The organism is Streptomyces sp. NPDC060002 (genome assembly GCF_042737245.1).
Classification (GTDB): Bacteria; Actinomycetota; Actinomycetes; order Streptomycetales; family Streptomycetaceae; genus Streptomyces.
Map to the genome: position 1 here is coordinate 1 of NZ_JBHWUW010000008.1, position 196,399 is coordinate 196,399.

The window sequence follows — 196,399 nt, forward strand, 5'->3', positions numbered from 1 at the left end:
ACTCGCCACCCGCTACAAGGCCGGAGTCCACCTGGCCGCACTCATCCTCTGGCTCCGCGAACCCACCCAAGATCCTTTGTCAGACAGTGCCTAGGACGGCGGCAGGCACTCCCTGGCCGGGGGTTTTCCCTCCGGCCAGGCGAGGCGGACGAAGCGGGAGCCGCCGTCGGCGTGGAGTTCCACGATCGGCACGGCCTTGTCGTACGGATTGCCGTGCACGTCCAGGCAGATCCAGCCGCTCGCCCCGCTCACCCGCAGCGAGCCCTTGACCTGCGGCCACTGGAGGCCGACGTCCGCGAGGGGCGGGACGGCCGCGCCGTCGGGCGTGGCCTCGCGGATGCCGTGCACGGCCAGCGTCATCGCGTCGAAGGCGATGATCAGCTGGCCGTCCTCCAGAGCGACCTCGCCGATCGGGCCGACCGGCTCACGGGCACTGCGGGCGAGGAGATCGGTGAGCACCTTCGCGTCCTGCGCGGAGCCGCCCGGCAGCTCCACGGGGGCGTTCACCCAGGCGTCCGGGTGGGCGAGCGAGGTGTAGCGGACGGAGAGGTTGTGGGTGAGGGCGGTGCGGTCCAGCTTCTTGTCGCCGGACAGGTACGAGCCCTCGTCGCCCGTCAGCACCGTGAACTTCCGGTTCTGGCAGCCCCGCGTGCCGAGCGCGTTGACGAACTGCCGCAACTGCGTGTGCCGGCCCGCGAACAGGATCGTGTCGGTCCCCGCGGAGGTGTCGCACACCAGGTGGGTGATCTGCCGGAAGGTGTTCGCCGTCGTCCCCTCCTCGGTACGGTCGGCGGGCGGGGTGAAGGGCTGCGGCTCGTAGGGCGAACCCTTCAGCAGCGCCGCGAACGACGTCTGGAGCGTCCGCGTGTACGGGTCGCCGGGCTTGTCGTACACCAGCAGGGCCCGGCCCGCGTCGACCTTGGCGAACGAGGCCAGGGCGCGCGCCTCGTCCGTGTTGGTGGGGGAGACCCGGGCCAGGCCGGGGAAGGGGTCCTTGCCGTTCTGCCCGTTGGCGAGGTTGTCGGCGGTGACGGAGGCGCCGACGACCGGGATGCCCCGCCGGGTCAGTTCCGCGACGGCCTTCTTGTTGTTGTCGGTGCTCTGCCCGACCCCGGCGACCGCGCGCAGCCGGTCGTCGCCCTTAGCCATCCGCTCCAGCTGGTCGACCATCGCCTCCCAGTGGTCGCTGGTGGCACCCGGGTTGGCGAGCACCAGGCGGATCGCCGGAGCCTGCCCGTTGGAGGTGTGGTTGGCCTGCCACTGTGCCAGGTAGGCGCCCTGTACCTCGTGCTGGATGTCGCTGAGCGTCGAGGGGGTGGAGGCGGTGTACGGCAGCATCAGCGCGACCGTGACGTAGCCGCCCGCCTTGAGCCGGTCGTTCTCCCGGTCGATCGCCCGTACCGTGTCCCGCAGTTGGGGATGGCCGAAGTCGTACGCGCCCGTGGCCACGCCCACGCACTCGGCGCTGCCGTCCGGCCGGGCCACTCCGGGCGCGCAGGACCGGTTCTCGTGGGTGACCGCCCGCACGGCGAAGACCAGCCCGCTCAGCACGGCGGCCGTGACCAGCAGGGCCAGATAGCGGTAGAGGCGGATCTCCCAGACCTCCCGCAGCCACCGCACCAGCGGGCTTCTGACTCCGTCGGCCATCACGCCACCCCGTCCCCGTCGTCAGGTCCGTGCCCGTCGCCGTCCGTGTCGCCGTCCTCGTCCTCGGCCGGGGTGCGCAGCGGGCGGCCCGCGAGGGCGTCCCGGGGCCAGGCCTGGGAGGTCGCGAACAGCAGCGCGCCCCCGGCGGGCCGCTGGTCGGACAGCTGGAGCAGCTCGAACTCCAGCCGCCCGCACACCCGTGGATCCGGTAGGACCAGCGGGTCGGACACCTGCCAGACCGCGTGCAGCAGTCGCCGTATCCGCAGATGCAGGGCCCGGTCGACGCCTTCGGGCGGCTCCTCGGCGGCGTCCGTGCGGCCCAGCGCGATCGCCGAGCGCCGGTCGTCTCGGCCGTCGGAGTCGCGGCCTGCCGCGTCGTGCGCGTGGAAGTAGGGCGCGGACGCCAGGAACCGCAGGGTGTCCAGCCAGGTGCGGGTGCGCAGGCCGGTGAACGTGTCGCGCAGGTAGGCCACCGCGCCGGCCGTGTCGCCGAGCGCCAGCTCGTGGTAGAGCCGGTACCGGGCGTGGGCGGGGTCCTGGTCGTCCGGGTCCCGGCCGTCGGCGTGGGTGTAGTGCCGGATCAGGGTCTCGTGCACCTCACGCCACTTGGCGTGGTCGGCGGGCCGGTGGTGCAGTCGGAGCAGCAGCAGGGTGCGGGTGAAGGGGTCGCCGACGAAGTGGCCCGGCGCGGCCGGCAGCCCCTCCGCGGCGAGCCGCGCCCGCAGCGACCGGACGCCCGAGGAGCCGAAGTCGTCGGGGAGCTGCGCGTCGGCGAGGGCGACGGCGGAGTCGTGGTCGTGGGCGGCCGCGAGGACCGTCAGCTCGTCGAGCCGGTCGGCCGGGACCAGACGGGCCAGCAGTTCGGCGTAAGCGACACGGCCGTCGTCGGCCTGCCCCTCCTCCAGTTTGACCTTCGCGGTGAGCAGTCGCCCCAACGAGGCCGCCCGTCCGGGGTGTTGCCGGGCGGCGGTCGCGAGCAGCACGATGCCGAGCGGGTTGCCGCCCGTCAACCGGTGCGTGGCGTGCGGGAACCGGGGCGGCAGCTCGGTGTCGTCGCAGACCGCGCCGACCATGTGCAGGGTGTCGTCGGGGGACAGCGGCGGCAGCGGTACGAGCAGTGCCCGCGAGGAGGGCGAACTGCCCGGCTCCCAGTCCGTGGCCCGGGCCACCTCCGGCAGTGCACGGCGTACGGCGTCCCCGAGCGCCGGATGGCCCGTGCCGCGTACCGTCGCCACCCACACCACCTGGTCGGCGACCCCGTCGGCCCGGTCCCGCAGGACGGCGTCCAGCAGCCCGGGCCCCGGACCACTACGCGCGTTGTCCAGCAGTACGAGCGGCCGGCCCAGCCGGGTCAGATGCGAGCCGAGCCCCGAGTAGGCCTCGGCCAGGTCGGCGAGCAGCGCCCGCACCAGCCAGCGCTCGGCGTGCTCGCGCGAGGTGCCGCCGGCCCGGAAGTTCCCGGCGAGCAGCAGCAGTCCCCGCTTGGCGTTGCCGCCCGCGTTCGGATAGGAGCGGTACCAGGTGGCCGGCTTCTGTTCCTTGCGGTGCGTGACGCCCTCGGAGAGCGCCTCCAGGGTGGCCTCGACGGTCGCCGCGACGAACGGGCCCCCGCCGCTCGCCGCCGCGATCACCTTCGAGGCGACCTTGGCCGCCCACCGTCCGGCCAGGCTGAACCGGGAGGCGCGCTCGTTCAGCAGCAGGATCCGCACCAGCTCCCGCCGGATGCGGTCGGAGTCGGTCCGGCCGCTCCAGTCGCTGGCCCGGACCGCGACCAGCCCGGCCGTCAGCCGCGGGAAGGTGAGCTGCCCGGCCGCCCGCACCGGCTCCGACAGCTGCTCGGCGACCACCAGCAGCGCCTGCCACACCGGCGACCAGGACTCGGGGCTCTCCTCGTGCGGCGGCCGCGCGAACTGCTCGTCCTCGCAGTCGATCAACGCGACCGGGGTGCGTCTGCGGGCCTCGCCTCTGCGGGTGTGTTCCGTGTAGGCGTCCCACAGTTCGGCGAGCACCGCGCTCTTGCCCAGACCCCGGCCGCCCGCCAGCACCAGCAGGGGCGGCCCCGCGGGGTGTTCGGGCTTCTCCGCGTGGAGCTCGTAGGGACGGATCCCCACGAGCCGCGGTACGAGACCGGCGGGCTCGACGTCGAACAGCGCGCCACGCCCGTACAACCGTCTGTGCACCGCGCACCTCCCCCAGGGCTCGGTTCCCAACGCAAGGGTAAGGAGAGGGAGTTGGTAAGTGCCAGATCGCATGGTGTCCGTTGGGTCACGAAACTTCCGGACGTGAGCGGAATGGGCTCCTCATTCCACCGTGATCGAGTCCAGTTTCTCCCGCAGGTACACATGCGAGTCGACCGCCTCGTACGCCACACGGCCGACTGGCGCCGGGACGGACTCCACGACCGTGCCCGGGGTGCACTCGCCGAAGTAGACGAGGGACATGAGCTCCTCGGCGGGCGCGTCGGCCGGGGGCGGCAGCACGCGGTGCCTGCCCGAGCGCCACCGGTCGCCGGTCCAGCGGGCCATCAGATCACCGATGTTGACGGTGAAGGCGGCCGGGTCGAAGGGCGCGTCCTCCCAGCCGCCCTCGTCCGTCCAGACCTGGAGCCCGCCCTTGCCGGCCTGCCGGTCGAGGATGGTGACGGTGCCGAAGTCGGTGTGCGGGCCGATCCGGAACTGGCCCGGCTGCGGCTCCCCGACCACCTCCGTCCCCGGATACCAGTTGATGTTGAAACCGTAGGTCGGGTGGTCCATGTGCCGGGAGAAGAAGTCCGGTTCGAGGCCGAGGGCCTCCCCGAGCAGGGAGAGCAGCCGCCTCTCCAGTTCACCCATCCGGGTCAGGTACTCCTCGCACAGACCCTGGAGCTCCGGTACCTCGGCGGGCCAGACGTTCGGCGCGTACCACTCCGCGTTGACCACCGGGTCGTCGAACGGCTCGTGCGTGGCGAAGGTCAGGGACTCCTTCAGGTCCGGCGGGGTCTGTGTCCCCTCCGAGTACCCGTTGGCCTCCGCGCCCGGCCCCAGCCAGCCGCGCCCGCCGACCTTCGCGCCGTACGCCTGTTTGACGTCGGCGGGCAGCACGAAGAACGACCGGGCGGCTCTCCGGATGCGGTCGCGCAGGGCGGGGTCGATCCCGTGCCCGGTGACCAGCAGGAACCCGGCGGACCGCAGGGCGTCGTCGACGGTACGGGCGATCGTGGCGCGGGCTTCTGCGTCACCGGAGAGCCAGGGCCCGAGGTCGACGGTCGGGATGCTGGAGGTGCTGGAGGTGCTGGAGGTGCTGGAGGTGCTGGAAGCGGGGGAGATGCGAGAGGTGTGGGCGGCAAGGGGGTTACTCACCGATGTCCTCGTTCCAGAGAGCCGGGTTCCGCTCGATGAAGTCGCGCATCAGGGCGATGCACTCGGAGTCGTCGAGGAGCACGATCTCGACGCCGTGTTCGGCCAGCCAGTCATGGCCGCCGTGGAAGGTGCGCGCCTCGCCGACGAGCACCCGGGAGATGCCGAACTGGCGGACCAGCCCGGAGCAGTACCAGCAGGGGGACAGGGTGGTCACCATCGTCGTGCCGCGGTACGAGCGCTGCCGTCCCGCCGCGCGGAAGGCGGCCGTCTCCGCGTGCGTCGAGGGGTCGCCGTCCTGGACGCGCCGGTTGTGGCCGCGGCCCAGCAGGGCGCCGTCCGGGCCGTAGAGCGCGGCCCCGACCGGGATGCCGCCCTCGGCGAGACCGGCCCGCGCCTCTTCGACGGCGGTGGCGAGCCACGACCGTGCCGTCGCCTGGTCCACCCGGTGCATGAGGTCCTCCTCGACGAGCCGTGTGCCTTCACCACGATCCGTTCCCGGAGGAGTCCGCGCTGACGCGGGCGCTCACGCGATCGTGTGGTCGGGCTGGCGCGAGGTGACCTGGCCCGGGCCGTCGACGGGTCCTGGCACCGCACCCGACCGTGCCGAAATCCCCCCGGGAAATGTCCGGGAGCGGGTCGAGTAGCCTGTGCCGATCACCGCCGCAGGCGCGGCAGTTGAGCCCCGGGCGGAAGGAAAGTTCATGGTTGCTGCTCCTGTTCTGGAGGAGCTGCGGGAGGTCTGTCAGCCGCAGGCCAAGCTCGCCAGTCGCAACGGCGAGCACTGGGCGGGGCGCCTCTACATGCGCCGCGTCTCGCTGCGGTTCACCCGGCAGCTGGTGCGCACCCGGATCACCCCGGACCAGCTGACCTGGACGATGGTGGTGTGCGGGGTGCTGTCCGGTGCCGCGCTGCTCGTCCCGGGGCTCACCGGGGCCGTGCTCGCCGCGCTCCTGATGCAGTTGTTCCTGCTCTTCGACTGCGTGGACGGCGAGGTCGCCCGCTGGAAGGGGCAGAACAGCGCGACCGGCATCTACGTCGACCGGCTCGGCGCCTATCTGGCCGACGCGGCGCTCATGATCGGCTTCGGTTTCCGGGCCGCCGAGTCCGGCCTCGGCGGCTGGGCGGGCTTCAACGGCTGGGTGTCGCTGGGTCTCGCGACCGCGCTCGGTGTGGTGCTGCTGAAGGCCTCGACCGACCTGGTGGACGTGGCCCGGGCCCGGCGCGGGCTCGCCGTCGCCGACGACGAGGCCACCGCGCCCCGCTCCCAGGGCGTCGCCTCGCTGCGCCGTCTCGCCGCCGCCTTCAAGATCCACCGGGTCACCAACGGCATCGAGGCCTCCCTGGTCCTGCTGGCCGTGGCCGCCCTGGACGCGGCGACCGGCGGTGTCGGACCGACCCGCTGGGCGCTGGCGGCCATCGCCGCGATCACCTGGCTGATGGTCCCGGCCCACCTGCTGTCGATCCTGTCGTCGTCCCGGCTGCGGTGACGCGGGCGAGGTAGCCGTGGAGGGCGCCCGCGCCCTCCGGCATCGCGTGCGCGCGGGCCGTCAGCGCGCTGTCTCCGCCGGCGTGGAGCACTCGTACGCGCGCTGAGCCCGCTCGGCCGAGCAGGTGATTTCATGACCGGCCCGCACTGTCCCGGGTGAGTCGCCCATGGGGAACATTTGACCGCTCCTATTGTCCTACCTTGTTGATCTTTGCTCCGGTGTGCAGGGTGTGGAGGACCAGGTGGGAAGAGTCGGAAAGATTCCGCTCCGTAATGGTTTGATCGCTTGTGCCGTGCTGTCGGCCCTCACGGCCGCCGCGGTCGTGCCCGGCTCCGCGCAGGCCGCCGAGCCCGCTCCGACGGAGCGGTGGATCGTGCAGCTCAAGGACACCGTCACCGATCCGGGCAAGGTCGCCGAGGAGCAGGCGAAGGGGCAGGCGTCGGACGGCGGGAGCCGGCTGCGCCATGTGTTCGACGCCACCGTGGACGGGGCGGCCCTCAAGGGCTACGCCCTGGAGGCGACCGCGGACCAGATCGAGGCCATCCGCACCGACCCGCAGGTCGCCTCGGTCGAACCCGACCAGCAGGTGTCCCTGCCCGAGCCCGTCGGTGGTTCGTCGGTGCAGGCGCCGCGGCATCGGGCGGGCAAGCCGGGCGAGGGCGGTGTCGCGTACAAGGGCGACGCGCTGCTCGCCGGACAGTGGGGGCTGTTCCGGATCGGCGCCGTGGCGGGCTCCGAACACGGATCCCGGGTGCCCGCGGCCGCCCGGGTCGGGGTGGCGGTGCTGGACACCGGCGTGGACGCCGGTCACCCGGACCTGCGGGTGGCCGGGAACGCCAACTTCAGCACCTCTGCCACCGCGGACGACTTCCACGGCCACGGGACGCATGTCGCGGGCATCGTCCAGGGGCTCAACAACGGCATCGGCGTGGAGGGCATCGCGCCCGGCACCCCGCTGTGGAACGTCAAGGTCCTGGGTGACAGCGGCTCAGGTCTCTTCTCCGATCTCATCGCGGGCCTGAACTGGGTCGCCCAGAACGCGAAGTCGAAGAACATCAGGGTCGCCAACCTGAGTCTGGGAACCCCGACGGACAGCCCGCTGGTGCACCAGGCCGTCCGGCTGGCGACCCAGGCGGGCGTCGCCGTGGTGGCCTCCGCGGGCAACGCCGGCACGACCGCGCTGAGCTACCCGGCGGCCTATCCGGAGGCGATCAGCGTCGCCGCCACCACCGTGTTCGACCAGCGGGCGACCTTCTCCAACCACGGAGCGTCGTGGGTGGACATCGCGGCCCCGGGCGTCGACATCCTCTCCACCCTCCCCACCCGCGCCACGCCCCTGGGCGAGGACCACGGCTTCCTCTCCGGTACGAGCATGGCCGCGCCCTTCGTCACCGGCTCCGCCGCCCTGTGCCTGACCTCCGGCCACTGCCGGGGGAACGCCCGCGACATCCTGCGCACGCTCGGCCGGGACGCCCTGCCCATCGCCGGCACCGGCTCGGAGTACCGCTACGGACTCGTCCAGGTCGGCTGCTACTGGCAGCACGCCCCCAAGTGCTCGCCCAGGTCCGCCGAACACGACGCGGCCTAGGGATCCGCCCCCGACCCGGGGCCGCCCCCTTGCGGGGGCCCCGCGTCCACGCCCCCGGCGCCCGCGTCTCACCGAGACCGCAGGCGCCGTCGGCCTGTCTCAGCTCTGCGGAGGCCGGGGGTCCTCGCCGGACTCGCGGCGCTTCAGCTCCTCCTCGCGGCGGCGCAGGTCGGCCTCCCAGTCCTTGAGGAGGGCCTCCTCGTCCTTCTTGTCCTCTTCCCTGTTCTCTTTCAGGGACTTGAGGAACTCGGGGTTGTCGTCCGGCGCGACCCACTCGGCGCGTCGGCCGCGGGGCGACTCGGCCGCGCTGCCACCACCCACGGGCGCGCGCCGCGCCTTGCCCGCCACCAGCCAGGCGACCGGACCGACGAGCACCTCGCCGAAGAGCAGGATGATGATGACCCAGACCACCTTCGGCAGCCCCCGCACCTCCTCCTCGGGGGTGTTGAGGCAGTCGATGAAGGCGTAGATCCACAGCGCCAGTACCAGCAGGAACGGCAGATACCTGAGCATGGTGGCGGGTTCCCCCAGGAGACGGCGACGGGGCGCGGAACGGCCCCGGTGACCGGGCCAGGGTAGCGGGTGGCGGAAATCGTTCCCGCGAGGCGGTGCGGGGGCGTAGTGCGGGGCGCGCGTCGGCGCCGGAAGGGCCTCGGCGATACTGGGACACATGGCTTACGACGATCTTCGTTCCCTGCTCAGGGCACTGGAACGCGAAGGCGACCTCAAGCGCGTCAAGGCTGAGGTCGATCCGTATCTGGAAGTAGGGGAGATCGTCGACCGGGTCCAGAAGTCCGGTGGCCCCGCGCTGCTCTTCGAGAACGTGAAGGGGGCGAGCATGCCCCTCGCGATGAACGTGTTCGGCACCGACCGGCGGCTCCTGAAGGCCCTCGGCCTCAAGTCGTACGCCGAGATCAGCGAGAAGATCGGCGGCCTGCTGCGCCCCGAGCTCCCGCACGGCTTCGTCGGCGTCCGCGAGGCGTTCGGCAAGCTCGGCGCGATGACGCACGTACCGCCGAAGAAGGTGAAGCCCCAGGACGCGCCCGTCCAGGAGGTGGTCCTGCACGGCGACGACGTCGACCTCGACGCCCTGCCCGCCCTCTTCACCTGGCCGCAGGACGGCGGCTCCTTCTTCAACCTGGGCCTGACGCACACCAAGGACCCGGAGAGCGGGATCCGCAACCTCGGCCTGTACCGCCTCCAGCGCCATGACAAGCGCACGATCGGCATGCACTGGCAGATCCACAAGGACAGCCGCAACCACTACCAGGTCGCGGCCCGCAAGGGCGAGAGGCTCCCCGTCGCGATCGCCTTCGGCTGCCCGCCCGCCGTGACGTACGCGTCCACCGCCCCGCTCCCCGGTGACATCGACGAGTACCTCTTCGCCGGCTTCATCGCGGGCAAGCGGATCGAGATGGTCGACTGCAAGACGGTGCCGCTCCAGGTGCCCGCGCAGGCGGAGGTCGTGATCGAGGGCTGGCTGGAGCCGGGCGAGATGCTGCCGGAGGGCCCCTTCGGCGACCACACCGGCTTCTACACCCCGCAGGAGCCGTTCCCGGCCCTGAAGATCGACTGCGTGACGATGCGCAAGCGCCCGCTGCTCCAGTCGATCGTGGTCGGCAGGCCGCCGACGGAGGACGGTCCGCTGGGCCGTGCCACGGAACGCTTCTTCCTGCCGCTGCTGAAGATCATCGTCCCGGACATCGTGGACTACCACCTGCCCGAGGCCGGCGGCTTCCACAACTGCGCGATCGTCTCGATCGACAAGAAGTACCCCAAGCACGCGCAGAAGGTCATGCACGCGGTCTGGGGCGCCCACATGATGTCCCTGACCAAGCTGATCGTGGTCGTCGACGCGGACTGCGACGTCCACGATCTGCACGAGGTCGCGTGGCGGGCGCTCGGCAACACCGACTACGCCCGTGACCTGTCCGTCGTCGAAGGCCCGGTCGACCATCTCGACCACGCCTCCTACCAGCAGTTCTGGGGCGGCAAGGCGGGCGTCGACGCGACGCGGAAGTGGCCCGAGGAGGGGTACACGCGGGACGGCGGCTGGCCGGAGATGGTGCTGTCCGACCCGGATACGGCGGCCAAGGTCGACCGCCGCTGGAAGGAGTACGGGCTGTGAGTTCCGCTTCCGCAGCACTTCCGCAGCCGGGACGCACCAAGGCCTTCCTGCGGCTGGTGATGATCGAGCACTCGGTCTTCGCGCTGCCCTTCGCCTACATCGCCGCGCTGACGGCGATGTTCCGGACCGACGAGAACATCCACTGGGGCAGGCTGCTGCTGGTCACCGTCTGCATGGTGGGCCTGCGCACCTTCGCGATGGCGGTCAACCGGATCATCGACCGCGAGATCGACGCCCGTAACCCCCGCACGGCGCACCGCGAGCTGGTGACGGGCGCGATGTCGGTGCGGCACGCCTGGACCGGCGCCCTGATCGCCCTGGTGGTCTTCGTGGGCGCGGCGGCCCTGCTGAACCCGCTCTGCCTGGCCCTGGCCCCCATCGCGGTGATCCCGATGGTGGTGTACCCGTACGGCAAACGCTTCACGAACTTCCCGCAGGCCATCCTCGGCCTGGCGCAGGCGATGGGCCCGATCGGCGGCTGGCTGGCGATCACCGGCGAGTGGTCCTGGGACGCGGTCATCCTGGGCCTGGCGGTGGGCATCTGGATCGGCGGCTTCGACCTGATCTACGCCTGCCAGGACGTCGAGACGGACCGCGAGGTCGGCGTCATGTCGGTCCCGGCCCGCTTCGGTATCCCGGCGGCGATCCGCGGCGCGCGCGTCTGCCACACGATCACGACGGCCCTGTTCGTCTGGTACGCCCTGGCCACGGACGCCGGCGCCTTCTTCTGGTTCGGCCTGGTGATCGTCGCGGGTGCCTTCGTCTACGAGCACAGCATCGTGCGGCCGCACGACCTGACCCGCCTGAACAGGGCGTTCTTCTCGACGAACGGGTTCATCGGGATCAGCCTGTTCGGGTGCGCGCTGATCGACCTGCTGGTGCGGGGGCTCACGGTCTAGGGGCCCGTCCGGTCCGTGTGGTCCGTCCGGGGGAACGGGCGGGCGGAGGGGGCGAAGGGGGCATGCGGGCTCGAGGGCCGACCGGTCCTGAAGACCTCTCCGCTCACCGGTACGCTCAAGGTGTGAACGCAGGAGAAACGCAGCGCGTGCCTTGGATCGTGGGGGTGTCCGGGGCGTCCGGTACGCCCTATGCCGCCGCTGTGCTGCGCGCCCTGCTCGCCGGGGGAGAGAGCGTCGACCTGGTGGTCAGCCGGGCCTCGCGGCTCACCCTCCTCGACGAGACGGGGATCTCCTTCCGGGACGCGCACTGGCGCGACGACCTGCGGGAATGGCTCGCGCGGGGGGCCGACGGCAAGCCGGGCACCTTCGACGTGGACCTCGAGGACGAGGGCGACGGCGACCGGGTGCGGTACTGGGCGGCCGGGGACCTGGCCGCCGGGCCGTCCTCCGGGTCGTACGCCACGAAGGGCATGCTGATCGTGCCCGCCTCCACCGCCTGCGTGGCCGGGGTCGCCCTCGGGCTCTCCAAGGACCTTCTCCAGCGGGCGGCGAGCGTGACGCTCAAGGAGCGGCGCCCGCTGGTCGTGGCCGTACGGGAGACCCCGCTGAACGGCCAGACCCTGCGTCATCTGGTCGCCCTGGACGAGGCGGGCGCGAGCGTCGTGCCGGCCTCCCCGGCCTTCTACGCGGGCGCCACCCACATCCAGGACCTGGTGGACTTCGTCGCCGGGCGGGTCCTCGACGCGGCGGGCGTCGGGCACGGGCTGTACCGCCGCTGGAAGGGCGAGATCGGCGGCGGCTCCCGTCCTCCCGCCTGAGCGTCGGACGGCCACGGCGGCGCGGACCGCACAGGCGGGGCGGGCGGCACGCACCACCCTTTCGGCAACACCCGCTTCAGGACTCCCCCCACACCACTTCATCTCTCCTCACCGGAAGGCTTCGATCGCATGGACGCGGTGGACAGGCAGCTCATCCAGGCCCTGAGGGAGAACGGCCGGGCCTCGTACGCGGAGCTGGGGCGCCTCGTCGGTCTGTCGGGACCAAGCGTCACCGACCGCATCAACCGGCTGGAGGCGGCCGGCGTCATCACCGGCTACCGCGCCACGGTGAACGCCGCCCAGCTCGGTCTCGGCGTCACCGCCCTCATCGGCATCTCGCTCTCCGACGCCGCCGACCACGAGGACGTGGCGAACCGGGTGAAGGACCTCAGCGAGATCGAGGACTGCTGGTTCATCGCCGGCGACGACTCGTTCATGCTCAAGGTGCGGGCGAACGACGTGGACGGGCTGGAGCGGATCATCCGGCGGCTCAGCGGGACCAAGGGCGTGTCCCGGACCCGGACCACCATCGTGCTCTCCACCAAGTGGGAGAACCGGGTCGGGGAGCTTCCCGAAGAGGTCTAGGCCCGTTTCGGGGCCGCTCGGGGGCAGCTCCCGCCCGGAGGGCGGGGGCGTACGGTTGGTCGTCGGTGGCGTCATCGCAGGAAGCCGCAGGAAGTCGTAGAGAGGTGTGGGCATGGATGCCGGACTCAAGCGCGAGCTGGAGCAGAAGGTCAGGGCCGGTGAGCGGCTGACCCGTGAGGACGGCATCGCGCTGTACGAGTCGGACGACCTGGCGTGGCTGGGCGGACTGGCGCACGAGGTGCGCACCCGCAAGAACGGCGACGTCGTGCACTTCAACGTCAACCGTCACCTCAACATGACGAACGTGTGCACGGCCTCCTGCGCCTACTGCTCCTTCCAGCGCAAGCCGGGCGAGAAGGACGCGTACACGATGCGCATCGAGGAGGCGGTGAAGCTCGCCAAGGCGATGGAGGGCGAGAACCTCACCGAGCTGCACATCGTCAACGGCCTGCACCCGAACCTGCCGTGGCGCTACTACCCGCGCTCGCTGCGGGAGCTGAAGGCCGCGCTTCCGGACGTCTCCCTGAAGGCGTTCACGGCGACGGAGATCCACCACTTCGAGACGATCAGCGGGCTGTCGGCCTCCGAGATCCTCGACGAGCTGATCGACGCCGGTCTGGAGTCGCTGACCGGCGGCGGCGCCGAGATCTTCGACTGGGAGGTCCGGCAGCACATCGTCGACCACCGCACCCACTGGGAGGACTGGTCGCGCATCCACCGGCTGGCGCACGAGAAGGGGCTCAAGACCCCGTGCACCATGCTGTACGGCCACATCGAGGAGCCCCGCCACCGCGTCGACCACGTCCTGCGCCTGCGTGAGCTCCAGGACGAGACGAACGGCTTCCAGGTCTTCATCCCCCTGCGCTACCAGCACGACTTCGTGGACATGCAGGACGGCAAGGTCCGCAACCGGCTCCAGGCCCGCACCCAGATGGCGACCGGCGCGGAGGCCCTCAAGACCTTCGCGGTCTCCCGGCTGCTCTTCGACAACGTCCCGCACGTCAAGGTCTTCTGGGTCATGCACGGCGTCCAGACTGCGCAGCTCGCGCTCCAGCACGGCGCCGACGACATGGACGGCTCGGTCGTCGAGTACAAGATCACGCACGACGCCGACAACTACGGCACCCCGAACAAGCTGACCCGCGACGACCTGCTGGACCTCATCCGGGACGCGGGCTTCCGGCCGATGGAGCGCAACACGCGGTACGAGATCATCCGCGAGTACGACGGCCCCGACCCGGCGCTCCGCGAGTCGCCGCAGCCGATGCGGGTGTGAGTACGGCTACGGGGGGCGAGGGTGTGGGTTCCGGCGGGCGCGGGGGCGTCCGCCGGGGGCCGTTCCAGGATCCGAGAGCGGCGGTACGCATCACGCCGTAAGGATTACGATCCTGGTGTGTCCCTTACCTTCACTCTCGACCCCGCCGTCACCCCCGCCCTGCGTGACGGCATCCTCGACCTGTGGACGGACGTCTCCAACGCGGGCGGAGCCGTCGGCTTCGTGGCGCCGGTGGAGCGCGAGACGATCCGGCCGGAACTGGTCCGCCACCTCGTCCAGATGGCCGAGGGCCGCACCCGACTGCTCGTCGGACACGACGCGGCCGGCCAGGTCGCCGCGACGGCGTTCCTCAGCTTCAACACCCACCGGCTCCAGACCCACTGGGTGATGCTCTACACGGTGATGGTGCACCCCCGGCACCAGGGCAAGGGCTACGGCCGCGACCTGCTGGCGGCCGCCGCCGACGAGGCCCGCGCCTTCGACGGCATCGACGCGATACGGCTCACCTGCCGGGGCGGACACGGCCTGGAGCACTTCTACGGCTCCTGCGGCTACAAGGAGGTCGGCCGGATACCCGGCGCCATCCGGGTCGCGCCGGACGACGACCGCGACGACATCGTCATGCTGCTGCCGCTGACGTGACCGCTGCGACCGCTCGCACCCCGATGCAAGATCGGCGCCCCGGCGTGCTTCACTGGATGACGGCCCCTTTTGGATTCGGAAGAGTGGATTGACATGCTCCGCTACACACTGATGCGCCTCGGTGTCTTCGCCGGCTGCCTCGTGGTCGTCTGGGGTCTCGTCTACTCGGGTGTCGTCCCCCGCGGTCTCGGCGACTCCAACATCATGTGGGTCCTGCTGCTCTCGCTGGTGATCTCCGCGCCGATCAGCTTCGTGGTGCTGCGCAAGGAGCGCGACCGCGCCTCGGTGAACGTCGTGCAGCGGGTGGACCGTATGAAGGCCAACCTGGAGGCCGACAGGTCCCAGGAGGACGCCGCGATCGACGAGGCGACGCGCACCCAGGGCCAAACGCAGACCTCGTAGTCGCGGCACGCGGCGGGGCGGGCCGGGCCGGGGCACGAGCGGGCCCAACTAGGCTGTGTCCATGGGGACCGTGAAGACCAAGCGGATGCCGCGTGCGGTCCGTGAGCAGCAGATGCTGGACGCCGCCGTGGAGACCTTCGGCCGCCGGGGGTACATGGCCGCTTCGATGGACGAGATCGCCGAACTCGCGGGCGTGTCCAAGCCGTTGGTGTACCTGTACCTGAACTCCAAGGAAGACCTCTTCACCGCCTGCATCCGGCGCGAGGCCAAGGCGCTCGTCGAGGCGGTGCGCACCGGCGTCCGCACCGACCTGCCCGCCGACCGCCAACTCTGGGACGGCCTGCGGGCGTTCTTCGCGCACACCGCCGAGCATCCGCACGCCTGGTCCGTCCTGCACCTTCAGGCCCGCACGCACGGCGAGCCCTTCGCCGCCGAGGTCACGGCGATGCGCGAGGAGATCGTCGCGTTCGTCACGCAGCTGATCGTGGTCGCGGCCAGGGAAGCGCTCCCCCACCCTCGGCTTCGCTCGTGCGGGGGGACCCCCACGGACCCCGACCTGCCCGAACGAGAGGTCGCCGGACTCGCCGAGGCGCTGGTCGGCGCCGCCGAGTCCCTCGCCGCCTGGGCCAACACCGCCGACGGCACCACTGCCCGGCAGGCGGCGGCGACCCTGATGAACTTTGCCTGGGCAGGCCTGGGCAACCTCATGGACGGCCGGCCCTGGACCCCACCGGAGACCTGAGAGCCTCCGGCAGGGCCACGGGGTCGCCTCAGCTCAGGTCCATGGCTTCCGCCCCTATCAGAGCCGGGGCCTGCTCGCTGTCCGAGGCCGAGGAGTCGGATTCGGAGCCGTAGCCGGTGTCCACCCGCTCCTGGCCCTCGCAGTCCACCCGGAGGCTGACGTGCGTGCCGCCGCCCTTCTCCGCCGCCGTGTGGATGCGCAGCGCGAGCATGTCGGCGTTCGCGACGGTGTAGTCGGACTCCCCGATGTTGGAGGCCTTGCTCGGCCAGTAGGGGCCGGGGCGCTTGGAGTCGTCGCCGACGAAGAGTTCCATGTAGCAGACCATGCAGGGTCGCTTGACCCCGGCGATCGCGGCGACGCTTCCCGCCGGCGCGCTCTCCACGATGCGGCGCTCGGCGTGCAGGCCGTCCGTGGCGGCGTCCTCCCGCTTCGCGGGCACGTTCACCGAGCCGCCGAGAGCCTGGAGAACCGCGGCGTACGCGTCCCTGCCCTGCCCTTCGCCCAGCAGACGTGAGGCCAGCTTCTGGGCGTGCCGTTGCTCGAGCGCCGTGCGGCCGGGGAGGTTCGGCGCGCCGGCCTCCAGGATGGCGGTGAGGAACTCGGCGGCGCTGGCCTTGCCTTCGTACAGGTCGGAGAGTGCCTTGTTGGCGCCGTCCTTGTTCGACGAGATGTACAGCTGGTACCGGGTGGCGGCGCCCTCCGGCCCCTCCTGCTGGACGGCGCTCACGCCCGCCTGTACTTCCTCGGGCTGCTTGCGCAGGTCGTTGAGGTAGTTGAAGGTGACGGTGGAGATCCAGCGCAGGGCCTGCTCCGGGCGTTCCGCCGAGAAGGAGCGTTCCTTCCGGATGTTGTCGGTGCCGTGGTACATCGCGCTCAGCGCGGCGCCCTTGAGCCCCTCGCTCTTCGCGTGCGCGGGGGCGTTGTCGGAGGCGATCGGGAAGTGCACGGTCTTGTTCTGCTGCCCGCCGTACTCCTTCCAGCCGTGGTTCTGCACGAGCGCCTTGGTGATCGCCTGCGCCACGGTCGCCTTCTTGCCGCCCCTGCCGGCCTTGGACTTGGTCGCCTCCTTGGGCATCCGCTGCACGCTCTGCCGCTCGCCGGTCCCGGTCGCCGCCCGCTGTACCGGAGCCCCGTGGCCCGCCGAGCCGGGCAGCGAGAGGTCGGGGGTCGAACCCTGCGCGACGAGACGACCGTTGGCGGCCGACTGGCGCTCGAAGGCGTCGCCCGGGTCGGACACCTTCACGCCCGAGCCGTTGTCCTTGCCCGCCACCGGGCCCTGCGACTGCTGCCGGACGTGGTCGAGTTCGTGGAACATCGTCTCGTCGTCCACCCGTGACGAGCCGAGCACGATGTGGTGGCCGACGGTCATGGCGTGGGCCTGGAAGTCGGCGCTCGCGCGCTGGGCGGTCGCGTCGTTGTGCACGCGCACATGACCGAGCGGCATTCCGTACGCCTGCTCGGCCTTGGCCTTGATGCGAGGGTCCAGACCGCTGCCGCCGGAGCCGGTCACCTCGGCCAGCGACGCCTCGCGCTGCACCGTCGCCTGCTGTGCCTCGTCGGTCTGTGCGGCCCGCTGGACCGACCGGTCCGCGTGTTCGCAGCCGGGGCCGTGCTCGTGCCGCTGTTCCTCGATGGCACGCGTCACCGCCGCGTTGCCCGCCGAGCGCTGGAGGGCGAGCAGTCCCGCCGCCGGCCCCGGGAGCGACGACCGTGCGGGGCCCCTCGCGGCCTTGGGCCGGCGGTTACCGCCCAGGTCGTTCTCCTGGTCCTGCGCGCGCATGGACGCTCCTCTCAGCGACGGACCCATGTGAACCCACCACTGTGCTCGACCGGCCCCGATCGGGGTAAGGGCCTGAAGGGCAGCGTCGGGGGCCGATCGTGCAGGATCGCCGAACGGTCCGGCAGCGCGCCGGTCACGGCGTGAGCGGGTCCACCCGGCCGCTCACGTGCACGCGTCCCGCCTCTCCCGTCCCGCGCAGCTCGAACCGTTCGCCGTCCGCCGCGAAGGCCACCGTTCCCGGCAGCAGGACCGGCGCCCGGAACTCCGCGCGCACCCGCACGGACTGGGGGGCGCCGTGCGCGGCGAGGCAGCGGGCCACGGTCCACATGCCGTGTGCGATGGCCCGGGGGAAGCCGAAGAGGCGGGCGGTGATCGGGTGGAGGTGGATGGGGTTGCGGTCGCCCGACGCGGCGCCGTAGCGCCGGCCGACGTCGGCGGCGAGCCGCCACTCGTCGAGCACGGGGAGCGGGCCGGGCTCCGGTTCCCGGGGAGCGGGCGCGGCCTCGGTGGCGTGCCGGGCCAGGTAGGTGCTCGTCGACTCCCACACGACCGCGCCGCCGTCCCGCAGCTCCGTGACGACGACCGCCTCCGTCCCTCGCCGGTGCGCCGCCAACCGCTCGATGTGCACGGTGAGTTCGTGGCTGCCGGTGGCCGCGAGGGCGGTGTGGCGGGTGATCTCGATCGAGGTGTGGACGAGGCCGAGCAGCGGCAGCGGGAAGCCGCGGCCGCTCATGATCCGCATGGCCAGCGGGAAGCCCAGGACATGGGGGTAGGTGAGCGGCAGGGAGTCCTCGCCGGTCGGGAAGCCGCACACCCGCTCGTAGGCGGCCAGCCGGTCCAGGTCCACCCGCAGCTCGGGCAGGACGAGCCGGTCGCCGGTGCCGGGGAAGGCGACACCCGGCCGGGGCCGCTTGAACGGCGAGCGCAGCGCGCCGAGGGCGAGCAGCGGACCGAGCGACGGAGGCCCGGACAGGAAGGTCACGACGCCGGTCACTACGCCCCCAGCAGACTCTGGCCGCACACGCGCACGACCTGCCCGTTCACCGCGCCGGACGCCGGATGGGAGAGCCAGGCGGTCGTCTCGGCCACGTCGACGGGCAGGCCGCCCTGCGCGAGGGAGTTCATCCGGCGGCCCGCCTCGCGGATGAACAACGGCACCGCGGCCGTCATCCTCGTCTCGATGAAGCCGGGCGCCACCGCGTTCACCGTCACCCCGTGCTCGGCGAGCGCGCGCGGCGCGAGGGACCGGACCAGACCGGCGACGCCCGCCTTGCTCGCGCCGTAGTTCGTCTGTCCCGCGTTGCCCGCGAGTCCGGCGATGGAGGCGGTGGCCACGATCCGCCCGCCCGTCCGCAGGGCGCCCTTGGCGAGCAGCGCGTCCGTGGTGCGCAGCACGCTCGCCAGATTGACGTCGAGCACCGAACTCCAGCGCTCGGCGGGCATGTTGACCAGCCGTCGGTCCCGGGTGACGCCCGCGTTGTGGATCAGTATGTCCAGCCCGTCGGGGAGCCCGGCGGCGATCCGCTCGCCCGCGTCGGCGGCTGTGATGTCGAGCGTGAGGGCGCTGCCGCCCAGCCGCGCGGCGACCCGGTGGGCGTCCTCCGCGGCCTGCGGCACGTCCAGTACGACGACATGGGCGCCGTCCCGGGCCAGCGTCTCCGCGACGGCCGCGCCGATGCCGCGGGCGGCGCCGGTGACGAGCGCGGTGCGGCCGACGAGGGGGCGGACCGGGTCGGCGGGGCCGTCGGGCGCCTCGGCCCCCACCCCGATCACCTGGCCGCTGACGTACGCCGACTTGGGGGAGAGGAGGAAGCGCAGGGTGGACTCGGCGGCGGACGCGTCGGTCAGCCGGACGAGGTTGACGGTCCTGCCCCGCCCGATCTCCTTGCCCAGCGACCGTACGAAGCCTTCCAGGGCCTGCTGTACGGCCGCCTGGTGGTGGTCCCGGGCGTCCAGGGGTGCGCCCAGCACGACGATCCGTCCGCTCGCCGCGACCGACCGCAGGACCGGGTGCAGGGCCGCGTGCACCTCGGCGAGCGCGTCGACGTCACGGACACCGGTCGCGTCCAGGACGACGGCGGCGGGGCGGGTGGTTCCGGCGGTGGCTCCTGCTGCCTCGGTGCCGGTGCCGGTGCCGGGGCCGGCTCCGGTTGTTTCGGTGGTCGTGGACAGCCCGGTGCGGGCCAGCACCGGCGCGAGGTCGAGCCCGGACGGTCCGCCGGCCGTGAGGTGCAGCAAGTGGCCGTCCAGGTGCGGCCGTTCGGCCGTCCAGCGGCTGAGCGCGGCCGGTTGCGGGAGCCCGAGCCGCGAGGCGAGGAACCGGCCGGGGGCCGTGGCGGTGAAGCTCAGATAGCGGTCGGCCATGATGATCTCCCACGGGCTCGGCGCACACCTCGTACCGGGTGCTTACTCTGAAGTAAGGTTACCGTGGGTAAGTCTAGGTCACGGGTGAGGAGCAGGTCGAGATGAGTACCTCGGAACCGTCACGGGCGAGCCGGCGAGTGAGCCACCTGAAGGTCGCGGCGAGCGGCGCGCCCGGGCCCCGGCCGGAGCTGCCGCGGATCCGCCGCGTGGCGATCGTCGGCGGCACCCGCATCCCCTTCGCCCGCTCCGACGGCCCCTACGCCACCGCCTCCAACCAGGAGATGCTGACGGCGGCCGTGAACGGCCTGGCGAACCGCTACGCGCTCGATGTGCCGGGCGTGGTCGGCGAGTTGGTCGCCGGGGCCGTCCTCAAGCACAGCCGCGACTTCAACCTCGCCCGTGAGACCGTCCTCGGCTCGAAGCTCGACGCCCGCACCCCCGCCTACGACATCCAGCAGGCCTGCGGCACCGGCCTCCAGGCCGTGATCGCCGCCGCCAACAAGATCGCCCTCGGCCAGACCGAGTCCGCGATCGCGGGCGGCGCCGACACCGCCAGCGACGCCCCGCTCGGCGTCAACGACCGCCTGCGCCGGATCCTCCTCGAAGCCCGCCGGGCGAAGTCGACGGGCGACCGCGTCAAGGCGCTCGCGCAGATCCGCCCCTCCCATCTGATCCCCGAGATCCCACGCAACGCCGAGCCGCGCACCGGTCTCTCCATGGGCGAGCACGCGGCGGTCACCGCCCGCGCCTGGGGCGTCGAGCGCGAGGCCCAGGACGGACTGGCCGCCACCAGCCACCAGCGGCTCGCGGCCGCCTACGAACGCGGCTTCTTCGGCGACCTGGTGGTCCCCTTCCGCGACCTGGCCCGCGACCAGAACCTGCGCCCGGACTCCACGGTCGGGAAACTGGCCGCGCTCAAGCCGGTGTTCGGCACCGACGGGCCGAACCCGACCATGACGGCGGGCAACTCGACACCGCTGACGGACGGCGCGGCGGTGGTGCTCCTCGCCTCCGAGGAGTGGGCCGAGGCACGCGGGCTGGAGCCGCTCGCCTACCTGACGGCGTACGAGACGGCGGCCGTGGACTTCGTACGCGGCGATGTCGCGGGCGGCGAGGACGGGCTGCTGATGGCGCCCGCGTACGCTGTCCCGCGCATGCTGGCGCGGACCGGCCTGGGCATCGAGGACTTCGACCTGTTCGAGATCCACGAGGCCTTCGCCTCCCAGGTGCTGGCGACGCTCGCGGCCTGGGAGAAGCAGGGTCTCGCGCCGGTGGACCGCGACCGGCTGAACGTGGCCGGCTCCTCCCTCGCCACCGGCCACCCCTTCGCGGCGACCGGCGCCCGCATCGTGGCGACCCTGGCCAAGCTGCTCGCCGAAGGGGAGGGCCCCGCACGGGGGTTGATCTCGATCTGCGCGGCGGGCGGACAGGGGGTTACGGCGATTCTGGAACGAACGTGAACGTTCCTCAGATAACCCCCGAGATTGCACATCCCCAGCTCCGGAACATCCCGGAACACGCACAAGCCCCACACGTGAGCGCCGTACGATCCCCTACCTAACTGGCGGTAACCCCTTTCTTAGGGGGCATCCCGGTGAACGCCTCGGTGCGCGAGGCACGTACGTCATGCAGCAAGCAGTTTCGTCGCTGCACGCCCAGGGAGCCGCCCGTGTCCACGCCGTATCCAGCTGCCGACTCGGCCTACGCCGACCGCGACGCTCCGCCCACCCTGGTGGAGCCCGAGACGCGACGACTGGACGGCGAGGTACGGGAGGCGTCCGTACCGGCGCTCGCGCGCCCGGTGACGTACGGCTCGCTCGCCGACCTGCCCTACGACAACGCGGCCGCCGTCCCCGAATCGGTGGTCCTCAGCCGTAGGGGCCAGGACGGCGAGTGGACGGACATCACGGCCGAGCGCTTCGCCGCCCAGGTCCACGCGGTGGCCAAAGGGCTGATCGCCGAGGGTCTCGTGCCCGGCGACCGGCTCGCCATCATGGCCCGCACGACCTACGAGTGGACGCTGCTCGACTTCGCGGCCTGGGCGGCCGGCCTGGTCACCGTCCCCGTCTACCCGACCTCCTCCGTCTTCCAGACCCGCTGGATCCTCCACGACTCCGGCGCGGTCGCCCTGGTCACCGAGAGCACCGCCCAGGCAGCCGCCCTCGGGCCCGAACTCGACCGGCTGCCCGATCTGCACCACCTGTGGGTGATGGAGAAGGGGCATGTGGACCGGCTGATCGAGGCGGGCGAGCACGTACCGGACGCCGAGGTCGAGATCCGCCGGGGGATGCTGGTCCCCGACACGCTCGCCACCCTCATCTACACCTCCGGCACCACGGGCCGCCCCAAAGGCTGCGCGCTCACCCACGGGAACTTCTTCACCGAGGTCGACAACGCGATCGAACTCCTCTACCCGGTCTTCAAGTCCAAGAACGACGACGACGTCTCCGTCCTCCTCTTCCTCCCCATGTCCCACGTCTTCGGCCGCATGGTCGCCATCGCCTGCGTCCGCGCCCGGGTCCGCCTCGGCCACGCGCCGAGCCTGAAGGCCGACGAACTCCTCCCGGACCTGGCGGCCTTCAGACCCACCTGTCTGCTGGCCATCCCGTACATGCTGGAGAAGATCTTCAACACCGCCCGCGCGAAGGCCGAGGCCGGCGGCAAGCTGTCCTCCTTCGACCGCGGGGTCAACGTGGCCCGCCGCTACGGCGAGGCGGTCGAGGCGCACAAGACCGGCAGGGGATCCGGCCCGGCGGCCACCCTCCGCGCCGCCCGCACCTTCTACGACCCGCTCGTCTACCGCCGCATCCGCAACGCCATGGGCGGCCGCGTCCGCCACGCCATCTGCGGCGGCTCCCCCCTGGGCCGGCGGCTCTCCGCCTTCTACCTCGGCGCGGGCATCGAGATCTACGAGGGCTACGGCCTGACGGAGACGACGGGCGCGTCCACGGTCACCCCGCCGCTCAAACCCCGTCTGGGCACGGTCGGCTGGCCCCTGCCGGGGACGAAGATCCGCATAGCGGCGGACGGCGAGATCCTGATCGCAGGCGACCACGTCCTGCGGGGCTACTGGGACCCGACGGCCGGGGGAGTGGTCCCCGCCGCCCCCGACGGCTGGCTGCCCACCGGCGACCTCGGCGAACTGGACGACGAGGGCTATCTGACGATCACCGGCCGCAAGAAGGAGATGATCATCACGGCGGGCGGCAAGAGCGTCGCCCCCGCGCCCCTGGAGAACTGGCTGCGCTCCCACCCCCTGATCTCGCAGGCGATGGTCCTCGGCGACGGCCGCCCCTACGTCTCCGTCCTCCTCACCCTCGACCCGGACGGCCTCACCCACTGGCGCCAGATGAACGGCAAGCACCCGGTCCCGGTGGAGCTGCTGATGGACGACCCGGAACTGCACGCCGTGCTCCAGCGAGCGATCGACGAGGCCAACAAGCTGGTCTCCCGCCCGGAGTCGATCCGCCGCTTCGCCATCCTCCCGACCGACTTCTCGGAACACGCCGGCCATCTCACCCCCTCGATGAAACTCCGCCGCGAGGCGGTCCTGCGTGACTTCGCGGACCAGGTGGAGGGGTTGTACGAACAGCAGACGCCGTAGGCAGACGCGGTAAACGGTTCGCGGGGACGGGCCCAGGCCGGGAAGCATGCGGCTGGTGAACCGCATCGAGTTCTTCCACTACCCCTGGGACGAGCACCCCACCGCCCTGGTCTGGGGTGTCCGCGTCGACGGCGTCGATCTGCGCGCGCGTGCCGCCTGGGCGACGCGTGAGCTGTGGCGGCCGGAGCTGGAGGACCAGTTCGAGGACCAGGAGCGGGAGTCGGCGGAGCAGATCTGGGGCCAGCACGGTGGTCTGGGCGTCCGCGACTTCACCGGGAACGCCTTTCTGCGCGCGGCCGACCGGACGCCCCTCCTCGGCTGTGTCTGTGGCATCTGGCAGTGCTGGGCGCTGATGGCCCGTCTCGAGGTGACCCTTACGACGGTCACCTGGGCCGCCTTCCGTCAGCCCGAACGCGAGGAGTGGGGCGAGCTGTCGATCGGTGCGTTCGTGTTCGAACGGACGGCGTACGAGGCGGCGCTGAGCGCTCCGCCGGTGCTGGCGGAGGACCCGCTGGGCCCGGCTCCGGAGTCCTTGGGCTGTGTTCCCTGATCCTTCTCGGTGGCGACGGCGGAGGCGGACAGGAGCGTCGCACCGGCGAGACCGCCCCAGAGTGCGGCCGGGCCGTGGGGCGCGAGCGCGGTGATGACCGCCGGGGAGACGGCGAGGCCGAAGCCCGTGGACAGTTCGAAACGGGCGAGGGTGCGTCCCAGGAGACGGGCCGGGGCGAGGACGGTGACGAGCGCGGTGGCGCTGCCCGCGTAGATGATCTCGCCGAGGGTGCAGACCACGGACACCGCGGCGACGGCCGGGGCACCCCACCCGTGTCCCAGCGAGGTGGCCGCGAGGAAGCCCAGGTAGGACACGGTGAGTACCACGCCGGCGAGCGCCAGCACGGTCCGCCGGGAGAAGCGGGACATCAGGACGGTCACCGGAACCTGAAGGGTGACCACCAGCACCGTGTTGGCCACGAAGATGGCCGCCGACCACGCCGGGGACGCGTGCAACTGGGTCAGCAGGACCAGGGGGAGCGCGATCTCGGGGACGTTGAGGCAGAAGGCGTAGACCACGTTGGCGGCCAGCAGCGCGCGCATCCGAGGGGCGGGGGCGGGAGTGGGAGTGGGCCCGTCGGCGCTGTCCTCGGCCGGGGACGCGGCCGGATGCGCGCGCAGGTGGACCGACGAGGCGAGGGCCGCCGCCGCGAGATAGGCGACGCCGGTGACGGCCGCCAGCGCCTGCAACGCGGCGGTGCCGCCCGCCAGGCACACGGTGGCGAGGAGCGCGCCGGCGCCCAGGCCTGCGTTGCGCAGGGCGCGGCCCGCCGCGAGAGCGGTGTCGCGTTCCCGGCCGTGGGCGACCGTGGCCACGAGAGCGGCGTGGGCGGCCGGCCAGGCCTGGTTGCCGACGCCGAGGACGAGCGCCGCCGTCGCGAACAGGCCGGCGTGTCCCGCCGGGGTGGCCAGCAACAGGGCCACACCCAGCACCTGCACCAGCATCGAAGCCGCCACGACGGTGCTGCGTGCGCCCCGGTCCAGCCACCGGCCCACCACGGGCATGCACGCCAGGCCCACGACGACGCCGGCCGTCATGGCGATGCCGGTGACCGGCGCGGACAGCCTCAGCACCGTCACCCCGTAGATCAGCAGAAAGGGTCGCAGCATGCCGGTGCCGAGCGCGTCCACGGTCAGGGCGACGGCATAGCGGGGGCCTCCGGAGGCACGGACGAGGGCGCGGGGCCGGATCTTGGTGGTGGTTGACATGGCGGCAACGCTGAGTTCAACCGCCTGACCGGGCACGTCGGTTGACGGAGACCGTCAACCGACGCCGTCGTCGGCCGTCCGGTCGGTGATGATGAGGGATGACGTTGAGGATCGACATCAGCGGCCTGCCGTCGGAGCGACTGCGGTTCGCCGCCTCCCCGCTGGCCGAGCTGACCGCGATGCTGCACGTGCTGGCGGAACCCGGGCACCATCCGCAGCTCGCCGGCTGGGCCGGTGACGTCTGGACCGGGCTGCGGCCGGAGCTGGCCGAGCGGCTGCGGGAGGCGGAGTTCCTCTGGCGTTCCTCACAGGCGGACTTCCTGATCCCCGCCCGGCCCCGGCCGACCCTCGCCGAGGAGCTGGACGACGTGGACCGGATCGACGACGAGCGGTATGTGACCGCCGCGCTCGTCACCACGTGCGGCAGCAACCGGGTCCACTTCGGCATGCCGTCGCCGCTCACCGACGCGACCGCGCGCGAGCGGGCCCTGGACCTGGCCCAGTCCCGCGGCGCGCTGCAGGAGGCCTTCGCGGAACGGCTGCTCGCGGACCCGGCCGCCGTGCGGGCGCGGGTGCGCGACACCCTCGAACAGTGCGCCGAGGCCTTCTTCGACGCCACCTGGGCGGGCGTCGCCGTGCGACTCGCCACCGACCTGCGCCTGAAGAACGACCTGCTGAGGCGCCAGGGCATCGGGGCGGCCCTCGCGTCGGTCTCCGACGCGGTCACCCTGGCACCGGACGGCGACTGCATCATCGTGGACAAGCTGCAGGACAAGGCGACGGCCGCCCACGGCGCCGGGGTCACCTTCATCCCCAGCGTCTTCGGCCGCCCGCACCTGGTGGCGGTCCACGCGCCCGGATGGCAGCCGGTGGTGCAGTACCCGGTGGGCGAGCCGGGTCCGGCGGAGCCGGTGTCGCTGGAGACGGTCACCCTACGGCTGGAGGCACTCGCCCATCCGGTACGGCTGCGGCTGCTGCGCACCCTGGCCCGCAGCCCGCAGACCAACCGTGAGCTGGCCTACGCATGGGACCTCACGCCCCCGGAGGTCTCCCGCCACCTCGCCGTCCTGCGCCGCGCGGGCCTGCTCACGGCCCAGCGGCACGGTCGCTACGTCCGGTACACCCTCGATCTGCCCGCGCTGACGGCACTGGGGTCCGACCTGCTGGGGGCTGTGCTGCGCTGAGGCGACTACTTCACGGCGTACGCGAGGAACTCGGCCCAGGCGCCGGTGCCGAGGGAGAGGCGGGGGCCGTCGGGGTTCTTGGAGTCCCGGACATGGATGGTCCGAGGGCAGACGGCCACTTCGAGGCATTCGCCGCCTTCGCCACTGCTGTAGGTCGACTTGTGCCAGGGATAGGCGACTTCGAGGCATTCGCCGCCTTCGCCGTCGCTGTACGTGGACTTGCGCCAGACGTAAGCGACTTCAAGGCAATCGCCGCCCTCGCCGTCGCTGTAGCTGGACTTGAACCAGGTGAGGTCCTCGCTGTTCACAGCTCCTCCAGCTTTTTCTCGATCAGCGTTCGGGTTTCCCTGGGCGGGAGAGCCATTGCCCGCATGCTCCCATAGCGGTCGGCGATCTTCCGGACCTCTTCCGGGTCGGTGATCAGCCGGGGATAGCCCTGCGCCTCTGTATAGGCGACCTGTGAATGTTTCTTGGGCGTCAGAAGGTTGAATGCGCTGCCCAGGTTGGGGTGTTCCTCCACTCTGGTTGGCATTACCTGGATTTCGACGTTCCGCATGTGGCTGACCGTCAGCAAGCGCCGCAACTGTTCCGCATGGACGTCCCGTCCGCCGATCGGCCGGTCCAGGACGGTCTCCTCGATCACGTAACTCACAATCGGCACAGGCCAACGGTCGAAGACCTGCTGCCGCGAAAGCCTGTCAGTCACCCGTTTCTCGATGGTCTCCTCGTTGAGGAAGGGACGCCGGTTCGCGAACACCGCGTGGGCGTGGTCCGCGGTCTGGAGCAGCCCGTGCACCGCGTTGATGGAGTACTGGTGCAGCTCGACGGCCTCGGCCTCCATCGCCGCATATCCGCGGTACCACTCCGGATGCCGGGTCCGGACCCGGCTCATCGCCTCCCTGACCTCGGGGACGGCCTCCTTGAACAAGCCGCCCGCAGCCAGCAGTTCATCCGCCTTCTCCAGCACCTCGGGCCGGATCGTCCGTACGCCCCGCTCCATCGCGGAGATCGCGTCCGGGCCGTACCCCAAGGGCGGCCTGCGCACGGACGCCCGGGCCCGCGTCCTGCGTCCTGCGCGCCGACGGATCGACGATCCCCGGCCCGTACGCCGCCGGGAACGCCGGCGCCGCCGTCATGGGCCACAGCTGCGTCGGCGCGGGTTCGACGATCGGCCCCGCGATGACCTTCGGCTACATCGCGGCCCTCGATCTCGCCGGGGGACTCTAGGGGTGCGCCGGGTGCCGGTACGGCGGTCAGTGGCTCTGCCGGGAGTTCCGGGCGGCGGTCTCGCTGTCGGGGTGGACGGGAAAGATCTGGTCGAGGCCGACGATGCGCAGGATGCGCAGGGTGTTGGCGGGAACGGCGGCCAGCGCGATGTCCGCGTGGGCGGCGAGGGCGTGCTGGTGGGCCGCGATCAGCGCGGTGAGACCACTGGAGTCACAGAAGTCCATGTCGGCCAGGTCCAGGATCAGGCGCTGGCCCGGCTGGAGGACGAGCGTGTCGACCAGGTCACGCAGCTCATTGGCGTGTTCGTAGTCGAGGTCGCCGAGGATCTCCAGGACGGGGCCGGTCGCCGTGTCTCGGGTGGTGATCTTCAGCGGGCTCATCGGGCGCTCTTCGTTGCCGGGTCGGGTGCGGGGACGCCGAGCGCGAGCAGGGCGGTGTCGTCGTCGAGGCCGTCGCCGAACTCGTCCAGCAGGCCGGTCAGGGCCTCGATGACGGCCTGCGGGGGCCGGCCTGCGTGCTCGGCGGCGAAGGCGCGCAGGGCCTCGTCCCCGTACAGCTCACCCCGGTCCTCGCCGGTACGGGCCTCGGTGAGTCCGTCGGTGTAGAGCAGGAGCGTGTCGCCGGGGGAGAGGACCGTGGTGGCGGCGACGAAGCGCGCGTCGGGCAGCACACCGACGAGGAGACCGCCGGGGGTGGGCAGGAAGTCGGCTGTGCCGTCGGCGCGCAGGACGAGGACCGGCGGATGGCCGCCCGAGGCGACGCGGACGGCGACCTGCCCGGTCTCGGGGTCGGGTTCCAGCACGCCGAACACGGCGGTGCAGTAGCGCGGATCGCCGCCGGCGGAGTACCGCTCGTGCAGCACCTTGTTGAGGGTCGACAGCGCCGCGACGGGGTCGCAGTCGTGCAGAGCGGCGGCGCGCAGGGTGTAGCGGGTCAGCGAGGTGACGGCGGCGGCCTGCGGACCCTTGCCGCACACGTCGCCGAGGAAGAACGCGAAGCGTTTGCCGTCGACCGGGAAGACGTCGTAGAAGTCGCCGCCGAGCCGGTCGGGGGAGGCCGTGTAGTAGTGGGCGGCCGTCTCCACCCCGGGCACCGGCGGCAGGGTGGCGGGCAGCAGCGACTGCTGGAGCACCGCGAGGGCCTCCTGCAACCTGGCACGGTCGGCCTCCGCCTGTCTGCGCGCCTCCTCGGCCACCTTCCGGCCGCGCAGGAGTTCCTGCTCGTAGGCGCGGCGGTCCCGGGCGTCGAAGACGGTGGTGCGGATCAGCAGCGGCTCGCCGGTACCGCCGTACTTGACCACGGAGGAGACCAGTACCGGTATCCGGGTGCCGTCGGTCTGCTTCATCTCCAAGGCGATGCCGCCGAGCTTGCCCTGCATGCGCAGCAGCGGCGCGAAGTGCGTCTCGTGGTACAGCTTTCCGCCCACGGTCAGCAGGTCGGTGAACCGCATCCGGCCCACCACCGCCTCCCGCTCCAGGCCGAGCCAGTCCAGCAGCGTGGTGTTGATCTTCGCGATGGTGCCGTCCATCAGCATGGACAGGTAGCCGCACGGCGCGCTCTCGTACAGCTCCTCGGCGCTGTCCTCCAGCAGCGCGGCGAACGCCGCGTCCGAGCTCTTCCCGTCGCGGGCGTCGGCCGGGTCGGGTTGCCGACCGGGGCGGCACATCATCGCAGCCGCGCGAGGAAGCCGGTGATGGCCTCGTTGGTGGCCTCGGGCGCGGACAGGTGCGGGCAGTGCCCGGTGGCGTCGAGAGTGATCAGCGTCGAGCCGGGGATCGACCGGTGGACGAAGGCGCCGATCTCCGGGGGCGCGATGGCGTCCTGGGTGCAGTCCAGCACCAGCGTCGGCACCCGCACGTTCTTCAGGTCGTCCCGCGAGTCCGACAGGAAGGTGGTCCGGGCGAAGACGCGAGCCATGTCCGGGTCGGTGGCGCAGAAGCTGTTCTTCAGTTCCTCACCGAGCTCGGGCTGCTCCGCGTTCCCCATGATCACCGGTGCCATCGCCGCCGACCAGCCCAGATAGTTCGACTCCAGCGACGTCAGCAGCTCGTCGATGTCCTCCGCGCTGAACCCGCCCCGATAGCCCTCGTCGTCGATGTAGCGAGGAGACGGAGCGACCATCACCAAGGCGCCGATGCGCTCCGGAGCCTTGTCGGCGGCCAGCACCCCGATCATCGCGCTCACCGAGTGGCCCACGAACACCGCGTCGCGCAGGTCCAGCGCCTCGCACACCTCCACCACGTCACGCGCGTAACCGTCGAGAGAGGCGTAGCGGTCCTCCGAGAACGCGGACAGGTCCGAGCGGCCCGACCCCACGTAGTCGAACATCACCACCCGGTACTCCTCGACCAGGGCGGGAACGGTGAGCCGCCACATGTTCTGATCACAGCCGAACCCGTGCGCCAGCACCACCGCGGGCCCCTGGGGGTTGCCGGTGACCGTGACGTTGTTCCTGCGCTCGATGTTCATATCCACCAGTTTCCCAAACCTCGCCGACTGCTCCAGTACCCGGCCTGCGTCACCCCATGCCCAGGGTTCTGGCGTCCGGCGCGGTCGGCCTGCGGGCGATCAGGAAGGCCTGCGGGCGATCAGGAAGGCCTGCGGGGTCGATTCGCCGAGGTCGGCGTCCAGCTCCCGCACCGTGCGCGACACCATCGCGAAGCCGGCCGCCGTCAGCAGCTCGGCCATCCGCTCCGGGCGGCGGCGCTCGAAGTCGAGGGCGACCGGGTAGCCCCACGGCTGGTCGTAGTGGCGCGGTTCGTCGCCGACCTGGAAGGCCAGGAGGAGATGGCCGCCTGGGGCGAGCACGCGGTGGAACTCGGTGAAGAGGGCGGGCAGCTCGTCCACAGGGGTGTGGATGGAGGAGTAGAAGGAGACGACCCCCGCCAGACTCCCGTCGGCGAAGTCCAGCTCCAGCATCGAGCCCTGCTCGAAGGGGATCTTCGGGTTCTCGCGCCGCGCGATCGCCAGCATCGACGCCGACAGGTCGAGCCCGGAGATGTCGAGCCCGCGCGAGGCCAGGAACCCCGTGGACCGGCCGGGACCGCACCCGAGGTCCGCCACCCGGCCACCGGCGCCGACGAGCTCCGCGTACGCGGTGAGTACGGCCCGCTCCAGCGGCCTGGCCACCAGCTCGCCACGGTAGCGCTCGGCGTACTCCTCGGCGATGGCGTCGTAGAAGGTACGGGTGGCGGCGACGAAGCCGGGGGCGGCGGAGGCGGGAGGAGGAGTGGGGGTGGCGTCCGTGGTGTCCGTGTCCGTGTCCGTGGTGTCGGTCATGGACGGGGACCCTAGCCGCGCCCACTGACAACCTCACCACTGCCGACCCGAGGAGCGCCGGACAAAGGCAGGAGCCCCGTGCCGGCAGGCACAGGGCTCCTTGGGTACTGCTCTCAGACTTACGATCTCAGGGTTCTGAAGATCAGGCGGGGGTGACGTTCTCCGCCTGGGGACCCTTCGGGCCCTGCGTCACGTCGAAGGAGACCTGCTGGTTCTCCTCGAGCGAGCGGAAACCCTGCGTGTTGATCGCGGAGTAGTGGACGAAGACGTCGGGGCCGCCGCCTTCTTGGGCGATGAAGCCAAAGCCCTTTTCGGCGTTGAACCACTTCACGGTTCCGGTAGCCATAAGCCCTCCTTGGGCCCAAAGGGTTGCCCTGCTCCAGAACCCTGCAAGCGTGAAAGCAAGTGCCGCACAACTGCATACGTCTGAAAACGACGAGAGCCCGCGGTTACATGCTCCGCAGGCTCTGTACTGCAAGGGAAACCAAACTGCAACTTGCGGCGAGCCTAGCACGCAGGCAGCCGAAAGCAATAGAGGTCAAGATCACGTCACCCGGATGTTTGAACATGCGCGGAAGGGCTTGACCGAGGGGGTGGAGTGCCCACGGTATCCGATGGGGTCTAGCCTCGCGATGTGGACAATTCTCGCACCCGGCCGCGCGTCGGCCACATCCAGTTCCTCAACTGCCTGCCCCTCTACTGGGGGCTCGCGAGAACCGGCACCCTCCTCGACTTCGAGCTGACGAAGGACACCCCGGAGAAGCTCAGCGAGCGACTGGTGGCGGGCGACCTCGACATCGGGCCCATCACCCTCGTCGAGTTCCTCAAGAACGCCGACGACCTGGTCGCCTTCCCCGACATCGCGGTCGGCTGCGACGGCCCGGTGATGTCCTGCGTGATCGTCTCCCAGGTCCCGCTGGAGGAGCTCGACGGCGCCCGGGTCGCCCTCGGTTCGACCTCCCGCACCTCCGTGCGCCTCGCCCAGCTGCTGCTGGCGGACCGTTTCGGCGTGCAGCCGGACTACTACACCTGCCCGCCCGACCTCAGCCTGATGATGCAGGACGCCGAGGCGGCCGTACTCATCGGAGACGCGGCGCTGCGGGCCAACCTGCTGGACGGACCGAAGTTCGGCCTGGAGGTGCACGACCTCGGGGCGCTCTGGAAGGAGTGGACCGGTCTGCCGTTCGTCTTCGCGGTGTGGGCGGCCCGCCGGGAGTACCTGGAGCGCGAGCCGGTCATCACCCGCCAGGTCCACGAGGCCTTCATCGAGTCCCGCAACCTCTCCCTCGACGAGGTCGGCAAGGTCGCCGAGCAGGCGGCCCGCTGGGAGGAGTTCGACGAGCGCGTGCTCGAGCAGTACTTCACCACCCTCGACTTCCGTTTCGGCGAGCCCCAGCTGGAGGCAGTGACCGAGTTCGCCCGCCGGGTCGGCCCGACGACGGGCTTCCCGGCCGACGTGAAGGTCGAGCTGCTCCAGCCGTAGCCACGGCACTACGCTGCTGCCGAGTCCTAGGGGGCCCCGCGGCCCCGCGGGGGCGCCTTTCGGGGGAGAGGTGGACATCCAATGCAGCCGCTCGGAGCCGACGAACCCACGACCGTGGGTCCCTACCGGCTGCTCGGCCGCCTCGGCTCCGGCGGGATGGGCCGCGTCTACCTGGGCCGCAGCGCCGGGGGCCGCACGGTCGCCGTGAAGATCGTGCACCCGCACCTCGCGCTCGACGAGGAGTTCCGCGCCCGCTTCCGGCGCGAGGTCGACGCCGCGCGGCGGGTCGGCGGCGCGTGGACCGCGCCGGTCCTGGACGCCGACCCGGAGGCGACGGTGCCCTGGGTCGCCACGGGCTACGCGGCCGGCCCGTCCCTGGCCGCCGCGGTCGCCTCCGGCGGCGGACCGCTGCCCGAGACTTCCGTGCGGGTGCTGGGCGCGGGCCTGGCGGAGGCGCTGGCCACCGTGCACGAACTGGGCCTGGTGCACCGGGACGTGAAGCCGTCCAACGTCCTGCTGACGGTGGACGGTCCGCTGCTCATCGACTTCGGCATCGCCCGGGCGACCGACGGCACGGCGTCGCTCACCTCCACCGGCGTCTCGGTCGGCTCGCCCGGCTACATGGCCCCCGAGCAGATCCTCGGCAAGGTCGCGTCCGGCGCGGCCGACGTCTTCTCCCTCGGCGCGGTGCTGGCGTACGCGGCGACCGGCCGGCCCCCGTTCCCCGGGGACTCCTCGGCCGCCCTCCTCTACAAGGTCGTCCACGAGCAGCCCGAGCTGGGCGAGCCGGAGGGCGCGCTGCGGGGCGGACTGCGGGCGGTCGTCGAGGCCTGTCTGTCCAAGGACCCGACCGCCCGGCCGGCCCCCGCCGAGGTGGCCCGGCGACTCGCCCCCGAGGGCGCGGCCCGGCTGGCGGCGGGCGGGTGGCTGCCGGGTGCGCTGGTGGAGCAACTGGGGCGGAGCGCCGTACAGCTGCTGAACCTGGAGGGGACGGGAGCCGGTGTGGAGCCGGCCCTGTCCGGGCCGGTGGGGTTCAGCAGTCCGGCGGTGCCCTTGGGGAAACCGGCGGTGACGCTGGGGGAGTTCGGGCCGCCGCCGGTGATGGGCGGGGGCGCCCCCGCTCCGGCCGACGGGCCGCGTCTCGTCCCCGAGCCGAGGGACGCCGGGCCGGCGGCCGCCGGGGCGGACCGGCCGGGCAGGGTCTCCGTCACCGTGGCGGCCACCGCGACTGCGGGGGAGGGCGGGCGCGGGCGGCGGCTGAGCTGCACCGTCGCGCTGGCGGTCGCGGGGGCGATGGCGGCGGTCACGGTCGGGACGGTGTTCCTGTTCCACCTGCTGCCGGGCGACGGGGACCGCAACGACGCCTCCGGCAGCGACGCCTACTCCTCGGCGCCGACGGCCGGTTCCTCGGCGCCGGCGAGCGGTTCGAGCTCCGGCCCGGCCGCCTCTGCGGCGTCCACCGCGCTCCCGGCGCGCTATGTCGGCACCTGGGAGGGCGAAGGCAGCGGCCTCGGCGGCACACTTCCGATGGGCACCTTCCGCGTGACGGTCCAACAGGCGGCGGTGGGAGACAAGTTGGGTGAGCTGCGGCAGACCGATGTGCTCGGCGGCAGCTGTCTCGACATCCTGACGCTGAAGCAGGTCACGGAGAAGGACGTCGTCGCCACCTCGGTCGGGGCCAAGGGCAACCACAGCGGCTGCAATCCCGAGCCCCACACGATCCGGCTCACCCCGACCGGCGACGACCTGACCTACGCCTCGGACAGCGCGGCGGAGGGCAGTCCGGTGGCGCGGATGTCGAGGGTCGAACAGTGAACCGGTTCCGGTCCCGGGCCGGCTTCGGAATCGCCGGTGGCGTCCTCTTGCTGGCGGCCCTCCTCGCCGCCCTGCTGTTCGCCATGGGCCTGTGGAGGTGGTTCGTGCGCGAGACGGCACCGGCGCTCGTGGACCTGCCCGGCGGCGGATGGACGGCCGGCGCGGTGCTCGGGCTGCTGTCGGTGGCCGGCTGGATCGGCGGCGCCTGGTTCTCCTCCCCGGAACGCGACCGGGATCACGGCCGTACCGGCCCGGCGCGGATCGGGTTCGCGATCGGGGGAGCGGTCTGCTGGACGGTGGCCTTCGGCGCGCTGATGTACGTCTTCGGCGCCCTACCCGGCCGCAACTGCCGTCCGGGCAGGGCGATGTGTGCGTACATCCCGGGCACGGGCAGCGCGTTCCTCGCCTACGCGGCCACGGCCGTACTGCTCGGCGGGCTCTGGTACCGCCGGCGCGGCACGGTGACCGCGGCACGCCGCGCGCAGGAGCGGGACCGGATGAGGAGACTGCGCAAGAAGGGCGGGGGCAGGAGCAGGGCGGCGCGGGGGAGGTAGCCGGCGACGGTCTACTTCCCGCCCGGCGCCCCCTCTTCCTCCTCGAGCAACTTCCGCAACACGGGCGACAGTTCCGGCACCTGCGCGCCGGCCGCCTGGGCCGCCGCGATCGTCCGGACATAGGCGAGCGCCTCCTGGCGCAGCCGCGCCTTCTCCATGCCCTGCCGGCTGCCCAGCACCCACACACGTACGGCGAGCGGGACCAGGACGAGGGCGCCGACGACGGCGACCGGCATGTCCTGCGACACACCCCACGCAGCACCCAGCAACCCGCCGAACAGCAGCAGACAGCCGCCCTCGTCGTGCCATCCGCCTTCGCCGGCGATCTGCTCGTAGGAGAGGACGGCCGCGGGCTTCGGAGGGATCGGGGCGGGGTTCGCGGGGAGGGGGACGGGCTCCGCGGGGAGGGGGACCGGCTCCGCGGGGAGGGGGACGGACGTCCGCGACGGCGGCCGGTCGGAAGAGGCCGACCGCGTGGGCGGCCGCGGTGCCGCCCCAGGGCTCACCGACGACGGGTCCGGTGCGGCCCAGGTCGCCGAAGGAGCCGCCGGCCCCGGCGGAAGCGTCCCCCCGTCCTCCTCCCGGACGACGCTGTACGTGGGCACCGGCGCCGATCCCTTCCCGGTCCCGCCGTACGACCTGCCCTCCAGCCACGCCGGTACGTGCGTCACCGGCAGCCCGTGAGCCCGGGCCACGCCGATGACCTCCCGGTAGCCGACGAGGGTGCCGTGCACCAACTCGCGCTTCCAGCGGAGGCGTACGGCGCTCAGCGTGGCCACGGCGACGACGAGGAGGGGACCCGCGGGGGCGTACGAGAGCGGGAGTCGCCCGGAGAGCGCCGGGACCATCTGCGCCATGAAGGGCCAGAGCACACCTGCCACCAGGGTGAGGCCTCCCACCCACACCAGCGGTCCGTGCTGGGTGGCTTCCAGTGCTCGCCGCCGTTCCGCCAGCAATTCGCTCACGGCCGCGTCGTCCGTGTAGTCCACGCCACGGCGCTCGCCGATCGCGCGTACCGTCGCGAGCACCCTGGCGTCGGACGCCAAGGTCGCCCGGCTCACCGGGAGAAGTGCCATCCGAGCCCCCGTTCTTCCTGCCGCATCCGGGGATGATGGCACGGACGTTCGACCGGTTGCGAGGTTCTTCGTGGCCGATTCCGTGCGGGCTTCATGAGGACGCGTCAGCGCCAGGGTCCCTCCGGATCCCTAGGATCTCTGTCGATGACCACACCTCCCGGTGACCTGGCACTGGTCACGATCGCGGCGCTCTGGGGCGCCATCGCGGGGGCGTCGCTGCCGCGTGCCGTCCACCGGTTCTCCGTGCCGTGGGAGGAGAGGGACGGCGGCTGGCGGGCGACCTGCCCGGGCGGGCACCCGATCCGCGGGTGGCTCGGGCCCGCGAGATGCGCTCGCTGCGCCGAGCCGGCACCGAGTCCGGAGCCGGAGTCCATGGCAGACGCGAGTCCCGCCGCCTCCGCCGCCTCCGCCGTCTTCTACGCTCCCGGTGCCGTCGGGCTTCCCCTGCTCACCGCTGTCGTCTGTGCCGCGCTCGCCGCGGCGACCGGTGTCCGGCCCGAACTCGTCGTCTGGCTGCTGCTCGCGCCGGCCGGGGTGCTGCTGGCCGCCGTCGACCTGCGGGTGCGCCGGCTGCCCGATCCGCTCACCCTCCCGCTCGCGGCCGCCGCCCTCGCCCTGCTGGGCCCGGCCGCGCTGCTGCCCGAGCACGCGGGCGACTGGACGACGGCCCTGCTGGGCGCGCTCGCCCTCGGCGGGGGATATCTCGTGCTGCATCTCGTCAACCCCGGCGGCATGGCCTACGGCGACGTGAAGCTGGCGCTGTCGATGGGCGCCGTCCTCGGCTGGTACGGCTGGGCGACGGTCATGCTGGGCACGTTCGCGGCGTTCCTGCTCGGGGCGCTGTACGGCGGTGCGCTGGCCGTCGTGGGACGGGCCGGCCGCAGGACGACGATCGCCTTCGGGCCGTTCATGCTCGCCGGGACCCTCGCCGGGCTGCTGATCGGTGCGTACGCGGCCTGACGTCCGGGTGCCGGGACCGCTGGCGTAGGCTGGTTCGGTCCGTCCACAACCCTTGACGAAAGGGACCTCCGGTGCCCGAGAAGGCCGACCTCCAGTCTGTGCTCGACCGTGCCGCGGACGGCGGGCGGATCACCCCGGAAGAGGCCCTCGACCTCTACCGCGACGCCCCCCTGCACGCGCTCGGCACCGCCGCCGACGCCGTACGCCGCCGGCTGTACGCGGGCACCGAGCACATCGCCACGTACATCATCGAGCGGAACATCAACTACACGAACGTGTGCGTCACGGCGTGCAGGTTCTGCGCCTTCTACGCGGCCCCCAAGGACACCGCCAAGGGCTGGACGCGCGACCTCGACGACATCCTGCGGCGATGCGCCGAGACCGTCGAGCTCGGCGGTACGCAGATCATGTTCCAGGGCGGGCACCACCCGGACTTCGGGGTGGAGTACTACGAGAAGCACTTCGCGGCCATCAAGGAGGCGTTCCCGCAGCTGGTGATCCACTCGCTGGGAGCGTCCGAGGTCGAGCACATGGCGCGGATCTCGAAGGTGTCGGTCGAGGAGGCCATCACCCGTATCCACGCCGCCGGCCTCGACTCCTTCGCCGGCGCCGGCGCCGAACTGCTGCCCGCCCGTCCCCGCAAGGCCATCGCCCCGCTCAAGGAGTCCGGCGAGCGCTGGCTGGAGATCATGGAGACCGCGCACGGGCTGGGCGTCGAGTCGACGTCCACCATGCTGATGGGCACCGGCGAGACCAACGCCGAGCGCATCGAGCACCTGCGGATGATCCGTGACGTGCAGGACCGGACGGGCGGCTTCCGGGCCTTCATCCCGTACACGTACCAGCCCGAGAACAACCACCTGAAGGGCCGCACCCAGACGACCCTGTTCGAGTACCTGCGGATGATCGCGATCGCCCGGCTGTTCTTCGACAACGTCCGGCACATCCAGGGCTCGTGGCTGACGACGGGCAAGGAGGTCGGCCAACTCTCCCTGCACTACGGCGCGGACGACCTCGGCTCGATCATGCTGGAGGAGAACGTCGTCTCCTCGGCCGGGGCCAGGCACCGCTCCAACCGCCTCGAGATCATCGACCTGATCCGGAAGGCGGGCCGCGTCCCGGCCCAGCGCGCGACGACGTACGAGCACCTCCTCGTGCACGACGACCCGGCGAACGACCCGGTGGACGAGCGGGTCATGTCCCACATCTCGTCGACCGCGATCGCCGGCGGCACGGCCCACCCCGAGCTGAAGCTCCTCGCTTCCAACTAGGGCCCTCTTGCAGACGATTCACGCCGACTCCAGGGGCCGGGCCCTAGCCGTCGAGGGCGCCTGGATCGCCGGGGCCGGCCCGCTGGAGCGACTCGCCGCCGCGTATCCGTCGGCGCGGGTGCGCCGGTGGCCCGGCATCCTGACGCCCGGTCTCGTCAACCCGCACGGCACGGAGTTGCTGGAGGGCGCCTACCACCCCGACCCGCGCGAGGCCGACGAGCTGGGCACCCAGCCGCTGACCGGAGACGCGCTCACCGCACTGGCCCCGGACGACGCCCGCTGGGGCGCGAGCGCCCGGCGCGGGGTGCAGCGCATGCTGGCCCACGGCACGGTCGCGGTGGCCTGCGAGGAACTGCGCCGGCGGGCGGTGCGGGACGCGGTGGCCCGCTCCGGCCTTGCGGTGGCGGACCGGCTCGGAAACCCCGGCGGGGCTCCCTCGCTGGATCCGTACGCCTGCGGCCTGCCGGTGGAGTTCGCCCCGCCCAGGGAACGGGGCTCCGCCGCCCGCTTCGCCGTCTTCGACGTGCCCGACGAGGCGGCCCTGTCGGCCCGGGGCGCGGGAACCTGCGTGGCCACGGTGATCGAGGGCCGCCTGGTGTACCGGCGGCGCTGAGCGCGCCCTTCCAGGGGCGCGGGCTGTGACATCGTGCGGCTCCGCCGGGTGGGCGCGATCAGCCACGACGGCCCGGCAGCCGGCATACGACCGACCCTTGCGAGTCCTACTCCGAGTCCTACTCCGAGAACGCCTCGGCGAATGCCCCTGAACTCTGTTCGACGCCACTGCAGTTGGTCAACGCGTCATCCGTGGCGGAGCCGGCCTCGCAACTCTGGTCGCGGAACGTCGACCACATGGACACCCAGGAGATGCCCTTCTCCTCGGCGAACGTCCGCACCTGTGCCGCGTCCGCGAGCGAGAACGTCTCGTTGGCGACGTCGTTGGTGCCGATCATCGAGGTGAGCGCCATCCCCTTCCACGCGCCGGCGTCCGTCGTCCCGAAGGCCTCCTTGAGCTGCGCCTGTGCGGCCGTCGCCGACGTGATCGCGTACCCGCCCATGTCACCGGCGTACGACTCGCCGTAATTCATCGTCATGAGGTTGACGGTGGAGACCTGGACGTCGTACTTGTTCGCGGACGCCAGCAGCGCCAGGCTGTCGGCGTCCAGCCCGGAGGGCATCACCGGGAGGGTGAAGGACACCTCGAGGTCAGGGCGCTCCTCCTGGAGGGCAGCGATCGCCTGGGAACGCAGGGCGACCGAGGCGGAGTCGGTCAGTTCGTCGCCCTCGATGTCGAAGTCGGCCTGGGTGGAGCCGGCCGCGTCGAGCGCCTCGCCGTAAGCCTCCGCGAGTTCGGACGCGCTGTCACAGGTGGCCGCCAGTTCCTTGCCGGAGGCCCCGCCGAAGGAGACGCGCGCCGTGGCGCCCGACTCGGTCAGCGCCGAGATGCGGGACTTCACGGCGGAGTCGCCGATGGCGTTCGTACCGTTCCACTTCGGCGTACAGCCGCTGCCACCGGAGATGACGAACGCCAGGTTGTACGTCGTCGGCGAGCCGGCCGAGTCGTTGTCGTCGGCCTCCACCGCGCTCACGTAGGGCGCGTAGGAGGTGCCGGTACTGGAGGATGTGGCGCTGGTCGATGGTGAGGGACTGCTTGCCTGTTCGCTCTCCGCGGGTGGTGCCGCGTCCGACGTGCTGTCTTCGGACCCCGCGGAGCATCCTGTAACGGCCAGGGCAAACAGGCAGGTGACCCCGGCCATCGGCATCAGGAAACTCCTCATTGCGTATGCACCCGCTCTCGTGATTTCTGTCTCAGCATGGAAACAAAGCGTTTTCCCCAATGGAAATGTCTCACAAGTGGGCGGATCGCGCGGGAACAGTGGACACACAGACAGTTCATGGAGGTAACCGCGCAAAAGGTGATATCCACCCGCCCAAAAGGGATAATCAACCCTCCCATGATGGGCGGGTGTCGCGCAGGGGATTGGGGGATCTCTCAGGGAAGAGACAGGTTCACGCGTTTCTCATGGGTCTCTCACAAGCGATGCAGAGTTTGTGCCACATAAAGGCTCTCTAATATCCGTGGAATGCAATCCGAGCCTGCCATCGAAAGCCGTGCCGCCGCTCGCGGCAGCCGTCGCGGCCGCAAACGTGACGACGCCTCCGCCGAGGGGCCCGTGTTCGTTGACACCTCCGGACGCAGGTCCAAGCTGCTGCGCCGGATCGGCCTCCTCATGGGGGTCGGCTGTCTTGTGTACGCCGTCGTCCTCGGCGCCGCCTTCATGGGCTGGGGCACCTCCCTGGCCCCGTCCTCCCTGCTGCCGTTCGGCAACGGAGGCCCGCGCGGTTCCCAGAACTCCGGCCCCGGCGGCGCCCAGCCGCAGGGCGGTACCGGCACCCCGCCCTCGATGCCCACCGGCACTCCGCCCACGGGCGTCGCCACCGGCGAGCCGCCGAGCTCCGCCCCGACCGCGACCGCCTCCGCGGCCGCCAACTGACCGGAGTTCAGCCACTCCCATGACGACCACTTCCTCTCGCGGCCGCCGCCGTGCCCCGACCCGCATGTCGCGGGCGGCGGGCAAGGCCTCGGCGCTCCAGAAACCGCGTGTCATCCTCGCCCTGCTGCTTCTGCTCGCGCTGACCAGCGTGATGCTCCTCGACGGCTATCTGCGCGCCGAGGTCGGCGGGGACCAGCGGGTGCGCACCGGGGCCAGCGCCGGCAAGGTGCCGGAGAAGGTCCTCGACGGCGGCCCGATCCTGACCTTCCAGGGCGGCCAGGCCACGACCCTCTCGGTGCCGGACAAGACCATCGCGCTGACCTTCGACGACGGCCCGAACCCGACCTGGACGCCCCAGGTGCTGAAGATCCTCCAGGAGTACGACGTGCCCGGCACGTTCTTCCTGGTCGGCTCGATGGTCTCGCGCTATCCGAGCATCGTGGAGGACATGGTCGAGGAGGGCAACGAGGTGGGCATCCACACCTTCACCCACGTCGACCTCTCCTACCAGTCCGAGGCCCGCGTCGACCGCGAGATGGAGCAGACCCAGCTCGCGCTCGCGGGAGCGGCCGGCATCACCACGACGCTCTTCCGCGCCCCGTACTCCTCCGAGACGGACGCCATCGACAACTACAGCTGGCCCGTCTACGAGGAGCTCGGCGAGGACGGTTACACCAGCGTCTTCGTCGACACCGACAGCGACGACTGGAAGAAGCCGGGCGTCTCGAAGATCATCGAGGGGGCCACGCCGGAGGACGGCAAGGGCGCGTCGGTGCTCTTCCACGACGCGGGTGGCGAGCGCTCGCAGACGATCGAGGCACTGCCGAAGTACATCAAGAAGATGAAGGCCGCGGGCTACACCTTCACCACCATCAGCGGTGTGATGCAGGAGCAGAACGCCGCACCCGGGGCCTCCGGCACGGGTCAGCCGCAGGCCCCGGGTGCGGCCGGGGCCGGCGCTGCGACGGCGACCGAGGGGACGACGGGAACCGAGGGGGCGACCGGCGGGCAGTCCGGCAACGTGCCCAACGGCGAGGGCGGCACCGGGCAGAGCGTCAACCGACTCCAGGCGGCCCACCGCGAGGCCACCGGCGTCACCCTCTACGAGGGCAAGGCCCTGATCGCGGCGGTCACCCTCGCCGAGTGGACCGTCCCGACACTGTCGGTGGGGCTGATGATCGTCGGCGTGGCCGTCATAGGCCGGTTCGGGATGATGCTGATCCTGGCCCGCCGCCACTACAGAAAGCGCAACAAGCGCCGCTTCAGCTGGGGGCCGGCCATCACCCGTCCGGTCAGCGTGATCGTCCCGGCGTACAACGAGAAGGAGTGCATCGCCAACACCCTGAAGTCGCTGGCGAAGAGCACCCATCCGATCGAGATCATCATCGTGGACGACGGTTCGACGGACAACACGTCCGAGATCTCGCGCGAGGCGGCGAGGGACCTCGGCATGACGAACGTCCGCGTCATCCGGCAGGAGAACGCGGGCAAGCCGGCCGCCCTCAACAACGGTGTCCGCAGCGCCAGTTACGACATCGTCGTGATGATGGACGGCGACACGGTCTTCGAGCCGGACGCCGTGCACCAGCTCGTGCAGCCCTTCGCCGACCCGAAGGTCGGCGCGGTCGCCGGCAACGCCAAGGTCGGCAACCGCGACACGATCATCGGCGCCTGGCAGCACATCGAGTACGTGATGGGCTTCAACCTCGACCGCCGCATGTACGACCTGCTGCGCTGCATGCCGACCATCCCCGGCGCGATCGGCGCGTTCCGCCGCGAGGCCGTGCTCGAGGTCGGCGGCATGAGCGAGGACACCCTCGCCGAGGACACCGACATCACCATCGCCATGCACCGCGGGGGCTGGCAGGTCGTCTACCAGGAGCACGCCAAGGCCTGGACCGAGGCGCCCGGCTCCCTGAAGCAGCTGTGGTCCCAGCGCTACCGCTGGTCCTACGGCACCATGCAGGCGCTGTGGAAGCACCGCAAGTCCCTGACGGACAAGGGGCCTTCGGGTCGCTTCGGCCGGGTGGGCATGCCGCTCGTGGTCCTCTTTCAGATCATCACGCCGGTCTTCGCCCCGCTCATCGACGTGTTCACGATCTATTCGATGATCTTCGTCGACTTCCAGGCGGCACTGCTGGCCTGGCTGGCGGTCCTCGGCGTGCAGCTGGGCTGTGCGGCCTACGCGTTCCGCCTGGACCGCGAGAAGTACCGCTACCTGCTGATGATGCCGCTCCAGCAACTGGCCTACCGCCAGATGATGTACCTCGTCCTCATCCACTCCTGCATCACCGCCCTCACCGGCGGCCGCCTGCGCTGGCAGAAGCTGAAGCGCACCGGCGAGGTCGGCACCCCTGCCGGGGTGAGCTGATGAGCTGGGAGCAGCAGGGCTTCGGCCAGGGCCCTGGGCAGGGGTACGGCTACGAGCACGGGCAGTCGTCGTCGTACCCGTACGGGTACGACGGGTACGGGCAGCAGCCGTCCTCTCCACAGCAGCCCTATCCACACCAGTACGGGCAGCCGCCGTATCCGCAGGAGCACGGGCAGCAGCCGTATCCGCAGCAGCCGTATCCGCAGGAGTACGCGGAGTACTCGCAGAGCGCGGAGTACGGGCAGGGTGTCGCCGTCGAGGAGACGGCGACCCTGCCGGTGGTGGACGTGGACGTGGACGTGGACGTGGACGCGGACCCGGATCCGGGCCCGGAAGCCGTTCGGGAGCCCGAGGCCCGGGCGTCCGTCACCGAGGAGACGACGGAGAAGCCCCCGCCCCCGTCCAAGCCCGCCGCTCCCCAGCGCGACCGCTACTTCGACACGCTCCGCGCCCTCGCCCTCATCCGTGTCGTCGCCTACCACACCTTCGGCTGGGCCTGGGCGGGCATGGTCTTCCCCTCCATGGGGATCATGTTCGGCCTGGCCGGCACCCTGATGGCGAAGTCCCTGGAGCGTCCGGCGCTGAAGGTGGTGAAGAGCCGCTTCCGCCGGCTCCTTCCCCCCTTCTGGTTCTGGGGCGTCTTCGTCGTCCTGGCCATGCTGATCCACGACTGGATGCCGGGCTGGGAGATCGTCTACTGGATCGTGCCGCTCGGCGACCCGCCGGGGAACGCCTGGGGCCAGCAGGCCTGGGAGATCCTCTGGTACCTGCGGACGTACCTCTGGTTCGTCCTGCTCTCCCCGCTCCTGCTGCGCCTGTTCCGGCTGGCCCCGGTTCCCGTGCTGGCGCTCTCCCTCGCGCCGATCCTGGTGCTGACCTTCGTATGGGCGGGCCCGGACAACCGCGTGGGCACCGCGATGTGGGACCTGTCGACGTACCTCTTCTGCTGGATGCTCGGCTTCGCGCACCGCGACGGCGTCCTGCAGCGCATGAAGCCGGCCCTGGTGGTCGTGATGTCGCTCGCGGCGATCGGGTTCGGCGGCTGGTACGCCTTCACGCACCAGGCCGAGTTCGGCACCTACGACCTCGACGAGGACCCCCTCGCGCAGGCGTTCTGGTCGGCGGGCTTCGTCATGCTGCTGATGTGGGCGAAGGCGTACTTCGGGATCGACTTCGCCTGGCTCACCCGCTTCCGGCGCACGAACCGGATCGTCACCGTCTTCAACGCGCGCGCGGTGACGATCTACCTCTGGCACGAGATAGCCCTGATCCTGGCCGTGCCGCTGATCGACCGGTTCTGGGACGTCCCCGCGTTCGAGAAGTACCTGCCGCTGGAGAGCCAGTGGTTCATGTTCGGCGTGGGCTGGCTGCTGATCGTGCTGTTCGTGCTGCTCTGCGGGTGGGTCGAGGACGTCGCGGCACGGAAGAAGCCGAGGCTCCTGCCGTGAGCCGGTGAGGAGGGGGCTGCCACAATGGGCGGGTGACCCGTGCTTCCCTGAACAAGCAGCCCCACGAAGTCGCCTCGATGTTCGACCGCGTGGCGGAACGGTACGACCTGACCAACGACGTCCTGTCGCTCGGCCAGGACCGGAGGTGGCGCAAGGAGGTCGCGAAGGCGGTCGACGCCCGCCCCGCCCAGAAGGTCCTGGACCTCGCCGCGGGTACGGCGACGTCCTCCCTCCCCTTCGCGCGGACCGGCGCCTATGTCGTCCCGTGCGACTTCTCCCTCGGCATGCTCCAGGTCGGGAAGAAGAACCACACCTGGCTGCCGTTCACCGCCGGGGACGCCACGCGACTGCCCTTCAAGGACGACGTCTTCGACGCCGTCACCATCTCTTTCGGCCTGCGCAACGTGCAGGACTTCGACGCCGCCCTGCGCGAGATGCACCGGGTGACCCGGCCCGGCGGACGCATCGTGATCTGCGAGTTCTCGCACCCGACCTGGGCGCCCTTCCGCACCGTCTACACCGAGTACCTGATGCGCGCGCTGCCCCCGGTCGCCCGCGCGGTCTCCTCCAACCCGGACGCCTACGTCTACCTCGCCGAGTCCATCCGCGCCTGGCCTGACCAGCCCGCCCTCGCCGAGCACCTGCGCAAGGCCGGCTGGGCGAAGATCGCCTGGCGCAACCTGACGGGCGGCGTGGTGACCCTGCACCGGGGCTTCAAGGAGGCCTGAGGCCCGCCCCGGACGTCAGCGCGGCGCGGACGTCAAGCCCGCCTCGGAGTCCGGTGCGGCTCGGGCCCTCGGGCCGGCTCCGGCCGGTCTGCCGCTACCCGGTGATCGCCTCGAAGGGACGTCCGGGCCGGTCCAGCTCGCGCTGCAGCCCGCCTCCGCCCGGTCCGGGCACCCGAGGCTCGCGCACGCCCGCGCCTCCGCCGCCCTCGCCTTCGCCGAATTCGAACCACACGGTGACGACGGCGCCGCGCGGCACCTCGACACCGGGCGGCGGGTACTGCCGTACGACGTAGTCCACGACCGCGCGGTGGAACTCGGGCCTGTCCGGTGCGGCCAGCAGCACGCCTTGTGCCGCGGCCGCCTCGCGCGCGTCCATGGCCATCAGACCGACGAGTCTCGGCACGCGCACGACGGGTGTTTTGGGTGGTATGAGCACAAATGTCACCCCCAGCGGTACTGGAAGGGTAACCGCCCGGGGGTGCCATCCGGAAGGCTCACGTGTCTTTCTGTAGCCAACAACTACAGTGAGTGACTTGCCGGCCCGGCGGCGGGGGTCACCAGGCGAGGCGGTAGCAGCGCCCCTCCCGCCGCGACTCCGGCGTCGTGAACACCTCCGCGAGCCGCATGCCCAGCCGTTCCGTGACGGCGATGGACCGCGTGTTGCGCGCGTCGACCATGGCCACCACACCCGGCACCCCGGCCGCCCGCACCCGCTCCAGCGTCATCTGCGCGGCCGCCGTCACATATCCCTGCCCCCAGTGCTCCCGCCCGAGCCGCCACCCGATCTCGATCTCGCCCTCGGGGCCCCACTGCTGCGGCCAGGGCTGGGCGCCCGTGAACCCGATGACCCGGTCGTCCCGGTCCAGCATCGTCCACAGACAGAAGCCGAGTTCGGCGTCGTGCCGGCGCTGGCGGGCGGTGAGCTCCTCGTAGGCGGACAGCTCCGCGGACCTGCCGCCGTGGAACTCCATCACGTCCGGGTCGTCGAAGACCCGGTGCCAGGTGAGCGCGTCCTCGTCCGTGGGGACACGCAGCCGTACTACGGGGAGAGCTCGGTTCACGGGGCAGCCCTTCAGCCTGGTGATCAATTCTGCTGAATAGACTGCCCGTGTCCAGTGCCGGTCGGCACGAAGATTCCGAACTTGGGGAGATCCCGCCGTGACCGTCGTGAACGAGCCCCTCTCCGAAAACACCGCCGATGTGATCGTCGTCGGCGCGGGGCCGAGCGGCTCCACGACCGCGTACTACCTCGCCAAGGCCGGACTCGACGTACTCCTTCTGGAGAAGACCGAGTTCCCGCGCGAGAAGGTGTGCGGCGACGGCCTCACCCCGCGAGCCACCAAGCAGCTCGTGGCCATGGGCATCGACATCTCCGAGGAGGCCGGCTGGCTGCGCAACAAGGGCCTGCGCATCATCGGCGGTGGGGTCCGCCTCCAGCTGGACTGGCCGGATCTCGCCTCCTTCCCCGACTACGGACTCGTCCGCAAGCGTGACGACTTCGACGAACAGCTCGCCCGCCAGGCGCAGAAAGCCGGCGCCCGCCTCTACGAGCGCTGCAACGTCGGCGCCCCGATCGTCGACGACCGCACCGGCCACATCATCGGCGTGCACGCCAAGCTGGGCGAGGAGAAACGCGAAGTCACCTTCCGTGCCCCGCTGGTGGTGGCCGCCGACGGCAACTCCAGCCGTCTCTCGCTGGCGATGGGCCTGCACCGCCGAGAGGACCGCCCGATGGGCGTCGCGGTCCGTACCTACTTCACCTCCCCGCGCCACGAGGACGACTACCTGGAGTCCTGGCTGGAACTGTGGGACCGCCGGGGCCCGGGTGAGGACCGTCTGCTGCCCGGCTACGGCTGGATCTTCGGCATGGGCGACGGAACGTCGAACGTCGGCCTGGGTGTGCTCAACACCTCCGACTCCTTCAAGGAGCTCGACTGGCGCGAGGTCCTCAAGGCCTGGTGCGCGTCCATGCCGGAGGACTGGGGGTACACCCCCGAAAACATGACCGGCCCGATCAGGGGCGCCGCCCTCCCCATGGCCTTCAACCGCAAGCCCCACTACACCAAGGGCCTGCTGCTGGTCGGCGACGCCGGCGGCCTGGTGAACCCGTTCAACGGCGAGGGCATCGCCTACGCCATGGAGTCCGGTCAGATCGTCGCCGACGTCATCGTGCAGGCCCACGCCCGCGCCACCCCCGCCCAGCGCGAACTCGCCCTCCAGCGCTATCCGCAGGTCCTCGCGGACACCTACGGCGGCTACTACACACTGGGCCGCGCCTTCGTGAAGCTCATCGGCAACCCGAAGGTCATGAAGATCGCGACCCAGCGCGGCCTGACCCACCCCCTGCTGATGAAGTTCACCCTGAAGATGCTCGCCAACCTGACGGACCCCACGGGCGGCGACGCGATGGACCGCATCATCAACGGTCTGAGCAAGGTGGCCCCGAAGGCCTGACCACGGCTGGGCCCCTCCGGAACCGGGGCACCGGCGGGCCGGCGCGAAGACCTCTTCCCGCAGGCCCGCCCCACTCACCGCGCTGCGCGCCCTTTTTGTTCTCGTTTGCAGAGAAAAGCGGGTGTCCGGCAAGCGGTTGGCGCTATCGCCGACCCAGCCCGCATCGGCAATGCGAAGGGCGGCGCGCGGGCGAGCACACGACCATGTCCGACCGGAGCGCCCGCGCGCGTCACGAAGTCGGCCGGTGCGCCCCGGCAGGTCCGGGAGACGGCTGGGGGCGGGCTGGGGGCCTCTACGCGCGCCCTGGGGGCGGCTGGGGGCCTCTACGCGCGTTCTGCAGGCGGCTGCTGAGGCCGCTGAGCCCGCGCGCGCCGGAAGAGCGGCTCGCGGGGCCGCGCGTATCCGCCGGGCGAGCCGGCAGCCCGAAGGGCCGCTGCCCCCGAGCGGCTGCGGCCCTTGCGTGCGTGAGGTGCCCTCAGGGGGCACCCGGGGTGTCCCGGGGGTGTCAGAGCACCCGTACCGCGCCGGTCGGCGGGTCGTACGCCAGCGGCTTCTCGGCCACACCGGTGGACGGGTTCTGCGCGCCGACGAACATCCCGTCGCCGACGTACACCGCCACGTGGTACGCGCTGCCCGCGCTTCCCCAGTAGAGGATGTCGCCCGGCAGCAGGTTGTCCAGCGACACCTGGGTGCCGAAGGTCGACTGGTCCTGCGAGACGCGCGGCAGGTCGACGCCGACCTGCTTGAAGGCGGTCTGCATGAGACCCGAGCAGTCCCAGGAGTTCGGGCCGGTGCCGCCGGAGACGTAGGCGTCGCCGATCTGCGCCTTCACGAAGGCGATGACGGCCGCGGCCGAACCGGTCGCCGTGGAGCTGCTCGTGCTGTCGAAGCTGCTGTTGCTGCTGCTCGACGTAGAGGTGAGCGTGGTCCGCTCGGCGGCGCGCGTGGCCCGCTCGGCGGCGGCCTTGCGGGCGGCCTCGCTCTTCTTCTTCGCCTCGGCCTTGGCGTGGGCGAGGTCCTTCTTGGCCTCCTTGGCGGCTGCGGTGGCGGCCGCGTCGCGCTCGGCCTGAAGCTGGTAGTTCGCCGCGGCCTGCTGCGTGGCCTGAGCGGACTGCGCGACCTGGGCGGCCAGGTCGCCCGTGAGAACGGGCAGTTCGAGCGTCTGCGTCACCGGCTCGGCGGCGTTGGCCGTGCCGGCTGCTGTGGCGACGGCCAGCGTGCCGAGGACACCACTGGCGACTCCGGCCCGCATCGCGATCGTCGACGCGCTGCGGCGGGGTTTCCGGTGGCTGCGTATGTGAGCGGTGAGGGACATGGGTACAACCGGTATCAGGGGCTCCTCCATACCTTCAAGAAACGTGTGCTGCGCCACAGTTGTTCAATGGGCGCCCCAAATTCCCTGGCCTGGGTTCTTTATTGACGCCGTAACGGACATTGCGGACGCAGGTGATCAAGCCTGTGATCATGGACTTTCGTCGTTACGCCCGGATTGCCCGCCACCTACCACCGGTGGAGACCGTTGGCCAAGCCCCGTTCTTAGGCGCCTCTCACGAGTGTGGCGGAGGTCACGGAACGGTCACCGCAAGGGCCGCGTCTCGCGTGTCCGGCACGGCCGCCTCCGCTTGTGAGCGCGTACACGCGTCCACACCCCGACTCCGTCTCCCCCTGATGTGTGAATGCGTGCCTCTATCAGGGCCCCGCGTCCATCGCCAATTTGCATGCAAGGGAAGCCTCTTGATATGGAGACGACCCGCGATTCCTGCGGTGACGGGCGCAAATGTCACTTCTTGTGATCACTCTGACGCTTCACGTATGAAGATCACTGCCGATATGACTTCATGATCCTTCGTCAGGTGGTGGAGATCACAAAGCTTGTGTAATACCCCGTGTCGCAGATCACAGAGCGGCGGGCATAAGATGCGAGGCAGTTGGGCTTGTGACCTGCTTCACATGTTCGCGATCTTCGCCGGGACGGGCGGTGGCCGTGGAACTTGCGGGGCTGCCCAGTCCGACGTCATCGCCAGCAGTCAGTGCCGACTGAGAGGAGCGAGGAGCGGTGAACGCGTATGCGCCCATCCTCGTACTGGGAGCCCTCGGGGCAGGCTTTGCGATCTTCTCCGTGGTCATGGCCACGTTGATCGGGCCGAAGCGGTACAACCGCGCCAAGCTCGAGGCCTACGAGTGCGGTATCGAGCCGACCCCCACGCCGGCCGGCGGCGGGCGCTTCCCCATCAAGTACTACCTGACGGCGATGCTCTTCATCGTCTTCGACATCGAGATCGTCTTCCTCTACCCCTGGGCCGTCACCTTCGACGCCCTGGGTGTTTTCGGGCTCGTGGAGATGTTGCTCTTCGTGCTCACCGTCTTCGTCGCGTACGCGTACGTATGGCGGCGCGGCGGCCTGGAATGGGACTGAGGGGCCTTTAGCCATGGGACTCGAAGAAAAGCTGCCGAGCGGATTCCTGCTGACCACCGTCGAGCAGGCCGCGGGCTGGGTGCGCAAGGCGTCCGTCTTCCCCGCCACGTTCGGCCTCGCCTGCTGTGCCATCGAGATGATGACCACCGGCGCCGGCCGCTACGACCTGGCGCGCTTCGGTATGGAGGTCTTCCGGGGTTCGCCCCGCCAGGCGGACCTCATGATCGTCGCCGGCCGGGTGAGCCAGAAGATGGCGCCGGTGCTCCGGCAGGTCTACGACCAGATGCCGAACCCCAAGTGGGTCATCTCCATGGGCGTGTGCGCCTCCTCCGGCGGCATGTTCAACAACTACGCGATCGTCCAGGGCGTCGACCACATCGTGCCCGTCGACATCTACCTCCCGGGCTGCCCGCCGCGCCCCGAGATGCTGATGGACGCGATCCTCAAGCTCCACCACAAGATCCAGAACACCAAGCTCGGCGTGAACGCCGAGGAGGCGGCCCGCGAGGCGGAGGAAGCGGCGCTCAAGGCCCTGCCCATGATCGAGATGAAGGGGCTGCTGCGGTGAGCGACGCGAACGGCACCCACGGCGCGAACGGCTCCTCGAATGGGGTGAACCCCGAGAAGGATCTCTCCGCCTCCAACCTCCCCGGCCAGCGCGGACAGGGCGGCGAGGAGATCCGCGTCCAGCGCGGCATGTTCGGCGCCGACAACGGCGGCGACACCTCCGGATACGGCGGCCTGGTCCGCTCCGTACGGCTCCCGGGCTCGGCGAGCCGGCCCTACGGCGGCTGGTTCGACGAGGTCGCCGACGAACTCGAGGGCGCGCTGGAGGAGCAGGGTCTGCTCCCCGGCAACGCGATCGAGAAGACGATCGTCGACCGCGACGAGCTCACGTTCCACATCGAGCGCGAGCACCTGCTCCGTGTCGCCCGCACCCTGCGCGACGACCCGGCCCTGCGCTTCGAGCTCTGTACCGGCGTCAGCGCCGTGCACTACCCGAACGACAAGGGCCGCGAGCTGCACGCCGTCTACCACCTGCGCTCGATCACCCACAACCGGTTGATCCGCCTGGAGGTCAGCGCGCCGGACGCCGACCCGCACATCCCGTCCCTGGTCTCCGTGTATCCCACCAACGACTGGCACGAACGCGAGACCTACGACTTCTTCGGGATCGTCTTCGACGGTCACCCGGCCCTGACGCGGATCATGATGCCGGACGACTGGCAGGGCCACCCGCAGCGCAAGGACTACCCCCTCGGCGGCATCCCCGTCGAGTACAAGGGCGCCCAGATCCCGGCTCCGGACCAGCGGAGGTCGTACTCATGAGCACGCAGTCAGCATCCGCCCGTGAGACCACCGAGGGCGCTGTATATACGGTCACCGGTGGCGACTGGGACGAGGTCGTCCAGTCCGCGACCCGCGCCGACGACGAGCGCATCATCGTCAACATGGGTCCTCAGCACCCCTCCACCCACGGGGTGCTCCGCCTGATCCTGGAGATCGAGGGCGAGACGGTCACCGAGGCCCGCTGCGGCATCGGCTACCTCCACACCGGTATCGAGAAGAACCTCGAGTACCGCACGTGGACCCAGGGCACCACGTTCGTGACGCGCATGGACTACCTGACGTCCTTCTTCAACGAGACCGCCTACTGTCTCGCCGTCGAGAAGCTCCTCGGCATCGAGGACCAGATCACCGAGCGGACCAAGATCATCCGGGTGCTCCTGATGGAGCTGAACCGGATGTCCTCCCACCTGGTGTGCATCGCCACGGGCGGCATGGAACTCGGTGCCACCACGATCATGATCTACGGATTCCGTGATCGTGAATTGATTCTCGATATCTACGAGCTCATCACGGGCCTGCGGATGAACCACGCGTTCATCCGCCCCGGCGGACTCGCCCAGGACCTGCCGCCCGGCGCGGTGGACCAGATCCGCGAGTTCGTGAAGAAGATGAAGAAGAACCTCCCCGAGTACGACAAGCTCGCCACCGGGAACCCCATCTTCAAGGCCCGTATGCAGGACGTCGGGTATCTCGACCTGGCCGGCTGCATGGCCCTCGGCGCCACCGGCCCGATCCTGCGGTCCACCGGCCTCCCGCACGACCTGCGCAAGGCGCAGCCGTACTGCGACTACGAGACATACGACTTCGATGTCCCGACCGCCGACTCCTGCGACTCCTACGGCCGCTTCCTGGTCCGCCTGGAGGAGATGCGCCAGTCGCTCCGCATCGTCGAGCAGTGCCTGGACCGGCTGCAGCCCGGTCCCGTCATGGTCGCCGACCGGAAGATCGCCTGGCCCGCCCAGCTCGCCCTGGGCCCCGACGGTCTCGGCAACTCCCTCGACCACATCAAGAAGATCATGGGCACCTCCATGGAGGCCCTGATCCACCACTTCAAGCTGGTGACCGAGGGCTTCCGCGTCCCGCCGGGACAGGCGTACGCGGCCGTCGAGTCACCCAAGGGCGAACTCGGGGTGCACGCCGTCTCCGACGGAGGCACCCGCCCCTACCGGGTCCACTTCCGGGACCCGTCCTTCACCAACCTTCAGGCCATGGCAGCGATGTGCGAGGGCGGCCAGGTCGCCGACGTCATCGTCGCCGTAGCCTCCATCGACCCCGTAATGGGAGGCGTCGACCGGTGACCACCTCTTCTTCCGAGCGGGGCGTCAGCCTGGGTATGCCCGAACTGCCCGCGCCCGCCTACCCGGACGACGTCCGGGCCCGGCTGGAGGCGGATGCGCGCGAGATCATCGCCCGCTATCCCGACTCCAGGTCCGCGCTCCTGCCGTTGCTGCATCTCGTGCAGTCGGAGGAGGGACACGTCACGCGCACCGGGATGCGGTTCTGCGCGGACGTGCTGGAACTGACCACGGCCGAGGTCACCGCGGTCGCCACCTTCTACACCATGTACCGCCGCCGCCCCAGCGGTGACTACCAGGTGGGTGTCTGCACCAACACGCTGTGCGCGGTGATGGGCGGCGACGCGATCTTCGAACAGCTCCAGGAGCACCTGGGCATCGGCAACGGCGAGACCACCGACGACGGCAAGATCACCCTGGAGCACATCGAGTGCAACGCGGCCTGTGACTTCGCGCCGGTCGTGATGGTCAACTGGGAGTTCTTCGACAACCAGACCGTGCAGAGCGCGAAGCGCCTGGTGGACGACCTGCGGATCGGTCACACCGTCTCCCCGACGCGCGGTGCGCCGCTGTGCACCTTCAAGGAGACCGCGCGGATCCTGGCGGGCTTCCCCGACGAGCGGGACGGGGCCGTCGAGGCGAGCGGCAGTGCCGGACCGGCGTCGCTGGTGGGTCTTCGCCTGGCAAGGGGAGAGACCGCACCCGCGCGCGTGGTCCACCCGCGGGACGGCGCCCCGCACGACGAGCCGCAGGACCGGGCGGTGCACGAGCCGTCGCCCGCGGAGCACCAGAGTTCGCACGACGCGCCTCAGGACACGTCGGCCTCCGACCCGGCCCACCCGGCAGGGCCTACCGCCGAGGAGGGGGAGTGATGACCTTGGCACCCGAGTTGAAAGGCAGCAGCCCGGAGAAGCTGCTCGCACCCGTGCTGTCGGCCTTCTGGGACGAGGACCGGTCCTGGAGTCTGGACGTCTACCGAAGGCACGAAGGGTACGAGGGCCTCCGCAAGGCGCTCGCCATGTCGCCGGACGACCTGATCGCCTACGTCAAGGACTCCGGTCTGCGAGGGCGGGGCGGCGCGGGATTCCCGACGGGAATGAAATGGCAGTTCATTCCCCAGGGTGATGGAAAGCCGCACTATCTAGTTGTCAACGCCGACGAATCGGAGCCCGGGACCTGCAAGGACATCCCGCTCCTCTTCGCGAACCCGCACAGCCTCATCGAGGGCATTGTGATCGCGTGTTATGCCATCAGGTCGTCTCATGCCTTCATCTATCTGCGTGGTGAAGTCGTCCCTGTGCTGCGGCGGTTGCACGAGGCCGTGCGCGAGGCCTACGCGGCGGGTTACCTCGGCGAGAACGTCCTGGGCAGCGGACTCGATCTCGAACTCACCGTGCACGCCGGCGCCGGCGCGTACATCTGCGGTGAGGAGACCGCGCTGCTCGACTCGCTCGAAGGCCGCCGTGGTCAACCGCGGCTGCGCCCCCCTTTCCCTGCTGTCGCGGGCCTCTATGCGTGCCCGACTGTGGTGAATAACGTCGAATCGATCGCGTCAGTTCCCGCGATTCTGCAAAACGGCAAAGAATGGTTCAGGTCGATGGGAAGCGAGAAGTCCCCGGGCTTCACGCTCTACTCGCTCAGCGGCCATGTCGCCGGCCCCGGCCAGTACGAGGCCCCGCTCGGCATCACCCTCCGCCAGCTCCTCGAGATGAGCGGCGGCATGCGACCCGGGCACCGGCTCAAGTTCTGGACACCGGGAGGCTCCTCGACGCCGATGTTCACCGAGGAGCACCTCGACGTCCCTCTCGACTACGAAGGAGTGGGTGCCGCGGGTTCCATGCTCGGCACCAAAGCACTCCAGTGCTTCGACGAGACGACCTGCGTCGTGCGGGCCGTCACCCGGTGGACCGAGTTCTACGCCCACGAGTCCTGCGGCAAGTGCACCCCGTGCCGTGAAGGAACGTACTGGCTCGTGCAGTTGCTGCGGGACATCGAGGCCGGCAAGGGAGCCCTCTCCGACCTCGACAAGCTCAACGACATCGCCGACAACATCAACGGCAAGTCCTTCTGCGCCCTCGGCGACGGCGCCGCCTCGCCGATCTTCTCCTCGCTCAAGTACTTCCGCGAGGAGTACGAGCAGCACATCACGGGCCGCGGCTGCCCCTTCGACCCGGCCAGGTCGACGGTCTGGGCGGACAAGCACACGGAGGTGAACGCATGACGGTGACCACCAGCGCTCCCTCCGGAGGCGGCGAGGCGGCGGTCCCCCCGGAAGATCTCGTGACGCTGACGATCGACGGCGCCGAGATCAGCGTGCCCAAGGGCACCCTGGTCATCCGGGCCGCCGAACGACTCGGCATCGAGATCCCGCGCTTCTGCGACCATCCCCTCCTCGATCCGGTCGGCGCGTGCCGGCAGTGCATCGTCGAGGTCGAGGGCCAGCGCAAGCCGATGGCGTCCTGCACGATCACGTGCACGGACGGCATGGTGGTGAAGACCCAGCTCAGCTCACCGGTGGCCGAGAAGGCACAGCACGGTGTGATGGAGCTGCTCCTCATCAACCACCCGCTGGACTGCCCGGTCTGCGACAAGGGCGGCGAGTGCCCCCTCCAGAACCAGGCCATGTCGCACGGCCAGGCCGAGTCCCGCTTCGAGGGCAGGAAACGGACGTACGAGAAGCCCCTGCCGATCTCCACACAGGTGCTGCTCGACCGTGAGCGGTGCGTGCTGTGCGCGCGCTGCACCCGGTTCTCCAACCAGGTGGCGGGCGACCCGATGATCGAGCTGATCGAGCGGGGCGCGCTCCAGCAGGTGGGGACCGGTGAGGGCGACCCCTTCGAGTCGTACTTCTCCGGCAACACCATCCAGATCTGCCCGGTCGGCGCGCTGACCTCGGCGGCGTACCGATTCCGCTCCCGGCCCTTCGACCTGGTCTCCTCGCCGTCGGTCTGCGAGCACTGTTCCGGCGGCTGCGCCACGCGCACCGACCACCGGCGCGGCAAGGTCATGCGGCGCCTGGCCGCCAACGACCCCGAGGTCAACGAGGAGTGGATCTGCGACAAGGGGCGCTTCGCGTTCCGGTACCCCCAGCAGCGGGACCGGCTCGAGACGCCTCTGGTGCGCGACGCCGAGGGGGACCTCGTACCGGCTTCCTGGCCGGAGGCGTTGCAGATCGCGGCTCAGGGCCTGCTGGCGTCGCGCGGCAGGACCGGTGTCCTGACCGGCGGCCGCCTCACCATCGAGGACGCCTACGCGTACAGCAAGTTCACGCGCGTGGCGCTCGACACCAACGACATCGACTTCCGCGCGCGTGTGCACAGCGGCGAGGAGGCCGACTTCCTGGCCGCCCACGTCGCCGGTCGCGGCCGTGACCTCGACGGTACGGGCGTCACGTACACCTTCCTGGAGAAGGCGCCCGCCGTTCTGCTGGTCGGGTTCGAGTCGGAGGAGGAGGCGCCCGGCGTCTTCCTGAGGCTGCGCAAGGCCTGGCGCAAGCACGGACAGCGGGTGTTCTCGCTGGCCACGCACGCGACCCGGGGCCTGACGAAGGCGGGCGGCACGCTGCTGTCGGCCGCACCTGGCACCGAGACGGACTGGCTGGACGCGCTCGCGGGCGGCGTCGGCCTGGAGGACGCGGGCGGCAGGGCCGCCGAGGCGCTGCGGGCCGAAGGCGCGGTGATCGTCGTCGGCGAGCGGCTGGCCGGTGTGGCCGGTGGTCTCACCGCCGCCGTGCGGGCCGCCTCGGCGACCGGCGCCCGACTGGTGTGGATTCCGCGCCGGGCCGGCGAGCGGGGCGCGATCGAGGCGGGCGCACTGCCGTCGCTGCTGCCGGGCGGTCGTCCGGCCACCGACCCACGCGCGCGTGACGAGGTCGCCGCGGCCTGGGGCCTGGCCGAACTTCCGCACCGTCACGGCCGGGACACCGGGCAGATCGTCGAGGCCGCCGCGTCCGGCGAACTTCAGGCGCTGCTCGTCGCGGGCGTCGAGGTCGCGGACCTGCCCGACCCGGCACGCGCGCGTGCGGCGCTCGCCGAGGCCGGCTTCGTCGTGTCGCTGGAGTTGCGGCCCGGTGAGGTCACCGAGCACGCCGATGTCGTCCTCCCGGTGGCCGCGGTCGCCGAGAAGGCGGGCGCCTTCCTCAACTGGGAGGGCCGGGTCCGTTTCTTCGAGGCGGCACTGAAGCCCGACCAGATGACACGCCGTCCCGCGCCCTCCGACGCGCGCGTGCTCCAGATGCTCGCCGACGCCATGGACGTCCATCTCGGCCTGCCGGACCTGCGCACCGCGCGCGGGGAGCTCGACCGGCTCGGCGCGTGGGACGGGCCGCGGGCCACCGAGTCCCTCGGGACCGCCGCCCGTCTGCCGCGTCCCGCCGCGGGGGAGGCCGTCCTCGCCGGTCACCGCCTGCTGCTCGACCAGGGTGTCCTCCAGCAGGGCGACGAGGCGCTCGCCGGGACGCGGCATGCCGCACACGCGCGTGTGTCGCCCGCGACGGCCGCCGAGGTGGGCGTCAAGGACGGTGACGTCCTCGCCGTGACCGGGCCCGCGGGGTCGGTCGAACTCCCGCTGCTGATCACTTCGATGCCCGATCGGGTGGTCTGGCTTCCGCTGAACTCCACGGGTGGAGGTGTCGCCTCCGACTCCGGGGCGACGCCCGGCGCCCTTGTCCGCATCGGCCCGGCGACGCTCATCGCCGACGCCCCCAAGGAGGTGGAGGCATGAGCCCGTACTTCGCTGCTGAGGACCTCTCGATGTTCGGCCGCGACCCCTGGTGGCTGGTCGTCGTCAAGGCGGTCTTCTGCTTCGCCTTCCTGCTGCTGTCCGTGCTGTTCGCCATCGTCTGGGAGCGGAAAGTCGTCGCCTGGATGCAGCTGCGCGTCGGCCCCAACCGGCACGGCCCCTGGGGCATGCTCCAGTCGCTCGCCGACGGCATCAAGCTGATGCTGAAGGAAGACCTCATCGTCAAGCGCGCGGACAAGGTGGTGTACATCCTCGCGCCGATCATCGCGGCCATCCCGGCCTTCATGGCGATCGCGGTGATCCCCTTCGGCCCGGCGGGCAACGAGGTCTCGATCTTCGGCCAGCGCACCACGATGCAGCTGACCGACCTGCCGATCGCGATGCTCTACATCCTCGCGTGCGCCTCGATCGGCATCTACGGCATCGTGCTGGCGGGCTGGAGTTCCGGCTCCACCTATCCGCTGCTGGGCGGTCTGCGGTCCTGCGCGCAGATGATCTCCTACGAGATCGCCATGGGCGCCTCGTTCGCCTCGGTGTTCCTCTACTCGGGGTCGATGTCGACGTCGACGATCGTCGAGCAGCAGCAGGACCGCTGGTACATCCTGCTGCTGCCGGTCTCCTTCATCCTCTACATCGTCACGATGGTCGGCGAGACCAACCGCGCCCCCTTCGACATGCCGGAGTCCGAGGGCGACCTGGTCGGCGGCTTCAACACCGAGTACTCGTCGATCAAGTTCGCGATCTTCATGCTCGCCGAGTACGCGAACATGATCACGGTCTCCGCGGTGTCGACCACGCTCTTCCTCGGCGGCTGGCGGGCTCCCTGGCCGATCAGCACCTTCTGGGAGGGCGCGAACCACGGCTGGTGGCCGATGCTCTGGTTCATCGCCAAGGTGCAGCTGCTGCTGTTCCTCTTCATCTGGCTGCGCGGCACGCTGCCCCGCGTCCGCTACGACCAGTTGATGAAGCTCGGCTGGAAGGTCCTGATCCCGGTCTCGGTGACGTGGCTGATGCTCGTCGCGACCGTACGGACCCTGCGCAACGAGAACTACGACTTCGTCGAGATCGCCCTCTACGTCTGCGGCGGTGTCCTGGTCCTGTTGCTGCTGTCCTTCATCGCGGACATGTTCCGCAACGGAGAAAAGGAAGCGCAGGCCCCCGCCGAACCTGCCGGCTTCGACCCGATGGCGGGCGGATTCCCCGTACCGCCACTGCCGGGACAGGAGTTGCCGCCGGTGCCCAGGCGCCGCCCGCACCAGGAGCGAGAGCTCATTGTCAGTGGTGGAGTGGACACTGTGAGTGACGGATCGCTGGATGGAAAGGAGGCGTCCGATGGCTGAGGAGCCCAAGGAGACCAAGCCCGGTTTCCAGAACCCCGTGGCCGGCTTCGCCGTGACCTTCAAGGCCATGTTCAAGAAGCGGCTGACCGAGCAGTACCCGGAGCAGCAGAAGACCACCGCTCCCCGGTTCCACGGACGGCACCAGCTCAACCGCCATCCGGACGGCCTGGAGAAGTGCGTCGGCTGCGAGCTGTGCGCCTGGGCCTGCCCCGCCGACGCCATCTATGTCGAGGGCGCGGACAACACCGACGAGGAGCGCTACTCGCCGGGCGAGCGGTACGGGCGGGTGTATCAGATCAACTACGCCCGCTGCATCCTGTGCGGTCTGTGCATCGAGGCATGCCCCACGCGCGCGTTGACGATGACCAACGAGTTCGAGCTCGCCGACTCCAGCCGCGCCAACCTGATCTACACGAAGGAACAACTGCTCGCCGGCCTCGAAGAGGGCATGGTCGACTCGCCCCACGCGATCTACCCGGGTACGGACGAGCAGGACTACTACCGGGGGCTGGTGACGGAGGCGGCGCCCGGCACGGAGCGGCAGCCGGCCGTCTCCAAGGGCGAGGACCCGCAGGAGGCCGCCGCCACGTCCGGCGCGGACGAGCCGGCGTCGCAGAAGGTGGTGGGCCGATGAGCGCGCAACTCGCCGCCTACTCCACCTCGACCGGCGAGGCCTTCCAGTTCTGGGTGCTCGGCACCGTCGCGGTGATCGGCGCCCTGTGCACCGTCTTCATGAGGAGGGCCGTGCACAGCGCGCTCTGCCTCGCCGGCACCATGATCGTCCTGGCGGTGTTCTACCTCGCCAACGGCGCCTACTTCCTGGGCATCGTGCAGATCGTCGTCTACACCGGCGCGATCATGATGCTGTTCCTGTTCGTGGTGATGCTCGTCGGCGTCACCGCGGCGGACTCCCTGAAGGAGACCATCAAGGGCCAGCGCTGGCTGGCCCTCGTCAGTGGCCTCGGCTTCGGCATCCTGCTGATCGCCGGCATCGGCAACGCCTCCCTGACGGAGTTCAACGGCCTCGCCGAGGCGAACGCGAACGGCAATGTGGAGGGCCTCGCCGCCCTCATCTTCACCAAGTACGTCTTCGCCTTCGAAATCACCGGCGCTCTGCTCATCACGGCCACCGTCGGCGCCATGGTGCTCACCCACCGCGAGCGCACCGAGCGGGCCAAGACCCAGCGGGAGCTGGCCGAACAGCGTGTCCGTGAGGGCAAGCACGTACCGCCGCTGCCCGCCCCGGGCGTGTACGCGCGGCACAACGCCGTGGACGTCCAGGGTCTGCTGCCCGACGGCACCCCGTCGGAGCTCACGGTCAGCAAGACGCTTCGCGAGCGCGGTCAGGTCCGGGACGTGTCCACCGAGGCGCTGAACGACCTCAAGGCCCTGGAGCAGCGTGCCGAGGAGCGCCTGGAGCGGTCCGCGATCGAGCCGCCACACCTGAAGCGGACCGAGGAGGCCTCGAAGTGAACCCCGTCAACTACCTCTACCTCGCGGCCCTGTTGTTCACGATCGGTGCGACCGGTGTGCTGATCAGGCGCAACGCGATCGTCGTCTTCATGTGCATCGAGCTCATGCTCAACGCCTGCAACCTCGCGTTCGTCACCTTCTCCCGGATGCACGGCAATCTCGACGGCCAGATCATCGCCTTCTTCACGATGGTCGTCGCCGCCGCGGAGGTCGTGGTCGGACTCGCGATCATCGTGTCGCTGTTCCGTTCCCGCCACTCGGCCTCGGTCGACGACGCCAGCCTGATGAAGCTGTAAGGGGTCGGAAGAAACGTGGAGAACCTGATTGCGCTGCTGATCGCGGCGCCCCTGCTCGGAGCGGCCGTCCTTCTGGTCGGCGGCCGTCGGCTCGACGCCGTCGGCCACTGGATCGGCACGCTCCTGTCGTCCGTCTCCTTCGTGTTCGGCGTCATCCTCTTCAGCGACCTGCTGAGCAAGGACGCCGAGGACCGGACGCTGACGCAGCACTTGTTCAGCTGGATCCCGGTCGAGGGCTTCCAGGCGGACGTCGCCTTCCGCCTCGACCAGCTGTCGATGACGTTCGTGCTGCTGATCACGGGCGTCGGCTCGCTGATCCACCTGTACTCGGTCGGGTACATGGAGCACGACGAGCGGCGCCGCCGCTTCTTCGGCTACCTGAACCTGTTCCTGGCGGCGATGCTGCTGCTCGTCCTCGCCGACAACTACCTGCTGCTGTACGTCGGCTGGGAAGGCGTCGGGCTCGCGTCCTACCTGCTCATCGGCTTCTGGCAGCACAAGCCCAGCGCCGCCACCGCCGCGAAGAAGGCCTTCCTGGTCAACCGCGTCGGCGACATCGGCCTGTCGATCGCCATCATGCTGATGTTCACCACCTTCGGGACCTTCGCCTTCGGCCCGCTGCTGGGGACGGAAGGCGAGCCCGGCATCGCGGGTGACGCGAGCGAGGGCAAGCTGACCGCCATCGCCCTGATGCTGCTGCTCGCCGCCTGCGGCAAGTCCGCCCAGGTGCCGCTCCAGTCCTGGCTCGGGGACGCTATGGAGGGCCCCACGCCGGTCTCGGCCCTCATCCACGCGGCGACGATGGTGACGGCGGGCGTGTACCTGATCGTCCGCTCGGCGGCCATCTTCAACGGCGCACCCGACGCGCAGTTGGTCGTCACCGTCGTCGGTGCCGTCACGCTGCTGTTCGGTGCGATCGTCGGTTGCGCGAAGGACGACATCAAGAAGGCGCTGGCCGGCTCGACCATGTCGCAGATCGGCTACATGGTGCTGGCCGCGGGCCTCGGCCCCATCGGCTACGTCTTCGCGATCATGCACCTGGTGACACACGGCTTCTTCAAGGCCGGGCTGTTCCTCGGTGCTGGATCGGTCATGCACGGCATGAACGACGAGGTCGACATGCGCAAGTACGGCGGCCTGCGCACCTACATGCCGATCACCTTCGTCACCTTCGGACTCGGCTACCTCGCCATCATCGGCTTCCCGGGCCTGTCCGGCTTCTTCTCCAAGGACAAGATCATCGAGGCGGCGTTCGCCAAAGGCGGCACCGAGGGCTGGATCCTCGGCGGTTGCGCCCTGCTAGGCGCGGCCGTCACCGCGTACTACATGACGCGCGTGATGCTGATGACGTTCTTCGGCGAGAAGCGCTGGCAGCCCGACGCCGAGGGACATGAGCCGCACCCGCACGAGTCGCCCAGGTCCATGACCATCCCGATGATCGTGCTGGCCTTCGGATCGGTCTTCGCGGGCGGCTTCTTCAGCATCGGCGACCGCTTCCTGCACTGGCTGGAGCCCGTCACGGGCCACAGCCACGGCGACTCCCCGATCAGCGCCCTGACGGTCACCCTCGCCACCATGGTGGTGCTCGTCATCGGCGTGGCGGTCGCCTACGCCCAGTACGGCCGACGCCCCGTGCCGGTCGTCGCCCCGCGCGGGTCGCTGCTGACCCGGGCCGCCCGGCGCGACCTCCTCCAGGACGACTTCAACCACGTCGTCCTGGTCCGCGGCGGCGAGCACCTCACGCGCTCCCTGGTCTACGTCGATCACACCCTGGTCGACGGAGTCGTCAACGGCACGGCGGCCTCGGTCGGCGGCCTCTCCGGGCGGCTGCGCCGACTCCAGAACGGCTTCGCGCGGTCGTACGCGGTCTCGATGTTCGGCGGTGCGGCGGTCCTCATCGCCGCGACCCTGCTGATGAGGGCGGTCTGATACCGATGTCCTTTCCTCTGCTGACAGCGACGGCGGCGCTCCCGGCGATCGGGGCGGTCGTCACGGCCGCCGTACCGGCCGCCCGGCGCAACGCCGCCAAATCGCTGGCCTTGGTGTTCTCCCTGGCGACACTCGCCCTGGCGATCGTCGTCCTGGTCCGCTTCGACCCGGACGGCGGCCGTTACCAGCTCACCGAATCCCACTCCTGGATCAAGGACTTCGGGGTCAGGTACGAGCTGGGTGTGGACGGCATCGGGGTCGCGCTCCTCGCGCTGACCGCGCTGCTGATCCCGTTCATCATCCTCGCGGGCTGGCACGACGCCGACCCGCTGGAGACGGGCGACGCGTCTCTCGGCAGCTTCGCTGCGGGGCGCTGGCGGCCGACGCAGGGCTTCTTCGCCCTGATCCTGGCCGTCGAGGCGATGGTGATCATCTCCTTCGAGGCGACCGACGTCTTCCTCTTCTACATCTTCTTCGAAGCCATGCTGATCCCGATGTACTTCCTCATCGGCGGCTTCGGGGACCGTGCCCACGAGCACGGTGAGGAGGCGGCGTCCACGCAACGGTCGTACGCGGCTGTGAAGTTCCTCCTGTACAACCTGGTCGGCGGCCTGATCATGCTGGCCGCGGTGATCGGCCTCTATGTGGTCGCCGGGAACTTCTCGCTCACGGAGATCGCCGAGGCCCGCGCCAACGGAACGCTCGACATGGCGACGAACACCGAACGCTGGCTGTTCCTCGGCTTCTTCTTCGCCTTCGCGGTGAAGGCGCCCCTGTGGCCGCTGCACACCTGGCTGCCCAACGCCATGGGTGAGGCGACCACCCCGGTCGCCGTGCTCATCACGGCGGTCGTCGACAAGGTGGGCACCTTCGCGATGCTCCGGTTCTGCCTCCAGCTGTTCCCGGAGGCGAGCAAGTGGGCGACGCCGGCCATCCTCGTCCTCGCGGTGATCAGCATCATCTACGGGGCGCTGCTCGCCGTGGGTCAGCGGGACATCAAGCGGCTGGTGGCGTACGCGTCGATCTCGCACTTCGGGTTCATCATCCTGGGCATCTTCGCGATGACCAGCCAGGGCCAGTCCGGCGCGACGCTCTACATGGTCAACCACGGCATCTCGACGGCCGCCCTGATGCTGGTCGCCGGCTTCCTGATCTCCCGGCGCGGCTCGCGGCTCATCGCGGACTACGGCGGGGTGCAGAAGGTCGCCCCGGTGCTCGCCGGCACCTTCCTGATCGGCGGTCTGGCGACGCTCTCGCTGCCGGGACTCGCGCCCTTCGTGAGTGAGTTCCTGGTCCTGGTCGGCACCTTCGCGCGCTACCCGGCGATCGGCATCATCGCCACCTTCGGCATCGTTCTCGCCGCGCTCTACACCCTCGTCCTCTACCAGCGGACGATGACGGGCCCGGTGAAGCCCGAGGTCTCGACGATGCCCGACCTACGCGCGCGTGAGCTCGTGGTCGTCGCCCCGCTGATCGTGCTGTTGATCTTCCTGGGCGTCTACCCGAAGCCCCTCACGGACATCGTGAACCCGGCGGTCAAGCAGACCTTGTCCGACGTACACAAGAAGGACCCCCAGCCCGAGGTGGAGGCGGCCAAGTGAGCGCATCAGCCGTCCACAGCCTGTGGACAACGGCGGCAACCGCGGCCGAACCGATCTCGAAGATCGACTCGCCGAAGATCGAGTACGGGCAATTGTCGCCCACCCTGATCGTCGTGGGTGCGGCGATCATCGGAGTGCTGGTCGAGGCCTTCGTGCCGCGCAAGCACCGCTACTACGTACAACTGTTCGTATCCGTCGTGGCGCTGACCGCCGCCTTCGCCGCGGTGGTCGCGCTGGCGGAGGGCGGATACGGCACCACGAAGGCACGCATCGCGGCCATGGGCGCGATCGCGGTCGACGGGCCGGCCCTCTTCCTTCAGGGCACGATCCTGCTGGCCTCCCTGGTCGGCCTGTTCACCTTCGCCGAACGGCGCCTCGACCCCGAGGTGCACGGCAACCGGGTCGACTCCTTCGCCGCCCAGGCGGCCTCCGTGCCCGGCAGCGACAGTGAACAGGCCGCGGTCAAGGCCGGGTTCACGACGACCGAGGTCTTCCCGCTGCTGCTGTTCGCGGTCGCCGGCATGCTGGTCTTCCCGTCGGCCAACGACCTGCTGACCCTCTTCATCGCCCTGGAAGTCTTCTCGCTGCCCCTGTACCTCCTGTGCGCACTGGCCCGCCGCAAGCGGCTCATGTCGCAGGAGGCCGCGGTCAAGTACTTCCTCCTCGGTGCGTTCGCCTCCGCGTTCACCCTCTTCGGCATCGCACTGCTGTACGGGTACGCGGGCTCGGTGTCGTACGGCACGATCGCGCAGGTCGTCGACGGCACCGTCCAGAACGTGAACCCGGCGCTCGCCGACACCATGGGCAACGACGCGCTGCTCCTCGTCGGCGCCGCGATGATCGTCATGGGGCTGCTGTTCAAGGTGGGCGCGGTGCCGTTCCACATGTGGACGCCCGACGTCTACCAGGGTGCGCCGACCCCGGTCACCGGTTTCATGGCCGCGGCGACCAAGGTGGCCGCCTTCGGCGCGCTGCTGCGCCTGCTCTATGTCGTCCTGCCCGGCCTGCGCTGGGACTGGCGTCCGGTCATGTGGGGCGTCGCGATCGTCACCATGCTGGGCGGCGCGATCGTCGCGATCACGCAGACCGACATCAAGCGGCTGCTGGCGTACTCGTCCATCGCGCACGCCGGATTCATCCTCGCGGGTGTCATCGCGACCACCCCGGACGGCGTCTCGTCGGTGCTCTTCTACCTGGCCGCGTACTCGTTCGTGACGATCGGCGCGTTCGCGGTGGTCACCCTCGTGCGTGACGCCGGCGGCGAGGCGACCCACCTGTCCAAGTGGGCCGGGCTCGGGCGCAGGTCCCCCCTGGTGGCGGCCGTGTTCGCGGTGTTCCTGCTGGCCTTCGCCGGTATCCCGCTGACCTCCGGGTTCACCGGTAAGTTCGCCGTGTTCAAGGCGGCGGCCGAGGGCGGCGCGGCCCCGCTGGTCGTGGTCGGTGTGATCTCGTCGGCGATCGCGGCGTTCTTCTACATCCGCGTGATCGTGCTGATGTTCTTCAGCGAGCCGCGGCCCGAGGGCCCGACCGTCGCCGTTCCGTCACCACTGACGATGACGGCGATCGCGGTGGGCGTGGCGGTCACGCTGGTGCTCGGCGTGGCTCCGCAGTACTTCCTGGACCTGGCGAACCAGGCGGGAGTGTTCGTGCGCTGAGCCGCTCCGCCCGGATGCGCTGACCTGCGTGTGCCTGTACGACGGGCCCGGTTCCCCAGGTGGGGAACCGGGCCCGTCGGTGTCGTACAGGCGATCGAGTCCGGGGATTTTTCCACGCTGTCACCCGGAGTCACCGGATCGAGCCTGTGGATAACTCCGATGCTGTCAGTCCGGACCCCTATCGTGGAGGCAGTGGTCGAGGGACGACGTACGGGGGACCAGTCGATGGGCGGGACAGGCGGGATCAGCGAGATGACAGGTATCACCGGGACACCGGAGCGGACCGAGAGCGAGGCCCTGGCCACGCTGCACCGGGTCTTCGGATACGACGCCTTCCGCGGCGAGCAGGAAGCGGTCATCGAGCACGTGGTGGCGGGCGGGGACGCGGTCGTCCTCATGCCGACCGGCGGCGGCAAGTCGCTGTGCTACCAGATCCCGGCGCTGGTCAGGCCAGGCACCGGCATCGTCGTCTCGCCACTGATCGCGTTGATGCAGGACCAGGTGGACGCGCTGCGGGCGCTCGGCGTGAACGCCGGGTTCATGAACTCCACCCAGGACTTCCACGAGCGGCGTGTGGTCGAGGCCGAGTTCCTCGCGGGCGAACTGGACCTGCTGTACCTGGCGCCGGAGCGGCTGCGCCTGGACTCCACCCTCGACCTCCTCTCCCGCGGCAAGATCGCGGTCTTCGCCATCGACGAGGCGCACTGTGTCTCCCAGTGGGGCCACGACTTCCGCCCCGACTACCTGTCCCTCTCGCTGCTCGGCGAGCGCTGGCCGGACGTCCCGCGGCTCGCACTCACGGCGACGGCCACGCGCGCGACGCACGAGGAGATCACCCAGCGGCTGAACATGCCGTCGGCCCGGCACTTCGTGGCGAGCTTCGACCGGCCCAACATCCAGTACCGGATCGTGCCGAAGGCCGACCCCAAGAAGCAGCTGCTGAGCTTCCTGCGCGAGGAGCACGCGGGTGACGCCGGCATCGTGTACTGCCTGTCACGCAACTCCGTCGAGAAGACGGCCGAGTTCCTCTCCCGCAACGGCGTCGAGGCGGTGCCGTACCACGCGGGTCTGGACGCGGGCACGCGCGCGGCCCACCAGTCCCGGTTCCTGCGGGAGGAGGGCCTGGTCGTGTGCGCGACCATCGCCTTCGGCATGGGCATCGACAAGCCGGACGTACGGTTCGTCGCCCACCTCGACCTGCCCAAGTCGATCGAGGGCTACTACCAGGAGACCGGGCGTGGCGGCCGCGACGGACTGCCGTCCACCGCATGGATGGCGTACGGCCTGAACGACGTCATACAGCAGCGCAAGCTGATCCAGTCCGGTGACGGTGACGAAGCCTTCCGCCGGCGGGCCGCCGCCCACCTGGACTCGATGCTGGGGCTGTGCGAGACCGCCCGGTGCCGCCGCGGCCAGCTCCTCGCCTACTTCGGCCAGGAACCGGAGCCGGCCGGCTGCGGCAACTGCGACACCTGCCTCACACCTCCGGAGACCTGGGACGGCACCGTCGCGGCCCAGAAGGTGCTGTCGACGGTGGTGCGGCTCCAGCGGGAGCGCGGGCAGAAGTTCGGCGCGGTGCAGATCATCGACATCCTGACGGGCAAGCGCTCGGCCAAGGTGATTCAGTTCGACCATGACCAGCTGTCGGTTTTCGGCATCGGAGAGGACCTGTCCGAGGGCGAATGGCGCGGCGTCGTACGGCAGTTGCTTGCGCAGGGGCTGCTCGCGGTCGAGGGGGAGTACGGCACGCTGGTGCTGACGGAGGCCAGCGGGTCGGTGTTGCGCCGCGAGCGGGACGTGCCGCTGCGCAAGGAGCCGAAGAAGCCGGCGTCGTCGAAGGCGTCGGGCTCTTCCTCCTCCGGCAGGGGCAAGTCCAAGGCTGCCGTGGCCGAGCTGCCCGAGGAACTGCTGCCGGCCTTCGAGGCCCTGCGTGCCTGGCGTGCCGAGCAGGCCCGTGAGCAGGGAGTCCCGGCGTACGTCATCTTCCACGACGCCACGCTCCGGGAGATCGCCACGGCCTGGCCGACCTCGGTGCAGCAGCTCGGCGGCATCAGCGGGGTCGGCGAGAAGAAGCTGGTGACGTACGGGGAGGGCGTGGTCGCGGTGCTGGCCTCACTGGGCGGGGCACCGGGCACCGCCGCCGCTCCGGGGCCTGCTGAGAGCCCGGCTCCTGGTGGCACCGCTCGGGCTGCCGAAACGGATCCGGGCGCCCCGGACTACTGGCCCGAGATGGACGAGGAGCCGGAGCCCGAGGACTGGATGTAGCGGACTGGAGTCACAAGGGGACTGGCAACTGGCAACTGGGGACAGGGGGCTGGGGACAGGGCGCGGGCGCCCTGGAAGTCGGCCGGGGGCGCTGCCGGAAGCGGCGGGTGAGCTGGTCATAGAGCGCGCGTCGCATACGCCCTGACATCCGCGTCGGAGTCCGTCGTCGCCGTGGCGAGGGCCGCGCGGGCGGCTTCCGAGGCGCGGTGCCGGGTCAGGGCCAGGACGGCGGCCTTGCGGACGTCGGCATTCGGGTCGGCCAGGGCCTTGGCGAGGACGGGGAGGGCCGTGTCGGGGTGGGCCACGGACAGCGCGGTGGCGGCACCGGCGCGGACCTGCCAGGCGGGGTCCGCCAGAGCGCTCACGGCTCGCGCGGCGAGTGGCGCCGGGCACCCCGTGGTGCCCAACGCCCCGTAGGCGGCGGCACGCACCAAGGCATCGGGGTCGTCGACGAGCCCGACGAGGGCCGCGTGGACGGCGTCGCGCTCGGGGGCGATGCCTGCGTCGGAGCCGATGCTGTCTGGGGAGCCGGAGCCGGAGCCGGAGCCGGAGCCGGAGCCGGAGCCGGAGTCAGGGTCCGAGCCGGAGCCGGAGTCAGGGTCGGCTGCGGGGTCGGCGTCGGCGATCGAGCCTGCGTCGGACGCCGAGGTGTCGCTCAGGCAGCCGGCCGCCACCGTGGCCAGGGACTTGGCGATCGTGACGCGGACCTCGCGGGACGGGTCGGCGGTCGCCGCGCGGGCCAGTTCCTCGGCGGCGTCGACGGAGACCAGGGCGCGGACGGCCTCGATACGGACGGCGATGTCGGCGTCGGTGAGAGAGCCCGCGAACAGGGCGGCGTCACCGAGGCGCAGGGCGCGCAGCACGTCCAGGGCGGCGGCGCGGACGACGGGGTCGGGCTCTGCCAGGGCGGCGGCGAGGCCGTCGCGCAGGGCCGGTTCCGCCGGCAGGGTCTCGACGAGTTCGCGCAGCGAGGCCGCCGCGGCGGCACGCACCTCCGCGGCGGGGTCGCGGAGCGCCTCGGCGAGGGCCGGACCTGTGCCCGACGGCACGGTCTCGGTGAGGACGGCGACGGCCTCGCGCCGGACGGCGGCCACCGTGTCGGTCAAGTAGGGCAACAGGGAGTCGAGTCCGGGCTCGTCCTCGGCCAGGGCGACGAGTTCGAGGAGACGAACGGACGACTGGGGGGAGGACTGACCGAGGGCGGGTTCGGACGTCGGAGGCGCCGAGGTGTCCGTGGACTGCGGGGCGGCTGCCTCGGACCCCGTGGCGACGGGCGCCACCTCCCGCGAACCGGCCGTGGCCACCTCCTCGGGGTGTACCTCGCCGAGCTGCCGGGACGGGCCGCCGACGGGGGTGAACTCGTCGACCGGAACCAGATACGGAGCCACGGGCCGGGCCGTGAACTCCATCGCGCCGGAGGGGGACTTGTGCAGATCGAGGTGATGGAACCAGGAGGCGTCGTCGCGGTGAGGGTGGTCGAGGCGGTCGTGGTAGAGGCCCCAGCGGGACTCGGTACGGGCCAGCGAGGCGCGCGCGGCCATCTCCGCGCAGTCCCGGATGAAGGAGACCTCGGCGCACCGCATCAGCTCGTGCGGGGTGCGGGCACCCATCTCGGCGATGTCGCCGCGCATCCGCTCGAAGGCCTCCAGGGCCAGCGACAGCCGCGCACCCGACTTCGGCGGGGCCACGTAGTCGTTCACGAAACGGCGCAGCTTGTACTCGACCTGGGGCTGCGGCGGGCCCTGCGGGTTGCGCAACGGGCGGTAGATCAGCTCGTGCGCCTCGCGCAGTTGGTCGGCGGGAAGCTCACCGTCGTACGCCTTGTACCGGGCCGCGTCGGAGCCGGCCAGGTCGCCGAAGACGAACGCGCCGATCATGTAGTTGTGCGGGACGCAGGCCAGGTCACCGGCGGCGTACAGGCGGGGGACGGTCGTGCGGGCGTGTTCGTCCACCCGTACGCCCGAGGCCGAATGGCCGCCGCACAGCCCGATTTCCGAGATGTGCATCTCGACGTCGTGCGTGCGGTAGTCGTGACCGCGCCCGGAGTGGAAGGTGCCCCGGGTCGGACGCTCGGTGGAGTGCAGGATCGACTCCAGGGCCGAGATCGACTCCTCGGGGAGGTGGCTCAGCTTCAGGTACACCGGGCCCCGGTCGCTGGCGACCTCCGCCGCGAACTCGGCCATCATCTGGCCCGACCAGTAGTCGGAGTCGACGAAGCGTTCGCCGTGCCGGTTGACCTGGTAACCACCGAAGGGGTTGGCGACGTAGGCGCAGGCGGGACCGTTGTAGTCCTTGATCAGCGGGTTGATCTGGAAGCACTCGATGCCGGTCAGTTCCGCGCCCGCGTGGTAAGCCATGGCGTAGCCGTCGCCCGCGTTGGTGGGGTTCTCGTAGGTGCCGTACAGGTAACCGGAGGCGGGCAGACCGAGGCGGCCGCAGGCGCCGGTCGCGAGGACGACCCCGCCCGCGCGGACGGTGACGAACCGCCCTGTGCGGGTGTTGAAGCCGACCGCCCCGATGGCGCGCCCGTCCTCGGGAGAGGTCAGCACGCGCACCGGCATCACCCGGTTCTCGATACGGATCCGCTCCCGCATCTCGCGCCGCCGCAGCTGCCGGTACAGCACCTTCTTGACGTCCTTGCCCTCCGGCATGGGCAGCACATAGGAGCCGGAACGGTGGACCTGGCGGACCGCGTAGTCGCCGTGCTCGTCCTTCTCGAACTTCACGCCGTACGACTCCAGGCGCTGCACCATGGCGAAGCCGCGGGTGGCGGTCTGGCGGACGGTGGACTGGTCGACGATGCCGTCGTTGGCGCGGGTGATCTCGGCGACGTAGTCGTCGGGCTCGGCGCGGCCGGGGATGACCGCGTTGTTGACGCCGTCCATGCCCATCGCGAGCGCCCCGGAGTGGCGGACGTGGGCCTTCTCCAGGAGCAGGACGTCCGCGCCGCGCTCGGCGGCGGTCAGGGCCGCCATGGTGCCGGCGGTGCCGCCACCGATGACGAGGACGTCGCAGGTCAGCTCCTCGGCGTCGCCGAGCGCGGGGATCTGCAGGAGGGTGTCCACCGGGGTGCCTTTCAGATGCTCAGTGAGGTCAGGACATCGCGCCGCAGGGCCACGCGCGCCGGGTCGTCACGGGCGGCCCGGTCGCGTGGACGCGGCACGTCCCGTACGGCGACGAGGCGGCCCGCGCCGAGGAGGGCCACGCGGTCGCCGAGGAACAGGGCCTCGTCCACGTCGTGGGTGACGAAGACGACGGTCGCGCCCGTGCCGTGCAGCACCTCCACCAGCAGGTCCTGCATGCCGGCGCGGGTCTGGGCGTCGAGGGCGCCGAAGGGTTCGTCCATGAGGACGGCGCGCGGACCCGTGGCGAGGGCCCGGGCCAGTTGCGCCCGCTGGCGCTGGCCTCCGGAGACGCGGTGCGGCAACTGCCGGGCGCGGTCGGCGAGTCCGACCCGCTCGAGCCAGGCCGCGGCCTGCTTCCCGCGCTCCGCGCGCGGTGAGCCCTGGATGGCGAGGGGCAGTTCGACGTTGGCCAACAGGGTGCGCCACGGGAGCAGGGCGTCCTCCTGGAAGACCAGCGCGCGGTCCGCCGCCGGTCCGCTTGTCGGCCGGCCGTCCTGCTCGACGGCTCCGGCCAGCGCGGGCAGCAGTCCGGCGAGCGTGCGCAGCAGCGTCGACTTGCCGCAGCCCGAGGGGCCGACGACGGTGAGGATCTCGCCCGGCGGGACGTCCAGGTCGACATCGGCCAGGGCGGTGGCGTCGGGGCGGCCGAGGGTGGCCGAGCGGAGGGTGAGCCGGGTACCGCGTACGGCTGTACCGGTGGCCGCGTCGGTGGCCGCCTCGGCGGTGTCGGTACGGGTGGTCTCGCGGGTCTCAGACGAGGTGCTCATCGCGCGCCTCCTCGGGTTCGGGTCCGGTGGGGACGGCGGGGGACGCCGCCGGTGCCGGAGCGGCCGATCGGGGACTCTTCGGCCTGGGCCGGCCGGTGGGGACGTACGACGTGCGGGGCAGCCAGCGGGTGAGGCGGCGGCCGAGGAGTTCCACGGCCGTGGACGTGGCCCAGCCGAGCACGCCGATCGTGACCATGCCGACGAACACCCCGGGGTAGTCGACGACCGTGTAGTCCTGCCAGGTGCGGTAGCCGACGCCGTACTGACCGGAGATCATCTCGGCGGAGATCACACAGATCCACGACACCCCGATGCCGACCGACAGTCCGCCGAAGATGCCCGGCAGCGCCCCGGGCAGCACGACCGAGCCGAGGATCCGCCACCGGCCGCCGCCCATGGTGCGGACCGCCTCCTCCCACCCGGGGGTCAGCGCGCGGACGGCGTGCCGGGTGGAGACGAGGACCGGGAAGAAGGCGGCGGTGAAGGTGATGAAGACGATGCCCTGTTCGTTGGAGGGGAAGAGCAGGATCGCGACGGGCACCAGGGCGATCGCGGGGATCGGGCGGACGACTTCGAGGATGGGTCCGAGCAGGTCCTCGGCGAGGCGCGAGCGCGCCACGAGCACGCCCGTGGCCACGCCCAGGACGGCGGCCAGGAGGAATCCGGTGACGATGCGGGTCAGGCTGTCGGTGAGGTCGGTCCAGTAGTCGTCGCCGGCCAGGCGGTCGGCGAAGGCGCGGGCCACGTCGGCGACCGTGGGGAACTGCGAGAAACGCAACCACAGGTCGATGTTCAGGCTGGTCAGCAGCTGCCACAGACCGAGGGCGGCCGCCACCGAGGCCACCCGCAGCGCATACCGGGTCACGACGCCCGCCCCAGCGCGTCGGCGTACGTGACGACGCGGGCGCCCCCGTGGGCGTCGACGTAGGCCTGCGCGGTAGCCGGGGCGACGAACGGCACAAGCGTCGCGCCGTCGGTCACCCAGACGGCCTTGTCGGCGAACCACAGGGTGCCGGTGGTGGCGTCGGGGACGTAGGCGGCGCGGATGCCGTCCTGGTGCTGCGCGACGTAGGCCAGCAGCTCGGCGGGCGTCTTGAAGGTACGGGTCTGCGTGGCGTCCTTGGGCCAGACCTCGCTCGCGGCCGGTGCGGGCGTGGCGGCGAGCTGCTTGGCGTAGGACGAGCCGAGCGCCTTCCTCACGTACTGGTCGTCGACGAAGGAGTCCACGTCGACGTCTCCGGTCAGCTTGGCCGCCTTCAGGATCGAGACGTCCTTCTTGAGCGCGGCGACGAGCTGCGGCTTGACGGCCGGGTCGAAGGTGGAGATGCCGTGGGCGCCGTTGTAGAGGTAGACGACCTCGGCGGGCAGGCCGGTGGCCTCGGCGACCTTCTCTGCGGCGGCCACCGGGTGCGTGCCGAGGTAGTCGGTGGCTTCCGACTGCGCCTTCAGGAACGCCTCCAGTACGGCCGGGCGCTTCTTCGCGAAGTCCTCGCGGGCGGTGACCCCGTGGAAGGTGGGCAGGTCCAGCTGGGCGCCGTCGTACAGGGCCTTCGCCTTGCCCTGATAGGCGAGCAGGCCGGGCCAGGCGACGAACTGCGAGAGCGCGTCGGCGCTGCCCGCGGAGAGGGCCGACGCCCCGACGGCCGGCTGCTGGTTGAGCTTCTCGATGCCCTTGGCCGGGTCGATGCCGGCGCGCTGCAAGGCCCGTACGAGGGTGCCGTCGGCGGCGGAACCGATGCTGGTGGAGACCTTCTTGCCCTTGAGGTCCTCGATGGAGGCGAGCTTGGAGTCGGGTGCCGTGACGATGGTGTTGAGGCCCCCGCGGAGGTTGTAGCCGGTGACCGAGACCAGGTGGGTGGGCTTGCCCAGCTGTTTGCCGCGGGCCGCGTTGATGAGGAGCGGGAAGTCGCCCATCGAACCGATGTCGATCTTCCCGGCGGTCATCTGCGCCGTGATGGGGGCACCGGTGGCGTAGTCCTGCCAGTCCACCTTGTACGTCGTGCCGTCGCCGAGCGCGTTCAGCTCCTTCTCGAAATAGCCGAGTGAGCGCAGCAGGGTGCCCGCCGTGACGGTGTTGATGGTCTTGGACTGGTAGCCGACGGTGACGGTGACCGTGGAGCCGCTACCGGCCTCGGCGCTGCCGCATCCGGTGAGAGGGAGCAGGAGCAGGGCGGCGGACGCGGTGATCGCTTTGGGTTTCATGGAGGGGCGGGCCTTTCACCGGAGCAGGTAGGGCATGTTGACCGTGACGGCACCGGTGGGACAGCGAGCCGCGCACGGGCCGCAGTACCAGCACTCGTCGACGTGCATGTAGGCCTTGCCGTTGCTCTCGTCGATGGCGAGGGAGTCCAGCGGGCACATGTCCACACAGAGCGTGCAGCCGTCGATGCACTTCGACTCGTCGATGGTCACGGGCACGTCGGCCCGCTGGGGTGCCAAGGTCATGGCTGTCTCCAGAAAAGTCCCGAGAAATTCTGCGAAATGCCGCCCGGTGGTGAACCGATGAGGCCGTGCCGAACGATCAGGGGTTGAGGGCGGAGAAGGGGACGGAAGCGATGCCGACGGGAGGGGTCAGAGCGAGCGGTGCAGCAGGCCGCTCATCGAGATGCGGTCTCCGCGGAAGCGGATGAACTCCAGGTCCACCGGGCGGCCGTCGGCGAGGTGGGTGAGGCGTTCGAGCATCAGGACGGCCGTGCCACGCGGTGCCTCCAGTACGGCGGCGGAGTGGGCGTCCGCGGTCACCGCCTCCAGGGTGATCTCGGCGTGGCCGAGTCGCTGCCCGGTGACAGCCTCCAGGAGCCGGAAGACGTCGGTGTTCTCCAGGTCGGCGCCGAGCAGGGCGGTGCCGATGTCGAGCGGGATGTAGGTGAGGTCGAGAGAGAGGGGGAGACCACCCAGACGGCGCAGGCGTTCGATGTAGAGCACGTCGGTGCCGGGCGGGACGTGGAGGCGGTCGGCCACCGGGGCGGGCGCGGCGACGGGGCCCATCGTGCGGACCTCGTTGGTGACGTGGCCGTGCTCGTGCAGGGTCTCCGCGAGGCCCATCAGACGGTCCAGGCCGTGCGGGTACTTCTGCGCCACGACGACCGTGCCGACGCCGGGCAGGCGCTCCACCAGCCCCTCCGCCCGGAGGAGGTCGAGAGCCTGGCGGACGGTGTTGCGGGAGGCGCGGTAGTCGCCGGCGAGGGTCGACTCGTGGGGGAGCGTGCCGTCCGGGAAGCCGTCGGTGAGCAGCTGGCGGCGCAGGAGGTCCGCGAGCTGTCGGGCCTGGTCCGCGCGCAGCCGACGACGCGCACGGTGGGCGGCGACGGTCGTCGCGCCCTGGCCGGCGTGGTCTCGGATGCGGTCGGTGGGTGGCATGTTTCGAACCATAGCGAGTCGGTAGGAAAAGCAGTGTTGCCGGAGTGTTGCGCCACCTGCGGGAGCGTCAGGAAAGGCGCTGACCTGGGAAAACAGGACCGGCTTACACAAGATCTGCCAGGTCGGGACAACGCCGTCAGGACAACGCCGTCAGGACAACGCCGTCAGTCCCGGGGCGAAGGCGATCAGCAGGGGCAGCAGCGGCACCAGCGTGGCCACCGCCGTCGTCAGTGCCCGCTGTCGGCGGAGCAGGCGCGGGGGCGGCTGGAGCAGTCGGTCGACCCGCTCGCCGAGGAGACGGTTGCTCGAGGCGCAGGACAGGACGCCCCGGTGCTGGTTCAGCTCGATCAGGGCCAGCGCCGTGGTCAGGTGACCGCAGCGGCGCGACGCCGTGTCGTCGGCGGCGAGTTCGACCAGGCGGTGGGTCTGGTCGCAGAAGTGGGAGAAGAGCGGAATGCGGGGGAAGCCGGTGGCAAGGGCGGTCGACAGGTGGAGCAGCCAGTCATGGTGGGCGCGGGCATGGCCACGCTCGTGGGTGAGGACGGCGTCCAGCTGGTGGGAGGTCAGGCGGTGCAGGGCGCCGGTCGTCACGATCAACTGGGGTGGGTTGCCAGGCATCCACCAGGCGTCGGGGTACTCGTCCTCCAGCACCAGCAGCGGGCCCCGGGCGGACGGCAGGCCGGCGGGCAGGTCGGGGGCGCGTTCACGCAGGTGGGCCCTGGCCCGGCCGCGGCGCCGGCGGGCCTCGACGAGTTCGCGGGCCAGCATCGCGGTGGTCCAGGCGGCCCCGCAGGCCAGCAGCAGGGTCAGCGTCGCGGCCCACAACGGGGCGGCGGAGAGGTCGTACGCCTCGGAGACCCCAGGCGGTGCGGGGGCGAAGACCCGGGCGCGGACGGTGTGGAAGACGGCGGCGGCGCCCAGGGTCAGGGCGGTCAGGCAGCACAGCAGGACCGTGGCGACCAGGCACTGCCACACCCACAGTCCGATCACGGGCTCCCGCTCGGGCCAGGCGGACCGGGTGAGCGCGCGCGGAGCCGGCACGGCGGCGGACAGGGCGACGACGCTCAGCAGGAGCAGGCAGAGGGCCATGCCATGGGCTCCGGATCCTGGTCGGGAAGGGGGCGTGGGCCACGTGCGCGCGGGGTGCGTACGACGTACCCGCGTGCGTGCGGCCTGCCATGGGCGGCGGGCTCGGCACGAGAACCGTGCCCGCCGCCAGTATGACGGCGGTTACTCCGGGAGTCAGCCCACGACGACGCCCCGATTCAGCCCCGGCCGCCCCCGCTCGGCGGCCCCGCCACCACCAGCCACCCCACCTCCGACTCCGGCCTCGGCACCTGTGCGGACGCCGGCCCCGGCATCGGCCTCGGCACCTGTGCGGATGCCGGCCTCGGCATCGGCCTCGGCACCTGTGCGGATGCCGGCCTCGGCACCGGCCTCGGCACCTGTGCGGATGCCGGCCTCGGCACCGGCCTCGGCACCTGTGCGGACGCCGGCACCTGCGCCGGCGCCGCCACCGGCTCCGTCACGGACTCCGGCGCCGGAACCGTCATCTGCTCCGACCCCGGGTTCGTCACCGGCCGCCTCACCCGGCGATCACCTGTCCGCTCACCTCTCCGAGGCCCACTCGCGCTCCGCCGGGGCCGGGGGCCCACGCCGACAGGGTCACCACGTCGCCGTCCTCCAGGAACGTGCGCTTGCCGTCGGGGAGCTCCAGCGGGTCACGGCCGTTCCAGGTCAGCTCCAGCAGGGAGCCGCGCTCGTGCGGGTGGGGGCCGCTCACCGTGCCCGAGCCGTACAGGTCGCCCGTGCGCAGCGAGGCGCCGTTGACCGTGAGGTGGGCGAGCTGCTGGGCGGCCGTCCAGTACATGGTGGCGAAGGGCGGATCGGAGATCACGTGACCGTTGAGCGCGACAGAGATGCGCAGGTCGTAACCGCCGGGTTCGGCCGACGCGTCGTCCAGGTAGGGGAGGAGGGGGTGGGTCCGCTCCGGGGGTGTCACCCGAGCGTCCTCCAGGGCCTCCAGCGGGGTGATCCACGCCGACACCGACGTGGCGAACGACTTGGCGAGGAACGGGCCGAGAGGGACGTACTCCCAGGCCTGGAGGTCGCGGGCGGACCAGTCGTTGAGCAGGCACAGACCGAAGACGTGCTCGCGGAAGTCGCTCAGCGCGACCGGGCTGCCCTGCCGCGAGGGCACGCCGACCACGAAGCCGACCTCGGCCTCGATGTCGAGCCGTACGGAAGGGCCGAAGACGGGGGCCGGGTCGTCGGGCGCCTTGCGCTGGCCCGACGGGCGGACGACGTCCGTGCCGGAGACCACGACCGTGCCGGCCCGGCCGTGGTAGCCGATCGGCAGGTGCTTCCAGTTGGGCAGGAGGACGTCCCCGGCGTCCGGGCGGAAGATCGCTCCCGCGTTCCGGGCGTGGTGCTCGGACGAGTAGAAGTCGACGTAGTCGGCGACCTGGAAGGGAAGGTGCAGGGTCACGCCGGAAAGGGGATGGAAGTGCGGTTCGACGGTGGGCCGGTGGACGGGATCGGTCACCCAATCCGTCAGGGCACGGCGCACCTGCGACCAGGTCGTGCGTCCCGCCGCCAGCAGCGGGTCGAGCGTCGGCGAGGCGAGCAGGCCGGCGTGTGGCGAGCCGAGCGCGCGGGCGGCCGCGCCCGCGTCGAGGACGTGGTCGCCGAGCCGGACGCCGACGGTCCGCTCCGTGGAGCCCGGGAGGGAGAAGACGCCGTACGGGAGGTTGTGCGGACCGAAGGGGTCGCCCTCGGGAAGGTCGAAGGGGGGCATCGGGTACTGCCTCTCTTTCGTGCGCTCTTTGGTGCTCGCCATGTCGGGCTCGCCGGACCCCGAGCGGGTGTCGCGCGGGTGCGCCGAGCCGCGCCACACGTTACGGCCGGCATCGCGGAAGTGACATGGGGGCCGGACCGGCGAGGCCCGTCGACCGGAAGCTCTCCGCTACCGGTTGCTCACTCGAAGTCGTCCGCCGGCGGGTCCGCAATCTTGACGGAGCGGTGCGAAAGGGGAGACTCTGGGCGGGTGCTGGAAGGCCTCGGGGAGGGGGCCTTCGCCTGGCACGACTGGGGGGCGGATGGCCATAGGGGAGGCCGGCCTCGGGTCGGCGCGGCGTGGCTCACGGCCGAAGCGGCTGGAAGCGACCATGCGCGACAGACTCGGCCGGGAATGCGTGTACGTACCGTCGTGCAGATTCGGGCTGTATGTGGCCCTGCGCCACTGGTGCCCGCCCGGCGGACGGGTACTGATGTCGCCGGTCAACGACGACGTGATCTTCTTCGTCCTGCTCGCGGCCGGACTGCGGCCCGTGCAGGCGCCGTTGAACCCGCTGGACGCGTCGATCGACATCGATGCCGTGCCCGACGAGGTGTGGGGCTCGCTCTCCGGCGTCCTCACGACGAATCTGTACGGCAACCCGGACGACACGCCGCGCCTGCGGAAGAAGTGCGACGCGCTGGGCATCCCGTTGTTCGAGGACGGGGCGCACGCCATCGGCAGCGAGGTGGGCGGCAGACCGGTCGGGGCCTGGGGGGACGCCTCCGTCTTCAGCCTGTCCAAGCACGTCGGTGCCAAGGCCGGCGGATTCCTGGCCTGCGCCGACCCGGGACTGCGCGAGGCCCTGGAGAAGACCTGCGAGGACCTGCTGCTGCCGGGGCGGTTCACGGCGGAACTCGCCTACACCGTGCGGCCGTACGCGGAGGCGACCGTGCGGGGGCTGCGGTTGCGGCGGGCCGCCTGGGCCACGATGCGGCTGCTCGGGCTGACGGAGCGGGAGGAGATCCGGATGCCGCTGCGGCCGGCCGAGTTGGCCCGCGCCGTCGACGAGGCGCCGGACCTCACCGCGCACGACTCCTGGGTCCGCGTCGACATGCACGACTACCGGCTGCGCTCAGGGCCCCTGCGAGCGGGCCGTGTCGGCCGCAGGCTCGACCGTCTGGACGAGGTGCTGGCGGCCTGTCGGGCGGGCACGGAGCTGCTTCTGTCCACACCGTGGGCGCGGCCCGGCGCATCCCGCGCCGACCGGGTCCAACCCCTGTTCCGGGTACCCCTGTTCGTCGCCGACCGGGACGCCGCGAGGGCGGCGCTCGCCCGGCGGGGCATCGTCGTCGGGTACCTCTATGACCCGCCTCTGGACGACTACGCGGGTGCCGCCTTCACCGACCCCTCGCCCGATCCCGCAGGGGCACGCTGGTTCGCCCGGCACGCGCTGCCCGTCGATCCGCTGCGGGCCCGGCAGGTCGTCGAAGTGCTCCAGGGGTCCGGCGTCCGGCCGGCCGAGGCGCGGGGAGGGCTGGAGCCGACCCGTGGCTGAGACGCAGGCCGAGATCCAGGTACCCGAGCCCTCGGCGCCGCCCGCCGGAAAGGACAAGGCCGACACGGCGCCGGCCGACAGGACCCGCGACTCCGCGTCCCTGTTCAAGAACGCCTACTTCCTGATGCTCAGCACGGGCGTGTCCGCCGTGCTGGGCCTGGGCTTCTGGCTGGTGGCCGCGCACTACTACTCGGAGGAGGCCGTCGGCCAGGGCTCGGCCGCGATCGCGGCGATGCGGCTGCTGGCCAGCATCACGGCGACGACGATGATCGGGGCCGTCGTCCGCTTCGTGCCGCGCGCGGGACGGGCCACGGGCTCGCTGGTGTGGCGGGCGTACGCGGCCAGTTCGGTGGTCGTGGCCGTCGCGGCCTTCGCCTTCCTGCTCACCCTGGACCTGTGGGGGGCGACGTACGCGCCGCTCGGCACGGCCGCCGCGGGGACCACCTTCGTCGTCGCGTGCGTGGCATGGGCGCTGCTCACGCTCCAGGACGGGGTCCTCACCGGTCTGCGCAGGTCGGGCTGGGTGCCCATCGGCAACGCGGTGTTCTCCGTCGGCAAGCTGATCCTGCTGGCCGTGTGCGCGACCGCGCTGCCGGTGCTCGGCATCTTCGTGTCCTGGGCCGTCGCGATCGCGTTCTCGACGCTGCCGCTGGGCTGGCTGATCTTCCGTCGGCTGATCCCGCGCCAGGCCGCCGACGACCGGGAGCTGGAGCCTCCCCGACTGCGCGAGATGGGCCGCTTCCTGGCCGGGGACTCGCTGGGCGCGCTGTTCAGCCTGGCGATGATCAACCTGCTGCCGGTGATGGTCGCGGTCCGCTTCAGCGCGGCGGAGAACGGCTACTTCTACGTGGCGTACACCGTCGGCGGCACGATGGAGTTCATGGCCATCAACATGGCCTCCTCCCTCACCGCGCACGCCTCGCACGATCCGCGCCAGCTCGCCGAGGGCGTGCGCGGGGCGCTGCGCCGGATGACGCTGCTGCTGGTGCCGGTGGTGCTGTTCCTGGTGGTGTTCGCTCCGCAGATCCTGTTGCCGTTCCACGAGGACTACGCCGAGCACGGCACCACCGTGCTGCGGCTGCTGGCCGCCGGGGCGCTGCCCCGGGTCGTGGTCGAGCTGTACATCGGGGTGCTGCGGGTGCAGGGCCGTACCGGGGTGCTCGCCGCGCTCCAGGGCGCCATGTGCACGCTGGTGCTGGGCAGCGCCGCGTTGCTGTTCGCCCCGGCCGGGATCGCGGGCGCGGGCTGGGCGGTGCTGATCAGCATGACGCTGATCGCCGCCGTCTCCGCCGCCGGTCTGCGTTCCGCGCTGCGCCGCAACGACCGTCCGCCCGTCGGCCGGTCCTCCGCCGCCCCGGCCTACGGCACCCATTGGGCGCGGCTGAACGCCACCGCCGGGTACGGCACGAACTGGGCACGCCGGGCGGCTCACGAACGCGACGGCGTCGACGAGGACACGGTCACCCTGTTCATAGGACGCCCCGGATACGAACGCGAGGCGCTGCAAGCGGACACGCTGGCGTTGATAAGGCGGCCCCCGCACGAGTCCGAAGCCGCCACGAAGAGCAAGGGGGCCGAGGGGAGGAAGGGGAGCGAGGGGAGGAAGGGGGCCGAGGGGAGGAAGGGGAGCGAGGGGAGGAAGGGGGCCGAGGGGAGGAAGGGGAGCGAGGGGAGGAAGGGGAGCGAGGGGAGGAAGGGGAGCGAGGGGAGGAAGGGGAGCGAGAGGAGGAAGGGGAGCGACGGGACTGACGGGGTCGGGGATGCCGAAGGGCGGGACGAGTCGGCACGGGAGGTCGCGAGGGACCGGTCCGCTCCGGCCGGGAGCCGGGAGCGGTGGGTCACGGGCGGACTGTGGAGCCTGCTCGGCGTGGCCACCGTGGCCTTCTGGACGCCACTGCGCGATCTGCCCTGGCTCGACGGCCCGACCAAGGCCGTACCGACCGGACGTCAGTTGCTGGCAGCGCTGCCGCTCACGGCGCTCGTCGCCGGGGGCCTGCTGCTCGTGGCGTTCGTCGGTGCGGTGACGTTGCGCGTGGCACGCGGCGCACTGCTGCCCGGGGCCGCCCTGGGTTCGGTGCTGCTCGCCCTGTACGCCGTACCCGTCGCCTTCGGCGGGGAGCCGTCACCGGTCGGTGGGGCGCTGTACGCGAAGGCGGCCGGTTTCCTCGCGGAGGGGACGGGGCTCGACGGGCCCGGGCCGCTGCTGCGCTGGGCACCGCCGGCCGTGCAGCTGCTGTGTCCCATACCGCTGTGGCTGCTGCTCACGCGGGCGGATCGGTGGTTGACGTGGCCGGGGCGCTGGGGCGTCCTCTATCTCGTCGCGGTGGGCGGCTGGGTGTGGCGGCAGGAGCTCGCGCCGGCGGCCCTGCCCCTGTTCGTCGTCCTCGCCGTCGCCGCCGCGTTCCTGCCGCTCGCCACCCGTGGCCGCGCGAAGGCCGGAAAGCCGCGGGGCGCGGTCAGCGGGGCGGCACGGGCTGGTGGAAGTAGCCGTTCCTGCCCGCCTCCCGGTAGCCCTCGAGCCCCGGGCCCTCGTTGACGGTCAGATCGCACACGGGCTTCTCGGAGGTCGGCCGGTTCCAGTGCACCAGCGCCTTCACCTCCGGGAGTTGCTTCACGGCGGCGGGAATCCGGGTGTACCAGTCGCGCTGGCGCTGCGGGGTGTCGGCGTCGGGCGCGGTGGCGAACTCCGCGAGCATCACCGGCTTGTCGTCGCTGATGTTCTCGCGCAGCCAGTCGTAGCTGGGCCGTTGGCTGCGCAGGAAGTCCTTCCAGTCCGTGGTGCCGTGGCACTGGTAGTAGTTGTACTGGTCCATGGCGATCCAGTCGACGTACTCGTCCCCGGGGTAGAGCGCCTTCATGTCGGCCGCGCTGCCGAGGTAGCCGGATACGGTCCACACCCACACCACGTTGTCGGCGCCCAGTTCACGGAACCGGTCGCGGACATGGCGGTACGCGGCGACGAACTCCTCCGGGGTGCCGGCACCTTCCTTGATGCGGGCGTCGGTCTCCTGGTCGAAGGAGAGGAAGACGCGTTTGCCGTAGGCCTTGATACGCCGGATCTGCGGATCGAGGATCTCCTCGTCGAGCTTGCCGGAGGCGATGTTCTTCCAGCCGAGCTGGGTCTCCGTCCAGTTCTCGTGGTGCGGCTCGGTCCAGACGGTGGACTCCCAGGCCAGCATGAGCAGCCTGTCCTCGCCGAGTTCCTGTTCGTCCGGGGTGAGCAGTTCCCCGTCGAGCTTGGTGCCCGACATGTCGTGGTAGTTGTAGACGAGGTCCAGCTTGCGGCCGATCCTCTTCTCGAAACCGTGCACGGCGTCCCTGAGCGAGCCGTCCTCGGCGTACGGCACGGCGGCGCCCCACCAGGCGCCGCAGGGCGGGATCAGGGTGCCGGTGGGGGCGCAGGGACCGGTGGGCAGCTCACCCGAGGCCGCGTTGTCGGGCAGGGCGTCCGCGGCGGGATCCGGGTCCTCGGAGCGGCCGGCCCAGATGCCGAGCCCGGCGAGCAGCGCGGCCACCGCCACCAACGCGACAGCCGTGCAGGCACGCCTCACGCTTCTCAGGTCCCTTCTCGGTCCGCCCGCCAGGTCCCTCCCCGGGTCTCCCTCCGGTCCGACCTCCGGATTGCTTCCTGGTGCGTCCGCCGGGACTCCCTCCGGGGCTCCCGCGGGATCTCCCTCCGGGTTGCTTCCTGGTGCGTCCGCTGGATCTCCCTCCGGTCCGTCCGCCGGGTTGCTCTCCGGTCCGCCCGCTGGGTTGCTCCCCGGTCCGCCCGCTGGATCTCCCTCCGGTCCGTCCGCCGGGTTGCTCTCCGGTCCGTGTGCGGGGTCGCCCCCCGAACCGTTCCGTAAGCCGTCCCCCGAGCTGTGGTCCAAGCCGGCGCCTGAGCCGTCGCCCGAGCCGCTGCCCAACTCGTCGCCCAACCCGTCCCCCATGTGGTTCCTCACGCTCCTCACCCCGTGCGGCTCGGCCGGCTCGCGTGGCCCGCGCAGCCGATGCCGTCCCGTCATATGTCACTGCCGCCGGAGGGCTTGCGCCTGACCTTGGCGCGCTCGACCGCGCCGCGCCGAGCGGCGGGCAGCGGCAGCCCCGGCAGGGCCGCGGTGACCGTGGTGAAGCAGGCGAGCGAGACCAGGAAGGCGGTCATCGAGAAGGCCTCCACCAGGAACAGCGAGGTGGCGGTGAGCACACCGAGGGAGAGGCTGATGGGCGCGGCGAGCGCGACCGCCTCCAGCCTGGCGCCCGAGGCCAGGCGACCCGGCTGCGGATACAACGCCGCACAGCCAGGACCGAACAGGACGAACAGCAGCACCGGGATCCAGCGCAGCGGAGAGGGGCCGGGTACGGCGGTGGCGGCCAGGGCCGGCCAGCCCGAGACCCCGACGAGGACTCTCAGATGCGTCGAGGTGAACCCGATGCCCTTGGCCCCTTCTGCCTCGCCCGTGACCTCGTGGCCCGTGACCTCCTGGCCCGTGACGCCGGGGCCCGTGACGCCGGGGCCCAGGTCCGCGGGGCCCAGGTCCACGGTGCCCGGATCCTCGTGGCTCAGGTCCCTGTGGCCCCTGTAAGCGCTGTTCTTGTTGTCGATGTCCTCGGAGTCTGTGGTCGTCACTTCGATCACCTTGTGGTCATTCATCGGGTGGCCGGGCGGTACTCCAGGACAACGCCGTACGGATGGCTCTCGACGGTCCGGAAGAGGGGCGAGGCGGACAGCTTCGAACGCAGGGTCTCGAAGCCGCCGGGCGGCAGCAGGCCCTCGCCGGCGGCGTAGACGTCCTGGGTGCGGGTGAGGACGACGTACGCCTTCGCGCCAGGGGGGATCCCGTCCGCGAGGTAACGGGCCGGGTCCTTCAGCATCTTCTCGTTCTCGGGCAGCGCCTGTTCGGCGAAGAACCAGTGCTCGAGACGGTCGTAGCGGTGGAGTGCCTGCGGGAAGGAGCCGCTGGTGGCGAGGATCAGCGAGCCGTCGGGGGCGTTGTCGAGAGCCCTGGTGACCAGCGCGGTCTCCTCCGGCGGTGTGTAGAACATCTTCTCCTTGCCGTAGTACGACGGCAGGAAGCCGGCCAGCAGCACCAGCAGGACGGCCGGCAGGGCGATGGCCGCCGTCCTGCGCCGCAGCGCCTTCGCCCGGCTGCGGTGGGTTCCCGCCACGGCCGGCACGAGCGCGGCGGCGGCGAAGAAGGCCGCGCCGGGCAGGGCGAACAGGTAGACCCGGAAGAGCATCTCGCCGCCGTAGTCGTTGACGGCGAACAGCGGTACCGGGGCGACGGACACCAGCAGCAGGGGCAGCGCGCTGCGGGTCAGCCGGCGGCGCAGCACGACGGCGGTCCCGGCGAGGACGGTGACCGCGAGCACCATCACCACGTTGGAGGTGCCCGCGAGTTCCGGCCCGGGCCCGGTGAGCTGTCCCGCGTAGCCCGCGCGGGAGTTCTCCGTCAGTTCGCCGATCGACTTCTTGATGGCGGAGAGCGTCTCGACGAACAGCGGCCGCCCCATGGTCAGGTCCCAGGTCAGCATCAGCAGCGCGGCGACGACCAGCAGCCCGTAGTTGCGGTAGCGGCGGGTGAGGCTGAGCGCGACCAGACAGATGGTGAGCATCACCGGGGTGAGCTGGTGCGTGGCGTTGATGGCGGCGATCAGCGGGGCCAGGATCACCACGCACACCGCGCGCTGCCTCCTCCCCGTGGGCGGCGGGACGGGCGCGGCCACCGGGTCGAGGAAGGTGCGGTCGCGCAGCCGTCCGGCGGATCCGGGCCGCACGAAGTGCCGCAGCACCACCGCGAGGACCGTCAGATGCAGCAGGTACGCGAGGGCCTGCGGGGCGAAGTAGTCCTGGCCCACCCAGTTGGCGAGCTGGAAGATCCACACGGCGGTCCAGATCAGCCGCCAGTCCTCGCAGAAGGTGCGGTAGATCAGGACCAGCACCGGCATCATGAGCAGGCCGACGACGATCGGCGCCCAGTTGGCGTACACGGCGGCGCTCTCCACGCCGAAGGCGCGCACCAGGCCCGCGTCGAGGGTGAAGAAGCCCGGCCACTGGTCGTACGCGGACATGTTGCCCGACAGGGCCGCGCCCGGTCGCAGCTCACCGTTGGCGAGCAGCGTGTCGACGACGGCGTCGTGCTTGGACGCCCACGGGTAGCGCACCGCGTCGTACAGCACCGCCGGTGGCGCCTTCAGTGCGAGGAGCAGCGCGGCACAGTGCGCGGCCGGCCACCACGGCGCGGTGCCCGCGCGCCGCAGACTGAGGACGAAGCCCGCGGTGAGGACCAGCAACGACAGGTAGTAGGCGACCGGCAGCCGGTCCAGCAGGCCGTAGTCGCCCATCTCGCGGAAGCCGATGCGGGGCAGCGCGTACACCCACAGCCCGGCGGCGAGCAGCAGCGTCAGCAGGCCGGCGTCCGGTGGGCGGCGCGGGATCCGCCAGGGTCTGCGGACACCGCCGGTGGTCGGGCCCGGACTGCCCGGACTGCCCGGGCTACCGGGACTACCGGGTCCGGTGGAGAGGTCAGGGGTGGGCAGCTCGCTGCTCTCGGTGCTCGGTACGGGAACGTGTTGCTGCACGTCGAGGCTCCCCTCCCTCAAGGCAACTATAGGAATTTTCTCTTCTTTTCACACCAAAATCGTCGAACTCGGCTCAACCTGCGAACACCGGCCCCTGTACGACGGCGCGGGCGCGGCGGTACCAGCGCCAGCCGACCGTCTTCGGTCCGTCGCGGTACGGGGCGACCCGGGCGCCGGATCCCGCCAGCCAGCCCCGGACGTCGGCGACGGTGTGACCGCGGCGCACGATGAGCCGGGCGATGCGGTAGTGCTCGTCGCGGTCCGAACTGAGCGCGTGCCGCACGGCGGTGGCCGTCTCGTAGCCCGCGGCCGCCGCCGTCCGCCGTACCCGCCCGCTGTTGTAGCCGTGCGGGTAGGCGAGATGACGGACCTGGTGACCGAGGGCGTCCTCCAACACTGAGCGGGACAGCCGCAGTTCGTGCGCGAGCGCGCGGGGCGCGAGGGTGTCCAGCTGGGCGTGGGTGACGGTGTGGCTGCCGATCTCCATGCCGTACCGCTCGAGTTGTGCCGCCTGCTCCAGCGTCATCATCGGCGCCGCCGGCAGCAGGCTGCGTCCGCCGCGGGTGATCGCTCCGGTGGTGAGGTAGGCGGTGGCGGACAGCCCGCGCCCGGCCAGCGCCTCGGCGGTGGCACCGGGCAGATCGGCGAAGCCGTCGTCGAAGGTGAGCAGCACCGGCCGGGGCGGCAGCGGTGCCCGCCCCGCGAGGTGGTCGGCGAGCGCGCTGATCGTGACGGGCGTACGGCCGCTGTCCACGACGGCGTCCAGATGCTCGCCGAACTGTTTCGGGCTGACGGTGAACTCGGCGATCCAGCCGGGCGGTTCCTCCATCACGGCGTGATACAGGAGGACCGGGACAATGCCGTCCCCGTCGTCGTCCCCGTTGTCGCCGCAGCCTTCTCCGCCTGCTCTGTGCGCGGACGTCGTCATCGCGCGGCACCTCGCAGCGCGCGCCGGGCCCGCAGATAGCCCACCGGCCCGTAGAGCATGCCGCGCCGCTGGAGCCGGGAGAGCCGGGCGGGCCAGGCGTGGGTCCGGGCGTCGTGACCGCCGGGCGCGCCGTCCGCCGTGGGCTCCGCCTGCCGGCTCGCCGTCAGCGTCCGCGCGTGGGCGAGCCCCCGGGGCAGCCGGGCCAGGAACGCGGGCAGCAGGCCGGGCCGGTTGACGAGGATCGCCGTGAGGTAGGCGGTGAGGCCGGCGCCGTAGCCGTACGCCTGGGTCTCCAGGTCCCGCCAGGTCTCCCGGTGGTGGTGCCAGACCAGGGCCAGCGGCGTGTAGTGCAGCCGGTGGCCCCCGGCGAGGATCCGGACGAACCCGTAGAGGTCGTCGCCGCCCCGCGCGAGCGTCCCCGCGCCGGTCGCCGGGTCGAAGCCGCCGACCGCCCGCAGCACCTCCGTACGGAAGGCCATGTTGGCACCGGAGCCGAAGCGGCCCGCGGTGAACGGGAACAGCGGTTCGTCGGCGGGCGGGTCCTGCGGGTCGTACGTGCGGGCCGTGAAGCCCTTGGCGAAGCCGCCGTGACTCTCCAGGAGGACCTGGGCAGGGGTCCGCAGCCGGGCCGGCAGGATCAGGCCGGTGGCGCAGCCGAGGCCCGGGTCGGCGGTGAACGGCGCGGTGAGTTCCGTGAGCCAGCGCGGATCCGCCACCACGTCGTCGTCGGTGAAGGCGATCACCTCGCCGCGGGCGGTCTCGACACCCTTGTTGTGGGCGACGGCGAGACCGGGCGCCGGTTCGGTGACGTACCGCACGCGCTCGGCGTACTCGAGCTCGACCAGGTCCCGGGTGGCGTCCGTCACGGGCGCGTTGTCGACGACGACGATCTCGAAGTCCGGGTGGTCCTGGGCGAGCAGCGAGTCGAGGGCATGGCCGAGCTTCTCGGCACGCTCACGGGTGGCGACCACGACAGTGGTGAACGGAACCCTGGCGGTCGGGACGGTGGCGGTCGGGACGGTGGCGGTCGGGACGGTGGTGGTCGGGACGGTGGTGGTCGGGACGGTGGTGGTCGGGACGGTGGTGGTCGGGACGGCGGTGGTCGGGACGGTGGCGGTCGGGACGGTGGTGAACGGGACGGCGGCGGTCGGGACGGCGGTGGTCGGGACGGCGGTGGTCGGGACGGCGGTGGTCGGGACGGTGGCGGTCGGGACGGTGGCGGTCGGGACGGCGGTGGTCGGGACGGCGGCGAACGGAACGGTGGTGGTCGGGACGGTGGTGGTCGGGACGGCGGTGGTCGGGACGGCGGTGGTCGGGACGGTGGCGGTCGGGACGGTGGTGAACGGGACGGCGGTGGTCGGGACGGCGGTGGTCGGGACGGCGGCCGGCGGGGCGGCGGTCGGGGCGGTCTCGTGCGCGGGCCTCGCGGAAGGCGGCCCGGGTGCCTGTTCGTGCGTGGCCAGGCTCATGAGGACGGTCTTCGGGTCCGCGCCCGCCGGTACCGACCCGAGCAGCGTCCCGATCGGCCGCCCACCCCTTCTGACCAGCACGAACACCTCACCGTGCGTGACGGGCGGACTTCCCGGCGCCGGTCTGAGGACACCCCCGTCGTCCAGTTCGAGCTCGGCGACCTGCACCGGCTCGATGTCCAGGAACCTCTGTATCTCCTGCTGTGCACGTGCCGCGCGGTACATGAACCCCCCTTGTCTCACGCCCGTCACACCGGCCGGTCGGCGCCGCCCGTCACGGTCGGCGCAGCCGGCCCGCGCCCTTCAAGGCCCGTGCGGCCGCCGCGGCGAGCCTCGGCCGGCTGCGCACGAAGTGATGCGCCCGGCGGGACGGCTCACGGCTGAGCCAGTAGAGCGCGGCGCCCACCCCCGGACGCGACCACGCTCCCTCGTACACGGGTAGCTCCCCGGTCTTCAGCGAGTCCTTGTACTCGGCCGCGCCCCGCCCCAGGTCGAGCAGGCCGATGCCCTCGGCGGCGGCCGACTCGGCCATCCGCAGATGCAGCACCAGGCCGGGTGAGAACTTCGCGAACTCCGGTTCGTACGAAGGGAACCAGCAGGCCAGGACGGTCGACGAACGCAGTCCGAAGTGCGCGGCGACCGGTTGGTCACCGGCGTACAGGACGGAGAGAGTGCCGGAGCACTCCGGCGCGCGCGTCGCGGAGAGCGCGTTCACGAGCCGGGTGATCCACTCCTGCGCGAACCGGTCCCGGCGGCCGGTCCTGCGGTACTGCGCGGACTTCCACGCCATGAGCGTGCGCAGCGCTGCCGGATCGCGTTCGTCGAACACGAACCGCAACTCCCCGACCTGACGCCCGAGCCTGCGCTCCTTGGCCAGAGTCGTCTTCAGGAACTTCGGCGACTGGGCGCGCAGCACGGACTCGTAGGTCTCGTAACCCTTTTCGACGTCGATGACATAGGAGGCGTACTCCTCGGCCGCGTGCGGGGTGAACAGCCCTTGCTCCGCCTCCAGGTTGTCGAAGGCGAAGCTCGACAGGGCACATGCCCGCATCAGTTCGTCGGCGTCCAGCCCGAGACCCGGGGCCAGCACCGCGCCCTGCGCGTCCGAGACGCCGTACGCGAGGGCCTGGCCCTGTCCGAGCAGGCCCCGCTCGTGGGGCAGGAAACCGACCGGCTCACGCCCCTCGTACACCACCGCCACCCGCGAGCGTGGCTGTACCAGGCCCACGGCGTCGGTGAACTCCGGTTCCATGAAGGGGTTTCGCGGAAGCGCCGACGCGGCACGCAGCGCGCGCCACCGCTCCCTCTCCCCCTCGCCGAGGTCCTGCGGCCTCAGCACACGAATGCGCCCACTGCTCAACCTGACCCCCCGATCAAGTCCCCCTGGACACCTGGACGGTACCGCTCCACCCGGGCGTCGCGGTAGGTAGCGTCCCATCTTGTTGCCAACCGGTGCAGAGGCCTACAACCGTCCGCAACCCGGCGATGTGCCAGAAAGCCGTTTCATCGAGTCGGCCGGCAGCCAGTCGTGAGCCTGGCGCACAAGGGGAGTTGGCAGAACAGGACAGGACCTGAACGTCGGCCGGTTCGTGTCGGACCCGGGGGGCCTGGGATCCGTATTCTCTGATCATGGCCGCACCCACCGCATATGCCGCGCGCACCGCGTACTCCCTCATCGCCACCGATCTGGACGGGACGCTGCTCCGCGGCGACGACACCTTCTCCGACCGGTCGCTCGACGCGCTCGCGCGGGTGGCGGCCGCCGGCGCACGCCACCTGGTGGTGACGGGACGGCCCGCGCCCCGGGTGCGCCCGCTGCTCGACCGGCTGCACAGCAGGGGGCTCGCGGTGTGCGGGCAGGGCGCGCAGTTGTACGACGCCGGCGCGGACCGTCTGCTGTGGTCGGTCACCCTGGACCGGGAGCTGGCCGAGACCGCGCTCGGCAAGATCGAGGCGGAGGTGGGGCAGTTGTACGCGGCCGTCGACCAGGACGGTGTCGACGGGCTGACGCTCATCGAGCCGGGCTACCGGATGCCGCACCCGACACTGCCCGCCCTGCGCGTCGGCCGGCGCGACGACCTGTGGTGCGAGCCGATCAGCAAGGTGCTGCTGCGCCATCCCACGCTGTCCGACGACGAGTTGGCGTCGACGGCCCGCTCGGTGGTCGGTTCGCTGGCCACGGTCACCATGTCGGGGCCGGGCACGGTCGAACTCCAGCCCTGCGGGATCACCAAGGCGACGGGTCTGGCCCTGGCCGCCGAACATCTGGGGCTGCGGCCCGAGGACACCGTCGCGTTCGGGGACATGCCCAACGACATCCCGATGTTCGACTGGGCGGCTCGTGGTGTCGCCATGGCCAACGCCCATCCGGAACTCAAGGCGGTGGCCGACGAGGTGACGACGTCGAACGAGGACGACGGCGTGGCCGTCGTCCTCGAACAACTGTTTCCGTAACCGGCTACCGGCTACCGGCTGTCGCCTGCCGACGCCGGCGACCGGGCCCGGGCGGGACGGTCAGTACGCGCCGAACACGTTGTCGATCGAGCCGTAGCGCGCGGCCGCGTAGTTGCAGGCGGCGGTGATGTTCGCGACCGGGTCGTACGAGTCCCACGACGTGCCGTTGACGTGGTAGGCGCGGAACGTCGGGTCGATGACCTGGAGCAGCCCCTTGGACGGGATGCCCGCGGCCGCGTTGGAGTCCCAGAGGTTGATGGCGTTGGGGTTGCCGGAGGACTCGCGGATGACGTTGCGGTAGATGCCGTTGTACGTCCCCGGGATGCCGTGCTGCCCCATGACCTGGAGGGAGGCACGGATCCAGCCGTCGAGGTTGTTGGCGTAGCCGAGGCTGGTGGCCGTGGAGACGGCCGGAGTCGCCGCGGAGGCGGTGGTCGCCCCGAGGACGGGGAGAGCGAGCACGGCCGCGCCGGTGACGGCGACGGCGAGCGTGCGGACGAAACGGTTGCGGCGCGGCTGAGCGGCAGCGGGCATGACGATTTTCCTCTCCGGCGCCTGCGAGGTGAGCTGTCGGGTTCGGGCGGGAGCTGCCCGGTCGCGTCCTGACGGTCGCGACTTGACCCCAAGCCGTACCGGCCTGTCCGAAACATCTCGGGTATCCAAGACATCCGGAAAATCCGTTTCGGCGACTTACCTGGTTCCCCCGCTCCTGCCGAGCGGTGTCGATGGGTGTGCGGGCGGCGGCAGGATTCGGCGTTCCACCCGACAGGCCGGGAACGTATGCGAGAGCACATGTCCGAAACAAGTACCGGATTCACAGATCACCCCTATTGACCTTGGTCTGTGACCTATGAGGTGCTTGATCCTTTGTGGGTGCAAACCTTCAACTTGCTTACGGGGTGCGGAGAATCGGTGAACGTCGAGGTCGGACCGGATCTCCCTGAGGGGTGAGCCAAGTCACCAGCATTCACAAGAGCGGCGAATCGGGCAATAGCCCCAACTCATCGTTAAAGGACCGGCAATGGACCGCGGAGGGAAATCGCCCGGAGTTGCCCCCGGCGCGTCGAGGGGGAGGCTGAAGGGAATGCGTGATGGTCGTCACGTGAAGAGGGGGTGACCGCGCCCGTCACCTCGACGGGCGCCCCGGTCCGGGACGTGAATCTCCGCTTCCCGGAAACTCTCTCCATGTCCGCTCATATGAGCTGATCGAAAACATATCGGGCGTGATCCGATAGCGCCTGGCCTGCGAGGCGCCTCCCGGGCGAGCCATTCGAGCCCGCGGGACGTGGGGGCTATCGGTGATCGAAACGTGACCGGATACGCTGACTTGAGTGATGGCAGAGACCTATCGACAAACCGCGTAATCGCCAGTAGACACCAGCAGACAGGAGACCCCTCGTGACCGTCGTCGGGCCGTTCGGGCTGAGCGTGCGGGACCAGGCTCTGGAAGCCGATGTCCAGGCCGGATTGGCGGCTGTCGAGGAAGGCTTGCTCGAGGCCACCAAGAGTGAGGTCCCGTTCATCACGGAGGCCGCCCAGCACCTCGTACGCGCGGGCGGCAAGCGGTTCCGGCCGCTGCTCGTGGTGCTCGCGTCGCAGTTCGGGGACCCGTACGCGCCGGGTGTCGTGCCGTCGGCCGTCGTGGTGGAGCTGACCCACCTGGCCACGCTGTACCACGACGACGTGATGGACGAGGCGGCCGTGCGGCGCGGGGTGTCCAGCGCCAACACCCGCTGGGGGAACTCCGTCGCCGTCCTCACGGGCGACTTCCTCTTCGCTCGCGCCTCCCACATCCTGGCCGACCTCGGGCCGGAGGCGGTACGGGTACAGGCGGAGGCGTTCGAGCGGCTGGTCACCGGGCAGATCCTGGAGACCGCGGGTCCGACGGACGGGCGGGACCCGGTCGACCACTACCTCGACGTGCTCGGCGGCAAGACGGGTTCGCTGGTGGCGGTGGCCTGCCGGTTCGGGGCGATGATGTCCGGCGCCGACGACACGGTCGTCGACGTGCTCACGCAGTACGGCGAGCGGCTCGGCGTCGCCTTCCAGCTCGCGGACGACGTCCTGGACATCGCCTCCGACTCGCACGAGTCGGGCAAGACGCCGGGCACGGACCTGCGCGAGGGCGTTCCCACGCTGCCCGTGCTGCGGCTGCGGGAGCGGGCGGCGCGGCTGTCGCTGCCCGAGGACATCGCCCTGTGCGAGCTGCTGGACTCCGACCTGACCGACGACGCCCGGCACACCGAGGCGCTGGAGGCGCTCCGGGCCCACCCGGCGCTGGAGCAGGCCCGCCGGGACACCGTGCGGTACGCGAAGGAAGCGCGGTCCGCGTTGGCGCCGCTGCGGGAGTGCGACGCGAAGGCGGCGCTGATGGAACTCTGCGACGCGGTGGTCCACCGGGCGGGCTGACCCCGGCGACCCCTACGGGTCGGACGGCGGCTCGTCACCTTCGTGTCATACCGCAGGCGTATGTGGAGTTGAGCCCTCGGGCTGACGCTTCCCCGTGGCCGATTTGGTCAGATGGGAACCACGGAAAACACCACTCCTCACCGATTCGGGTGAGAATGGCGGCTTGGGGTGGGGACGTACAAGCGCGAGATGACCAGCCGCCGCCGACGACGGAGGTAAGGCACACATGGCACCGAAGGCATCCGACGACACCACGACCGGCGGGGAGCCGACCGGCGGGGAAACCGACGAGCTGCGCCTCGGACGGCGCAAGGCCGCACGGTACATCGTCCCGGTCACCGTGATCGGTGTCGCGGCGGCGACGATCGGGCTGGTCCCGGCGCTCGCCGACTCCGGCGACCCCGACCTGCCGAAGATCACCGCACAGCAGCTCCTCGACAAGATCGCCGCTTCGGACGTACAGCAGCTGTCCGGAACGGTGAAGATCAGCACCGATCTCGGGCTGCCCGACCTCGGCGGACTGGAGAGCGGGCTCCTCTCGGGAGCCACCGGACAGGGCGGTGACGGCTCGTCCGCCGATCCGTCCACCAAGCTCACCGAACTCGCCGCCGGCACGCACACCCTGCGCGTCGCCGCCGACGGCCCGGACCGGCAGAAGCTCTCGCTGCTGGAGAACGCCGCCGAGTACAGCGTCATCCACAACGGCAAGGACGTGTGGGGGTACGACAGCGCGTCCAACGAGGTCTACCACTCGACCGCAGGCGAGAGCTCTGGCAAGGGCTCCGGGAAGGCGGAGACCCCCGTCCCCGCCACGCCCAAGGAGCTCACCGAGGACGCTCTGAAGGCGGTCGACGACACGACCTCCGTGACCGTCGACGGCACCGTCCAGGTCGCCGGGCGTGACGCCTACAAGCTGCTGGTAAAGCCGAAGCAGTCCGGTTCCACGGTCGGCGCGATCAGTGTGGCCGTGGACGCGAAGACGGGCCTGCCGCTGAAGTTCACGCTGACCCCGGCGAGCGGCGGCGCCGCAGTCGTGGACGCCGGCTTCACCCAGGTCAGCTTCGCCAAGCCCGCCGCGTCCACCTTCGACTTCACCGCCCCCAAGGGCGCGAAGGTCACGGAGGGCGACGAGGCCGGGGAGAGCGCCCCGGGGCACTCGGAGAAGTCCGACGACCTCGCGAAGGACCTCGAAGGCATCGAAGGCATCGAAGGCATCGAAGGCATCGAGGGCGCCGAAGGCCAGGACGGCCTCGACGGGCTCAACGTCCTCGGCGAGGGCTGGACGTCCGTGGCCGTCTTCGACACCGGCGGCGAGGGTGTGCCCTCGGGCGCGGAGGCCGGCGGCGATCTCGGCGGTTTCCTCGGTTCCTTCGGCGACAAGGTGACCGGCAAGTTCGGCTCCGGCACCGTCTTCTCCACCCGCCTGATCAACGCCCTGATGACGGACGACGGCAAGGTCTACGTCGGCGCGGTCACCAAGGACACCCTGGTGAAGGCGGCGAACGCGGCGAAGTAGGCCGGCGAAGCGGGCCATGCGGGCCATGCGGTCGAAGCGGTCGAAGCGCGCGAAGCGGTCGAAGCGACCGAGCGGTGAAGTGATGAAGTGGTGGAGCGGGTGAAGTAGGACAGATCCCGGCCTGCGGACACCGGAGGCCGGGAAGCCGGAGGGGGAGCCGATGGGGGAGCCAGTACGGGAACCCGTACGGGAGGCCGTGCGGGAGCCAGTACGGGAGGCCGTGCGGGAGCCCGGGGACGGCGACGGCGTCATCCACACCCGCGGCCTCACCAAGCGCTACCGCGGGGGACAGCTCGCCGTGGACGGCCTCGACCTGACCGTCCCTGCTGGCAGCGTCTTCGGCTTCCTCGGCCCCAACGGCTCCGGCAAGACCACCACCATCCGCATGCTGATGGGGCTCATCGAGCCCACGGCCGGCTCGGCCCGCGTCCTGGGGCAACCCATGCCGCGGGCCGCGCGCGCCGTACTGCCCCACGTCGGGACCCTCATCGAGGGTCCCGCCCTCTACGGCTTCCTCTCCGGCCGCGACAACCTCCTCCGCTACGACGCCGCCGACCCGACAGCCGATCCGCGCACCCGGCGTGCGCGGGTCTCGGCGACGCTGGAACGGGTGGGCCTGACGGCCGCCGCCGGCAAGAAGGCGAAAGCGTACTCCCTCGGCATGAAGCAGCGTCTGGGCCTCGCCGCCGCCCTTCTCCAGCCCCGTCGGCTGCTCGTCCTCGACGAGCCGACCAACGGCCTGGATCCGCAGGGCATGCGGGAGATCCGCTCGCTGATCCGGGAACTGGCCGCGGAGGGCACGACCGTCTTCCTCTCCTCGCACCTGCTCGACGAGATCGAGCAGGTGTGCACGCATGCGGCGGTGATGGCACAGGGCCGACTGCTCGTCCAGGGCCCGGTGGCCGACCTCGCCGCGGGAACGCGCGGCCGACTGGTCGTGACGACCCCGGACCCGGCGGACGCGGCCCGGGTGCTGAAGGAGCAGGGGGCGGACGACGTGGTCCTCGGTGAGGACCGCGTGAGTGCCGAGGCTCCGCCCCCGGACCGCGATCTCGCCGATCTGAACGCCGCGCTGGTGACGGCGGGCGTCCGCGTCCGCGGCTTCGCCGTCGAGCGGGCCTCCCTGGAGGACGCGTTCGTGGCTCTCACGGGGGAGGGATTCGATGTCGCGGGCTGACACGGTGGACGACCGTGAGCGAACGCCGGCACCGGCACCGGTGCCGACACCGCCGCGGACGGCGCACTGGACCTGGACCTTCGGGCTGCTCCGCAGCGAACTGCTGACCACCTTCCGGCGCTGGCGCACCCTCGCGCTGCTGGGCGTGCTGGCGGCCGTGCCGATCCTGGTCGGGATCGCCGTGAAGATCGAGACGGGCGACGGCTCGTCCGGCGGGCCGGGCGGCGGGGGAGGGGGCGGTGGCGAGGGCCCGGCGTTCATCTCCCAGGTCACCAACAACGGCCTGTTCCTGGTCTTCACCGCGCTGGCCGTGACCCTGCCGTTCTTCCTGCCGATGGCGATCGGCGTCATCGCGGGCGACTCGATCGCCGGCGAGGCGAACGCGGGCACGCTCCGCTATCTGCTGGTCGCCCCGGCTGGCCGCACCCGCCTGCTGCTGGCCAAGTACGCGACCGTCATGATCTTCTGCCTGGCGGCCACGCTCGTGGTCGCGCTCTCGGCGCTGACGGTCGGGGCGCTGCTCTTCCCGCTGGGCGACCTGACGACGATCTCCGGCACCCGTATCGGCTTCGGCGACGGGCTGCTGCGGGCACTGCTGATGGCCCTGGTCGTCGCCGCCTCCCTGACCGGCGTGGCGGCGCTCGGGCTGTTCGTCTCCACCCTCACCGGCAGCGGCATCGCGGCGATGGCGACGACGGTGGGCCTGCTGATCACGGTCCAGATCCTCGACCAGATCCCCCAACTGCACGCCTTGCAGCCGTACTTCTTCTCACACCACTGGCTGTCCTTCGCCGACCTGATGCGCGAGCCGGTCTACTGGGACGATCTGGAGAAGAACCTCGCCCTCCAGGCCCTGTACGCGGCCGTCTTCGGCTCGGCGGCCTGGGCGCGCTTCACGACGACGGACGTCACGGCGTAGGACAACACGGCGTAGGACAGCACGGCGTAGGACAGCACGGTGTGGGGCGGCACGGCGTAGGACAGCACGGTGTGGGGCGGCACGCGTAGGCCGTAGGTCTCAGTGGGTTTCGTACAGGAAGCGGGCCGTCGGCGTCTCTCCCGCGAAGAACGTCTTCGCGCGGGTCAGCGCCTCCGTGTCCCTGAGGACGTCGCCGGGCTTGCTGCCGTTGCCGAGCAGCACCCCGCCGAAGGACATCCCCAGGTACGCGGCCGAGTTGTTGAGCGTCCCGATGAGCGGATCGGCGACCACGGGCTGTTCGTCCGCGAGCGCGGTGACGCCCCAGAGGGTGCGTCCGGCGAGCGTCGCCTTGAAGTCGAGGCCGGGGATGCGCAGCCAGCCCGACCAGTGGTCCAGGTAGCGCTTGGTCTGCGCGGAGACCGAGTACCAGTACAGCGGGGACGCGATCACGAGGTCCGTCGCGGCGAGCGTGGCGTCGAGCAGCAGTGCCGCGCTCCCCTCGGTGGGGCGCACGTGGTCGCTGTCGTGCCGCTCGTCCTCGAAGTCGGGCAGCGGGTGCCGGGCCAGACTGATCCATGTCTGCTCGACGTCGGAGGGCAACTGCTCGGCGGCAGCGCGGGCCAGCAACTCGGTGTTGCCGTCCGGACGGCTGCTGCCCAGCACGAACAGGAAACTGCGGCGCGTCATGATCCATCCCCCAGGTAGTCCGCGTACGACGATAGTCTGCACCTGCATTATATGTGTGTGCAAGCATCAAGCGGGAGTGACGGCGCGAGGGCGAGGGCAAGGGAGAGCGCGGGGCTGGGGAGAGCGCGGGGCTAGGGAGAGGTCGAGGCCTGAGCGGCTCGGGCGGCTGCCAGGAGTGCCGACTCCCCGCCGTGTGCCGCGACCAGCTGCAGCCCCACGGGACAGCCGTCCGCGCCGAGCCCCGCCGGGATGCTGATCGCCGGATGCCCGCTCAGGTTGAACGCCCAGGTGAGCGCGGTCGAGTACCGCGCGCCCGGACCCTCGTGACCGTGCGCGGCGTTCGGGGTCGTCGGCGTCAGCAGCAGGTCGGCACGGGAGAAGAGGCCGGCCAGGAGCCGGTCGTTGACGTCCCGGACGCTTTCGGCGGCACGGAGGTCCGAGCCAGGTGTGCGCAGCGCGAGCCAGGCCGGTGCGGGGTCCGCCAGCCTCAGGGGCGCGTCGGAGGGCAGCAGCCGTACGACACCCGCCTCGGCGAGGCGCCCGGCGGCGGCACGGGCCAGGGCGAGCGGCTCGGGGTCGGTATCGGCGAAGCCGAGGTCGGCGGAGAAGACGGCGACAGGCAGGACGGGGCCCGCCGAGGGGATGGGATCCGCTGAGGGCATGGGATCCGCTGGTGGGACGGGGTCCGCCGGTGGGACGGGGCCCGCTGGTGGGACGGGGTCCGCTGAGGGGGCGGGGCCCGCCCCTGCCTCCGGTGTCGTCACCCGCCAGTACGCCTCCGCGTCCGCCGCGTGGTGGACGAGTACGCCGGGCGCCGCCAGTCCCGTACGGTCCCGGGAAGCCGGTGGCGGTCCCTCCCCGGGCGGCGGCCGGCGGTTCGTCGTCTTCAGGCCGATCACGCCGCACCACGCGGCCGGGATCCGCACCGAGCCCGCGCCGTCGCTGCCGGTCGCCAGGGGGACCAGACCGGCGGCCACCGCCGCCGCGGACCCGGCCGAGGAGCCGCCCGGCGTGCGGTCGGCGCGCCAGGGGTTGGCGGTCCGGCCGTGGGCGCCGAGGCCCCAGGTCTGCCAGGGAGTGCCGGGCCCCGGTACGGCCGTGGCCCCGACCGGCACGCATCCGGCGGCGACCAGCGGGCCCGCCGTGCGCAGTCCGTGACGCCCCTTCACGCCGATCGGCACCCCGGCCAGCGGCAGCCGCTCGCCCGCGGCGACCCGGGCGTCGACCTCGCGCGCCCACGCCCGCGCCGCCTCCTCCCACACCTCGGCGAAGGCGCACAGTGAACGGTCGACCCGCGCGATCCGGGCGAGCGCCTCGCCGGCCACGTCCACGGCCGACAGCCGCCCCGTCCGCACGCCCGCGGCGATCTCCACGGCCGGCGGCCACGCCAGGGGCCCGGACCTCACCCCGGCCCCCGCCTGCTCAGCGGGCCCCGGTGAGCCGGGACAGTGGTTCCGTCTCGCGTGGCGGGGTCCCGCCCAGTTCACCGAGGCGCCAGTTCGCCACCCACGGGACGCGGTACACGTCGACGACCGACTCGATCACCCGCACCCGCTGGACGAGCGGCCGGGGCAGCCGGCCCGGCGCGTCCGCGACGAGCACCACCGCGTCCAGGTCGAGCCCCCGCGGAGCCTCCCCGCGCCGGAAGACCTCCAGGGTCCGCAGGAGGGAGTCCAGCCCGGCCGCATGGGTGCGGGCGACCAGCAGCACGGACGGGGGATCACCGGCGCCGGGCCACGCGCGTCCGCAGTCGTGGCCGCCGTAGACCGCGGCGAGCGTGGAGCCGCCGGCCCCACCGTGCGTGGCGACCCAGGAGAAGCGCCGGGGACCGGCGGCGGAGGAGTACGGCATCGCCACCGGATCCGGTACGGCCACCGGCCCGCGGATCCAGATCTCCGGCCCCCGCCGTCCGTCCGTCGTCCCCATGACCCGTGGTCCTCCCCGTCGTCGCCGTCCCTCCGGGACGCCCCTGATCATGGTGGTCCCGGAGCTGCCCCGGGAGTGGGGCGTGGGTTCCTGGAACGAGGCTGTGACGTCGTGGTGACGCGCGGACCGGGAGCGCTCGGAGAGACTCAACAGTACGTGTCCACGTACACGTACCTGGACGACCGGATCGTGGCGACGCATCCGAGTGAGGAACCGATGTCTCGACTCAGCCGCGAGAAGAAGCGGGAACAGAAGTACGCCGGCCCCACGGCCGTCGTGGTTGCCCCGCTCGATGTCCATGTCCGCGGGGGTGGGACGGCGACGATAGGAGGCGTCCCGGTCGTCGCGGTCGACGGCGAGGAGATCCAGCGCGCCGTCCTGAGCCACCTCCACCGCATCGCCCTCGCCACCGGACACCCGGTCCTCGCCACGGTCCACGACGAACGCATCGGCTACGTCGTCGCCCTGCGCGTGGACCCGGACGGTTCCAGCCACTTCACAGCGGATCCCCTGCGGACGGCCGCCGCCCCGTCCGAGGCGGCCCGGGGGGAGGCGGCACGGGAGACGGCGGTACGGGGGGAGGCGGCACGGGAGACGGCGGTACGGGACACGCGGAGCTCCGAGCCCACCGCCACGCCCGCACCGGTCGCCGCCCCCGCCGACCCGCCTGCGCCCATCGACCCACCCGCGTCCGCCGCGGTCCCCGCGTCCGCCGCGGTCCCCGCGTCCGCCGCGGTCCCCGCGTCCGCCGCGGTCCCCGCGCCCGCCGCAGTCGCCACGCCCGCCGAGACGCCGGTGCCCGCCGTGGTCCCCGCGCCCGCCGACGCGCCGGTGCCCGCCGACGCGCCCGTGCCGCTCGACGCCGAACACTCCGCTCAGCCGCGACGCGACAAGCCCACGCACTTCCTGCGCCCGGTGTCCGAGCCGGTGCGGGACGCGGCCCCGACGTTCCCGTTGCGCGCGGTGCCCGAGCCGGAAGCGGAGCGGAAAACCCGGTCGGCACCGGAGTCGGCACCCACGTACGCGGGGAAGACCCCGGCGCTCGGCACGGTATCCGCCCCTACGGGTGTGTTCGGCCCGCCCCCGTCGATGGACGAGCGGCCGAACCCGAACCCGGACGCGGTCCCCGCCTCGGCCCCGACCGAAGCCCCGACCACGACCCTGACCCCGGTCCCCGCCACGGCCCCGACCGAAGCCCCGACCACGACCCCGGTCCCCGCCTCGGCCCCGACCGAAGCCCCGACCACGACCCTGACCCCGGTCCCCGCCACGGCCCCGATCCCGCTGCCGCTCCCGACACCCGCCTCCACCCCCACGCCCACCACCAGGCCCACCACCGGGCCCAGTTCCACGCCCACCCCGTTCCTGCCCGACGGCCTCATCTCCGACTCGGCCCTGGACCCGGATCCCGGCCCCAAACCGACCCCCGCCCGTGGCTTCGACGCCGTCGCGGAGGCGGTCCTCGGGGACGACCCCCGTACCCTCCACGGCGACGGCGGCACCCCGGCCCTCCTCGCGGAACCGCTCGCGCGGATCAACGAGGCCGTGCGGGCGGGCCGTACGGACGCGGCGGCCGCACTCGCGGAGCGGACCGTGCTGGAGGCGTCCGGAACGCTGGGACCGGAGCACCCCGAGGTGCTCCGGCTGCGTGAACTCACCGCGTACATCGCCTACTTGGCGGGCGACCCGCTGCGCTCGTTCCACACCTCCCTCGACCTGGCCCGCATCAGCCGCCGGAACCGGGACGCGGAGGCCGCGTACGGCAACGTCCAGAGCGCGGCAACGGCCTGGCGTGCCGTACGCGATCCCTTGCAGGGACTGAACCTGGGGACCGAACTCCTCGGCCTGTGGACGGAGCTCACCACCGAGGAGGGCCCGGCCGCCGACGACGTCGAGGAGCTGGAGTCGGCCCGCGCGCGCATGCTCCGGCTGGCCTCACGCGCCCGTAAGCCGGGCGCGTGACGACCGCCCGGCCGATCAGGAGGACAGGGCCCAGACCGCGTACGCCAGCGCGTCCGCGTTCCGGTTCAGGGCCGTGTCGTCGATGTTGGCCGTGGTGTCGCAGGAGGAGTGGTAGCAGCGGTCGAAGGCCCGCCCGGCCGTACCGCCCCACTTGGCCGCCTGCGCCGCCGTCTTGAGGTAGTCGGCGCCGCTGAACAGGCCGCCCACCGGCACGCCCGCGTTCTTGAAGGGGGCGTGGTCGGAGCGGCCGTCGCCCTCGGTCTCGATCTCCGTCGGGACGCCGAGGCCGGTGAAGTAGTCCTTGAAGGTCTTCTCGATGGCCGGGTCGTCGTCGTAGACGAAGTAGCCGGGGTTCGGCGAGCCGATCATGTCGAAGTTCAGGTAGCCGCTGATGCGGGCCCGGTTCGCCGACGAGAGGTTGTTGACGTAGTACCGGGACCCGACCATGCCCAGTTCCTCCGCGCCCCACCAGGCGAACCGCAGGTGCTTGGTGGGGTGGTAGCCGGCTCTGGACACGGCCAGCGCCGTCTCCAGGACGGCCGCCGAGCCGGAGCCGTTGTCGTTGATGCCGGCCCCTGCGGTCACGGAGTCCAGATGGGACCCGGCCATCAGCACCTGACCGGTGTCGCCGCCGGGCCAGTCGGCGACGAGGTTGTAGCCGGTGCGGCCGGAGGAGGTGAACTGCTGGATGGTGGTGGTGTATCCGGCGGCGTCCAGCTTGGCCTTCACGTAGTCGAGCGACGCCTTGTAGCCGGTACGGCCGTGCGCACGGTTGCCGCCGTTGGCGGTGGCGATGGACTGGAGCTGGGCCAGGTGGGCCTTGACGTTGGCCACCGGGAGGTCGGGAGCGGCGGCGATCGCCCCGGACTCGGGGGCGGGTGCCGCCCCGGCTATGGATCCGGTGGCGAGCAGTGTGGCGGCCGCGACGACGGCGGTGACCGTCGCCCGCCCGGAAACGGGGAGCTTCATGGTGGGGGGCTCCGAATTCCAGCGGGACACCTGCGAGCGACCGTCGAGCACCTGGAAGCCCACAGGTAATCCACAGTGAATGGGGTGACTGGATGGTGAAGCCGAGGCCAACACTCCGTCAAGAGCGCTATCCGGACAGCTGGTTCACATACCGAAGCCCGTTGTGTCCCTCAATGCACGCAGAACTCGTTGCCCTCCGGATCCGCCATGACCACCCACTGCCCGGACGGCTCCTTCACCTCTCCCAGCACGCTCGCCCCCAGCGCCGTCAACCGCTCGACCTCCCCTGCGCGCAGCTCGGCACCGGGGTGCAGATCGAGGTGGAGCCGGTTCTTCACGGTCTTCGCCTCCGGCACCCGCTGGAACAGCAGCCGCCGCCCGAGCCCGGTCCCGCTGTCGGGGTCGTACGGGTCGTCGGGGTGGCGTACGGCGATCAGGTCCCGGAAGGCCGGGCGGCCGTGGAACTCCAGCGCCGCCGCCCCCGGCAGCGCGCCGAGCTCCAGCAGTCGCTCGATGAGCGCGCTGTTGTCCTCGACCTCGTAGTGCAGTGCGCCGGCCCAGAAATCGGCCTGCGCGTGCGGGTCGGCTGAGTCGACGACGAGCTTCCAGTGCACGGGCGTGGGCCCTGCCTCGGGTACTCCAGATGTCTCGGTCATGCAGCAACTTCTAGCAGGCCCGCACGGCGTCGGCCTCCCACGCGCCGAACACCGTCGGTGCCGACCGGACCGGACCATCGTGTTCCGGTCCCGTCGACGCCGTCGTGCCGACGATGCCGTAGTGCTGGAGTGCCGACGATGCCGTCGTGCCGTCGATGTCGTCCATACCGCCGAGCGGCGGTGACGGCCGTCTACGGCTTGGTGAGGGGAGGGACTCCCGCCTCCGGAGCGGGGACGCCGAGGACGCCGGGTACGCCGAGGACGCCGAGGACGCCGGGTACGCCGGAGGCGGTGGCGACGCCGGAGGCGGCAGCGCCACCGGAGACGCCGGAGGCCACGCTCTCCGCCTCCCGAACGGCGCCCGTCACGCCGGTTGTGTCCGTCACGGCCGTCACGCCCGTCATGTCGGTCGGGCCAGGCGCCTCGGCCCTGCTCTCGGTGATCGCGGCGCCGAGCGCACGGGCCGTCCGGCGTGAGGTGCGCAGCGCGTCGCCGGTGAGCAGCACCAGCGCCAGCCACACCAGCGCGAACCCGGCCCAGCGCTCGGGGGGCATGGCCTCGCCGAAGTAGACGACGCCGAGCAGGAACTGGAAGACCGGCGCCAGGTACTGGAGCAGACCCAGCGTGGACAGCGGCACGCGGATCGCCGCCGCGCCGAAGCAGACGAGGGGGAGCGCCGTGACGAGGCCGGTGGAGGCGAGCAGGGACGCGTGTCCGATGCCCTCGGTCGCGAAGGTGAGGCCGCCGTGCGCGGACAGCCACAGCAGATAGCCGAGGGCGGGCAGGAACTGGATGGCGGTCTCGGCGGCCAGCGACTCGACCCCGCCGAGGTTGACCTTCTTCTTCACCAGCCCGTAGGTGGCGAAGGAGAAGGCGAGGGTGAGGGAGATCCACGGCGGGTGGCCGTAGCCGATGGTCAGGACCAGCACGGCCGAGAAGCCGACGGCGACCGCCGCCCACTGCACGGGCCGCAGCCGTTCCTTGAGGATCAGTACACCCATGGCGATGGTGACCAGCGGGTTGATGAAGTACCCGAGGGACGCCTCGACGACATGGCCGCTGTTCACGGCCCAGATGTAGACGCCCCAGTTCACGGTGATGACGGCCGCGGCGATCACGACGAGCCCGAGCCGGCGCGGCTGCCGCAGCAGCTCACCGGCCCACGCCCAGCGCCGTACGACGAGCAGCGCGACGGCGACGAAGGCGAGGGACCACACCATGCGATGGGCGAGGATCTCGGTCGCCCCGGCCGGCTTGAGCAGGGGCCAGAAGAGGGGGACCAGGCCCCACATCCCGTACGCGGCGAGGCCGTTCAGCAGGCCTGTCCGGCCTTCACTCTTCGACGTCCCGGCCACGGGGCCCCTCCTTCTCACGTCAGGCATGCGTGGACGAAGGTAACGCCGAGGACCCCCGTCTGTCATGCCCGTATCGCCATACGGTCATGACAGGCAGGGGTGAGGTGGCGCAGGGCGGCGCGAGGGCCCTCGGGGGAGTGTCAGCCCTTGAGCGCGGCCGTGATCGCCTCGGCGAGCGGAGTGGTCGGGCGGCCCGCCAGCCGGGACAGGTCGCCGCCGGTGACGACCAGCTCACCCTTCTCGATCGACGCGTCCACGCCGACCAGGATCGTGGCGAAATTCTCGGGCAGCCCGGCGCCGGTCAGGATGCCGGTGAGCACCTCGCCGGGCACGGAGTTGTAGGCGATCTCCTTGCCGGTCTGCCGGCTCAGCTCGGCCGCGTACTCGGCGAAGCTCCACGCCTCGTCGCCGCCCAGCTCGTACGTCTTGTTCTCGTGACCCTCGCCGGTCAGCACGGCGACGGCCGCGGCCGCGTAGTCGGCGCGGGAGGCGGCAGAGACCCGGCCCTCACCGGCGGCGGAGACGACGGCGTTGTGCTCCAGCACCGGGGCCAGCTGCTCGGTGTAGTTCTCGTGGTACCAGCCGTTGCGCAGCAGCGTGTACGGCACGCCGGAGGCGATCAGCGCCTTCTCGGTGGAGCGGTGGTCGTCCGCCAGTGCCGCGCTCAGGCTGCCCGGCGCGCTGGTGTACGCGAGGAGCGCGACCCCGGCCGCCTTCGCGGCGTCGATCACGACCTGGTGCTGGGCCGGGCGGCCCTTGTCGAACTCGTTGCCCGAGATCAGCAGCACCTTGTCGCCGGAGGCGAACAGGCTGTCGAAGGTCTCGGGGGTGTTGTAGTCGGCGACGGCGAGGCGTACGCCGCGAGCCGCGAAGTCGGCGGCCTTGGCCTCGTCGCGTACGACGGCCGTGATCTGCTCCGCCGGAACCTTCTCCAGCAACTGCTCCACGACGTGGCGGCCGAGGTGTCCGGTGGCTCCGGTGACGATGATGCTCATGGCTCAGAAACTCCTACGTGGGGGCTGCGGGTCTGGCACCGACCCTAGGAGAAGCACTAACCAAGCGAAAGTACCCACTTTGAAGTAAGGTACTGGCATGGCAGTAAGCATGCAGGTGAGCGCCTCCGAGGCGGAGGGCATGTGTCCCTACCGACTCGTCCTCGAACATGTCACCAGCCGGTGGGGTGTCCTCGTGCTGATCGAGCTGCTCGACCGCTCGTACCGGTTCAGCGAGCTGCGCCGGACGATCGGCGGGGTGGGCCGGCCGGTCAGCGAGAAGATGCTCACCCAGACCCTTCAGACCCTCGAACGCGACGGCCTGGTGCACCGCGACGCCAAGCCGGTCATCCCGCCCCGCGTCGACTACTCCCTGACCGACCTCGGCCGGGAGGCGGCCGAGCAGGTGCGCACGCTCGCCCTGTGGACACACACCCGGATGCCGGACGTGGAGCAGGCCCGCCGGACATACGACGAGGCCCGGGAACTCCGCTCCCGGGCCTCGTGAACCGGTCCTCGACAACCGTCGACAACCGTCCTCGTCTCAGCCGACGACCGTCCAGGTGTCCCCGCCCGCCAGCAGCGCCCCCAGATCGCCCTTGCCGTGCTGCTCGACCGCCGCGTCCAGCTGTTCCGCCAGCTGGGTGTCGTAGACCTGCCGCTCGACCGAGCGCAGCACGCCGATCGGCGTGTGGTGCAGGGTGTCCGGGTCGGCCAGCCGGGACAGCGCGAAGGCGGTGGTCGGGGACGCGGCGTGCGCGTCGTGGACCAGGACGTCCGCCTCGTTCTCCGGGGTCACCGTGACGACCCGCAGATCACCGCTCGCCGGGTCGCGTACGACGCCTCGCGCGCGTTCCGCCCCGAACCGGATCGGCTGCCCGTGCTCGAGCCGGATCACCGTCTCCTCGGCCGACTGCCGGTCCTTCAGCGCCTCGAACGCGCCGTCGTTGAAGATGTTGCAGTTCTGGTAGATCTCGACCAGCGCCGTGCCGGGGTGGGCGGCGGCCTGGCGCAGCACCTCCGTCAGATGCTTGCGGTCGGAGTCGATGGTCCGCGCCACGAACGACGCCTCCGCGCCGAGCGCCAGCGACACCGGGTTGAAGGGCGCGTCCAGCGAGCCCATCGGCGTCGACTTGGTGATCTTGCCGATCTCCGAGGTGGGCGAGTACTGGCCCTTGGTGAGCCCGTAGATCCGGTTGTTGAACAGCAGGATCTTCAGGTTCACGTTCCGCCGCAGGGCGTGGATCAGATGGTTGCCGCCGATGGACAGCGCGTCGCCGTCACCCGTGACCACCCACACGCTCAGGTCCCGCCGGGAGGCGGCGAGGCCGGTCGCGATGGCCGGCGCCCGCCCGTGGATGGAGTGCATGCCGTAGGTGTTCATGTAGTACGGGAAGCGCGACGAGCAGCCGATGCCCGACACGAAGACGATGTTCTCCTTGGCCAGTCCCAGCTCCGGCATGAAGCCCTGGACGGCCGCCAGGATCGCGTAGTCACCGCAGCCGGGGCACCAGCGCACTTCCTGATCGGACTTGAAGTCCTTCATGGACTGCCGGGCCACGGCCTTGGGGACGAGCGAGAGCGCCTCGATCGTGCCCGTGCCTTCCGTCGAGGTCTCAGGCATCGATGGCCTCCTTGAGCGTCGCGGCGAGCTGCTCCGCCTTGAACGGCATGCCGTTGACCTGGTTGTACGAGCGTGCGTCGACCAGGTATTTCGCCCGTACGAGGGTGGCGAGCTGGCCCAGGTTCATCTCCGGGATGACCACCTTGTCGTAGCGCTCCAGCACCGCCCCCAGGTTGCGCGGGAACGGGTTCAGATGCCGCAGATGGGCCTGCGCGACGGCCTCCCCGGCGGTGCGCAGCCGCCGTACCGCGGCGGTGATCGGCCCGTAGGTGGAACCCCAGCCCAGCACCAGGGTCCGCGCCTCGTGCGGGTCGTCGACCTCGAGGTCGGGGACGTCGATGCCGTCGATCTTGGACTGCCGGACGCGGACCATGAACTCGTGGTTGGCCGGGGCGTAGGAGATGTTCCCGGTCCCGTCCTCCTTCTCGATCCCGCCGATGCGGTGCTCGAGCCCCGGCGTGCCCGGGACCGCCCACGGCCGGGCCAGGGTCTGCGGGTCGCGCTTGTACGGCCAGAAGACCTCGCTGCCGTCGTCCAGGGTGTGGTTGGGCCCCTGGGCGAACTGCACGGTCAGGTCCGGAAGCTCGTCCAGCTCCGGGATCCGCCAGGGCTCGGAGCCGTTGGCCAGGTAGCCGTCGGACAGGAGCATCACCGGCGTGCGGTAGGTGAGCGCGATCCGGGCCGCCTCCAGGGCCGCGTCGAAGCAGTCGGCGGGCGTGCGGGGCGCGACGATCGGCACCGGCGCCTCGCCGTTGCGCCCGAACATGGCCTGCAACAGGTCGGCCTGTTCGGTCTTGGTCGGCAGGCCGGTCGACGGGCCGCCCCGCTGGATGTCCACGATCAGCAGCGGCAGCTCCATCGAGACCGCGAGCCCGATCGTCTCGCTCTTCAGCGCCACCCCGGGCCCGGAGGTGGTGGTGACGGCGAGGGACCCCCCGAAGGCCGCCCCCAGTGCCGCGCCGATCCCCGCGATCTCGTCCTCGGCCTGGAACGTACGCACGCCGAAGTTCTTGTGCCTGCTCAGCTCGTGCAGGATGTCGGAGGCCGGCGTGATCGGATACGACCCCAGGAACAGCGGCAGATCGGCCTGCCGGGAGGCGCTGACCAGCCCGTACGCCAGAGCGAGATTCCCGGAGATGTTCCGGTAGGTGCCGACGGGAAACGCTTTCGCGGCCGGGGCGACCTCATAACTGACGGCGAAGTCCTCGGTCGTCTCGCCGAAGTTCCACCCGGCACGGAAAGCGGTGAGGTTGGCGGCCGCGATCTCGGGCTTCTTCGCGAACTTCGACTTCAGGAACTTCTCGGTGCCCTCGGTGGGCCGGTGGTACATCCACGACAAGAGGCCGAGCGCGAACATGTTCTTGCTGCGCTCGGCCTCTTTACGGGTGAGGTCGAATTCCTTGAGTGCCTCGACGGTCAGGGTGGTCAGCGGGACCGGATGGAGCTGGTAACCGTCGAGGGAACCATCCTCCAGCGGCGAGGCCGCGTACCCCACCTTCTGCATCGCCCGCTTGGTGAACTCGTCCGTGTTGACGATGATCTCCGCGCCGCGCGGCACATCGCTGATGTTGGCTTTCAGCGCCGCCGGATTCATGGCGACCAGCACATTGGGCGCGTCACCCGGAGTGAGGATGTCGTGGTCGGCGAAGTGCAGCTGGAACGAGGAGACGCCGGGGAGGGTGCCGGCGGGCGCGCGGATCTCGGCGGGGAAGTTCGGCAGGGTGGAGAGGTCGTTGCCGAACGACGCGGTCTCCGAGGTGAAACGGTCGCCGGTGAGCTGCATACCGTCACCCGAGTCGCCCGCGAACCTGATGATCACCCGGTCGAGACGACGGACGTCCTTCGTCCCATCCGGTTTGCGCTGCTCTCCCACGACGGTCCCGTCGGCTCCGTCGGTTCCGTCGGCCTGTTCCGCTGGGCTGCTGACCTGACTGGTCACTGAACTGGACCTCCCTCGAGGTGGCTGTCCCGGAGGGCCTTCCCAAGGCCATCCAGGGATCAACCCTACGTCTGTAAGGGTCGCCTTACCTCGGCCATTCGTATGACGGTTCGCTGTCCCGAGACGGCCCGGCACCCCCGCTTTTCATGATTTACCGCCGCCCGGCGCGATTCCGGTAGACGCTCCGGATCACACCACGGTTCTCCACCGCCTGTTCGCCGCCTCCACCGAGTTCCCCCCCTCGACGAAAGGCACAGTGCCACCTCGCTAGGAATTGAGATAGGTGAGGACCGCCAGTACGCGGCGGTGATCCCCGTCACTCGGCGACAGGCCGAGCTTCTGGAAGATGTTGCTGACATGCTTCTCCACGGCCCCGTCGCTGACGACCAGCTGCCGGGCGATCGCGGAGTTCGTCCGCCCTTCGGCCATCAGCCCCAGAACCTCCCGCTCCCGCGGGGTGAGCCCGGCCAGCACATCCTGCTTCCTGCTCCGCCCGAGCAGCTGCGCGACGACCTCCGGATCGAGGGCGGTACCGCCCTGCGCGACCCGCACCACGGCGTCCACGAACTCCCGCACCTCTGCCACGCGATCCTTGAGCAGATACCCGACCCCGCGACTGGAACCGGCCAACAGTTCGGTGGCGTACCTCTCCTCCACGTACTGCGACAACACCAGCACCCCGAGCCCGGGATACGCCCTGCGCAGCTGTACGGCGGCCCGCACCCCTTCGTCCGTATGGGTCGGCGGCATCCGCACGTCCGCGACGACGACGTCGGGCAGCGAACCCTCGTCGCCGAGCTCCGTAATGGTCTTGACCAGAGCGTCCGCATCCCCGACCCCGGCCACCACCTCATGCCCCCGGTCGGTCAGCAACCGGGTCAGTCCCTCCCTCAACAGCACCGAATCCTCGGCGATGACCACCCGCACCCTGTCCTCCACGATCCTCGGCCCCCCAGCCGTCCACCCGTTGGTAGAACCAGTCAAGCATTCCAGCAACGGGCCCGTCTGCACCCGGCCAGAAGCCCGACCACGACGAGGACGGCTCGATCAAGGCCTTGACCCGCACGGTTTCGGCCTCGGGAAAAGCCGACGGGCGACGCCGCCCAGCCCGCCCGGGGGCAACCCCAGACGGGCGAGCTCGAAGCTGAGGCCCGTTCAGGGCCGATATCGGTGGCCGGGAGGCTTGGTGGCCCAGGCCCCTGGGGGGTTTGAGGGGCCTGTGGGACCTGGGGACCTGGGGGGGCTTGGGGACGGGAAGGGACGGGAAGGGGCGGCGGGGGCGATATGAGCTCGCCGCTCAGGCCCCGTGCCCGCGCCAGGGCAACTCCGCCGTCACCCGGGTAGGCCCGCCCGCCGGCGAATCCACCACCAGGATCCCGTCCACCGCGTCCAACCGCCCCGCGAGCCCGGCCAGCCCCGACCCCCCGCCGGAGGCATCCGCTCCGCCGCCCCCGTCATCCGCCACCTGCAACATCAGCCGATCCTCCGCCCGCCACACATCGACCGAAGCCGACCGCGCCCCACTGTGCTTGCTGATGTTCTGCAGCAACTCCGAGACGGTGAAGTACGCGATCCCCTCGATCGCCGGCGCCGGCCGCTCCACCAGATCCACATCCACCCGTACCGGCACCGTGCACCGCGACGCCACCGAGGACAGTGCCGCGTCCAGTCCCCGGTCCGTCAGCACCGCCGGATGGATCCCGCGCGCCAGGTCCCGCAGCTCCTGCAACGCCGTCTTCACCTCACCGTGCGCCTCGTCCACCATCCGTGCCGCCGCCCGCGGATCCTCCCGCAGCTTCTCCTTCGCGAGCCCCAGATCCATCGCCAGCGCCACCAGCCGGGCCTGCGCCCCGTCGTGCAGATCGCGCTCGATGCGCCGCAGATCGGCGGACGCCGTGTCCACCACGACCCCCCGGTCGGACTCCAGCTCCACCACCCGCGCCCCCAGCGACGACGGCCCGAGCAGCCCGTGCACCAGCAGCCGGTCCACCGTCGTCAGCGCCCGCACGATCCACGGCGTGGCCAGCGTGATCAACAGGCCCACCAGCGCCGTCACGGTGATCTCGAACGGGTTGTCGAGGTAGACGCTGTGCTGCTCGTCGCCGTACAGCTGAAGCCCGCCCTGACCGCCGTACATCGGGAAGACCCAGAACCACAGCGGATACGTCAGCATGGTCCAGCCGAACGACCACACCGTCACGGCGACGCCGAAGGAGAACACCGCCCACGGGAACTGCACCACCGCGTACAGCGCCTGCCGCCACGACGTGCCGCTCTTGAGGACGGCGGCCATCCAGGCCATCGCGCCCCTGCCCCGCGGCCGCAGCGGCTCGGGATCGGCGACCTCCAGGCCGAGCAGCCCGCGCGCCCGGGCCCGTTCCAGTGCTCCGAAGCCCCGGCCCGCGGCCAGCCCCGCCGCCAGCACCGGAATGCCGAGGAAGGTCACCAGCAGGCCGGCCCCCAGCGACAGCATCGTGATCATGAAGGTGAACAGCAGGACGCCGATCGGCAGACCGAGCAGGACGTAGAGGAGTTCCCGCCAGTGGCGTGCCGTGAGCGGCTCACGCAGCCCCGTCGGCAGCAGGTGACGACGCGCACCTTCGCGGCGCCCGTACTCCGGCCCGTACTGGTCATGGCGCCCGTACTCGTCATGCTGCCCGTACTGCCCGTACTGCGTGGCCATCGGCGTCGTCCGTTCTACTCGTCCTGCTCGTCGCGCAGCTGTCGATCCGTACCTCCAACCCTCCTCGGCGGCGGGCCCGTGGACCATGGAGTCCATCGGTGTCTCGGAAGGGGGGTTTTCCCTACCTCGCCCCCCCACGGCCGCCACCCCCATGCCGGCCGCCACCCCCATGCCGGCCGCCACCCCCGATGCCCCGCTTTCCGCTTTCCGCTATCCGCGGTTCCGCCAGGGCAACTCCGCGGTCACCGTCGTAGGACCCCCCACCGGCGACTCCACGATGAACAGTCCGTCGACGGCGTCCAGCCGCTCCGCCAGCCCCCGCATGCCCGACCCGCCGTCGAGCCGTGCCCCGCCCCGGCCGTCGTCCCACACCTGGACGAGCAGCCGGTCGTCGGTCCGCCACACGTCGACCGAAGCCGACCGGGCCGCGCTGTGCTTGCTGACGTTCTGGAGCAGTTCGGAGACGGTGAAGTAGGCGATGCCCTCGATGGCCTGCGCCGGTCGGGACGTCAAATCGGCGGTCACCTTCACCGGCACCGTGCAGCGCGTGGCCACCGAGGACAGTGCCGCGTCCAGTCCCCGGTCGGTCAGGACGGCCGGATGGATCCCGCGTGCCAGGTCCCGCAGCTCCTGGAGCGCGAGCTTCACCTCGCCGTGCGCCTCCTCCACCATCGCCGCCACGACGTCGTCGGCCTGCCCCTCGAGCAGCTTCTCCTTCGCCAGGCCCAGCCCCATCGCCAGGTTGACCAGCCGGGCCTGCGCCCCGTCGTGCAGATCGCGCTCGATGCGCCGCAGATCGGCGGCGGCGGTGTCGACCACGACCCCCCGGTCCGACTCCAGCTCCGCGATCCGCCGCTCCAGCTCGTCGGAGGGCGACAGCAGGGCCCGCACCATCGCCCGGTCCGCGTTGGTCAGGCCGCGCGCCAGGAACGGCAGCACCGGCCACAGCACGAACAGCGAGGGAACGACCACGCTGAACGTCAGGACGCCCCAGGGCAGCCGGATGAGGTCGTACAGCACGGTGCGCCAGGCCACCGGGTCCTTCACCGCCAGCCACATCCGCTGCAGGAGCCCGCCCGCCCTGCGCAGCGGCAACGGGCTCGGCTCGTCGATACGCACCCCGAGCAGCATCCGCGCCCGCCCCCGCTCGAACCGGCCCAGCAGCCGTGCGCCGGCCAGCCCGAGCGCGAGCAGCGGGAACCCGATCACGGTGACGGTCATCGCGGCGCCGGTGACGATCACCGTCATCACATAGGTGAACCCGATCAACGACATCGGCAGGTTCGTCAGAAGATGCGTGATCTCCTTCCACGTCTGCGGGTCGTAGGCGAAACGGGCCGGGGGCAGACGGCCGTCGACCTGCCCGGCCGTGCCCGGCTCGGCGGTCGTGAGGGGGGCGGCTCTCGGACGGGAGCCGCTCGGCTGGAAGCCGCCCGGGTGGGAACCCCCCTTGCCGGAGTTGCCGGAGTTGCCGGAGTTGCCGGAGTTGCCGGAGTTGCCGGAGTTGCCAAAGCTGTCGGGGTTGCCGGAGCTGTCGGGATAGGAGGCGGATCGGCTGGCGGAAGCGGTCATATGGGCTAGCCTGCCGCGCCCCACGGCCCCGCGCCATGAGGTCTGCTGCCTTACTCGGCCGGGGGAAAACCCCCGCCCGGCAAGACAAGGCGTGACGAGCTGCTTACCGTCCCTTTATCAGGGCCTAGACTCCCGTGCGTACAGATCGTCGAACGGGCCTGTCGTCGAAGAGACTGAGGTCAGGGAGCGAGGGACGGGCGTGTGGGAACGGACCGTCGATGTCGCGGCGCAATTCGCGGCGGACTACTTCCAGTCGTACTCCGTCGTCGGGCTGCTCGCCGTCGTCGGCGTGCTGTTCGTCGCCGTGGCCTTCGGCGCGGGACGCCTGCTGCGCCCGGTGGTGCCCACCCCGGAGAAGCTCCTGACGTACGAGTGCGGAGTCGACCCTGTCGGCGAGGGCTGGGCCCACACCCAGGTCCGCTACTACGTCTACGCCTTCCTCTACGTGATCTTCGCGGTCGACTCGATCTTCCTCTTCCCCTGGGCGACGGTCTTCGCGGCCCCCGGCTACGGCGCCGCCACGCTCGTGGAGATGTTCATCTTCCTCGGCTTCCTGGCCGTGGGCCTGCTGTACGCCTACAAGAAGGGCGTCCTGACATGGACGTGACGCCGAAAGTGAATGCGTCGGAGCAGCCGGAGCAGCCGGAGCAGCCGGAGCAGCCGGAGCAGCCGGAGCAGCCGGCACAGCCGGAGCGGCTGGAACAGGTGCCCTCGGAACCCGTTCCGCTGCCGGAGCCGAAGCGCCTGGGCACCCTGGCCCGCCTGGCCCCGGAGCCGATGAAGGTGATCCTGAACTGGGGCCGCCGCTACTCGCTCTGGGTCTTCAACTTCGGCCTCGCCTGCTGCGCCATCGAGTTCATCGCCGCGTCGATGGCCCGCCACGACTTCATCCGCCTCGGCGTCATCCCCTTCGCGCCGGGCCCCCGCCAGGCCGACCTGATGGTCGTCTCCGGCACGGTCACGGACAAGATGGCCCCGGCCGTGAAGCGCCTCTACGAGCAGATGCCCGAGCCGAAGTACGTCATCTCCTTCGGCGCGTGCAGCAACTGCGGCGGCCCCTACTGGGACTCGTACTCGGTGACCAAGGGCGTCGACCAGATCATCCCGGTGGACGTGTACGTACCGGGCTGTCCGCCGCGCCCGGAGGCGCTTCTCCAGGGCATCCTCAAGCTCCAGGAGAAGATCGCCCGGGAGTCCCTGCACGAGCGTTACGGCCCGACCCCTTCCCGCCCCTCGCCGGTGGCCCTGCAGAGCGACCTGGTGCGGCCCCCGGCCGCCGAGTCCCCTGCGGCGCCCTCATCGCCCTCATCGCCCTCATCGCCCTCATCGCCGTCATCGGGGGAGGGCCGATGACCACGATCGGCTGGCTCCCCGCCCCCGCCGACGAGCTCTTCGGTCCACAGGCCACGGCCGAGGAGTCCTATGACGTCCTGACGGTCGATGTTCCGCCGTCCTCCTGGACCGACGCCCTGCGCGTGGCCCGCGACCGCCTGACCTGCACCTACTTCGACTGGCTGAGCGCGGTCGACGAACCGGGCACGGGCTTTCGCGTCTCGGCGCACGTGGTGGCCCTGTCCCCGGTACGTCGCCTGCTGCTGCGCACGACGATCCCGCACGAGGCACCGACCCTCGCCAGCGCCATCGACGTCTACGCCGGCGCGGCCTGGCACGAACGCGAGACCCACGAGATGTTCGGCGTCACCTTCGAGGGCCACCCCGCCCTGAACCACCTCCTCCTCCCGGAGACCTTCGAGGGCCACCCCCTGCGCAAGGACTTCGTCCTCGCAGCCCGCGTCGCCAAGGCCTGGCCCGGCGCGAAGGAGCCCGGAGAGTCCGAGCACGGCGGCCCCAAGCGACGCCAGATGCTTCCCCCAGGCGTCCCCGACCCCAACGAATGGGGCCCGCTGAAGGGCCAACTCCCACCCGCCCCGGCCCGCCCGGCCCGAGCGGCGGCGGGACGTGCGGCAGGCGACCGCCCGGTCCGCCGCGCCCGCACGGCCTCAGAGGGCTCAGCAAGCCAACCGCCCCCCCCAGCCACAGAAACCTCCCCAACCTCTCCGGCTTCTTCGACCCCCTCGGCTCCGGCGGCGCCTGCAGGACCCCGCCGTGCCCGAAGCGCGAGCGCGGGCTCGGCGTCACAACGGACGGGCACCACGGAGCCCGTCGGCCCCGCAGCAACCGAGCCCGCCGAGCCGACGGAACCGACGGAACCGACGGCCCCTGAGTCGACGCCGCAACCCCCGGCAGGACCACGCCGCGCGCGCAGCGCCTCCCAGGGCTCGGCCTCCCAGCGCACCCAGCCCCCGACGACACCTCCCGACACCCCCGCCCGCCCCTCCGCGGCCCCCCGCAACTCAGACGCCCCGTGGCACCACGCCCGCCCGGCGTTCGACGAGCCACAGCAGACCCCAGAACCGAGCAAGCAACGGGAACCACAAGGTGAGCCGGGGCCGAAGCCGGACCGGGCGCCGAAGCCGGACCGGGCGCCGGAGTCAGACCAGAAGCCGGGATCGGACCGGGCGCCGGAGTCGGACCGGGAGTCAGACCAGAAGCTGGAGCCGGCCCGTGAGCCGGAGCCGGACCAGGCGTCGGGCCATAACCCGGAACCGGACCAGGAGCCGGGGTCGGATCAGGGGCCGGAGCCGGACCAGGCGTCGGGCCATAACCCGGAACCGGACCAGGAGCCGGGGTCGGATCAGGGGCCGGAGCCGGATCAGGCGTCGGGCCATAACCCGGAACCGGACCAGGAGCCGGGGTCGGATCAGAGGCCGGAACCGGATCAGAGGCCGGAACCGGATCAGAAGCCGGGGTCGGATCAGGGGCCGGAGTCGGTCAGCTCTGAGCAGGTTGCCCCCGGGAAAGCCACGCCCGGGCAGCCGGAGCCTGTCGAGAAGCCCGTGCCCACCCGTGGCGCGCCGGACCGTACCGACGGCACGGAACCCCCCGCCCCCGAGGACCCCACAGGAGGCTCGCAGTGAACGACGCTCCCGACGTCGCCCTGCGACTCCTGGTCGTCTTCGTCGTCTTCCTCACCTTCCCCCTGATCGTCGGTCAGACCGAGCACAAGGTGATGGCCCATATGCAGGGCCGCCTGGGACCGATGTACGCGGGCGGCTTCCACGGCTGGGCCCAACTCGTCGCGGACGGCGTCAAGTTCGTACAGAAGGAGGACATCGTCCCCGCGGGCGCGGACCGCCGTATCTTCCAGCTCGCGCCTGCCGTGGCTCTCCTCCCGTATCTCCTGGTCCTCCTCGCCATCCCCATCGGCCCGGGCGAAGGCGCCGTCGGCCAGGTCGTGGACGCGGGCATCTTCTTCGTGCTCGCGGTGATGGGCGTCGGCGTACTCGGCTCCCTCATGGCCGGCTGGGCCAGTGCCAACAAGTTCTCCCTTCTCGGCGGCCTGCGCACCGCCGCGCAGCTCCTCGCCTACGAACTACCGATGCTGCTCACCGCCGCCTCGGTGGCGATGGCGGCCGGCACGGTCTCCCTGCCCGGCATCGTCGACGCCTTCGAGTGGTGGTGGCTGCCCTGGCAGATCATCGGCGCGATCGTCTTCTTCGTCGCCGGTCTCGCCGAACTGCAGCGGCCCCCCTTCGACATGCCCGTCGCCGACTCGGAGATCATCTTCGGCGCGTACACCGAGTACACCGGGCTGCGCTTCGCCCTCTTCCTCCTCGCCGAGTACGCCGGAATCGTCGTCCTGTGCGGCCTGACCACCGTCCTCTTCCTGGGCGGCTGGCACGGCCCCTGGGGCGCCGACGGCCTCGGCTGGGTCTGGACCCTCCTCAAGGCGGCCGTCCTCGCCTTCGTCGTGATCTGGCTCCGCGTCACCTATCCCCGTCTGCGCGAGGACCAGCTTCAGAAGCTCTCCTGGACCCTCCTCGTCCCCCTTTCCCTCGCCCAGATCGCCCTCACCGGCATCGTCAAGGTGGTGATCCGGTAATGGCCCCCATCCCCGGCAGTGGCCTCGCCAAGGGCCTGGCCGTCACCCTCCGCACGATGACGCGGAAGACCGTCACCGAGCAGTACCCGGACGTCCAGCCCGAACTTCCGCCCCGCACCCGTGGCGTCATCGGCCTGTTCGAGGAGAACTGCACGGTCTGCATGCTCTGCGCCCGTGAGTGCCCCGACTGGTGCATCTACATCGACTCCCACAAGGAGACGGTCCCGCCCGCCGCCCCGGGCGGCCGCGAGCGCAGCCGCAACGTCCTCGACCGTTTCGCCATCGACTTCTCCCTGTGCATGTACTGCGGTATCTGCATTGAGGTCTGTCCTTTCGACGCCCTCTTCTGGTCACCGGAGTTCGAGTACGCCGAGACCGACATCCACGAACTCACGCACGAACGCGACAAGCTCCGCGAGTGGATGTGGACCGTCCCGGCCCCACCCGCCCTCGACCCCGCCGCCGAGGAGCCGAAGGAGCTCGCGTCCGCCCGCAAGGCGGCCGAGAAGCTGGCGGCAGCCCAGGCCGAGTCGTACGCACCCCAGGCAGCCGAGCCGAACGCACCCCAGGAAGGAGAATCGTGACCCTCGCTCAGGCCCACCACGGCTTTCTCTCCCCGACCGGCGTCGAGATCGCCTTCCTGCTCGTCGGACTGGTCACCTTCGGCGCCGCCCTCGTCACCGTGACCACCAGGCAACTGGTGCACGCCGCCCTGTGGCTCGTGGTCGCCCTCGGCGGGCTCGCCGTCGAATACCTCCTGCTCACCGCCGAGTTCATCGCCTGGGTGCAGGTCCTCATCTACGTCGGCTCCGTCGTCGTGCTCCTCCTCTTCGGTCTGATGCTCACCAAGGCCCCCATCGGCCGCTCCCCGGACGCGGACTCCGGCAACCGCTGGGCCGCTCTCACGGTTGCCGTCGCCGCGGCCGCCGCGCTCATCTGGGTGGTCGTCGACGCCTTCCGCGCCACCTGGATCGACCTGGACGGTCCGGCCGCCGGCTCCACCGAGGTCACCGGCGCGAGCCTCTTCCAGAACTGGGTCCTTCCCTTCGAGGCACTCTCCGTCCTTCTCCTCGCGGCACTGGTCGGCGCGATCGTCCTGTCCCGCAGGGCGAAGGCGGAGCCGAGCTCTCCCCCTGTGAACTCCCGGGCCGCCACCAAGAGTTCCCGATCCGTCACAGAGAGTTCCCTTTCTGTTTCGGATGCCCGTGAGGACCCGGCCGAGCAGGAAGGCACCCGCTGATGCACCTCGTCTATCCCGCCGTCCTGTCCGCCCTCCTCTTCTGCACCGGCCTGTACGGCGTCCTCGCCCGACGCAACGCGATCCTCGTCCTGATGTCCGTCGAGCTGATGCTCAACGCCGTCAACCTCAACCTGGTCGCCTTCGACGTCTGGCTCAGCAGGACCGCCGAGGAGACCCTCCACTCCGGTCAGGCCCTGACCCTGTTCACCATCGCCATCGCCGCCGCCGAGATCGGCATCGGCCTGGCGATCGTGCTCGCCGTCCACCGCAACCGAGGCACCGCGGACATCGACCGTCTCCGCGACACCGCCGAAGGCCACGAGAGCCCCGCGACCGACGGCCCCGACAGCGACACCCCCGCGACCGGAACGGCCGCCGAGAAGGCTGAGGCCACCGCGTGACCACGACCACCCTCGCCGTCCTCGTCCCCCTCCTCCCGTTCCTGGGCGCGGCCGCCGGACTGCTCCTCGGCCGCACCGCCCCCGGCTTCGTGCGCCCGCTCGCCGTCCTGCCGACCCTCGCCGCGTTCGTACTGGCCGCGATCGTCGCCGTACGCCAGGGCGGAGACGCCTCCGTCACCGCGGCCACCGAACTGACCCCCACCGGCTCGATCCCGATCGAACTGGCCCTCTACATCGACGGCTTCGCCGCCCTCGTCGCCGTCCTGGTCGGCCTCGTCGCCACCTGCGTGCAGATCTACTCGACCGGCTACCTGCGCGAGGACCCGCGCTACCCCTCGTACGCCTCGCTCGTCTCCCTCTTCACCTCCGCGATGTTCCTGGTCGTCTACTCCGGCGACCTGATCGTGCTGCTGGTCGGCTGGGAAGTCATGGGAATCTGCTCCTACTTCCTGGTCGGCCACTACTGGGAGACCCCGGAGGCCCGCGCCGCCTCCATCAAGGCCTTCCTCGTCACCAAGCTCGGCGACGTCCCCTTCCTCATCGGCCTGTTCGCCCTCGCCACCGACGCCGGGTCCTTCCGGATCACTAAGGTCCTCGCCACCGTCGCGCACGGCGGACTCGACCATCCGACGGTCGTCGCCCTGCTGCTCCTCGCGGGCGTGGCCGGCAAGTCCGCGCAGTTCCCCCTGCACACCTGGCTCCCGGACGCGATGGCAGGCCCCACACCCGTCTCCGCGCTGATCCACGCCGCGACGATGGTCGCCGCCGGCGTCTACTTCGTCGCCCGTCTCCTCCCGGTCTTCGAGGCGTCCGCGGCCGCGATGGTGACCCTCGCCGCGATGGCCGCCATCACCATGGTCGGCTCGGGCCTGGCCGCCCTCGCCCAGGACGACATCAAGCGCGTCCTCGCCTACTCGACGATCGGCCAGCTCGGCTACATGACCGGCGCCCTCGCCGTCGGCGACCGTGGTGCCGCCGTCTTCCACCTCCTTTCGCACGGCGCGTTCAAGGCGCTGCTGTTCCTCGCGGCCGGCGTGATCATCCACGCCGCCGGAACCAACTCGCTGGCCGCCATGTCCCGCATGAGCCACCTGCGCGACCGCATCCCCGACGCCTACTGGACGATGACCGTGGCGCTTCTCGCGCTGGCCGCGATCCCGCCGTTCAGTGGCTTCTTCTCCAAGGAGTCGGTGCTCGGCGCCGCCGAGCGCATCACCGCGGGCCACACCGGGCACGCGCCCGGCGCCGCAGGCTGGATCGTCCTGGCCGCCGGCCTGCTCACCGCCCTCCTCACGGCCGCCTACGCGACCCGCCTGTGGTTGCTGACCTTCCACGGCCGGGGCCCCGAGGCCCCCGACCACGGCCGCCAGCCCCTGACCATGACCGTGGTGCTGTGGGTTCTGGCCGTCCCGTCCCTCGCCCTCGGCGGGCTCGCCTACCGCAGCCTCCCCGACTGGTTCGACGGCAACGACCTCGCCCCGACCCTCACCACGTCCGTCCTCGGCACGGGTGTGGCCCTGGCCGGCGGACTCGTCGTGTACGCCGCCTGGCGCCATCTCACCGGGCTCGCCGCCCGCGTACCCCTGGGCGCGGTCGCCGCCCACCCCGAGGGTGACGCGGGACTCGTCGAGGCCGAGGCGATCGCGACGCACGCGCCGGCCTACGGAGACGTGGCTTCCGCCCCCGACCCGGCGGACCCCGGACGACTCCTGCTCGGCCCGCTGCACCGCCACGCGGCCGTCGGCTTCCACCTCGACGCCGTGTACGAGGCGCTGTTCGTCCGCCCGGTCCAGGCCGGCGCGAGTCTCGTCCGGTTCCTCGACCGCGAGGTCGTCGACACCTACGTACGCGGCGCGGGCACTCTGCCCCGCTGGCTGGGGACCGCCGTACGGCGCGCTCAGACCGGCAACCTTCAGACCTATGTGAGCGCGCTGCTCGCCGGCACCGTCGTCCTGGCGGTCGCCGCCCTTCTCGTCGCTTCGGGAGCGTGAGCGGGCGTGATCGATATCAACGAGTCCGTGATGCAGGTCCTTCTGGCATTCATCGTGGTCGGCCCGCTCCTCGGCGCCGTCGCCGCTCTTCTGCCGGCCCCACCCGGGCTGAAGGGGAAGTCACCCGAGCAGGCCGTGCTGCGCCACGGCATGACCGTGACCGGCGCGATCCTCATCGCCGCGGTCGTCCTCGCGCTCGGCTTCGACCACGACCATCCGTCGAGGATGCAGGCGACCACGGACATCAGCTGGATCCCCGCACTCGACGTGCGCATCCACCTCGGCATCGACGGCATCTCCCTCCCCCTGCTGGTCCTTTCCGCGCTGCTGACCTTCCTCTGCGCGGTGTACTCCTACTTCAAGCGGCAACACCAACCACCTACGCCGCAGACCGCGGACCCGTCCCCGAAGGCCTTCGTCGCACTCGTGCTCGTCCTGGAGTCCGGCACCCTCGCGGCCTTCGCCGTCCTCGACCTGCTGCTGTTCTTCCTGGCCTTCGAGATGGTCCTCGTCCCGATGTACTTCCTCATCGCCCGCTGGGGCGGCGCGGGCCGGACCAAGGCCGCCTGGAAGTTCATCCTCTTCACGCTGCTCGGATCCGTCGTCATGCTGCTCGGCCTGCTCCTGATCGGAATCAAGGCGGGCACATTCGACATGGTGGCACTCGCCACTGACAATGGCCGGTCACTGACCACATCCGTGCAGGTCATCGCCGTACTCGCAATCGGGATCGGGCTCGCCGTCAAGACCCCGATGTGGCCGCTGCACAGCTGGCTGCCCGACGCCCACACCGCCGCCCCGACCGTCGGCTCGGTCCTGCTGGCCGGAGTGCTGCTGAAGATGGGCCCGTACGGCTTCGTCCGGATCCTGCTGCCCGTCGCGCCGGACGGCTTCCGCGTCTTCGCGCCCTACCTCGCCGCGTTCGCCGTCGTCGGGATCATCTACGGATCCCTGGCCTGCCTGGCCCTCGCCAAGCGGGGTGCGAAGGGCGACCTCAAGCGCCTCATCGCCTACTCCTCCGTCGGCCACATGGGTTTCGTCCTGCTCGGCATCGCGACCATGACCCCGACCGGCGTGAACGGCGCCCTGTTCGCCAACATCGCCCACGGGCTCATCACCGGCCTCCTCTTCTTCCTGGTAGGAGCGCTGAAGGACCGCACCGGCACCACCGATCTGGACGCCCTCGCCGAGCAGACCGGCGCCGCGCTGTACGGCAGGACCCCCCGCCTCGGCGGCCTCCTCGCCTTCGCAGCCGTCGCCTCGCTCGGCCTGCCGGGCCTCGCCGGCTTCTGGGGCGAGATGCTGGCCCTGTTCGGCGCCTTCAACCCCGCCGACGGCCTCAGCCGCCCCGCCTTCCTCACCTTCACGGCGATCGCCGCGTTCGGCACTCTGCTGACGGCCGCGTACCTGCTCGCCGTGGTCCGTCGCGTCTGCATGGGCGCCGTCCCGCAGGACGCCCCCCGCCTCGCCGACGTGCAGACCTACGAGTTCGCGGCCTGGGCCCCGCTCGTCGCCCTCACCGTCGTCGCCGGTCTGTGGCCGAAGGCCCTCCTCGGGCTGACCGACCCGGCCGTGCAGCAGCTCCTCGCAGGAGGCACCCGATGAGCGCCCTGGCCCAGCCCGCGTTCCAGCCCATGGCCGGGTCGGTGGTCCAGTCCGTCGACTGGCTGGCCATCGCACCGCCCACCCTGGCGGCGGTCGTCGCCCTCGTCGTCCTCGTCGCCGACCTCTTCGTCGGCGACGCCCGCAAGCCGCTCCTCGGCTGGCTGTCGGTCGCGGGACTCGCCGCCTCCACGGCCCTCCTCCTGCCTCTCCTGGACGGCGACCGCTCCACCTTCTGCCTGACCGGCGACCCGCGCGCGTGCAGCTACACGGCAGACCGCTTCACCCTCGTGATCCAGTTCCTGGTGCTCGGGGGAGCGCTCCTGGCGGCCCTGTTGTCGGTCACCACCCTGAAGGACGCGCGCGGACGGCTCCCCGAAGGCGAGTTCTGGTTCCTGCTGCTGTCCTCCGCCGCCGGTGCCGCCCTGCTGCCCGCCTCCCGCGATCTCGCCACCCTCGTCGTCGCCCTGGAGGTCGCCTCCCTGCCCGCCTTCGCCCTCGTCGGCATCCGGCACGGCGACCGCAGGTCCTCCGAGGCGGCCCTGAAGTTCTTCCTGTCGTCCGTCACAGCGACCACCGTCAGCCTCCTGGGCATCAGCTTCGTGTACGCGACGACCGGCACCCTGTACCTCACCCAGGTCGCCGACCGCATCCAGCACGTCGACGGCCGGCTGGACACCCTGGCCCAGACCGGCGTGGTCCTCACCCTCATCGGCTTCGCCTTCAAGACGGCCGCCGTCCCCTTCCACTTCTGGGTCCCCGACACCTACGTCGGCGCCCCCCTGCCCATCGCCGCCTACCTGTCGGTCGTCGGCAAGGCGGTCGGCTTCTCCGGCCTCATCCTCGTCACCGTCATCGGCTTCCCCTCGTACGCCGACGTCTGGGGTCCCGCGCTGGCCGCGCTGGCCGCTCTCACCATGACCGTCGGCAACGTCGGCGCCCTCCGCCAGCAAGCCACGCGCGCGTACAGCGCCGTACGCCTGCTCGCCTGGTCCTCCGTGGGCCAGGCCGGCTACCTCCTCGTCCCGATCGCCGCCGCCGCGTACTCCGACGACGCCGAGCACGCCATCGGCTCCACCGTCGCCTACGCCCTGATGTACGCCGCCGTGAATCTGGGCGCCTTCGCGGTGGCCGCCCTGGTGGGCCGTACCAGCGCGACCAACCGCATCACGGACTACCGGGGCCTCTACGCGAAGAACCCGGCGGCAGCCCTCCTCCTGGCCTTCTTCCTGCTCTGCCTCGCCGGAGTGCCGCCGGGCGTCATCGGTCTCTTCGCGAAGGTCACCGTCTTCTCGGCAGCCGTCGACGCGGGCCTCGGCTGGCTCGCGGTCGTCATGGCCGTCAACGTGGTGATCGCCCTGTACTACTACCTCCAGTGGACGGCCCTGCTCTTCCGCGCCCCCGAAGGCGAGCCCGAGAAGCACCGCGTCCCCGCCCCGCTCACCGTCGCGATCGCCCTCACCGCGGCCCTCGGCATCGCCCTCTCCGGAGCACCCCAGCTGGTCCTGCGCTTCACCGACACCGGCCTCTTCTGAGCCCGCACGCGCGCGTGCGCCCCCGTCCTCACCCGGACGGCCCACACCCATGCCCGCAAGCACAAGGGAACTAGTGCCTCCCGCCTGGCGTTGACCAGTACGGGAAGGTGCACTGGATGTGACACCACGGCACAGTGCCACCGGACACGAGCAAGATCCGCAAGCAAAGGGTTCCCCTGCTGCACGACTTGGAGGGCGTACCGTGCACCGCCGGCACAACGGGCTCAGGACCGCAGTACTCCTCGGGGGACTGTCCGCACTCATCATCGTCATCGGCAGCTTCTTCGGCCGCATGGGGCTGGTCGTCGCCGTCCTGATCGCGCTCGGCACCAACGCGTACGCGTACTGGAACAGCGACAAACTGGCGCTACGCGCGATGCGCGCCCGCCCGGTGAGCGAGTTCGAGGCTCCCGCCCTGTACCGGATGGTCCGCGACCTCTCCACCCAGGCCCGTCAGCCCATGCCCCGCCTGTACATCTCCCCGACCGAGGCGCCCAACGCCTTCGCCACCGGCCGCAACCCGCGCAACGCCGCCGTGTGCTGCACGGAAGGCGTCCTGCGCCTCCTCGACGAGCGCGAACTCCGCGGCGTCATCGGCCATGAGCTCAGCCACGTCTACAACCGGGACATCCTCATCTCCTCGGTCGCCGGCGCGCTCGCCTCCGTGATCATGTTCCTCGTCAACTTCGCCTGGCTGATCCCGATCGGCCGCTCGGACGACGACGACGGCCCCGGCATCCTCGGCATGCTCCTGATCATGATTCTCGGCCCGCTCGCCGCCGGCCTCATCCAACTCGCCATCAGCCGCTCCCGGGAGTACGAGGCGGACGCCTCGGGCGCCCAGCTCACCGGTGACCCGCTGGCCCTCGCGAGCGCGCTGCGCAAACTGGAGACAGGCACCAAGCAGCTTCCGCTGCCCCCGGAGCCTCGCATCGAGACCGCGAGCCACATGATGATCGCGAATCCCTTCCGCCCGGGCCAGGGACTCTCCAAGATGTTCTCGACGCATCCGCCGATGGCGGACCGTATCGCCCGGCTCGAGAAAATGGCAGGTCGCCACCAGTGAAGACCATCCTGAACGTCATCTGGCTGATCCTGAGCGGATTCTGGCTGTTCCTCGCCTACCTGGCCGCAGGAGCCCTGCTCTGCATCACGATCATCGGCATTCCCTTCGGCATCGCTGCTTTCCGAATCGGCGTTTACGCCCTCTGGCCCTTCGGCTACACGACGATCGAGCGTCGGGACGCGGGCGCACCCTCCTGCCTCGGCAACGTGCTCTGGCTGGTCCTCGCCGGCTGGTGGCTGGCCATCGGACACATCGTCACCGGCCTCCTTCTCTGCCTGACCATCATCGGCATCCCGTTCGGCATCGCGAACTTCAAGCTGATCCCGGTCTCGCTGTTCCCGCTGGGCCGCGAAATCGTGCCCACGGACCAGCCGTTCGCGGCGCGCTGACGGGCCGAGCCCGATCCGCTCGTGCCCACAACCCGTCAGTGACCCAGCAGCCGACCGCTCGACGGCAGTCCGCCGCCGGCCGGTTGTCCACAGGCGGGGAGTTGTCCACAGGCCGGCGCGGTTGTCAGTGGCGGCTTGCATCATGAACGCATGACCGAGAACGAGCAGTTGCGGGCAAGGGTGGCGGCCAAGGCGGCCACCACCCGCCCCTGGGGTTGGCCTTCGCTCCCCGACCCTGTGGACGCGGCCACCGTGGCCCGTGCCGAGGCCGCCCTCGGCTTCCGCCTGCCTCCACTGCTCGCCGACCTCTACCTGCGTGTAGGTGACGGCGGATTCGGCCCGGAGTACGGCCTGCTGCCCCTGCTCGACAGCTCTCCGGCCGGTGAACCCGCCGCTGTCACGCAGTACCTCACCTTTCGCGCAAGCGGTCGCGAGGACCCCGACTGGCCCTGGCCCGAGGGCGTCCTGCCGATATCCCACTGGGGTTGCGCGATGTACGCCTGCGTGGACTGCCGCTCCCCGCAGGCGACGGTCCTGCTCTTCGAACCGAACCCCGGTGACCCCGACCACGCCTGGTTCGTCGACGCCCCCAGCCTCACGGCCTGGCTGCACGCCTGGCTCGACGGCACGGGCTGGTACGACACCCTGGACGATGACCCGGAACCGACCCCCTGGAACGAGTTCCGCATACGCACGGCGGCACCTGGGGCGACGACGCGGTAGCGGTCTGCTGACACGCCCCCGTCGCCCGGCCACCGCCCCCGTCGGGCGTCCGTAGCCGCCGTCGTACGGCTACCGCGCGCCTGCCCAGCGCCTACCGCGCGCCTGCCCAGCGCCGCCGTACCCCGTAAGCGAGCACGCCCACCGCCAGCACCCCCGCCCCCACGAGCACCGAGGTCCTCGGCAGCGCGAACACGAGAACCACGCAGCCCAGGAACCCCACCGCGGGCAGCACCCGCTTCGCCGGGGCCGGATCGAGCGTCCAGGCCGACGCGTTGGCCACCGCGTAGTACGTCAACACACCGAAGGAGGAGAACCCGATCGCGCCCCGGACGTCCACCGTGGCGGCCAGGACCGCGACCACCGCGCCCACGGTGAGCTCGGCCCGGTGCGGTACCCGGAAGTGCGGATGTACGGCGGCCAGGGCGCCCGGCAGATGCCGGTCCCGGGCCATGGCCAGCGTCGTGCGCGAGACGCCCAGGACGAGGGCGAGGAGCGAGCCCAACGCCGCCACGGCCGCCCCGATCCGTACCACCGGCACCAGCCCGGGCACCCCCGCCGCCCGCACCGCGTCGGCCAGCGGGGCCTCCGCCCGCCCGAGATCGCCCGACCCCAGCACGGAAAGGACGGCGACCGCCACACACGCGTACACGACCAGCGTGATCCCCAGGGCCAGGGGAATCGCGCGGGGGATGGTGCGCGCCGGGTCCCGCACCTCCTCGCCCAGGGTCGCGATGCGCGCGTACCCGGCGAAGGCGAAGAACAGCAGGCCGGCGGCCGTCAGCACCCCGCCGACATCCCCGGAGATCCCGACGTCCAGCCGCCCGTCCTCGGACGCACCGGACCCCAGGCACACGACCACCACGGAAGCGAGGACCGCCAGGACCACCGCAACGATCGCCCGCGTCAGCCAGGCCGACTTCTGGACGCCGCCGTAGTTGGCCGCGGTCAGGGCCACCACGGCCGCGACCGCCACCGCGTGCGCCTGCCCCGGCCAGACGTACGCCCCGACCGTCAGAGCCATCGCCGCACAGGAGGCTGTCTTCCCGACCACGAACGACCAGCCCGCCAGATACCCCCAGAACGCGCCGAGCCGCTCGCGCCCGTACACGTACGTGCCGCCCGAGGCCGGATACAGGGCGGCGAGTCGCGCCGACGACATGGCGTTGCAGTAGGCGACCAGCGCGGCGAGCGCGAGTCCGAGCAGCAGCCCGGAGTCCGCTGCCTGCGCGGCGGGAGCGAGGGCCACGAAGACGCCGGCACCGATCATCGAGCCGAGCCCGATGACCACGGCGTCGCCGAGGCCGAGCGTCCGCCGCAGTTCGGTGCGCGATCCGGGCTGTGTCATGGGCCGCACCCTACTGATCGACGGAACCACCGCGTGCCGTCGTGACGTCGTCCTCATCGACACGACCGAACCCGCGTGCGGCGCAGGACGCGGGGCGCGACGGAAACGAGCACAGCCCGTCCGGAGCGAGCGACATCACAGTGTCCGGACAGCGCGGGCACAGCACGGAAGGGCAGGTTCAGGGCATGAGCATCATCAGCTGGATCATCCTGGGGTTGTTGGCCGGAGTCGTTGCCAAGGTCCTGCTGCCGGGCCGCGACCCGGGCGGCTTCATCGGCACGACCCTCATCGGCGTCGCGGGCGCGTTCATCGGCGGCTGGATATCGGCCCGCTGGCTGGACCACCCCATCACCAAGGACTTCTACGACGGCGCGACCTGGGCCGCGGCGATCGGCGGTTCGCTGGTGCTGCTGATCGTCTATCGCCTGCTGTTCGGCAACTCGCGCGACTGAGTGCCTCTGAGTGCCTCTGCGGCGGGCCGGACGAGAAGGGTGGGCACCCGACGGGCGCCCACCCTTGCTCGTGGCTGTCCGGCTCGAGTCCGGCCGCCGGTCGTCCGCCCGGTCGTCCGGCCGACTACCGGTAGTTCACGAACTGAAGAGCGAAGTCGAAGTCCTGGCCCTTGAGCAGCGTGATGATGGTCTGGAGGTCGTCGCGGCTCTTGGAGCTGACACGCAGTTCCTCGCCCTGCACCTGGGCCTTCACGCCCTTGGGGCCCTCGTCGCGGATGAGCTTCGCGACCTTCTTCGCGTTCTCCTGGGAGATGCCCTCCTTGATCTCCGCGAAGAGCTTGTACTCCTTGCCGGAGAGCTGGGGCTCGCCCGCCTCCAGGGCCTTGAGGGAGATCCCGCGCTTGATCAGCTTGGACTGGAAGACGTCGAGGACGGCGTTCACCCGGTCCTCGGAGTTCGCCTCCATCAGGATCTTGTCACCGGACCACGAGATCGAGGCGCCGACGCCCTTGAAGTCGTAGCGCTGCGAGATCTCCTTGGCGGCCTGGTTGAGGGCGTTGTCGACCTCCTGCCGCTCGACCTTCGAGACGATGTCGAAACTGGAGTCGGCCATGTCCTGTGGCTCCTTGTATCGGGGTGCGTGTCAGGTGCGTATCGGCGTGCGTGGGGGCGACCGCCGAGCCCGGCGTGATCCCGGGCCGCATCCGCACAAGCCTAGTCACCCCGCTCCCTCCGGGCGGCGAGGAATCAGGTGGCGAAGCACCCCTGGGCATCGGGTATCGTTTACGTCGTTGCCAGGGAGCACCGCCGAAAAGCGGTTCGAACAGGCAGCAAACCCGGCGGTGTGCCCGAGCGGCCAAAGGGAGCAGACTGTAAATCTGCCGGCTCAGCCTACCCAGGTTCGAACCCTGGCGCCGCCACGCTGAGAGAAGGAACCCCTCCGAACTGCGGAAACGCAGAGCGGAGGGGTTTTTTCGTATGCGGAGAGAAGCTCGGACGGCGGCGCGTCTCACTTTCCTTCGGCGGAGTCCTCCGGGGGGTCGGAGGCTTCCGGCGAGGGGGTCTTCGCCGCTCTTTTCACCTCTGCCTCGATGTCGTTGCGTGGTCTGTTCTCGTCTTTGGCATGTTCGGTCACCGCGGCCTGTACGTCGCGGGCGAGGTCGCGCCAGGCGCGCCAGGCGGTTTCGTAGGTGTCGGTCTGGATCTCCGGCCAGGGGGTGGCCGTGGGTGCGCCGTACGTGTCCCGCAGCGCTTCGACCCTCGCGTGTGCCTCGTCGGCCGCGCGTTGCTTCTCCACGAGTTCCTCGAAGGTATGTGCCACGTGTACGGATGCTAGGGAGGTCATCGCACTTCCGCGCGGCGAGCGGCGCGCGTCCCGCCGTGGGGTACCCGCGTGGCCCACTGGGGCAGACTGACCACATGTCCAGCGCGTCCAGCCGTCGTAGAACCTGCCCCGTATGCCGTCGCGAGATCGCCGTCGTCGCCGGACGGTTCGCCCGGCACGACCCGCGGGGTGCGCGCGGAACCGGGGAGCTCGTCTCCTGCCCCGGCTCCCGCAGCGCGGCACAACTGGGCTCGGCCCAGCCGTCGTTGGACGGGTATGTGGTTCCTGAGTTTCCGGGGCAGTTGCCCCTCTTCTAGCGGGTGGGCTTCCTCAGTTCCCCGCCACCGCCTTGACCGCCACCGGTACCGGCGCCGGGCCGCCGACGAGCTCCAGGGTGAGGCCGGACGTCGCCGGCGTGTCCAGCAGTTCGGCCAGCACGGCGGCCACGTCGTCGCGCGGGACGGGACCGCGGCCCGTGCGGGCCTCCAGGCGGACCAGACCGGTGCCGGCGTCGTCCGTCAGCGCGCCGGGACGCAGGATCGTCCAGTCGAGGGAGTCCAGGCCCTGCACATGCGCGTCCGCCTCGCCCTTGGCGCGCAGATAGACGTCGAAGACCTCGTCGCCCCGGTGGCCGGGGTCCGCGCCCATGGACGACACGAGCACGAAGCGCCGTACGCCCGCCCGGACCGCCGCGTCCGCGAACAGGACGGCCGCACCCTTGTCCACACTGTCCTTGCGGCCCACCCCGCTGCCCGGGCCGGCACCCGCCGCGAACACCGCCGCGTCCGCGCCCCGCAGCCGCTCCGCGACCTCCTCGACGGACGCCGACTCCAGGTCCAGGACGACCGGTTCGGCGCCGGCCGCCCGCAGGTCGTCGCCCTGTTCCGCCTTGCGGATGATCCCCGCGACCTCGTCCCCGCGCGCGGCGAGCAGACGCTCCAGCCGCAGCGCGATCTGACCATGACCACCAGCGATGACAATGCGCATGCTTCCGACCGTACGCCCGGACAACCGCATCCGCCGCATGACTTCGTCCGGGGCCCGGCCCGGCTCGACCCAACTCCCCGCGCCGTCCCCGCCGTCCTACGACAGTCCCCCTCGTCCCTGCCTCGGCAGGCCCCACTCCGGGGCGGCCGTCGAGCCGCGGTACTCGCGGACCGCGCTCGTGCGGGCCACCACGCGGCCCTGGTGGATCACGATCCTGCTGTACGCCAGGGACAGGGCGCCCGCCAGCCGGTCGCCGCGGACGGCCAGGAGGTCGGCGGGGAAGCCCGCCTCCACACGGACCTCGGGGAGCCCCAGCGCGGCCCGCGCGGACGTGCTCACGGCGTCGTAGGCGTCCTCGGCGCGCAGACCGTGGCGGGAGGCGAGCAGGTAGGCCGCCTCCAGGGGGTCGCCGCGGCCGACCGGGTTGGAGACGTCCCGCAACGCCCCGCTGCCCGCCGCGACCCGCACGCCGGCGGCGCGCAACAGCCGTACCGGCGGCGCGTCCCGGTGTTCGACGGTGCCGCAGCCGCCCTGGGGGAGGCAGACCACCGTCACGCCGGCGGCGGCGAGTTGGTCGGCGGTTCGGGTGGCCGCTTCGGCGGGGAGGCCGTCGAGGGCGCCGCAGGGACTCAGGGTGACGCCGGGGCGCAGGCCGCCGGCCATCGCGGCGAGGCGGGCGAGACGGGCCGGATCGGCGGCGTCCGTGTGCAGGTCGACGGGGCAGCCGTGCTCGGAGGCGACCTCCAGGACGGCCTCCACGTAGCCCGTCGGGTCGGGGTCCAGGTCCGGGCAGCCGCCCACCACCGAAGCGCCCATCTTCACCGCGTCCCGCAGCATCGCGAGCCCGTCCGCCCCGGCCGCCCCGGTCAGTACCCGGGGCATCGCCACCGTCGTCAGTTCGGCCAGCCCGCGCAGCGAACGCCGGGCCTGCAGTACGGCGGCCAGCGCGCCGAGGCCCTGGACGTCGCCCACGTGCACATGTGCGCGCAGTGCCGTCGCGCCGTGGCCCAGTTGCAGCAGCGCGGCCTCCGTGGCACGGCGTTGGACGTCCTCGGGGGCGTACGAGACCGGGCCGTCGACGTCGGCCGTGAGCGCGGTGTCGGCGTGCGCGTGCGGCTCGGCGGGGGCGGGGAGCAGGAGGTAGCCGCCGAGGTCCACGCGCGTGCCGCCGCGGGCGGGGCCGGTCGTCAGGCTGCCCGCCGTGCCGACCGCCTCGATGCGCCCGCGGCCCAGCCGTACGTCCACGGTCCGGCCGTCCGTCAGGCGCGCCCCGCACAGCAGGAGGGCGGCCGGGTCCGGCGAACCTCCCGAAGCGCCGGACGAGGACGACGGCCAAGGAGGCGGCTGCGGCTGGCTGTCGGGCATCGCGCTCCAGGGGCTCGGCTCGGGACTGCGCGGGGACACGGATGACGCGGGTGACACGCGGTCACGGGGAAGCAAGATCACGCAGAGTGCTTCGAGCCTAGGACGGCGTTTCGGCGCGAGCGGGGAGGAGCGCAATAGTCGTACCGGTGTGGTCCGGCGTGCGGGAGGGGCTCGGGAGACCGCTGGGACCTTGGGGAATCGGGGTTCAGGCGGCCCCGGAAGGCCTCAGGAAACGGATTTGGGTGAACGGCTGCGGACCGTGTAATGTCTTCATCGCTCGCCCCAATAGCTCAGTCGGTAGAGCGTCTCCATGGTAAGGAGAAGGTCTACGGTTCGATTCCGTATTGGGGCTCTGGTGGGTGAGGTTCCCGTCGCAAGGCGGGACCTGATCCCATCAAAGCGGTGTAGCTCAGTCGGTAGAGCAAGCGGCTCATAATCGCTGTGTCACCGGTTCAAGTCCGGTCACCGCTACTGACAGTAGCCGATTGTGGGGTCGGTCCTTCGATCGGCTACTCTTCTATGCGTAATATTGTCCCATCCGTTCGTCAAGGAGCACTCCTGTGGCTGCCACCGACGTCCGCCCGAAGATCACGCTGGCCTGCGTGGAGTGCAAGGAGCGGAACTACATCACCAAGAAGAACCGGCGTAACAACCCGGACCGACTGGAGATGAAGAAGCACTGCCCGCGTTGCAAGGCGCACACCGCGCACCGCGAAACGCGATAAATCAGGCTCGTATGCGAGGCCGTCCCCGAGTGATCGGGGGCGGCCTCGTGTCGTTGAACGCCCCGTACCGGTCAGTAGAGCAACGCTGAGCAGTAGAGCCAAGCAGCAGAGCAACCAGGAGGTGCCGAGGCCATGGCGCTCGACCAGTCCTTCGTCGGGCGGACCTACCCGCCCACCGATCCCTATGAGGTCGGTCGGGAGAAGATCCGCGAGTTCGCCGAGGCCGTGGGCGACGCCAACCCGGCGTACACCGACCCGGACGCCGCCAAGGCGCTCGGGTACGCCGATGTGATCGCGCCGCCGACCTTCGTGTTCTCGATCACCTTCAAGGCGGCGGGACAGGTCGTCCAGGACCCTCAGCTGGGCCTCGACTACAGCCGAGTGGTGCACGGCGACCAGAAGTTCGCCTACCGGCGCCCGGTGACCGCCGGTGACCGGCTCACGGTCATCTCGACCATCGAGGCGGTCAAGTCCATGGCCGGCAACGACATCCTGGACATCCGTGGCGAGGTCCACGACGAGAGCGGCGAGCACGTCGTGACCGCCTGGACCAAGCTCGTCGCCCGCGCGGCGGAGCCGGCGGAATCCGTGGACGCCACGGACGGGAAGGCGTGAGGAACCGATGACGGCGAAGATCGCTTACGACGATGTCGAGGTCGGCACCGAACTGCCGGCCCGGTCCTTTCCCGTGAGCCGCGCCACGCTGGTGCAGTACGCGGGTGCCTCCGGGGACTTCAACCCCATCCACTGGAACGAGAAGTTCGCCAAGGAGGTGGGCCTGCCGGACGTCATCGCGCACGGCATGTTCACCATGGCCGAGGCGATCCGGGTCGTCACCGACTGGATCGGCGACCCGGGCGCGGTCGTCGACTACGGCGTCCGCTTCACCAAGCCCGTCGTCGTCCCGAACGACGACCAGGGTGCCGTGATCGAGGTCACCGGCAAGGTGGGTGCCAAGCTCGACGACAACACCGTGCGGGTCGACCTGACCGTGACCAGCGGCGGGCTGAAGGTCCTCGGGATGTCCCGGGCGGTCGTACGGCTGGCCTGAGCGCGAAGCGGCAGATGACGTAAGGGGCGCCCTCCATGAGGAGGCGCCCCTTACGCGTTGGCGCCCCTTGACGTAGTTAGTGATTGAGTACTAACTTAGCCGCATGGTCAGGATGAGCGCAGACGAGAGGCGCGAGAGCGTCATCCACGCGGCGACGACCGAATTCGCGCGGGGCGGCTATCACGGCACGTCCACCGAGTCGATCGCCAAGCGGGTGGGTGTCTCGCAGCCGTATCTCTTCCGGCTCTTCCCGGGCAAGAAGGCGATCTTCCTCGCGGCGGCAGAGCGTTGCATGGAGGACACCATCCATACGTTCGCGGAGGCCGCCAAGGGGTTGGAGGGCGAAGAGGCCCTGCACGCCATGGCGAACGCGTACACCAAGCTCATCGCGGAGCGGCCCGAGCGGCTGATGATGCAGATGCAGATGTACGTCGCGGTGTCCGCCGCCGAGGCGGAGGGTGACCGCGGGTTCGGCGAGGCCGTGCGCGCCGGATGGATGCGGCTCTGGGACACCGTCCATCTGCCCCTCGGCGCCGACGTGAACGAGACGACGACCTTCATGGCGTACGGCATGCTCGTCAACTGCCTGGTGGCCATGGGGTTCTCACCCGAACACCGGGTCTGGGAAGGGCTGTATCCGTCGGCTCGGCTCAAGGGCCGGCTGGAGAAGTAGTGCGACGAGGCGGTTCGGCGTCGTCTCCGCAGGATGCCTTTGGCGGGCGCCTTCTCATGGGCGCAAAAGTTAGTCATCGATAACTAATCGAAGTTGGACCACCCGCTGGGGGAGCGATGTCACAGCAGACAGCACGTCGCGGGGGAGCCGTCTGGGCCCTCGTCATCACCAGCGTCGCCGGATTCATGGCGGCACTCGACAACCTCGTCGTCACCACCGCCCTGCCGTCCATCCGTGAGGATCTCGGCGGCGGGCTGGGCGACCTCGAATGGACCGTGAGCGCCTACACGCTCACCTTCGCCGTGCTGCTCATGTTCGGTGCGGCGCTCGGCGACCGGTTCGGCCGTCGGCGGATGTTCATCGCCGGGCTCACCGTCTTCACCGCCGCCTCCGCCGCCGCGGCCATGGCGCCCGGCATCGGCTCCCTCATCGCCGCCCGCGCGGTCCAGGGCGTCGGCGCCGCCGTCATGATGCCGCTGACGCTCACCCTGCTCACGGCCGCCGTGCCCGCGGCGAAGCGTGGGATGGCCTACGGCATCTGGGGCGCCGTCAACGGACTCGCGGTCGCCTCCGGGCCGCTCATCGGCGGCAGCCTCACCGAACACGTGTCCTGGCACTGGATCTTCTGGCTGAACGTTCCGCTGGGTCTCGCCCTGCTGCCGCTCGCCCGGCTGCGCCTCGCCGAGTCCTACGGCACCGGTGCCCCGCTCGACTTCCCCGGCACCCTGCTCGCCAGCGGCGGCCTCTTCGGGCTCGTCTACGGCCTGGTGCGCGGGCCGGCCGACGGCTGGACCAGCCCGCTCGTGCTGACCGGTCTGTCCGCTGGCGCCGTCCTGCTCGTCGGATTCGTCCTGCACGGGCTGCGGGCCAAGAACCCCATGCTGCCGATGCGTCTCTTCCGGTCCCGTGCCTTCGCGGGGATCAACGCCGCGAGCCTGCTGATGTTCCTCGGGATGTTCGGCTCGATCTTCCTGCTCAGCCAGTACATGCAGGGCGTCCTCGGCTACTCGCCCACCGAGGCGGGCCTCAGGATGCTGCCCTGGACCGGTATGCCGATGCTCGTCGCGCCGATCGCCGGCATCCTCTCCGACCGTGTCGGAGGCCGGCCGGTCGTCGCCACCGGGCTCTTCCTCCAGGCCGCCGGTCTCGGCTGGATGGCCGCCGTGGCGACCGTCGACGCCTCCTACGCCGTCCAGCTGCCCGGCCTGATCATCAGCGGCATCGGCATGGCGCTGTTCTTCGCCCCGGCCTCCAACCTGGTGATGTCCAGCGTCCGACCGCAGGAACAGGGGATCGCCTCCGGCGCCAACAACGCGCTGCGGGAGGTCGGCGGGGCCCTCGGTATCGCCATCATGGCGTCGATCTTCTCGGCGCAGGGCGGCTACGAGTCCGGCCCAGCCTTCGTCGACGGACTGCGGCCCGCGCTGGTCACGGGCTCGGCCGTGGTGGCCCTCGCCGGGATCGCCGCCCTGCTGATACCGGCCCGGCGGGAAGCGGCCCTCGCCACGACGGACTCCCCGGCGACGTCTGAGGCGGACTCCGCGGCGGCACCGGTGCTGGAGCCCGCCGCCCGTTGAGACACACGGCACAGGAAGTGCCCGGACACACCCGGCACGCGCGCGTACGGTCCCGTCCACCTCGGCGGGACCGTACGCGCGCGTGCCGTGACGGCGGGTGGGGGAGCGGGCTGTCGGAGCCGGGGGAGGGCGGGGCTGTCGGTGGTGTCTCGTAGGCTTGGGCGCGTGCAGGAACTCCACGATGCCCCGCTCGCCCCGCTGACCACCTTCCGGCTGGGCGGTCCCGCCACCAGGCTGGTGACCGCGACGACCGACGCCGAGGTGATCGCCGCCGTGCGCGAGGCCGACGCCGACGGCACGCCGCTGCTGATCGTCGGCGGTGGCTCGAACCTCGTCATCGGCGACAAGGGCTTCGAGGGCACCGCCCTGCGGATCGCCACGCGCGGCTGTGAACTCGTCGGGACAGGACTGGAGCTGGCCGCCGGCGAGATCTGGACCGACGCCGTCGCCCGCACAGTGGAGGCCGGGCTGGCCGGCGTCGAGTGCCTGGCCGGCATCCCCGGCTCGGCGGGCGCGACCCCGATCCAGAACGTCGGGGCGTACGGCCAGGAGGTCTCCACGACGATCACCGAGGTGATCGCCTACGACCGACGGGCGGGTGAGACGGTCACGCTCACCAACGAGGAGTGCGCCTTCTCCTACCGGCACAGCCGCTTCAAGGCCGACCCCGAGCGGTATGTCGTTCTGCGCGTCCGCTTCGAACTCGAGGACGCGGACGGGCTGTCGGCGCCCCTGAAGTACGCCGAGACGGCACGCGCGCTGGGCGTCGGGCCCGGAGACCGGGTGCCGCTCGCCGAGGCCCGCGAGACCGTGCTGAAGCTGCGCGCCGGGAAGGGCATGGTCCTCGACCCCGAGGACCACGACACCTGGTCGGCCGGCTCCTTCTTCACCAACCCGATCCTCACCGACGCCGACTTCGCCGTGTTCCACGCGCGCGTGCGGGAGCGCCTGGGCGACGGCGCGGAGCCGCCCGCCTACCCCGCGGGGGAGGGGCACACCAAGACCTCCGCGGCCTGGCTGATCGACAAGGCGGGCTTCACCAAGGGGTACGGCAGCGGGCCCGCCCGTATCTCCACCAAGCACACCCTCGCCCTCACCAACCGCGGCGCGGCCACCACGGAGGACCTGCTGGCGCTGGCCCGCGAGGTCGTGGCCGGGGTCCGCGAGGCCTTCGGGGTCACGCTGGTTAACGAGCCGGTGATGGTGGGCGCCGGGCTGTAGGGCCTGGTCGGCCTACGGCTCGTACGCCAGCCAGTCGTCCACACCCGCCAGCAGCTTCGCCCTGACGTCCTCCGGGGCCGCGGACCCCCGTACAGACTGCCGGGCCAGTTCCGCCAACTCCTCGTCCGTGAAGGCGTGGTGGCGGCGGGCGATGTCGTACTGGGCCGCCAGGCGTGAGCCGAACAGCAGCGGGTCGTCGGCACCCAGGGCCATCGGCACCCCGGCCTCGAAGAGCGTCCGCAGCGGCACGTCCTCCGGCTTCTCGTACACCCCCAGCGCCACGTTCGACGCCGGGCACACCTCGCAGGTCACCCCCCGGTCGGCGAGCCTCTTCAGCAGCCGTGGATCCTCGGCCGCCCGCACCCCGTGCCCCAGCCGGTTCGCGGCCAGGTCGTCCAGGCAGTCGCGGACGGACGAGGGGCCGGTCAACTCGCCGCCGTGCGGGGCGGACAGCAGGCCGCCCTCCCGCGCGATCGCGAAGGCCCGGTCGAAGTCCCTCGCCATGCCACGGCGTTCGTCGTTCGACAGCCCGAAACCGACCACCCCCCGGTCCGCGTACCGCACGGCCAGCCGGGCCAGTGTGCGGGCGTCCAGCGGGTGCTTCATCCGGTTCGCCGCGACCAGTACCCGTATGCCGAGCCCGGTGTCGCGCGAGGCCGTCTCCACCGCGTCCAGGATGACCTCCAGAGCCGGGATCAGCCCGCCCAGCCGGGGCGCGTACGACGTCGGGTCCACCTGGATCTCCAGCCAGCCCGAGCCGTCCTTCACATCCTCCTCGGCGGCCTCCCGCACCAGCCGCTGGATGTCCTCCGGCTCCCGTAGGCACGACCGCGCCGCGTCGTACAGGCGCTGGAAGCGGAACCAGCCCCGTTCGTCCGTGGCCCGCAGCTTCGGCGGCTCCCCGCTGGTCAGCGCCTCGGTCAGCGCCTCCGGCAGGCGCACGCCGTACTTGTCGGCCAGTTCCAGCACGGTGGTGGCCCGCATCGACCCGGTGAAGTGCAGGTGCAGATGGGCTTTCGGCAGCTCAGAGACATCACGTACACGCTCCATTCCAGGATCCTGCCGTACCTTCCGGTCGTCCCGGTAGCGCTTTCCCCGATAGTGGTCTTGCTCGCACTCAGACACGAAGAAAGCGCGGACACGAAAAAGCGGGCCGCCTCCTCTGGGGGAGACGGCCCGCGCGCGCGTGAGGACGAGGACGTCAGTCCCTGGCCTCCGCCAGCAGCTTCTGGATGCGGCTCACGCCCTCGACGAGGTCCTCGTCGCCCAGCGCGTACGACAGCCGCAGGTAGCCCGGGGTGCCGAAGGCCTCACCCGGAACCACCGCGACCTCCGCCTCCTCCAGGATGAGCGCGGCCAGCTCGACCGAGTCCTGCGGACGCTTGCCGCGGATCTCCTTGCCGAGCAGCGCCTTCACGGACGGGTACGCGTAGAACGCGCCCTCGGGCTCCGGGCAGAGGACGCCGTCGATCTCGTTCAGCATCCGCACGATCGTCTTGCGACGGCGGTCGAAGGCCTCGCGCATCGTCTCGACGGCCGACAGGTCACCGGAGACGGCGGCCAGCGCGGCGATCTGCGCCACGTTGGAGACGTTCGAGGTGGCGTGCGACTGGAGGTTCGTGGCGGCCTTGACGACGTCCTTCGGGCCGATGATCCAGCCCACCCGCCAGCCGGTCATCGCGTACGTCTTCGCGACGCCGTTGACCACGATGCACTTGTCGCGCAGCTCGGGGAGGATCCCCGGCAGCGAGGTGAACTTCGCGTCGCCGTAGACGAGGTGCTCGTAGATCTCGTCCGTCATCACCCACAGGCCGTGCTCGACGGCCCAGCGGCCGATCGCCTCGGCGTCCTCGGCGTTGTAGACCGCGCCGGTCGGGTTGGACGGGGAGACGAAGAGCACGACCTTCGTGTTCTCCGTGCGGGCCGCCTCCAGCTGCTCGACCGAGACCCGGTAACCGGTCGTCTCGTCGGCCACGACCTCCACCGGGACACCGCCGGCCAGCCGGATGGACTCCGGGTACGTCGTCCAGTACGGCGCCGGGACGATGACCTCGTCGCCCGGGTCGAGGATCGCGGCGAAGGCGTTGTAGATCGCCTGCTTGCCGCCGTTGGTGATCAGGATCTGCGAGGCGTCCACCTCGTAGCCCGAGTCACGCAGCGTCTTCGCGGCGACCGCGGCCTTCAGCTCAGGGAGACCACCGGCCGGTGTATAGCGGTGGTACTTCGGGTTCTTGCAGGCCTCGACGGCCGCCTCGACGACATAGTCCGGGGTCGGGAAGTCGGGTTCACCCGCGCCGAAGCCGATCACCGGACGTCCGGCGGCCTTCAGGGCCTTGGCCTTGGCGTCCACGGCAAGGGTGGCGGACTCGGAGATCGCGCCGACGCGGGCGGAGACCCGGCGCTCGGTGGGAGAGGTTGCAGCGCTCATGGCACCTATGGTTTCAGACCGGAAACGGGCCCGGCACACGGGTTTCACGGACTGGTCAGCCGATTGAACATCAGAGTGATTCCGATCAAGGCCGCTTTCCGTTCGACGAGGCGCTCAAGACCACGTACACTCACACGTCGTTGGCCTTCAACAGCCGCGCCCCAGCAGGTGCACACCGAGCACTCGGTCGGATGCGGTACGTTGGGGAACACACAAAGGGTCGTAGCTCAATTGGTAGAGCACTGGTCTCCAAAACCAGCGGTTGGGGGTTCAAGTCCCTCCGGCCCTGCTACACACTCCTTCACCAGGATGTGTGCGCAGCGCATGTACGTACAGCAATGCATCGCCGTGCGGCTCAGACCGGGCGCGGCACGGCCACGACCCGGGAACAGGTGAGGACGAATGGCGGATGCCGTGGGCTCCATCGACACGCCTGATGCCCAGGACGAGTTGCCTGAGGCGCAGAAGAAGACCCGCAAGGGCGGCAAGCGCGCCAAGAAGGGCCCGCTGAAGCGTCTCGCGCTCTTCTATCGCCAGATCGTCGCCGAACTCCGCAAGGTCGTATGGCCCACGCGGAATCAGCTGACGACGTACACGACCGTGGTGATCGTCTTCGTCGTCATCGTGATCGGCCTGGTGACCGTGATTGACTATGGACTCAGCCACGCCGCCAAGTACGTTTTTGGCTGAGCCTAGAGCGAAGGGCGCCGAGGTATCCGGCGCCCCTTTCGCATGTTCCACCCCTATGTATCCAGGAAGAAGCAGCCACCGTGTCTGACCAGAACCTGAACGACGCCATCGAGCCGGACGAGTCCGTGGACGACGAGCTCGAAATCGTCGAGGGCGCGGACGAGGTGGACGAGTTCGAGGCTGCCGAGGCCGAAGCGGGCGAACCCGCGGAGGAAGCCGCACTCCACGTCGAGGACGAGGAAGCCGACGCGGACGTCGAGGCCGCGGACGTCGAGGCCGAGGACATCGAGGCCGAGGACGTCGTCGACGAGGCCGAGGAAGAAGCGCCGGCCGAGCCCGTCGACCCCGTTGTCGCCCTGCGCGAGGAGCTGCGCACCCTCCCCGGCGAGTGGTACGTCATCCACACGTACGCCGGCTACGAGAACCGCGTGAAGACCAACCTGGAGCAGCGCGCCGTTTCGCTGAACGTCGAGGACTACATCTTCGCGGCCGAGGTGCCGCAGGAAGAGGTCGTCCAGATCAAGAACGGCGATCGCAAGACCATCCGTCAGAACAAGCTCCCCGGCTACGTGCTGGTGCGCATGGACCTGACGAACGAGTCCTGGGGCGTCGTCCGCAACACTCCCGGCGTCACCGGCTTCGTGGGCAACGCGTACGACCCGTACCCGCTGACCCTGGACGAGATCGTCAAGATGCTCGCTCCGGAGGCCGAGGAGAAGGCCGCGCGTGAGGCCGCCGAGGCCGAGGGCAAGCCGGCTCCGGCCCGCAAGGTCGAGGTCCAGGTGCTGGACTTCGAGGTGGGCGACTCGGTCACCGTCACCGACGGCCCGTTCGCCACGCTCCAGGCCACGATCAACGAGATCAACGCCGACTCGAAGAAGGTCAAGGGCCTTGTCGAGATCTTCGGTCGCGAGACCCCGGTCGAGCTGAGCTTCGACCAGATCCAGAAGAACTAGCCTCCTCTGGAGCACAAGCCTCCGATCAGGTCAGACGGGCTCTCGCAGCCCGTCTGACCTGCTCGGTTTTTGGCCGCGCATGGATACCCGTTATCGTTGTGCGGTATGCCTCCATCCGGATCATCCGGACCGGACGGCTGAAAACTCTCACTAGGACCCGGAGAGAGCAATGCCTCCCAAGAAGAAGAAGGTCACGGGGCTCATCAAGCTCCAGATCAACGCTGGTGCGGCCAACCCGGCCCCGCCGGTCGGCCCCGCGCTCGGCCAGCACGGCGTCAACATCATGGAGTTCTGCAAGGCCTACAACGCCGCGACCGAGTCGCAGCGTGGCTGGGTGATCCCGGTGGAGATCACGGTCTACGAGGACCGCTCCTTCACCTTCATCACCAAGACGCCGCCGGCCGCGAAGATGATCCTCAAGGCCGCTGGTGTCGAGAAGGGCTCGGGCGAGCCGCACAAGACCAAGGTCGCCAAGATCACCGAGGCGCAGGTCCGCGAGATCGCCACGACCAAGCTTCCCGACCTGAACGCCAACGATCTGGACGCCGCGTCGAAGATCATCGCCGGCACCGCCCGCTCCATGGGCATCACGGTCGAGGGCTGATCACCAGCCCCGTAGCACTTTCGTAGCACCGTGGCAGGGCCTGCTCGGCCCGTACCACGACTCCTCAGAACACATCAGGAGCAGTAGTGAGCAAGCGCAGCAAGTCCCTCCGCGCTGCGGACGCCAAGGTCGACCGGGAGAAGCTCTACGCCCCGCTCGAGGCCGTCCGTCTCGCCAAGGAGACCTCCACGAGCAAGTACGACGGCACCGTCGAGGTCGCCTTCCGCCTGGGTGTCGACCCGCGCAAGGCCGACCAGATGGTCCGTGGCACCGTGAACCTGCCGCACGGCACCGGCAAGACCGCCCGGGTCCTGGTCTTCGCGACCGGTGACCGTGCTGCGGCCGCGGAGGCCGCGGGCGCCGACATCGTCGGCTCCGACGAACTGATCGACGAGGTCGCGAAGGGCCGTCTGGACTTCGACGCCGTCGTCGCCACCCCGGACCTCATGGGCAAGGTCGGCCGCCTCGGCCGCGTGCTCGGTCCGCGTGGTCTGATGCCGAACCCGAAGACCGGCACGGTCACCCCCGACGTGGCCAAGGCCGTCACGGAGATCAAGGGCGGCAAGATCGAGTTCCGCGTCGACAAGCACTCGAACCTGCACTTCATCATCGGCAAGGTGTCCTTCGAAGACACCAAGCTGGTGGAGAACTACGGCGCGGCCCTGGAGGAGATCCTCCGTCTGAAGCCGTCCGCCGCCAAGGGTCGTTACATCAAGAAGGCCGCGATCAGCTCCACGATCGGCCCCGGCATCCTGGTGGACCCGAACCGCACCCGCAACCTTCTCGTCGAGGAGGACCCGGCCGCGGTCTGAGCCCCACAGCTCACCCTCAGTCGGTGACGAGCCCCGCAACCTTTCGAGGTGCGGGGCTCGTCCCTTTTGCCGTACGTCTCTTTTTCGTACGACTGTCAGTGCTGTGCGTTAGCGTTCAGTGACAGGAATCCATGGGGGTGGGACGAATGAAGTGCACGACCCTGCGCCGTGCGGGCCTCTCGGTCGCCGTGGCGGCCCTGCTGACGGGCGTGACGGCCTGCGGCGGTGGCTCCGGCGGTTCCGACGGTTCCGGCGGCTCCGAGAAGAGCGGGGACGACAGTCCCCGGCTCAGCCCCGTCGCGGCCCTGCGCACCGCCGAGAAGTCCACCGACGGCGCCGACTCCGCGAAGGTGGAGTCGACCACGAGCATGGGCTCGGTGATGTCGATGACCGCCGACGGCGCCCTCGGCTGGGGGGACGGCCTCACCGGCACGCTCACCATCACGTACACCGGCGGCACCATGGCCGACACCATGCGCCAGATGGGCACCACGTCGATGGAGGCCCGTTATCTGCCCGACGCCTACTACGCCAGGATGGGCGACACCTTCGCGGAGCAGGCCGGCGGCAAGCACTGGATCAGATACGCGTACGACGACCTGGAGAGCCTCGGCGGCAGCTCCGGCGCGTATCTGAAGGACCAGATGCAGAACACCACCCCGAACCAGTCGGTGAAGCTGCTGCTGGCCTCCGGGGACGTGCGGGAGGTCGGCGAGGAGAAGGTGCGGGGGCAGCGGACCACGCACTACTCGGGGTCGGTCGAGGTGGCGGACCTCGCCGAGAAGAACTCCAACCTCAGCCAGAGCCAGCTCGACGGCCTGAAGAAGACGCTGGAGCAGGCCGGCGTCACCACCGAGACGGTCGACATCTGGGTCGACGACCGGGATCTGCTGGTCAAGAAGGTCGAGAAGGGCGAGACCACGGCGGGCGCCTACACCCAGACCGCGTACTACACCGACTACGGCACCGTGGTCTCCGCCGAGGTGCCTCCGGCGAGCGACACCGCGGACTTCTCGGAGCTGGTGAAGCAGCAGGGGGCGGGTACCGGCTCGTAAATCACGGGACCTCTCCCGCTCCTCTGGGATACGTTCACGGTCTTGCTGTGAATCGGCCGTGTGTTCGCTGTATCGGGTTCTGGGGGAAGTTGGATGAGGTCTTCCGTGGGTGTCCTCGGGCTGTCCGCGCTGCTCGTCGCCGGGTGTGGGGCGGCGGGCGGCACGGAGGACGGGGGTGGTTCGGCCGCCGAGGCCGCCGTCACCCGGGCCGCGGAGAAGGCGGAGCAGGCCGTGTCCCTGCGCTACCGCATGACCGGCCGGACTCCCGAGGAGGGCCGTATCAAGGCCGAGGCCGCGATCGGCACCGAGCCGCCGGTCATGAGCCTGAAGTCCACCGTGCTCAGTGGACCCGATCAGGGCACGGGAGAGTTCCGGCTGGTCGGCGGGGTGCTGTACGTGGGTTCCGACGAGGCCGGCGAGGACGGCAAGCACTGGGTCAAGTTCGGGGCGCCGGGCAGCTCCGACACCCCCAGCGGAATCAAGGTCGACACCGGCACGATGGTGGACCGGGTCCGGGACAACCCCTCCCACGAGGGCGGCTTCCTCGCCGCGGCCGACGACCTGAAGAAGGCCGGCTCCGAGACCGTCGACGGCGTCGGCACCACCCACTACACGGGCACGGCCACCGTCGACGACATCCGCGCCTCCTACAAGGACGAGGACAAGAGCGTCCGGCAGCGGACCGAGAAGAGCCTCGCCCAGTACGAGAAGCAGGGTGTGGACGAACTCACCATGGACCTGTGGGTCGACGCCGAGGACCGTACGCGGCAGCTGCGGGTGCAGGGCTTCGGACGGCACGGCGAGCTCGACCTCACCATCACGTTCCTCGACTTCGGCAAGCCCGTGACCGTGAAGGTGCCGCCCGCCTCGGACACGCTGGACATGGCCGAGGAGCTGAAGAAGGCCCGGGACTGAGGTCCGTACAGCCCCCGTACGGGCGGATTTGCTTGACGGCGCCCCGTTCACGTACTCTCCTCGAGAAGCCAAAGACCGCTGGTCGTTGCCGTGCTCTCGCAAGAGGGGGCGGTGGCCGAAGGATCCGCTGCAATGCGGACGACCCGCGCAGGTGTCAGTGGATACGCTCCCGGACGGAAATCCTTCCACGGAATTCAGTCGGTCGAGCTACGCCCCGTGCGCCTGCGCCGGGGCGTTTCGTTGTCCCAGCCCCTTCTGAGCGGTCCTCATCACCCGGAAGGAGGCCGACGCTCTATGGCAAGGCCCGACAAGGCTGCCGCGGTAGCCGAGCTGACGGACGCGTTCCGCAGCTCGAACGCCGCCGTGCTGACCGAGTACCGGGGTCTCACCGTGGCGCAGCTCAAGACGCTGCGTCGTTCGCTCGGTGAGAACGCCCAGTACGCCGTGGTGAAGAACACGCTGACCAAGATTGCGGCCAATGAGGCCGGGATCACGACGCTCGACGACCTGTTCAATGGTCCGACGGCAGTCGCCTTCATCACCGGTGACCCGGTGGAGTCGGCGAAGGGTCTTCGTGACTTCGCCAAGGACAACCCGAACCTCGTCATCAAGGGCGGTGTCCTTGACGGCAAGGCGCTGTCCGCCGACGAGATCAAGAAGCTTGCGGACCTCGAGTCCCGCGAGGTTCTGCTCAGCAAGCTGGCGGGTGCCTTCAAGGGTAAGCAGACTCAGGCTGCTCAGCTCTTCCAGGCGCTTCCCTCGAAGCTCGTCCGCACCGTGGACGCTCTTCGTGCCAAGCAGGCCGAGCAGGGCGGTGCCGAGTAACTCGGCTCGCACTTTGACCGCCGCCTGACGTGGCGGTCGACGCGGGCCGAACGTACGCCCGCCGACATGTACATCCGGCACCTGCCGAATTGAATGGAAGGATCGCCCACCATGGCGACGAAGCTGTCCCAGGAAGAGCTGCTCGCGCAGTTCGAGACCCTCACCCTCATCGAGCTCTCCGAGTTCGTGAAGGCGTTCGAGGAGAAGTTCGACGTCACCGCCGCCGCCGCGGTCGCCGCTGCCCCGGCCGGCCCGGCCGCCGCCGCTGAGGTTGCCGAGGAGCAGGACGAGTTCGACGTCGTCCTCACCGGCGCCGGCGAGAAGAAGATCCAGGTCATCAAGGTCGTGCGTGAGCTGACCTCCCTGGGTCTGAAGGAGGCCAAGGACCTCGTCGACGGCGCTCCGAAGCCCGTCCTCGAGAAGGTCGCCAAGGAGGCCGCCGAGAAGGCTGCCGAGTCCCTCAAGGCCGCCGGCGCCTCCGTCGAGGTCAAGTAACACCTCCCGGTCGGCGACGACCGGACGCGAAGGCTGAATCAGTCCCTCCGGGGCTGTAACGCTCACGCACCGAAGAGCGATCATCCATCTGGGTGGTCGCTCTTCGGCGTTCCTGGGAGCGCGGCCACGGTTGCCTAACACCTGCTTGACCGGGGGGTATGGTGATCTTCATCGTGTCTCCGAGCGCCCGAGTTCGCGCAGGGGGGCCTTGACGAACCGCACGCAGCGCGCAATTCTCAGGACGCGTCGTCACAAGGATCCGAATCCGAGGCATGGATCGACGGCAAAGAGGGCAGTATCACCGTGCGTTGAGGACTAGCAGACCGAGGGCGTTGAGAGCTACGAGGGTCTCGAAAAACCCGCACTGGACATCAGTGTGCCAAGTGGCTACACTGACCCTTTGCGCTGCCTGTTAGCTGTTCCCTGCCCGTCACCAGGGGCATGCCCTCACTTGAGCCCGGACGATCAGACAATCCCTCACCTGGGATTTCTGTCTCTGTGCGCAGGAGGGGAGCCGGTACGCGCGTAGTGAGTCCGAGCCCTCGGAAGGACCCCCTCTTGGCCGCCTCGCGCAACGCCTCGATCGCGAATACGAACAACGCCGCCAGCACCGCCCCGCTGCGCATCTCCTTTGCAAAGATCAGGGAGCCCCTCGAGGTTCCGAACCTTCTCGCGCTGCAGACCGAGAGCTTTGACTGGCTTCTCGGCAACGACGCCTGGAAGGGTCGCGTCGAGGCCGCTCTGGAGTCCGGTCAGGACGTCCCCACCAAGTCCGGTCTGGAAGAGATCTTCGAGGAGATCTCCCCGATCGAGGACTTCTCCGGGTCGATGTCGCTGACCTTCCGCGACCACCGTTTCGAGCCTCCGAAGAACAGCATCGACGAGTGCAAGGACCGCGACTTCACGTACGCGGCCCCGCTCTTCGTGACGGCCGAGTTCACCAACAACGAGACCGGCGAGATCAAGTCCCAGACGGTCTTCATGGGCGACTTCCCGCTCATGACCAACAAGGGCACCTTCGTCATCAACGGCACCGAGCGTGTCGTGGTGTCGCAGCTGGTCCGTTCGCCGGGCGTCTACTTCGACTCCTCGATCGACAAGACGTCCGACAAGGACATCTTCTCCTCCAAGGTCATCCCGTCCCGGGGTGCCTGGCTGGAACTGGAGATCGACAAGCGCGACATGGTCGGTGTCCGTATCGACCGCAAGCGCAAGCAGTCCGTCACCGTTCTTCTGAAGGCTCTCGGCTGGACCACCGAGCAGATCCTCGAGCAGTTCGGCGAGTACGAGTCCATGCGCGCCACCCTGGAGAAGGACCACACCCAGGGCCAGGACGACGCGCTGCTCGACATCTACCGCAAGCTGCGTCCGGGCGAGCCGCCGACCCGTGAGGCCGCGCAGACGCTGCTCGAGAACCTCTACTTCAACCCCAAGCGCTACGACCTGGCCAAGGTCGGCCGCTACAAGGTCAACAAGAAGCTCGGCGGCGAGGCCCCGCTCAACGCGGGTGTCCTGACCGTCGAGGACGTCATCGCGACCATCAAGTACCTGGTCAAGCTGCACGCCGGGGAGACCGAGACGGTCGGCGAGTCCGGTCGCTCGATCATGGTCGAGACCGACGACATCGACCACTTCGGCAACCGTCGTATCCGCAGCGTCGGCGAGCTCATCCAGAACCAGGTCCGCACGGGTCTGGCTCGTATGGAGCGCGTCGTGCGTGAGCGCATGACGACCCAGGACGTCGAGGCGATCACGCCGCAGACCCTGATCAACATCCGGCCGGTCGTCGCCTCCATCAAGGAGTTCTTCGGCACCAGCCAGCTGTCCCAGTTCATGGACCAGAACAACCCGCTGTCGGGTCTGACGCACAAGCGTCGTCTCAACGCCCTCGGCCCGGGTGGTCTCTCCCGTGAGCGGGCCGGCTTCGAGGTCCGTGACGTGCACCCGTCCCACTACGGACGCATGTGCCCGATCGAGACTCCCGAAGGCCCGAACATCGGTCTGATCGGTTCGCTCGCCTCCTACGGCCGCGTCAACGCGTTCGGTTTCGTGGAGACGCCGTACCGCCGGGTCACCGAGGGTGTCGTCACCGACGAGGTCGACTACCTGACGGCCGACGAAGAGGACCGGTTCGTCATCGCGCAGGCCAACGCCACGCTCGACGACGACCTGCGCTTCACCGAGAACCGCGTCCTGGTCCGCCGCCGTGGCGGCGAGGTCGACTACGTCCCCGGTGACGACGTGGACTACATGGACGTCTCGCCGCGCCAGATGGTGTCGGTCGCGACCGCCATGATCCCGTTCCTCGAGCACGACGACGCCAACCGTGCCCTCATGGGCGCGAACATGATGCGTCAGGCCGTGCCGCTGATCAAGAGCGAGGCCCCGCTCGTCGGCACCGGCATGGAGTACCGCTCCGCCGTCGACGCCGGCGACGTGGTCAGGGCCGAGAAGGACGGTGTGGTCCAGGAGGTCTCCGCGGACTACATCACCACGACCAACGACGACGGCACGTACATCACGTACCGCCTGGCCAAGTTCTCCCGCTCCAACCAGGGCACCTCGGTCAACCAGAAGGTCATCGTCAACGAGGGCGACCGGATCATCACCGGTCAGGTCCTCGCCGACGGCCCGGCCACCGAGAACGGCGAGATGGCCCTGGGCAAGAACCTGCTCGTGGCGTTCATGCCGTGGGAGGGTCACAACTACGAGGACGCGATCATCCTGTCGCAGCGCCTCGTGCAGGACGACGTCCTCTCCTCGATCCACATCGAGGAGCACGAGGTCGACGCCCGTGACACCAAGCTCGGCCCGGAGGAGATCACCCGGGACATCCCGAACGTCTCCGAGGAGGTCCTCGCCGACCTCGACGAGCGCGGCATCATCCGTATCGGTGCCGAGGTCGTCGCCGGTGACATCCTCGTCGGCAAGGTCACGCCCAAGGGTGAGACCGAGCTGACGCCGGAGGAGCGCCTGCTGCGCGCGATCTTCGGTGAGAAGGCCCGTGAGGTCCGTGACACCTCGCTGAAGGTGCCGCACGGCGAGATCGGCAAGGTCATCGGCGTCCGCGTCTTCGACCGTGAGGAAGGCGACGAGCTGCCGCCGGGCGTGAACCAGCTGGTTCGGGTCTACGTGGCGCAGAAGCGCAAGATCACGGACGGTGACAAGCTCGCCGGCCGCCACGGCAACAAGGGTGTCATCTCCAAGATCCTGCCCATCGAGGACATGCCGTTCCTCGAGGACGGGACCCCGGTCGACATCATCCTCAACCCGCTGGGTGTGCCCTCCCGAATGAACCCGGGACAGGTGCTGGAGATCCACCTCGGCTGGCTCGCCAGCCGCGGCTGGGACGTCTCCGGTCTCGGCGAGGACTGGGCGAAGCGCCTCCAGAGCATCGGCGCCGACCAGGTCGCCCCGGGTACCAACGTGGCCACCCCGGTCTTCGACGGTGCGCGTGAGGACGAGCTCGCGGGTCTGCTGAACCACACCATCCCGAACCGCGACGGCGACCGCATGGTGCTCCCGACCGGTAAGGCCCGGATGTTCGACGGCCGCTCCGGCGAGCCGTTCCCGGAGCCGGTTTCGGTCGGCTACATGTACATCCTGAAGCTGCACCACCTGGTCGACGACAAGCTGCACGCCCGTTCGACCGGTCCGTACTCGATGATCACCCAGCAGCCGCTGGGTGGTAAGGCGCAGTTCGGCGGTCAGCGTTTCGGCGAGATGGAGGTGTGGGCGCTGGAGGCTTATGGCGCCGCGTACGCCCTCCAGGAGCTGCTGACGATCAAGTCCGACGACGTCACCGGCCGCGTGAAGGTCTACGAGGCCATCGTCAAGGGCGAGAACATCCCCGAGCCTGGCATCCCCGAGTCCTTCAAGGTGCTCATCAAGGAGATGCAGTCTCTCTGCCTGAACGTGGAGGTGCTGTCCAGTGACGGTATGTCCATCGAGATGCGTGACACCGACGAGGATGTCTTCCGCGCTGCGGAGGAGCTCGGCATCGACCTGTCCCGGCGCGAGCCGAGCAGCGTCGAAGAGGTCTGACGGGAGTTCGGCAGGGCTCACGAAGTTGAGCCCTGCCGGCCCCAGGACCCCCGTATCAGACCCCAAGACTTACAACCCTGAGAGGGATTGACGCATAGTGCTCGACGTCAACTTCTTCGACGAGCTCCGGATCGGTCTGGCTACCGCTGACGACATCCGTCAGTGGAGCCACGGCGAGGTCAAGAAGCCCGAGACGATCAACTACCGCACGCTCAAGCCCGAAAAGGACGGACTCTTCTGCGAGAAGATCTTCGGTCCGACCCGGGACTGGGAGTGCTACTGCGGCAAGTACAAGCGTGTCCGCTTCAAGGGCATCATCTGTGAGCGCTGCGGCGTCGAGGTGACCCGCGCCAAGGTGCGTCGTGAGCGGATGGGCCACATCGAGCTCGCCGCGCCCGTGACGCACATCTGGTACTTCAAGGGTGTCCCGAGCCGTCTGGGCTACCTGCTGGACCTGGCTCCCAAGGACCTCGAGAAGGTCATCTACTTCGCGGCGTACATGATCACGTACGTCGACGACGAGCGCCGTACCCGTGACCTGCCCTCGCTGGAGGCGCACGTCTCCGTCGAGCGTCAGCAGATCGAGAACCGTCGCGACTCCGACCTCGAGGCCCGCGCCAAGAAGCTCGAGACCGACCTGGCCGAGCTCGAGGCCGAGGGCGCCAAGGCCGACGTGCGCCGCAAGGTGCGCGAAGGCGCCGAGCGCGAGATGAAGCAGCTGCGTGACCGCGCCCAGCGCGAGATCGACCGCCTCGACGAGGTGTGGGCCCGCTTCAAGAACCTCAAGGTCCAGGACCTCGAGGGCGACGAGCTGCTCTACCGCGAGCTGCGTGACCGCTTCGGCACGTACTTCGACGGCTCGATGGGTGCCGCGGCGCTGCAGAAGCGCCTGGAGTCCTTCGACCTCGACGAGGAGGCCGAGCGTCTCCGCGAGATCATCCGTACCGGCAAGGGCCAGAAGAAGACCCGTGCGCTCAAGCGCCTCAAGGTCGTCTCCGCGTTCCTGCAGACCAGCAACAGCCCCAAGGGCATGGTGCTGGACTGCGTGCCGGTCATCCCGCCGGACCTTCGCCCGATGGTGCAGCTGGACGGTGGCCGCTTCGCGACCTCCGACCTGAACGACCTGTACCGCCGTGTGATCAACCGCAACAACCGTCTGAAGCGCCTTCTCGACCTCGGTGCGCCCGAGATCATCGTGAACAACGAGAAGCGCATGCTCCAGGAGGCCGTCGACGCGCTGTTCGACAACGGTCGTCGTGGCCGTCCGGTCACCGGTCCCGGTAACCGCCCGCTGAAGTCCCTCAGCGACATGCTGAAGGGCAAGCAGGGTCGATTCCGTCAGAACCTGCTCGGCAAGCGTGTGGACTACTCCGCGCGTTCCGTGATCGTCGTCGGTCCGCAGCTGAAGCTGCACCAGTGCGGTCTGCCGAAGGCGATGGCGCTGGAGCTCTTCAAGCCGTTCGTGATGAAGCGCCTGGTCGACCTGAACCACGCGCAGAACATCAAGAGCGCCAAGCGCATGGTGGAGCGCGGCCGCACGGTCGTGTACGACGTCCTCGAAGAGGTCATCGCCGAGCACCCGGTTCTGCTGAACCGTGCGCCCACCCTGCACCGCCTCGGCATCCAGGCCTTCGAGCCGCAGCTGGTCGAGGGCAAGGCCATCCAGATCCACCCGCTCGTCTGTACCGCGTTCAACGCGGACTTCGACGGTGACCAGATGGCCGTCCACCTGCCGCTCTCCGCGGAGGCGCAGGCCGAGGCCCGCATCCTGATGCTGTCCTCGAACAACATCCTGAAGCCCGCCGACGGCCGTCCGGTGACGATGCCGACCCAGGACATGGTCCTCGGTCTGTTCTTCCTCACCACCGACGGCGAGCTGCGTGACACCAAGGGTGAGGGTCGCGCGTTCGGCTCCTCGGCCGAGGCGGTCATGGCGTTCGACGCCGGCGAGCTCGCGCTCCAGTCGGCGATCGACATCCGCTTCCCGGTGGGCACCATCCCGCCGCGCGGCTGGACCCCGCCGGCCCGCGAAGAGGGCGAGCCGGAATGGCAGCAGGGTGACACCTTCCGGCTGCGGACGACCCTGGGCCGCGCGCTCTTCAACGAGCTGCTGCCCGAGGACTACCCGTTCGTCGACTACTCGGTGGGCAAGAAGCAGCTCGGTGAGATCGTCAACGACCTCGCTGAGCGCTACCCCAAGGTCATCGTGGCGGCGACGCTCGACAACCTGAAGGCGGCCGGCTTCTACTGGGGCACCCGTTCCGGTGTCACCGTGGCCATCTCCGACATCGTCGTTCCCGAGGCGAAGAAGGAGATCGTCAAGGGCTACGAGGCGCAGGACGAGAAGGTCCAGAAGCAGTACGAGCGCGGTCTGATCACCAAGGAAGAGCGCACGCAGGAGCTCATCGCGATCTGGACCAAGGCGACCAACGAGGTCGCCGAGGCGATGAACGCGAACTTCCCCAAGACGAACCCCATCTTCATGATGGTTGACTCGGGTGCCCGAGGAAACATGATGCAGATGCGGCAGATCGCCGGTATGCGTGGTCTGGTGTCGAACGCGAAGAACGAGACCATCCCGCGTCCGATCAAGGCCTCGTTCCGTGAGGGCCTGTCCGTCCTCGAGTACTTCATTTCGACGCACGGTGCCCGTAAGGGTCTGGCCGACACCGCCCTGCGTACCGCCGACTCGGGTTACCTGACCCGTCGTCTGGTGGACGTCTCGCAGGACGTCATCATCCGCGAGGAGGACTGCGGCACCGAGCGCGGTCTGAAGCTGCGGATCGCCTCGCACGACGAGGCCGGCGTGCTGCGCAAGGCCGAGGACGTCGAGACCAGCGTCTACGCCCGCATGCTCGCCGAGGACGTCGTCATCGACGGCAAGGTGATCGCGCCGGCCAACGTGGACCTGGGCGACGTGCTCATCGACCAGCTGGTGCGCCACGGTGTCGAGGAGGTCAAGACCCGTTCGATCCTGACCTGTGAGTCCCAGGTCGGCACCTGCGCCATGTGCTACGGCCGCTCGCTGGCCACCGGCAAGCTGGTCGACATCGGTGAGGCGGTCGGCATCATCGCCGCCCAGTCCATCGGTGAGCCCGGTACCCAGCTGACGATGCGTACCTTCCACACCGGTGGTGTGGCCGGTGACGACATCACGCAGGGTCTGCCGCGTGTCGTCGAGCTCTTCGAGGCCCGTACCCCGAAGGGTGTCGCCCCGATCTCCGAGGCCCAGGGCCGGGTGCGGATCGAGGAGACCGAGAAGACCAAGAAGATCGTCATCACGCCGGACGACGGCAGCGACGAGACGGCGTTCCCGATCTCGAAGCGCGCCCGTCTCCTGGTCAGCGAGGGCGAGCACGTCGAGGTGGGCCAGAAGCTCACCGTGGGTGCCACCAACCCGCACGACGTGCTGCGCATCCTGGGTCAGCGTGCCGTCCAGGTCCACCTGGTCGGCGAGGTCCAGAAGGTCTACAACTCGCAGGGTGTGTCGATCCACGACAAGCACATCGAGATCATCATCCGGCAGATGCTGCGCCGGGTGACGATCATCGAGTCCGGCGACGCCGAGCTGCTGCCCGGTGAGCTCGTCGAGCGCTCGAAGTTCGAGGTCGAGAACCGTCGTGTGGTGCAGGAGGGCGGTCACCCGGCCTCCGGTCGTCCGCAGCTCATGGGTATCACCAAGGCCTCGCTGGCCACGGAGTCCTGGCTGTCGGCGGCGTCCTTCCAGGAGACGACCAGGGTGCTGACGGACGCGGCGATCAACGCCAAGTCCGACTCCCTGATCGGCCTCAAGGAGAACGTCATCATCGGTAAGCTCATCCCGGCCGGTACGGGTCTGTCCCGCTACCGCAACATCCGGGTCGAGCCGACCGAGGAGGCCAAGGCCGCGATGTACTCGGCCGTCGGCTACGACGACATCGACTACTCGCCGTTCGGCACGGGCTCCGGCCAGGCCGTTCCGCTGGAGGACTACGACTACGGTCCGTACAACCAGTAAGGCGTACGTCTGAAGTACTGAAGGGCGGTCACCCCGTTGCGTACGGGGTGGCCGCCCTTCGGCATGACCGGGGACAGGACCTAGCGGCCGGTCAGCTCCCAGGCGGTGACGGCGACCGTCGCCAGGGCGGCCAGGGCGCCGATGCTGGCGAGCGGCCAGCGGGAGCGTTCCAGGGCGTCGAGGCGCTGTTCGTGGTCGGCGATCTGTTTGTCGGTCTGGTCGCTGCGCTGGACCAGCAGGGCGAGCGAGCCGTCGACGCGGGCGAAGCCGGCCTCGACGGTGCCGCGCAGCCGCTCCAGTTCCAGGGCCACGGCGGCCGGGTCGGAGAAGGGTTCGTTCACGCGTCGCTCGTTTCGCTGGGGTTTCCGCCGGCCGGGATGTCCGTGCGTAGCCACGCGGGCAGCAGGGTCTGCACGGCGGGCAGGGCCATGACCCTGGTCACGCCGGCGGCGGCGGTGAGCGCCGCGGCGACCCAGGGCAGGGTGCCCGGTATGCCGGCGGTGCCGACGGCCGTCGGCAGCAGGACGCACAGGCCGACAGCGGTCTGGAGAACGGTACGGAGGGTGCGCTTGGCGGCCTCTGACATCGGGAACCTCGATTCTCAGGAGCTGTACGGGACCTTCAGGGCCGCCCAGGACTTGGCGCCCGGCCAGCCGTCGGCGGAGGAGCCGGTGTAGCCGAGGCTGCGCTGCCACTTGGCGTAGGAGAGACGGTCGGCCTCGGTCCACTGCGGGCCGGGGCCGGAGGTGTAGGCGGAGCAGCCGACGGCGACCAGCCGCTTGCCCAGCGCGGTGACGATCGCCGACTTCGGGTTCTTCCGGAACCAGGCGGCGCCCGGGAAGGGCTGGTACTGCGGCTTGCTCGTGCCGGTGCCGGTGCCGGTGCTCGGGGTGGTCTGCTTGCCCAGCCGGGTCGCGACCCTGGCGCGGAAGTCGGCCATGGTGAAGCCGCGCGGGTCGATCTTCGTGCTGGTCCACTCCTTGTGGCCGATCACGGAGGCGGCCGACCAGCCGTGCGCCCGGCACAGCGCGGTGGAGGCGCGGACCATGGCTTCCAGCTGGACGTCCGGCCACGGATCCTTGCCGTCGCCGAGGTTGACGCACTCGAAGCCGTAGAAGTGGACGTTGCCGTCCGTGTCGTTCCCGTTCGGCGCGGGCAGCGCCTTCTCGGCGATGACGGCCTTCAGGACGTCGCCGTCGCCGCTTCCCGCGTGATTGGCGCGGCCGTTGCCGACCAGGTGGACCGTGCCGTCCTTGGCGATCACGCCGTGGCAGAGGGGGCCGGGCAGGGCGGAGTGGCCGTTGAAGCAGAGGCTCACGCTGTTGCTGGTGCCGGAGGTGACGGTGTGGTGGACGATCACGCCATTGACCGGTCCCCAACTTCCCTTCTGGTTGCGGTTGTTGGTGCGCCAGCCGGAGTGCTCGACGACGGTGACGCCCTCGGCCCGCAGTGCGGACACGAGGGCGTCGGCGGAGAGGGGGTTGGCCATGGTGGTGCCTCCCTGGGGAGTGTTCGGGCATGAGAAAACCCCGGCCGGCGGGGGAGCGGCTCGGGGTGGCGGGCGTGGTTCTTCTGGGGGGCTTGTGCGGGGGCGGGGCTCAGACCGCGGTGTGCCTCAGGCCGTGGTTTCCGGGTCGGGATCCGGGTCCGGGGTGGTGCCGTCGCCGGTTCCGTCGTTCGGCTGCCATTGGGCGCACAGGGCGACGCAGGCCGCCGCGTTGGCCGCGAAGTCGGTCAGGGCCGCGGCGACCGCTCGCTGGACGGCCGTCGGGTCGGGGGCGACCGGGTCCGTACCGACGGGCATGATCGTGATGCGGCCGGTGCCGCGCAGGACCGCGCCGCCCTCGCCGGTCTCGGTGAACTGGGCGGTGACGTTGACCGGCGAGTAGGTGCCGCTGATCGAGTCGGGGCCGATGACCGAGCTGAGGCTGGTGTCGGAGACGTTGACGTGGATCGTGTGGCCGCTCTCGGTGAGGGTGGCCCGGCCCGCGTAGTCGATCGCGAGGCCCCAGGGCTGGGTGGGGTCGATGTCCATGGACGCGCTGCCTTCCTGTGGTGTCCGGGGTCAGCTCTGGCGGCCGTGCATGAGGACCGGGGTGGCGTAGACGGTGCCGGAGGTGCTGGTGACGATGGCCTGGATCTCCACCTTGAGCGTGGTGGTGTACACGGAGGAGAAGGTGGTGCTGATCAGGTCCGTGTAGTCGAACTCGGTGCCGGCGGCGACCGCGGGGCCCCACTGGGCGCTGTTCACCAGCACCCGGACCTGGCCGGTCGCGCCGGAACTGGCCGCGGTGCTCAGCCTCAGCCGCATCTTCGGCTGCCAGACCGGGTTGTACGACATCGCGATCGTCGCCCAGGACGTCGAGGCGGTCTGCGGCCAGCGTGTCTGCACCGAGTCCTGCGGGGGCAGCATGGCCAGCCAGGGCCGGGCCAGGCCGCCGCTGTTGACGTCGTCGGAGAAGATCTCCCGGTTGCCGCTGTCGTAGATCCGCAGCGGCTGCAGCGAGTTGGCGTTGCCGTCCCCGTTGAACAGGGTCATGGCGAGGCTGCCGGTCTGGCGGTGGATCTCCAGGCCGTACTCGGCGTCCTTCCACGAGCCGACCCGGAACATGGTGTCGGTGCTGCCGGGACGCTGGACCAGCAGGGTGCCGCCGTCGGTGACCTTCAGGGTGCCGTCCTTGATCTCCACCTCGCCGCCGGTGATCGTGTTGAGGGCGGGGCGGGTGTTGACGGCGGTGGACAACTGCTGGATACGGCGTTCCATCTGGGTGAGCCGGTCGATGATGTCTTCGGGGAGCTGGGGCATCAGGCGTCCTCCAGGTAGAGCTCGGCGGTGTCGGGACGGCCGCGCTGGGCCGGGCTGACCTTGACGCCGATGATCCGGTAGCGGGCGTCCAGGCCCTCGGTCCACCACTCGTCGGTGATCCGGAGGCGGACGGTGCGGCCCAGCAGCGCGGACGGCACCAGGTCGTCGAGGCGGACGCTGATCTCGGGGATCACCACGGCGCCGGTGCCCTCGGCGAGTTCGGCGTTGGCCAGGGACCGCAGGATCGTCGTGCTCGCGATGTCGTTGTGGTCCGAGGCGAGGTCGATCCGCGGATAGCCGACCTTGATCAGGTCTTCGCCGTCGGGGATGTCGGCATCGGCGAACAGCGGGCGGGACTCGACGGCCTGGTTGGTGTTGTCCGTGGCGCCGCGGGCCCGGGCGGTGGTCCCGCCGCGGGTGGCGTCGCGCGGGAAGGTGTACGACAGGATCGTGCCGGGCCGGTCCATCACCAGGTCGGTGCTGCCGGTGGTGATCTTCGGGCTGCCCAGCCGGAGCCGGCGGACCCGGGTGCCGGTGACCGGGTCGCGGTAGACGGCGATGTAGTGCTCGAAGCCGTTCTCCAGGGCGGCCAGGGCGTCGATCGCCTCCAGGTAGACGGTTTCGTCGCCGTCGCGGTACGACACCGAACGCGCCACCCCGGAGAGCTCCTGTCCGAAGGTGACGCCGATGTCGCCGCCGGTCGGCGCGGGAGGCGTGCCGTCGTCGACGAGCTCGCCGGTCTGGAGGTGGCGCCACAGCCGCCGCGCCACCTCCAGCTGGTCGTCGCTCCCGGAGAACGTGAGGTCCTGGCGGACACGGCGGCGGCCCGCGTACGACTCGAAGGTGGCCGCCTGGATGCCGAGGGTGAGCACGCCCCGGTCGTCGCTCTGCAGGGTGGACGTCCAGATGACGCCGCCCCACCACAGGTCGTTGCCGCGCTGGAGGTAGACCGAGGTGCGGCCCTCCTCGATGCGGCGGACCCGGGCGGCCATCTCCGCGTTGGGGACGGGGACGGTGCCGGAGAGGGATCCGGCCTTGCCGATGTAGTCGTCGACGGTGACGTCCCGCAGGGGCAGGATGTCGATGGTGTCGTCGGTGCGCAGATCGCAGAAGATCGCGCGGTAGGGGGTGGTGGTCGTGGTCATACGGCGGTCAGCTCCCAGGGCCGGGTCGGTCGGCGCTCACAGCACGAAGCAGGCGGAGAAGCGCAGGACATTGCCGACCTGGATGACACCGCTGGTCGACCAGGTGACCAGCTGGACCGAGCCGTCGGCGGCGATCCGGACGGCGCCGTCGGCGAAGCCGTCGCTCGCGGACGCGTAGGTCTCGACGACCGGCCGCCAGCCCGCCGGGAGTGCACAGATCAGCTCGTCGCCGACGTTGCCCGGGTTGGTGGTGCCGGCGGCCGTCGCGGTGAGGACGCTGGTGGTGCGGGTGAGCCCGACGCTGAACGAGCACACGCCGCGAGTACGGCGGGCGCCGAACCACGACAGCGACCAGCTGCCCTGGGCGGTGACCCCGGTGGTGGTCGTCTCCACGACGAGCGGCGGCTGGTAGTCGGCCCAGGCGGTGCCGGACCAGCGCTGGATCACGCCGTTCAGGTCCCGGTACTGGCCGGGGTAGGCGCCGTTGGAGGTGTCGCTGGTCACCGGGAGGATGCCGCCGACGCCGACCGTGGCGGTGCGGCGGCCGACCAGCGCCGTGGCCCAGGCGATGCCGCCGGTGCCCGCGCTCGCGTTGGCCGGGACGGTGACCTCGTACAGCGGCAGCGACAGGCCGGGCGCCGCCGGTACCGTCGGGGCCGCGGCCGGGGTGCCCGGGACGATCTCGACGACGGCCTCGGTGCGGCCGAGACCGTCGTAGGGGTCGTCGTAGATCCGCAGGACGAGCAGGTCGATGCGGGTGTACTGGGCGTTGCCGTCCGCGAACGTCACGGGCAGGTACTCGGTGAGGGCGACCGGGTAGGCGCCCCTGGCGTCGGTGCTCTGGAGCACGGCACGGCCGGGGCTGACCGTGGCGGACATGCTGTTCGCCGTGCCGGTGAGCGTGAAGCCGGAGATGCGGGAGGCGCCGTCGGAGGAGCCCGGCAGGATGCCGGAGCGGGTGGCGACGGGCGAGGTGGGGGTCAGGGCGCCGAGCGAGACGAGGCGGGTGTCCTCACGGGACTGGCCGTCGGGGGAGAGCCAGCCGGAGCGCACGGGCATGGTCGACTCCTTTCGGGAGAACGGGCGGGAACGGGACGGTGGTTCAGGCGATCGGGTCGACGCGCAGGAAGATGTTGTCGAACGTGCAGGTGAAGCTCGCGTTGCTCGACCGGTGCATCACGGTGACGGTGTAGGTCGAGCCGGCGGTGAGGGAGCTCAGACGCAGCTGGGTCGACGTCGACTTGGACACCGCGCCCGAACCGGACGCGGCCCGCTCGTCGTCCGCCGCCCAGATCACCGTGGAGCCCAGCGTGACCTGCGGGGACATGTGCGCCTGCGCGGTCTCGCCGCCCGAGGACATCCGGGCGCCCAGGCCGATGATCACGGAGCCGGACGGCGGAGCGGTGAAGTTGAGCCACAGCGCCGTGACGGTGGTGGAGGCCAGGGCGGCCGTGTACGTCGTCGAGGCGGTGGTCCCGGCGTCCAGCGACTGCACGAAGGCGGGCCCCGGAACGGCCGGCTGCCAGGCGCCGCCGTTCCAGCGCTGGAGCTGGCCGAGGGAGGAGTCCCGGTACTGGCCGACGTAGCCGCCGGTGGTCAGTACCCCGGCCGGGACGAGTCCGCCGACGCCCTTGGGGTAGGGCACCCAGGCGGTGGAACTCCAGCGCTGGAGCGTGTCGTTGACGTCCCGGTAGTGGCCGGGGTAGCCGCCGGGCGCGGTGTCGTCGGAGCGGGTAGGCAGGATGCCGCCGAGCGGGACGGTGGTGGGGCGCAGATCGACGCGGGCGCTGTCCCAGTCGATGCCGCCGCTGCCGGCGCCGGCGTTCTTGGCCACGGCCACGGTGAACAGGACGAGGGAGGCGTCCGGGGCGGCGGGGGCCACCGGGGTGGCGGCCGCGGCGCCCTTGACGATCTCGACGGCGGCCGCGGTGCGGTCGGAGCCGTCGTAGTCGTCGTCGTAGATCCGCAGGACGACGAGGTCGACGCGGCCGAACTGGGAGTCGCCGGCGTCGAAGGTGAGCGGGACCGGCTCGGTGACGGCGACCGGGTAGGCGCCGCGGGCGACGGACGTCTGGATGACGGCCCGGCCCACCCCGACGGTGGCGGTCATACCGCCGGTGGTGCCGTTCAGCCAGAGTCCGGTGACCCGGTACAGGCCGTTCTCGGAGCCGGGCAGGACACCGGAGCGGCCCTTGATGTCGGTGACCGGGGTGACGGCCCCGATCTGGGTGACCCGGGTGTCCTCCCGGGTCTGCCCGTCGGGCGACAGCCAGGCGGAACGTACGGCCATGGTGGTTCCTTTCGTCAGGAGGCCGGTCAGGAAGCCGACTCGTAGGTGCCGTGGAGGGAGAGGATGTCGTTGACGGCCCAGGTGAACGGGGCCGACTTGTCCCACGGGCTGGTGCCGGTCTTGAGGGTGTCGCGCAGCGAGCGGACGACTCCGCCGTTGGCCACCGCGAGGAGCCCGCTGCCCTGGTACATGAGGACGGCGGAGTCGTCGAAGGCCTCCGCGCTCAGCACCCGCCCGTCCAGCTTCCAGGCGGTGGAGACCGGCGCGGCCGGCAGCGAGAAGGTCCAGTCGCCGTTGGCGTCCTGCGCGGACAGGTTGGTCGTCGAACCGATCTTGAGGTAGATCCGGAAGGTGACGACGGTGCCCGTCTTCACGTACGCCCCGGCCAGCGTGCCGTTGCCGAGGGTGGGCGCCACGCCGGTCTCGCAGCGCCAGACCGGCGTGTAGTTCGTCCAGGTCGGGACCGGCTGGTACGTCACCCAGGCGGTGCCGTTCCAGCGCTGGAGCCCGGCGGGGGTGTCGCGGTACTGGCCGGTGTAACTGGCCGTGGCGACCGTGCCGGAGGGGGCGATGCCGCCCAGGGCGCTGGGGTAGGACACCCAGGCGGAGCCGTCCCAGCGCTGCAGGGCGCCGCCGGAGTCGCGGTACTGGCCCGGGTAGGCGCCGTTGCCCGTCTCGCCGTAGACGGGCAGGATGCCGCCGACCGCGACGGTGGGCGTGCGCAGGTCGCTCACGTCGGTGCTCCAGTTGATCCCGCCCTTGCCGGCGCTGATGCCGGCCCGGACGGCGACCTGGTAGACCGGCAGCGCGATCTCCGGGAGCGCGGGCACGACGGGGGTGGCCGCCGGGGTCCCCCGGACGATCTCCACGGCGGCCTTGGTGAAGCCGGAGTCGTCGTACAGGTCGTCGTAGACGCGCAGGACGACGACGTCGATCCGGCCGTAGGAGGCGTCGCCGTCGGCGAAGGTGAGGGTGATCGGCTCGGCCAGCGTGACCGGGTAGGCGCCCTGGTTGCTGTCGGCCTGGACGACGGCCCGGCCCTCGTGGACGGTGGCGGTCATGGTGCCCGCGCCGCCCTCCAGCCAGAAGCCCGAGAGGCGGTACTGGCCGTCGTAGGAGCCGGGCAGGATGCCGGAGCGGACGTCCAGCGGGTTGGCCGGGGTGGTCGCGCCGAGCTGGGTGAGGCGGGTGTCCTCGCGGGTCTGGCCGGTCTCGGCCACCCATGAGCTGCGCAGGTTCATCTGCTGGTCTCCTGTGGTCTTCGGAGGCGAACTCCGGGAGGTGCGGGACGTGCGGGAGGTGCGCGGTGAGGTGAGAGCCCGTCAGGACACGTCAGGACCTGAGCCATTCGGCGGTGAAGTTGGTGTAGTAGCCGGAGCCGCCGAGGGTGTTGATGGTCACGCTGGAGCTCTGCAGCCCGTAGAGCGCGAGCTTGTCGCCGGCGGCGCACCTGATCAGGGCGCTGCCGCCGACCGAGGTCGCGCCGGGGCCCGCGCCGATCAGCCACGTGGCGCGCGCGACACCGCTGCCGTTGAGGTAGATCCGTGCGCCGCGCGAGCCCGTGGAGGGCTGCAGGAGCCAGGTGACGGACCCCGACACCCGCCACCAGCCGGCCCTCGGCACCGTGTAGGTGTTGGACCCCGACCAGCCGGCCGCGTCGTCCACGTCGGTGCTCTGCAGGGTCATCTGCGTCCACGTGTTGGGGACCACGGATTGCTCGCTGGTCTGCGAGACGCTGAGCAGCAGGGTCGTGCGGCCCTCCGCGTAGATCCAGGCCGAGCCGTTCCAGCGCTGGAGCAGACCGGCGGAGTCCTCGCGGTACTGGCCGGGGTAGCCGCCGGTGGCGACGGCGCCGGAGGGGGCGATGCCGCCGACGGACTTCGGGTACGCGACCCAGGCACTGCCGTTCCAGCGCTGGAGCGGACCGGTGGGGTCCTCCTGGTACTGGCCCGCGTAGCTGCCCGCGGTCAGGGTGCCGGCCGGCGGGATCCCGCCGACGCCCTTGGGGTACGCGACCCAGGCGGTGCCGTCCCAGCGCTCCAGGACGCCGGCGTTGTCCCGGTACTGGCCGGCGTACGCGCCGCTGAAGCCGGCGGCGGGGACGATGCCGCCCAGGGCCACCGTGGCGTAGCGCAGGCTGGTGACGGCGGAGTCCCAGGCCAGTCCGCCGGAGCCGGCCGACGCCCCGGCGGGCACCAGGATCCGGAAGAGCGGCAGGGTGCTGCCGTCGGGGCCGACCGGCTGCTGGGGCGTGGCCGCCGGGGTGCCCTTGACCAGACGCACGCGGGCCACGGTGTCCGCGGTGCCGTCGTAGGCGCTGTCCTGGACGACGAGTTCGACCAGGTCGATCCGCTGGTGCGTGGCGTCGCCGTCGTCGATCCTCAGGCTCTCGGGTTCGGTCACCGCCACGGGGTAGGTGCCCTGGCCGGTCCGGCCGCCCTGCACGAAGGCGCGGCCGGTGCCGATCGTGAAGGTCATGCCCCCGGCGGCGCCGGTGAGCGCGAAGCCGCCGGGGACGATGCCGCCGCGGGCCTTGAGCGGGATGTTCTCCGCGACCAGGGCGTTCGGGGTGAGGAGTCCGGACAGGGTGACCCGGGTGTCCTCCCGGGTCTGGCCGGTCTCCGTGAGCCAGGCGGCTCGTACGGTCATGGGGTCACCACTCCGCTTCTCGCCAGCGCACCGTCATCTGGGCGCCGGAGCCGTAGGTGTCGGGTCGGAAGGCCAGCTGGGCCCGGCCCGGGGCGAACGCGAAGAGTTCCTCGGGGCTGCTGTCCGCGGCCGCGGTGTGCCGGCGGGAGGCGGTGCCGTTGAGGGTGACCGTGCCGGCGGCGGTGTCGACGACGAGCTCGTCGCCCGAGGCCAGCGCGATCTCGTAGCGCAGCCGCTGCGCCGAAGTCCGGTCGGTCACCGTCGGGTTGGCGCACGGGCCGGTGAAGGTGATCACCGGATGGGTGGGCGCCGAGCCGCCGTTGTCGGCGTTGACGTCCCCGGTGGAGGCCGCCTGCCCCCAGTACAGCGGCCAGGTCAGCGGCCAGGTCAGACCGCTCTCCGGCTGCGGGGCGCCGGTGACGGCGGTCTGCTCGGTGACCGAGTAGCGCCGCGGGTCGGTGGCGTACCACTGCACGGACGCCCGGGAGACGCCCTGGGTGGTGTACGTCCGGTCGGCGGCCAGCACCCGCTGGCTGACCCGGGCCCGTACGGCCAGCGTCTCGCCGTGCAGCCGCACCGCCAGCCAGCGCTCCGCGTCGCCGAGCAGCAGGGCCTGGCGCAGGACGCGGGTGGCGCTGAGCGCCGAGGCGGAGTCGTCCTGCGCCGGGACGGTCCACACCGTGCCGCCGACCTTGCGCGGCTTGGCGTAGCGGGCGCCCGGCCAGGCGCCGTGCGCGGTGGGGTGGTCGGCGTCGGAGGAGTCGTACTCCGGCAGGTCCTCCCAGCCGCTGAGGCCGCCGCGGTCGATCTCGTACGGGGTGCCGGGGCCCATCAGCAGTCCGGCCCACTGCATCTGCCCGTCGCGGGTGATGAGTGAGCCGGGGGCCACGTCGTCGGTGTATGCGGTTGTCGTGATCTCGGCCATGGTGGCCGTCACCTCACTCTCATGTGCAGGCGTGGGCGGAGGCGAGGAAGAGCAGGTCTTCCGCGGTGCCGCGGGCGCCCGTGCCCGCGCTCTCGTGGAACTCCTTGACCCGGTGGGGCGGTCGGGACGTCGGCGCCCCGTTGCGCCGGGCGAGCGCCCGCTGCCGCTCCAGGGTGGTCAGCGGCAGCACCCGGCCCGCGCCCCGGGCGGCGCCGGGGACGGCGATGCCGCCTTCCGCGAGCATCGGGATCTTGTCCAGGTGGATGCCGAACTTCTTGCCGAGGATCGAGAAGCTCAGGGAGTTGAGCCCGTCGATGACCCAGTTCGCGAAGGCGATGAGTCCCTGGATCGGCCCCTTGACCACACCGGCGACGGTCTGCGTGCCGGTCGTCACGAACCTGCCCAGCGCGTCGAGGGTGCGGGAGGTGGCCTCCTTGATCCGGGTGAACATCCGGGGGACGTCCCTGGTGATCCACTCCAGCGCCGGCCGTACCGCGTCCTTGAACCCCCGCCAGACCGATGACACCTTGCCGCTGAGCGCCCGGGTGTCCCCGGTGGTCAGCGCCTTCAGGACGGCGAAGCCGGTACCGAGGAGCGTGCCGATCGCGGTGAGCGCGGTGGTGATGACGGCCAGGTATCCGGTGACGTACGTGTTCACCGCGCTCGCGATGCCCTTGAGCAGCGGCGTCATGACGGTCAGATAGCCCTCGACGTACTTCAGTACGAGGGTGGCGAGCTGCTCCATCAGCCGTTGCCCGGTCTCGGAGTTCAGCGCGAGATCGATCAGCCAGCCGGCGACGGGCAGGAGGAGACCGGTGACGAACCCGATGGGGTTGGCGCGGGTGAGGGCGTTGATGACCAGCATCACGCCGGAGCCGATGGTCATGGCGGTGCCGAAGGCGCCCATGAGGTCGCCGAGCACGCCGGAGGCCTCGATCAGCGCACCGACGATGGCGAGGACGCCGCCGAACGCGGAGTTCAGGGTGCCGAGCGATTTGCCGGCGCCCTTGGCCCGGGTGCCGGCCGACTTGATGCCGGAGGCGGCGGTGGTGGCGGTCTGTCCGGTCTTGGCGACGGAGCGGCTCGCGGCGTCGGCGCCGGTCTTGACCTGACGTACGGCGGTGGCGTCCTGGGAAGCGGCGGAACGGACGGCGTCGACGCCGGTGGCGGCACTCCTGATCCGGCCTGCGAGGGAACGCACCGTGGTGTCGCTCTGCTCCACCCGGGAGCGGAAGGCCCGCAGGGCCGGTGCCAGCCCGGCGAGCAGGTCGGCCGGCCCGCTTCCCGCGGACAGCGCGGCGGCACTCATCCGCGTGCCTTCGCCAGGAACATCAGCGCGTCGGCGGTGCGCTGCGGGCTGCTGGTCTCGGCCGCGTAGTAGTGCTCGATGTGCAGCGCGCCGCCGGCCCCGGCGGCTCCGGCGTACGCCGGGCCCTGGGCGGCGGCCCGCCGCAGCAGCCGGTCCAGCTTGCTCAGCGGCAGGACGGCCTCCGCCTCGCCGGCTTCGGCGAGGATCGCGGGGACACCGCCGGAGCGGGGCATGACGACACCGCCGGTGGCCAGCATGGGGATCCTGGGCAGGCTGACGCCGAAGGTCTTGCCGCCGACGCCCGGGACCCAGCCCGGGATCGACACCTTGATGCCGTTGAGGGCGCCGATCGCGCGGTTGATGATGCCGATGACCGCGTTGATCGGGCCCTTCACCGCGCTCTTGATGCCGTCGAAGGCGCGGCCCGCGATGCCCTTGAGGCCGCCCCAGATGCTGGACAGCTTGTCCTTGACGGCCTTGAAGGCGTTCGGGATCGCGGACTTGACCCAGCTGACGACCGGCGAGATGACGGCCTTGATGCCCTTCCAGACGCTGGAGACGACCGTCTTGATCGCGTTCAGCGCGGTGCTGATGACCTTCTTCCAGATGGCGACGTAGGTCTTGATCACCGTGGCGACGGCCTTCACTACGGCCGAGATCGCCGTCTTGATGCCGGTCCAGACCGACTTGATGAGCTTGGCCGCGTTCTTCATGATCGGCCCGATGGCCTTCATGACGGTGCCGATCACGGACTTGATGACGTCGAAGGCGGTCTTGAGGACCTTCTGCATGGTCTTCGACTTGGTCGCCATCTCGACGACCTTCTGGATGAGCGGCGCCAGCAGGTCCATGAGCATGCCGAAGAAGTTGCCCTTCATCGACTTGTTCATCTTGTCCTGGCCCTTGGCCGCCTTGCCCGCCCCGGACTCGTACTTACCGAGATTCGTGCCGGCACTGGACCCGGTCTTACCGGCCTTCCCGAGTGACTTCTCGGCCTGGTCGGAGGCGGTCTTGAGGCTTTTGAGTTCGCTTCCCGAACCCTGTGCCGCACTCTTGAGCTGTTTGAGCTGACTTTCTGTTCCGCCGGCCTTCTGCTTCAACCCGTCTGTCGCTCGACCGGCATCCTGCGCTCGGTCCTTGAAGTCCTTGAATGACGAGGATGCTTTACCCAGGGATCGCACCAAAGACATTTTTAACCAATCCTTAAAATCGAGGATGAATCCTTTGGTCAGCCAATGGCCGCGACCAGTGCGTCTACGCGCGCGTGCAGGTTGTTGAGCTCGTCCGCCGCGTTGTGCGCCTGAGGGATGGAACCCGGTGAGGTGGGTACCGAGCCCATGCGCCCGCGGGCATCGCTTCGAGACCGATCGATCCTGGCGACCTTCAGCTCGACCGCCCCGATTCTTTTGTTCGCGTTCTTCATCAGGCGCGACAGGCGGTGCTCGATCGTGGAGAACCGTCGATTCAGCTTTCGCTCGTCCTTCTGTTGTGCGGTCAGGAACTGGCGGTCCCACTGGGTTCTTTTCGTGATGAAGTTCACGAGTCGGAGGGTGAGCCGGTTGACTTTCTCTGTGACGTCGAATATCGCGAAGTCGTACTTGATGACCGTGATGCCGATGAGGCTGCCCGTGAGTCCAGAGACGAAGCCCATGAACTCGGGCGTCTTGTACCATCGGCTGTCGGGTTTCCAGGCCGACTCGCCGGCCTTCTCGACCTCATCGGCGACGAGCTTGTTGAGAGACTTCGCCCGCTCCGCTTCCGCCTGCTTCCTGGCCGGTTCCTCCTTTTTTCGTTCTTCGGCGAAGAAGGTGGGGAATTCCTCCTTGTCCACCTTCTTTTTGATCTCGCCGCCTAGCCTCCTGTCCTCTGCGGTGAGGTCTTCCTTGAGTTTCTGTATCTGCTCCGTTGGCGTGGACATGGTGTCAGCCGGTCCCTCCTGCTAGGATCACGCGAATGGGCATCCAGGGCGGAAAATATGCGGGGCGGGGCGAAGCGGGTGGGTACCTGCCCATACGTCATTTACTTGTGATCTGCGGAGTGTTCATCCTTTATTGGGGAGCCACACTCCTCATCGAGCTTTTCAATCGACTGGGTGAATTCGGAAACTGCGGTTACCGTCTCGGGCCCGCCTGTGAAGGGGGTCGTTGGGCTCTGGCGATCGGAGCCCCCGCGCTGATCCTCGGAATCTGCATCGTCGCCTGGCTGCACGGGCTGCGCGGATGGGTGGGCCCGGTGGCGACGTTCGGCGGATTTTCTTTTCTGTACGGCACGGGTGGGGCTGCTCTTGCCTTCGCGTCCCATGTGCTGGATTCCAAGGGGGTCGGCTGGACCGTGATGAACGGGGTGGCCGCATTATTGTTCCTCGGCCTCTTCGTGTTCTTGCTCAGGGAGGTTGTTTCCGGCGTTCGGCAGGACGGTTTTGAGCCCGCGATGAGAAATCTCTTCTGGTTCCTGGAAGTCCTTCCGGAATCCAAGAAGCGGCGCCGGAGGGCGATGCGCGAGCGAGGTATTTCCGCCGAAGAGGTGAGGGACGGCCGTGTCGTCCCGGAAACGCGACGACAGAAGGGGCACTGGGTTCTCTTCGTGTCGGAGGCCGTGCTGGCGTTGATCGGTGGGATCGCCGCGGGGCATGCGTTCATCGCGTTCGCCGCGTGAAACCGTTTCCCCGGCCGCCTTCCCCGTCATAAACCGATCGACGCCGCGCAGACGGCCATCGCCCCACCCGTGGCACGGATCTGGCCTCCGAGATGTGCCGGCCCGTGCCTGGCGCGCCGTTCGGGCGGCGGGCCCCGTGGTATCGGCCGCTAGGGCCTGCGGCGGCACTGCACCCGCCGCGCCTCCGTCAGGGCGTCCGACCAGCCGGCCGCGTAGGCGCGCGACTCCCGGGCGAGCAGTTCCTCGTACACCTGGTCGAGCAGGGCCTCGCGGTCGGGGGGCGTGGTGTGCAGGAGGTGGGCGAGGCGGGTGTAGGTGTCGATCGGCTGCTTCGGGGAGTTGCTCGTGCCAGTCACCATGTCGGCCTGCTTTCCGGTCTGTCCGCTGGGCTGTGGTACAGGTGGCGCCTCTGGGGGGCGTTCGAAAACGTGTGTTCGAACTAGTGTACGAGTAATCCTGTGGTGTCGTTCCGTGTTTGGCGAGGAGCACCCGTCGTTCAGCGGTCGGGACCTGCGGTGATGCCGGGGTGCGGCCGAAGTGCCGCCCAGGTTCGTGGAGTAGGATCCGGCCGTTCTCCCGTCGGATTCGAAAAGGTGAACAGCGGCACTCCGCAAGGGAACTGAGTGACCGCCAGACGACGGTGGACGGCGACGGGCAGCCGTCCTCGCGCGGGGGCGCGATGGGGCCAGGGGACGAGAGCAAGGCCTACGGGGTGGACGGGGACGCGAGCAACGTGCGGCGCGAGCATGTGATCGATTGGCTCGAACAGGCCTCCGATCTGCCGCATCTCATCGCCCGGGTCTCGGAGCTGGTCCTGCTGCTCGGCCATGAACCGGACGACCTGGTGGTCCTTCCCCGCAGCGAACTCGACCGGCGGGAACTGGCCGCGTACAGCGCGGGCTGGGCCGACGTGGTCGACGAACAGCTGCCCGCGATCCGCCGCGCGTACGAGGAACGGATCACCGCCGCCTACCTCCAGGGCCAGGAGGACGCCCGCACCGGCCACCGCCCCCGCCGGGCCCGACGGGCCGAGGGGGAGCGCGAGCACGAGCGCGGCGGCGAGGTCATTCCGCTTCCCTATGTCGAACTGCTGCGCCCTCCCTCCGCATGGACGCGCGTGGAGGAGCGCGGCGAACGAGAACGATCGGTGGCGGACGGGACCCCGGTGCCGTCGCCTCCACCGGGAGGGGGGACGGACGGGGGCGAGGAGGCTTCGTACGGCGACCCGCGCGGCCCGGTCAACGTTGTCGGGACGACGAGCGCGACGAGCGCGAGTGGCCCGGTCAGGGGTTCGCACGAGGGGGACCGGGACGTCGTTGACGAGGTCGGAGGCGCCGGTGGGGCCGAGGCCGGCTCCGGTGCCGAGGGGGACATCCTGCTCTCCGCCCGTGAGGTGCGGGGGAAGCGCGTCACGTCCTCCGACCGGCGGCCGGTGGTCCGGCGCAACGGCCGGCCGAGCGTGCCCCCGCTGGCCCTGCCCGGCGAGATCGGAGTCGCGGGACGGGAGAAGGCACGCAGGCCGGACGGCTCCGGGACCGCGGAACGGCCACCGCAGGAGCGGCCCGAGCGGGCTGGCCGGGCCGGGCAGGCTGGCCGGGCCGAGTGGCCGGAGCCGGTCGAGCCTGCCCGCCCGCAGGACGCCCGCGACGAACCCCGGCCCCGGCTGCTTTCGGACAAGGCCCGGGCCCTCGCGGACGAACTGGAGGGCCGGGCCGGCCGCCGCCGGGACGAGCAGAACGGCCCGCCGGACTCCCGTTGAGCGGAGCCGACGGCTACGCGTGAGCAGTCGTCCGGCGGCCGTCCGGTGGGCAACCGGGCGAATCGGCGGATGAAGCAGATCAGCCGACGAAGCGGGTCAGCCGACGAAGCGGGTCAGCCGAAGAAGCGGGCCAGTTGGAATGCCGACGGGGCTCCGTCCGGCGCGGCAGCCCGCGACTGGTCCGCTGCGGTGTCCGGCCCCGGGGCCGACCGTCCGACGTCCCCGGAGCGCTCGCCGGACTCGCCGGACCTCCCGTGACCCTCCTCGGAGTACGCGTCGCCGTCGCCGTCGCCGTAGATGTCGTTCTCGGTCAGGTCCGTCGGACGCGGCACCGGAGCCGGGGCGTCCGGCTGCTCCCCCTCCTCCGAGTTGACGCAGGCGAACATCCAGTTCGCCGCCGCCAGATGGTCCACGGCGGCGGCCAGCAGATGGTCGCTCACCGACCACTCGGCGGCCTCGCCGTGCAGTTCCCGGTTCAGCGCGCTGTCGCGCGGCAACTGCTTGATGAGCACCGCGAGCCGCCGCGCGGAGAGGCGCTCGCGGTGCCAGTCGAGCAGATCGATCCCGTAATAGCGGAGCAGGTCCGCCTCGAGGGCCTCGGCGTGTTCGTCGACGAACCCGACGAGGCTCAGCCTTCCCCCAGGCCGAGCCCGGTCTCCTTGCCGTAGGCCTCCAGGATCGCTGCGATGTCCTGCATGGTGACCTCGTGCCGCTCGAAGCGGGCGAACTGCTTCTCGCCCATGAGCAGGCCGAGCAGCCCGTCCACGTCGTTGTCGTCGAGCTCTCGCAGCGCCTTCGCGGTGGCGCGGGTCAGCTCCGTGGGCAGGGTGAAACTCTCGTCGTCGAGCTCGAACGACCAGGTGCGGCCGAGCGCTTCGAGGCGCTGGGCGCGGGCTGCGTTGACGTCGAAACGGGCCATGGTGATAGGTGCTCCTCGGGTCGGTGAGGTGTCCGTGCGGTGGGTTGAGCGCAGGGGTGGGGGCCCGGGGTGGAACGGGCACGGGACCCGCCCCACCCCGGTGGCCGGTGGGTCAGGACGCGGCGTACGCGGCGTCCTTCATCACGAAGCTGGCCAGCGCCGAACCGTCGGCGGCGGCCATCGCCGTGTAGGTGATGCCGAGCTGGGCCGCCGACTTGCGGGCCAGCTTGATGTCGTCCGCCGCCGTGACCTGGCCGCGCGGCACACCGAAGCGGTAGGTCACCGTGGCGCCGTCGGAGGCGCGGACGTCCGTGAACTCCAGGCCGAGGGCGCGCACGTCGGCGTACGGGCGGTCGGCGATCTCGTACTTGTAGACGCCGGTCGAGCCGGTGACCGCCTCGACCGCGCCGCCGCCCATGAAGAACGGCAGCGTGTCCTCGTTGAACTGCATCAGCGAGAACTTCAGGGTCAGGTCGCGGTCCGAGTACACGAAGTGCACCGGGCTCACGGCCTGCCACACGTCGACCGGCTCCAGCTTGTCCTTCTTGCTGAAGGTGACGCCCTCACCGGAGGTGAAGCCGAGGTTCTTCCAGCCGGTGGCCCAGTCGGTGGACGGGTCGGTGGAGAAGGTCGTCGGAACCTTGGTGTCGGCGGCGGCGACGTAGAGCCGGCCGACACCTGCGATGCGGATCTCGGAGGAGTTGGTTCCTGCCATGGGTGGGTCTCCTTACAGAGGGGTGTGGAGTGGTGCTGGGTGCCGTCGCCCGGTGGACAAGCGCTCCGGGTACGGCGAAGGCCCCGCCGTGTGGACGGCGGGGCCTTCGGTCGGTGGGCGCGGAGCGGGAACCGCCCGCGCGGGGTGCGTCGGCGGATGTCTCGGCCGATGTCTCGGCCGGATGTCCCAGCCGGCTGTCTCAGTAGACGTCGAGGAACACCTTGAGGACGCTGACGTAGCGGTTGGCGGCGGAGTAGAGGTAGTCGGGCAGCCAGCGCGGGCCGTCCTGCTCCTCCACCTCGGTGATGAGGTTCGTGCCGTACCGCTTGCCGGCCGCGGCCAGCAGTGCGCGGCGGGCGGAGTTGGCCAGGACGTGCGCGGCCTGCTTGGTCGGGCCGTACACCTCCAGCTCGATCAGCGGCTGGTCGACGTGCAGCTCGCCGATCCACGCTCCGCCGCGCCGGTTGACGAGGACGGCGGCGGTCCTGCCGTCGAAATTCGCGGGCGGTTCGACGGCGACGAGCGCCGTGGAGAGCGCCGAGTCGGCCTCCAGGATGTCGACGACCAAGGCCTCGACGTCCGGGAAGGCGCTCGGTGGGGTGGGTGTGGTCATGCCGGGTCACCTCGCCGGGAAGAAGGGGAAGTCGCCGGGCGGGCGCCGCGCGGGGGCGGGGAAGGGGAGGTGCGCGGCGCCTCGGCCCGGCCTACGGCGGTGGGTGCGGCCCGCTCGGGGCTCGCGGGCACAGCTCCGCCGCTGCACCAACTGTGACAGACGAGCGTGCGCGCACGCAACTAAAACGGCGAGAGAGATGTGGGAGGAGGTACGGGAGGGGCGGGGGTGCAGGGGCGGCGCAGGGGTGAGCGCAGGCCAGGGAGGGGAGGGGGAGCGCGGAGGGGAGCGGGGGGAGGGCGGAGCGCAGGCGCCAGCCGTGGTGCGGGTCGGTGAAGCCGTGGGGGTGCGGGTCGTTGGAGCCGTGGTGCCGTCGACCGGAGCCCCCGTCGGCCCACGGGCGCCCTTCGATCGGAACCGGCACGGCATGCGTGACCGGTGGTTCCGGCTGGGTCAGTCGGCGGTGGGCGCGGCCGCGGCCGTCTCCACCAGGACCCGCCGGTCCTCACGCGCCTGCGTCGCCCCGGCCTCGGCCTCGCTCGGCAGGAACTGCTCCACCACCCGGACGAACATCTCCCGCCGGTCGGCGGGCACGCCCAGCAGGTCGGCGACCTCCTCCAGGGTGGGGCGGCGGCCGAACTCGGCGCTGGGCGCGGGCGAGGCCAGGTAGTCGTGCGGGTCGGCCAGTTCCTCCGCGGTCAGCCGGCCGGAGCGGATGAGCATGTCGCGCACCGGCACGCCGAGCACGCGGGCGAGCCTGCGGGTGGTCTCGAGGTCCGGCATGCTCTGCCGCTGGAGCAGTCGGGTGACCGCGGCGCGGTGCACGCCGGCCTCGTCCGCGATTCTCGACTTGCCGCCGCCGCGTGGGCTGTCGATGTCGTAGCCGCGTTCGCGCATGAGGTCTTCGACCCACGCGGCGAATGCGTCCAAGCCCTGGTTGGTCATGTCTTTCTCTCTTCCTTCGGGGGTGGGCAAGAGTTTAGCTTGCTTGCGCGCGCGGAATTACGTGCTCTCGAGCAAGCACTGAGGAAAATTCGTGCCGTTCGTGGAGATTCGGGGGACGCCGAAGATCCTGCTCCGCCTGAATTTCGTTGCGGGCGCGCACGCAATCTGTAGTCTAGGGGGCGTTCACCCAGTACGGCTCGTTCACGAACCCAGGGGGGTCCCATGTCCATGCCCGAAACCAATTCCTGCCCATCAGCCCCCGGTTGGCAGTCCGCGGCCGCCTGTGGCGGGCTCTCCCCACGGGTCGTCTTCTCCAAGAAGGCCAAGATCGCCGCCCCCGCGCTCCGGGCCTGCGCCGGCTGCCGCGTGCGGCGGGCCTGCGAGGAGACGGTGGCACCGGCCGACAACTGGTTCGACGGCGTCTGCGGCGGCCGTCTCTGGCGCTCCGGCCGCCCGGTCCCCGTACCCGCGCATCTCCTCCCGCCGGCCCCGGCCGCCCGCCTCGCCCACCTCCCGGCCCAGGGCGGCACCCGTGGCTGAAGCCTGCGAGGGCCGCCCCACCGCCCAGGCCGCCCTCTGGATCGGCACCCTTCTCCAGCAGTTCCCCGAGCTGTCCACGGAACTGGTCCCCGGCCGCACGACCCCCGCCCACCGCCCCGCCGGACCGCGGCCCCCCGCCGATCTCGGCGCCCGCCTGCGCGAGGAGCGCGAGGAACAGCTGCTCCTCCAGCAGCGGCACGGCCTCGTGGCCCCCGGTCACGGCGCGGCCCCGCTCCGCCTGCATGTCTCCGACGCCATCCGCGACATCACCGACGGCGTGCTCGAACTGGAGGAGGCGGTACGCGACCGGCTCGGTCTGCCCCGTCCGCGCCGCGCCCCCGTGCCCGAGCGGCTGCGCAGGATCGCGTCCCTGCTCGACCGCGTGGCCGCCGACACCGTCCTGGCCGCGCACGTACGCGACGAGACCCGCCGGATGGCCCGCCGCTGCGCCCGTGCGCTGGGCGACACCGAGACCGTCGTACGGGTCGCCGGCCGCTGCCCCTGGTGCGACTCCGTCTCCCTGCGGGCCTTCCCCGACCGCGCGGCCGTCCTCTGCGTCAACCCGGCCTGCCGCTGCCCGGAACCGGACTGCGGCTGCCACGACGACCCGGCCTACCGGCACACCTGGGACGAAGGGGAGTGGGCGCGCGCATGAGCACCACGGACCGACGCACTCCGGACCGACGCGCTTCCGACCGACCAGCCCTCGATCGGCGCGCCACCGGGCAACCGACCCTGATTCCGGGCCCCCTCGCGGCCCAGGAGGTCGGTGTGGCCCCCGCCACGATTCGCAAGTGGGTCCAGCTGGGGCACCTCGAGCCGGCCGGCAAGGCGGGACGGGCCCAGCTCTTCCGCCTGGAGGACGTGTTCGCCGCAGAACGCGCCACCCGCAGGGCCCGGTGACCTCCGGACCCTGCGCCGAACCGGATCACCGCACCGGGTCTACGGAATGCCCAACTCGAAGATCACGTAGTGCGCGTACCACCCCGACGCGAGGGCCGCCGTCCCGAAGAACACCGCAAGGCTCGGCCACTTCAGCCGGCTCAGCGCCGCCGCCGGGGCCAGCAGCAGCGGGAAGACCGGCAGCAGGTACCGCCCCGTGTTGCCGAACATCTGCTGGGTGCCCAGCACGGTGATCACGCTCGCCAGCGTGTACGCCACCAGCACCAGCGGCGGTTTCCTGCGGAGCATCAGCGCGATCAGGAAGGGCAGCGCCAGCACCAGCTGTACGCCGAGGAGGTCGGGGACCGAGAACGCGAACAGATAGTCGTGGCGGCCGGTCGCCGTGTTGCCCAGCACGTCGAGCGTGTAGGAGCCGAAGTCGAAGTAGTGCGCCCACCCCTCGCGCTGGAGCGTGAAGTACGCGGTGAGGTCGCCCATGCTGAGACCGACCCAGGTGACGTAGGTGAGCAGGCCGAGCGGCGCGGCGAACATGGCGTACAGGGGTCCCGACACCCCGTGCTCGCGCCTGCTCTCCCGCCGGGCCAGGGCGACGATCGCGGCCAGCCCGACCGCGCCGATGAGCGCGGCGGAGGTCGGCCGGTTGAGCCCGGCCACGAAGGCGAGCAGCCCCGCCGCGACCCATCGCCGCTTCATCACGCAGTAGCAGCACCAGGAGGCGATGGCGACGAAGACCGACTCCGAGTAGACCGCCCACTCCACGCCCGCCCCGGGTACCACCGCCCACAGCCCGGCCGCGATCGTGCCCGCCCGCACTCCGGCGAGCGTGGCGACCACGGCGTAGATGCCGGCGGCCGCGACGAAGGAGGCGAGCACCGAGACCAGGAGCCCGGAGCCGAACAGCCCCAGCCCGGTGATCTCGGACACGCCCCGGATCAGGCCCGGGTAGAGCGGGAAGAAGGCGACCGAGTTCTGCTTGACGGTGAACAGGCCGCCCGGGGCGAGCTGTTCCAGCGGGCGGGGGTCGTACCCCTTCTCGGCGACCTGGAGGTACCACCAGCCGTCCCAGGTGGCCAGGACGTCCCACCAGTGGGCGCCGCCGCCGAAACGCGGGTTCTTCTTCTGGTATTCGTCGGCCGACTCCAGGAGCCAGGCGAACACGGTCAGGCCCACGAGCTTCGTGACGCCGTAGAGGAGCAGCGGAGCGAGGTACGGTCGTACACCGTCCGGCAGGCTGAGGCGGCGCAGTCTCCGCGAGCGCTCCTGTGGCCCGTCGGGCACGGCGGAGTCCGTCGCCGTGTCGCTGGAAGCCGTGCTCATGGCTGGGGTCCCCCCTCGGCCGATCGCCGGACACCCAGGGGCGGCACCGCTGTCCGGATGATCGTGGAGTGTGGTCATAAGAGTGCGGTCATAAGATCGCAACAGAGTCGCACATGTGCGCCACAGGTTGGGGGAGGACGGGTGACCGAAGCGCCGAACGCCACGGCCGCGGCGACCGTCTTGTCGGTCGTCATACCCATGTACAACGAGGAAGAGGTTCTTCCCGCGCTGGTCAGCCGGTTGCGCCCGGTCCTGGCGGACCTCGGCGTCGGCTACGAGGTGGTCGCCGTCGACGACGGCAGCACCGACCGCACGGCCGAGCTGCTGGCCGCCTTCCGGCTCGGCTGGCCGGAACTGCGGGTCATCGGCCTGCGCCGCAACTCCGGCCACCAGGCCGCCCTCACCGCGGGCCTGGACCGCGCGCACGGCGCGTACGTCGTCAGCATCGACGCCGACCTCCAGGACCCGCCCGAGAAGATCCCCGAGATGCTGGCGCTGGCCCGCGCCGAGGGCCTCGACATCGTCTACGGCATCCGCGCCGACCGGGCCAGCGACACCGGCTTCAAGCGGTGGACGGCGGGCCTGTACTACCGGCTCGTCCGCCGTCTCGCCGGACCGTCGGTGCCGGCCCAGGCCGGCGACTTCCGGCTGTTGAGCCGGGCCGCCGTGGACGCGCTGAAGGCCCTGCCGGACCAGCAGCGGGTCTACCGCCTCCTCGTGCCCTGGCTGGGCTTCCCCAGCGGAGAGGTCCGCTACGAGCGCGCCCCGCGGCCGGCGGGCCAGAGCAAGTACCCCCTCGGCCGGATGATCCGGCTGGCCGTCGACAGCGTCACGGGCTTCTCGGCGGCGCCTCTGCGCATCGCCACCTGGCTGGGCGGCTTCGCGTTCCTGGTCTGCCTGGCCCTGATGATCTACACCCTGAGCGCCCACGCCTTCCAGCACACCGTCCCCGGCTGGACGTCCCTCTTCACCGGCGTGCTGTTCATCGGCGCGGTCCAGCTGATCTGCGTCGGCCTGCTCGGCGAGTACGTCGGCCGCATCTATACGGCCGTCCAGAACCGTCCGACGTACTTCATCGGTCACGACACGGCGGCGGGTGCGGCTGCGGGCGTGGCGGCGGAAACGCCGGGAGATCCGGCGACGGGCGCCGCGAGGCGGCCGCTCCGGGCCGGCGACCCGGCCGTGCCGTCCCCGGCGTCGCCCCCGGAGGGCTCCGCCGACGCTGCGGCCCCGGTATCACAGGGGCTGGGGCGGCGCTCGTAAACCTCCGGCGTGTCGAAGGCGGAGGTTCTGTTTTGACCGGAGTGAATGCGCTAGGTACGCTCAGACCTTGTGCCTGGGGTGTGCCCTGGCCCTCGTGCGTGTCTTCAACCGCACACGGGGCCTAGCTAGCGGCCACCGTGATCTGCGCCTCTTCCTGCCTCACGGCGGAAGTTCGCCGGATCCGACACACCCGACCGCGTGGGTCGGCGAAGTTCCAGGTTAGCTTCACCATTCGGCACACAGAAACCGGAGAAGTAGTGCCTACGATCCAGCAGCTGGTCCGGAAGGGCCGGCAGGACAAGGTCGAGAAGAACAAGACGCCCGCACTCGAGGGTTCGCCCCAGCGTCGCGGCGTCTGCACGCGTGTGTTCACGACCACCCCGAAGAAGCCGAACTCGGCCCTGCGTAAGGTCGCGCGCGTGCGTCTGACCAGCGGTATCGAGGTCACTGCTTACATTCCGGGTGAGGGACACAACCTGCAGGAGCACTCCATCGTGCTCGTGCGTGGTGGCCGTGTGAAGGACCTGCCCGGTGTTCGCTACAAGATCATCCGCGGTTCCCTTGACACCCAGGGTGTCAAGAACCGCAAGCAGGCCCGCAGCCGCTACGGCGCCAAGAAGGAGAAGTAAACAATGCCTCGTAAGGGCCCTGCCCCGAAGCGCCCGGTCATCATCGACCCGGTCTACGGTTCTCCTCTTGTCACGTCGCTCATCAACAAGGTGCTGCTGAACGGCAAGCGCTCCACCGCCGAGCGCATCGTCTACGGTGCCATGGAGGGCCTGCGCGAGAAGACCGGCAACGACCCGGTCATCACGCTGAAGCGCGCCCTCGAGAACATCAAGCCGACCATCGAGGTCAAGTCCCGCCGTGTCGGTGGCGCGACCTACCAGGTCCCGATCGAGGTCAAGCCGGGTCGCGCGAGCACCCTGGCGCTGCGCTGGCTCGTCGGTTACTCCCGCGCCCGTCGCGAGAAGACCATGACCGAGCGCCTCCTCAACGAACTTCTCGACGCGTCCAACGGCCTCGGCGCCGCTGTGAAGAAGCGCGAGGACACCCACAAGATGGCCGAGTCCAACAAGGCCTTCGCGCACTACCGCTGGTAGTCGCTACCCACATCGAGACCGAGAGAAGACGAAAGCCTCATGGCTACCACTTCACTTGACCTGGCCAAGGTCCGCAACATTGGGATCATGGCCCACATCGACGCGGGCAAGACGACCACCACCGAGCGGATCCTGTTCTACACCGGCGTCTCCTACAAGATCGGTGAGGTCCACGACGGCGCCGCGACCATGGACTGGATGGAGCAGGAGCAGGAGCGTGGCATCACGATCACCTCTGCTGCCACCACCTGTCACTGGCCGCTGGCCGACGTCGACCACACCATCAACATCATCGACACCCCGGGCCACGTCGACTTCACCGTCGAGGTGGAGCGTTCGCTTCGCGTGCTCGACGGTGCCGTGACGGTGTTCGACGGCGTCGCGGGTGTCGAGCCCCAGTCCGAGACCGTGTGGCGTCAGGCGGACCGCTACGGCGTCCCGCGTATCTGCTTCGTCAACAAGCTCGACCGGACCGGTGCGGAGTTCCACCGCTGTGTCGACATGATCAGCAGCCGCCTCGGTGCGACGCCGATCGTCATGCAGCTCCCGATCGGTGCCGAGGCCGACTTCAAGGGCGTCGTCGACCTGGTCACGATGAAGGCCTTCGTGTGGTCCGCCGAGGCGGAGAAGGGCGAGATGTACGACGTCGTCGACATCCCGGCCACCCACACCGAGGCTGCCGAGGAGTACCGCGGCAAGCTCGTCGAGACCGTCGCCGAGAACGACGACGAGATCATGGAGCTGTACCTGGAGGGCCAGGAGCCTTCCGTGGAGCAGCTGTACGCCGCGATCCGTCGGATCACCATCGCGTCCGGCAAGTCCAGCGACATCACGGTCACCCCGGTGTTCTGCGGTACCGCGTTCAAGAACAAGGGCGTTCAGCCCCTGCTCGACGCGGTCGTGCGCTACCTCCCCTCCCCCCTGGACGTCGAGGCCATCGAAGGCCACGACGTCAAGGACGCGGAGCTGGTCGTCAAGCGCAAGCCGTCCGAGGACGAGCCGCTGTCCGCCCTCGCGTTCAAGATCATGAGCGACCCGCACCTGGGCAAGCTCACCTTCGTCCGGGTCTACTCGGGCCGCCTGGTGTCCGGCACTGCCGTGCTGAACTCCGTCAAGGGCAAGAAGGAGCGCATCGGCAAGATCTACCGCATGCACGCGAACAAGCGTGAGGAGATCGAGGCGGTCGGCGCCGGCGACATCGTCGCCGTCATGGGTCTGAAGCAGACCACGACCGGCGAGACGCTGTGCGACGACAAGCAGCCGGTGATCCTGGAGTCCATGGACTTCCCGGCTCCGGTCATCCAGGTCGCCATCGAGCCCAAGTCGAAGGGCGACCAGGAGAAGCTGGGCATCGCGATCCAGCGCCTGGCCGAGGAGGACCCGTCGTTCCAGGTCCACTCGGACGAGGAGACCGGCCAGACCATCATCGGTGGCATGGGCGAGCTGCACCTCGAGGTGCTGGTCGACCGTATGCGCCGTGAGTTCAAGGTCGAGGCCAACGTCGGCAAGCCGCAGGTCGCCTACCGTGAGACCATCCGCAAGGCGGTCGACCGGGTCGACTACACGCACAAGAAGCAGACTGGTGGTACCGGCCAGTTCGCGAAGGTGCAGATCGCGATCGAGCCGATCGAGGGCGGCGACGCCTCGTACGAGTTCGTGAACAAGGTGACCGGTGGTCGTATCCCGAAGGAGTACATCCCTTCGGTCGACGCCGGTGCGCAGGAGGCCATGCAGTTCGGCATCCTCGCCGGTTACGAGATGACCGGCGTGCGCGTCACCCTGCTCGACGGTGGCTACCACGAGGTGGACTCCTCCGAGCTCGCGTTCAAGATCGCCGGTTCGCAGGCCTTCAAGGAGGCCGCGCGCAAGGCCAGCCCCGTGCTGCTCGAGCCGATGATGGCCGTCGAGGTCACCACGCCCGAGGACTACATGGGCGAGGTCATCGGCGACATCAACTCCCGCCGTGGTCAGATCCAGGCCATGGAGGAGCGGGCCGGTGCCCGCGTCGTCAAGGGCCTGGTGCCCCTGTCGGAGATGTTCGGCTACGTCGGCGACCTCCGCAGCAAGACGTCGGGTCGCGCAAGCTACTCGATGCAGTTCGACTCCTACGCCGAGGTTCCGCGGAACGTCGCCGAGGAGATCATCGCGAAGGCCAAGGGCGAGTAACACACTCGGTTTACACGCCGTAGGCTTGACTCCGGAGCCTCAAGGGGCAAACAGCCGCATCCCCGGATGTTTGCCCCCTGGACCCGGGCTTTCCAGCAAAGATCACCTGGCGCCGATGAAGCAAGGCGTTCCAGAACCACTCCCAGGAGGACCCCCGTGGCGAAGGCGAAGTTCGAGCGGACTAAGCCGCACGTCAACATCGGCACCATCGGTCACATCGACCACGGTAAGACGACCCTCACGGCCGCCATTACCAAGGTGCTGCACGACAAGTACCCGGACCTGAACGAGGCCTCGGCCTTCGACCAGATCGACAAGGCTCCCGAAGAGCGTCAGCGCGGTATCACCATCTCCATCGCGCACGTCGAGTACCAGACGGAGGGCCGCCACTACGCCCACGTCGACTGCCCGGGTCACGCGGACTACATCAAGAACATGATCACCGGTGCCGCGCAGATGGACGGCGCGATCCTCGTGGTCGCCGCCACCGACGGCCCGATGCCGCAGACCAAGGAGCACGTGCTCCTGGCCCGCCAGGTCGGCGTTCCGTACATCGTCGTCGCCCTGAACAAGGCCGACATGGTGGACGACGAGGAGATCCTGGAGCTCGTCGAGCTCGAGGTCCGTGAGCTCCTCTCCGAGTACGAGTTCCCGGGCGACGACCTGCCGGTCGTCAAGGTCTCGGCGCTCAAGGCGCTCGAGGGCGACGCCGAGTGGGGTCAGTCGGTTCTCGACCTCATGGCCGCCGTCGACGAGGCGATCCCGACCCCCGAGCGTGACGTCGACAAGCCGTTCCTCATGCCCGTCGAGGACGTCTTCACGATCACCGGTCGCGGTACGGTCGTCACCGGCCGTATCGAGCGTGGTGTCCTGAAGGTCAACGAGACCGTTGACATCATCGGCATCAAGCAGGAGAAGACCACCACCACGGTCACCGGCATCGAGATGTTCCGCAAGCTGCTCGACGAGGGCCAGGCCGGTGAGAACGTCGGTCTGCTGCTCCGCGGCATCAAGCGCGAGGACGTCGAGCGCGGCCAGGTCATCATCAAGCCGGGTTCGGTCACGCCGCACACCGACTTCGAGGCCCAGGCCTACATCCTGTCCAAGGACGAGGGTGGCCGCCACACGCCGTTCTTCAACAACTACCGTCCGCAGTTCTACTTCCGTACGACGGACGTGACGGGCGTTGTGACCCTCCCCGAGGGCACCGAAATGGTGATGCCGGGTGACAACACCGAGATGAAGGTGGAGCTCATCCAGCCCATCGCCATGGAAGAGGGCCTGAAGTTCGCCATCCGCGAGGGTGGTCGCACGGTGGGCGCCGGCCAGGTCACCAAGATCACCAAGTAGTTCTTGCTGATCGACCTGGTAGCTCCAGCCTGAGCTGAGCACCTGAGAGGGCCCGTACGACTTCGGTCGTACGGGCCCTTTCGTATGGGCGGGCGGCGAGTGGCTTCGTCCCGCCGGGCGACTCAGTTCCGCTCGCCGGCCTTGTCGACGACGACCGTGGCGACACGGGTGGCCGTGGCGATGACCGTCCCCTTCGTCAGGAACGGGCCCCCGGAGGCCTTGCCGCCCACGTAGTAGCCCATTCCGGCCACCCAGCGGACACCGCGATAGGCGAAGGTGTGCGGGTCGAGCAGCACCTGCATGCTGTTGCGCTCGTATGCGTAGTCACGGAAGTTGCCGTCGATGCCGATCGCCAGGACCTCCCGTCCGGCGCCGTCGGTCACCTCGACCGGCTCGGTCGCTCCCTCCAGGCCCGTAATGATCCGGTAGATCGTCCGAGCCTTGTCGGCCGGGACGGTGGAGGCTCCGGAGAGCACCTCGACCACCTCGTCGAAGTCGCGCTGGGCCTGGGTCAGCCGGTACGCGCTGGTGATGCGGGTGGGGACGGACTTCTTGAGGATCGCCTTCAGCGCGGAGCCGGGGGCGTCGGGCAGGGCGGCCAGCAGGGCGTCCGTTTCCCGGGGCGCGAGCATCTCCGTTGCCGACGGGCCGCTGGGGTCGTTCCACACCCGCACGTCGTCCGGATCGCTGGTGTTCTGTTCCGGCACGGCCGTGGAAAGACCGTCGTAGCGGATCCAGTGGTCATCGTCGATCGACCTGGTCGTCTTCGGGTCGCACGGTCGCGGTCCGGCTGACAGAGCGAGCGAGCCGACCTCGCTGTACGCGGAGCCACTCCCGCCGGCGGGGCAGTTCAGCAGGACCAGCCGCACCCGTTGGTACACCCACGAGTCCGGCCGGGCGGTCGCCGTCGGAGCAGGCTGCGTCGGTGTCCTGCCGTCCTCGTGCAGTGTCAGGGTGGAGAGCAGTGCCGCGGCCGTCACCGCGGCGACCGCTCCGGCGGCTTTGAGCTGCCATCCGGCGCGTCCGCGTCGGGGCTGCCCGGCGATCTCGTCCAGCAGCCGCTGACGGGCCGGGGTGAGCCGGGCGTGGTCGGGCACGGGAGCGTCGGCGCGCAGCTGACGGACCGCTGTCATCTCGTCCATCGCCGGTTCAGCCATGGCCGATCACCTCCGCGGAGTCGTGTACGAACATGGGGTCCGCGTCACCGAGGGCGAGGCGTACCTTTCTGCGGGCCCGGTGGAGGCGGGAGCGCACCGTGCCCACCGGGATGGACAGCGCCTCGGCGACCTCCTGGTAGCCGAGGTCCGCCCAGGCGACCAGCAGCAGGACGTCCCGGTCGCCGCGTGAGAGACCGGCCAGCGCGCCGGCCAGGCGGCCCTGTGCGGCCTGGGCGGTGACCCGGCTGTCGCTGCGGTCGGTCCAGGAGTCGGCCACGGGGTCGTGTCCCGTGCGGGCCAGGGCTCTGAGCGCCCGCACCTCGGTACGGCGCTGCTTGCCGATGAGGTTGGCGGCGATTCCGTACAGCCAGGGCCGGGCGCCGGCGCGCGAGGCGTCGTAGCGTCCCCGCGTGCGGAACGCGGCCAGAAAGGTCTCGGCGGTGATGTCCTCGGCCGCGTCCTCGCCCAGTCGTCGGGCCGCGTACCGGTGGATCACCGCCGCGTGCCGGTGGTAGAGCTCCCCGAACGACTCGGGCCGGGTCAGGGAGTCGGCGATGACGGAGGCGTCCTCGTCATGTCTGCCAGGGGGGCTGTTCACGCGGGCTCCGTGTCTGCCGTCGGTCGGATACACCCGTTGTTACCCGTAGCCCTCGAACGGGTTCACGGTGACCGGCCTCACAAGCGGGCCCCGAAAGGCCCCGGTTGGAGCGGCTGGTCGTTTGACCTACGTCACGTTCGGGGTATTGTCTCCGGCTCGATTGGCGGAGGCGGTGCCCCATATGGCAGACTGTCGGAGTTGCTCGGTCGAGTGTTGATGCTGTGCGCCTCCCGCCGGGAGGACCGAAAGCGAGTCCCACAGTACTCGTCGCCCTAACTGCCTGTTGGCAGCGCTGGGGCGGACGTACGGGAATCTTTCGGGAAGTTTCAGTGCAGCGCCGACCAGGCACCCGGTGGGCCTTTCGTCCCCGGCTTGCGGTTCCGGAAGGGCCGTGCTTTCCCAGCAGGGATGTTCGAACAAGGGGCATCTGTGTCGGTGACAGCGCGACACACCCGACCGCGTGGGTCGGCGGAACGAAGTGAACAGACCATCTGGTTCCAGAGCGTTAGAAGAGACAGGACTACTGAGTAGCCATGGCGGGACAGAAGATCCGCATCCGGCTCAAGGCCTACGACCACGAGGTCATCGACTCCTCGGCGAAGAAGATCGTCGAGACGGTGACCCGCACTGGTGCGTCGGTCGCGGGCCCGGTGCCGCTGCCCACTGAGAAGAACGTGTACTGCGTCATCAAGTCGCCGCACAAGTACAAGGACTCGCGCGAGCACTTCGAGATGCGCACGCACAAGCGTCTGATCGACATTCTCGACCCGACGCCCAAGACCGTTGACTCTTTGATGCGACTCGACCTCCCGGCCGGTGTCGACATCGAGATCAAGCTCTAGGGGCCGGTGATCTGAAGAATGGCTAAGCAGATCAAGGGCATCCTGGGCGAGAAGCTCGGCATGACGCAGGTGTGGGACGAGAACAACCGTGTTGTTCCGGTCACCGTCGTCAAGGCCAGCCCCAACGTCGTGACCCAGGTCCGTACGAACGACAGTGACGGCTACGAGTCGGTCCAGATCGCCTTCGGCGAGATCGACCCGCGCAAGGTGAACAAGCCCCTCAAGGGTCACTTCGCCAAGGCCGACGTCACCCCCCGTCGCCACCTCGTCGAGATCCGCACCGCGGACGCCTCCGAGTACACGCTGGGCCAGGAGATCACCGCTGAGGTGTTCGAGGCCGGCGTGAAGGTCGACGTGACCGGCAAGAGCAAGGGCAAGGGCTTCGCCGGTGTCATGAAGCGTCACAACTTCAAGGGCCTCGGCGCCGGACACGGCACCCAGCGCAAGCACCGCTCGCCCGGTTCCATCGGTGGCTGCGCCACCCCGGGCCGCGTGTTCAAGGGCCTCCGCATGGCGGGTCGCATGGGCAACGAGCGTGTCACCACCCAGAACCTGACCGTCCACGCCGTTGACGCGGAGAAGGGTCTGCTGCTCATCAAGGGCGCTGTCCCCGGTCCGAACGGCGGCCTCGTCCTGGTCCGCACTGCGGCCAAGGGGGCCTGAGGTACCGATGAGCACTGTTGACATCCTTTCGCCTGCAGGCGAGAAGACCGGAAGCGTCGAGCTCCCCGCGGAGATCTTCGGCGTGGAGAAGATCAGCATCCCGCTGATCCACCAGGTCGTCGTCGCGCAGAACGCCGCGGCCCGTCAGGGCACGCACAAGACCAAGCGCCGCGGTGAAGTCCGCGGTGGCGGTAAGAAGCCTTACCGTCAGAAGGGCACCGGCCGCGCGCGCCAGGGCTCGACCCGCGCGCCGCAGTTCGCCGGTGGTGGCGTCGTCCACGGCCCGCAGCCGCGTGACTACTCGCAGCGGACCCCGAAGAAGATGAAGGCTGCCGCTCTGCGTCACGCCCTCACCGACCGGGCCCGCCACAACCGCATTCACGTCGTCACCGGCGTGATCGAGGGCGAGGCTCCCTCCACGAAGGCCGCTCGTACGCTGTTCGGCAAGATCTCGGAGCGCAAGAACCTGCTCCTGGTCGTCGACCGCGCCGACGAGGCCGCGTGGCTGTCCGCCCGCAACCTGCCCCAGGTGCACATCCTGGAGCCGGGCCAGCTGAACACGTACGACGTGATCGTCTCGGACGACGTGGTCTTCACCCAGGCCGCTCTCGAGTCCTTCGTCGCCGGCCCGCAGGCCAACGACACCGAAGGGAGTGACGCCTGATGGCTACGCGTCACCCGAGCATCGCCTCCAAGGCGGCCAAGGTCGCCAAGGCCGCGCGCGTCGCCAAGGCGAAGCGCCACGCCACCGAAGGCAAGAACACCGTCGTCACCGCGCCCAGCAAGGCGTTCACGGACCTCCGTGACGTGCTGCTGAAGCCGGTCGTGTCGGAGAAGAGCTACGCGCTCCTCGACGAGAACAAGTACACGTTCATCGTCGCCCCGAACGCCAACAAGACCCAGATCAAGCAGGCCGTCCAGGCGGTCTTCTCGGTCAAGGTCACCGGCGTCAACACGATCAACCGCATCGGCAAGCGCAAGCGCACCAAGACCGGTTTCGGTCAGCGTGCCGGCACGAAGCGCGCGATCGTGACCCTTGCCGAGGGCGACCGTATCGACATCTTCGGCGGTCCGACCGCCTGAGGGCGGTCCGGATCGTCCGATATCGGACGAGGACTGAATAATGGGAATCCGCAAGTACAAGCCGACTACGCCGGGCCGTCGTGGCTCCAGCGTCGCCGACTTCGTCGAGGTCACGCGGTCCACGCCGGAGAAGTCGCTGGTCCGCCCGCTGCACAGCAAGGGCGGCCGTAACAACGCCGGTCGTGTGACCGTTCGCCACCAGGGTGGCGGACACAAGCGCGCCTACCGAGTGATCGACTTCCGTCGTCACGACAAGGACGGCGTGCCGGCGAAGGTCGCGCACATCGAGTACGACCCCAACCGCACCGCGCGCATCGCGCTGCTGCACTATGCCGACGGCGAGAAGCGCTACATCCTCGCCCCGCGCAACCTGTCGCAGGGCGACCGCGTCGAGAACGGTCCCGGGGCCGACATCAAGCCGGGCAACAACCTGGCGCTCCGCAACATCCCGGTCGGTACCACGATCCACGCGATCGAGATCCGTCCCGGTGGCGGCGCCAAGTTCGCCCGCTCCGCCGGCGCTTCGGTGCAGCTGCTCGCGAAGGAGGGCACGATGGCCCACCTTCGTATGCCGTCCGGTGAGATCCGTCTGGTCGACCAGCGCTGCCGCGCCACGGTCGGCGAGGTCGGCAACGCCGAGCAGAGCAACATCAACTGGGGCAAGGCCGGCCGTAAGCGCTGGCTGGGCGTCCGCCCGACCGTTCGCGGTGTGGCGATGAACCCGGTTGACCACCCCCACGGTGGTGGTGAGGGCAAGACCTCCGGTGGTCGCCACCCGGTCAGCCCCTGGGGTCAGAAGGAGGGTCGTACTCGTTCGCCGAAGAAGGCTTCGAACAAGTACATCGTCCGCCGCCGCAAGACGAACAAGAAGCGCTAGGAGCGGGTTTAGATGCCGCGCAGTCTCAAGAAGGGGCCCTTCGTCGACGGACACCTCGTAAAGAAGGTGGACGCCCAGAACGAAGCCGGTTCCAAGAACGTCATCAAGACCTGGTCCCGTCGCTCGATGATCATCCCGGCCATGCTGGGTCACACGATCGCGGTGCACAACGGCAAGACCCACATTCCGGTGTTTGTCACCGAGTCGATGGTCGGCCACAAGCTCGGCGAGTTCTCGCCGACGCGCACCTTCCGGGGTCACGTCAAGGACGACCGGAAGTCGAAGCGCCGCTAACGCGGGGTGGAATGACCATGACAGACACTGGAAGGACAACCATGGAAGCCAGGGCCCAGGCGCGGTACATCCGCGTCACGCCCATGAAGGCCCGCCGGGTGGTGGACCTTATCCGTGGCATGGACGCCACGGAGGCTCAGGCGGTCCTGCGTTTCACCCCGCAGGCCGCGAGCGTGCCGGTCGGCAAGGTGCTTGACAGCGCCATTGCCAACGCCGCGCACAACTACGACCACACTGACGCCGACAGCCTCTTCGTCTCCGAGGCGTACGTCGACGAGGGTCCGACCCTGAAGCGGTTCCGTCCGCGTGCCCAGGGCCGCGCATACCGGATCCGCAAGCGGACCAGCCACATCACCGTGGTCCTCAGCAGCAAGGAAGGATCCCGGTAATGGGCCAGAAGGTTAACCCGCATGGGTTCCGGCTCGGCATCACCACGGACTTCAAGTCCCGTTGGTACGCCGACAAGTCGTACAAGGAATACGTCGGAGAAGACGTCGCCATCCGTCGGATGATGACGTCCGGCATGGAGCGCGCCGGCATCTCGAAGGTGGAGATCGAGCGCACCCGTGACCGCGTGCGTGTGGACATCCACACCGCTCGCCCGGGCATCGTCATCGGCCGCCGCGGCGCCGAGGCCGACCGTATCCGCGGCGACCTGGAGAAGCTGACCAAGAAGCAGGTTCAGCTGAACATCCTCGAGGTCAAGAACCCCGAGGTCGACGCTCAGCTGGTGGCTCAGGCCGTCGCCGAGCAGCTCTCCTCCCGCGTCTCCTTCCGTCGCGCCATGCGTAAGAGCATGCAGTCGGCGATGAAGGCCGGCGCCAAGGGCATCAAGATCCAGTGCGGTGGCCGCCTCGGTGGCGCCGAGATGTCCCGCTCGGAGTTCTACCGCGAGGGCCGTGTGCCCCTGCACACGCTCCGCGCGAACGTGGACTACGGCTTCTTCGAGGCCAAGACGACCTTCGGCCGCATCGGCGTGAAGGTCTGGATCTACAAGGGCGATGTCAAGAACATCGCCGAGGTCCGCGCCGAGAACGCTGCTGCCCGCGCCGGCAACCGCCCGGCCCGTGGTGGCGGCGGCGCCGACCGCCCGGCCCGTGGTGGCCGTGGTGGCGAGCGTGGCGGTCGCGGTCGCAAGCCGCAGCAGGCTCCCGCTGCCGAGGCCCCCAAGGCCGAGGCTCCGGCGGCCGCTCCGGCTGAGAGCACCGGAACGGAGGCCTGACCGAAATGCTGATCCCCCGTAGGGTCAAGCACCGCAAGCAGCACCACCCGAAGCGCCGTGGTCAGGCCAAGGGCGGTACGACGGTCTCGTTCGGCGAGTACGGCATTCAGGCCCTCACGCCGGCGTACGTGACCAACCGCCAGATCGAGGCGGCCCGTATCGCGATGACCCGCCACATCAAGCGTGGCGGCAAGGTCTGGATCAACATCTACCCGGACCGCCCGCTCACGAAGAAGCCTGCCGAGACCCGCATGGGTTCCGGTAAGGGTTCTCCCGAGTGGTGGATCGCGAACGTGCACCCGGGACGGGTCATGTTCGAACTGTCCTACCCCAACGAGAAGATCGCCCGTGAGGCCCTTACTCGCGCAGCCCACAAGCTGCCGATGAAGTGCCGGATCGTCAAGCGCGAGGCAGGTGAAGCGTGATGTCGGCCGGTACCAAGGCGTCCGAGCTGCGCGAACTGGGTGACGAGGAGCTTCTCAACAAGCTCCGCGAAGCCAAGGAAGAGCTGTTCAACCTCCGCTTCCAGGCGGCGACGGGTCAGCTCGAGAACCACGGTCGGCTCAAGGCCGTCCGTAAGGACATCGCGCGGATCTACACCCTGATGCGTGAGCGCGAGCTGGGCATCGAGACGGTGGAGAGCGCCTGATGAGCGAGAGCAACGTGACTGAGAACACCCCCGAGGCGCGCGGTTTCCGCAAGACCCGTGAGGGTCTCGTCGTCAGCGACAAGATGGACAAGACCGTCGTCGTCGCCGTCGAGGACCGCGTGAAGCACGCGCTGTACGGCAAGGTCATCCGCCGTACGAACAAGCTCAAGGCCCACGACGAGCAGAACGCCGCAGGCGTCGGCGACCGTGTCCTCCTCGCGGAGACCCGGCCGCTGTCCTCGACGAAGCGCTGGCGCATCGTCGAGATCCTCGAGAAGGCCAAGTAATTCTCCTGCGGGCATCCCCGCAGGACAGTTCCGCCAGGCTCGGTGAGCTCCGTAAGTCATTTACGGAGCTCGCCGGGAACCGGCAGACACACAGGAGATAGACGTGATCCAGCAGGAGTCGCGACTGCGCGTCGCCGACAACACTGGTGCGAAGGAAATCCTTTGCATCCGTGTGCTCGGTGGCTCCGGTCGCCGCTACGCGGGCATCGGTGACGTCATCGTCGCCACCGTCAAGGACGCGATCCCCGGCGGTAACGTGAAGAAGGGTGACGTCATCAAGGCGGTCATCGTTCGCACCGTCAAGGAGCGTCGCCGTCCGGACGGCTCGTACATCCGCTTCGACGAGAACGCCGCTGTCATTCTGAAGAACGACGGTGACCCTCGTGGCACCCGCATCTTCGGCCCGGTCGGCCGGGAGCTGCGCGAGAAGAAGTTCATGAAGATCATCTCGCTGGCTCCGGAGGTGCTGTAAGCATGAAGATCAAGAAGGGCGACCTGGTCCAGGTCATCACGGGTAAGGACAAGGGCAAGCAGGGCAAGGTCATCGCGGCCTTCCCCCGCGAGGACCGTGTCCTGGTCGAGGGTGTCAACCGGGTCAAGAAGCACACGAAGGCCGGTCCGACGGCCAAGGGCTCCCAGGCCGGCGGCATCGTGACCACCGAGGCCCCGATCCACGTGTCCAACGTTCAGCTGGTCGTGGAGAAGGACGGCAACAAGGTCGTCACGCGCGTCGGTTACCGCTTCGACGACGAGGGCAACAAGATCCGCGTTGCCAAGCGGACGGGTGAGGACATCTGATGGCTACCACCACGACTCCGCGTCTCAAGACGAAGTACCGCGAGGAGATCGCGGGCAAGCTGCGTGAGGAGTTCTCCTACGAGAACGTCATGCAGATCCCCGGCCTCGTCAAGATCGTGGTCAACATGGGTGTCGGCGACGCCGCCCGTGACTCGAAGCTCATGGACGGTGCCGTCCGTGACCTGACCACCATCACCGGTCAGAAGCCGGCCATCACCAAGGCCCGCAAGTCCATCGCGCAGTTCAAGCTGCGTGAAGGTCAGCCGATCGGTGCCCACGTCACGCTTCGTGGCGACCGCATGTGGGAGTTCCTGGACCGCACCCTGTCGCTCGCGCTTCCGCGCATCCGCGACTTCCGTGGTCTGTCCCCCAAGCAGTTCGACGGCCGTGGCAACTACACCTTCGGTCTCACGGAGCAGGTCATGTTCCACGAGATCGACCAGGACAAGATCGACCGTGTCCGGGGTATGGACATCACCGTGGTCACCACGGCGACCAACGACGCTGAGGGCCGTGCGCTCCTTCGTCACCTCGGCTTCCCCTTCAAGGAGGCGTGAGCGAGATGGCGAAGAAGGCTCTGATCGCAAAGGCTGCTCGTAAGCCTAAGTTCGCTGTGCGGGCGTACAACCGCTGCCAGCGTTGCGGCCGTCCCCACTCCGTGTACCGCAAGTTCGGCCTCTGCCGTGTGTGCCTTCGTGAGATGGCTCACCGCGGCGAGCTGCCGGGCGTGACCAAGAGCTCCTGGTAAACCCCCTTTTAAGGGTTCCAGAGGCTCTCGGTAAGCAATGGGCGTGTCAGGTGCCCACCTCTTCATGGCTTAGGCTTGGAGGGTTGGGCACCTGATGGTCGCCCGTACGACTTACTACGCCGTAGGTCCACCGCGCCGCACCCGCCCCGTCTCGGATCGGGGAGAGGGATGGCGCAACAGGAAACCCCGGCGAGAGAGGCCACAGGCCAATTCATGACCATGACTGATCCGATCGCAGACATGCTGACGCGTCTGCGGAACGCGAACTCGGCGTACCACGATTCCGTGACGATGCCGGCGTCCAAGATCAAGTCTCACATCGCGGAGATCCTCCAGCAGGAGGGCTTCATCACGGGCTGGAAGGTCGAGGACGCCGAGGTCGGCAAGGACCTCACCCTCGAGCTCAAGTTCGGCCCGAACCGTGAGCGCTCCATCGCGGGCATCAAGCGGATCTCCAAGCCCGGTCTCCGGGTTTACGCGAAGTCCACCTCCCTGCCCAAGGTGCTGGGCGGCCTCGGCGTGGCGATCATTTCCACGTCGCACGGTCTCCTCACCGACAAGCAGGCCGGCAAGAAGGGCGTAGGCGGAGAAGTTCTCGCCTACGTCTGGTAGCGGAAGGGAACGGAGGAAACAGCTATGTCGCGTATTGGCAAGCTCCCTATCACGGTTCCCGCCGGCGTGGACGTCACCATCGACGGCCAGACGGTTGCGGTCAAGGGCCCCAAGGGCTCGCTGACCCACACCGTCGTTGCGCCGATCGAGATCGCCAAGGGTGAGGACGGCGTTCTGAACGTCACCCGCCCCAACGACGAGCGTCAGAGCAAGGCCCTGCACGGCCTGTCCCGCACGCTGGTGGCGAACATGATCACCGGCGTGACCCAGGGTTACGTGAAGAAGCTCGAGATCAGTGGTGTCGGTTACCGCGTGACCGCGAAGGGCTCGAACCTCGAGTTCGCGCTCGGTTACAGCCACCCGATCACCGTCGAGGCCCCCGAGGGAATCTCCTTCAAGGTCGAGAACCCCACCCGGTTCTCGGTCGAGGGCATCGACAAGCAGAAGGTCGGCGAGGTTGCGGCCAACATCCGCAAGCTGCGCAAGCCCGACCCGTACAAGGCCAAGGGCGTCAAGTACGAGGGCGAAGTCATCCGCCGCAAGGTCGGAAAGGCGGGTAAGTAAGCCATGGCATACGGACAGAAGATCCTCAAGGGCGACGCTTACAAGCGTGCCGCGATCAAGCGTCGCCACATCCGGATCCGTAAGCACATCTCGGGTACGGCTGAGCGTCCGCGTCTCGTCGTGACGCGCTCCAACCGCCACATCGTGGCCCAGGTCATCGACGACATCAAGGGTCACACCCTGGCGTCGGCGTCGACCCTGGACACGACGATCCGCGGCGGCGAGGGCGACAAGTCCGCGCAGGCCAAGTCGGTCGGCGCCCTGGTCGCCGAGCGCGCCAAGGCCGCCGGAGTCGAGGCTGTCGTGTTCGACCGTGGTGGCAATCAGTACGCCGGGCGCATCGCCGCCCTGGCGGACGCCGCCCGCGAAGCCGGACTCAAGTTCTGAGTCGCCCGTCGCGCTAGCGACCTAGGTCGCTGCGTAGCTAGCGGAAAAAGAGAGAGGTAATCCAATGGCTGGACCCCAGCGCCGCGGGAGCGGTGCCGGTGGCGGCGAGCGGCGGGACCGGAAGGGCCGTGACGGTGGCGCCAGCGCCGCCGAGAAGACCGCGTACGTTGAGCGCGTCGTCGCGATCAACCGCGTCGCCAAGGTTGTGAAGGGTGGTCGTCGCTTCAGCTTCACCGCGCTGGTCGTGGTGGGCGATGGTGACGGCACCGTCGGTGTCGGTTACGGCAAGGCCAAGGAGGTGCCGGCCGCGATCGCCAAGGGTGTTGAAGAGGCCAAGAAGCACTTCTTCAAGGTCCCGCGTATCCAGGGCACCATCCCGCACCCGATCACGGGCGAGAAGGCCGCGGGCGTCGTCCTGCTCAAGCCTGCTTCCCCCGGTACCGGCGTTATCGCCGGTGGCCCGGTGCGTGCAGTGCTCGAGTGCGCCGGCGTTCACGACATCCTGTCGAAGTCGCTCGGCTCGTCGAACGCGATCAACATCGTGCACGCGACCGTGGCGGCCCTCAAGGGCCTGCAGCGTCCCGAGGAGATCGCGGCTCGCCGTGGTCTGCCCCTCGAGGACGTCGCCCCCGCGGCTCTGCTTCGTGCGCGTGCCGGGGCTGGTGCGTAATGGCTCGCCTCAAGATCACGCAGACGAAGTCGTACATCGGCAGCAAGCAGAACCACCGTGACACTCTGCGTTCGCTCGGGCTCAAGCGCCTGAACGACGTGGTCGTCAAGGAGGACCGCCCCGAGTTCCGCGGAATGGTGCACACCGTCCGCCACCTCGTGACGGTTGAGGAGGTCGACTGATCATGGCGGAGAACAGCCCGCTCAAGATCCACAACCTCCGTCCCGCCCCGGGCGCCAAGACCGCCAAGACCCGTGTTGGTCGTGGTGAGGCGTCGAAGGGTAAGACGGCTGGTCGTGGTACCAAGGGCACGAAGGCCCGTTACCAGGTTCCGGAGCGCTTCGAGGGTGGGCAGATGCCCCTCCACATGCGTCTTCCGAAGCTCAAGGGCTTCAGGAACCCGTTCAAGACCGAGTTCCAGGTCGTGAACCTCGACAAGCTGGCCGCGCTGTACCCCGAGGGTGGCGAGGTCACCGTAGAGGGTCTCGTCGCCAAGGGTGCCGTTCGCAAGAACAGCCTCGTCAAGGTCCTCGGCCAGGGCGAGATCTCCGTGGCGCTGCAGGTGACGGTCGACGCCGTCTCCGGCTCCGCCAAGGAGAAGATCACCGCTGCCGGCGGTGCCGTCACCGAGCTCATCTGAACACCACAGGCGTCTCGATGACCTGAGCGATCCCGACCGGGGATACCCCACATATGGGGTATCCCCGGTTGGTCGTTCCTACGGCGGTACTCTCGCCGGTAAGGTGACCTGCACTGCCCACTTTCACAAGATGCTTCCCATGGGGCACCTTGAGAGGCAGTCGACCGTTACACAAGTCGTTGTCGTTGTCGTTGTTCTTATTGGACCCTCAAGACCGTCACCCTTGACGCAGATGCGCGGGGGTCGCAGGAGGCACCGTGCTCACCGCGTTCGCCCGGGCGTTCAGGACGCCCGACCTGCGCAAGAAGCTGCTCTTCACGCTCGCCATCATCGTGATCTACCGGCTCGGAACGCATATTCCGATTCCCGGTGTCGACTACACGTCCGTTCAGCGGTGCGTGGACGAGGCGTCCGGCAACCAGGGCCTCTTCGGTCTGGTGAACATGTTCAGCGGCGGCGCGCTGCTCCAGATCACCATCTTCGCGCTGGGCATCATGCCGTACATCACCGCGAGCATCATTCTTCAGCTGCTGACCGTGGTGATCCCGCGTCTGGAAGCCCTCAAGAAGGAGGGCCAGGCCGGCACCGCGAAGATCACGCAGTACACCCGCTACCTCACGGTGGCGCTCGCGATCCTTCAGGGCACCGGCCTGGTGGCCACCGCCCGCAGCGGCGCCCTGTTCTCCGGTTGCACGGTCGCCTCGAGCATCGTCCCGGACCGCGCGATCTTCACCACCATCGTCATGGTCATCTGCATGACCGCCGGTACGGCCATGGTCATGTGGCTCGGTGAGCTCATCACCGACCGCGGTATCGGCAACGGCATGTCGATCCTGATGTTCATCTCGATCGCCGCGACCTTCCCCTCGGCCCTGTGGGCCATCAAGAAGCAGGGCACGCTCGCGGGCGGCTGGATCGAGTTCGGCACCGTCATCCTGGTCGGCCTGGTCATGGTCGGTCTGGTGGTCTTCGTCGAGCAGGCCCAGCGCCGTATCCCCGTGCAGTACGCGAAGCGCATGATCGGCCGCCGGTCCTACGGCGGTACCTCGACGTACATCCCGCTGAAGGTGAACCAGGCCGGTGTGATCCCGGTCATCTTCGCCTCGTCGCTGCTCTACATCCCGGCTCTCGTCGCCCAGTTCTCCAGCGGAACCTCCAGCTGGAAGACCTGGATCGAGACCAACCTGACCAAGGGTGACCACCCGATCTACATCAGCATGTACTTCCTGCTGATCGTTTTCTTCGCGTTCTTCTACGTGGCTATCTCCTTCAACCCCGAGGAAGTAGCCGACAACATGAAGAAGTATGGTGGCTTCATCCCGGGCATCCGGGCTGGCCGACCGACCGCTGAGTACCTCTCCTACGTACTCAACCGGATCACCTGGCCGGGTTCGCTGTATCTGGGTCTGATCGCTCTTGTACCGACGATGGCGTTGGTTGGCTTCGGGGCAAGCCAGAACTTCCCGTTCGGTGGTACCAGCATCCTGATCATCGTGGGTGTCGGTCTCGAGACGGTGAAGCAAATTGAGAGCCAGCTCCAGCAGCGCAATTACGAAGGGTTCCTCCGCTGATGCGTATCGTCCTCGTCGGGCCGCCGGGCGCCGGAAAGGGAACGCAGGCCACACGTCTGGCCGAGAAGCTCCGCGTTCCGCACATCTCCACGGGCGACCTGTTCCGCGCCAACATCAGCCAGCAGACGGAACTCGGGAAACTCGCGAAGTCCTACATGGACGCCGGCAACCTCGTCCCCGACGAGGTCACCATCGCCATGGCCAAGGACCGCATGGAGCAGCCGGACGCCGAGCGCGGCTTCCTGCTGGACGGTTTCCCGCGCAACGTCTCGCAGGCCGAGGCGCTGGACGAGCTCCTCACCCTCGAGGGCATCAAGCTGGACGCGGTACTGGACCTGGAGGCCCCGGAGGAGGAGGTCGTCAAGCGGATCGCCGGCCGGCGCATCTGCCGCAACGACTCCTCGCACGTCTTCCACGTGACGTACAAGAAGGCCGCCGAGGAAGGCGTCTGTGACGTCTGCGGCGGCGAGCTGTACCAGCGGGACGACGACTCCGAGGAGACGGTCCGCACCCGGCTCGAGGTCTACCACACGCAGACCGAGCCGATCATCGACTACTACAAGGCGCAGGGCCTGGTCGTGACCATCGAGGCCATGGGCCCGGTGGAAGAGGTCACCGCACGCGCGCTGGCCGCCCTGAAGCGTGAGGGCGACGACCAGTAGTCGTCGCTCCCCGTACGGCCGTGGCGTCCCTCCGGACACCACGGCCGTACTGTTGTGTGCATACGTAACCCGACCGACCTGAGTGACGGAGAGCGCAGGCCCCCCATGGTGCAGATCAAGAGCCCCGAGCAGATCGCCAAGATGCGTGCGGCGGGGCTGGTCGTCGCCGCCATCCACGCGGCCACGCGTGAAGCGGCGGTGCCGGGGGCGACGACCAAGGACCTGGACGACGTCGCCCGCAAGGTCCTCGCGGAGAACGGTGCGAAGTCGAACTTCCTCGGCTACGGCGGCTTCCCCGCGACGATCTGCACCTCGGTGAACGACGTGGTGGTGCACGGCATCCCCTCCGACGAGGTCGTCCTCAAGGACGGCGACATCATCTCCATCGACTGCGGGGCTATCGTCGACGGCTGGCACGGCGACGCGGCGTACACGGCGTTCGTCGGCTCGGGGCACGCTCCGGAGCTGATCGAGCTGTCCCGGGTGACCGAGGAGTCGATGTGGGCCGGCATCGCCGCCATGAAGGCGGGCGGCCGGCTGGTCGACGTATCCCGCGCGATCGAGACGTACATCCGCCGTCAGCCCAAGCCGGGCGGCGGGCGCTACGGCATCATCGAGGACTACGGCGGCCACGGCATCGGCACCGAGATGCACATGGACCCCCATCTGCTGAACTACGTCGACCGCAGGCGGGGCAAGGGGCCGAAGCTGGTTCCCGGCTTCTGCCTGGCCATCGAGCCGATGGTGTCCCTGGGGACCCCGCGCACCGAGGTCCTCGAGGACGACTGGACCGTCATCACCACCGACGGCACCTGGTCCTCGCACTGGGAGCACTCGGTCGCGCTGACCGAGGCGGGTCCGCTGGTGCTGACGGCTCCCGACGGGGGCAGGGCGAAGCTGGCGGAGCACGGCGTCACGGCGGCGCCGGATCCGCTGGGCTGAGGTTTCCTCCGGGGTGCGCCGTGGGGTTCTCGCCCCCGCCGCCCCTCCCCATTCCCGTCCCCGGGGGCAGCGCCCCCGGCCCCCCGGCCAGGGTCCCGGCCCCCCGGCCAGGGTCCCGGCCCCCCGGCCAGGGTCCCGGCCCCCCGGCCAGGGTCCCGGCCCCCCGGCCAGGGTCCCGGCCCCCCGGCC

190 protein-coding genes, 4 tRNA genes, 2 pseudogenes and 1 riboswitch are annotated in these 196,399 nt (G+C 70.2%); of the genes and pseudogenes, 117 read left to right on the plus strand and 79 right to left on the minus strand.

Annotated elements, in window-relative coordinates; genetic code table 11:
• Positions 1–90: 90 nt before the first annotated feature.
• The 4 genes from ACFWBD_RS10055 to ACFWBD_RS10070 all read right to left on the minus strand — a co-directional run bounded on the left by ACFWBD_RS10055 (position 91) and on the right by ACFWBD_RS10070 (position 5,436).
• Complete coding sequence (locus tag ACFWBD_RS10055; RefSeq protein WP_385665307.1) at positions 91–1,647, minus strand: hypothetical protein; 1,557 nt, start codon at positions 1,645–1,647, stop codon at positions 91–93.
• Positions 1,647–3,827, minus strand: a complete 2,181-nt coding sequence (locus tag ACFWBD_RS10060; RefSeq protein WP_385665310.1) for a hypothetical protein — start codon at positions 3,825–3,827, stop codon at positions 1,647–1,649. The genes ACFWBD_RS10055 and ACFWBD_RS10060 overlap by 1 nt, the downstream gene beginning before the upstream one ends.
• Positions 3,828–3,947: 120 nt before the next feature.
• Positions 3,948–4,952 carry an isopenicillin N synthase family dioxygenase gene (locus ACFWBD_RS10065; protein WP_385665692.1) on the minus strand — a complete coding sequence of 335 codons (1,005 nt, stop codon included), beginning with the start codon at positions 4,950–4,952 and terminating at the stop codon, positions 3,948–3,950.
• Between the two features lie 25 nt (positions 4,953–4,977).
• Positions 4,978–5,436: a nucleoside deaminase gene (locus ACFWBD_RS10070; RefSeq protein WP_385665313.1), complete on the minus strand. Its 459-nt coding sequence runs from the start codon at positions 5,434–5,436 to the stop codon at positions 4,978–4,980.
• Between the two features lie 250 nt (positions 5,437–5,686).
• Between ACFWBD_RS10070 and ACFWBD_RS10075 the strand changes: the two genes are divergently transcribed.
• Both ACFWBD_RS10075 and ACFWBD_RS10080 read left to right on the plus strand, forming a co-directional pair.
• Complete coding sequence (locus ACFWBD_RS10075; RefSeq protein ID WP_351768094.1) at positions 5,687–6,472, plus strand: CDP-alcohol phosphatidyltransferase family protein; 786 nt, start codon at positions 5,687–5,689, stop codon at positions 6,470–6,472.
• A gap of 292 nt (positions 6,473–6,764) precedes the next feature.
• Complete coding sequence (locus ACFWBD_RS10080) at positions 6,765–8,060, plus strand: S8 family peptidase (protein ID WP_385665316.1); 1,296 nt, start codon at positions 6,765–6,767, stop codon at positions 8,058–8,060.
• Positions 8,061–8,159: 99 nt separating this feature from the next.
• Here ACFWBD_RS10080 and ACFWBD_RS10085 read toward each other — a convergent pair whose 3' ends face one another.
• A complete protein-coding gene (locus ACFWBD_RS10085; RefSeq protein WP_385665319.1) occupies positions 8,160–8,573 on the minus strand; it encodes a PLD nuclease N-terminal domain-containing protein in 414 nt (137 codons plus the stop codon).
• Positions 8,574–8,730: 157 nt separating this feature from the next.
• Here ACFWBD_RS10085 and ACFWBD_RS10090 point away from each other — a divergent pair, with 157 nt between their 5' ends.
• From ACFWBD_RS10090 to ACFWBD_RS10125, 8 genes are all read left to right on the plus strand, one after another.
• Positions 8,731–10,188, plus strand: coding sequence for a menaquinone biosynthesis decarboxylase (locus tag ACFWBD_RS10090; RefSeq protein WP_385665322.1), 1,458 nt, complete (start codon positions 8,731–8,733; stop codon positions 10,186–10,188).
• Positions 10,185–11,087, plus strand: coding sequence for a menaquinone biosynthesis prenyltransferase MqnP (gene mqnP / locus ACFWBD_RS10095; protein ID WP_385665324.1), 903 nt, complete (start codon positions 10,185–10,187; stop codon positions 11,085–11,087). Before ACFWBD_RS10090 ends, mqnP begins: the two co-directional genes overlap by 4 nt.
• 146 nt (positions 11,088–11,233) lie before the next feature.
• Entirely contained in the window at positions 11,234–11,905 is a 672-nt protein-coding gene (locus ACFWBD_RS10100; protein ID WP_385665694.1) for a UbiX family flavin prenyltransferase, read from the plus strand.
• A 129-nt stretch (positions 11,906–12,034) separates the two neighbouring features.
• Entirely contained in the window at positions 12,035–12,490 is a 456-nt protein-coding gene (locus tag ACFWBD_RS10105) for an Lrp/AsnC family transcriptional regulator (RefSeq protein ID WP_385268513.1), read from the plus strand.
• Positions 12,491–12,602: 112 nt separating this feature from the next.
• Complete coding sequence (gene mqnE, locus ACFWBD_RS10110; protein WP_385665327.1) at positions 12,603–13,766, plus strand: aminofutalosine synthase MqnE; 1,164 nt, start codon at positions 12,603–12,605, stop codon at positions 13,764–13,766.
• A 117-nt stretch (positions 13,767–13,883) separates the two neighbouring features.
• Positions 13,884–14,408: a GNAT family N-acetyltransferase gene (locus ACFWBD_RS10115; protein WP_385665329.1), complete on the plus strand. Its 525-nt coding sequence runs from the start codon at positions 13,884–13,886 to the stop codon at positions 14,406–14,408.
• Positions 14,409–14,501: 93 nt separating this feature from the next.
• Complete coding sequence (locus ACFWBD_RS10120) at positions 14,502–14,810, plus strand: DUF4229 domain-containing protein (RefSeq protein ID WP_385665332.1); 309 nt, start codon at positions 14,502–14,504, stop codon at positions 14,808–14,810.
• Between the two features lie 61 nt (positions 14,811–14,871).
• Positions 14,872–15,552, plus strand: coding sequence for a TetR/AcrR family transcriptional regulator (locus ACFWBD_RS10125; protein WP_385665334.1), 681 nt, complete (start codon positions 14,872–14,874; stop codon positions 15,550–15,552).
• A 28-nt stretch (positions 15,553–15,580) separates the two neighbouring features.
• Here ACFWBD_RS10125 and ACFWBD_RS10130 read toward each other — a convergent pair whose 3' ends face one another.
• The 3 genes from ACFWBD_RS10130 to ACFWBD_RS10140 form a co-directional block, all read right to left on the minus strand.
• The gene (locus tag ACFWBD_RS10130; protein WP_385665336.1) at positions 15,581–17,332 is read right to left on the minus strand and encodes a DUF4157 domain-containing protein; all 1,752 of its coding nucleotides are present in this window, start codon (positions 17,330–17,332) and stop codon (positions 15,581–15,583) included.
• A 133-nt stretch (positions 17,333–17,465) separates the two neighbouring features.
• A complete protein-coding gene (locus ACFWBD_RS10135; protein ID WP_385665339.1) occupies positions 17,466–18,326 on the minus strand; it encodes a MaoC/PaaZ C-terminal domain-containing protein in 861 nt (286 codons plus the stop codon).
• A complete protein-coding gene (locus tag ACFWBD_RS10140) occupies positions 18,326–19,696 on the minus strand; it encodes a 3-oxoacyl-ACP reductase (protein ID WP_385665340.1) in 1,371 nt (456 codons plus the stop codon). The genes ACFWBD_RS10135 and ACFWBD_RS10140 overlap by 1 nt, the downstream gene beginning before the upstream one ends.
• Before the next feature lie 101 nt (positions 19,697–19,797).
• Between ACFWBD_RS10140 and ACFWBD_RS10145 the strand changes: the two genes are divergently transcribed.
• Positions 19,798–21,156, plus strand: coding sequence for an acetyl-CoA C-acetyltransferase (locus ACFWBD_RS10145; protein WP_385665342.1), 1,359 nt, complete (start codon positions 19,798–19,800; stop codon positions 21,154–21,156).
• A gap of 209 nt (positions 21,157–21,365) precedes the next feature.
• A complete protein-coding gene (locus ACFWBD_RS10150) occupies positions 21,366–23,300 on the plus strand; it encodes an AMP-dependent synthetase/ligase (protein WP_385665345.1) in 1,935 nt (644 codons plus the stop codon).
• Between the two features lie 402 nt (positions 23,301–23,702).
• Here the strand turns inward: ACFWBD_RS10150 and ACFWBD_RS10155 are convergent, their stop codons facing one another.
• Positions 23,703–25,058: an MFS transporter gene (locus ACFWBD_RS10155; protein WP_385665348.1), complete on the minus strand. Its 1,356-nt coding sequence runs from the start codon at positions 25,056–25,058 to the stop codon at positions 23,703–23,705.
• Positions 25,059–25,156: 98 nt separating this feature from the next.
• Here ACFWBD_RS10155 and ACFWBD_RS10160 point away from each other — a divergent pair, with 98 nt between their 5' ends.
• Positions 25,157–26,242: a DUF5937 family protein gene (locus ACFWBD_RS10160; protein ID WP_385665351.1), complete on the plus strand. Its 1,086-nt coding sequence runs from the start codon at positions 25,157–25,159 to the stop codon at positions 26,240–26,242.
• A 5-nt stretch (positions 26,243–26,247) separates the two neighbouring features.
• Here ACFWBD_RS10160 and ACFWBD_RS10165 read toward each other — a convergent pair whose 3' ends face one another.
• The 7 genes from ACFWBD_RS10165 to ACFWBD_RS10195 all read right to left on the minus strand — a co-directional run bounded on the left by ACFWBD_RS10165 (position 26,248) and on the right by ACFWBD_RS10195 (position 31,094).
• Positions 26,248–26,550: a DUF397 domain-containing protein gene (locus tag ACFWBD_RS10165; RefSeq protein ID WP_385665353.1), complete on the minus strand. Its 303-nt coding sequence runs from the start codon at positions 26,548–26,550 to the stop codon at positions 26,248–26,250.
• On the minus strand, positions 26,547–27,329 hold the full coding sequence (locus ACFWBD_RS10170) for a DUF5753 domain-containing protein (RefSeq protein WP_385665696.1): 783 nt from the start codon (positions 27,327–27,329) through the stop codon (positions 26,547–26,549). Before ACFWBD_RS10170 ends, ACFWBD_RS10165 begins: the two co-directional genes overlap by 4 nt.
• 166 nt (positions 27,330–27,495) lie before the next feature.
• Positions 27,496–27,849, minus strand: a complete 354-nt coding sequence (locus ACFWBD_RS10175; protein ID WP_385665356.1) for an STAS domain-containing protein — start codon at positions 27,847–27,849, stop codon at positions 27,496–27,498.
• Complete coding sequence (locus ACFWBD_RS10180) at positions 27,846–29,135, minus strand: PP2C family protein-serine/threonine phosphatase (protein WP_385665359.1); 1,290 nt, start codon at positions 29,133–29,135, stop codon at positions 27,846–27,848. The genes ACFWBD_RS10175 and ACFWBD_RS10180 overlap by 4 nt, the downstream gene beginning before the upstream one ends.
• The gene (locus ACFWBD_RS10185; protein WP_385665361.1) at positions 29,135–29,938 is read right to left on the minus strand and encodes an alpha/beta fold hydrolase; all 804 of its coding nucleotides are present in this window, start codon (positions 29,936–29,938) and stop codon (positions 29,135–29,137) included. Before ACFWBD_RS10185 ends, ACFWBD_RS10180 begins: the two co-directional genes overlap by 1 nt.
• Positions 29,939–30,037: 99 nt before the next feature.
• Positions 30,038–30,748, minus strand: a complete 711-nt coding sequence (locus ACFWBD_RS10190; protein ID WP_385665363.1) for a class I SAM-dependent methyltransferase — start codon at positions 30,746–30,748, stop codon at positions 30,038–30,040.
• 142 nt (positions 30,749–30,890) lie between these two features.
• The gene (locus ACFWBD_RS10195; protein ID WP_385268549.1) at positions 30,891–31,094 is read right to left on the minus strand and encodes a cold-shock protein; all 204 of its coding nucleotides are present in this window, start codon (positions 31,092–31,094) and stop codon (positions 30,891–30,893) included.
• A 288-nt stretch (positions 31,095–31,382) separates the two neighbouring features.
• On the opposite strand from ACFWBD_RS10195, the gene ACFWBD_RS10200 reads away from it, so the two are divergent.
• The 3 genes from ACFWBD_RS10200 to ACFWBD_RS10210 all read left to right on the plus strand — a co-directional run bounded on the left by ACFWBD_RS10200 (position 31,383) and on the right by ACFWBD_RS10210 (position 34,600).
• On the plus strand, positions 31,383–32,231 hold the full coding sequence (locus ACFWBD_RS10200; RefSeq protein ID WP_385665365.1) for a menaquinone biosynthetic enzyme MqnA/MqnD family protein: 849 nt from the start codon (positions 31,383–31,385) through the stop codon (positions 32,229–32,231).
• An 81-nt stretch (positions 32,232–32,312) separates the two neighbouring features.
• The gene (locus tag ACFWBD_RS10205; RefSeq protein ID WP_385665368.1) at positions 32,313–34,046 is read left to right on the plus strand and encodes a serine/threonine-protein kinase; all 1,734 of its coding nucleotides are present in this window, start codon (positions 32,313–32,315) and stop codon (positions 34,044–34,046) included.
• Positions 34,043–34,600, plus strand: a complete 558-nt coding sequence (locus ACFWBD_RS10210) for a hypothetical protein (protein ID WP_385665370.1) — start codon at positions 34,043–34,045, stop codon at positions 34,598–34,600. Before ACFWBD_RS10205 ends, ACFWBD_RS10210 begins: the two co-directional genes overlap by 4 nt.
• A gap of 11 nt (positions 34,601–34,611) precedes the next feature.
• Here ACFWBD_RS10210 and ACFWBD_RS10215 read toward each other — a convergent pair whose 3' ends face one another.
• Complete coding sequence (locus ACFWBD_RS10215; protein ID WP_385665373.1) at positions 34,612–35,676, minus strand: hypothetical protein; 1,065 nt, start codon at positions 35,674–35,676, stop codon at positions 34,612–34,614.
• A gap of 144 nt (positions 35,677–35,820) precedes the next feature.
• Between ACFWBD_RS10215 and ACFWBD_RS10220 the strand changes: the two genes are divergently transcribed.
• From ACFWBD_RS10220 to ACFWBD_RS10230, 3 genes are all read left to right on the plus strand, one after another.
• Positions 35,821–36,636, plus strand: a complete 816-nt coding sequence (locus tag ACFWBD_RS10220) for a prepilin peptidase (protein ID WP_385665376.1) — start codon at positions 35,821–35,823, stop codon at positions 36,634–36,636.
• Positions 36,637–36,707: 71 nt separating this feature from the next.
• Entirely contained in the window at positions 36,708–37,907 is a 1,200-nt protein-coding gene (gene mqnC / locus ACFWBD_RS10225; protein WP_385665379.1) for a cyclic dehypoxanthinyl futalosine synthase, read from the plus strand.
• Positions 37,908–37,914: 7 nt separating this feature from the next.
• On the plus strand, positions 37,915–38,520 hold the full coding sequence (locus ACFWBD_RS10230) for a hypothetical protein (RefSeq protein WP_385665381.1): 606 nt from the start codon (positions 37,915–37,917) through the stop codon (positions 38,518–38,520).
• Between the two features lie 118 nt (positions 38,521–38,638).
• On the opposite strand, the gene ACFWBD_RS10235 is transcribed toward ACFWBD_RS10230, so the two are convergent.
• Positions 38,639–39,682: a chitinase gene (locus ACFWBD_RS10235; protein WP_385665384.1), complete on the minus strand. Its 1,044-nt coding sequence runs from the start codon at positions 39,680–39,682 to the stop codon at positions 38,639–38,641.
• A 306-nt stretch (positions 39,683–39,988) separates the two neighbouring features.
• Between ACFWBD_RS10235 and ACFWBD_RS10240 the strand changes: the two genes are divergently transcribed.
• From ACFWBD_RS10240 to ACFWBD_RS10255, 4 genes are read left to right on the plus strand one after another with little or no spacing between them, the layout of a single operon-like run.
• Positions 39,989–40,399 (plus strand): hypothetical protein, encoded by a 411-nt coding sequence (locus ACFWBD_RS10240; protein WP_385665386.1) that lies wholly within the window; start codon positions 39,989–39,991, stop codon positions 40,397–40,399.
• 19 nt (positions 40,400–40,418) lie between these two features.
• Positions 40,419–42,770, plus strand: coding sequence for a bifunctional polysaccharide deacetylase/glycosyltransferase family 2 protein (locus ACFWBD_RS10245; protein ID WP_385665389.1), 2,352 nt, complete (start codon positions 40,419–40,421; stop codon positions 42,768–42,770).
• Positions 42,770–44,218: an acyltransferase gene (locus tag ACFWBD_RS10250; protein ID WP_385665391.1), complete on the plus strand. Its 1,449-nt coding sequence runs from the start codon at positions 42,770–42,772 to the stop codon at positions 44,216–44,218. Before ACFWBD_RS10245 ends, ACFWBD_RS10250 begins: the two co-directional genes overlap by 1 nt.
• A gap of 32 nt (positions 44,219–44,250) precedes the next feature.
• On the plus strand, positions 44,251–44,946 hold the full coding sequence (locus tag ACFWBD_RS10255) for a demethylmenaquinone methyltransferase (protein ID WP_385665394.1): 696 nt from the start codon (positions 44,251–44,253) through the stop codon (positions 44,944–44,946).
• Between the two features lie 94 nt (positions 44,947–45,040).
• Here the strand turns inward: ACFWBD_RS10255 and ACFWBD_RS10260 are convergent, their stop codons facing one another.
• Both ACFWBD_RS10260 and ACFWBD_RS10265 read right to left on the minus strand, forming a co-directional pair.
• Positions 45,041–45,355 carry a PASTA domain-containing protein gene (locus tag ACFWBD_RS10260; RefSeq protein ID WP_385665395.1) on the minus strand — a complete coding sequence of 105 codons (315 nt, stop codon included), beginning with the start codon at positions 45,353–45,355 and terminating at the stop codon, positions 45,041–45,043.
• 145 nt (positions 45,356–45,500) lie between these two features.
• A complete protein-coding gene (locus tag ACFWBD_RS10265; protein ID WP_385665398.1) occupies positions 45,501–46,007 on the minus strand; it encodes a GNAT family N-acetyltransferase in 507 nt (168 codons plus the stop codon).
• A 97-nt stretch (positions 46,008–46,104) separates the two neighbouring features.
• On the opposite strand from ACFWBD_RS10265, the gene ACFWBD_RS10270 reads away from it, so the two are divergent.
• Positions 46,105–47,400 (plus strand): geranylgeranyl reductase family protein, encoded by a 1,296-nt coding sequence (locus ACFWBD_RS10270; protein WP_385665401.1) that lies wholly within the window; start codon positions 46,105–46,107, stop codon positions 47,398–47,400.
• Positions 47,401–47,905: 505 nt separating this feature from the next.
• Here ACFWBD_RS10270 and ACFWBD_RS10275 read toward each other — a convergent pair.
• Positions 47,906–48,715, minus strand: coding sequence for a C40 family peptidase (locus ACFWBD_RS10275; protein WP_385665402.1), 810 nt, complete (start codon positions 48,713–48,715; stop codon positions 47,906–47,908).
• Positions 48,716–49,456: 741 nt separating this feature from the next.
• Here ACFWBD_RS10275 and ACFWBD_RS10280 point away from each other — a divergent pair.
• From ACFWBD_RS10280 to recQ, 15 genes are all read left to right on the plus strand, one after another.
• Positions 49,457–49,816, plus strand: coding sequence for an NADH-quinone oxidoreductase subunit A (locus ACFWBD_RS10280; protein ID WP_007383963.1), 360 nt, complete (start codon positions 49,457–49,459; stop codon positions 49,814–49,816).
• Positions 49,817–49,829: 13 nt separating this feature from the next.
• Positions 49,830–50,384 carry an NADH-quinone oxidoreductase subunit B family protein gene (locus tag ACFWBD_RS10285; protein WP_062640096.1) on the plus strand — a complete coding sequence of 185 codons (555 nt, stop codon included), beginning with the start codon at positions 49,830–49,832 and terminating at the stop codon, positions 50,382–50,384.
• On the plus strand, positions 50,381–51,145 hold the full coding sequence (locus ACFWBD_RS10290; RefSeq protein WP_385665405.1) for an NADH-quinone oxidoreductase subunit C: 765 nt from the start codon (positions 50,381–50,383) through the stop codon (positions 51,143–51,145). The genes ACFWBD_RS10285 and ACFWBD_RS10290 overlap by 4 nt, the downstream gene beginning before the upstream one ends.
• The gene (locus tag ACFWBD_RS10295) at positions 51,142–52,464 is read left to right on the plus strand and encodes an NADH-quinone oxidoreductase subunit D (protein WP_385665407.1); all 1,323 of its coding nucleotides are present in this window, start codon (positions 51,142–51,144) and stop codon (positions 52,462–52,464) included. The genes ACFWBD_RS10290 and ACFWBD_RS10295 overlap by 4 nt, the downstream gene beginning before the upstream one ends.
• The gene (nuoE, locus tag ACFWBD_RS10300) at positions 52,461–53,333 is read left to right on the plus strand and encodes an NADH-quinone oxidoreductase subunit NuoE (protein WP_385665409.1); all 873 of its coding nucleotides are present in this window, start codon (positions 52,461–52,463) and stop codon (positions 53,331–53,333) included. Before ACFWBD_RS10295 ends, nuoE begins: the two co-directional genes overlap by 4 nt.
• Positions 53,330–54,682 carry an NADH-quinone oxidoreductase subunit NuoF gene (gene nuoF, locus ACFWBD_RS10305; RefSeq protein ID WP_385665412.1) on the plus strand — a complete coding sequence of 451 codons (1,353 nt, stop codon included), beginning with the start codon at positions 53,330–53,332 and terminating at the stop codon, positions 54,680–54,682. The genes nuoE and nuoF overlap by 4 nt, the downstream gene beginning before the upstream one ends.
• Positions 54,679–57,183 carry an NADH-quinone oxidoreductase subunit G gene (locus tag ACFWBD_RS10310; RefSeq protein WP_385665414.1) on the plus strand — a complete coding sequence of 835 codons (2,505 nt, stop codon included), beginning with the start codon at positions 54,679–54,681 and terminating at the stop codon, positions 57,181–57,183. The genes nuoF and ACFWBD_RS10310 overlap by 4 nt, the downstream gene beginning before the upstream one ends.
• Positions 57,180–58,541 (plus strand): NADH-quinone oxidoreductase subunit NuoH, encoded by a 1,362-nt coding sequence (nuoH, locus tag ACFWBD_RS10315; protein ID WP_385665417.1) that lies wholly within the window; start codon positions 57,180–57,182, stop codon positions 58,539–58,541. Before ACFWBD_RS10310 ends, nuoH begins: the two co-directional genes overlap by 4 nt.
• Positions 58,534–59,175 (plus strand): NADH-quinone oxidoreductase subunit NuoI, encoded by a 642-nt coding sequence (gene nuoI / locus ACFWBD_RS10320; RefSeq protein WP_385665420.1) that lies wholly within the window; start codon positions 58,534–58,536, stop codon positions 59,173–59,175. The genes nuoH and nuoI overlap by 8 nt, the downstream gene beginning before the upstream one ends.
• Positions 59,172–60,014, plus strand: a complete 843-nt coding sequence (locus ACFWBD_RS10325; RefSeq protein WP_385665424.1) for an NADH-quinone oxidoreductase subunit J — start codon at positions 59,172–59,174, stop codon at positions 60,012–60,014. The genes nuoI and ACFWBD_RS10325 overlap by 4 nt, the downstream gene beginning before the upstream one ends.
• Positions 60,011–60,310, plus strand: coding sequence for an NADH-quinone oxidoreductase subunit NuoK (gene nuoK / locus ACFWBD_RS10330; RefSeq protein WP_020130147.1), 300 nt, complete (start codon positions 60,011–60,013; stop codon positions 60,308–60,310). The genes ACFWBD_RS10325 and nuoK (ACFWBD_RS10330) overlap by 4 nt, the downstream gene beginning before the upstream one ends.
• Positions 60,311–60,325: 15 nt before the next feature.
• Entirely contained in the window at positions 60,326–62,239 is a 1,914-nt protein-coding gene (gene nuoL, locus ACFWBD_RS10335) for an NADH-quinone oxidoreductase subunit L (protein WP_385665427.1), read from the plus strand.
• Positions 62,240–62,244: 5 nt separating this feature from the next.
• Positions 62,245–63,840: an NADH-quinone oxidoreductase subunit M gene (locus ACFWBD_RS10340; protein ID WP_385665429.1), complete on the plus strand. Its 1,596-nt coding sequence runs from the start codon at positions 62,245–62,247 to the stop codon at positions 63,838–63,840.
• On the plus strand, positions 63,837–65,495 hold the full coding sequence (gene nuoN / locus ACFWBD_RS10345) for an NADH-quinone oxidoreductase subunit NuoN (protein ID WP_385665431.1): 1,659 nt from the start codon (positions 63,837–63,839) through the stop codon (positions 65,493–65,495). The genes ACFWBD_RS10340 and nuoN overlap by 4 nt, the downstream gene beginning before the upstream one ends.
• 225 nt (positions 65,496–65,720) lie before the next feature.
• Positions 65,721–67,760, plus strand: a complete 2,040-nt coding sequence (recQ, locus tag ACFWBD_RS10350; protein ID WP_385665697.1) for a DNA helicase RecQ — start codon at positions 65,721–65,723, stop codon at positions 67,758–67,760.
• 116 nt (positions 67,761–67,876) lie between these two features.
• On the opposite strand, the gene ACFWBD_RS10355 is transcribed toward recQ, so the two are convergent.
• The 8 genes from ACFWBD_RS10355 to fahA all read right to left on the minus strand — a co-directional run bounded on the left by ACFWBD_RS10355 (position 67,877) and on the right by fahA (position 77,809).
• Entirely contained in the window at positions 67,877–70,825 is a 2,949-nt protein-coding gene (locus ACFWBD_RS10355) for a fumarate reductase/succinate dehydrogenase flavoprotein subunit (RefSeq protein WP_385665434.1), read from the minus strand.
• Positions 70,826–70,836: 11 nt separating this feature from the next.
• Entirely contained in the window at positions 70,837–71,652 is an 816-nt protein-coding gene (locus tag ACFWBD_RS10360; protein WP_385665437.1) for an ABC transporter ATP-binding protein, read from the minus strand.
• Positions 71,636–72,517, minus strand: a complete 882-nt coding sequence (locus ACFWBD_RS10365) for an ABC transporter permease (RefSeq protein ID WP_385665440.1) — start codon at positions 72,515–72,517, stop codon at positions 71,636–71,638. Before ACFWBD_RS10365 ends, ACFWBD_RS10360 begins: the two co-directional genes overlap by 17 nt.
• The gene (locus ACFWBD_RS10370; RefSeq protein WP_385665442.1) at positions 72,514–73,854 is read right to left on the minus strand and encodes an ABC transporter substrate-binding protein; all 1,341 of its coding nucleotides are present in this window, start codon (positions 73,852–73,854) and stop codon (positions 72,514–72,516) included. Before ACFWBD_RS10370 ends, ACFWBD_RS10365 begins: the two co-directional genes overlap by 4 nt.
• Before the next feature lie 15 nt (positions 73,855–73,869).
• Positions 73,870–74,097: a ferredoxin family protein gene (locus ACFWBD_RS10375; RefSeq protein ID WP_020130156.1), complete on the minus strand. Its 228-nt coding sequence runs from the start codon at positions 74,095–74,097 to the stop codon at positions 73,870–73,872.
• A gap of 126 nt (positions 74,098–74,223) precedes the next feature.
• On the minus strand, positions 74,224–75,012 hold the full coding sequence (locus ACFWBD_RS10380) for a GntR family transcriptional regulator (protein WP_385665445.1): 789 nt from the start codon (positions 75,010–75,012) through the stop codon (positions 74,224–74,226).
• Between the two features lie 150 nt (positions 75,013–75,162).
• Positions 75,163–76,101: a M56 family metallopeptidase gene (locus ACFWBD_RS10385; RefSeq protein WP_385665448.1), complete on the minus strand. Its 939-nt coding sequence runs from the start codon at positions 76,099–76,101 to the stop codon at positions 75,163–75,165.
• Between the two features lie 496 nt (positions 76,102–76,597).
• Positions 76,598–77,809 carry a fumarylacetoacetase gene (gene fahA / locus ACFWBD_RS10390; RefSeq protein ID WP_385665699.1) on the minus strand — a complete coding sequence of 404 codons (1,212 nt, stop codon included), beginning with the start codon at positions 77,807–77,809 and terminating at the stop codon, positions 76,598–76,600.
• A 301-nt stretch (positions 77,810–78,110) separates the two neighbouring features.
• Here fahA and ACFWBD_RS10395 point away from each other — a divergent pair, with 301 nt between their 5' ends.
• Both ACFWBD_RS10395 and ACFWBD_RS10400 read left to right on the plus strand, forming a co-directional pair.
• Positions 78,111–79,346: a DegT/DnrJ/EryC1/StrS family aminotransferase gene (locus ACFWBD_RS10395; protein ID WP_385665451.1), complete on the plus strand. Its 1,236-nt coding sequence runs from the start codon at positions 78,111–78,113 to the stop codon at positions 79,344–79,346.
• Entirely contained in the window at positions 79,339–81,882 is a 2,544-nt protein-coding gene (locus ACFWBD_RS10400) for a lipopolysaccharide biosynthesis protein (RefSeq protein WP_385665454.1), read from the plus strand. The genes ACFWBD_RS10395 and ACFWBD_RS10400 overlap by 8 nt, the downstream gene beginning before the upstream one ends.
• Here ACFWBD_RS10400 and ACFWBD_RS10405 read toward each other — a convergent pair.
• The 6 genes and pseudogenes from ACFWBD_RS10405 to ACFWBD_RS10430 all read right to left on the minus strand — a co-directional run bounded on the left by ACFWBD_RS10405 (position 81,803) and on the right by ACFWBD_RS10430 (position 89,643).
• Positions 81,803–82,897: a glycoside hydrolase family 26 protein gene (locus ACFWBD_RS10405; protein WP_385665457.1), complete on the minus strand. Its 1,095-nt coding sequence runs from the start codon at positions 82,895–82,897 to the stop codon at positions 81,803–81,805. The genes ACFWBD_RS10400 and ACFWBD_RS10405 overlap by 80 nt on opposite strands.
• Before the next feature lie 452 nt (positions 82,898–83,349).
• Positions 83,350–83,955 carry a hypothetical protein gene (locus tag ACFWBD_RS10410; RefSeq protein WP_385665459.1) on the minus strand — a complete coding sequence of 202 codons (606 nt, stop codon included), beginning with the start codon at positions 83,953–83,955 and terminating at the stop codon, positions 83,350–83,352.
• A 20-nt stretch (positions 83,956–83,975) separates the two neighbouring features.
• The gene (locus ACFWBD_RS10415) at positions 83,976–85,907 is read right to left on the minus strand and encodes a hypothetical protein (protein WP_385665461.1); all 1,932 of its coding nucleotides are present in this window, start codon (positions 85,905–85,907) and stop codon (positions 83,976–83,978) included.
• Between the two features lie 73 nt (positions 85,908–85,980).
• Positions 85,981–86,736 (minus strand): polysaccharide deacetylase family protein, encoded by a 756-nt coding sequence (locus tag ACFWBD_RS10420; protein WP_385665464.1) that lies wholly within the window; start codon positions 86,734–86,736, stop codon positions 85,981–85,983.
• Between the two features lie 95 nt (positions 86,737–86,831).
• Positions 86,832–87,821, minus strand: a pseudogene (locus ACFWBD_RS10425) (glycosyltransferase); the annotation flags it as partial.
• Between the two features lie 757 nt (positions 87,822–88,578).
• Positions 88,579–89,643, minus strand: a complete 1,065-nt coding sequence (locus ACFWBD_RS10430; RefSeq protein WP_385665467.1) for a GNAT family N-acetyltransferase — start codon at positions 89,641–89,643, stop codon at positions 88,579–88,581.
• 290 nt (positions 89,644–89,933) lie between these two features.
• On the opposite strand from ACFWBD_RS10430, the gene ACFWBD_RS10435 reads away from it, so the two are divergent.
• Positions 89,934–90,758, plus strand: coding sequence for an HAD family hydrolase (locus tag ACFWBD_RS10435; RefSeq protein WP_385665470.1), 825 nt, complete (start codon positions 89,934–89,936; stop codon positions 90,756–90,758).
• A gap of 60 nt (positions 90,759–90,818) precedes the next feature.
• Here the strand turns inward: ACFWBD_RS10435 and ACFWBD_RS10440 are convergent, their stop codons facing one another.
• Positions 90,819–91,292, minus strand: coding sequence for a transglycosylase SLT domain-containing protein (locus ACFWBD_RS10440; RefSeq protein WP_385665473.1), 474 nt, complete (start codon positions 91,290–91,292; stop codon positions 90,819–90,821).
• 3 nt (positions 91,293–91,295) lie between these two features.
• A riboswitch (cyclic di-AMP (ydaO/yuaA leader) is annotated at positions 91,296–91,524 on the minus strand.
• Positions 91,525–92,156: 632 nt separating this feature from the next.
• Here ACFWBD_RS10440 and ACFWBD_RS10445 point away from each other — a divergent pair.
• The 4 genes from ACFWBD_RS10445 to ACFWBD_RS10460 all read left to right on the plus strand — a co-directional run bounded on the left by ACFWBD_RS10445 (position 92,157) and on the right by ACFWBD_RS10460 (position 96,779).
• Positions 92,157–93,167, plus strand: coding sequence for a polyprenyl synthetase family protein (locus ACFWBD_RS10445; protein ID WP_385665476.1), 1,011 nt, complete (start codon positions 92,157–92,159; stop codon positions 93,165–93,167).
• A gap of 226 nt (positions 93,168–93,393) precedes the next feature.
• On the plus strand, positions 93,394–94,683 hold the full coding sequence (locus ACFWBD_RS10450; protein WP_385665479.1) for an outer membrane lipoprotein carrier protein LolA: 1,290 nt from the start codon (positions 93,394–93,396) through the stop codon (positions 94,681–94,683).
• Between the two features lie 160 nt (positions 94,684–94,843).
• Positions 94,844–95,860 carry an ABC transporter ATP-binding protein gene (locus tag ACFWBD_RS10455; RefSeq protein ID WP_385665482.1) on the plus strand — a complete coding sequence of 339 codons (1,017 nt, stop codon included), beginning with the start codon at positions 94,844–94,846 and terminating at the stop codon, positions 95,858–95,860.
• On the plus strand, positions 95,847–96,779 hold the full coding sequence (locus ACFWBD_RS10460; RefSeq protein WP_385665484.1) for an ABC transporter permease: 933 nt from the start codon (positions 95,847–95,849) through the stop codon (positions 96,777–96,779). Before ACFWBD_RS10455 ends, ACFWBD_RS10460 begins: the two co-directional genes overlap by 14 nt.
• A gap of 99 nt (positions 96,780–96,878) precedes the next feature.
• Here ACFWBD_RS10460 and ACFWBD_RS10465 read toward each other — a convergent pair whose 3' ends face one another.
• The 3 genes from ACFWBD_RS10465 to ACFWBD_RS10475 form a co-directional block, all read right to left on the minus strand.
• A complete protein-coding gene (locus tag ACFWBD_RS10465) occupies positions 96,879–97,466 on the minus strand; it encodes a flavodoxin family protein (RefSeq protein WP_385665486.1) in 588 nt (195 codons plus the stop codon).
• 131 nt (positions 97,467–97,597) lie between these two features.
• Positions 97,598–98,872, minus strand: coding sequence for an amidase family protein (locus ACFWBD_RS10470; protein ID WP_385665488.1), 1,275 nt, complete (start codon positions 98,870–98,872; stop codon positions 97,598–97,600).
• 16 nt (positions 98,873–98,888) lie between these two features.
• Positions 98,889–99,392, minus strand: coding sequence for a DUF6668 family protein (locus ACFWBD_RS10475; protein ID WP_385665491.1), 504 nt, complete (start codon positions 99,390–99,392; stop codon positions 98,889–98,891).
• A 216-nt stretch (positions 99,393–99,608) separates the two neighbouring features.
• On the opposite strand from ACFWBD_RS10475, the gene ACFWBD_RS10480 reads away from it, so the two are divergent.
• Positions 99,609–101,354 (plus strand): tetratricopeptide repeat protein, encoded by a 1,746-nt coding sequence (locus ACFWBD_RS10480; RefSeq protein WP_385665493.1) that lies wholly within the window; start codon positions 99,609–99,611, stop codon positions 101,352–101,354.
• Between the two features lie 15 nt (positions 101,355–101,369).
• Here ACFWBD_RS10480 and ACFWBD_RS10485 read toward each other — a convergent pair whose 3' ends face one another.
• The 5 genes from ACFWBD_RS10485 to ACFWBD_RS10505 form a co-directional block, all read right to left on the minus strand.
• Positions 101,370–102,323 carry a M28 family metallopeptidase gene (locus ACFWBD_RS10485; RefSeq protein ID WP_385665496.1) on the minus strand — a complete coding sequence of 318 codons (954 nt, stop codon included), beginning with the start codon at positions 102,321–102,323 and terminating at the stop codon, positions 101,370–101,372.
• Positions 102,324–102,493: 170 nt separating this feature from the next.
• The gene (locus ACFWBD_RS10490) at positions 102,494–102,979 is read right to left on the minus strand and encodes a VOC family protein (RefSeq protein WP_385665499.1); all 486 of its coding nucleotides are present in this window, start codon (positions 102,977–102,979) and stop codon (positions 102,494–102,496) included.
• 10 nt (positions 102,980–102,989) lie between these two features.
• Complete coding sequence (locus ACFWBD_RS10495; protein ID WP_385665501.1) at positions 102,990–103,145, minus strand: hypothetical protein; 156 nt, start codon at positions 103,143–103,145, stop codon at positions 102,990–102,992.
• 25 nt (positions 103,146–103,170) lie between these two features.
• Complete coding sequence (rarD, locus tag ACFWBD_RS10500; RefSeq protein WP_385665504.1) at positions 103,171–104,334, minus strand: EamA family transporter RarD; 1,164 nt, start codon at positions 104,332–104,334, stop codon at positions 103,171–103,173.
• A 140-nt stretch (positions 104,335–104,474) separates the two neighbouring features.
• On the minus strand, positions 104,475–105,329 hold the full coding sequence (locus ACFWBD_RS10505) for an SDR family oxidoreductase (protein WP_385665506.1): 855 nt from the start codon (positions 105,327–105,329) through the stop codon (positions 104,475–104,477).
• A 109-nt stretch (positions 105,330–105,438) separates the two neighbouring features.
• On the opposite strand from ACFWBD_RS10505, the gene ACFWBD_RS10510 reads away from it, so the two are divergent.
• Complete coding sequence (locus ACFWBD_RS10510) at positions 105,439–105,834, plus strand: winged helix-turn-helix transcriptional regulator (protein ID WP_385665701.1); 396 nt, start codon at positions 105,439–105,441, stop codon at positions 105,832–105,834.
• 36 nt (positions 105,835–105,870) lie between these two features.
• Here ACFWBD_RS10510 and ACFWBD_RS10515 read toward each other — a convergent pair whose 3' ends face one another.
• The 5 genes from ACFWBD_RS10515 to ACFWBD_RS10535 all read right to left on the minus strand — a co-directional run bounded on the left by ACFWBD_RS10515 (position 105,871) and on the right by ACFWBD_RS10535 (position 113,144).
• On the minus strand, positions 105,871–106,950 hold the full coding sequence (locus tag ACFWBD_RS10515; protein WP_385665509.1) for a 2-oxoacid:ferredoxin oxidoreductase subunit beta: 1,080 nt from the start codon (positions 106,948–106,950) through the stop codon (positions 105,871–105,873).
• Entirely contained in the window at positions 106,943–108,889 is a 1,947-nt protein-coding gene (locus ACFWBD_RS10520) for a 2-oxoacid:acceptor oxidoreductase subunit alpha (protein ID WP_385665512.1), read from the minus strand. Before ACFWBD_RS10520 ends, ACFWBD_RS10515 begins: the two co-directional genes overlap by 8 nt.
• A 267-nt stretch (positions 108,890–109,156) precedes the next feature.
• Entirely contained in the window at positions 109,157–109,828 is a 672-nt protein-coding gene (locus ACFWBD_RS10525; protein ID WP_385665515.1) for a LuxR C-terminal-related transcriptional regulator, read from the minus strand.
• 358 nt (positions 109,829–110,186) lie between these two features.
• The gene (locus ACFWBD_RS10530) at positions 110,187–111,572 is read right to left on the minus strand and encodes a sensor histidine kinase (protein ID WP_385665518.1); all 1,386 of its coding nucleotides are present in this window, start codon (positions 111,570–111,572) and stop codon (positions 110,187–110,189) included.
• A 210-nt stretch (positions 111,573–111,782) separates the two neighbouring features.
• The gene (locus ACFWBD_RS10535) at positions 111,783–113,144 is read right to left on the minus strand and encodes a sensor histidine kinase (RefSeq protein WP_385665521.1); all 1,362 of its coding nucleotides are present in this window, start codon (positions 113,142–113,144) and stop codon (positions 111,783–111,785) included.
• A 199-nt stretch (positions 113,145–113,343) separates the two neighbouring features.
• Here ACFWBD_RS10535 and ACFWBD_RS10540 point away from each other — a divergent pair, with 199 nt between their 5' ends.
• The 13 genes and pseudogenes from ACFWBD_RS10540 to ACFWBD_RS10600 all read left to right on the plus strand — a co-directional run bounded on the left by ACFWBD_RS10540 (position 113,344) and on the right by ACFWBD_RS10600 (position 126,034).
• On the plus strand, positions 113,344–113,751 hold the full coding sequence (locus ACFWBD_RS10540) for an NADH-quinone oxidoreductase subunit A (protein WP_385665524.1): 408 nt from the start codon (positions 113,344–113,346) through the stop codon (positions 113,749–113,751).
• Positions 113,742–114,497 carry an NADH-quinone oxidoreductase subunit B gene (locus tag ACFWBD_RS10545; protein ID WP_385665526.1) on the plus strand — a complete coding sequence of 252 codons (756 nt, stop codon included), beginning with the start codon at positions 113,742–113,744 and terminating at the stop codon, positions 114,495–114,497. The genes ACFWBD_RS10540 and ACFWBD_RS10545 overlap by 10 nt, the downstream gene beginning before the upstream one ends.
• Positions 114,494–115,843, plus strand: a pseudogene (locus tag ACFWBD_RS10550) (NADH-quinone oxidoreductase subunit C); the annotation flags it as partial. The gene ACFWBD_RS10545 and the pseudogene ACFWBD_RS10550, both read left to right, overlap by 4 nt.
• A gap of 275 nt (positions 115,844–116,118) precedes the next feature.
• Positions 116,119–117,087: an NADH-quinone oxidoreductase subunit H gene (locus tag ACFWBD_RS10555; protein ID WP_385665529.1), complete on the plus strand. Its 969-nt coding sequence runs from the start codon at positions 116,119–116,121 to the stop codon at positions 117,085–117,087.
• A complete protein-coding gene (locus ACFWBD_RS10560; protein ID WP_385665532.1) occupies positions 117,087–117,671 on the plus strand; it encodes a NuoI/complex I 23 kDa subunit family protein in 585 nt (194 codons plus the stop codon). Before ACFWBD_RS10555 ends, ACFWBD_RS10560 begins: the two co-directional genes overlap by 1 nt.
• Complete coding sequence (locus ACFWBD_RS10565; RefSeq protein ID WP_385665535.1) at positions 117,668–118,327, plus strand: NADH-quinone oxidoreductase subunit J; 660 nt, start codon at positions 117,668–117,670, stop codon at positions 118,325–118,327. Before ACFWBD_RS10560 ends, ACFWBD_RS10565 begins: the two co-directional genes overlap by 4 nt.
• Complete coding sequence (nuoK, locus tag ACFWBD_RS10570; RefSeq protein WP_385665539.1) at positions 118,327–118,728, plus strand: NADH-quinone oxidoreductase subunit NuoK; 402 nt, start codon at positions 118,327–118,329, stop codon at positions 118,726–118,728. Before ACFWBD_RS10565 ends, nuoK (ACFWBD_RS10570) begins: the two co-directional genes overlap by 1 nt.
• Complete coding sequence (locus ACFWBD_RS10575; RefSeq protein ID WP_385665541.1) at positions 118,725–120,719, plus strand: NADH-quinone oxidoreductase subunit L; 1,995 nt, start codon at positions 118,725–118,727, stop codon at positions 120,717–120,719. The genes nuoK (ACFWBD_RS10570) and ACFWBD_RS10575 overlap by 4 nt, the downstream gene beginning before the upstream one ends.
• A gap of 6 nt (positions 120,720–120,725) precedes the next feature.
• Positions 120,726–122,324: an NADH-quinone oxidoreductase subunit M gene (locus tag ACFWBD_RS10580; RefSeq protein WP_385665544.1), complete on the plus strand. Its 1,599-nt coding sequence runs from the start codon at positions 120,726–120,728 to the stop codon at positions 122,322–122,324.
• Entirely contained in the window at positions 122,321–123,856 is a 1,536-nt protein-coding gene (locus ACFWBD_RS10585; RefSeq protein WP_385665547.1) for an NADH-quinone oxidoreductase subunit N, read from the plus strand. Before ACFWBD_RS10580 ends, ACFWBD_RS10585 begins: the two co-directional genes overlap by 4 nt.
• Positions 123,857–124,058: 202 nt before the next feature.
• Positions 124,059–124,922, plus strand: coding sequence for a zinc metalloprotease HtpX (gene htpX / locus ACFWBD_RS10590; RefSeq protein ID WP_385665549.1), 864 nt, complete (start codon positions 124,059–124,061; stop codon positions 124,920–124,922).
• Positions 124,919–125,311: a YccF domain-containing protein gene (locus ACFWBD_RS10595; protein WP_351757594.1), complete on the plus strand. Its 393-nt coding sequence runs from the start codon at positions 124,919–124,921 to the stop codon at positions 125,309–125,311. Before htpX ends, ACFWBD_RS10595 begins: the two co-directional genes overlap by 4 nt.
• 150 nt (positions 125,312–125,461) lie before the next feature.
• Positions 125,462–126,034 carry an SMI1/KNR4 family protein gene (locus ACFWBD_RS10600; protein WP_385665552.1) on the plus strand — a complete coding sequence of 191 codons (573 nt, stop codon included), beginning with the start codon at positions 125,462–125,464 and terminating at the stop codon, positions 126,032–126,034.
• Between the two features lie 91 nt (positions 126,035–126,125).
• Here ACFWBD_RS10600 and ACFWBD_RS10605 read toward each other — a convergent pair whose 3' ends face one another.
• Positions 126,126–127,379, minus strand: a complete 1,254-nt coding sequence (locus ACFWBD_RS10605; RefSeq protein ID WP_385665555.1) for an APC family permease — start codon at positions 127,377–127,379, stop codon at positions 126,126–126,128.
• A 185-nt stretch (positions 127,380–127,564) separates the two neighbouring features.
• On the opposite strand from ACFWBD_RS10605, the gene ACFWBD_RS10610 reads away from it, so the two are divergent.
• Positions 127,565–127,831, plus strand: coding sequence for a GlsB/YeaQ/YmgE family stress response membrane protein (locus ACFWBD_RS10610; protein ID WP_385665558.1), 267 nt, complete (start codon positions 127,565–127,567; stop codon positions 127,829–127,831).
• A gap of 124 nt (positions 127,832–127,955) precedes the next feature.
• Here the strand turns inward: ACFWBD_RS10610 and ACFWBD_RS10615 are convergent, their stop codons facing one another.
• Positions 127,956–128,444, minus strand: coding sequence for a YajQ family cyclic di-GMP-binding protein (locus ACFWBD_RS10615; protein WP_351757603.1), 489 nt, complete (start codon positions 128,442–128,444; stop codon positions 127,956–127,958).
• 225 nt (positions 128,445–128,669) lie between these two features.
• Between ACFWBD_RS10615 and ACFWBD_RS10620 the strand changes: the two genes are divergently transcribed.
• Positions 128,670–128,751: transfer RNA gene (locus ACFWBD_RS10620), tRNA-Tyr, on the plus strand.
• A gap of 89 nt (positions 128,752–128,840) precedes the next feature.
• Here the strand turns inward: ACFWBD_RS10620 and ACFWBD_RS10625 are convergent.
• Positions 128,841–129,152 (minus strand): hypothetical protein, encoded by a 312-nt coding sequence (locus tag ACFWBD_RS10625; protein WP_385665562.1) that lies wholly within the window; start codon positions 129,150–129,152, stop codon positions 128,841–128,843.
• Positions 129,153–129,250: 98 nt separating this feature from the next.
• Between ACFWBD_RS10625 and ACFWBD_RS10630 the strand changes: the two genes are divergently transcribed.
• Positions 129,251–129,472, plus strand: coding sequence for a hypothetical protein (locus ACFWBD_RS10630; RefSeq protein WP_385665565.1), 222 nt, complete (start codon positions 129,251–129,253; stop codon positions 129,470–129,472).
• Positions 129,473–129,485: 13 nt separating this feature from the next.
• On the opposite strand, the gene ACFWBD_RS10635 is transcribed toward ACFWBD_RS10630, so the two are convergent.
• Entirely contained in the window at positions 129,486–130,142 is a 657-nt protein-coding gene (locus ACFWBD_RS10635; protein WP_385665567.1) for an SDR family oxidoreductase, read from the minus strand.
• Positions 130,143–130,238: 96 nt separating this feature from the next.
• A complete protein-coding gene (locus ACFWBD_RS10640; protein WP_385665570.1) occupies positions 130,239–131,507 on the minus strand; it encodes a hydrolase in 1,269 nt (422 codons plus the stop codon).
• 279 nt (positions 131,508–131,786) lie between these two features.
• Here ACFWBD_RS10640 and ACFWBD_RS10645 point away from each other — a divergent pair.
• The 8 genes from ACFWBD_RS10645 to ACFWBD_RS10680 all read left to right on the plus strand — a co-directional run bounded on the left by ACFWBD_RS10645 (position 131,787) and on the right by ACFWBD_RS10680 (position 136,754).
• Positions 131,787–131,859 (plus strand) — tRNA-Thr (locus ACFWBD_RS10645).
• A 46-nt stretch (positions 131,860–131,905) separates the two neighbouring features.
• Positions 131,906–131,978, plus strand: a tRNA-Met gene (locus ACFWBD_RS10650).
• Between the two features lie 89 nt (positions 131,979–132,067).
• A complete protein-coding gene (rpmG, locus tag ACFWBD_RS10655) occupies positions 132,068–132,232 on the plus strand; it encodes a 50S ribosomal protein L33 (RefSeq protein WP_006347275.1) in 165 nt (54 codons plus the stop codon).
• A gap of 132 nt (positions 132,233–132,364) precedes the next feature.
• Positions 132,365–132,847, plus strand: coding sequence for a MaoC family dehydratase N-terminal domain-containing protein (locus ACFWBD_RS10660; RefSeq protein WP_385665573.1), 483 nt, complete (start codon positions 132,365–132,367; stop codon positions 132,845–132,847).
• A 7-nt stretch (positions 132,848–132,854) separates the two neighbouring features.
• Positions 132,855–133,283: a MaoC family dehydratase gene (locus ACFWBD_RS10665; protein ID WP_385665576.1), complete on the plus strand. Its 429-nt coding sequence runs from the start codon at positions 132,855–132,857 to the stop codon at positions 133,281–133,283.
• Positions 133,284–133,386: 103 nt separating this feature from the next.
• The gene (locus ACFWBD_RS10670) at positions 133,387–133,956 is read left to right on the plus strand and encodes a TetR/AcrR family transcriptional regulator (protein ID WP_385665579.1); all 570 of its coding nucleotides are present in this window, start codon (positions 133,387–133,389) and stop codon (positions 133,954–133,956) included.
• A 116-nt stretch (positions 133,957–134,072) separates the two neighbouring features.
• Entirely contained in the window at positions 134,073–135,533 is a 1,461-nt protein-coding gene (locus ACFWBD_RS10675) for a DHA2 family efflux MFS transporter permease subunit (protein WP_385665582.1), read from the plus strand.
• A 165-nt stretch (positions 135,534–135,698) separates the two neighbouring features.
• On the plus strand, positions 135,699–136,754 hold the full coding sequence (locus tag ACFWBD_RS10680; RefSeq protein ID WP_385665585.1) for a UDP-N-acetylmuramate dehydrogenase: 1,056 nt from the start codon (positions 135,699–135,701) through the stop codon (positions 136,752–136,754).
• Between the two features lie 12 nt (positions 136,755–136,766).
• Here ACFWBD_RS10680 and ACFWBD_RS10685 read toward each other — a convergent pair whose 3' ends face one another.
• A complete protein-coding gene (locus ACFWBD_RS10685) occupies positions 136,767–137,804 on the minus strand; it encodes an adenosine deaminase (protein ID WP_385665587.1) in 1,038 nt (345 codons plus the stop codon).
• 151 nt (positions 137,805–137,955) lie between these two features.
• Positions 137,956–139,182, minus strand: a complete 1,227-nt coding sequence (locus tag ACFWBD_RS10690; RefSeq protein WP_385665590.1) for a pyridoxal phosphate-dependent aminotransferase — start codon at positions 139,180–139,182, stop codon at positions 137,956–137,958.
• Between the two features lie 216 nt (positions 139,183–139,398).
• On the opposite strand from ACFWBD_RS10690, the gene ACFWBD_RS10695 reads away from it, so the two are divergent.
• The 11 genes from ACFWBD_RS10695 (at position 139,399) to ACFWBD_RS10745 (ending at position 153,575) form a co-directional block, all read left to right on the plus strand.
• A tRNA-Trp gene (locus tag ACFWBD_RS10695) sits at positions 139,399–139,471 on the plus strand.
• A 113-nt stretch (positions 139,472–139,584) separates the two neighbouring features.
• On the plus strand, positions 139,585–139,872 hold the full coding sequence (secE, locus tag ACFWBD_RS10700; RefSeq protein ID WP_385283347.1) for a preprotein translocase subunit SecE: 288 nt from the start codon (positions 139,585–139,587) through the stop codon (positions 139,870–139,872).
• Positions 139,873–139,952: 80 nt separating this feature from the next.
• Complete coding sequence (gene nusG / locus ACFWBD_RS10705) at positions 139,953–140,828, plus strand: transcription termination/antitermination protein NusG (protein ID WP_385665592.1); 876 nt, start codon at positions 139,953–139,955, stop codon at positions 140,826–140,828.
• A gap of 169 nt (positions 140,829–140,997) precedes the next feature.
• On the plus strand, positions 140,998–141,432 hold the full coding sequence (rplK, locus tag ACFWBD_RS10710; protein WP_020132675.1) for a 50S ribosomal protein L11: 435 nt from the start codon (positions 140,998–141,000) through the stop codon (positions 141,430–141,432).
• Positions 141,433–141,518: 86 nt separating this feature from the next.
• Entirely contained in the window at positions 141,519–142,244 is a 726-nt protein-coding gene (gene rplA, locus ACFWBD_RS10715; protein ID WP_385665595.1) for a 50S ribosomal protein L1, read from the plus strand.
• A gap of 146 nt (positions 142,245–142,390) precedes the next feature.
• A complete protein-coding gene (locus tag ACFWBD_RS10720; protein WP_385665597.1) occupies positions 142,391–143,299 on the plus strand; it encodes a hypothetical protein in 909 nt (302 codons plus the stop codon).
• Positions 143,300–143,392: 93 nt separating this feature from the next.
• The gene (locus ACFWBD_RS10725) at positions 143,393–144,214 is read left to right on the plus strand and encodes an LppX_LprAFG lipoprotein (protein ID WP_385665599.1); all 822 of its coding nucleotides are present in this window, start codon (positions 143,393–143,395) and stop codon (positions 144,212–144,214) included.
• A gap of 294 nt (positions 144,215–144,508) precedes the next feature.
• Positions 144,509–145,039: a 50S ribosomal protein L10 gene (gene rplJ, locus ACFWBD_RS10730; RefSeq protein ID WP_351757641.1), complete on the plus strand. Its 531-nt coding sequence runs from the start codon at positions 144,509–144,511 to the stop codon at positions 145,037–145,039.
• 111 nt (positions 145,040–145,150) lie between these two features.
• On the plus strand, positions 145,151–145,534 hold the full coding sequence (gene rplL / locus ACFWBD_RS10735) for a 50S ribosomal protein L7/L12 (RefSeq protein ID WP_189147766.1): 384 nt from the start codon (positions 145,151–145,153) through the stop codon (positions 145,532–145,534).
• A 558-nt stretch (positions 145,535–146,092) separates the two neighbouring features.
• On the plus strand, positions 146,093–149,578 hold the full coding sequence (rpoB, locus tag ACFWBD_RS10740) for a DNA-directed RNA polymerase subunit beta (RefSeq protein ID WP_385665604.1): 3,486 nt from the start codon (positions 146,093–146,095) through the stop codon (positions 149,576–149,578).
• A gap of 97 nt (positions 149,579–149,675) precedes the next feature.
• Positions 149,676–153,575, plus strand: a complete 3,900-nt coding sequence (locus tag ACFWBD_RS10745; RefSeq protein ID WP_385665607.1) for a DNA-directed RNA polymerase subunit beta' — start codon at positions 149,676–149,678, stop codon at positions 153,573–153,575.
• Between the two features lie 80 nt (positions 153,576–153,655).
• Here ACFWBD_RS10745 and ACFWBD_RS10750 read toward each other — a convergent pair whose 3' ends face one another.
• From ACFWBD_RS10750 to ACFWBD_RS10815, 14 genes are all read right to left on the minus strand, one after another.
• Complete coding sequence (locus ACFWBD_RS10750) at positions 153,656–153,916, minus strand: hypothetical protein (protein WP_054238759.1); 261 nt, start codon at positions 153,914–153,916, stop codon at positions 153,656–153,658.
• Positions 153,913–154,161 carry a hypothetical protein gene (locus ACFWBD_RS10755; RefSeq protein ID WP_385665610.1) on the minus strand — a complete coding sequence of 83 codons (249 nt, stop codon included), beginning with the start codon at positions 154,159–154,161 and terminating at the stop codon, positions 153,913–153,915. The genes ACFWBD_RS10750 and ACFWBD_RS10755 overlap by 4 nt, the downstream gene beginning before the upstream one ends.
• A 15-nt stretch (positions 154,162–154,176) precedes the next feature.
• Positions 154,177–155,064: a peptidoglycan-binding protein gene (locus ACFWBD_RS10760; RefSeq protein ID WP_385665613.1), complete on the minus strand. Its 888-nt coding sequence runs from the start codon at positions 155,062–155,064 to the stop codon at positions 154,177–154,179.
• 126 nt (positions 155,065–155,190) lie between these two features.
• Entirely contained in the window at positions 155,191–155,610 is a 420-nt protein-coding gene (locus ACFWBD_RS10765; protein ID WP_385665616.1) for an ATP-binding protein, read from the minus strand.
• 30 nt (positions 155,611–155,640) lie between these two features.
• Positions 155,641–156,381 (minus strand): hypothetical protein, encoded by a 741-nt coding sequence (locus ACFWBD_RS10770; protein ID WP_385665619.1) that lies wholly within the window; start codon positions 156,379–156,381, stop codon positions 155,641–155,643.
• On the minus strand, positions 156,381–157,526 hold the full coding sequence (locus tag ACFWBD_RS10775) for a hypothetical protein (protein WP_385665622.1): 1,146 nt from the start codon (positions 157,524–157,526) through the stop codon (positions 156,381–156,383). The genes ACFWBD_RS10770 and ACFWBD_RS10775 overlap by 1 nt, the downstream gene beginning before the upstream one ends.
• 36 nt (positions 157,527–157,562) lie before the next feature.
• Positions 157,563–158,585, minus strand: a complete 1,023-nt coding sequence (locus tag ACFWBD_RS10780) for a hypothetical protein (RefSeq protein WP_385665624.1) — start codon at positions 158,583–158,585, stop codon at positions 157,563–157,565.
• Positions 158,586–158,628: 43 nt separating this feature from the next.
• Complete coding sequence (locus ACFWBD_RS10785; protein WP_385665627.1) at positions 158,629–159,816, minus strand: hypothetical protein; 1,188 nt, start codon at positions 159,814–159,816, stop codon at positions 158,629–158,631.
• A gap of 26 nt (positions 159,817–159,842) precedes the next feature.
• Positions 159,843–161,057: a hypothetical protein gene (locus ACFWBD_RS10790; RefSeq protein WP_385665630.1), complete on the minus strand. Its 1,215-nt coding sequence runs from the start codon at positions 161,055–161,057 to the stop codon at positions 159,843–159,845.
• A gap of 91 nt (positions 161,058–161,148) precedes the next feature.
• Positions 161,149–162,465, minus strand: a complete 1,317-nt coding sequence (locus ACFWBD_RS10795) for a hypothetical protein (RefSeq protein WP_385665633.1) — start codon at positions 162,463–162,465, stop codon at positions 161,149–161,151.
• Between the two features lie 4 nt (positions 162,466–162,469).
• A complete protein-coding gene (locus ACFWBD_RS10800) occupies positions 162,470–163,390 on the minus strand; it encodes a phage distal tail protein (RefSeq protein ID WP_385665636.1) in 921 nt (306 codons plus the stop codon).
• Positions 163,391–163,409: 19 nt separating this feature from the next.
• A complete protein-coding gene (locus tag ACFWBD_RS10805; RefSeq protein WP_385665639.1) occupies positions 163,410–164,699 on the minus strand; it encodes a tape-measure protein in 1,290 nt (429 codons plus the stop codon).
• The gene (locus tag ACFWBD_RS10810) at positions 164,696–165,889 is read right to left on the minus strand and encodes a phage tail protein (protein ID WP_385665642.1); all 1,194 of its coding nucleotides are present in this window, start codon (positions 165,887–165,889) and stop codon (positions 164,696–164,698) included. Before ACFWBD_RS10810 ends, ACFWBD_RS10805 begins: the two co-directional genes overlap by 4 nt.
• A gap of 38 nt (positions 165,890–165,927) precedes the next feature.
• A complete protein-coding gene (locus tag ACFWBD_RS10815) occupies positions 165,928–166,617 on the minus strand; it encodes a hypothetical protein (protein ID WP_385665645.1) in 690 nt (229 codons plus the stop codon).
• 35 nt (positions 166,618–166,652) lie between these two features.
• On the opposite strand from ACFWBD_RS10815, the gene ACFWBD_RS10820 reads away from it, so the two are divergent.
• The gene (locus ACFWBD_RS10820) at positions 166,653–167,354 is read left to right on the plus strand and encodes a hypothetical protein (RefSeq protein ID WP_385665647.1); all 702 of its coding nucleotides are present in this window, start codon (positions 166,653–166,655) and stop codon (positions 167,352–167,354) included.
• 149 nt (positions 167,355–167,503) lie between these two features.
• Here ACFWBD_RS10820 and ACFWBD_RS10825 read toward each other — a convergent pair whose 3' ends face one another.
• Positions 167,504–167,713, minus strand: a complete 210-nt coding sequence (locus tag ACFWBD_RS10825) for a hypothetical protein (protein WP_385665650.1) — start codon at positions 167,711–167,713, stop codon at positions 167,504–167,506.
• 320 nt (positions 167,714–168,033) lie between these two features.
• Between ACFWBD_RS10825 and ACFWBD_RS10830 the strand changes: the two genes are divergently transcribed.
• Positions 168,034–169,113, plus strand: coding sequence for a hypothetical protein (locus tag ACFWBD_RS10830; RefSeq protein WP_385665652.1), 1,080 nt, complete (start codon positions 168,034–168,036; stop codon positions 169,111–169,113).
• Positions 169,114–169,226: 113 nt separating this feature from the next.
• Here the strand turns inward: ACFWBD_RS10830 and ACFWBD_RS10835 are convergent, their stop codons facing one another.
• From ACFWBD_RS10835 to ACFWBD_RS10855, 5 genes are all read right to left on the minus strand, one after another.
• Positions 169,227–169,625 (minus strand): hypothetical protein, encoded by a 399-nt coding sequence (locus tag ACFWBD_RS10835; protein ID WP_385665653.1) that lies wholly within the window; start codon positions 169,623–169,625, stop codon positions 169,227–169,229.
• A gap of 116 nt (positions 169,626–169,741) precedes the next feature.
• Positions 169,742–170,032, minus strand: a complete 291-nt coding sequence (locus tag ACFWBD_RS10840) for a hypothetical protein (protein ID WP_385665656.1) — start codon at positions 170,030–170,032, stop codon at positions 169,742–169,744.
• A gap of 112 nt (positions 170,033–170,144) precedes the next feature.
• On the minus strand, positions 170,145–170,747 hold the full coding sequence (locus tag ACFWBD_RS10845; RefSeq protein WP_020132649.1) for a hypothetical protein: 603 nt from the start codon (positions 170,745–170,747) through the stop codon (positions 170,145–170,147).
• Between the two features lie 199 nt (positions 170,748–170,946).
• A complete protein-coding gene (locus ACFWBD_RS10850; RefSeq protein WP_385665659.1) occupies positions 170,947–171,360 on the minus strand; it encodes a hypothetical protein in 414 nt (137 codons plus the stop codon).
• 450 nt (positions 171,361–171,810) lie between these two features.
• Entirely contained in the window at positions 171,811–172,302 is a 492-nt protein-coding gene (locus ACFWBD_RS10855; RefSeq protein ID WP_385665661.1) for a helix-turn-helix domain-containing protein, read from the minus strand.
• Positions 172,303–172,524: 222 nt separating this feature from the next.
• Here ACFWBD_RS10855 and ACFWBD_RS10860 point away from each other — a divergent pair, with 222 nt between their 5' ends.
• Genes ACFWBD_RS10860 through ACFWBD_RS10870 form a run of 3 tightly spaced genes read left to right on the plus strand, consistent with a single transcriptional unit; the run spans position 172,525 to position 173,745 of the window.
• Positions 172,525–172,842, plus strand: coding sequence for a WhiB family transcriptional regulator (locus ACFWBD_RS10860; protein ID WP_385665664.1), 318 nt, complete (start codon positions 172,525–172,527; stop codon positions 172,840–172,842).
• Positions 172,835–173,497, plus strand: coding sequence for a hypothetical protein (locus ACFWBD_RS10865; protein WP_385665667.1), 663 nt, complete (start codon positions 172,835–172,837; stop codon positions 173,495–173,497). Before ACFWBD_RS10860 ends, ACFWBD_RS10865 begins: the two co-directional genes overlap by 8 nt.
• Positions 173,494–173,745, plus strand: coding sequence for a hypothetical protein (locus ACFWBD_RS10870; RefSeq protein ID WP_385665704.1), 252 nt, complete (start codon positions 173,494–173,496; stop codon positions 173,743–173,745). Before ACFWBD_RS10865 ends, ACFWBD_RS10870 begins: the two co-directional genes overlap by 4 nt.
• A 39-nt stretch (positions 173,746–173,784) precedes the next feature.
• Here ACFWBD_RS10870 and ACFWBD_RS10875 read toward each other — a convergent pair whose 3' ends face one another.
• Positions 173,785–175,062, minus strand: coding sequence for a hypothetical protein (locus ACFWBD_RS10875; RefSeq protein ID WP_385665670.1), 1,278 nt, complete (start codon positions 175,060–175,062; stop codon positions 173,785–173,787).
• Positions 175,063–175,260: 198 nt separating this feature from the next.
• On the opposite strand from ACFWBD_RS10875, the gene ACFWBD_RS10880 reads away from it, so the two are divergent.
• The 5 genes from ACFWBD_RS10880 (at position 175,261) to tuf (ending at position 180,944) form a co-directional block, all read left to right on the plus strand.
• Positions 175,261–176,325, plus strand: a complete 1,065-nt coding sequence (locus ACFWBD_RS10880) for a glycosyltransferase family 2 protein (RefSeq protein WP_385665702.1) — start codon at positions 175,261–175,263, stop codon at positions 176,323–176,325.
• Between the two features lie 257 nt (positions 176,326–176,582).
• Positions 176,583–176,954 (plus strand): 30S ribosomal protein S12, encoded by a 372-nt coding sequence (rpsL, locus tag ACFWBD_RS10885; RefSeq protein ID WP_003948652.1) that lies wholly within the window; start codon positions 176,583–176,585, stop codon positions 176,952–176,954.
• 3 nt (positions 176,955–176,957) lie between these two features.
• Positions 176,958–177,428 (plus strand): 30S ribosomal protein S7, encoded by a 471-nt coding sequence (gene rpsG / locus ACFWBD_RS10890; protein ID WP_020132641.1) that lies wholly within the window; start codon positions 176,958–176,960, stop codon positions 177,426–177,428.
• Between the two features lie 39 nt (positions 177,429–177,467).
• Positions 177,468–179,594 carry an elongation factor G gene (fusA, locus tag ACFWBD_RS10895; RefSeq protein ID WP_385665672.1) on the plus strand — a complete coding sequence of 709 codons (2,127 nt, stop codon included), beginning with the start codon at positions 177,468–177,470 and terminating at the stop codon, positions 179,592–179,594.
• A gap of 156 nt (positions 179,595–179,750) precedes the next feature.
• Complete coding sequence (tuf, locus tag ACFWBD_RS10900; protein ID WP_351757707.1) at positions 179,751–180,944, plus strand: elongation factor Tu; 1,194 nt, start codon at positions 179,751–179,753, stop codon at positions 180,942–180,944.
• A 122-nt stretch (positions 180,945–181,066) separates the two neighbouring features.
• Here tuf and ACFWBD_RS10905 read toward each other — a convergent pair whose 3' ends face one another.
• Positions 181,067–182,101, minus strand: coding sequence for a hypothetical protein (locus tag ACFWBD_RS10905; RefSeq protein WP_385665675.1), 1,035 nt, complete (start codon positions 182,099–182,101; stop codon positions 181,067–181,069).
• Positions 182,094–182,699, minus strand: a complete 606-nt coding sequence (locus ACFWBD_RS10910) for an RNA polymerase sigma factor (protein ID WP_385665678.1) — start codon at positions 182,697–182,699, stop codon at positions 182,094–182,096. Before ACFWBD_RS10910 ends, ACFWBD_RS10905 begins: the two co-directional genes overlap by 8 nt.
• 533 nt (positions 182,700–183,232) lie before the next feature.
• Between ACFWBD_RS10910 and rpsJ the strand changes: the two genes are divergently transcribed.
• From rpsJ to map, 24 genes are all read left to right on the plus strand, one after another.
• Positions 183,233–183,541 carry a 30S ribosomal protein S10 gene (rpsJ, locus tag ACFWBD_RS10915; protein ID WP_003948644.1) on the plus strand — a complete coding sequence of 103 codons (309 nt, stop codon included), beginning with the start codon at positions 183,233–183,235 and terminating at the stop codon, positions 183,539–183,541.
• 18 nt (positions 183,542–183,559) lie between these two features.
• Positions 183,560–184,204 (plus strand): 50S ribosomal protein L3, encoded by a 645-nt coding sequence (gene rplC, locus ACFWBD_RS10920; protein ID WP_020132636.1) that lies wholly within the window; start codon positions 183,560–183,562, stop codon positions 184,202–184,204.
• A gap of 7 nt (positions 184,205–184,211) precedes the next feature.
• Positions 184,212–184,868 (plus strand): 50S ribosomal protein L4, encoded by a 657-nt coding sequence (rplD, locus tag ACFWBD_RS10925; protein WP_020132635.1) that lies wholly within the window; start codon positions 184,212–184,214, stop codon positions 184,866–184,868.
• Positions 184,868–185,287: a 50S ribosomal protein L23 gene (rplW, locus tag ACFWBD_RS10930; RefSeq protein WP_020132634.1), complete on the plus strand. Its 420-nt coding sequence runs from the start codon at positions 184,868–184,870 to the stop codon at positions 185,285–185,287. Before rplD ends, rplW begins: the two co-directional genes overlap by 1 nt.
• Positions 185,288–185,327: 40 nt before the next feature.
• Positions 185,328–186,164 (plus strand): 50S ribosomal protein L2, encoded by an 837-nt coding sequence (gene rplB / locus ACFWBD_RS10935; protein WP_020132633.1) that lies wholly within the window; start codon positions 185,328–185,330, stop codon positions 186,162–186,164.
• Positions 186,165–186,176: 12 nt separating this feature from the next.
• Complete coding sequence (rpsS, locus tag ACFWBD_RS10940) at positions 186,177–186,458, plus strand: 30S ribosomal protein S19 (protein WP_020132632.1); 282 nt, start codon at positions 186,177–186,179, stop codon at positions 186,456–186,458.
• A 41-nt stretch (positions 186,459–186,499) separates the two neighbouring features.
• A complete protein-coding gene (rplV, locus tag ACFWBD_RS10945; RefSeq protein WP_385665681.1) occupies positions 186,500–186,847 on the plus strand; it encodes a 50S ribosomal protein L22 in 348 nt (115 codons plus the stop codon).
• Positions 186,847–187,680 (plus strand): 30S ribosomal protein S3, encoded by an 834-nt coding sequence (rpsC, locus tag ACFWBD_RS10950; RefSeq protein ID WP_054238784.1) that lies wholly within the window; start codon positions 186,847–186,849, stop codon positions 187,678–187,680. Before rplV ends, rpsC begins: the two co-directional genes overlap by 1 nt.
• 5 nt (positions 187,681–187,685) lie before the next feature.
• On the plus strand, positions 187,686–188,105 hold the full coding sequence (gene rplP, locus ACFWBD_RS10955) for a 50S ribosomal protein L16 (protein ID WP_006140905.1): 420 nt from the start codon (positions 187,686–187,688) through the stop codon (positions 188,103–188,105).
• Positions 188,105–188,329 carry a 50S ribosomal protein L29 gene (gene rpmC, locus ACFWBD_RS10960; RefSeq protein WP_005481220.1) on the plus strand — a complete coding sequence of 75 codons (225 nt, stop codon included), beginning with the start codon at positions 188,105–188,107 and terminating at the stop codon, positions 188,327–188,329. The genes rplP and rpmC overlap by 1 nt, the downstream gene beginning before the upstream one ends.
• A complete protein-coding gene (gene rpsQ / locus ACFWBD_RS10965) occupies positions 188,329–188,616 on the plus strand; it encodes a 30S ribosomal protein S17 (RefSeq protein ID WP_351757722.1) in 288 nt (95 codons plus the stop codon). Before rpmC ends, rpsQ begins: the two co-directional genes overlap by 1 nt.
• 103 nt (positions 188,617–188,719) lie before the next feature.
• A complete protein-coding gene (gene rplN, locus ACFWBD_RS10970; protein WP_003992364.1) occupies positions 188,720–189,088 on the plus strand; it encodes a 50S ribosomal protein L14 in 369 nt (122 codons plus the stop codon).
• Positions 189,089–189,090: 2 nt separating this feature from the next.
• Positions 189,091–189,414, plus strand: a complete 324-nt coding sequence (gene rplX, locus ACFWBD_RS10975) for a 50S ribosomal protein L24 (RefSeq protein WP_030039760.1) — start codon at positions 189,091–189,093, stop codon at positions 189,412–189,414.
• Entirely contained in the window at positions 189,414–189,971 is a 558-nt protein-coding gene (gene rplE / locus ACFWBD_RS10980) for a 50S ribosomal protein L5 (protein WP_020132628.1), read from the plus strand. The genes rplX and rplE overlap by 1 nt, the downstream gene beginning before the upstream one ends.
• Positions 189,972–189,976: 5 nt before the next feature.
• Positions 189,977–190,162 (plus strand): type Z 30S ribosomal protein S14, encoded by a 186-nt coding sequence (locus tag ACFWBD_RS10985; protein ID WP_030890724.1) that lies wholly within the window; start codon positions 189,977–189,979, stop codon positions 190,160–190,162.
• Positions 190,163–190,375: 213 nt separating this feature from the next.
• Positions 190,376–190,774: a 30S ribosomal protein S8 gene (gene rpsH / locus ACFWBD_RS10990; RefSeq protein WP_028807312.1), complete on the plus strand. Its 399-nt coding sequence runs from the start codon at positions 190,376–190,378 to the stop codon at positions 190,772–190,774.
• 24 nt (positions 190,775–190,798) lie between these two features.
• Positions 190,799–191,338 carry a 50S ribosomal protein L6 gene (gene rplF, locus ACFWBD_RS10995; protein WP_385553591.1) on the plus strand — a complete coding sequence of 180 codons (540 nt, stop codon included), beginning with the start codon at positions 190,799–190,801 and terminating at the stop codon, positions 191,336–191,338.
• Positions 191,339–191,341: 3 nt separating this feature from the next.
• Positions 191,342–191,725, plus strand: a complete 384-nt coding sequence (gene rplR, locus ACFWBD_RS11000; protein ID WP_020132625.1) for a 50S ribosomal protein L18 — start codon at positions 191,342–191,344, stop codon at positions 191,723–191,725.
• A 64-nt stretch (positions 191,726–191,789) separates the two neighbouring features.
• Entirely contained in the window at positions 191,790–192,395 is a 606-nt protein-coding gene (gene rpsE, locus ACFWBD_RS11005; protein ID WP_383678741.1) for a 30S ribosomal protein S5, read from the plus strand.
• Positions 192,395–192,577: a 50S ribosomal protein L30 gene (gene rpmD / locus ACFWBD_RS11010; RefSeq protein WP_005313525.1), complete on the plus strand. Its 183-nt coding sequence runs from the start codon at positions 192,395–192,397 to the stop codon at positions 192,575–192,577. Before rpsE ends, rpmD begins: the two co-directional genes overlap by 1 nt.
• 2 nt (positions 192,578–192,579) lie before the next feature.
• Positions 192,580–193,035, plus strand: a complete 456-nt coding sequence (gene rplO / locus ACFWBD_RS11015; protein WP_385665685.1) for a 50S ribosomal protein L15 — start codon at positions 192,580–192,582, stop codon at positions 193,033–193,035.
• Between the two features lie 257 nt (positions 193,036–193,292).
• Entirely contained in the window at positions 193,293–194,606 is a 1,314-nt protein-coding gene (gene secY, locus ACFWBD_RS11020) for a preprotein translocase subunit SecY (RefSeq protein ID WP_057602882.1), read from the plus strand.
• A complete protein-coding gene (locus ACFWBD_RS11025; RefSeq protein ID WP_385665688.1) occupies positions 194,606–195,268 on the plus strand; it encodes an adenylate kinase in 663 nt (220 codons plus the stop codon). The genes secY and ACFWBD_RS11025 overlap by 1 nt, the downstream gene beginning before the upstream one ends.
• A 105-nt stretch (positions 195,269–195,373) precedes the next feature.
• Positions 195,374–196,210: a type I methionyl aminopeptidase gene (gene map / locus ACFWBD_RS11030; RefSeq protein ID WP_385665690.1), complete on the plus strand. Its 837-nt coding sequence runs from the start codon at positions 195,374–195,376 to the stop codon at positions 196,208–196,210.
• The last annotated feature ends 189 nt before the right edge of the window (positions 196,211–196,399 follow it).

Excerpts from the sequence above, each read along its gene's own strand:
- ACFWBD_RS10055 (WP_385665307.1), bottom strand. The coding sequence starts at position 1,647 with ATGGCCGACGGAGTCAGAAGCCCGCTGGTGCGGTGGCTGCGGGAGGTC.
- ACFWBD_RS10070 (WP_385665313.1), bottom strand. The coding sequence starts at position 5,436 with ATGCACCGGGTGGACCAGGCGACGGCACGGTCGTGGCTCGCCACCGCC.
- ACFWBD_RS10075 (WP_351768094.1), top strand. The coding sequence starts at position 5,687 with ATGGTTGCTGCTCCTGTTCTGGAGGAGCTGCGGGAGGTCTGTCAGCCG.
- ACFWBD_RS10085 (WP_385665319.1), bottom strand. The coding sequence starts at position 8,573 with ATGCTCAGGTATCTGCCGTTCCTGCTGGTACTGGCGCTGTGGATCTAC.
- ACFWBD_RS10090 (WP_385665322.1), top strand. The coding sequence starts at position 8,731 with ATGGCTTACGACGATCTTCGTTCCCTGCTCAGGGCACTGGAACGCGAA.
- ACFWBD_RS10105 (WP_385268513.1), top strand. The coding sequence starts at position 12,035 with ATGGACGCGGTGGACAGGCAGCTCATCCAGGCCCTGAGGGAGAACGGC.
- mqnE (WP_385665327.1), top strand. The coding sequence starts at position 12,603 with ATGGATGCCGGACTCAAGCGCGAGCTGGAGCAGAAGGTCAGGGCCGGT.
- ACFWBD_RS10120 (WP_385665332.1), top strand. The coding sequence starts at position 14,502 with ATGCTCCGCTACACACTGATGCGCCTCGGTGTCTTCGCCGGCTGCCTC.
- ACFWBD_RS10125 (WP_385665334.1), top strand. The coding sequence starts at position 14,872 with ATGGGGACCGTGAAGACCAAGCGGATGCCGCGTGCGGTCCGTGAGCAG.
- ACFWBD_RS10130 (WP_385665336.1), bottom strand. The coding sequence starts at position 17,332 with ATGCGCGCGCAGGACCAGGAGAACGACCTGGGCGGTAACCGCCGGCCC.
- ACFWBD_RS10140 (WP_385665340.1), bottom strand. The coding sequence starts at position 19,696 with ATGGCCGACCGCTATCTGAGCTTCACCGCCACGGCCCCCGGCCGGTTC.
- ACFWBD_RS10145 (WP_385665342.1), top strand. The coding sequence starts at position 19,798 with ATGAGTACCTCGGAACCGTCACGGGCGAGCCGGCGAGTGAGCCACCTG.
- ACFWBD_RS10155 (WP_385665348.1), bottom strand. The coding sequence starts at position 25,058 with ATGTCAACCACCACCAAGATCCGGCCCCGCGCCCTCGTCCGTGCCTCC.
- ACFWBD_RS10160 (WP_385665351.1), top strand. The coding sequence starts at position 25,157 with ATGACGTTGAGGATCGACATCAGCGGCCTGCCGTCGGAGCGACTGCGG.
- ACFWBD_RS10175 (WP_385665356.1), bottom strand. The coding sequence starts at position 27,849 with ATGAGCCCGCTGAAGATCACCACCCGAGACACGGCGACCGGCCCCGTC.
- ACFWBD_RS10180 (WP_385665359.1), bottom strand. The coding sequence starts at position 29,135 with ATGTGCCGCCCCGGTCGGCAACCCGACCCGGCCGACGCCCGCGACGGG.
- ACFWBD_RS10185 (WP_385665361.1), bottom strand. The coding sequence starts at position 29,938 with ATGAACATCGAGCGCAGGAACAACGTCACGGTCACCGGCAACCCCCAG.
- ACFWBD_RS10190 (WP_385665363.1), bottom strand. The coding sequence starts at position 30,748 with ATGACCGACACCACGGACACGGACACGGACACCACGGACGCCACCCCC.
- ACFWBD_RS10195 (WP_385268549.1), bottom strand. The coding sequence starts at position 31,094 with ATGGCTACCGGAACCGTGAAGTGGTTCAACGCCGAAAAGGGCTTTGGC.
- ACFWBD_RS10205 (WP_385665368.1), top strand. The coding sequence starts at position 32,313 with ATGCAGCCGCTCGGAGCCGACGAACCCACGACCGTGGGTCCCTACCGG.
- ACFWBD_RS10215 (WP_385665373.1), bottom strand. The coding sequence starts at position 35,676 with ATGGCACTTCTCCCGGTGAGCCGGGCGACCTTGGCGTCCGACGCCAGG.
- ACFWBD_RS10220 (WP_385665376.1), top strand. The coding sequence starts at position 35,821 with ATGACCACACCTCCCGGTGACCTGGCACTGGTCACGATCGCGGCGCTC.
- ACFWBD_RS10235 (WP_385665384.1), bottom strand. The coding sequence starts at position 39,682 with ATGAGGAGTTTCCTGATGCCGATGGCCGGGGTCACCTGCCTGTTTGCC.
- ACFWBD_RS10240 (WP_385665386.1), top strand. The coding sequence starts at position 39,989 with ATGCAATCCGAGCCTGCCATCGAAAGCCGTGCCGCCGCTCGCGGCAGC.
- ACFWBD_RS10245 (WP_385665389.1), top strand. The coding sequence starts at position 40,419 with ATGACGACCACTTCCTCTCGCGGCCGCCGCCGTGCCCCGACCCGCATG.
- ACFWBD_RS10250 (WP_385665391.1), top strand. The coding sequence starts at position 42,770 with ATGAGCTGGGAGCAGCAGGGCTTCGGCCAGGGCCCTGGGCAGGGGTAC.
- ACFWBD_RS10275 (WP_385665402.1), bottom strand. The coding sequence starts at position 48,715 with ATGTCCCTCACCGCTCACATACGCAGCCACCGGAAACCCCGCCGCAGC.
- ACFWBD_RS10285 (WP_062640096.1), top strand. The coding sequence starts at position 49,830 with ATGGGACTCGAAGAAAAGCTGCCGAGCGGATTCCTGCTGACCACCGTC.
- ACFWBD_RS10295 (WP_385665407.1), top strand. The coding sequence starts at position 51,142 with ATGAGCACGCAGTCAGCATCCGCCCGTGAGACCACCGAGGGCGCTGTA.
- ACFWBD_RS10310 (WP_385665414.1), top strand. The coding sequence starts at position 54,679 with ATGACGGTGACCACCAGCGCTCCCTCCGGAGGCGGCGAGGCGGCGGTC.
- nuoH (WP_385665417.1), top strand. The coding sequence starts at position 57,180 with ATGAGCCCGTACTTCGCTGCTGAGGACCTCTCGATGTTCGGCCGCGAC.
- nuoI (WP_385665420.1), top strand. The coding sequence starts at position 58,534 with ATGGCTGAGGAGCCCAAGGAGACCAAGCCCGGTTTCCAGAACCCCGTG.
- ACFWBD_RS10325 (WP_385665424.1), top strand. The coding sequence starts at position 59,172 with ATGAGCGCGCAACTCGCCGCCTACTCCACCTCGACCGGCGAGGCCTTC.
- ACFWBD_RS10340 (WP_385665429.1), top strand. The coding sequence starts at position 62,245 with ATGTCCTTTCCTCTGCTGACAGCGACGGCGGCGCTCCCGGCGATCGGG.
- recQ (WP_385665697.1), top strand. The coding sequence starts at position 65,721 with ATGGGCGGGACAGGCGGGATCAGCGAGATGACAGGTATCACCGGGACA.
- ACFWBD_RS10360 (WP_385665437.1), bottom strand. The coding sequence starts at position 71,652 with ATGAGCACCTCGTCTGAGACCCGCGAGACCACCCGTACCGACACCGCC.
- ACFWBD_RS10370 (WP_385665442.1), bottom strand. The coding sequence starts at position 73,854 with ATGAAACCCAAAGCGATCACCGCGTCCGCCGCCCTGCTCCTGCTCCCT.
- ACFWBD_RS10375 (WP_020130156.1), bottom strand. The coding sequence starts at position 74,097 with ATGACCTTGGCACCCCAGCGGGCCGACGTGCCCGTGACCATCGACGAG.
- ACFWBD_RS10380 (WP_385665445.1), bottom strand. The coding sequence starts at position 75,012 with ATGCCACCCACCGACCGCATCCGAGACCACGCCGGCCAGGGCGCGACG.
- ACFWBD_RS10385 (WP_385665448.1), bottom strand. The coding sequence starts at position 76,101 with ATGGCCCTCTGCCTGCTCCTGCTGAGCGTCGTCGCCCTGTCCGCCGCC.
- fahA (WP_385665699.1), bottom strand. The coding sequence starts at position 77,809 with ATGCCCCCCTTCGACCTTCCCGAGGGCGACCCCTTCGGTCCGCACAAC.
- ACFWBD_RS10395 (WP_385665451.1), top strand. The coding sequence starts at position 78,111 with ATGGCCATAGGGGAGGCCGGCCTCGGGTCGGCGCGGCGTGGCTCACGG.
- ACFWBD_RS10420 (WP_385665464.1), bottom strand. The coding sequence starts at position 86,736 with ATGGAGGAACCGCCCGGCTGGATCGCCGAGTTCACCGTCAGCCCGAAA.
- ACFWBD_RS10435 (WP_385665470.1), top strand. The coding sequence starts at position 89,934 with ATGGCCGCACCCACCGCATATGCCGCGCGCACCGCGTACTCCCTCATC.
- ACFWBD_RS10440 (WP_385665473.1), bottom strand. The coding sequence starts at position 91,292 with ATGCCCGCTGCCGCTCAGCCGCGCCGCAACCGTTTCGTCCGCACGCTC.
- ACFWBD_RS10450 (WP_385665479.1), top strand. The coding sequence starts at position 93,394 with ATGGCACCGAAGGCATCCGACGACACCACGACCGGCGGGGAGCCGACC.
- ACFWBD_RS10455 (WP_385665482.1), top strand. The coding sequence starts at position 94,844 with ATGGGGGAGCCAGTACGGGAACCCGTACGGGAGGCCGTGCGGGAGCCA.
- ACFWBD_RS10460 (WP_385665484.1), top strand. The coding sequence starts at position 95,847 with ATGTCGCGGGCTGACACGGTGGACGACCGTGAGCGAACGCCGGCACCG.
- ACFWBD_RS10465 (WP_385665486.1), bottom strand. The coding sequence starts at position 97,466 with ATGACGCGCCGCAGTTTCCTGTTCGTGCTGGGCAGCAGCCGTCCGGAC.
- ACFWBD_RS10475 (WP_385665491.1), bottom strand. The coding sequence starts at position 99,392 with ATGGGGACGACGGACGGACGGCGGGGGCCGGAGATCTGGATCCGCGGG.
- ACFWBD_RS10480 (WP_385665493.1), top strand. The coding sequence starts at position 99,609 with ATGTCTCGACTCAGCCGCGAGAAGAAGCGGGAACAGAAGTACGCCGGC.
- ACFWBD_RS10485 (WP_385665496.1), bottom strand. The coding sequence starts at position 102,323 with ATGAAGCTCCCCGTTTCCGGGCGGGCGACGGTCACCGCCGTCGTCGCG.
- ACFWBD_RS10490 (WP_385665499.1), bottom strand. The coding sequence starts at position 102,979 with ATGACCGAGACATCTGGAGTACCCGAGGCAGGGCCCACGCCCGTGCAC.
- ACFWBD_RS10495 (WP_385665501.1), bottom strand. The coding sequence starts at position 103,145 with ATGGACGACATCGACGGCACGACGGCATCGTCGGCACTCCAGCACTAC.
- ACFWBD_RS10505 (WP_385665506.1), bottom strand. The coding sequence starts at position 105,329 with ATGAGCATCATCGTCACCGGAGCCACCGGACACCTCGGCCGCCACGTC.
- ACFWBD_RS10510 (WP_385665701.1), top strand. The coding sequence starts at position 105,439 with ATGCAGGTGAGCGCCTCCGAGGCGGAGGGCATGTGTCCCTACCGACTC.
- ACFWBD_RS10515 (WP_385665509.1), bottom strand. The coding sequence starts at position 106,950 with ATGCCTGAGACCTCGACGGAAGGCACGGGCACGATCGAGGCGCTCTCG.
- ACFWBD_RS10530 (WP_385665518.1), bottom strand. The coding sequence starts at position 111,572 with ATGGCCACGCAGTACGGGCAGTACGGGCAGCATGACGAGTACGGGCGC.
- ACFWBD_RS10535 (WP_385665521.1), bottom strand. The coding sequence starts at position 113,144 with ATGACCGCTTCCGCCAGCCGATCCGCCTCCTATCCCGACAGCTCCGGC.
- ACFWBD_RS10545 (WP_385665526.1), top strand. The coding sequence starts at position 113,742 with ATGGACGTGACGCCGAAAGTGAATGCGTCGGAGCAGCCGGAGCAGCCG.
- ACFWBD_RS10560 (WP_385665532.1), top strand. The coding sequence starts at position 117,087 with ATGGCCCCCATCCCCGGCAGTGGCCTCGCCAAGGGCCTGGCCGTCACC.
- nuoK (WP_385665539.1), top strand. The coding sequence starts at position 118,327 with ATGCACCTCGTCTATCCCGCCGTCCTGTCCGCCCTCCTCTTCTGCACC.
- ACFWBD_RS10585 (WP_385665547.1), top strand. The coding sequence starts at position 122,321 with ATGAGCGCCCTGGCCCAGCCCGCGTTCCAGCCCATGGCCGGGTCGGTG.
- ACFWBD_RS10600 (WP_385665552.1), top strand. The coding sequence starts at position 125,462 with ATGACCGAGAACGAGCAGTTGCGGGCAAGGGTGGCGGCCAAGGCGGCC.
- ACFWBD_RS10605 (WP_385665555.1), bottom strand. The coding sequence starts at position 127,379 with ATGACACAGCCCGGATCGCGCACCGAACTGCGGCGGACGCTCGGCCTC.
- ACFWBD_RS10610 (WP_385665558.1), top strand. The coding sequence starts at position 127,565 with ATGAGCATCATCAGCTGGATCATCCTGGGGTTGTTGGCCGGAGTCGTT.
- ACFWBD_RS10615 (WP_351757603.1), bottom strand. The coding sequence starts at position 128,444 with ATGGCCGACTCCAGTTTCGACATCGTCTCGAAGGTCGAGCGGCAGGAG.
- ACFWBD_RS10630 (WP_385665565.1), top strand. The coding sequence starts at position 129,251 with ATGTCCAGCGCGTCCAGCCGTCGTAGAACCTGCCCCGTATGCCGTCGC.
- ACFWBD_RS10635 (WP_385665567.1), bottom strand. The coding sequence starts at position 130,142 with ATGCGCATTGTCATCGCTGGTGGTCATGGTCAGATCGCGCTGCGGCTG.
- ACFWBD_RS10640 (WP_385665570.1), bottom strand. The coding sequence starts at position 131,507 with ATGCCCGACAGCCAGCCGCAGCCGCCTCCTTGGCCGTCGTCCTCGTCC.
- ACFWBD_RS10660 (WP_385665573.1), top strand. The coding sequence starts at position 132,365 with ATGGCGCTCGACCAGTCCTTCGTCGGGCGGACCTACCCGCCCACCGAT.
- ACFWBD_RS10665 (WP_385665576.1), top strand. The coding sequence starts at position 132,855 with ATGACGGCGAAGATCGCTTACGACGATGTCGAGGTCGGCACCGAACTG.
- ACFWBD_RS10670 (WP_385665579.1), top strand. The coding sequence starts at position 133,387 with ATGGTCAGGATGAGCGCAGACGAGAGGCGCGAGAGCGTCATCCACGCG.
- ACFWBD_RS10675 (WP_385665582.1), top strand. The coding sequence starts at position 134,073 with ATGTCACAGCAGACAGCACGTCGCGGGGGAGCCGTCTGGGCCCTCGTC.
- ACFWBD_RS10685 (WP_385665587.1), bottom strand. The coding sequence starts at position 137,804 with ATGGAGCGTGTACGTGATGTCTCTGAGCTGCCGAAAGCCCATCTGCAC.
- ACFWBD_RS10690 (WP_385665590.1), bottom strand. The coding sequence starts at position 139,182 with ATGAGCGCTGCAACCTCTCCCACCGAGCGCCGGGTCTCCGCCCGCGTC.
- secE (WP_385283347.1), top strand. The coding sequence starts at position 139,585 with ATGGCGGATGCCGTGGGCTCCATCGACACGCCTGATGCCCAGGACGAG.
- rplK (WP_020132675.1), top strand. The coding sequence starts at position 140,998 with ATGCCTCCCAAGAAGAAGAAGGTCACGGGGCTCATCAAGCTCCAGATC.
- ACFWBD_RS10720 (WP_385665597.1), top strand. The coding sequence starts at position 142,391 with ATGAAGTGCACGACCCTGCGCCGTGCGGGCCTCTCGGTCGCCGTGGCG.
- ACFWBD_RS10725 (WP_385665599.1), top strand. The coding sequence starts at position 143,393 with ATGAGGTCTTCCGTGGGTGTCCTCGGGCTGTCCGCGCTGCTCGTCGCC.
- rplJ (WP_351757641.1), top strand. The coding sequence starts at position 144,509 with ATGGCAAGGCCCGACAAGGCTGCCGCGGTAGCCGAGCTGACGGACGCG.
- rplL (WP_189147766.1), top strand. The coding sequence starts at position 145,151 with ATGGCGACGAAGCTGTCCCAGGAAGAGCTGCTCGCGCAGTTCGAGACC.
- ACFWBD_RS10755 (WP_385665610.1), bottom strand. The coding sequence starts at position 154,161 with ATGTCAGAGGCCGCCAAGCGCACCCTCCGTACCGTTCTCCAGACCGCT.
- ACFWBD_RS10760 (WP_385665613.1), bottom strand. The coding sequence starts at position 155,064 with ATGGCCAACCCCCTCTCCGCCGACGCCCTCGTGTCCGCACTGCGGGCC.
- ACFWBD_RS10765 (WP_385665616.1), bottom strand. The coding sequence starts at position 155,610 with ATGGACATCGACCCCACCCAGCCCTGGGGCCTCGCGATCGACTACGCG.
- ACFWBD_RS10770 (WP_385665619.1), bottom strand. The coding sequence starts at position 156,381 with ATGCCCCAGCTCCCCGAAGACATCATCGACCGGCTCACCCAGATGGAA.
- ACFWBD_RS10775 (WP_385665622.1), bottom strand. The coding sequence starts at position 157,526 with ATGACCACGACCACCACCCCCTACCGCGCGATCTTCTGCGATCTGCGC.
- ACFWBD_RS10780 (WP_385665624.1), bottom strand. The coding sequence starts at position 158,585 with ATGCCCGTGCGCTCCGGCTGGCTCTCCCCCGACGGCCAGTCCCGTGAG.
- ACFWBD_RS10785 (WP_385665627.1), bottom strand. The coding sequence starts at position 159,816 with ATGGCCGTACGTTCCGCCTGGCTGTCGCCCGACGGGCAGACCCGGGAG.
- ACFWBD_RS10790 (WP_385665630.1), bottom strand. The coding sequence starts at position 161,057 with ATGAACCTGCGCAGCTCATGGGTGGCCGAGACCGGCCAGACCCGCGAG.
- ACFWBD_RS10795 (WP_385665633.1), bottom strand. The coding sequence starts at position 162,465 with ATGACCGTACGAGCCGCCTGGCTCACGGAGACCGGCCAGACCCGGGAG.
- ACFWBD_RS10800 (WP_385665636.1), bottom strand. The coding sequence starts at position 163,390 with ATGGCCGAGATCACGACAACCGCATACACCGACGACGTGGCCCCCGGC.
- ACFWBD_RS10805 (WP_385665639.1), bottom strand. The coding sequence starts at position 164,699 with ATGAGTGCCGCCGCGCTGTCCGCGGGAAGCGGGCCGGCCGACCTGCTC.
- ACFWBD_RS10810 (WP_385665642.1), bottom strand. The coding sequence starts at position 165,889 with ATGTCTTTGGTGCGATCCCTGGGTAAAGCATCCTCGTCATTCAAGGAC.
- ACFWBD_RS10815 (WP_385665645.1), bottom strand. The coding sequence starts at position 166,617 with ATGTCCACGCCAACGGAGCAGATACAGAAACTCAAGGAAGACCTCACC.
- ACFWBD_RS10820 (WP_385665647.1), top strand. The coding sequence starts at position 166,653 with ATGGGCATCCAGGGCGGAAAATATGCGGGGCGGGGCGAAGCGGGTGGG.
- ACFWBD_RS10825 (WP_385665650.1), bottom strand. The coding sequence starts at position 167,713 with ATGGTGACTGGCACGAGCAACTCCCCGAAGCAGCCGATCGACACCTAC.
- ACFWBD_RS10830 (WP_385665652.1), top strand. The coding sequence starts at position 168,034 with ATGGGGCCAGGGGACGAGAGCAAGGCCTACGGGGTGGACGGGGACGCG.
- ACFWBD_RS10840 (WP_385665656.1), bottom strand. The coding sequence starts at position 170,032 with ATGGCCCGTTTCGACGTCAACGCAGCCCGCGCCCAGCGCCTCGAAGCG.
- ACFWBD_RS10845 (WP_020132649.1), bottom strand. The coding sequence starts at position 170,747 with ATGGCAGGAACCAACTCCTCCGAGATCCGCATCGCAGGTGTCGGCCGG.
- ACFWBD_RS10850 (WP_385665659.1), bottom strand. The coding sequence starts at position 171,360 with ATGACCACACCCACCCCACCGAGCGCCTTCCCGGACGTCGAGGCCTTG.
- ACFWBD_RS10855 (WP_385665661.1), bottom strand. The coding sequence starts at position 172,302 with ATGACCAACCAGGGCTTGGACGCATTCGCCGCGTGGGTCGAAGACCTC.
- ACFWBD_RS10860 (WP_385665664.1), top strand. The coding sequence starts at position 172,525 with ATGTCCATGCCCGAAACCAATTCCTGCCCATCAGCCCCCGGTTGGCAG.
- ACFWBD_RS10870 (WP_385665704.1), top strand. The coding sequence starts at position 173,494 with ATGAGCACCACGGACCGACGCACTCCGGACCGACGCGCTTCCGACCGA.
- ACFWBD_RS10875 (WP_385665670.1), bottom strand. The coding sequence starts at position 175,062 with ATGAGCACGGCTTCCAGCGACACGGCGACGGACTCCGCCGTGCCCGAC.
- ACFWBD_RS10880 (WP_385665702.1), top strand. The coding sequence starts at position 175,261 with ATGTACAACGAGGAAGAGGTTCTTCCCGCGCTGGTCAGCCGGTTGCGC.
- rpsG (WP_020132641.1), top strand. The coding sequence starts at position 176,958 with ATGCCTCGTAAGGGCCCTGCCCCGAAGCGCCCGGTCATCATCGACCCG.
- fusA (WP_385665672.1), top strand. The coding sequence starts at position 177,468 with ATGGCTACCACTTCACTTGACCTGGCCAAGGTCCGCAACATTGGGATC.
- ACFWBD_RS10905 (WP_385665675.1), bottom strand. The coding sequence starts at position 182,101 with ATGGCTGAACCGGCGATGGACGAGATGACAGCGGTCCGTCAGCTGCGC.
- rpsJ (WP_003948644.1), top strand. The coding sequence starts at position 183,233 with ATGGCGGGACAGAAGATCCGCATCCGGCTCAAGGCCTACGACCACGAG.
- rplC (WP_020132636.1), top strand. The coding sequence starts at position 183,560 with ATGGCTAAGCAGATCAAGGGCATCCTGGGCGAGAAGCTCGGCATGACG.
- rplD (WP_020132635.1), top strand. The coding sequence starts at position 184,212 with ATGAGCACTGTTGACATCCTTTCGCCTGCAGGCGAGAAGACCGGAAGC.
- rplW (WP_020132634.1), top strand. The coding sequence starts at position 184,868 with ATGGCTACGCGTCACCCGAGCATCGCCTCCAAGGCGGCCAAGGTCGCC.
- rplB (WP_020132633.1), top strand. The coding sequence starts at position 185,328 with ATGGGAATCCGCAAGTACAAGCCGACTACGCCGGGCCGTCGTGGCTCC.
- rpsS (WP_020132632.1), top strand. The coding sequence starts at position 186,177 with ATGCCGCGCAGTCTCAAGAAGGGGCCCTTCGTCGACGGACACCTCGTA.
- rplV (WP_385665681.1), top strand. The coding sequence starts at position 186,500 with ATGGAAGCCAGGGCCCAGGCGCGGTACATCCGCGTCACGCCCATGAAG.
- rpsC (WP_054238784.1), top strand. The coding sequence starts at position 186,847 with ATGGGCCAGAAGGTTAACCCGCATGGGTTCCGGCTCGGCATCACCACG.
- rplP (WP_006140905.1), top strand. The coding sequence starts at position 187,686 with ATGCTGATCCCCCGTAGGGTCAAGCACCGCAAGCAGCACCACCCGAAG.
- rpmC (WP_005481220.1), top strand. The coding sequence starts at position 188,105 with ATGTCGGCCGGTACCAAGGCGTCCGAGCTGCGCGAACTGGGTGACGAG.
- rpsQ (WP_351757722.1), top strand. The coding sequence starts at position 188,329 with ATGAGCGAGAGCAACGTGACTGAGAACACCCCCGAGGCGCGCGGTTTC.
- rplX (WP_030039760.1), top strand. The coding sequence starts at position 189,091 with ATGAAGATCAAGAAGGGCGACCTGGTCCAGGTCATCACGGGTAAGGAC.
- rplE (WP_020132628.1), top strand. The coding sequence starts at position 189,414 with ATGGCTACCACCACGACTCCGCGTCTCAAGACGAAGTACCGCGAGGAG.
- ACFWBD_RS10985 (WP_030890724.1), top strand. The coding sequence starts at position 189,977 with ATGGCGAAGAAGGCTCTGATCGCAAAGGCTGCTCGTAAGCCTAAGTTC.
- rpsH (WP_028807312.1), top strand. The coding sequence starts at position 190,376 with ATGACCATGACTGATCCGATCGCAGACATGCTGACGCGTCTGCGGAAC.
- rplF (WP_385553591.1), top strand. The coding sequence starts at position 190,799 with ATGTCGCGTATTGGCAAGCTCCCTATCACGGTTCCCGCCGGCGTGGAC.
- rplR (WP_020132625.1), top strand. The coding sequence starts at position 191,342 with ATGGCATACGGACAGAAGATCCTCAAGGGCGACGCTTACAAGCGTGCC.
- rpsE (WP_383678741.1), top strand. The coding sequence starts at position 191,790 with ATGGCTGGACCCCAGCGCCGCGGGAGCGGTGCCGGTGGCGGCGAGCGG.
- rpmD (WP_005313525.1), top strand. The coding sequence starts at position 192,395 with ATGGCTCGCCTCAAGATCACGCAGACGAAGTCGTACATCGGCAGCAAG.
- rplO (WP_385665685.1), top strand. The coding sequence starts at position 192,580 with ATGGCGGAGAACAGCCCGCTCAAGATCCACAACCTCCGTCCCGCCCCG.
- ACFWBD_RS11025 (WP_385665688.1), top strand. The coding sequence starts at position 194,606 with ATGCGTATCGTCCTCGTCGGGCCGCCGGGCGCCGGAAAGGGAACGCAG.
- map (WP_385665690.1), top strand. The coding sequence starts at position 195,374 with ATGGTGCAGATCAAGAGCCCCGAGCAGATCGCCAAGATGCGTGCGGCG.